This is a genomic window from Enterobacter vonholyi (assembly GCF_040834095.1).
In the GTDB taxonomy this organism is placed as follows: Bacteria; Pseudomonadota; Gammaproteobacteria; order Enterobacterales; family Enterobacteriaceae; genus Enterobacter; species Enterobacter vonholyi.
Window position 1 is genome coordinate 1,145,056 of the sequence record NZ_CP162152.1, and the last position, 228,654, is coordinate 1,373,709.

The window sequence follows — 228,654 nt, forward strand, 5'->3', positions numbered from 1 at the left end:
GGATCCCCTCCAGTCCGTAGCGACACGCCTGAAAACGGTTAAAGCGGTAGAGCAGAAGATCCCGTTCCTGATGCTTATACGGCCGCGTAGTCAGCAGCCAGTGTGACGTGGCCTGAATCAGCCCGGCGATGTTAATCGCGTGGCCGAGCGTCAGCGGCGTATCCATCACCCGCACCTCCACGGTGCCAAAATGCGGGCTGGGGCGAATATCCCAGTGCAGATCCTTGATGCTGTCGATCATGCTGGTGGCGCTCAGGCGGCGGAACAGCCCTTCAAACTCCTGCCAGCTGTTGACCCACGGCATCTGGCCGTTATCCGGGAACCCGGAGAAGATATTGAGACGTGACGAGGAGAACTTTGTGTCGGTGCCCTGCATGTAAGGCGAGGCGGCCGCCAGGGCAATAAAGTGCGGCACAAAGCGCGACAGGCCGTGAAGGAGGTAAATGGCATCATCCCCGGTCCGGCAGCCGACGTGAACATGCTGACCGAACACCGTCGCCTGCAAAATCAGATAGCCAAAGCGCTCCAGCGTGACGTTATAGCGCTCGTCGTCGCACACCTCCTGGCGCTGCCATTTCTGGAACGGATGCGTCCCGCCGCCGCAGATCTGGATATGCTGCTCCGCCGCCGCGCGCAGGATGCTCTGCTGCATCACTGAGAACTGCGCCGCCGCCTGATCGATGGTCTGACACACGCCGGTGGCGATTTCGAGCATGCTTTCGGTGATGTCGTGTTTGACTTCACCGCCTTTGATGTCGTCTTTGACGGCGGCGATGAGCGCGGAGGAGTCCTGGCTGAGATCGTAGCCCGGCGGGTTAACCACCTGCAGTTCGAGCTCGATGCCAAGGGTGAACGGTTCAGAGGATTTGAAATCGGGTAAAGGCATGGCGCACTCCGTTGTCTGTGAATGTTGAGTATAGACAACGGGTGTGGCGCGCTCGTCTCAGGGTGGTATAACTGATAGCAGGCTTAGCAAAAGGGGAGTGACTCATGTCTGATTATCCAACCATTGCGCTGATAGGACCCGGTGCGATTGGCACCACCATTGCCGCGGTACTGCATGACGCTGGCCGCACGCCATTGCTCTGCGGACGGACCGCGCATCCGGAATTACGCCTGCGCCATGACGAGGGGGAAACGGTGGTGCCCGGTCCGGTATTAACCGATCAGGCCGTCATCACGCGCCCCGTCGATCTCGTTTTTGTGGCGGTAAAAACGACGCAAAATGCCGACAGCGCCGGGTGGCTGCGGGCCCTGTGCGATGAAAACACCGTGGTCTGCGCCCTGCAAAACGGCGTGGAGCAAAAAGCCCAGCTTGAGCCGTGGGTAAACGGCGCGACGGTGCTGCCGTCGGTGGTGTGGTTCCCGGCCCAGCGCGAGCCGGATGCCTCCGTGTGGCTGCGGGCAAAGCCGCGCCTGACGCTGCCAGACGTGCCGCAGGCGCAGCGGGTGGTGGAGGCGCTTCGCGGTACGCGCTGTGAAGTTGAGCTCTCGGCAGATTTCCCTACCGTCGCCTGGCGCAAGCTGCTGCAAAACGCGGTCGCCGGGCTGATGGTGCTCGCCAATCGCCGCGCCGGAATGTTCAGGCGCGAGGATATTAGCGAACTTTCGCTGGCCTACCTGCGCGAGGGGCTGGCCGTCGCCCGCGCCGAAGGGGCGAAGCTGAACGATGACGTGGCGCAGGAGATTCTGGCGAACTTTCAGCGCGCGCCCGTGGACCTGGGTACGTCGATTCTGGCTGACCGTCAGGCGGATCGCCCGATGGAGTGGGATATCCGCAACGGCGTCATCCAGCGCTACGGCCGCAAACACGGCATTGCGGTGCCCATCAGCGACGTGGTGGTACCGCTGCTGGCGGCGGGGAGCGAGGGGCCGGGTTAACGGTTACTGTTTTTCCGTTCGGCAAAGTAATGGGCGGGCGTGCTGCCCATCGCTTTTCTGAACATGGTGATAAACGCGTTCACCGATTCGTACCCGAGCGTTGTCGCCACGTTCTGGACGGGCACGCCGCTTGCCAGCTCACGCAGGGCAATAATCAAATGCAGCTGCTGGCGCCATCGCCCGAAGCTCAGCCCGGTTTCGCGCTGCATCAGGCGGGCAAACGAGCGCTCGCTGAGGGCGAGCCGTTTCGCCCACTCCTTCAGGGTGCTTCTGTCCTCAGGACGGCTGACCAGCGCGTCCGCCATGGCGCGAATTTTCGGATCGGTTGAGACCGGCAGGCTTAGCTTCTGCTGCGGCATGCTGGCGAGCTCGTCAAGCGTGACCCGGGTCAGCCTCGCGACGTGGCCGTCGGCGGGATAATCCACGCTTTCGCGCGTCAGACGATCGACCAGCTCCTTAATCAGCGGCGAGATCGCCAGCGTGCAGCATTTTTCCGGCAGCGCCGCCGCGCCGGGCTCAATAAACAGATAGTTGAGATGCGCGTTCCAGGTTGCTTTGGCGCTGTGCGGGATCCCGCCGGGGATCCAGACGGCGCAGTCCGGCGGCACAATCCAGATATCATTCTCCGCGTAACAGCTGACCGCACCGTATCGGGCAATAATCAGCTGCCCCTTGCGGTGGGTATGCACCGGCACTTCCGCGGCGTAGTCCATGAAGTCCAGATGACGCGCCACCGCCGGGCTGGCGGTAGAGTCGGGGTCATACAGCGTAGTAGCAGGTTGAGGCTTCACGATTATGGCAACATTTAGGTATTTTTTGACAGAATAGAGTATTTAAGCGGGTCTGCAAGCCGGTAATAATCCCGGCATGAATAAAATCTTCTCACTTCACGTGCACATCCCCGCCGCGCTGCGAAACGATGCGGGCGCGCTGATCTATTCCGCGAAGAGTTTTGCCGCGGCGATGCTGGCTTATTACCTCGCGCTGTCGATCGGTCTTGAGCGTCCCTCGTGGGCCATTATTACGGTTTACATCGTGTCGCAGACGTCGGTCGGAGCATCGCTGAGCAGAAGCCTCTACCGGCTGGCCGGTACCGTGGCGGGTGCCAGCGCGACCGTTGTGATTGTGCCTGCCTTCGCGAATACGCCAGTCCTGTGCAGCGCGGTGCTGACGGGCTGGATCGTATTCTGCCTGTGGCTCTCCCTGCTGGAACGCACGCCCCGGGCTTACGCCTTTGTGCTGGCGGGCTACACCGCGAGCCTGATTGGTTTTCCGGCGGTGTCCGATCCCGGCGGCATTTTTAACGTCGCCATCGTCCGCGTGCAGGAGATCGCGATTGGGATTTTCTGCGCCGCGCTGATCCACCGCTACGTGCTGCCCGCGCGCGTATCAGGCCAGTTCAACACTAAATTATCCCAGACGCTACAGGCCGCGCGCGGGCGGGTGGCGGACACCTTAGCGGGCAAACCCGACGCGGCTTCCGGCCCCCTGCATCTGGCTCTGGCGCTGCAGTTCCTGCAGGGCATCAGCCACCATATTCCGTATGATTTTGCCCTTTCAGCCCCGGTGCGGCAGGCCAGAAAAGCGATCCACGACCGGCTGGCGCGGCTGGTTATCGTCAACTGTGAACTGCACGATCGCCTGCCAGCGATCGGAACCCTGCCCGCCGACGCGCAGGCGTTGATGGGCGACGTTCAGGCCTGGCTGGCCGCTGAAGGCGCTGGTACCAGCAGCACGGCAGACGCGCTGCGGCTCCGCTGTGCGCTTCTCATCGATCGGTATGCCGCGCAGGCGCAGGCGTTTGACGACGCGCTGCAGGTCAGCTTTATCCGCTACCTCTCGGACGCGGTCGCGCTTCTGCAGCAGTGCGAACGTCTTTCCGGGGCCATCCACCATGCAAAACCCGTATTTGGGGAGATGCAAACCCGCGCGGCGAAAGGGTACGTTTTCCACCGCGATCCTCTTACCGCCGCCCGCACGGCGATGGGGGCTTTCGCCATCATCCTGAGCGGCTGTCTGGTCTGGATCTTCTCGGCGTGGCCGGATGGCGGCACGGCGGTGTCTATTCTGGGGGTCTGCTGCACGCTGTTTGGCAGCTTCGATACCCCGGCGCCGCACATCGTGAAATACATCATTGGCTCGTTCTGGGGCGTGGTCATTAGCCTGTTCTACAGCTTTGCGCTGCTCCCGCTGGTGAGCGATTTCCCGGTGCTGGTGGCGGTGCTTGCCCCGGCGTATCTGCTGGCCGGGTCGCTTCAGGCGCGCCCGCCCACCACGTTTATGGCGATGGGGATCACCCTGACGCTGCCCATTTTGTGCGAGCTGGGGGCGCACTACAGCGGAGACTTCGCCGTTGCGGTCAACACCGCCATCGCGCTCTTTGCCGCGACCGGTTTTGCCGTCATCAGCATGAGCCTGCTGCAAACCGTGCAGGCGGATGGCGCCATCACGCGTCTGCTAAACCTCTGCCAGCGCGACATTCGGCGCAGCGTGAAGGGCACGCTGCGGGTTGATGAAACGCACTGGATCAACCTGATGATGGACCGGACCGCCCTGTTGCTGCCGCGCCTGCAGCGCAGCGCGCGCGCGCCGGAGCAGGCGCTCAATCGGCTATTACACGCGCTGCGTCTGGGGCTGTCGGTCATGCATTTACGCCGCAGTAACACACCGTCCGGCAGGGAGGTTGACGCGCTTTTTCATCGGTTAAACGCCGCGGACCGCAACGCCTTGCGTGAACGCATTGCCGCCCTTATCGAGCGCCATCTGCCTGCGGCAGATGAACACTCGCGCCAGTTTGTCTTCAGACTGGTGGATCTGCACTGTGCATTACGGGGGCCAGACCATGGTTAACGATCTCAATATCGGCGGGGTTTTTATTCCGGGGCTGCTGATGGTCGCCCTCGCGGCGCTGGTCTGCACGCTTAGCCTCGTCGCGCTTTTCTCGCTCAGCAGGCTCTACCGGCGCTTGCCGTTTCGCCCGCTGATGGATGTTTCAACCTGGATTGTCACCTTTTTCCTGCTGATGCAGGGCCTGACCGCGTTGGGGTTATTGTCATGAAATCACTGCTCTCTTTACTGGCTCGCTATGCGCTGACGTTGAGCGTCGTCGCGGCGGCCACGCTTCTGGCCTTTATGATGTGGAAACACTACGCACAAACGCCGTGGACCCGCGATGGCCGCGTGCGTGCGGACGTGGTGCAGATTGCGCCGGACGTCTCCGGGCCGGTCATCAGCGTGGCCGTGCGGGACAACCAGTGGGTGAACCGGGGCGATGTGCTTTACATCATCGATCCGCGCTGGCTTAAGCTGGCGGTGGTCAGCGCGCAGGCTGATGTGGAATCGAAACGCCATGAGATGCTGATGCGCCAGGACGCGGCCCGCCGACGCACGTTGATTAAAAACGCCATCTCGAGCGAGGATTTGCAGCAAACCGGCAGCGCGGCGAACGTCGCGGCGGCCAATTATCACGGCGCGCTGGCCGCGCTGGATCTGGCAGAGCTGAATCTGGCGCACGCCACCGTGCGCGCGCCGGTGTCGGGGTACGTCACGCACCTGCGGCTTCGCCCCGGAGACTACGCGACGGCGGGGGAGACGAAGGTCGCCATCGTCGATGCGCACAGCTTCTGGGTGGTGGGGTACTTTGAGGAGACCAAGCTGCGCCATATTCGCGTCGGGGATGCCGCGCAGGTGGTGCTGATGGGATACGAGCCGGTCATCACGGGCCACGTGGAGAGCATCGGGCATGGGATCGGGGACAGCAACGACGAGACGGGCGGGCTGGGTCTGCCCGACGTCGAGCCTACCTTTAGCTGGGTGCGGCTGGCGCAGCGCGTACCGGTGCGCATTCATATCGACAGGTTGCCGGAGGGCGTTGAGCTGGTGGCAGGGCTGTCGGCGAGCGTGGCGGTGGGGCGGTAGATAAGGATTGAAGCGACTATTCCTCGCCTACAAAATTATCGGCTTCAGGAGAGTAATGCTGATAAACGCATGCGAGCTTATGCCCGTCAGGATCGCGCAGATAGGCAACATAAAAGTCGGGGCCGTACGCGCTTCGCTTACCAGGCTCGCCTTCATCCGTTCCTCCCGCAAGGAGGCCAGCTGCATGGAACCGTCTGACAAGATCCGCGTTATCTGCACTGAATGCGAACATTGTCCCGTTTCCCGCCGTCGCGGGCTGCTGGTCAAAAGGAGGACAAATACAGAAGCTGAACCCCTCGCCGGGATTATTTTCATCTCCCCACATTGCCCAGCTTTCAGTCCAGGCCGGCAGACGCGAGTAGCCGAGAACGTTAAAAACTGCGTCATAAAAATTCACGGAACGCTGAAAGTCGTTTGTACCTACTGTGATATAAGCCAGCATCTTATGACTCCCGTCCTTCAATATTCGATTTAACAGCCTTCAGCGTCCTTTTACGGATCCAGCCGCTACCCGCCCGTATTATCAGCCAGTAAGCCGACATTTTTAGCCGAGTGCGTCTGTCCGGACAAAAGATGAATGTTTCCGTAGAGAGCTCATACTTGCCTGGCGCCAGCTCCGTTACCTTGTAGCGCAACAACAGTTTCGCACTGCCCGGCGCGGCTGGGGTCTGAAAAGCACTGGCATCCGGCACGTTTTCCAGACCGAAATCCGAACGCCAGAATTGTCCTCTTAAGCCGTAACAGATTTCTGATGCTGAATTTTTCAAAAGGGTAAAACTGTGCAAACCAAAGTTGCCGATCGACTGTGGCTTCTGGTTGCGCAGAAATTTTTGCGGTATTTGACGCAATGACATTAACCGCCGAATCACGGCATCTTGCCGGACGTCAAAGCTGGCAATCATTGGCAGAATATTTTCAGGGCGGCTAGTGCGAATGATCGTTAGGTGTTTTTCATGAAACTGGAACTGGGGGAGAAAAGCGGGAACATCCTGCCACTGAGCAAGCGCTTTGCGGGTAACGAATCCTGGGTTTAGCATCTCTCTTCCTTGTCATCCCTTGCGTCCTGCCAGAGTAACAGATGGTGTGTCGCAGGCAATTACCAGGAAAAGAGAGGGGAACAGGGAAGTAAATGTAACGAGCCGGTTGGGTTAATAACGTTCGCTTATTCACGAATGGAGAAGCTCAGCGATTTCTTTGCGCTTTCTTGTTGCCCATTCAGGTTTGATAGAGAGCATTAAACTGTATTGCCTTCTGAAATAAACCTCTCTAAATTCTCGTTCAGATGAATGGCTGGCTGCATAGGTTGAGGCCAGCCCCGCCACGGCACTCTCCATAAACCATTACAAAATTTCATCGTCATTGAGCGTTACTTTTCGCTGTATCTCAAGGCCTCTTTCACTGACGATAAAATGATATTCTTTGCCATGAATTTCAAGATAGGGAGTTGCAGCCCCATCGGGTTGGTCAGGGATAAAGAAGTAATGGTTTGGCCTTGTCCCTCCGCCTAATAGCTCACCTATTCTTAGAAGCTCGTTTCGTAGTTCTTCAATTGTTTTCATAAACAGCTCTTTGTTCTTGTATGTAAACGACTCATTATCGTGGATTGGGTACAAAGCGCCTGCTCTCGATCACTTCCCCACAAACGCACTCACCGGCAAACCAAAACGTTTCGCCAGCGCACGCATATGAAGCTCCGGAGATTCGTTCACGCGAATGCTTGATTAGGAAATTCTCTGGTTGCCGCATTGAAAGACGCTCTTAAGACTATGTGCATCCTTGCCCCTTGTTTCCGGGCTGGAAACATTATAGGTGTGATTGGTGGGTAGACAATGTGGCAACATTTGCGAAGTGCAGTTTTCATATGCTCGTGATGCCGGCACTCATTTAATGAGTGCGAACATTGTATGAGGTGACTGTGAATGATATGTCCGATTTGTGCCAGAAGCGGACGTTGAGGAGAGTGTTATTTTTATGCGAAATATCTGCGTAATATTTTTTCTAATAGCGAGAAAACGACCGCCACCCTTTTGGGAGTAATCAGTTGGTAAGGCCGGTATAAATAAAACTGCCACTTCTCCTGCCGCAGTTCTGGCAGTGGGGGAACAAGTTGACCGCTTGCTAAGTATTCCCTACAAATAAAATCGCTGGATTGTACAACCGTTTTCCCGGCCAAAGCGGCCTGAATTTCGGCGTAGGGGTCTGTAGTATAAAACTCGATATGACGAGGGACAAAAGTATTCGCTGCGTCACTCATAAACTCAAATGATTTCCCCGTCTCAGGATTAATTAAACCGCTAAATGGATAACGCTGTCGAAGATCTTCTAAATCAGTTGGTGCACCCAGGCGTGCAATGAGTTCAGGGGATGCGACAAAAACATGTTCAACTAGCCCGATATTTTTAATGATAAAATTTGGATTAGGTTCTCTCCCTACGCGTATGCCTATATCGATACGATGCTCGATAGTATCAAGTTTCATCATATCTAAACGCCAGTCGATAAATAATTCAGGATATGGACGTAGTGCAGTCAATAGTTCATACAAGATTTGTTCATGATTTGGGAATCGAAGTAATGTGATACGTACAATACCTCTCATTTCATTATCATCTTTCGCTGTCTGAAATAATTTTTCAGAATCTTCAAGCAGTCGCTTCGCTTGGGGTAAAAATAGCTCGCCGAAACTGGTAAGAAAGATCGAGCGAGTATTGCGTTTGAAAAGAGGTTCACCAAGCTGTTTCTCCAACTCAGCGACTGTTCGGGTTACTACTGATGGTGAAACCGACAGCTTTATGGCTGCTTCGCGGAAGTTCAGGGTTTCAGAGGCAATGATAAAAAACTTTAGAGCATCAAGTTTGTTCATGATTGTTGTGAAAATTGCAATAATGTATTTTGATAATAGCAATTAATTTGCAACTATTCCAGTCATATAATCGAACAATCAAATAAGCAACCTCTCTTACTTTTCAGAATTCGAAAGAGTAAATTATGTCAATTCAACCAGTAGAATTAAACAAAGCCTATCGTTTATTGCAGGTCGGGCCAACGACGATGATATCGGCTAAAAATGATGGCATTGCAAATGTCATGGCAGCGGCCTGGGTAGGATTAGTAGGCAATAACAAAGTGATGGCTTTTATTGGCCCACAGGCATTTACTCGCGGGCTTGTAGAAAAAAGCGGATATTATGTTGTCCAGATCCCAGTGGTAAATCAGATGGAAATGGTTTTATATGCTGGAGGCCACAGTTATTCTGATACCCCCAATAAAAACAGTAAAATTCCACAGTTTTATCAGAAAGAGTTTGATCTGCCTTTAGTTGAAGGTTGCGCTGGCTGGCTAGTCTGTAAGGTCATACCCAATGAAGAAAATGAAAAGCAGCACAACTTGTTCATGGGGGAAATTGTCGGAGCATGGAGTGATGACCGCGTTTTCAGGAATGGGCACTGGATTTTTGATGATGCGCCTGATGAATTACGTACTGTCCATTACGTAGCGGGCGGACAGTTTTACGCCATTGGTAAAGGTACAAAATTCAATTATGGTCCGGGAAAAGACTAATCCTTATTTCTGTATAAATGTGCCATATAACATAGCTACATAGAGGAAGTAGCATAAAAAATAATCTACTTAAGATGTCCGCTGTTCGCTCACAGCGGATCTTCAGCTCAGTCAGATCGTTCGCTTCGTGCCAGAAGCGGATATTACCTAATACATTGGTAACCTTCTCAGATTAACACGTTCTACATAGTTAGCGTCGCATCTGATGAGTTATAATGTTTTAAAATATCCAACTGATAAATCCACCCGAATACTTCTCACTAATTTGGATTGCAAAAAGATCATGAAGACTTAGAAATAAATCATTATCTTCTTTAAAAATTAACTCCTCATACTCTGCCATTATCAAACTATGCTGCGTTGTTAGTTTAGATATGTTATCCATTTCACTGGCAAGCATGGATTTGTTTGCATTGGTGGATAGATCCATAGCAATAAATTTCCGCATCAATGGCATTAGTTGATTAGGGTCTATGTTTTTTGTATTTTCCTTGGCTTTTTTTTGTCTTTCTGAATAGATAGTGTTAATCGCAATTGTATAATTTTTCGCTAAGCTCCTAAACTCTGGATATGAACCAGTAACTAATGCAAGTTCTTCGTACTTGAGGAATAAATCGGCCTTGCATTTTTTTACTGTCATTTCAAGCTCTTCAACTCCTTTTTTTAACTCTGCATTTGCTTTAATAATAGACATTGGGAGAGCTTCATAATGTTGGCCTAATTTTGAATCAGGAGTCTTTGTCATATGTACTATTTCATTAGACATGAGCTGATAAGAACCAGATAACTCTCCATACTTTAGGAATAGTTCATTATGTGAAGATGAGCAAGAACTTTGTAATTCCATCATTGGCCTGAAGTAATCCTTTATAAGCTCCTCCTGAAGACCTTGATCTTTTTTGTAACTCTCTAGAATCCCAGCAAAAAGAAACGACCCTAAAGATATAGAGATTATGGCAATTAGTAATTGACTAAGAAATGATTGTGCTCCATTACTCATGAATTATCCTTAAAACATAATACTGAAAAAAGTGGCGCCTGATAAGGGAAAACGACGGATCGGAAACAAACTTAACTGATGGGTTAGCCATAGTCCAGAACCTTATTTAAACACTTAGTATGACGGTATGCATCTTAGAAATTCGTGCCAGTAACATTTGAAGCCTCATAATTCATTTAAATCGAGGTCAGTTACTCGCTTTTAACGGACATTCATCAAGCAACGTTGTTCTTTGCATAAGACCGAAATCTTACTTCTTACTCAGCAGCATTCCGGCCTCCTGCTACTTAACTCAGTGCGCCGTGATATACGGCTCCTTCACAAACTCCACCAGCAACCAGACCATATCATGCAGCAGCCCGGTGAGTTCTTTTTCCACGCTCGCAGGCAACGTCCCGCCCATCACCGACAGCGTTAACGCCACGGCATAGTCCACCTGTAGCGTCGTCTCCTGCCAGCAGTCCGGCACACATGAATTTATCTTTTCACCCGCAATCAGCTGTTCAACCAGATACGCTGGAAGTTCAGCATCACAGCATTCCCGCAGCCGCTTAAGCGCAGCCAGCAATCGCTTGCAGAGTGTGGCAAACGTCACCGTATCGTCAGTGTCCACCAGCACGCTAACATACGCAGTGCATGCGTCAGCCAACTCAAAGAGATCAGCAGAATCGGGAAGTTGCAGGTGAAGAAGGTGATGAACAGCACTTTCCTCAGAAAGCGCGTAAGACAGGGAAGGGATAGTTGTCATGTGATTTTCCTTTTTAAACATTCTCCAGACCACCACATAAGTTCCTACGCTCATGGGTGGTAGCGCTGACGGAGGTAGGAATACCGCACATGACATAACGGCCAACCTTTCGGTTGCTCCGCCAGCGCGACCGTATTTTAACGGGATGAGCGCCGTCTCGACAAAAATAATTGCCGTGTCATGTTGTGCGGGTTCCTACGCCCGGTTACGGATGTGCCGCAACGCAGGCACTTTACGACCGTGAGGAAGGGATGAAAAGAGATGCCCCTGAATTACATCAGGTTGCTTGCAGGTTTGCGAGGCGGCTTCCAGAAGGGTATTGCCGGGTGGCGGCCTCGCCTTACCCGGCCGACAAAAACCACCAACCAATCCCACCGGGCACAACTGCTACCCCTCGCTCATCATCGCCAGAAACCGCTTCACCGTTCGCGAGCGTTCAAACCGCCGCCAGCACAGTGCGATATCGGTATAAAGCTCCGGCGAGCTCAGCGCGTGGTAGGTGACATTCGGCGGAGAAATGGCCGCCATGGATTTGGGCACCAGCGCGAACCCGCCGCCCGCGGAAACCATGCTCAGGGAGGAGGAAAGCTGCGACGACTGCAGCGCGTGCTGCACGTCGATCCCGGCCCGCTCGCAGCAGCCGTGAACCCGCTCGTACAGCCCCGGCGCGACCTCCTGCGGGAACAACACTACCGGCGTATCCCGAAGCTGTTCTAACGCCAGCGAACCGCACGCCGCCAGCGGATGATCGCGATGCAGTGCCACCACCATCGGCTCCCGGTCGAGGATTTTTAACTCGAACGCCTTGCTGCTCTCGCACGGCAGGCGCACGAAGGCGATATCCAGTTCACCCTCCGCCAGCATCGTCGTCAGCGACGACATATTGGCTTCCACCTGATGAACCTGCACCGCCATGTTCTGCACCTGAAACTGGCGAATCAGCGCGAAAATTTTGGGATGAAAAGCGTCGGAGCTGGTGATGCCAATCGACAGGTTTCCGTTCAGCCCGCGCGCGATGCCGCGAGCTTTTTCCAGCGCGGCGTCGCTCAGCGCCAGGATCTTGCAGGCGTCCTCGTAGAAGGCTTCTCCCGCCTCGGTCAGCTCCACGCCCCGCGTCAGGCGCCTGAACAACGGCGTGCCCACTTCCTCTTCGAGCCGTTTGATCTGCTGACTCAGAGGAGGCTGTGAAATACCCAGCGCTTCGGCCGCCCTGGTGAAGTGTCGCTCGCGTGCTACCGCGACAAAATACCGCAGATAACGAAGTTCCATATCTAAAACGTCTCAAACCAGCATGGTTTCTATATTGGAACTCTCTGCTGAATCGGGTCAACATTTATTTAACCTTTCTAAATAAAGTTGAAGAGGACGAGCACGATGATGCATTCATCTGCCTGCGACTGTGAGGCCAGCTTGTGCGAGACCCTGCGCGGGTTTTCCGCCCAGCATCCTGACAGCGTGATCTACCAGACATCGCTAATGAGCGCCCTGCTAAGCGGCGTGTACGAAGGGGAGACCACCATCGCCGATCTGCTGGCGCACGGTGATTTTGGCCTGGGCACCTTCAACGAGCTGGACGGCGAAATGATTGCCTTCAGCAGCAAGGTTTACCAGCTGCGCGCCGACGGCAGCGCCCGGGCCGCGAAGCCGGAGCAGAAAACGCCGTTCGCGGTGATGACCTGGTTCCAGCCGCAGTATCGTATTACCTTCAATGCGCCGGTCAGCCGTCAGCTGATCCATGACGCGATCGACCAGCAGATCCCCTCCGATAATCTGTTCTGCGCGCTGCGCATTGACGGCAATTTCCGCCACGCCCACACCCGCACCGTACCGCGCCAGAAGCCGCCATACCGCGCGATGACCGACGTGCTGGACGACCAGCCGGTGTTCCGCTTTAACCAGCGTGAAGGGGTATTGGTCGGGTTCCGCACGCCACAGCATATGCAGGGCATCAACGTGGCGGGCTACCACGAACATTTCATCACCGACGACCGTCAGGGCGGGGGCCATCTGCTCGATTACCAGCTGGAGAACGGCGTGCTCACCTTCGGTGAAATTCACAAGCTGATGATTGACCTGCCCGCCGACAGCGCGTTTTTACAGGCCAACCTTCACCCCAGCAATCTGGACGCAGCGATCCGTTCCGTCGAAAACTAACAGGAGAACTATCGTGAACAGTGAGAAACAGTCACGTCAGTGGGCGCACGGCGCCGATTTGGTTGTCGGCCAGCTGGAAGCGCAGGGCGTGAAGCAGGTGTTCGGGATCCCGGGGGCGAAAATCGACAAGGTCTTTGACTCCCTGCTGGACTCCTCCATCGAGATTATTCCGGTGCGTCACGAAGCGAACGCGGCGTTCATGGCGGCGGCGGTAGGGCGTCTGACCGGCAAGGCCGGGGTGGCGCTGGTGACCTCCGGGCCCGGCTGTTCGAACCTGATCACCGGCATTGCCACCGCCAACAGCGAAGGCGACCCGGTCGTGGCGCTGGGCGGGGCGGTGAAGCGGGCAGATAAAGCCAAACTGGTGCACCAGAGCATGGACACCGTTGCCATGTTCAGCCCGGTCACCAAATACGCCGTCGAAGTGAGTGCGCCGGACGCGATTGCTGAGGTGGTTTCCAACGCGTTTCGCGCCGCCGAGCACGGCAGGCCGGGGAGCGCGTTCGTCAGCCTGCCGCAGGATATTGTCGATCAGCCCGCCACGGGGGCGATTTTGCCTGCCAGCGGCCCGGCGCTGATGGGCCCGGCACCGGAATCCGCCATTAACGACGTGGCGAAGCTTATCGAAAAGGCCAAAAACCCGGTCATCCTGCTGGGGCTGATGGCGAGCCAGCCCGCCAACAGCGCCGCGCTGCGTAAGCTGCTGGAGAAAAGCCGTATTCCGGTCACCAGCACCTATCAGGCCGCCGGGGCGGTGAATCAGGAGCACTTCACCCGCTTCGCCGGACGCGTCGGTCTGTTCAATAACCAGGCGGGCGACCGGCTGCTCCATCTGGCGGATCTGATTATCTGCATCGGCTACAGCCCGGTGGAGTACGAGCCGTCCATGTGGAACAGCGGCGACGCCACGCTGGTGCACATTGACGTGCTGCCTGCCTATGAAGAACGTAACTACGTGCCGGATCTGGAGCTGGTGGGGGACATTGCCGAAACGCTGAATCTGCTCGCTAACCGTATCGACCATAAGCTCGAGCTGAGCCAGCGGGCCTCCGAAATTCTGGTCGATCGCCAGCATCAGCGCGATCTGCTCGATCGTCGCGGCGCCTCGCTCAACCAGTTTGCCCTGCACCCGCTGCGCATCGTGCGGGCTATGCAGGATATCGTGAATAACGACGTGACGCTCACCGTGGATATGGGCAGCTTCCACATCTGGATCGCCCGCTACCTCTACAGCTTCCGTGCACGTCAGGTGATGATCTCCAACGGTCAGCAGACCATGGGCGTCGCGCTGCCGTGGGCGATTGGCGCGTGGCTGGTCAACCCGCGCCGCAAGGTGGTTTCGGTCTCCGGCGACGGCGGTTTCCTGCAGTCAAGCATGGAGCTGGAAACCGCGGTGCGCCTCAACGCTAACGTGCTGCACATCATCTGGGTGGATAACGGCTACAACATGGTTGCCATTCAGGAAGAGAAAAAATACCAGCGTCTTTCCGGCGTCGAGTTCGGCCCGGTCGATTTCAAAGTCTATGCCGACGCCTTTGGCGCGAAAGGCTTTGCCGTGGAGAGCGCCGACGCGCTCGAACCCACGCTGCGTGCGGCGATGGATGTGGATGGCCCGGCCGTGGTGGCCATTCCCGTTGACTACAGCGATAACCCGCTGCTGATGGGCCAGCTCCATCTCAGCCAGATTTTGTGACTCAACATAAGGACAGAGAAATGCAAAAAGTTGCTCTCGTAACAGGCTCAGGCCAGGGGATTGGTAAAGCGATTGCGCTTCGCCTGGTGAAAGATGGCTTTGCCGTCGCCATCGCCGACTATAACGCGGAAACGGCCAGAGCCGTGGCCGATGAAATCATCCGTAACGGCGGTAACGCCGTCGCCGTGAAGGTGGACGTCTCTGACCGCGAGCAGGTATTTGCGGCGGTAGAGAAAGCCCGCACTGCGCTGGGCGGTTTCCACGTTATCGTTAACAACGCCGGGGTTGCGCCGTCCACGCCAATCGAATCCATCACGCCGGAGATTGTCGACAAGGTCTACAACATCAACGTGAAAGGGGTGATCTGGGGGATCCAGGCGGCGATTGACGCGTTCCGCAAAGAGGGGCACGGCGGCAAGATCATCAACGCCTGCTCCCAGGCGGGCCACACCGGTAACCCGGAGCTGGCCGTCTACAGTTCCAGTAAATTCGCGGTGCGCGGCCTAACCCAGACCGCCGCGCGGGATCTTGCTCCGCTGGGGATCACCGTTAACGCCTACTGCCCGGGCATCGTGAAAACGCCGATGTGGGCGGAGATCGACCGTCAGGTCTCCGAGGCGGCGGGTAAGCCGCTCGGCTACGGTACCGAAACCTTTGCCAAACGCATCACGCTTGGCCGCCTGTCCGAACCGGAAGATGTCGCCGCCTGCGTTTCATACCTGGCAGGACCGGATTCCGACTACATGACCGGCCAGTCTCTGCTCATCGATGGCGGGATGGTGTTCAACTAAATTCTAATAAGCTCTGACATGAGTTTTCCCCTGCACCCGTGCAGGGGCTTTTTTTTGTCTCCTCATCCATTGTGCATTACACTGCGCGCTGCAAAACTTTAGTCATTACGATCTGACAGGCGGTAACAGCGATGAACGGTACAATCACAACGTGGTTTAAAGATAAAGGCTTTGGATTTATCAAAGATGAAAACGGCGACAACCGCTATTTTCATGTGATTAAGGTCGCGAACCCCGATCTGATTAAGAAAGATGCCGCGGTGACCTTCGAGCCAACCACCAACAACAAAGGCCTTTCCGCCTACGCGGTGAAGGTGATCCCCGAAAGCAAACATCTCTATATCGCAGGCGAGCGCGTGAAGCTCAGCTCGATCAAGTCCTTCGTGGTGTTCAGCGAAGAAGAGCCTGCCGATACCAAAATCGACAAAGAGAATGCGGTGCTGTCGGTGGGGCTGCTGATGAACAGCATCAAGCCGAAATCTGATAAAAAGCCGGGCGAAATGCGCACGGTGAAGAAGCTGGCGATCACCACCTTCCAGAACACGACGCTGATCTTCACCGAAGATGAGATCGACATTGATGCCACGGTGAAGCTGCTGAAGTAATTGTAGGCCGGGTGGCGGCGATGCCTTTCCCGGCTTGGAAAACCCGCGCCGCCGCACGGTTTACCCCATCCTGTGCTCGCCTCTTAACATAGTCTCACGGTCAAACACCTTCTGGATCGCCCCGTGCGCCATAAACGCCGCCCGGTCGGACATATGGGCAATCACGTCCGCGTCGTGGCTCACCAGCAGATAGGTCATCTCGTGCTCGGCCTTAAGACGGTTGAGCAGGTTCAGGATCTCTGCCTGCACCGACATATCCAGCGCCGAGGTCGGCTCGTCCAGCAGCAGAAGCTGCGGGCGCAGCAGCAGCGCGCGGGCAATAGCCACGCGCTGCTGCTGGCCGCCGGAAAGCTGGTGCGGGTAGCGCCTGTCCGCGTCGGCGGAAAGCCCCACCTGCTGCAGCGCATCCGCCACCTTTTCGGCAATCTGCGTTTCGCCGCGGATTTTTAACGGCTCCGACAGGGTGCGCGCAATGGTGTGGTTCGGGTGCAGCGACGCCGACGGATCCTGAAATACCATCTGCACGTTGCGGCGAAGCTCGCCTTCAAAACGTCGTCCTGGCGTTAACGCTTCTCCCAGTAGCGCAATACTGCCGCGCCACTCGCGCTGCAGCCCAGCCAGCACGCGCAGAAGGGTCGATTTGCCGCAGCCGGATTCACCGATCAGGCTGAACGTCTCGCCTCTCTCAATGCTAAAGCTGGCGGCCGAAACCGCCGTTTTTTCCCCAAAGGTGACCTGCACCTGGTTAACCTCAACGAGCGCCATCGCTGGCCTCCTTCCACGGCTGCGAACGGTCGAGCGTCGGCAGCATCTGTCCATAGGTATTGGCGTCTGGACGACAGGTCCACAGGGTTCGCGTGTACGGATGCGTCGCCTGCGGGAGATGGCTTGCCGCCATCTCATCGACCTTTTCGCCCTGATACATCACCAGCACGCGGTCGCAGTGCTCCGCCACCAGCGGCAGATCGTGGCTGATTAACAGCATCGCCATCTGGCGTTCTTCGCACTGCTGCACCAGCAGCTCGAGGATCTGGTTGCGCAGGCGGGCGTCCAGCGCGGAGGTGGGTTCATCGGCAATCAGCACCTGCGGGTTGTTGATCAGCGCAATCGCAATCATCACCCGCTGGCCCATGCCCCCGGAGAGTTCGCCGGGATAGCGCTGGAGGACATGTTCGTTGAGTCCGACGGCGCGGAGGATGTCGTGAATGCGCGCCAGGCGTTCAGCGCGGGGCAGGCGCTGATGCAGGGTCAGCGCCTCATCAAGCTGAGCGGCGACGTTTTTCGCCGGATTTAGCGCGTAGCGCGGGTCCTGCAGGACCATCGCAATCCCGTTACCGCGCAGCGCCTGCCAGCGGCGGGCGTTCAGGGTCAGCAGGTCGTTGCCAAGCACGTTAAGCCGGTTGGCGCTTACAATACCGGGTTTGCGCACCAGACCCATCAGGGCGCGGGCGGACATGGACTTGCCGGAGCCGGATTCCCCCACCAGCGCCAGCCGCTCGTTGCCAAGCGTAAAGCTCAGATTGTTGACCACGCGCGCGGCGGGGTAGTCGATATTCAGCGCATCGACGATGACGCGGGGTTCATTCATGCTGTGGCTCCAGTACGTCGCGCAGGCCATCGCCCAGCAGGTTAAACGCCAGGCTGGCAAACAGGATGGCGCCGCCCGGAATGGCGGCAATCCACCACTGGTCGAAAATCACCTGCATGCCGTCGGCAATCATCGCTCCCCATTCGGCCATGGGCGGACGTGCGCCAAGGCCGAGGAAGCCGAGACCGGCGGCGGCCAGAATAATGCCTGCCAGATCCAGCGCCAGCCGCACAATCGCGGACGGCAAACACAGGGGCAGAATATGCCCGACCAGCAGGCGCAGGCCGCGAATGCCCATCATCTCCGCGGCGGCCAGGTAATCGCTGTGGCGCAGACGCTGAATTTCACTCCGCGCCTGACGCGCGTATGCGGGCCAGGTGGTTAAGGCCAGCGCCAGCGCGCCGTTGACCAGCCCCGGGCCAAGCATCGCCACAAACGCGAAGGCGAGGATCAGGCGAGGCATCGACATCACCACGTCGGTAAAACGCATCAGGATGCGCTCCAGCCAGCCGCCGTAGTAGCCGGACAAAATTCCCACCAGCAGCCCGGCGGGCAGGGTAATAACGGTGACTAACGCCACCAGCCCGAGCGCCGGACGGGTGCCGTAAATCAGGCGCGAAAGCAGATCGCGACCGTAGCTGTCTGTGCCCAGCCAGTGCTGGCCGTTCGGTGCCTGCAGGCGCGCGGCGGCGTCCTGCCAGTTCGGGTCAACCGGGGCCAGCCACGGCGCGAACAGGGCAATAACCCCCAGCAGCGCGATGGCTACCAGCCCGCAAAATGCGGCAGGGGAGCGGCGTAGCCGGCGTAAGAAGAGATAAAACGGCATCAGCGCACCCTGGGATCGGTTGCCCGCACGAGCAGGTCGATAAGGTTATTGATCAGGACAAAGCAGACGCCAATCAGCAGCGTGCCGCCCATGACCGCGGTGGTGTCTCCGGCGAACAGGGCGGTGGTGAGATAGCGCCCGATCCCCGGCCATGAGAAGACGGTTTCGGTTAATACCGCGCCCTCCAGCATGCTGGTGTAGGCCAGCGCGATCACCGTCAGCAGGGTGCCGCGAATGTTCGGCAGCACGTGTCGCAGCAGGATGGCCATCTCCCCGGCACCTTTTGCGCGGGCAAGCAGGATGTACTCTTTGTTCATCTCGCTCAGGCAGGCCGAGCGCGTCAGGCGGGTAATGCTTGCCAGCGAGTAATAGGCCAGCAGCAGCACCGGCAGCACCAGGTGGCTGAGGGCGTTGCGGAACGCCTCGCGATCGCCGGAAAGCCAGGTATCTATCAGCGCAAAGCCGGTGCGCTGCTCGACGGTGAACTGCCAGATATCGTCCAGCCTGCCGGGGCCTGCGCTCCACTGCAGCTTCGCGTAGAACAGGGCCAGCATCAGCAGGCCGAGCCAGAAAATCGGCACCGAGTTGCCGAGCAGGGTGAGGGTTCTGATGGCTAAATCGAGCGGCGAACCGGCGTAGCGAGCGCACAGCACTCCGGCAGTCACGCCGAGCACGGCGCCGATGATTAACGCCAGCGTTGCCAGCTCCAGCGTGGCGGGGAAGGCGTGCAGCAGATCCTGCAGCACCGGCTGTCCGGTGGCGCTGGCGGTGCCTAAATCCCCGTGGGCGAGGTTTTGCAGGTAGTGCCAGAACTGCACGGGCAGGGGACGATCCAGCCCAAGCTGGTGGCGAACCTGATCGTACGTCGACTGGCTGGCGTGATCGCCGACGATCTGCAGCACGCGATCGACCGGTGAAAACGCCGAGAGCGCAAACGTGACGAGCAGCAGCCCGAAGAGCGTGAGCAGCAGGGTCAGCAGACCCTGAAGCACGCGGGTGGAAAGATGTGGCATGGGAAATCTCTTCATGCCGGGTGCGGCTTCGCCTTACCCGGCCTACAAAAACCGATAACACAGGCCGGGTCAGCGCAGCGCCACCCGGCAACAGGGGCTACTTCGTGACGCGATCGTACCAGACCATATCCGCGTTCAGCCCCTGCTGATACCCCTTCACGTTATCGCGCACCACGATCTGGGTTTTGCCCTGATCGACGAACACGTACGGCGAGCTCTGCTGCAGCTGTTCCTGCATTTTCTTGTACAGATCCAGACGCTTCGCCGGATCCGGCTCGGCAACCGCCGCCAGCGTGGCCTTGTTCAGCTCCGGGATTTTCCAGCCGTTCAGACCGGCCACGGTGCTGGATTTACCGTCGTTCCACGCGAAGGCGCTGGCATTGGAGTGCGCATCGAAGTAGTCAGGGATCCACAAACGAATCGCCGCCTGATGCTGCTTAGCGCGCACGCGGGCATAGACCTGGCTCCCGGCTGCAGGCAGCAGATCCACCTTCACGCCGCCCTGCGCAAAGCTCGCCTGCATTGACTGGGCAATGGTGATAAACGGCGGCTTGTTCTCCACGTCCAGCGTGAAGTGCGCGTCCTTAATGCCCGCTTTGGCGAGGATGTCTTTCGCTTTTGCAGGGTCAAACTTAAACGGGTTGTCTTCCAGCGCGCCCGGCAGCCCGACCGGCAGGAAGCTCTGATGAACAAAATACTGGCCTTTCAGCAGATTTTTGGTGATGCCTTCATAATCTACCAGCCAGCGCGAGGCTTCCCAGAACGCCGGGTTGTTCAGAAGCGGGTTGGCGCTGTTGCCGGTGTTAAACACCAGGTAATTCTGCTCCGCAGACGGGATGCTCAGCACCTTCACGCCCGGCTTGCCGTCCAGGGCGCTTATCTGATCTGCACCGAGATCGCGCGCCACGTCCGCATCACCCTGCTGGATCAGCAGGCGGCGCGAAGCCGGATCGGGGACGTTTTTAATGATGATGCTTTTCAGCTTCGGCGCGCCGCCGGGGGCGGAGTCGTTGGCTTCCAGCACGATGGCCTGATGCGGCTGATAGACGCGCATTTTGAACGCGCCGCTGCCCGCCGAGTGCATTTTTAGCCACGCGTTACCGAAGTCATTATCCTTCACGTTCGCCGCGACGAGCTTTTCATCCACGATAGAGGCAATCGGCGTGGAGAGAATATTCAGCGCCACCGACGGGCTCACGTCCGCCGTCCAGTGAAGCTGGAGGGTGTGATCGTCCACCTTCTTCAGCTGGCTGGAGATGTTGCTCGCGTCCCAGCCCAGCACGTTGAGAATAAAGGCCGGGGATTTGTTTAGCGTCACGGCGCGGGTGTAAGAGAAAATTACGTCTTCCGGGCGCAGCGGGTTGCCGGAGGCGAATTTCGCATCGGGCTTGAGCTTGATGGTCAGGGTTTTTGCTGCCGCGTCCGCTTCCCAGCTTTCTGCCAGAATCGGCGTGATTTTTTCCGGATTATCGCGGTCCGGCTGCACCAGACGCTGGTACAGGCTCGGCACGGTCTGGATGCTGGAGAGCTCGTTGGCTTCGGCCGGGTCGAGGCTCACGATATCATCGAGCCCCTGGGCAACCACCAGCGTGTTGGGCGGAGTAGCGGCGTGGACAGCGCCTGAGAGCGCAGCCAGCACCAGTAACGGCAACAGTTTTTTCGTCATAGCGATCCCTGAGAAGAATATATTGTGATTGTTTTATGCTCCGCTACGTTAGGTCGAGTGTGACATTCCGCAAAGTCGAAATTCAGCTTTACTTATGCCTTCCGGGAATATCGCATGCGCTCGGGCTATTAAAACACGTTGCTTTTCGCCTGCTTTTTAACCTGCTATAACAAATGCCTTACCTTTCAGGGAGTCACCGCGTGCTGGGTCATAGCGAAGGTGATGGACGATGAGCTGGCGCCATTTGCCGTCATTGACTTACGCACCGAACGTGCGGCTGGAGTGGAAGTGCGATTCGATGAACGTTGCCTAACGCAGGGCGGCTTGAGGCGTTTCGGTTATAAGTTTTTTATGTAGGGTACAGCGTAAGCGCGCGGCTAATCCGCGGAAATTGCGATTTCAATCAGGTTGGTTTTTCCTGACTGCAGGCCGCGCGTTACCGCTTCGGCGATATCTGCAGCCTCGGTTACCCGGCAGCAGTGGACGCCCATGGCGGTGGCAAGCGACTGAAAATCAATATGCGGGTTCACCAGGTCCATCCCGATAAAACGCCCCAGCCGCGTTGAGCTGTAGTCAGCCTGGCTCTTCATAAAGTTTTTCAGGATGTTGTACTCCCTGTTATTCATGACGATAAAGGTGACCGGCAGATTTTCGTGTGCCGCCGTCCAGAGCGCCTGCGGCGAGTACAGAGAGGCCCCGTCGCCTATCAGGCAGACCACCGGCTCACGCCCGCGTCCCAGTGAATGCCCTACTGAGGCCGGCATCCCCCAGCCCAGTCCGCCGCCGCGCATAAAGTAGTAGCGCTGGTGCTGCTGGTCAGAGATGAACCGGCGGACATGCCTGGCGGTCGCTATCGCCTCATCAACGATGGTGGTACCCGCCGGAATGGATCGGATGACTTCCCAGGCTGCGACCATCGGGGAGATCGCCGGGCGTAGCCGCTCGGCGGCCAGACGTTCCTCCTGCTGCTGCCACTCCTTCTCCCGTTCGTCGCGGGCCGCAACCAGCAGCCGCTGGTGGGCCAGCGTGCTGGCGATCAGTCGCTGCTTAAGCTTTGGCAGCAGTTCATGCAGGGACAGTTTGATATCCCCCATCACTGAAAGGCGAGTGGCATAGGTGCGGCCAAGTTCGTGCATATCCGCCGAAAGCTGATATACCGCGCAGGTTTCCGGAATGGCCTCGCCCTCGCTGTACAAAATGGTGATCAGGCTTCTGCCGCCGATGATAAATACGGCATCGTAGGCGTTGATGATGCTGGCGATTTCGCTGGCGGTGGTGGGCATATTGCCCCGCCAGAGCGCATGCTGCGTAGGGAAGGGCAAATTCAGGGGCCAGGAGGAGCCGTAGACATGGGCGCTGAGCGCTTCAGCAAGCTGGACAATCTCCTGCGTCGAGCCGCTGGAGTGAACTTCATCTCCCGCCACAATCATGATCCTGCCCGGGGTGACTTCGCTGAGCGCCTCCGCCAGCTCGTCTAGCGAGCCCGCGACGGTGTGGTAGTTCACTTTTGAGGCCGTCTGTATCCCGGCGTCGCTCAGCTCTTCCATGACGTTCATCGGGAGTGAAAGCAGGACCGGGCCACCCGGAGGGTAGCTGGCCGCGTGAAACGCACGGCGCACAAGAACCGGGAGCTGATCGGCGCTGGTAACCTCCTGCGCCCATTTCATGACCGGGGAGCCTATGGAAACAATATCGTCATACAGCAGCGGGTCGCGGACGTAGTGCCGCGTGTCCTGCTGTCCGACGGTGACCACCAGCGGGGTTTTCATGATCCGCGAATTAATGAGATTCCCCATGCCGTGCCCCAGACCGCTGGCGGTATGCAAATTGATAAATCCGGTCTTGCCGGAGGCTTTTGCGTAGCCGTCGGCAATGGCCACCACGGTGCTTTCCTGAAGCGCGAGAATATAGTGAATATTTTCATGGCGAAGCAGGGCATCAATGAGCGGAAGTTCGGTTGTTCCGGGGTTGCCAAAAATATATTCCACCCCTTCACTCTCCAGCACTTCAAGAAGAATGTCGGAACCCGATCGCATATTTAAATCTGATAAGGACGTTAATGATTTAATCATAATGACACCTCATTCAGCATTATTTAACGCCGGCTAAAATTCTTCCTGCGTCGGACGAACAACAATTTCATTAATATCAACGTCGCCAGGCTGTTCAATAGCAAATAAAACCGCGCGGGCAATTGCGTCAGCCGGAATAGCCTGCTTGTAAAATTCATGCAGGAACTGTTTGCTTGGGGCATCAGAGCTGCCGAACTGCAGTTCGCTTTCGACGGCACCGGGAGAAATAAGCGTCGTGCGGATGGTTTTACCCGCCTCCTGACGTAAGCCTTCACTCAGCGCGCGGACGGCGAATTTCGTGGCGCTATACACCACGCCGCCAGGGGCCAGCACTTTGATGCCCGCGACGGAGGCAACGTTTATAAAATGCCCGCGGCCCTGACGCTGGAACACCGGGAAAGCCGCGGCGATGCCGTACAGCACCCCTTTCAGATTGGTATCAATCATCTTGTCCCATTCGTCGGTTTTCAGCTCGCTGAGCGGGGCGATAGCCATAAAGCCCGCGTTATTGATCAGCACATCCACGCGCTGGTAGGCGGCAACGGCAGCGTCAATGGCGCGCTGCACCTCTTCCTGACGGGTGACATCGGCCTTTACGGCTATCGCCTGGCCACCCTGCTGGATGATGCGGTCCACCAGGGCATTAATTTTCTCCAGACGACGGGCAACAAGCACCAGTGAAAAAGGTTTATCTGCCAGATGAAGGGCGATGGCCTCACCAATACCGCTGCTGGCGCCGGTGATAACAACAACTTTGTTTGCACTATTATTCATGATCTTATCTCGCTATTGAGTGATGCAAAAAATAAAAGGCAGAGAAGCGTTAATGAATAATGACAAATTCATTAACGCGTTTTTTGATATATTGTGTATCAGGAATAAAAGGATGTTCGTGTAAAACTTAATGGAGTGCGGAAGAGTCTGTCAATGTCGTTTTTTAATAATTAAACTAATTGCAGGGCTAATATTTAATTCTTATAGGTAACCGAGGGTGTTATATAAATGAAATTGGTTAACGATAGCGGCCCTGCGAACAGGGCCTGAGGATTACAATTTGCCACTGTAAAGCACCGGCCCTGTCGGGAGGCCAGTGGGCGAGCCGCCCTCTGGTTCAAGGCTTATGGCTATCATGGCGTCAGGAGGGAGAGTTGTGTTCCTGAGGGTGACGCGTGTCGGTATGTCGTTATGCAGCAGCCCCATGGAGACCGGCGCCTGCCCGCCTGGGATCAGCCAAAGCTGCAGGCTGTGTTGCGCCGCGACGGCCGTCGGCCGAAGTGGGGCAATGCTCAAGTGCTGGCGGCTGGCATCCGCGCTGATGACCCACTCCCCGTGCTGTTGGGCATCGTTGAGGACCATCAGCGGAACGAGTTCCGGGGCTCGGGTGGCATACCAGGCAACGACCGCCAGGGCGGCGAGTGAGGCTGCAACCATCCAGCCGACATAAGGCCGACTTTTGCGTAAAGGCATTTTAGGCGGCAGATCGAGGGCGATTCTTTTCCACACCGTCTCAGGTGGAGGGACGGGCACAAGATGGCTATCCAGCGTGCTGAACATTTCCTGCCAGTACGCGACGCGGGCGGCCAGGGCGGGTTCATGGGCAACCCGTTTCTGGAACTGAAGCCGCGCTCCTCCCCGCAGCGTGCCGAGGGCATACTCTGCTGTCAGCATGTCGTCGCGTTTTTCTGCGTCATTCATAGCCCGACACACTCCCGAAGATGGTCCATTGCCCGACGTATCCAGCTTTTCACCGAGCCAAGAGGCTGCTGGAGCCAGTCGGCAATGTCGCTGTGAGACATTCCCTGATAGTAGGCGAGCGTAATGCTCTGGCGCTGCTCGCTGCTCAAATGTTCGAGACACTGCCTGAGCCGTGCTGCCTGCGCGTCGTCGTGCCAGTTATTCTGCTCATCGTTCTCGCAAGGCAAAAGCGCTTCGTTATACGCCGTCTCGCGGTCGGCAGCCCGGGTTTGCCCGCTTCGCAGCCAGTCGATACAGCGGTTGCGCACAATATGCGTAAGCCAGGTCATCGGGGAGCTCAGTGCAGCGTTGTAGGTTTCAGCTTTACTCCAGACGGTGATAAAACAGTCGTGAAGGATCTCTTCTGCCCATGCGCGGTCGTGCAGCATGCGCAGCGCAACGGCAAACAGGTGTGGCGATGTGAGTCGATAAAGTTGTTCAAATGCACGGCGATCGCCGTTTGCGACCGCCTGCATTAATTTCAGCTGCTGTTCAGCCAGCGCGTTATCCATATTATTCCCGGAAGGCAACGTCACACTTCCGAAGTATAGACAACTACTTAGGCATCAGGACGGTATCAATCACATCGATCACGCCGTTTTTTTGATGAACGTCATAGGTGCTAATGTTCGCCACATTACCTTTACCATCCTTAAGCTGAATATTGTGCGGGCCGTTGCTCATGATCCACAGCGGCTGACCGTTAACGGTCTTCAGCTCCGCGCGGCCGCCGCCCTGTTTAATTTTCTGCTCCAGCGCTTTCATATCGTAATTACCGGCGACCACGTGATAGGTCAGGATGCTGGTGAGCGTGGCTTTGTTTTCGGGTTTGACCAGGTTCTCGACGGTGCCGGCAGGCAATTTCGCAAACGCCGCATTGGTTGGGGCAAACACGGTGAATGGCCCTTTGCTCTGAAGCGTATCCACCAGCCCGGCCGCTTTGACGGCGGCCACCAGCGTGGTGTGATCTTTCGAGTTCACGGCGTTTTCAACAATATTTTTGCTCGGGTACATTTCCGCTCCGCCCACCATCACGGAGCCTGACGTCATGGCTGCTGATGCGCCTGCACAGAAGAGTAAAGCGCTGGTTACGAATGCAACATGGGTTAGCTTTTTCATCATCTTTCCTCGGATTAGGGAGCAAAGGGGTTGCTCACATATGCATATACGAGGGGAGGAGGGAAACTGGATGCAGGAAAATACAAAAATTTTGGGTGGGAAGATAAACGCCCTCTCCCTTGAGGGAGAGGGCTCGGGTGAGGGGAAATATCCTCAGCGGCGAACCGGCGCCCCGTTGGCCACATAATACGCGGCCGTACTTTTTGCCAGCGGCTCGCGCCCGCGAATGGCGTCGGCAATCTTTTCACCGATCATAATAGTGGTGGCGTTCAGGTTGCCGGTGATGATTTGCGGCATAATCGACGCATCCACTACGCGCAGCCCTTCCAGCCCGTGAACGCGGCCTTCGCCGTCGACCACCGCCATCTCGTCGTAACCCATCTTGCAGGTGCCGCACGGGTGGAACGCGGTTTCGGCGTGGTTACGCACGAACTCGTCCAGCTGCTCGTCGGTCTGGCAGTCAATACCCGGACTGATTTCACGGCCGCGGTACTTGTCCAGCGCGGGCTGGTGCATGATCTCGCGGGTGATGCGGATCGCGTCGCGGAACTCCTGCCAGTCCTGCTCGTGGGACATATAGTTGAACAGGATCGCCGGATGCTGGTGCGGATCGCGCGACTTAATGCGCACGTGCCCACGGCTCGGGGAGCGCATGGAGCCAACGTGGCACTGGAAGCCGTGCTCTTTCACCGCGTTCGAGCCGTTGTAGTTAATCGCCACCGGCAGGAAGTGGTACTGAATGTTCGGCCACTCGAACTCCTCGCGGCTGCGGATAAACCCGCCCGCTTCGAAGTGGTTGCTCGCGCCCACGCCGGTGCCGCCAAACAGCCACTCGGCGCCAATCTTCGGCTGGTTCCACCACTGCAGGGCAGGGTAGAGAGAGACCGGCTCTTTGCATTCATACTGGAGGTACATCTCCAGGTGATCCTGCAGATTTTCCCCCACGCCGGGCAGGTCGTGCACCAGCGGGATATCAAACTGCTTCAGCAGGTCAGCGTTGCCCACGCCGGAGCGCTGGAGGATCTGCGGGGAGGCAATCGCCCCGGCGCTCAGCAGCACTTCTTTCTTCGCCGTTGCTTTGGACGGAATGGTGCTTTCGCCCTCCAGCCACTCGACACCCACGGCGCGCTTGCCGTCAAACAGAATGCGATCGGTCATGGCGTGGGTGCGGATGGTCAGATTCGGACGGGGTTTCGCCTGATCCAGATAGCCGCGCGCGGTGCTGGCGCGTCGGCCCTGCGGCGTGACCGTGCGGTCCATCGGGCCGAAGCCTTCCTGCTGATAGCCGTTGAGATCGTCGGTGCGCGGATAGCCCGCCTGCACGCCCGCTTCCACCATCGCCTCAAACAGCGGGTTCACGCCAGGCTTCGAGGTGGTGACGCTCACCGGACCATCGCCGCCGTGGTAGTCGTTCGGCCCCACGTCGCGCGTCTCTGCCTTGCGGTAGTAGGGCAGGCAGTTGAGGTAGCTCCAGTGCTCCAGACCCGGCTCTTTTGCCCAGTGGTCGAGGTCCATCGCGTTACCGCGGATGTAGCACATGCCGTTGATCAGCGACGAGCCGCCCAGCCCTTTGCCGCGCCCGCACTCCATGCGGCGGTTGTTCATGTACGGCTCTGGCTCGGTTTCGTACGCCCAGTTATAGCGCTTGCCCTGCAGCGGGAACGCCAGCGCGGCGGGCATCTGGGTTCGGAAGTCAAAGCGGTAGTCCGGCCCGCCTGCCTCAAGCAGCAGGACGGTAGTGTTCGGATCTTCAGTCAGTCGTGTAGCCAGCACGTTGCCGGCAGATCCGGCCCCGATAATGATGTAGTCAAATTGCAAATAAACCTCCCGGTTAAAATATGGACTGGAATTTACCCATCTCAACCTGGATGGACTTCACCTGGGTGTAGCTCTGCAGCGTTATCACGCCGTTCTCGCGGCCAATGCCGGAGTGCTTGTAGCCGCCGACCGGCATCTCTGCGGCGGATTCACCCCAGGTGTTGATCCAGCAGATACCCGCTTCGAGCTGATGAATGGCGCCGTGGGCGCGGTTCAGGTCTGTCGTGACGATGCCCGCCGCCAGACCGTAGTCGGTATCGTTGGCGCGGCGAATCGCTTCTTCATCGGTGTCATAGGTCAGGATGGACATCACCGGGCCGAAGATCTCTTCGCGCACGATGGTCATTTCGTCAGTGCAGTCGGTGAACACGGTCGGGGCTACCCACGCGCCGTTATCGAAGCCTTCGCCCTTCAGCACGTCGCCGCCGCACAGTACGCGCGCGCCTTCCTCTTTGCCTTTGGCGATGTAGCGCAGCACGCTGTCGCGGTGCGGGAAGCTGACCATCGGACCAAAGTTAGTGGTTTCATCGAACAGATCGCCCGCGCGGATGCGGCCCACGCGCTCAACGATTTTCTGCTCAAACGCGGCTTTGAACTTAGCCGGAACAAACACGCGGGTGCCGTTGGTGCACACCTGGCCGGAGCTGAAGAAGTTGGCCATCATGGCGATGTCCGCCGCGAGATCCAGATCCGCATCGTCAAAAATAATCAGCGGCGATTTGCCGCCCAGCTCCATCGTCACCTCTTTCAGGGACGAGGCCGCCGAGTTGGCCATCACTTTTTTTCCGCTCGCGACGCCGCCGGTAAAGGAGACTTTGGCGATGCCCGGATGCTCGGTCAGGTACTGGCCGGTCTCCGCGCCCACGCCAGGCAGGACGTTAAACACGCCGTCCGGCAGGCCTGCTTCGGTGTAGATCTCTGCAAGCTTTAGGGCGGTGAGCGGGGTCACTTCGCTCGGCTTGAAGATCATTGCGTTGCCCGCCGCCAGCGCCGGGGCGGATTTCCACAGGGCTATCTGGATCGGGTAGTTCCACGCGCCGATGCCCGCCACCACGCCCAGCGGCTCGCGTCGGGTGTAGACGAACGAGGTCTCACGCAGCGGGATCTGGCTGCCTTCCAGCGCCGGGATCAGCCCCGCGTAGTACTCCAGCACGTCCGCGCCGGTGACGATGTCGACGGTTGAGGTTTCGGAATACGCTTTACCGGTGTCGAGGGTTTCCAGCTTCGCCAGCTCGTCGTTGCGCTCGCGCAGGATGTCGACGGCGCGACGCAGGATGCGCGAGCGCTCCATGGCGGTCATCGCCGCCCAGACTTTTTGCCCGCGCGTTGCGCTTTCTACGGCGCGATCGACGTCCTCGCGCCCGGCGGCCTGTACGGTCGCCAGGACTTCACCGTTGGCCGGGTTGATGGTCTCGAAGGTGCGACCGCTGGTGGCCGATGTATAACCACCATTGATATAAAGCTGCTGTTCTGCCATTCGGGACATAAATTCTCCTCGGTTATTCGGTCGGTAAATGGTGGCTGATAAAGTGGCTGGTCAGTGACTGGGCCTGGGTCTTATCCAGCGGTTTGCCACTCAGCGCGGCGCGCAGCCACAGCCCGTCGATCAGCGCCGCCAGCCCGTAGCCCGCCTCCTGGGCCTGTTCGCGCGGAAGCTCGCGGCGGAACTCGTACACCAGGTTCGACAGCAGGCGGCGGCTGCTCACCTGCTGCAGGCGGTAGAGCATCGGCTGGTGCATGCTGCTCGCCCAGAAGGCCAGCCAGGCCTTCATTGCCGCGCCGCTGGTCTGGGTTTCATCAAAATTGCCGCCGACAATCGCCTGCAGACGCTGCTCCGCGCTGCCGTTCGGCAGGGCGTGCAGGCGGCTCAAAACCGCGTCGCGCAGCTGGCCGGTGATGTCGCGCATGGTCGCTTCCAGCAGACCGTTTTTGTCTTTGAAGTAGTGACTGATGATCCCCGTGGAAACGCCCGCCCGACGGGCGATCTGCGCGATCGTCGCGTCATGCATTCCCACTTCATTTATTGCTTCCAGCGTGGCGTCGATAAGCTGCCTGCGCCGGATCGGCTGCATCCCCACTTTGGGCATTGTTGCCACTCCATTCATCAGCGTTGGTTATACATTAAAGCGGTTTTTGATTGGACGTTCAATATAAAATGTGTCTTAATTGTTGCGGATTTGGATTTTAATAGTTACAAAAACAGTGAGGATACTGGATGACAGACCTTTCACAGGACAGAGAAAAAGACAAAATCAACCCGGTCGTTTTTTATACGTCCGCCGGGCTGATTTTGTTGTTTTCCCTGACAACGATCTTCTTTCGTGATTTTTCTGCCGAGTGGATTGGGCGCACCCTGAACTGGGTGTCGAAGACCTTCGGCTGGTACTACCTGCTGGCGGCGACGCTCTATATTGTCTTCGTGGTCTGCATTGCCTGCTCGCGCTTTGGTTCGGTAAAGCTCGGGCCTGAGCAGTCCAAGCCCGAGTTCAGCCTGCTGAGCTGGGCCGCAATGCTGTTTGCCGCGGGCATCGGCATCGACCTGATGTTCTTCTCCGTGGCGGAACCGGTCACGCAGTATATGCAGCCGCCGGAAGGGGCAGGGCAGACGATGGAGGCCGCGCGCCAGGCGATGGTCTGGACGCTGTTCCACTACGGACTGACGGGCTGGTCGATGTACGCCCTGATGGGCATGGCGCTCGGATACTTTAGCTATCGTTATAATTTACCCCTCACCATTCGCTCTGCGCTCTACCCGATCTTCGGTAAAAAGATTAACGGCCCGATTGGCCACAGCGTCGACATTGCGGCAGTGATCGGCACCATCTTCGGCATCGCGACAACGCTCGGGATCGGCGTGGTGCAGCTCAACTACGGGCTGAGCGTGCTGTTTGATATTCCGGACTCGATGGCGGCGAAAGCTGCGCTGATTGCGCTCTCCGTCATTATCGCCACTATTTCGGTGACGTCGGGCGTCGATAAGGGCATCCGCGTGCTCTCCGAGCTGAACGTGGCGCTGGCGCTGGGCCTGATCCTGTTCGTGCTGTTTATGGGTGATACCTCGTTCCTGCTCAATGCCTTAGTGCTGAACGTGGGAGACTACGTGAACCGCTTTATGGGCATGACGCTGAACAGCTTCGCCTTCGACCGCCCGGTAGAGTGGATGAACAACTGGACGCTGTTCTTCTGGGCGTGGTGGGTCGCGTGGTCGCCGTTTGTCGGCCTGTTCCTCGCGCGCATTTCGCGTGGCCGCACCATTCGTCAGTTCGTAATGGGCACGCTGATTATCCCGTTCACCTTTACCCTGCTGTGGCTGTCGATTTTCGGCAACAGCGCGCTGCACGAGATCATCCACGGCAATGCAACCTTCGCGCAGGAAGCGATGGCGCACCCGGAGCGCGGCTTCTACAGCCTGCTGGCGCAGTACCCGGCGTTTACCTTTAGCGCCTCCGTGGCGACCATCACCGGCCTGCTGTTTTACGTCACCTCGGCGGACTCCGGCGCGCTTGTGCTGGGCAACTTCACCTCGAAGCTCAAAGACATCAACAGCGACGCGCCGAACTGGCTGCGCATCTTCTGGTCCGTTGCCATCGGCCTGCTGACGCTCGGCATGCTGATGACCAACGGCATCTCGGCGCTGCAGAACACCACGGTGATCATGGGGCTGCCGTTCAGCTTCGTCATCTTCTTTGTCATGGCCGGGCTGTATAAATCGCTCAAGGTGGAAGACTACCGCCGCGTCAGCGCCAGCCGCGACACCGCGCCGCGTCCGATGGGGGCGCAGGACAGGCTGAGCTGGAAGAAACGCCTGTCGCGACTGATGAATTACCCGGGCACGCGCTACACCAAACAGATGATGGAGACCGTCTGCTTCCCTGCGATGGAAGAGGTGGCGCAGGAGCTGAAGCTGCGTGGCGCCTACGTGGAGCTCAAAAATCTGCCGCCGGAGGAGGGCGAGACCCTGGGGCACCTGGACCTGCTGGTGCACATGGGCGACGAGCAGAACTTTGTCTATCAGATCTGGCCGCAGCAGTACTCGGTGCCCGGTTTTACCTACCGGGCGCGCAGCGGGAAGTCGACCTACTACCGGCTGGAGACCTTCCTGCTGGAAGGAAGCCAGGGGAATGATTTGATGGACTACAGCAAGGAGCAGGTGATCACTGACATCCTGGATCAGTATGAACGGCACCTGAACTTTATCCATCTCCACAGGGAAGCGCCGGGTAATAGCGTGATGTTCCCGGATGTTTGAGCCTTGATCTGAAGAACGTATAAAGACATCGCCGCTGTCCTCATGCCGGGTGGCACTGCGCTTACCCGGCCTACAAACCGCTTTACTGTAGGCCTGATAAGCGTTGCGCCATCAGGCTTTTAGCAGTGTCCACACGCTCGTATCATTATTCTGCCAGATGAGGGGGAAGCATTTACCCTCAGGATAGTCTCCAGCCGGGTGCGAAAGCGCCAGCGTGATTGTTTTTTCCGTTAACTCTGTGACTCTCGCCCACTCAAACCCCATAAAAGTCTTCACCTGCGGAAAGAACGCCTTAAACAAACTTTCTTTGGCGCTAAAAGTGAGCGTCAGCGCCAGCGCAAAAGGGTAGCCCGAGTGCGTCAGGCACATCGCTTCCTGTGCATCAATGATACCGTCCTGGATTTCGCGGGCTTCACGGTCTGGAAGAATGGCTTCGCAATCAATACCCACAAGCGCATCTGGATGACTGACGACAACCGCCATCGCCTGCGTGCCGCTGTGGGTGATGCTCCCTGAGACGCCTTCCGGCCAGAGCGGTTCACCGCTGGGGCCGATACCGGGAATTACGCGTTCATTTATCGCACTGAGGGCATGCGCGGCGGCAGTGCGGCCTGCCAGATGCTCGGCTTTTCGTTTGCGTCCGGCGTTTGAAAGCTCTGCGTGATGGGGGAGCCAGAGAAGATCGGCGTCGGTGAAGGTAGTTGGGTCGAAGGTGACGTGGTGGACGGTGTGGCCGGCGAGAATGAACGTGGTGTGGGTTGTGCGCATGTTTTCCCCTCTATCAAAAAATAGTGCGGCCTGATGCCCTCAACCCGGCCCTCTCCCACGGGGAGAGGGAGCAAACACTAAAAACGGCAACTGGGTTGCCGTTTTGTTTTTACCTTAGAAACGCGTATTTACGCTCATGTACCAGGTTCGACCCGGTTCATTATACGTGTAGGCCCCCGCACCGTACATATACGCGCCGGTGGTGGCGTTCCCGGTCGTCTGGGCATTCCCCGCACGCCACTGGCGCTTGTCGAAGACGTTATCCACGCCACCGGTCAGGCTGACGTTTTTCGTCATGTCCCAGGTTGCGCTCAGACCAACGATGCTGTACGGACTGACTTCGTCTTTCTCAGACCCTGTCACAGGCTGACCTTTGTAGTTGTACTTCTTCGGCTGCTGCTTGCCGTACCAGGTAAAGGTCGACTGGAGCGACACGTCCTGATGCACCTGCCAGCTCAGGGTCGAGTTCAGCGTGTACTCTGGAATAATCGACAGACGATCGCCGGTCTCCTTGTTCTTGCTCTGCAGCATGTATGTAATATTGTTGGTCCAGTTAATGGTGTCGCTGACCGGTACGTTCAGGGAGCCTTCCAGGCCCTCGACCACCGCCTTCGGTACGTTTTCCCACTGGTAGATATCCGTCTTCACTTTACCGGACGAGGTGTGACCGATCGGCGCGTAGCCCGCTTCGATCTTGTCGCGGTAGTCGTTACGGAACCAGGTCACGCCCGCCAGCCAGCCGTCGCGTTTCCACTCCAGGCCAATCTCTTTGTTGATGCTGGTTTCGGCCTTCAGGTCGTCGTTACCCATCATGTAGCAGCCCACGCCGTCGGAGCTGGCGTAGCAGCCCTGACCTTTGCTGTAGAGCAGGTAGTTCGGGTTGGTCTGGTACAGGCTCGGCGCTTTGTAGGCGCGGGCGATCCCCATCTTCAGCGTGAAGTCATCCCCCAGACCCTGCGACAGGTTAAGTGACGGGCTCCAGTTGTTGCCGACGATGGTGTGATGGTCGAAGCGCAGGGCAGGGGTCAGCATGGTGCTGTCGGTCAGCTCCATGTTGTTCTCGGCGAACAGCGAGAAAATCTCTGCCGAGGTGTACGGGCTGCGGTCGTTGCTCATGCCCGGAATGATGCCGCCCTGCTGGGTTTGCTTGAAGGAGGTGGAGTCCTTCATACGCTGCTGGTTCCACTCGGTGCCCAGCGTCAGGTTCTGGTTAACGAGGAAATCAATCGGCAGGTTGATTTCGCTGTGCAGCATCACGTCGGCCAGATCGGTGTCGGTGAATTTATTACTGTTGAACAGGCCTTCCAGACCGCCCGCCAGCCCTTCGCCCAGACGGGAGTTGCGGGTGTGCTCGTACTGTGCCCAGTTGCTGGTCGTGATGCCGTTATCCCAGCCGCCGTTCCAGGTCACCGCGAAGTTCTGGCGATAGATACGGTTGGTCTCTTTGCCGTAGTTCTTCTTCACCAGGCCGCTGGAGCTGTTGTCGTTGTTGGTGTTCTGGGTATCACCGGCGTAGAGGTTATTCTGACGGCTGTAGCCCGCCTCAAATTCCAGAGACTGCATCGGCGCAAAGTCCCAGCGCACCACGCCGTTGATGTCTTTATTTTCCACCCCTTCACGGCCCGCGGGCAGCGTGTCGGCGTAGGCACCTGTACGATCTGACTGATGGCCCTGGTTGATGTCCCACGCGTCGGCCTGGGTTTTGTCCAGGTTACCGAACATGCGGAAGCTGAAGTCGCCGCCCAGCGGGCCGCTCAGGCTGAAGTTGGTGCGTTTGGTGGAACCTTCATCCTTGTGCTCAGGCGCATTCAGGTAGGTATTCCAGGAGCCGTGCCACTGGTCATCGAATTTTTTGGTGATGATGTTCACCACGCCGCCTGCCGCGCCGTTGCCATAGCGCGCGGCGGCCGGACCGCGGATCACTTCGATGCGCTCGATCATCTCCGGCGGCACCCAGCCGGTATCGCCGCGCGTATCACGCTCGCCGCGCCAGCCCAGACGGATGGAGTTACGGCTGGTCACCGGCTTGCCGTCGATCAGGATCAGGGTGTTTTCTGGCCCCATGCCGCGGATATCAATCTGACGGTTATTCCCGCGCTGGCCGCTGGTGGAGTTACCGGTCAGGTTAACGCCCGGCATGGTGCGGATGATTTCCGCCACGTCCCGCGCGGGCGGGTTTTTACGTATCTCATCGGCGGTGATGGTCGATACCCCCGGCGCCTGCAGATTCTGTTCGGCGGCGGTGATCACCATCGTGTCTTCGTGCTGCGCAGAGGCGGTGTTGTCGTCTGCCAGAGCGGGCAGCGCGACGCCGTAAATCCCTAAATTGACCAGCAAGGCCAGAGAGTGAATCTTCTTATTCATTGTACGTCCTGCTTTTGTGGTTGTTTTATGAGCGCTTCCCACAGCGCGGGCACTACGCTATTGCAAATGCAAATAGTTATCAATAATATTATCAATAAAATTTGCTCTGAAACAAAAAAGACTGTTAAACATGAGGTTATAAGGGTGACGGCGTTAACAACGGGAAGTGAGGCGTGGTGGCAGTCGAAAAACGGGCCTGAATGGAAGCCGGAAAAGGGAAACTATCGCGTCACGTTCTGGTGGCGTGACCCGGCAGGAACGCAAACAACGTCACCGATCAAACGCGTCTGGCTCTACGTCACCGGCGTGACCGATCATCACCAAAATGCCCGTCCGCAGTCCCTCAAACGCATTCCCGATACCGACGTCTGGCAGTGGCAGGGTGAGTTCAGCCCCGAGTGGCGCGGAAGCTACTGCTTTATCCCCTCTGTGAATGAAAACGATTTTGCCAGCGTCGTGTTTGAAGGCGAGCAGCCGGACCGCATGGCGCTGCGCGAGGGCTGGAGCAGGCTGCTGCCGCACGCGGTTGCAGACCCGCTGAATCCGCAGAGCTGGCGCGGCGGGCGCGGCCATGCCGTCTCCGCGCTGGAGATGCCGGACGCGCCGGTTCAGCCGGGCTGGAATCATCCCGATACGCCGTATCAACCTCCGATTTGCATTGAGTGGGAAAGCGCGCGCCTGAAAAATCGCCGCCGCGTCTGGATTTTCACCACCGGGGACGACAACCTGGAACGTCCGCTGGCGGTGCTGCTCGACGGGCAGTTCTGGGCCGAAAGCATGCCGGTCTGGCCTGCGCTGGCGTCTCTCACCGCCGAGCGCAAATTACCGCCTGCGGTCTACGTCTTAATCGATGTTATCGACATGCAGCATCGCAACCGCGAGCTGCCGTGCAATCCCGATTTCTGGCTGGCGGTGCAGGAAGAACTTCTCCCCCTTGTCCAAAAACGCGCGCCGTTCAGCGACCGCGCCGACCGTACGGTGGTCGCAGGGCAAAGCTTTGGCGGGCTCGCGTCTCTTTATGCAGGCCTCAACTGGCCGCAGCGTTTTGGCTGCGTGCTCAGCCAGTCCGGCTCCTACTGGTGGCCGCACCGCGGCGGGCAGCAGGAAGGGCTATTAATCGAACAACTTAAAGCCGGTGAAATAACCCCTCGCGGGCTACGCATCATTCTTGAAGCCGGGCGCAACGAGCCGCTCATCTTCCGCGCGAATCAGGCGATTTACGCCGCGATGCAGACGCACCAACCGGTTATCTGGCGTCAGGTTGACGGCGGACACGACGCGCTTTGCTGGCGCGGTGGGCTGACGCAGGGACTGATGACCCTCTGGCAGCCGCTTATTCACTAACGGAGTCTGTATGGAATTCAGCAATCCTTTCGATAATCCGCAGGGACAGTTCGCCATTTTGCAAAATGACCAGGGGCAGTACAGCCTGTGGCCGCAGCAGTGCGAACTGCCGGCAGGGTGGCGCGTGGTGTGCGAAGCACAGTCTCAGGAGGCGTGCCAGCAGTGGCTGGCGGAACACTGGCAAACGCTTGAGCCGTCTCACTTTTCGGGGGAGAACGCATGAACCGTCTTCCTCTCGTCGCTGCCCAGCCGGGTATCTGGATGGCGGAACAGCTGTCCACGCTGCCAAACGCCTGGAGCGTGGCGCACTACACCGAGCTGAAAGGCGATATTGATGCGCCACTGCTGGCAAAAGCCATTGCCGCAGGCATGATGCAGGCCGATACACTGCGCATACGCTTTGCGGAAGAAAACGGTGAGGTGTGGCAGTGGGTGGATGACACCTTCATTCTGCCGGAACCGCCCGTTGTTCGCGTTGATTCCCACGCCGCCGCCGTGGCGCTGATGGAATCCGATCTTAACCAGAACCTGCGCGTCGACAGCGGCCAGCCGCTGGCATTTCACCAGCTGATTCAGGTCGGTGAAAACCACTGGTACTGGTATCAGCGCTATCATCATCTGGTAGTGGATGGCTTCAGCTTCCCGGCCATTACCCGCCAGATCGCCGCAATTTATGCCGCGTGGAAAAAGGGCGACCCCACGCCGGAATCCCCGTTTACCCCATTTGCAGAGGTGGTGGACGAGTACCAGCGCTATCGCGACAGCGAGGCGTACCGGCGCGACGGCGCCTTCTGGGCCGAGCAGCGTAAACAGCTGCCTTCTCCGGTCTCGCTCTCTTCCGCGCCGCTGCCGGGCCGCGCCGCCACGACCGATATTCTTCGCCTGAAGGTTGACGCCGACGGTCGCGCCTTTAGCCATCTTGCTCAGGCGGCAGGGCAGACGCAGCGTACTGAACTGGCGCTTGCGCTGGTGGCGCTGTGGCTGGGCCGTCTTACCGGACGCCTGGACTACGCCGCCGGGTTTATCTTTATGCGCCGCATGGGGTCTGCCGCGCTGACCGCGACCGGCCCGGTGCTTAACGTCCTGCCGCTGGTGGTCAATATCAATGCGCAGGAGAGCCTGCCCTCGCTGGCGCTGCGCCTGGCGAACCAGCTGAAAAAAATGCGCCGCCACCAGCGCTACGACGCCGAGCAGATCGTGCGAGACAGCGGGAAAGCGGCGGGTGATGAAGCGCTGTTTGGTCCCGTTCTGAACGTTAAGGTGTTTGATTATCAGCTTGATATCGACGGCGTGGAGGCCATCACCCACACGCTGGCGACCGGACCGGTGAACGATCTGGAGCTGGCGTTGTTCCCGGACGAGCAGGGCGGATTAAGCATTGAGATCCTCGCCAATAAGCAGCGTTACGATGAAGCGACGCTGAAGCGTCACGTCGCTCGCCTGAACGCGATGCTGATTCAGTTTGCGGCCAACCCGGACCTGCGCTGTGGTGAAGTGGAAACCGTTTCTGAACAGGAATACGCGCAGCTTGCGCGCATCAACGATACCGGACTGGCGCTGCCGTCCACCACGCTCGCGGATCTGGTGGCGGAACAAGCGAGCAAAACGCCGGACGCCCCGGCGCTGGCGGATGCGCATATTGAGCTGAACTATAGCCAGATGCGCGAGCAGGTCGTCGCGCTGGCAAACCAGCTGCGCGAGCGCGGCGTGAAGCCGGGCGACAGCGTGGCGGTGGCCCTGCCGCGTTCGGTATTCCTGACGTTAGCATTACACGGCATTGTGGAGGCGGGCGCCGCGTGGCTGCCGCTCGACACCGGCTACCCGGACGATCGCCTGCGGATGATGCTCGAGGACGCGAAGCCGTCGCTGCTCATTACCACTGACGAACAGCTTCCGCGCTTTAGCGATCTGCCGATTACTGCCTTTAGTTACAACACACTCTTACCGGCCACCGATGCTGAACCGCTGCGTCTGGCGAAGCCGGAGCAGACGGCGTATATCATCTTTACCTCCGGTTCGACCGGGCGTCCGAAAGGGGTCATGGTCGGCCATACCGCTATCGTCAACCGCCTGAAGTGGATGCAGGATCGCTACCCTCTGAACGCGAGCGACGTGGTGGCGCAGAAAACGCCGTGCAGCTTTGACGTGTCGGTGTGGGAGTTCTGGTGGCCGTTTATCGCCGGGGCGAAGCTGGTGATGGCTGAGCCGGACGCGCACCGCGATCCGCAGGCGATGCAGAGCTTCTTCACCCACTACGGCGTGACCACCACCCACTTCGTGCCGTCGATGCTGGCGGCGTTTGTTGCCTCACTGACGCCGGAAAACGTCGACTGCTGCAAAACGCTTAAGCAGGTGTTCTGCAGCGGCGAAGCGCTGCCGACGGAACTGTGCCGCGAGTGGGAACAGCTGACCCACGTGCCGCTGCACAACCTCTATGGCCCGACGGAAGCGGCGGTAGACGTCAGCTGGTATCCGGCGTATGGCCCTGAGCTGGCGGCAGTTGCAGGCAACAGCGTGCCGATCGGCTTCCCGGTGTGGAACACGGGCCTGCGCATTCTGGATGCCATGATGCGCCCGGTGCCGTTCGGCGTGGCGGGGGATCTTTATCTCACCGGTATTCAGCTGGCGCAGGGGTATCTGGGCCGTCCGGACCTCACCGCCAGCCGCTTTATTGCTGACCCGTTCGCTCCCGGCGAGCGCATGTACCGCACCGGCGACGTTGCCCGCTGGCTGGATAACGGCGCGGTGGAATATCTCGGCCGCAGCGACGATCAGCTAAAAATTCGCGGTCAGCGCATTGAGCTGGGCGAAATCGACCGGGCGATGCTGTCGCTGCCGGACGTGGCCCAGTCCGTGGCGCACGCCTGCGTCTTCAACCAGGCGGCTGCAACGGGTGGCGATGCCCGTCAGCTGGTGGGGTACGTGGTTTCTGGATCCGGTTTACCGCTGGATCGTGACGCGCTGCTGGAATCACTCAAAGCCCAGTTGCCGCCGCATATGGTGCCGGTTGTGCTGCTGCAAATCAGCGCGCTGCCGCTGAGCGCCAACGGCAAGCTTGACCGCAAGGCGCTGCCGCTGCCGGAACTGACCCGCAATACCTCCGGGCGGGCGCCGGAAAGCGAAACCGAAATCGCCGTCGCGCGGGCTTTTACCGCGCTGCTGGGCTGCGAGATCAATGACATCGAGGCGGATTTCTTTGCCCTCGGCGGCCACTCGCTGCTGGCCATGCGTCTGGCGGCGAAGCTTAGCCGCACGTTCAACCGCAAGGTGACGCCGGGGCAAATTATGGTCGCCTCCACGGTGAGCAAGCTTAGCGCGCTGTTGGATTCGGCGATGAGCGACGAGCAGGCGCAGCGTCTGGGGTTTGAAACGCTTCTGCCGCTGCGTGAGAGCGATGGCCCGACGCTGTTCTGCTTCCATCCGGCGTCCGGCTTCGCCTGGCAGTTTAGCGTCCTGGCGCGCTATCTCAGCCCGCGCTGGTCAATCGTCGGCATTCAGTCGCCGCGCCCGGACGGCCCGATGCAGCAGTGCGCGGATCTTGATGGGGTGATCGACCATCATCTGAACACGTTGCGTAAGCAGCAGCCGCAGGGGCCGTATTATCTGTTCGGTTATTCCCTCGGCGGCACGCTGGCGCAGGGCATTGCAGCTCGTCTGCGCGAGCAGGGTGAAGAGGTGTCGTTCCTCGGCCTGCTGGATACCTGGCCGCCGGAAACCCAGAACTGGGCGGAAAAAGAGGCTAACGGTCTCGACCCGGCGGTGCTGGCGGAGATCGAGCGCGAGCGTCAGGCGTTTATCGCCGCCCAGCAGGGACAGGGCTCCAGCGAGCTGTTTAACGCCATTGAGGGCAACTACGCCGATGCGGTGCGGCTGCTCACCACAGCGCACAGTTCACGCTTTGACGGTAAAGCGACGCTGTTTGTTGCCGAACGTACGCGAACGATGGATCCGCATACGGCCTGGATGCCGTGGGTGGGGGAGCTGGAGGTCTACAGCCAGGACTGCGCCCACGTGGATATCATTTCACCGCAGGCGTTTGAAAAGATTGGGCCGGTGTTGAAGGAAATTTTAGGATAGTGCAAATGCCCGGTGGCGCTGCGCTTACCGGGCCTACGGGAGCTAAATGTAGGCCGGGTAAGGCGTAGCCGCCACTCGGCAATTACCGCCGACCTAACGGCACCACCAGCGGCGTACCCGCCACCGGATCGTCGATTATCATGCAGCGCATGCCGTAGATCCGCTCTATAAGCTCCGGCGTGACAATCTCTTTCGGCGCACCCTGGGCCACAATCTCACCGTCCCGCAAGGCAATCAGGTGCGTGGCGTAGCGGCATGCCTGGTTTAAATCGTGCAGTACCGCCGCCAGGGTGTACCCCTGCGTGCGGTTCAGCTCGCTCAGCAGCTCCAGCAGGTCAATCTGATGGCTGATGTCCAGCCACGTTGTCGGCTCGTCCAGCAGCATGATCGACGTCTCCTGCGCCAGCACCATCGCAATCCACGCCCGCTGACGCTGGCCGCCGGAGAGGGTGTCCACGCTCTGCCGGGCGAGATCGGCGATCCCCGTCGCCTGCATCGCGCGGTTCACCGCCTCGTCGTCCTCTTTACGCCAGCGGGTAAACAGCGGCTGGTGCGGGTAGCGCCCGCGCGAGACCAGCTCCTGCACCGTGATGTCCCCCGGCGTGGTGGCGTTTTGGGCCAGCAGCCCGATGCGGCGTGCCACCTCTTTGCTGGCGAAGCGCTGGATCTGCTCCCCGTCGAGGAATACGCTGCCCTCCACCGGCGTCATCAGTCGGCTCAGCGTGCGCAGCAGGGTCGATTTGCCGCAGCCGTTCGGGCCGATAATCGCGGTGAAGTGGCCGTCCGGAATGGCAACGGTTAAGTCTCGGGCAATGATTTTTTTGCCGTAGCCGAGGGTGAGATGTTCGCCGCGCAAGCGAGTGGTTGTATCTGTCATTTCTTGCGTGACTCCTGAACGAGCAAGACGATGAGGTAAATCCCGCCGAGGCTGACGGTCACTACGCCCACCGGCAGCTGATAAGGCATAAACAGCTGCTGGGCACAGAGATCGGCGGCCAGCAGCAGCAGCGCGCCGCACAGCGCCGCCTGGGTTAATCCCCAGCGCGCCGTCCCGCTAAGACGTCGCGCGATATGCGGTGCCACGAGGGCGATAAACGAGATTGGCCCGGCGATCGCCGTAGAGGCTGCGGTCAGCAGTACGGCGACCAGCATCAGCATCAGGCGCGAGCGCTCGACGCTCACGCCCAGCGCGCAGGCGCTGTCGTCGCCCATTTCCAGCAGCCGCATGCGGCGAACCAGCAGCAGCGCGCCGATAAACATCAGCACAATCAGCGGCGCGGCGGGCCAGGTTTTGCCCCACGTCAGGCCGTTAAGGGAACCTGCGTACCACAGCCCGGCGGAAAGCGCCGTTTCCAGCGAGGCCTGCAGCAGCAGCCAGGTATTGAAGGCCATCAGCATCGCACGTACGCCGATACCGATAATGATCAGCCGGAAGGTGTCGATGCCGTTGCGCCAGGCCAATAGCCAGATAACCAGCGACGTCAGAATGCCGCCCGCCATTGCCGTAAAGGTAATGGCCGTCAGGTGCTGACCGAACAGCACCATCGCTACCAGCACGCCGCTCCAGGCCCCGGTGTTGAGTCCCATCACGTCCGGGCTACCGAGCGGGTTGCGCATCAGCGACTGGAATATCGCACCGCTGACGCCGAGCGCCGCACCTACGAGAATCGCCATCGCCACGCGCGGCAGGCGCCATTCGGTGACAACCATGGTGATATTGCGCGGCGCGCTGCCGAGCAGGGCGTTAAGCATCTGAGAAAAATCGAGCGTCACCGCGCCGCTGCGCAGGCTCCAGACCGCCAGCAGCAGAATGAGGATACTTAGCAGCGAGACGCTGGTGAGTAAACGACGGGACGGGGCCATCATGCGCCACCTCCGCGTCTACGTCGTACCAGGAAGATCAGCACCGGCGCGCCGATAAAGGCGCTGACCACCGAGACGCGCAGCTCGCCCGGCACCAGCAGGCGACCCAGCACGTCGGCAAACAGCAACAGCGCAGGAGTAGCCAGCAGCGTGACCGGCAGCGACCAGCGGTGATCCGTCCCCACCAGCCAGCGCGCCATGTGCGGCATCATCAGGCCGATAAAGGCAATCGGACCGACCACGGCGGTCGCGCTGCCGCACAGGACGGTGATGGCAAGCAGGCCAATCAGCTGTGTGCGCGCCACGCGGTTGCCTAGAGCGGTAGCGGTGTCGCTGCCGAGGCTCAGGCTGTTCAGCGCCCGGCCTAAAAACAGCGCCACGGCGGCAGCAATAATGACCGGGAACGCCACCACTTTCAGGGTTTCAAGGGTGCGGATATCCAGCGAGCCGGCCTGCCAGAAGCGCAGCTGGTCGTAGACGTCCGGGTTGAGCAGGGCGATGCCGTTAGATAAGCCTTCCAACACCGCCGCGAGCGCCACGCCCGCCAGCGTCAGGCGTACCGGACTCAGCTGGCCGCCGCCCTGGCTGCCGGTAAACGCCACTAGCAGCGAGGCGGCCAGCGCGCCGCAGAAAGCCATCGCCAGCTGTTCAGAGGGAGAAGTAAACCCAAACAGCGCCGCTCCGAGCACGATGGCAAAGCTGGCGCCAGAGTTAACGCCGAGAATGCCGGGGTCCGCCAGCGGATTGCGGGTGAGGGTTTGCATCAGGGCACCGGCAAGGCCGAGTGCGCCACCGGCCAGCAGCCCGGCAAGGGTGCGGGGCAGGCGAGCGTCGAGCACGATAGTGCAGTCAGCGCTTTGGCAGGTGCCAGTGAGCGCATCAACGATGACGGACGCGGGAAGCGGCTTCGCGCCGACCAGCAGGCTGAGTGCAGTCGCAAGGATCAACAGCAGCAATAAAACGGGCACGGCAATGGCGCGCACCGAAGAAGAGGAAAACGACATAGCAACATCCATGATTTGATAATGATAGTGATTATCGTTATCTATCTTATTTGGCTATGTTAGCATGTGCGCCCATGGAATGGGTAGAATTACACTCAAGGCTTTGTCATGAATCAAAAATCCTGGCTGCTTAACCTCAGCCTGCTCAAAACGCACCCGGCCTATCGCGCCGTGTTTATCGCTCGCTTTATCTCCATTTTATCCCTCGGCCTGCTCGGCGTGGCCGTGCCGGTCCAGATCCAGACCATGACGCACTCCAGCTGGCTGGTGGGATTATCGGTTACCTTAACCGGCGGGGCGATGTTTATCGGCCTGATGGTTGGCGGCGTGCTGGCGGACCGCTACGAGCGCAAGAAGCTGATCCTGCTGGCGCGCGGCACCTGCGGCGTGGGCTTTATCGGGCTGTGTCTGAACGCCATGCTGCCTGAGCCGTCGCTGATCGCCATTTATGCCCTGGGGCTGTGGGACGGCTTTTTCGCCTCGCTGGGCGTGACGGCGCTGCTGGCGGCCACGCCCGCGCTGGTCGGGCGAGAAAATCTGATGCAGGCGGGGGCGATCACCATGCTCACCGTGCGCCTCGGCTCGGTGATTTCACCGATGGTGGGCGGCCTGCTGCTGGCGACCGGCAACGTGGCGTGGAACTACGGGCTGGCGGCGGCAGGGACCTTTATCACCACGCTGACGCTGCTGCGCCTGCCGCTGCTGCCGCCTCCGCCGCAGCCGCGCGAGCATCCCCTGAAATCGCTGATGGCCGCGATTCGTTTCCTGTTCAGCAACCCGCTGATTGGCGGCATTGCGCTGCTCGGCGGCCTGCTGACCATGGCGAGCGCCGTGCGCGTGCTGTATCCGGCATTAGCGGGAGAGTGGCAGATGAGCGCCTCGGAGATTGGCATTCTCTACGCGGCTATTCCGCTCGGCGCGGCGTGCGGGGCGCTGACCAGCGGCAACCTGGCGCAGAGCGCGCGTCCGGGGCTGATTATGCTGCTTGCCACTCTGGCGTCGTTTATCGCCATCGGCTTCTTTAGCCTGATGCCGGCGTGGGCGCTCGGGGTGTTGTGCCTGGTGATTTTCGGCTGGCTGAGCGCCATCAGTTCGCTGCTGCAGTACACCCTGATCCAGACCCAGACGCCGGAAGGGATGCTCGGGCGCATCAACGGCCTGTGGACGGCGCAGAACGTCACGGGCGATGCGATTGGCGCGGCGATCCTCGGCGGGCTGGGGGCGATAATGACCCCGGCGGCGTCGGCGAGCAGCAGCGGGTTTGCGTTAGCGATGGTTGGCGTGATTTTGTTAGTGGCGTTGGTGAAATTGCGGCGGTTCAGGCAGGAGGTTGTGTTGAACGACGGTGTGGCCTGATGCCCTCACCCCGGCCCTCTCCCACAGGGAGAGGGTGGGAAAATGCCTACTTAAACAACGTATTCAATCTGTCTAACACCAGCATCGCGCTGTAATAATCCAGGCGGAACGTCTCGGTTCCCAATGCCCAAACCCGTTTGTTTTTCACCGACGGCAGATGCGCCAGCAGCGGGTTGGCGTAAATCGCATCCACATCTTTCTGGTCGCCGGCAAACACGAACAGCCCTTCGCCGTTCAGTCCCGTTGCCAGGTTTTCACCGCCCAGCTGGATAATATCGTGCCGCTTGCCCTGGCTTGTTGAGGTCTGCAAACCGGCGGGCAGGTCCGCCAGCGTAAAGCCCAGCTGTTGCAGCAGCTTGCCCTGCGCCGATTCTGCGGTCCACAGGTTGGCGCTGTGCGCGGCGGCGGTGTAGACGATGGCGTTCACCGGCTCCGGCGGCAGTTTCATCTGCTGTTTCACCTGCGCGAGCTGTTTATCAAACGCGGCAATGCGCTCTTTGGCCTGTTTTTCCTGCCCGGTGATGGTGCCCAGTTGCGTCAGCAGTGCCTGCCAGCTCTTGTCGTCGTAGTTGATGATAAGCGTCGGCGCGATGGCGGAGAGCTGATCGTACAGCGCCAGCGCGGAATCACCGCCGGTGGCGCTGATCAAAATCAGATCCGGCATTTGTGCGGCGACCGCTTCGGCGCTCGGTTCGCCAATATACATCCGCGCAACCTGACGCTGTTTCGCAATATCGCCCCACTGGCGCAAAAAGCCCTGCGCATCGGCCACGCGGTTGTTCGGCGTGGTCGCGCCGCTGGCGACGACCGGGGCGTCAATCGCCAGCAGGGAGCCGGTTAAGGTCACGCTGGTAGAGACAATGCGCGTCGGTTTGCTCTCTAGCGTGTGAACGCCGCGGCTGTCAGTCACCTGACGCGGCCAGTCGGCGGCAGCGGCTGAGGTAAGTCCTAAAACAAAAAGTGCCAATAAAAGCAGGGGATTACGGAAAATGGCAGGGAATTTCACAACGCGGGATCCTGTTTTTGTTGAGGATAATGCTTCTCATTTTCATGGCTGCAGCATCTGGATGCAAGCTTTTGTCGCACAAGTTATTTGCCCGACGGTTGACAGCGGAGCGATGTGGGATTAGGTTAGCCGACGAAAATATAAATGATAATCATTATTGCTTCTTTTATCATTTTAAGGAGGATGATATGGATACGTCCCTGGCTGAGGAAGTTCAGCACGCCGCAACCACGCTGGAATCAGACCGTTTTTTCTTTATGTCGCCTTACCGCAGCTTTACTACGTCCGGCTGCTTTGCCCGCTTCAGTGAACCCGCAGTTGGCGGTGACGATCCGGCGGGTCGCTTCCAGCAAAAATTAGCCCAGGCCTTCCTGAATGCGAAAGCCAGCGGTATCGCTCATCCGGTGATGGTAGGGGCTATCCCGTTCGATACCCGCAAGCCGTCCTCTCTGTTTATTCCCCAACGCTGGCAGACCTTTTCCCGTCCGGCACGTCAGCAGTCTGCACGCTATTTTTCCGGCTCGCAGGCACTGAAGGTGGAACAACGCACCGAGATCCCGCCGCAGCCCGTTTTCGAAGAGATGGTGGCTCGCGCCGCGTCGCTCACCGCCACGCCGCAGGTGAACAAGGTGGTGCTGTCGCGCCTGATTGATATCGCGACCGACAAAAACATGGACAGCGGCGCCCTGATGGAGCGCCTGATCGCCCAGAACCCGGCGAGCTTCAACTTCCACGTGCCGCTGGAAGACGGCGGCGTGCTCCTCGGCGCCAGCCCTGAACTGCTGCTGCGCAAAGAGGGCGCGCACTTTAGTTCGCTGCCGCTGGCAGGCTCGGCGCGTCGTCAGCCCGATGATGTATTAGATCGCGAAGCGGGCAATAAGCTGCTGGCCTCTGAAAAGGATCGCCACGAGCACGATTTGGTGACCCAGGCGATGAAGGCCATTCTGGCACCGCGCAGCCATCATCTCACCATGCCTGATTCTCCTCAGTTGATTACCACGCCGACGCTGTGGCATCTGGCGACGCCGGTTGAAGGTGACGCGCGTGAAAACGAAAACGCCCTGACCCTGGCCTGCCTTCTGCACCCGACCCCGGCGCTGAGCGGTTTCCCGCATCAGGCGGCGAAAGAGCTGATCGCCGAGCTTGAGCCGTTCGACCGCGAGCTGTTCGGCGGCATCGTCGGCTGGTGCGACAGCGAAGGCAACGGCGAGTGGGTGGTGACCATCCGCTGCGCGCGTCTGCATAAAAATACCGTTCGCCTGTTTGCCGGCGCGGGCATTGTGCCTGCCTCCTCGCCGGTGGGCGAGTGGCGCGAGACGGGCGTGAAGCTCTCCACCATGCTCAACGTATTTGGTTTGCACTAAGGAAGACTCATGACCATTCCCTTTACCCGCTGGCCTGAGGCATTTGCCCGCCGCTACCGTGAAAAAGGCTACTGGCAGGATCTGCCGTTGACCCACATCCTGACGGATCGCGCGGACAGCGATGCCGTGGCGATAATTGACGGCGAGCGGCACATCACCTACCGTGCGTTTAATCAGGCGGTGAACAACCTGGCCTCAGCCCTTCAGGGGCGTGGGCTGCATCGCGGCGAGACCGCGCTGGTGCAGCTTGGCAACGTGGCCGAGTTCTACATCACCTTCTTCGCGCTGCTGCAAATCGGCGTCGCGCCGGTTAACGCGCTCTTTAGCCACCAGCGCAGCGAGCTGAACGCCTACGCGGCGCAGATCAAACCCGCCGTGCTGATCGCCGATCGCGACCATGCGCTGTTTGCGGGCGATGACTTCCTCAACGCTTTCGTGGATGAACACCGTTCGGTACGCGTCGTGCTCCTGCGCGGCGATAAGGGTGAATATGCCCTGGACGCGGCGATGGCCCGTCCGGCCGACAACTTCATCCCGAACCCGACGCCCGCCGACGAAGTGGCCTTCTTCCAGCTCTCCGGCGGCAGCACCGGCACGCCGAAGCTGATCCCGCGGACGCACAACGACTACGACTACAGCATCCGCCGCAGCAACGAGATCTGCGGCATTACCGCCGAAACCCGTTACCTGAATGCGCTCCCCGCCGCGCATAACTACGCCATGAGCTCGCCGGGATCGCTGGGCGTCTTCACCGCGGGCGGCTGCGTGGTGCTGGCGAACGATCCGAGCGCTACGCTCTGCTTCCCGCTGATTGAACGGCATCAGATTAACGTCACCTCGCTGGTTCCGCCGGCGGTGAGCCTCTGGCTGCAGGCGATTGCCGACGGCGCGGGCAGCGCGCAGCTCAACTCTCTGAAGCTGTTGCAGGTGGGCGGCGCGCGCCTCTCCGCCACGCTCGCGGCGCGCATTCCGCTTGAAATCGGCTGCCAGCTTCAGCAGGTGTTCGGCATGGCGGAAGGGCTGGTGAACTACACCGCGCTCGACGACGCGCCGGAACGCATCATCAACACCCAGGGCCGCCCGATGTGCCCGGACGACGAAGTGTGGGTGGCCGACGAGCACGGCAACCCGCTGCCGCGCGGGGAAGTCGGACGCCTGATGACGCGGGGGCCGTATACCTTCCGCGGTTATTTCAACAGCCCGGAACACAATGCCAGCGCCTTTGACGCCGACGGCTTTTATTGCTCCGGGGATCTGATCGCCATCGACGAGCAGGGCTATATCACCGTGCAGGGTCGAGAGAAAGATCAGATCAACCGCGGCGGGGAGAAGATCGCCGCCGAAGAGATCGAGAACCTGCTGCTGCGCCATGAGTCGGTGATCCACGCCGCGCTGGTGAGCATGGAGGACAGCCTGCTGGGCGAGAAGAGCTGCGCGTATCTGGTGGTGAAACAGCCCCTGCGCGCGGTCGAGGTGCGTCGCTTCCTGCGCGAGCAGGGCGTTGCCGAATTCAAGCTGCCGGACCGCGTGGAGAGCGTGGATGCGCTCCCGCTGACGCCGGTCGGCAAAGTCGATAAGAAACAGTTGCGCCTGTGGCTTGCTGAACGCGCCCGGGGCTGAGGAACAGAGTATGGCCATTCCAAAATTAACCGCTTACGCGCTGCCAACCGCCGCAGAGTTGCCGACCAACAAGGTGAACTGGGCGTTTGAGCCCGAGCGCGCGGCGCTGCTGATCCACGATATGCAGGAGTATTTCCTGAACTTCTGGGGCGAAAATAGCGCGATGATGCAGCAGGTAGTAGCGAACATCGCTAAACTGCGCACGTACTGCAAAGAACACAATATCCCGGTTTACTACACCGCGCAGCCAAAAGAGCAGAGCGATGAAGACCGCGCCCTGCTGAACGACATGTGGGGGCCGGGCCTGACCCGCTCGCCGGAGCAGCAGCGCATCGTCGCCGAGTTGACCCCGGACGAAGCGGACACGGTGCTGGTGAAGTGGCGCTACAGCGCGTTTCACCGCTCGCCGCTGGAGCAGATGCTGAAAGAGACGGGCCGCAACCAGCTGCTAATTACCGGCGTGTACGCTCACATCGGCTGCATGACCACCGCCACCGACGCCTTTATGCGCGACATTAAGCCGTTCTTTATTGCCGACGCGCTGGCAGATTTCACCCGTGACGAGCACCTGATGTCCCTGAACTACGTGGCCGGGCGTTCTGGCCGCGTGGTGATGACCGACGAGCTGCTGCCGTCCGTTCCGGCCTCGAAAGCCGCGCTGCGCGAGCTGATCCTTCCGCTGCTGGACGAGTCCGACGAGCCGATGGATGACGAAAACCTGATCGACTACGGCCTGGATTCAGTGCGCATGATGGCGCTGGCCGCCCGCTGGCGCAAAGTGCACGGCGATATCGACTTCGTGATGCTGGCAAAAAATCCCACTCTCGACGCCTGGTGGGCGCTGCTTTCCCGCGAGGTGAAGTAATGGCGGGATTCGATTTTACCGGCAAAACCGTCTGGGTGACGGGCGCGGGGAAGGGGATTGGCTACGCGACCGCACTGGCGTTTGCCGAAGCAGGCGCACAGGTGACCGGGTTCGATCTTGCCTTCCCGCAGGATGACTATCCGTTTGCCACCGAAACGCTGGACGTGGCGGATGCCGCACAGGTACATGAGGTTTGCGGGCGCGCGCTGGCTTCGCTCGAACGGCTGGACGTGCTGGTCAACGCCGCGGGCATTCTGCGCATGGGGGCGACGGACCAGCTCTCGCAGGAGGACTGGCAGCATACCTTCGCGGTCAACGTCGGCGGAGCGTTCAACCTTTTCCAGCAGACGATGGGCCAGTTTCGCCGCCAGCAGGGCGGGGCGATGGTCACCGTGGCGTCCGACGCGGCGCACGCGCCGCGCATCGGCATGAGCGCCTACGGCGCATCGAAAGCGGCGCTGAAAAGCCTGGCCCTGACCGTCGGGCTGGAGCTGGCGGGCAGCGGCGTGCGCTGCAATCTGGTGTCGCCGGGCTCAACGGACACCGATATGCAGCGCACCCTGTGGAAAAGCGACGATGCGGAACAGCAGCGCATCCGCGGCTTCGGCGAGCAGTTTAAGCTCGGCATTCCGCTGGGCAAAATTGCCCGCCCGCAGGAGATAGCTGCGACCGTGCTGTTTCTTGCCTCCGATGCCGCCAGCCACATCACCCTGCAGGATATCGTGGTGGACGGCGGCTCCACGCTGGGGGCATAAATGATCTGGAAACGTCATTTATCGCTTGAAGAACTGAACGCCACCAGCGTGAATACCCTGGTGGCGAACCTGGGCATCGTCTATACCCGCCTCGGGGATGACACGCTGGAAGCGGAGATGCCGGTGGATGCACGAACCCATCAGCCGTTTGGCCTGCTCCACGGCGGTGCCTCGGCGGCGCTGGCGGAAACGCTCGGCTCAATGGCCGGATTTCTGATGACCCGCGACGGGCAGAGCGTGGTGGGAACGGAGCTGAACGCCACGCATCATCGGGCAGTTTCCCACGGCAAGGTTCGCGGCGTGTGTCAGCCGCTGCATCTTGGGCGTTCGAGCCAGAGCTGGGAGATTGTGGTCTTCGACGAGCAGGGGCGGCGGTGCTGCACCTGCCGGTTGAGTACGATGGTGCTGGGCTAGCCCAGGCAGATCAAAGTGATCGGCTTAACACTGTGGTGTAAATCTCTGGTTTGACCACGCATTATTGCGTTTCAAAGTTGTTAAATTTTTCCGGTTGTTCTAGAAACAAAATGTAACATCTCACTGTTTCACAACAACGGACAACAACTATGAACAACTCAGGGAAATACCTTACATGGGCAGGGCTCTCCGTTGTGGGAGCCTTTGCCCTGGGCTATATCGCCCTCAACCGGGGGGAACAGATCAATGCGCTCTGGATCGTCGTCGCCTCGGTCTGCGTTTACCTGATCGCCTATCGTTTTTATGGCCGCTATATCGCGAAGAACGTCCTGGGCGTTGACGCAACGCGCATGACGCCTGCCGTTCGCCATAACGACGGTCTGGACTACGTGCCGACCGATAAGAAAGTGCTGTTCGGTCACCATTTTGCGGCGATTGCCGGGGCAGGCCCGCTGGTGGGGCCGGTGCTGGCGGCGCAAATGGGCTACCTGCCGGGGATGATCTGGATCCTGGCGGGCGTGGTGCTGGCAGGCGCGGTGCAGGACTTTATGGTGCTGTTCGTCTCTACCCGCCGCGACGGACGTTCGCTGGGTGAGCTGGTGAAAGAGGAGATGGGGGCCACTGCCGGGGTGATTGCGCTGGTGGCGACCTTTATGATCATGGTGATCATCCTCGCGGTGCTGGCGATGATCGTGGTGAAAGCGCTGACCCACAGCCCCTGGGGAACGTATACCGTTGCCTTCACCATTCCGCTGGCGCTGTTTATGGGGATCTATATCCGCTACCTGCGTCCGGGCCGGATTGGTGAAGTGTCGGTGATTGGCCTGGTGTTTCTGGTGTTCGCCATTATCTCCGGCGGCTGGGTGGCGGAAAGCCCGACCTGGGCGCCGTTCTTCGACTTTACCGGCGTACAGCTGACCTGGATGCTGGTGGGCTACGGCTTTGTGGCGGCCGTGCTGCCGGTGTGGCTGCTGCTGGCTCCGCGTGACTATCTCTCAACGTTCCTGAAAATCGGTACTATCGTCGGGCTGGCGATCGGCATTCTGATTATGCGTCCGACCCTGACCATGCCGGCATTAACCAAATTCATCGACGGTACCGGCCCGGTCTGGACCGGCAATCTCTTCCCGTTCCTGTTTATCACCATCGCCTGCGGCGCGGTGTCGGGCTTCCACGCGCTGATTGCCTCCGGTACCACGCCGAAGATGCTGGCGAATGAAAATCAGGCCTGCCTGATCGGCTACGGCGGTATGCTGATGGAGTCCTTCGTGGCCATTATGGCGCTGGTCTCCGCCTGCATTATCGACCCGGGCGTGTATTTCGCAATGAACAGCCCGATGGCGGTCCTGGCCCCGGCCGGCACCGTTGACGTGGTAGCGTCTGCCGCGCAGGTGGTGAGCGGCTGGGGCTTTGCGATTACCCCTGATACGTTGACGAGCATCGCCAGCGAAGTGGGCGAGCAGTCGATTATCTCCCGTGCAGGCGGCGCGCCGACGCTGGCGGTCGGCATGGCGTATATTCTTCACGGCGCGCTGGGCGGGCTGATGGACGTGTCGTTCTGGTATCACTTCGCCATCCTGTTTGAAGCGCTGTTTATCCTGACGGCGGTGGATGCGGGAACCCGTGCGGCGCGCTTTATGCTGCAGGATCTGCTGGGCGTCATCTCCCCGAACCTGAAGCGGACCGATTCGCTCCCGGCTAACCTGCTGGCGACGGCGCTGTGCGTGCTGGCGTGGGGGTATTTCCTGCATCAGGGCGTGGTCGATCCGCTGGGCGGGATTAACACCCTGTGGCCGCTGTTCGGTATCGCCAACCAGATGCTGGCGGGCATGGCGCTGATGCTCTGCGCGGTGGTGCTGTTCAAGATGAAGCGCCAGCGTTACGCCTGGGTGGCGCTGGTGCCAACCGCGTGGCTGCTTATCTGTACCCTGACGGCGGGCTGGCAGAAAGCCTTCAGCCCGGATAATAAGGTGGGCTTCCTGGCGATCGCCAACAAGTTCCAGGCGATGATCGACAGCGGCAAGATCCCGGCACAGTACACCGAATCGCAGCTGTCGCAGCTGGTGTTTAACAACCGTCTGGACGCCGGGCTAACCATCTTCTTTATGGTGGTGGTCGTGGTGCTGGCGTTGTATTCTCTCAGGACCGCGCTGGCTGCGTTGAAAAACGATAAGCCAACGGCGAAAGAGACGCCGTACGAGCCAATGCCTGAAAACCTGGAAGAGATTGTGACCCAGGCCAAAGGGGCGCATTAACCCGTGTGCCGGGTGGCGGCTTCGCCTTACCCGGCCTACATTCCCTGTGAGATCAGAACTATGTTCGACACCCTTTCCAAAGCCGGTAAGTACCTGGGCCAGGCCGCCAAAATGATGATTGGCGTGCCGGACTACGACAACTACGTCGAGCATATGCGCGTCAACCATCCGGACCAGACGCCCATGACCTACGAAGAATTTTTCCGTGACCGCCAGGACGCCCGCTACGGCGGCAAGGGCGGGGCGAAGTGCTGTTAACCCTCTTTCGGTAAATAGAGGCTGATCTGTTCCTGCTTACAGCCGTAGATCGCCGCCAGCTTTTCACGGGTGCGCTTTTGCGGACGGGAGTCCAGCGCTTCCAGCTGTGACACGGCGGACTGGCTGATGCCCAGTTTCTCCGCCACCTCCTGCTGGGATAGCCCGCGCAGGATACGCCACGCGGCCTGCAGGCTGACGTTCTCGTTATGCATGACGTCGCATACTTCACCAGGTAATCCTACGTCATCATAACAATCGTGTTCGACTTCAATATCCTCTAGATCATCATCGGTTTCGTCGTCAATTTCTGCCATCTGTAAGCACATACGAAAGTATTCATCATAGGGAATAACGACGTACTGCGCTTTTCCGTCATCGTCCTTAATTAGCTGAACAGCCATAGGGGGCTTTCTCCTCGTGAAGGTAGGTCGTTGATGTTCTGCGCTTGACGGCCAAAACATAACAATGGTTATCGGGATCGTCCCGAAGTGTAATCAGAGTGCGGTAATCGCCAACGCGTAGCCGAAAATGATTTTCTGTTGCCGATATTTTTTTGATATCGGGCCGGGGAGCTGAGCGATCGTCCAGCTCAGCAAGTTTTGCTTTGATTCTTCGCTGATATCGGCCATCGATTTTGGAAAACTCTTTCTTTGCATTCTTTGACCAGACAATCTTCATCCGTACCTCCACTGTACGCCCACACAAAATATAAGGAAATAATAAGACTATTAGATAAATTCCGAATTTCTTATGGGGTACTGTAGAGCGGAGAAAAAATACAGGTAAGAGGCAAAACGCAAACCGTCGAGGCGGCTCGAAAAGGCCTCTGCCGGGCAGCAGAGGCTTGCAGAAAAGGTGCGATCAGGCGTTCAACCCGCCGTCCACATCCAGGCCGGTACCGGAGATCTGCCCGGCGGCTGGGCTGGCAAGAAACGTGACTGCCGCCGCGATGTCTTCCGGCTGGCCGTAGTGGCCGACCGCGATCATCTGGCGCTGGGCTTCCGCCTGTTCGCCGTCTTCCGGGTTCATATCGCTGTTGGTGGGGCCGGGGTGGACAAGGTTAACGGTAATACCGCGCGGCCCCAGATCGCGAGCCAGCCCGCGGGTGAGGGAGTTGAGGGCAGACTTGGTCATCGAGTAAACGGCAATACCCGGCATCGCCACGCGGTTGGCCAGACAGCTGCCGATGTTGATAATGCGCCCGCCGTCAGACATGTGCACCAGCGCTTCCTGAATGGCGATCACCACGCCGCGAATGTTGACGTTGATGAGCGCGTCAATGTCCGCCAGGGTCATGGACTCCAGCGAGCCGCCGCGCGCGATACCCGCGTTGTTGACCAGAATGTCCAGCCCGCCAAGGGAACGTGCCGCATGGGTGACGGCATCCTGAATCGCCTGCGCGCTGGCGCTGTCGGCCTGCACGGCTTCGCTGTGTCGTCCCAGCGCCTTAATCTCATCGGCGACCGCCTGGGCTTTATCGGCAGATTTTTCATACGTAATAATCACATCCGCACCGGCGCACGCCAGCGACAGTGCAATAGCCCGACCCAACCCGCGGCTGGCACCGGTAACCAGCGCCTTTTTACCTGTTAAATCGATCTGCATGATGACCTCGTTACGAGAGTGGTAAGAATCATCATTAGGTATAGACGGTCAGGGAGATTAACGGCTGAAGTATTCCACCTTCTCAAACGCCGCGCGCAGAACGTCGGGCGTTAACGTCACCGGCAGATAATGAATTGACTCCACCGGACGCAGGGTGTGGGCAATCACCTTATCCAGCTCCTCTCGGCTGTTAATATCGACCTCCAGCGCGCGAAGCGTGGTCGGCAGGTTAAAACGCCGATACGCCGAGACCAGCTGTGCCAGCACGTCGTCCTGGCCGAGCAGGGCGCTCTGCACCAGAATGCCGTAGGCCACCTTGGTGCCGTGGAGGTATTTTTCCGTCTGCGGCAGCACGGTCAAACCGTTGTGCACCGCATGCGCCGCCGCCACGCGGGTATAGCGTTCGCCCAGACCGCCGACCATCCCGCCGCCTGCGATAATCGCATCCACCACGTCCCGGAACGCCTGCGTCTGTTCACCGCGCTGCTGGTCAGCCAGGGCTTCCTCACTGTGCTCCAGCAGCACGTCGCGGATAGCCAGCGCGCCGTTGATGCCCAGCCGTACGGTCAGCGGCAGCTTTTCAGGCTGCGGGGCGAGCACTACCGCTTCGTACCACTTCGCCAGCGTATCGCCGATGCCCGCCAGCAGGTATTCCGCGGGTGCGTTAAGGACGATCTGCGGCTCCACCAGCACCAGGAAGTTGGCGTCGTCGAAGATCTCAAAATGTAGCGCCTGACCGGCATCGTTGTACCAGACGGAGAGCGGGGTCCACGCCGCGCAGGTGGCGGCAATAGTGGGGATGCCCACGAACGGCACTCCTAAGCGGCGCGCCACGGCCTTGACGGCATCGAGCACCGCGCCGCCGCCAACGCCAATCACCACGCTGGCGTCGCTGCCGGATTCATTCACCAGATGGGTGACGTCGCGCTCGCTGCAGTGGCCTTTAAACAGCAGGTGTTTCGCCCCCGGCGCATTAAAGCTCTCCGGCAGGAAAGGGCGCGCGCCTTCGATCGCGCGCTCGCCGTAGATCCACACCGCGCGGGAAAGCTGTTCAGGGGTAAAGAAGTCATTCAGATGCGCAAGGCTTCCGGAATGAGAGAAGTAATTCGCCGGGCCAGGCACGACGCGGATATCGGTGTTGCTCATGATGGTGTCCTTTTTGGGAAGCGCTAACCCGATGTTATGTCTGGACATCCGGATGGCTAATAATATTTCGCTTTAACTTATGCCTTTTCCGTCGTTGTCAGTCAACCGGAGCTGTGAAAAATTCGATAAATCAGAAGAGTAATGAAGGATTTACGCGGATGGTTTCCAGTCGCCTTGAAATGCGCGGTATCAGCCTGGCCTTTTCCGGCTTTCAGGCGCTGTCGCGCGTGAATTTCACCTTATCCGGCCGCTCCGTACATGCGCTGACCGGCGCCAACGGCGCGGGAAAATCGACGCTGATGGCGGTGCTGTGCGGGACGCACGACCACTATGAGGGCGAGATCAGCATTAACAACCAGCCGGTAAACATCCGCGAACCGCTCGATGCCAAACGGCTGGGGATCCACCTTGTGCAGCAGGAAGTGGACGTGGCCCTGATCCCGGGGTTAAGCATCGCCGAGAACATCATGCTCGACCAGCTGGCGCAGCCGGGGCATCGCTTCAGCTGGCGCGCGATCCGTCAGCAGGCGAGACAGGCGCTGGCGCAGCTGGATGTTTCTCTGGACGTACGCCGTTCCATCGACAGCTGCACGCTTGCCGAAAAGCAGCAGATTTTGCTGGCGCGGGCGCTATCCCACCACTGCCGTTTTTTGATTCTTGATGAGCCCACCGCGCCGCTGGACGCGCACGAGAGCGAGCGCCTGTTTGCGGTAGTCAGACGCTTAAAGCAGCAGGGCATCGGCGTGGTGTTTATCTCCCACCGCATTCACGAGCTGAAGGCCATCTGCGACACCCTGACGGTGCTGCGCGACGGCAAGCTGATTGAGTCCGGACCGATGGCCGATCTTAGCGGAGAAGCGATCGTCGAGAAGATGCTCGGCCACGTGCTGAGCGATATCTATCCGCCCGCGCGGCCACCGCACGGCGAAGAGACGCTCCTGCGGGTAGAAGGTCTGCACGACGACGCGCTGCTGAAAGATATCTCCCTGCACCTGCGCAAGGGCGAAATTCTTGGTATTGCCGGGCTGGCGGGGGCGGGAAAAACCGAACTCTGTAAGGCGCTGTTTGGCGCCAGCAAAAGCCGCGTGGCGCGCGGTGAGCTGAATCAACAGCCCTGGCAGCCGCGCGATCCGGCGGACTCGGTGCTGCGCGGGCTGGCGCTGGTGCCGGAAGAGCGGCGTAAAGAGGGTATTTTTATCGACGAGCCGGTGAGCATGAACCTTGCCGTGTGCGCTGATAACAGCTTCTCGCGCTGGAGCCTGTTCGGCCATCGTCAGGCGTGGCGCTGGGCGGAGGAGGTGATCGCCCGCGTCGGCGTTCGCGCGCGCGGTCCCGGGCAGGTTTTGCGACGTCTCTCCGGCGGTAACCAGCAGAAGGTGGCTATCGGCAAGTGGCTGCGCAATGACGCGAGCGTGCTGATCTTCGACGAGCCGACCAAAGGCGTGGACGTGAAGGCCAAAACCGATCTTTTCCAGCTGATTGACGGCCTGGCGCGCGAGGGCAAAGGGGTGATTTACGCCTCCGGCGAATTTGCCGAGCTGGTCGGGCTGTGCGACCGCATCTGCGTGCTGTGGGACGGGCGCATCGTGGCGGAAATCGCCGGGACCGAGGCCCGTGAAGAGACATTACTTTATTATTCAACCGGAGGAACGGCGTCGTGAGCAAGGCCCTTTCAGTAAACGCGACGGCGTCTGGCCGTCAGCAGATTTTCGATTTTCTCTACAGGTGGGGCATGTTGCTGACCGTCGTCGCGCTGGTGGCCGTCTTTGGTCTGGCGTCGGACAGCTTCCTCGATCCGAATAACATCATCAATATCCTGCGCTCGATTGCCATCGTGACGGTGATTGCCATAGGCGTGTCGATTTCGCTGACCATCGGCGGATTCGATCTCTCCGTGGGGTCTACCGCGTCGCTGGCGAACGCGCTGGTGATTTCCCTTTTCGTCTGGCACGGCTTCGGCACCACCGAGTCGATTCTGATTACCCTCGCGCTCTGCACGCTGGTGGGGCTGTTTAACGCCTTTCTGATCGTCATCCTGCGCATTCCGGACATGCTCGCGACGCTGGCCAGCCTGTTTGTGATCCAGGGCGTGGCGATGACCTACAGCTACGGCGGGTCGATTACCGAAAACATGGTGCTGCCGAGCGGCGATATGGCGGAAGGGACTATTCCGGCGACGTTCAGCCTGCTGGGACAGGTGCCGACCATCGTGATCGTCATGCTGGTGGTGACCGTGCTGGCACAGCTGGGGCTGTCGCTCACCACTCATGGACGCCGGATGTACGCCATTGGCGGTAACCCGGAAGCGGCGCGTCTCTCCGGCATTCGCACCACCCGCTACAAGGTGGCGGCCTACGTGATTGCCTCGCTGCTGGCGGGCCTGGGCGGGATTTTGCTGGCCTCGCGCATTGGCTCGTCGCAGGTGAACGCAGGCGGCGGATATCTGATGGATGCGGTGGCGGCGGCGTGGATTGGCTTCTCGCTGGCCGGGTCCGGCAAGCCGAACGCGCTGGGGACCCTGGTCGGGGCGGTTATTCTCGGCGTGCTGTCGAACGGGCTGGTGATGCTCTCCGTGCCGTATTACGCCATGGACATTATAAAAGGGCTGGTGCTCGCGGTAGCGCTGGCGATTACCTACATACAAAAACGCTGACAACACAACGGGATAAAAAATGAAAAAGATTGCACTCTCTTTGGTGGCATTAGGGTTATTCACCGCTCTGCCTGGCTTCGCGGCCACGCCTGCACCGCTTCCGGCGGCCATTGCCAACCATGACGGCCCGATCCGCATCGCGGTGATCCGTAACCTCGGCTCAGACGACAACACCACACAGTTTATTGCCGGGGCCATTCAGGAAGGGAAGAAGCTTGGCTTTAAGGTCAGCACCTTTTTAAGCAACGGGGACGACGCCAAATTCCAGGACTTCGTGAACCAGGCCATCAGCCAGAAGTACGACGGGATTATCCTGTCTCAGGGCCGCGATCCGTACTCCACCGCGCTGGTGAAGAAGGCGGTGGACGCCGGGATTAAGGTCGCGGTATTTGATACCGCCGTCAACGGCGAGATCCCGGGCGTGACCGTTACCCAGCAGGATGATGCCTCCCTGACGAACCTCTCCTTCGGCCAGCTGGCGAAAGATTTCAACGGCAAGGCCAATATCGTCAAGCTGTGGGTGGCGGGCTTCCCGCCGATGGAGCGTCGCCAGGCGGCCTATAAAGAGCTGCAAAAACAGTATCCGGACATTAAAGAGCTGGAGTCTATCGGTGCGGTCTCTTCCGACGTGCAGGGCGACACCGCCAACAAGGTGGGTGCAATCCTCGCGAAATACCCGAAAGGCAAAATCGATGCCATCTGGGGAACCTGGGACGCCTTCAGCCAGGGCGCGTATAAGGCGCTGAAAGAGAACGGCCGCACCGAGATTAAGCTCTACAGCATCGACATCTCTAACCAGGATCTGCAGCTGATGCGCGAGCCGGGCAGCCCGTGGAAGGTGAGCGTGGCGGTGGATCCGAAGCTGATTGGCGCGACCAACGTGCGTCTGGTGGCGAACAAGATTGCCGGGGAAGCGACGCCAGCGACCTACGATTTTAAGGCAGCCGCCATTCCTCAGGCGCTGCTGACCGCCCAGCCGGGCGCGGTGAACGTGGCGTCGCTGGGCAAAATCATTCCGGGCTGGGGCCAGACGGAAGATTTTATCGCGCCGTGGTTTGCGACGCTGGAAGCGAAAAATAAATGAGCGAGCTCCCTACGCCCGAATACAGCCGCAATATGCGGCTGATTGGCCATAGCGATCAGGGGGGTCGCCCGGACGGCGTGCAGCTGATGGTGCATCGCGGTTTCGCCTATATCGGCCATATGGTGTCGCAGGGCTTTTCGATTGTCGACGTGCGCGACCCGAAAAACCCGAAAGCGGCAGGCTACGTGCCCGCGCCGCCCGGCACCTGGAACGTGCATCTGCAGGCGCATGATGACCTGCTGCTGGTCATCAACGCCCGGGATCTGTTTGCCGATGCCCGCTTTGCCGACGAGAAGGTCTACTACACCCGGCAGGTGGGCGAGACTGTCCGCGACGTGCAGGACAAAGGCTGGAGCGCCGGGCTGCGCGTGTTTGATATCTCCACGCCGGACAAGCCGTGCGAAATCGGTTTTCTGTCGCTGAGCGGTATCGGCATCCACCGCATCTGGTACGTCGGCGGACGCTGGGCGTACGTGTCGGCGCTGATCGACGGCTTTACCGACTACATCTTTTTGACGATCGACCTGGCCGACCCGCGTAAGCCTGAGGTGGCAGGGCGCTGGTGGCTGCCGGGGATGAACCAGGCTGAAGGTGAACAGCCGAACTGGCCGGAAGGGAAACGCTACGCGCTCCACCATGCGATTATTGCCGGCGATACCGCGTACGGCAGCTGGCGCGACGGCGGCCTGACGCTGCTGGACGTGAAGGATCGTACCCGTCCTAAGCTCATTAGCCACCGTAACTGGAGCCCGCCGTTTGGCGGCGGCACGCACACCGCGCTGCCGCTGCCCGACCGCGATCTGCTGGTGGTGCTGGACGAAGCGGTGCTCGATAACCAGGAAGACGGCGAGAAGCTGATCTGGCTGTTTGATATCCGCGAGCCGTCGAATCCGGTCAGTATTTCTACCTTCCCCCAGCCGGATGAAATCGACTACGTGGCGAAAGGGGCGCATTTCGGGCCGCACAACCTGCACGAGAACCGGCCGGGGAGCTTCGTCAGCTCGACGCTGATTTTTGCGACGTATCAGAACGCGGGCGTGCGCGCGTATGACATTTCCAATCCGTATCGACCGGTTGAAACCGGTGCGCTGGTGCCTGCGGCACCGGAGAAAATGATGGATACTCGACCGAATCGCCCGCAGGTGATCCAGTCGTGTGATGTGTTTGTGGATGCGCAGGGAATTATCTACAGCACGGACTATAACGGCGGGCTGTCGGTGATTGAGTATTTGGGGTAAGCGCAGTTTGATGCCCTCACCCCGGCCCTCTCCCGCAGGGAGAGGGAGAAAATCAACTATACTGCCGCACCCGCGCCACCAGATCTTCCGCACTGTCGATGCGGTCGGCAATCACAATCAGCGCTTTACCGAGCGTTATCGCGTGGCGCAGGCATTCGTGTCGCATGGCCTCGTCCTGAATGGTGTCGATATCCGCGACGTGGGAAAGCCCGACGCTGCGGCGAACGAGTTCGGTGCCGCAGAAGCCGATGGCGTCATGCCAGACTTTTTTCAGGAACGCGGAGGCGTAACCCGGCGCGCCGAGCGCGGCGTCGCGCGTTTTCTCGTGTGCCAGCGCCTGGAAGCGTTCCGCGAAGGTGTTCCACAGCTCCTGAATATCGGTCAGGCGCTGCTCGCGCGCGGCGGCGGCATCGCGAATGCCCAGATGCCCCGGCAGGCCGCAGAAGTTCAGCAGCAGGTTGCCGATGGCGGTACCGACGTCAAAGCCAATCGGGCCAAAGTAGCCAAACTCGGCGTCGATGGCCTTCAGGCTGCCGTCCGCCACAAAAATCGACCCGCTGTGAATATCGCCGTGCAGGAGCGCTTCGGCGTGCGAGAAGAAGCGGTGCTTCAGGGAGGCCACGGCCATTTTCAGCTGAGCGTCGTTGCGCAGCGCCGCGACGTCATTTTCCAGCTCGGCCGGGTAGCTGTTGCGCTCGTGGATCTGGTACGGATCGTTGAAGAACAGATCTTCGGTGATCTCGCACATCTCCGGGTTGATGAATTTCGCCACCTGCGCTTTCTTCTCGTGCGGGTGCAGGTAGAAATCGCTGGTGTAGAACAGCGCGTGCGCGAGGTATTCACCCAGCTGACGCGCCGCCAGCGGGTAATAATTATTTTTGATCAGCTCGCCGCGCCAGATGCGATGGCTGGAGAGATCTTCCATCACCATCACTGCCAGCTCCGGATCGAAGTGGTGGATTTTCACGGTGTGCTGCGGGCTGTGCCGGTAGTGCTCGACCAGGGTTTGCGCCTCCAGACGGGCGCGGTCCAGCGTCAGCGGCCAGGACTCGCCGACGCAGCGCACGTAGGGTAGCGCCTGCTTAACGACGATGCGGCTCACGCCCGCGCTGTCGAAAATTTTAAAGACCAGATTGAGGTTGCCGTCGCCAATCTCCTGCGCCTCTACCAGCGATGAAGGATCGTCAAGTCCGCCAAACTGCCTGGCATACTCCACGGCATCCTGAGCGGTAAAGGTACGGTATTGCGACATGGCCTGCTCCTCACGAGTTTTTAAATTAAGACATGTAGACGTCTATACATCTGGATTTCATCCTGACACAATGTGCTACAACAACGCAACAGGGAATTAACGACATGCAGACATTACAGACGACCAGCCTGCGGGTGGCGAATAATCAGCTCTTTATTCTCGACCAGCAGGCCCTCCCGCAGGAGAAACGCTGGCTGGATGCCTCGACCGTAGAGGCGCTGGTTGGGCATATCCACGCCCTGCGCGTGCGCGGCGCGCCGCTGATTGGTCTCTCTGCAAGCCTGCTGCTGGCGCTGCTGGCGGAAAACGGCAAAAACCGTGACGAGCTGGCGATTGCGCTGGAAACCCTGCGCGCGTCCCGCCCGACGGCGGTGAACCTGATGAACAATCTCGACCGCATGAAGATTGCGCTGTGGCAGGAAGAGTATGTTCCGGCGCTGGTGTCGGAGGCGCTGCGCCTGATTGATGAAGATAAACGACTCTGTGATGCCATTGCGAAAGCGGGCAGCGCGCTGGTGAAGCCCGGCAGCCGCCTGCTGACCCACTGCAACACCGGCGGACTGGCAACGGCGGGGGTCGGTACGGCGCTTGGGGTCATTGCTCGCGCGCACCAGGAAGGCAACGTCAGCAACGTCTGGGTCGATGAAACCCGCCCGCTGCTGCAGGGCGGTAGATTGACCGCGTGGGAGCTTGGCGAGCTGGGTGTGCCGTATCAGCTGATTACCGATTCCATGGCCGCCAGCCTGATGGCGAAAGGGCAGGTAGACGCCGTGTGGGTGGGCGCAGACCGCATTGCGGCTAACGGCGACGTGGCGAACAAAATCGGCACCTACTCCCTGGCGGTGCTGGCAAAATTCCACGGCATTCCGTTCTATGTGGCCGCGCCGCAAACGACCCTCGACCCGGAATGCCCGAACGGCGACGCGATCCCGATTGAGCAGCGTGCCGCCAGCGAGGTGACGGGCGTCGCCGGAAGCTTTGGCGCGGTTCAGTGGGCGCCGGAAAACGCGCAGGTCTACAACCCGGCGTTTGACGTTACGCCAGCCTCGCTGATTAGCGGCTGGGTGCTGGATACGGGCGTGGTCACGCCGGAAGAGGTTGCGGAAGGGAAATTTGCCTGAGTCCGGCTATCCTTTAAGGGGCTCCCTTAAGAGGACAACATCGTGACGCTCGATCCTGAAACTGACTTAAAACTGGAGCGCGTGGTGGATGCACCGCGCGACCTGCTTTGGCTCTGCTGGACTACGCCGGAACACATCAAAAACTTCTTCATTCCTGCTCCCCATAAGGTGACCGAATGCGATCTCGACCTGCGCGTGGGCGGGCGGTTCAACACCGTGTTTGAGGTGGACGGTCAGCGGATGGATAACCGGGGCGTCTTCCTGGAAATCGATCCCGGTAAAAAGCTGGTCTTTACCGACGGCTATACCGAAGGCTGGAAACCGGCCGAGAAGCCGTTTATGACGGCGATTTTATTGCTGGAAGATGTCGGGGAGGGGAAAACCCGCTATACGGCGATTGCGCGTCATCCGACGAAGGAGATCCGCGAGCAGCATGATCAGATGGGCTTCCACGAAGGATGGGGGATTGTGCTGGATCAGCTGGTGGGATATGTGAAGGGATTGAAGGTGTAACGCGCTCGGATGCCCTCACCCTTACCCTCTCCCACAGGGAGAGGGAGAAAAGATCATGCCAGGCGTGGATACGCATCCGCAATCGCATCACCGGTAAACTGGGCCACCCAGCCTTCCGGGTTATCGAAAATACGAATGGCGGTAAAGTTCGGCTCTGAGCCCATATCAAACCAGTGCGGCGTGCCCGCGGGGACGGAGATCAGGTCGTTTTTCTCGCACAGCACCTGATACACCTCATCGCCAATGTGCAGGCAGAACAGCCCCGCGCCTTCCACGAAAAAGCGTACCTCATCTTCGCCGTGGGTGTGTTCGTTCAGGAACTTCGCGCGTAGCGCATCTTTCTGCGGATTGTCGGCGCGCAGGCTGATCACGTCCCAGCTCTGGTAACCCTTCTCTGCCACCAGTTTGTCGATCGCATGTTGATACGCCTCGATCACGGCTTCAGGCGCGGGATCGTGTCCTAAATCGCGATCCGCAGCCCAGCGTTCAAACCGCACGCCTTTGGCGTTGAGCTGTTGGGCAATCTCGGCGGCGTCGGTACTGTGCCACTGGTGTTGACTGGCGTCTTTGTCGGAATAAATGGTCAATGCGCTCATGAAGGGATCTGCTCCGGGTTAATCTCGTCAAACTGGTGGACCTGATGGTGGTGGCTTGCGCCGTCATCATCACCGCGAATCAGCTGCAGGGTACGAAAACCTGCCTGTTCAGCCGCATCCAGCTCCTGATGAATATCGGACAGGAACAGGATCTGCGACGGGGCAATGCCCGTTTGCGCCGCGATGTTCTGATAAGACTGCACCTCGCGCTTGGCGCCGATGTGGGTATCGAAATAGCCGCTGAACAGATGAGTAATATCACCTTCGTCGCTGTAGCCAAATAACAGTTTCTGCGCGGCGACGGAGCCAGAGGAATAAACATAGAGATCAATCCCTTGCGCTTTCCACTTTTCCAGCGCAGGCAGCACGTCGGGGTAGAGGTGTCCGGTAAAGTCGCCGTTAACGTAGCCGTCGTGCCAGATGATCCCCTGCAGGGCTTTGAGCGCGGTCGATTTGCGGTCTTCGTCCATAAAGGCAAACAGAGCGTCGATAAGTTCGCCGACGCTGGCGTGCGGGTTATCGATTTCATCACGCAGGTTGTCCAGAATGGATTTGACCGGCTCGGCGTACTGCTGCGCGGTCACGAAGGCCGCCAGCCGCTCACGCGCGTAGGGGAACAAAACGTCATGGACAAAACGAATATCGCTGGTGGTCCCTTCAATATCCGTCACAATCGCGCGAATCATATTCTCTCCAGTTGTCGTAAACGCATTTCGCATTCAAATAAGAATTCTAGCCCTTCCAGATGACGGCGGGCCTCGGCCACGTCGCGTCCCCAGCAGGTTAAGCCATGACCGCGCAGAAGAAAACCATAATTAAGCGGGCGTTCCTCTGCGTAATGGGCGATTCGGGAGGCGAGGGCGTCGATATCCTGGTCGTTATCAAAGATCGGGATAGCCACCGTGTCCATATGCGTGGTCTGCCCGGTGAGGGATTTTTGCATCTCAAAGCCGCTGATGTTGAGCTCGGCTTCTTTGACCAGACGGGACAGCACCGTGGCGTTAACCGTGTGAACGTGAAGGACGGCGTTGGCTTCAGGAAACAGACGATAGATAAGGGTGTGCAGCCCGGTCTCCGCCGACGGTTTACGACCGGACGGGGCGCGATTGGTGGCAATCTCGACCTGCAGGAAGTCATCGGTGGTGAGGCTGCCTTTGTCCTTTCCGGATTCGCTGAGCCAGCACAGATGTTCGTCCTGACGCACCGACATATTGCCGCCGGTGGCGGGCGCCCAGCCTTTGGCGCCAATCCAGCGGCAGGCGTCGACAAGATGTGTAAGTTGCAGGTTGTCTGTCATTTCCTTTTACCCTCGCGGCCAGGAATATTCATATGGTTTAGACGTCTAAGCGTCTTGATTGCCAAAGACTAACATCGTGTTATAGTGGCAGCAACATAAGTATTACAAGCAGGCACAACACAATGAGCAATAACGCATTGATTCCGCAGAGTAAACTTCCCAATCTCGGTACCACCATCTTTACGCAGATGAGCGCTCTGGCGCAGCAGCACAACGCCATTAACCTTTCTCAGGGCTTTCCGGATTTCGACGGCCCGCCCTATCTGCAGGAGCGCCTGGCGTACCACGTGGCGCAGGGGGCGAATCAGTATGCGCCGATGACGGGTGTGCAGGCGCTGCGGGAAGCCATTGCGGATAAAACGGCGGAACTGTATGGCCATAAGCCCGATGCGAACAGCGACATTACGGTGACGGCAGGGGCGACCGAAGCGCTGTATGCGGCCATCACCGCGCTGGTGCGTACGGGCGATGAAGTCATCTGCTTTGATCCGAGCTACGACAGCTATGCGCCTGCGGTTGAACTCTCCGGCGGCGTGGTGAAGCGCGTGGCGCTCCAGCCGCCGCATTTTCGCCCTGACTGGCAGGCGTTTGCTGCGCTGCTGAGCGACAAAACCCGCCTGGTGATCCTGAATACCCCGCACAATCCGTCGGCGACGGTGTGGCAAAAAGCCGATTTTGCTGCGCTGTGGCAGGCTATCGCCGAACGGGAAATTTACGTCCTGAGCGATGAAGTCTACGAGCACATCTGCTTTGCTGAGGAAGGGCATGCCAGCGTGCTGGCCCATCCGCAGCTTCGCGAGCGTGCTATCGCCGTCTCTTCGTTTGGTAAGACCTACCATATGACCGGCTGGAAGGTAGGGTACTGCGTGGCCCCGGCGGCCATCAGCGCTGAGCTGCGCAAAGTGCATCAGTACCTGACGTTTGCCGTGAACACGCCGGCTCAGCTGGCGCTGGCGGATATGCTGCGTGCTGAGCCCGCGCATTACCGCGAGCTGCCGCACTTCTATCGTGAACGTCGGGATCTGTTTGTGACGGCATTAAGCAAAAGCCGTCTGGAAATTTTGCCCTCAGAAGGGACCTATTTCCTGCTCGCCGACTACAGCGCGATTTCCGATCTGGACGACGTGAGTTTCTGCCAGTGGCTGACGAAAGAGGTGGGCGTGGCCGCCATTCCGCTGTCGGTATTCTGCGCCGATCCCTTCCCGCATAAGCTGATTCGTCTTTGCTTTGCGAAGCAGGAATCGACGCTGCTGGCGGCGGCAGAGCGTCTTAACACGCTCTGATTATTTCACCGTCCAGGCTTCTGAGTAACGGCGGTCTGCAAACAGCTCCAGCAGACCGTTGATTTGCTTGAGGCGCAAGACTTCATCGCCGTCCATTCCCAGCTCCTTGCTTATTCTCTCGTCATTCCAGCCAAGCTGCACCAGCTCGCGAACGATCTCCGACATGGCGTTAATCTGGTGTCGACCCCGCGCCCGGTTGTGACGAATAGTGGCAGCCATACGGTCATGTTTATCCTGTCGGTCCTGGCGCAGGAAGGTGACGGGGAGATACCCCTTGAGCTGATGCTTCAACGCCGCCCGATTTTTACCGATTTCATGGCGATGAAAACCATCCACAATTTCGTAGTGTTGCGGTTTACTTTCTGTCACAACGATAGGTTGGGTGAATCCATCGAGCTCCAGCGACTTACTGAGCAGCCGTTTTTCTGGTGGCGCAACGTTATTGGGGTTGTAGTCGTTAGCGGTAATAGCGTCCTGTTTGATCCAGAGGACGCAGTCTATCGGTTGCTCACGAAACGGACTGTGTTGATGGATCGCCTCACGAAAAGCATTTATGGCGTTAATGCGATCCTCTTCGGGAAGTGACTGAAGGTACGTTTCTATCTCGTTGATTAGTCTTTGTCGCATAATATGCCCCACTCCTTGCGTTTCGCCTTCACTCTTTCGCTGTAGCGCTGATAATGTTTGGGTTTGTTTGGGCTGAACGATAGCGCCCTGCACCAGTAGTCGTTATTAAGGAGAACCTTACAAATACGGCGCCATGAGGGAATATCTTTGGCACCGATATCACCGTCCTGGGTATCGGGAATATCCTCCAGGCCTCTCTTCTGATACCAGTGCAGATAAATGGCGATTTTATTGCGGTAATGCTCAGCCGTATGTTGCGGCATGCTGTCGAGGAGCAGCATGGCATATTCCCGCCAGCAGAGGTGTTCGGGTTTCAGAATTTTTCGATGACCATAAAAATGGTTATCGTGTCCGGCGTACATCCCTCCGCTGCGCGCGCCGCTCACGCGCTCGCACATGGCCGCCCAGCGATCGGGTTCAACAACGTGGTAGAGCCATAATCCCTGGCGCTGCTCCGGGCCAAAAGGTTCACAAATACGCATGTAGCGTAGCGGCACGCCGGCCTGAAACATCAGGTCATAGAGCGGGTTATAGCAACATCCCGATTTGGCGAACCAGGTCCATATATCGGCGGTTTTCCAGTCGTAGAGAGGGTAGATATACCAGGCATGTCCTCCCGGAGCGACGGTTGTCCAGGGCTTATCGTCGGCAAACCGCTGCTTGCGCGCCGACGCGATAGCCAGAAAACGGTTGTAAGACTCATCGGCGCGGATGCCAATCAGTACCGCCGCCGGGCGATTGAGAGAGAACCAGTCGCAGAAACTGCGGACAAAGGTTTCAAACGTCATGCCAGGCTGGTAGAAAGGAAAAAAAGCGGGATCGGTTATCGCATCGTCAGGTGGCTGGCGGACCCATCGGGTGCCGGGTTCCCAGCATTGCCATTCCGGCTGGAATTGCGACAGTGAATTTTGCGTTGTCAGGGGAAGCGCGATCCACCAGAAATGGTCGATGACATCGCTGTACAGCTCGCGCATATGTTCCACATGGGTAATGGTATGGGAAAACTGCGCTTCCCAGTCGATAAAGAGCACATCTATTTTAATGTTCATCAGTCGCGCCTGTCGGGCAACCAGATGCAGCATGACGGTGGAGTCTTTACCTCCTGAAAAAGAGACACAGGTTCTGGGTAAATTTTCGAGAGTCCATTTTATTCGCTCCCGGGCAGCAGTAAGTACATCCTGATTTATAGGGTATTTATAAAGTGACATGCTAATTCTCATCCTGAGGGATAAATACCTGACTGTAGCGTCAATACTAGAGAGCGGATTATAACAGTCAATCATTAATTGGATATGTAACGGATATGCCGCGTAATTCTATAACGGTGGTGTATGTTTTAACGGTGTGGTTCCCATTTTTTGCGAGAACCACAGAAATATCTCACGGTAAGGATATTTCTTCAATAAAGCTCGCGAATGCCGAGCTATTGAGCGCGGAACGATTGTACATCATGTAAATATCAATGCTGGGTAATTGAATATCTGTTTCCACTTTGCGCAGGTTGAGGGCTGGCCCATATTGTTCGAAGGCCGGTGCGGGCACTAATCCTATGAGGTCGGACGAACCGATCGCCGACAGAAGGGATATAAAAGAGTCGCTACGATAGACGATATTTCTTTCGAATAACAGGTTATCGGCCTTTTCCTGATAGCCTTTGACGCTGTTCTCATCGTTCAGCCAGGCGGTGAAGTTTTCATTCAGAATCTCTTCACGCGTAGGATTTTCGCTGAGGCGGGGATGACCCTCCCGACAAACGAGAACGAAAGGAAGCTTATGGTAGAGGCTACAGGCGATAGAGTGACTGTTCGAAGAAGAAAACGAAAATATCAGGTCGGCTCTTCGGTAGGCTAAGAGATCTTCCGCAGAATCAGGAGAAAGAAAAACATCATGTAATTCAATTGAATAGTTATGGTTGTCCATGAGCAGTTTTATAGGGTCAAGCGTTGCTTTCGTACTCATAAAATGCGGGCAATAAATGACAAAGTTCTTCTTCAACCCGCTGCTGTGCATGATATTGATAGTCTGCTCCAGCTGGTTCAGGTTTTGTTCCAGATGATGATGCAAATTGACGCCGACGGTCGTGGGCGTGATCCCTTTACCGGAACGAATAAACAGAGGATCGTTGAGTTGTCCTCTCAGACGTTGCAGTGACTGGCTTACGGCAGAGGGGGTGATATACAGCGTCTCGGCGGCTTTACTGATACTAAGGTGTTGGTAAATGCACTCGAAAATGACTAACAGATTAAGATCGAATTTTTTAAGGTCATAGAGGTTTGCCATGTTTCGTCCTGAAGGTACTGCGTTTGCTGTGGTTATCATATAACGGATAACAATAGTTTGAGGCTAACCATTTATAACTCTTTTGGTTAGCTCTCTTAGTTTTAAATTAAAATCATCTTAATATATCACGGTGGCACATTATTGAAATGGCGCGTCAAAAGCGATTGAGATGATTTTATCTTAGAAAAAGGGTGCGATCATTTTAAATGACAATTGTCATTTATATATTGCGATAGTTTTATAATGAAAACCAATTGATAACGCTCCGGAATGATGTTCGACACAACCTATCACAGCCATAGGCAGGAATGCTTCTCTTATGGATTGCTCAATCCCTGCGCGGATGGTGTAATCAAACGGCTGTTACCGCCTTGATATAAAGGGTTGTAGAGCGCAACGCAACGCCAGTTTCGGCTGGCACTGAATGTACCTGCGGGGAATTCAGGTATCAGGGCCGCCCGTTGAGGCGGCCTTTTTACTTTCAGGCTTTCCTGTAAAAGGTTCACTTTGTTGTCTTGTCGACGTTGTAAGGTTTGGCTGATTGATTTGATAAAGCATACGCATTAGCCCCGATGAATAAAGTTGGTTACCTTACATCTCAACGAAAACACGGAGGAAGTACAGATGTCTTTGATTAATACTAAAATTAAACCTTTCAAAAACCAGGCGTTCAAAAACGGTGAGTTCATCGAAGTTACCGAGAAAGATACCGAAGGCCGCTGGAGCGTCTTCTTCTTCTATCCGGCTGACTTCACCTTCGTTTGCCCGACCGAACTGGGTGACGTGGCTGACCATTACGACGAACTGCAGAAGCTGGGCGTAGACGTTTACTCTGTCTCTACCGATACCCACTTCACCCACAAAGCATGGCACGGCAGCTCTGAAACCATTGCGAAAATCAAATACGCGATGATCGGCGACCCGACTGGCGCCCTGACCCGTAACTTCGACAACATGCGTGAAGATGAAGGCCTGGCAGACCGCGCGACCTTCGTTGTTGACCCGCAGGGCATTATCCAGGCTATCGAAGTTACCGCTGAAGGTATCGGCCGTGATGCTTCTGACCTGCTGCGTAAAGTGAAAGCCGCTCAGTACGTGGCTTCTCACCCAGGCGAAGTGTGCCCGGCGAAATGGAAAGAAGGCGAAGCAACGCTGGCTCCATCCTTAGATCTGGTTGGTAAAATCTAAGTTTTGCCCATCCGGCAATCAATGGGCGCACCCGCGCCCATTTCATTCCAGCACCATGATGCAAGTTGCATTCAGGCCGCCCGTATAAGGCAGCTTGCATGATGACGTCTTAAGAGAGGGAAGAACAATGCTCGACACTAACATGAAAACCCAGCTCAAGGCCTACCTTGAGAAACTGACCAAACCCGTTGAGCTGATTGCCACGCTGGACGACAGCGCCAAATCGGCAGAGATCAAGGAACTGCTGGCGGAGATCGCCGAGCTGTCGCCGAAAGTGACCTTCAAAGAAGACAACGCGCTGCCGGTCCGTAAGCCCTCTTTCCTGATTACCAACCCAGGCTCCGACCAGGGACCGCGCTTTGCAGGCTCGCCGCTGGGCCACGAATTTACTTCACTGGTGCTGGCGCTGCTGTGGACCGGTGGTCATCCGTCAAAAGAAGCGCAGGCGCTGCTGGAGCAGATCCGCGATATCGACGGCGATTTTGAGTTTGAAACCTATTACTCGCTCTCCTGCCACAACTGCCCGGACGTGGTGCAGGCGCTGAACCTGATGTCGGTCCTGAACCCGCGCATCAAGCACACGGCAATTGACGGCGGTACCTTCCAGAATGAAATCACCGATCGCAACGTGATGGGCGTTCCGGCGGTCTACATGAACGGCAAAGAGTTCGGCCAGGGGCGTATGACGCTGACCGAAATCGTTGCTAAAGTGGATACCGGTGCTGAAAAACGTGCGGCGGAAGCGCTGAACAAACGCGATGCATACGACGTGCTGATCGTCGGTTCCGGCCCTGCGGGTGCGGCGGCAGCGGTGTACTCCGCGCGTAAAGGTATTCGTACCGGCCTGATGGGCGAACGCTTTGGTGGCCAGGTGCTCGATACCGTGGATATCGAAAACTACATCTCCGTACCGAAGACCGAAGGCCAGAAGCTGGCGGGTGCGCTGAAGGCGCACGTCAGCGACTATGACGTGGACGTGATCGACAGCCAGAGCGCCAGCAAGCTGGTTCCGGCCGCAGTAGAGGGTGGTTTACACCAGATTGAAACCGCGTCCGGCGCGGTGCTGAAAGCGCGCAGCATTATCATTGCCACCGGTGCGAAATGGCGCAACATGAACGTCCCCGGCGAAGATCAGTACCGCACCAAAGGCGTGACCTACTGTCCGCACTGCGACGGCCCGCTGTTTAAAGGTAAACGCGTGGCGGTGATCGGCGGCGGTAACTCCGGCGTGGAAGCGGCTATCGACCTGGCGGGGATTGTTGAGCACGTTACCCTTCTGGAGTTCGCTCCAGAGATGAAGGCCGACCAGGTTCTGCAGGATAAAGTTCGCAGCCTGAAAAACGTCGACATCGTACTGAACGCGCAGACGACGGAAGTGAAGGGCGACGGCAGCAAAGTGACCGGTCTGGAATATCGCGACCGCGTGAGCGGCGACGTGCATAGCGTTCAGCTGTCAGGGATCTTTGTGCAGATTGGTCTGCTGCCAAACACCACCTGGCTGGAAGGCGCGATTGAGCGCAACCGCATGGGTGAAATCATCATTGATGCGAAGTGTGAAACCAGCGTGAAAGGCGTGTTTGCGGCGGGCGACTGTACCACCGTGCCGTACAAACAGATCATTATCGCCACGGGCGAAGGGGCGAAGGCGTCTCTGAGTTCATTTGACTATCTGATTCGCACCAAAACCGCATAAGAAAAGAAAGTAAGGCTACACCTGCAATAGCGAGAGGCCACCGAAAGGTGGCCTCTTTTTTTATCTGACGACCATCACCGGTATATGGGTGTGGCGGATGACGCTGGAGGCGTTAGAGCCCAGCAGATGCGTGGTTATTGACGGGTTACGCGAACCGATGACCACCACGTCTGCCTTCAGTTCGTTCGCCAGTTCGTTTACCGCATCGCGTACGCTGCCGAATCTGACGTGCGTTTTGATTCGTGAAGGGTCGATGCTGAAGTGGCTGACCATGGTTTGCAGGCGCGTTTCCGCTTCATGCTGCAGATGCTCTTCGAAGCGACGCACGTCGGCGGCAAAGCGGTGCAGGCTCAGGCTGGCGGAGCCTGGCAGTACGTGTAAAAGATGGATAACACCGTCCTGCTGCGCCAGGAACTCCGCATGGCGAACGGCCTTGTCGCTTAGCTCCATCTCAAAAACATCAACCGGCATAATAATTCTCTGATACATACCCGTTTCTCCTTGTTTATAAATGCTGTACTCATTCAACCATAAAATATTAATGGTTTCTGTAAGCGCTCCGTCAGTTTTCTTATCTCACCAGGATAAATCTCAAAAGCCCCGTATTCCAGGGCAGACCTTCAGGGGTAGCTACCCTTATACACTTACCTGAAGCCTTTCGGAGGTCGCATGAAAGCACTTACGTATCACGGTCCGCACCATGTTCGCGTCGAGAATGTCCCCGATCCCATCATCGAACAGCCTGACGATATCATTCTGCGCGTTACGGCCACGGCTATATGCGGCTCCGATTTGCATCTTTATCGCGGAAAGATCCCGAAGGTGCAGCACGGCGACATTTTTGGCCATGAGTTTATGGGGGAAATCGTCGAGTGCGGCGCAGAGGTGAAGAATTTGCAAAAAGGCGATCGCGTGGTGATCCCCTTTGTCATCGCCTGCGGAGACTGTTTCTTCTGTCGTCTGCAGCAATACGCGGCCTGTGAGAATACCAATGCCGGGCAGGGTGCCGCGCTGAACAAAAAGCAAATTCCCGCACCGGCCGCGCTGTTTGGCTATAGCCATCTCTACGGCGGCGTGCCGGGGGGGCAGGCGGAATATGTCCGCGTGCCAAAAGGCAACGTCGGGCCGTTTAAGGTCCCGCAGCTTCTTTCCGATGATAAAGCGTTATTCCTTTCCGATATTTTGCCCACGGCCTGGCAGGCGGCAAAAAATGCGCAGATTGAAAAAGGCTCAAGCGTAGCGGTTTTCGGTGCTGGGCCGGTGGGGCTACTGACCATTGCCTGCGCGCGACTGCTGGGGGCTGAGCAGATCTTTGTTATCGATCATCATCCGTACCGGTTGCGATTTGCAGAGGCGCGTTACGGCGCAATCCCTATCAACTTTGATGATGATAACGACGCGGCGGAAAAAATCATCGAACAGACCGCGGGCCATCGCGGCGTTGACGCCGTGATTGATGCAGTCGGGTTTGAAGCGAAAGGTAGCACCACTGAAACGATCCTCAGCAATCTTAAAATTGAAGGCAGTAGCGGCAAAGCGTTGCGTCAGTGCATTGCTGCCGTACGGCGCGGTGGGGTGGTCAGCGTACCCGGCGTGTACGCTGGGTTTATTCATGGCTTCCTGTTTGGCGATGCCTTCGATAAGGGGCTGACGTTTAAGATGGGCCAGACGCACGTCCATGCCTGGCTGGGTGAACTGTTACCGCTGATCGAAAAAGGGCTGCTTACCCCGGAAGAGATCGTGACCCATTATCTTCCCCTTGCGGATGCGGAACGCGCCTATAAGGTATTCGAAAAACGGGAGGAAGAGTGCCGGAAGGTGATTCTGGTCCCTGGTGCGGAAACGCCCGAGGCCGCAGAGCAGAAAGTTAAGGGCCTGGTAAATGCTTTCCCGGGTGGGGTTGCATGAGTTCTCGCTTAACTGTGGCGTTCAAGATAAAGCACGGCCGCGACGATAATCGCCACAATAATGAGAAAAATAAGTGTGATAGCCAGTATCTCACTCATGACCGTCCCCGCGGCACCAAAACAGATTAAGCCTGGGTTAAGGGTCTTTTGCGCGATATAAGAAAATGGGGTGAATTTACGGAAAGAGGATGCGGCTGCATCCTCTGTGCAAAGCGGGTGGGCGCTTGTTCAGAAGTGTTTAACGCAGGTAATCGCCCGCAGCTTCTGGCTGGTAGAGCAACGCCAGTACTTCCAGATGGGCAGAGGCGCCGCCCGGCAATTCCCAGTGGATCGTATCCCCCGTACGCAGCCCCAGCAGTGCGGCACCCACAGGGGCCAGAACAGAAAGCTGTGTGCTGCTGTCGGTCATCTGAGCCGGATAAACCAGCGTACGGGTCAGCTCTTCACCGGTGGTCAGGTTGCGGAATTTCACCTGGCTGTTCATAGTGACCACGTCTTGCGGCATCGTCTCAGGCGTGCACATCTGTGCCCGGTCGAGCTCCTCATTAAGGGCGTCGGCCACGGGGAGCGAGGCGAACTCCGCTTTTTCCAGCAGCCTGTCGATACGTTCTGCGTCGAGCTCATTGATGATAATGGTAGGTCTGGACATTTTTACTCCATGTCGTTAATGCTGCGTCTAACGCAGAAACTGATCCAAAAGAAAACCCTCGCCGTCTGGCAGCGAGGGTTTAACTCTCCCGATGATACTGGCTGAGCGCGCAAGTTTGAAGTGATGAAGGTCACATTCATGGCCCATATGAATTTTCGCTGAAATTTATTCAGTCTTCATTCCCGGCGGAATACGTTACGCTGAGTGTCCTGTATCCGGGCGTTGCCCACCAACGAGAGAGCACTATGTACTTCTATCAACCGTCCCAGGGGCACGGCCTGCCGCATGACCCGCTAAACGCCATTATTGGTCCACGTCCGATTGGCTGGATCTCCTCCTGCGATAAGGCAGGTCAGCTCAACCTCGCACCGTACAGCTTCTTTAACTGCTTTAACTATCGCCCGCCGATCATCGGTTTTTCCAGCAACGGCTGGAAGGACAGCGTGCGTAATATTAACGAAACAAAAGAGTTTGTCTGGAACCTCGCAACCCGCGATCTTGCCGAAGCCATGAACCAAACCTCTGCCATGCTTCCTCACGATCGGGATGAATTTAGCTTTGCCGGACTCACGCCGGCGACGAGCCAGCTGGTTAACGCGCCCCGCGTCGCGGAAAGCCCGGTGAACTTTGAGTGCCGCCTGTCGCAGTGCATTCAGCTTACCGGTGCCGACGGCACACCGGTCGATACCTGGCTGGTGCTGGGGGAGGTGGTCGGTATCCATATTGCCGAAACGCTGCTGGAAGAGGGGATTTACCAGACGGCGAAAGCGCAGCCCATCCTGCGTGCGGGTGGGCCGACGGCGTATTATGGCATCAGTGATGAAAACCGGTTTGATATGGTGCGCCCGGGCGCGGCTCAGTAGCCGGCTTTATCAATCACGAACTGTTTTCCGCAGTTACCCGGATGTGGCTGCGGGGCAAATGACGCCGCAGAAAGCGGGTTGTTAATGGTGTCCGCCTTAAGCGAAACCTGCATCTCGGTCAGATACGCCGGATTGCCGTTGCAGGTCAGCTTGATCGCTTTGATGTTTTCTTTGCCCCAGCTTTTGGCAACGGCAATGTCAAAGTCGCTGCGATTGACGGTTTTCCCGTAATTATCGGCGAGGAATTTACCAACCGCGCTGTTTTTAACTTCCTGATTCATCCGCACCATCGTGCCGAAATAGGCATCCGGATCGAAACCAAAGCAGACGCCATGTTTGGCGTATTCGTAGCGTTCCAGGCAGGAATTACCGCCTGCACCCGGCATCACGTCGTTGAGCTTTGCGGCAGCGGAAAGCGACAGCCCGGTTTCGGCGGCATCGCATTTGCGGCTGGCCTTCACTTCCGGCATGTTCGGAATGGGGCGCGTGGCGCAGCCAAAACGCATCCATCGACGCTCATCTACCCCGCGTGCGGCGATGGATTTTGGCAGGCCGGGCCATAGTCCGTGAACGGTCAGAAAATCGGCTTTATTATCACGCTCTTTTTGCAGGCGACATTCGTCAGGTTCATTGCGGTTGCGTTCGACCATGCTCTGGCAAAACCCGGTTTGCCAGGACAGAGCCAACACATAGCGATCGAAATCGCCGTACTGTGTTGCCTTCAGCGGTTCCGCCTGTGCGGAGAAGATAAAGAGAGCAAGCGCCATTGCGCCAGACGGGGCGACGATATCCTTCCTGAACATATGATTTCCTGATCGAATGAGCACGATTAATTTCTGGAAGTTATTAAAGCACAAAAAGCGCCCGCAGGCGCTTTTTGGATATCAGTAATTTAGCTTAGGCCGCGCCGGGAACCAGCACTTCCGTGGCGATAATCACGATAATCAGACCAACCAGAACGGGTACTGAGGTGCGCTTGACGACTTCGAATGGCGAGATTTTCGCCATTCCGGCAACGGCAACGACCACGCCCGACACCGGTGAAATGGTACGGCCCAGGTTAGACGCCTGCAGCATAGGAATGGAGAGATAGGCCGGGTTAATACCGGAAGAGTGAGCCAGCTTCGGGATCATCTCAACGAAAGCGTAGAAAGGGGCATTGCCGGAACCGGTGGTCATCGCCGCCAGCATGGTCAGCACCACCAGAACCAGCATCAGGATAATACTGGCCGAGCCGAACGAGGTGGCGATAGAGATCAGGCTCTGGATAAAGCCGATCGTGCTCAGACCCTGGGCAAAAACGCCCGCTGCAACCAGCAGCATCACCACGCCAGCGAAGGCATCCGCCATACCGCGATACGCTACTTCCAGACCCGAGAAGACCTTTTGCGTGTTAAAACCGCGCACAAACTCCAGCGCGGCGGCAAGCAGCATACAGATAACCAGAATGGTGATGATGTGCAGCTGTGGACCCCATTTGCCGTCAAAAATCAGCACTCCGACGATCGGAGTGAACGGCAGAATGGCATAGAGCGCGGGAGCGGTGGTGGTGATTTCACTCACATCCATCATTTCATGGCTGATGTTTTCTTTCTTGTCGAGATAGCGTTGCCAGAAGAAATGCGCGATCCCCATGCCCACTATGGCAACGATTGAGATCGGTAACGTGGTTTTAAAGGCGAAGTCGATGAGTGACATCTCCGCCGCCTTTGCCGCCAGCACAACGTCGCCGGATGTTGGGGAGAGAATAATGGCTGCCGGAGACGCACAAATTGCCGCTGCCGCACCACGGCTGATGCCCACGTTCACCATAACCGGGAACAGCGTGGCCATCAGCAGTACGCCAAGTCCGGTAGCCGACGAAACGGCCAGCGACATCAGGCAGGCGAGGAAATAGGCCGCGACCATCAGCAGATATGGCGAATTGATGTATTGCAGGGGTTTGGAGGCTAGCTTAACGACCATATCGTTAGCGCCGATGTGGGTCATATAGGCCGCAAAACCACACAGCATCATGATCATCATGCCCAGATCGCCGCCGCGGCTCATGAGCAATATTTTAATGTATTCAACAATATCTGTAGCGCTGTAACCGGTGCTGGTCGCGCTGGCAGGTAACACCTGATGCCCCATTATTGCGCTGATAATCAGCAGTGTTAAACCGCCAACAAATAATACGCCCGTGGCCGAGTAGCCTTTAATGATGTAGCGTGCGACGCCGACAATGACGACGACTCCAATAAGGAGTTCAAATAGCGTAAGCATGATTTCCCCTGTATCTCTGCTGCAATGGAGCACAAAAAATCAATAAAAAAAAGAAGGATGAAAATGTGCCGAATAATTGGCCTGTTCTTGCTGATTAAAATCAATAAACAGACGACTAGAGAACAGAACAACCGTGTTTTTGCCATGGTTCATACATTTATGTCATGAGGCCCTTGACCGTCAGAAATAGCGCAACATGTCCCAATAATGATAACAAATTGTTAATGCTTTGTGTGGTTTTGCATGTCACTGATTAAGAAGGTTAAAGTATAAGCCCACACTCCGAATGGGTTTATTTGAGCGTGCTGCATGCTTTCTTTAAGAATATTCCCGGAAAGAGGCCGAATAATTAGGAATAACGCCGATGTCGTTAAGACTTGATTCAACTACTTTATGGTAAACTTTGCTTCGAATACTAAGAATGGTAATTGCATTGTGATCGTACGTAATACATTTTTCTCTATTTTGTTGTTTATTTTTGGGCAGTTAACGTTTTCTTCTGTTGCACAGGCAGAAGGCAAAGAGGCGGATAAAGGCTGGTTCTCAACCTTTACGGATAATGTTTCCCAGACATGGACTGCACCTGAACATTATGATCTCTATGTTCCGGCAATAACGTGGCATGCGCGGTTTGCTTATGACAAAGAGAAAACCGATAAATACAACGAGCGTCCATGGGGTGCGGGTTTTGGTCAGTCGCGCTGGGATGAAAAGGGAAACTGGCATGGCATCTATCTGATGGCCTTCAAAGACTCGTTTAATAAATGGGAGCCTATTGGGGGTTATGGTTGGGAGAAAACCTGGCGCCCGCTAGCGGACGAAAACTTCCACGTCGGTTTGGGCTATACCGCCGGGGTCACTGCACGTGACAACTGGAACTACATCCCGATCCCAGTGCTGCTGCCTTTGGCCTCTATTGGCTATGGCCCCGCAACGTTCCAGATGACCTACATTCCGGGTACGTACAACAACGGTAACGTTTACTTCGCATGGATGCGTTTTCAGTTTTAACTGACAAAACGTTACATGCTGGTGAAAAAACGCGCAGACGTTGATTCATAAGCGATAAAAATCTGTCAGTGAAAATTAACGCGACTTTAGTCACTTTTTATCAAAGAACCGCTGGACAAAAGGTCTCACAATTGATGTACTGATAACCGACACAGCATTTGTGTCGTTTTTTAATGTAAAGGTAATTTTGATGTCTAAGATTAAAGGTAACGTTAAGTGGTTTAATGAGTCCAAAGGATTCGGTTTCATTACTCCTGAAGATGGCAGCAAAGACGTGTTCGTACACTTCTCTGCAATCCAGTCTAATGGTTTCAAAACTCTGGCTGAAGGTCAGCGTGTAGAGTTCGAAATCACTAACGGTGCCAAAGGCCCTTCTGCTGCTAACGTAATCGCTCTGTAATTCAGACGCGTCAGCAAGAATTTCAAAACCCGCTCAACGAGCGGGTTTTTTTCGTGTTGAATCAGCCAAGCAGATACATTTTCAGGAAGCTGGCAACGATCAGCACGCTCAATAACACCATTCCTGCGCTCATCAGACTCTGTTTCATTCTGTCACCCTCGTTCAGTACTGCATTCAGAGTGACAGAGAAAAATTAAGCCAACATTAACGGTTCGGCTGTTAATGCGCGCTTGCGGAAGAAAATAGCCAAAATGCGATCCCCGTCATCGCAAAAGAGCCGAGCATATTGATCGCCATATTCATCAGCGCCCAGCCGATACGGCCTTCCTGAAAGAGAAAAACTGTCTCCGCAGAAAAGGTTGAGAAGGTGGTCAAACCGCCGCAAAATCCGGTGGTAATCAATACCTTCCACATTGGGTCGATATGCGTCATTCGGTTAAACCAGGCCAGCCCCATGCCAATGATAAAAGCACCAATCAGGTTAGCGGCAAGCGTCCCCATGGGAATCGCCTGATGCAGGGGATTAAACCGCATACTCAGAAACCACCGCGCAACGCTACCCGTTCCCCCACCAATAAAAACGGCTAAAAGTAGTTGTAACACGCTAAATACCTGCTATTTGATGTGTAAGAGAAGCGAGTTTAACGCCGTTTATGATAAGGGGACAAATATGTATGTTGCGGTAGGGCAGTTTGTGGTCACGCCTGAGTGGCATAAAAATGCGCTCACGTGCGTCAACCTGATGAAGCAGGCCGGGCAGAAAGGGGCGTCGCTGCTGGTTCTCCCCGAGGCGCTGCTGGCCAGGGATGATAATGACCCGGATTTATCCGTGAAGTCCGCGCAGCCGCTGGACGGCGAATTTTTACAACATTTGCTCGCCCAGAGCGCGGGCAATACGATGACGACAATCTTAACGATCCATGTTCCCTCCACGCAGGGCCGTGCAGTGAATATGCTGGTGGCGATTCGTGACGGGGCCATAGTCGCACATTACGCCAAGCTTCATCTCTATGACGCGTTCAGCATCCAGGAGTCGAGGCTCGTTGACCCCGGAGACAATATCCCACCGCTGCTGGAGATTGACGGATTCAGGATCGGGCTGATGACCTGCTATGACCTGCGTTTTCCCGAGCTGGCGCTGCATCTGGCGCTGCAGGGTGCGGACATGCTGGTGCTGCCTGCCGCGTGGGTCAAAGGGCCGTTAAAAGAGCACCACTGGGCAACGCTGCTTGCGGCACGCGCGCTGGATACCACCTGCTATGTCGTTGCCGCAGGAGAATGTGGCACGAAAAACATCGGACAAAGCAAGGTGGTTGATCCGCTGGGGGTGACGATAGCCGCCGCCGCTGAAGCCCCGGACTTGCTGGTGGCGGAGATAAAACCAGAGAGAATTGCGCTTGCGCGTCAGCAATTACCCGTTCTTCTTAATCGTCGGTTTGCGCCACCGCAATTATTGTGATGTTTTTTTCAACAATGCTTGATTCACCTTGTTACAGATTGCTATTGTGTGCACGCGCTAAATGACCGTTAATACAATCAGGTTTTGGCGCTGAATGCAGCCTGTTATAAGTAAAGAAGGTATCTATGGGTGAGATTAGTATTACCAAACTGCTGGTGGTTGCCGCACTGGTCGTCCTGCTGTTTGGTACCAAGAAGTTACGCACGCTGGGTGGTGACCTGGGGGCTGCCATCAAAGGCTTTAAGAAAGCGATGAACGATGATGATGCAGCGGCGAAGAAAAGCGCCGAGGATGACGTCCCGGCAGATAAGCTTTCTCACAAAGAGTGACAGCATCGCCCAAGGGTTGCGAAAAAAAACCGGCTCATGTGGCCGGTTTTTTCGTATTACTGTAAATGAATATTACAGCATTATTTCACTTCTTCGCCTTTAGCCTGCATATCGGCATGGTATGAAGAGCGAACAAATGGGCCGCATGCTGCGTGGGTGAAGCCCATCGCCATCGCTTCGGCTTTCATTTCATCGAACTCGTCCGGGCTCACGTAGCGCTGTACCGGCAGGTGGTGACGGCTTGGCTGGAGATACTGTCCCAGGGTCAACATGGTCACACCGTGGCGGCGAAGATCGCGCATCACCTCGATGATTTCGTCGTTAGTTTCACCCAGACCCACCATCAGACCAGACTTAGTCGGAATATGTGGATGCGCTTCTTTGAAACGCTCCAGCAGTTTCAGAGACCAGTTATAGTCAGCACCCGGGCGTACCTGACGGTAGATACGCGGCACGTTCTCCAGATTGTGGTTAAACACATCTGGCGGCGTAGCGGTGAGGATATCCAGCGCGCGGTCCATACGGCCACGGAAGTCAGGCACCAGCGTCTCGATTTTGATGTTTGGACTTTTCTCGCGAATGGCCGTAATACAGTCGGCGAAGTGCTGCGCTCCGCCGTCACGCAGATCGTCACGGTCAACGGAGGTGATAACTACGTAACGCAGCGCCATGTCGGCGATAGTCTGCGCCAGCTTCTGGGGTTCGTTAGCATCAGGTGCGACTGGACGGCCATGAGCAACATCGCAGAACGGGCAGCGACGGGTACAGATAGCACCCAGAATCATAAACGTCGCGGTACCGTGATTGAAACATTCAGCAAGGTTAGGACAAGAGGCTTCTTCACAAACGGAGTGAAGGCCATTCTTGCGCATCGCCGCTTTGATCCCCTGGATACGCGAAGAGTCGGCCGGAAGTTTGATTTTCATCCATTCCGGTTTTCTTAACAGCGCCTCGCGCTCTGTAGCCACGTTTTTAACCGGGATAAGGGCCATTTTATCGGCATCGCGGTATTTAACACCGCGTTCCATCACAATGGGTTTACTCATAGCGTGCGTGTTCCAGTTGCGAATATCGAAGGAAAGCGTTTCAATTCAAGGGAATGTTGTATTTATCAACTATTTTTGAACGAACGACAGGCAGTATATCATTGAAACGGTCGTTAAAGCAGCCTGCCAGATCGCCAATTTGTAAAATAGTTGTTGTTTTGTGCCTTTTGCCCTGCCCGTTGCAGGGACTTGTGCTGGGTAAACCTATCAGAAGGCCTGACGGATAATGCGGATGACGTTTTCAAGGACCGGATCGCGCAAACTCAGCTTGTTATAATGCAGTGAAATCTCGATAGATTCCGCATTAAGCTGGCTGAGCGGAATGCTTTCCAGCGGCCAGCATTTTCGTAGCAGACCGTACAGGCGTGATGGCATAACGCACAGCATGTCGCTGCTACCGATCAGGGATGCGGTGGTAAACATATTGTAGCTGCTGAAGCTGATCTGTCGTTCAGGGAAAATTTCATCAATGCGCTGACGAAGTGCATGGTTAGACTGCCCTTCGGTCATGAAAGACGAATGGTCGTAGTTGCGAAGGTTTTCGATGGTCAACGGCTCGCTAAGAGCAGGATGCTGCTGGCGGCAAACCAGCACCAGATTATCTGCATAGAGCACATTTTGACCCAGCGCTCTGGCACTGAAGCTGCCGCTTTCTATAATCAGGTCCGTCTGGAACTGGGCAAGTTGAATGTCAGGTTCATTGAGAGGCACATTGCGAAGCAGGAGCTGCGGAGCATGCTCTTTCACGGCCTGAAAGATCGCAGGCATGACCAGTACACCCACAGAAGGGGAACAGCCGATGGTGATGGTTCTTTGCTTATCATAGCTCCCGGTTAAATCCAGTGCGCCTAGAATCGACTCCAGACCCTGGCTGATGTACTCATGCAGATGCGTGGCGTAAGCCGTCGGCGTTACCCCCTGGCCCTTACGGATAAATAACGGGTCAGGAAATATAGCGCGCAGCTTTTGGATTGACTGGCTTATTGCTGAAGGCGTGAGATTAAGAATTTTCGCAGCGTTAACGATACCCTTATGGACATATACTGCCTCAAAAATAGTCAATAAATTGAGATCAATATTACGTAAAGTCCGAAAAATTTGCGGCTTGTCTTCGCCACCAGGTTCATTCAGTCGTTTGGCTGGTAAATTATTATACTCCACGCTTTCACTCCGTATACATTCACAATATGAATGATAGTTGAATTTATTTATTATGCTTGTAGAGATTCGTAAAGGGTTGGTTTTGTTTCACTTGTTTATCAAAAGCAAACACTTGTGTGATAATTGCTCACGTTACTTATGCCGTGTTTGCCGTACTTGCTGGAGGCTAAATAATATGTAGCGGTAATATTCGGGCGCTTCGAAAATATAGAATCTGTGGATTATTGTAAAGCGCAAAAACGGTAAATAAACGGTGGCCCGCCAAATTAGCGAGCCATGTTGTATGATATATTAAGCAGCGATATATTCGTGTGGGGGATTGTTAAGTAGTGCTAAAGCATTCTTCAAAAGCACGGGACGAATACTGTCTGGCGTAGCGGTTTCAACCCACTGACGCACTTGCGTCATTTCCATGCCGGCGTAGCCGCAGGGGTTTATGCGCTGGAAAGGGGCGAGATCCATATTAATGTTCAATGCCAGGCCGTGGAACGAACAGCCTTTACGAATACGCAGCCCCAGAGAGCAGATCTTCATTTCCCCAACGTACACCCCAGGCGCATCGGCTCGCGGATGCGCATCAATACCATATTCCGCCAGCGTGTTGACGACGGTTTGTTCCAGTAAGGTAACCAGTTCGCGGACGCCCAGCTTTCTGCGCTTCAGGTTGAGCAGGACGTACATCACCTGCTGCCCGGGTCCATGGTAAGTGACCTGACCGCCGCGATCGCTCTGAATAACCGGGATATCTCCCGTCATTAACAAATGTTCTGCTTTACCCGCCTGACCCTGAGTAAATACCGGCAGGTGTTCGACAAGCCAGATCTCATCCGGGGTGCTGTCATCGCGTGAATCGGTGAAGTCATGCATAGCCTGGGAGACAGGCTCATAAGGTTGCAGCCCGAGGTGACGGACCAGAATTTTATCCTGATACAAAACTGCGTCTCCGAAGACGAGGGACAAAAGGTGTGCGGGATTATATCACAGCGGGGAGAGGGGTTACCCGGCAAACCGGGTAACCGCAAAGGGGCTACAGCACCATACGAACAATTTCGATATTGCCGAGTTCTTCGTAAAGCGTTTCAACCTGCTCAATATGTGTCGCAGTGATGGTAATAGAAACCGAGTGGTAGTTGCCCTTGCTGCTTGGTTTTACTGACGGAGAGTAGTCACCGGGCGCATGGCGCTGTACCACTTCAACCACCTGATCAACCAGCTCAGGTTTCGCCAGACCCATTACTTTGTAGGTAAATGAGGTAGGGAATTCAAGCAGTTCGTTAAGTTTGGTTTTCATGTCAGCTCCGGCGTAACGTCAAAAAATAATAACTCCCACGTCAGGTGGGAGTTATCAGGATACTTAGTATATGGGGATCAAAATCACACTTTCAAGTGTTCAATTTTTAACCAAACCAGTGGTGGAACATCAATTTAATGTAATCAATGATTTTGCCGAAGAAATTGCCTTCAGGAATTTCTTGCAGGACCACCAGCGGACGCTGATCGATCGTTTTGCCATCCAGCTGGAAGTTGATCGTGCCCACAACCTGGTTTTTCTGCAGCGGGGCGTGCAGCTCGGTGCTGTTCAGTACGTAGCTGGCTTTCAGATCCTTCATACGACCACGCGGAATGGTCAGATAGAGATCTTTATCAACACCGAGTGAAGCACGGTCGTTGTCGCCGAACCAGACGGGTTCAGACGCAAACTCTTTGCCTGCTTTCAGTGGGTTCACGGTTTCGAAGAAACGGAAGCCCCAGGTCAGCAGCTTCTTGCTTTCTGTTTCACGACCTTTGAAGGTGCGGCCGCCCATCACGGCAGAGATCAGACGCATCTGACCTTCAGTGGCAGAGGCCACTAGGTTGTAGCCCGCTTTGTCGGTGTGGCCAGTTTTGATGCCGTCAACGTTCAGGCTGTTATCCCACAGCAGACCGTTACGGTTGGTCTGACGAATACCGTTGAAGGTGAACTCTTTCTCTTTATAGATAGAGTATTCATTGGGGACATCGCGGATCAGCGCCTGACCAATCAGAGCCATGTCACGCGCGGAGCTGTACTGGCCGTCTGCATCCAGGCCGTGTACGGTCTGGAAATGGCTATTTTTCAGACCCAGCGCGTTCACGTAGCTGTTCATCAGGCCCACGAAGGCGTCCTGGCTACCGGCGGCGAAATCGGCCATTGCCACGCAGGCGTCGTTACCCGACTGCAGGTTGATACCGCGAATCAGCTGGGAAACAGGAACCTGCATACCCGGCTTCAGGAACATCAGAGAGGAACCTTTGAAAACAGGGTTCCCGGTTGCCCACGCATCGTTACCGATGGTGACCAGATCCGATTCTTTGAATTTACCCGCCTTCATCGCCTGGCCGATAACGTAGCTGGTCATCATTTTGGTCAGGCTGGCCGGGTCACGGCGGGCATCGGCATTCTGTTCTGCCAGCACTTTGCCAGAGTTGTAATCGATCAGGATGTAGGATTCCGCGTCGATTTGCGGAACGCCAGGGATCATGGTCTTGATATTCAGGTCATCGGCGTGAGCTGCAGAGAGCGCAGCCGCGCAAAGGGCCGTGGTCAGCGCCATGCGCTGCACAAAACGAGCAGAAAAAGTGGTCTTCATGGTCAGAACTACGACATCCGTGATGGAATTAAAAAAAGTGCCTTACTATAGCAAATGCTATTCAGGCAGGCATCCGACTTTAAGCATGAGTTTGTGAATGCGTTTTACACAAACTGACAATTCGGATACCGCCGGTTAATTATTTTGCAACAGCGATAAATGACTGAAGCTGAGCTTCATTCTGCAAACGCTGCTGCAGGGAGGCGGCCTGCGATTTGCTGGCAAACGGCCCCATCTGAATGCGCCAGACCGCACCGTTCTGCTCAACGCGTCCTGGTACGCCAAACTGCTGGCTCAGACGCTGCTGATACTGTTTGGCCCGGGCCTGATCGCTCACTGCACCGACCTGAACCACATAGCTGCCGCTGGCTGCTGTTGGAGCCGCCACCGCCGCACTTTGCGTGGCCGCGGGCGCCGTTACGGGAGCCGGCTGGGTTGCTGGCGCGGCAACGGGAGCAGGGGCTGGAGTAGGCTCACTGCCTTCCAGCACGCCCGAGGCTAAGGTCGTTGGGGCGCCAAGAAAACCGCTACTCTTTACCGGCGCGCCGGTAGAATCTTCGCTTTGCAGCGTATCATTACTGATCGGGCGGATTTCTCCCCCCGGCTGAGCAGGCTCTGCCGGAGACGAGACGCTTCCCATTCCGCCGTCAAGATTTGGGCGGTCAGGAAGGGCATAGGTCTGTTTTGCGACCGTCGTACACGCGGTTCCCGGCCCGGAGAGCGAACCATCCTGCGCGACGATAATCGGGTCAATACGGACCTTGGTGTTGTTCGAGGTGTTCAGGCGATCGGCAGACGCGCGCGACAGGGAAATCACCCGGTCATTCCCGTACGGGCCGCGGTCGTTGATGCGCACGACGATCATACGGCCGTTCGCCAGGTTGGTGATACGGGCGTAGCTCGGGATAGGCAGCGTCGGATGTGCTGCCGTCAGCTGCATTGGGTCGAACGCTTCCCCGGATGCCGTCAGGTTACTGCCTGGCTCGGCATCATAAATGGCGGCAAAGCCCGCCTGACTGAAACGGGAAGGGTCCTGAACAATTTTATAGCTTTTGCCGTCGCGCTCGTAATCCTGATTGGCACTGGCATTCAGCGGTTCATAAACGGGATCGGCACCGCTGATTTCAACGATCGGGCCATTACACACCGCAGGCTGCGGCGGCGCGACGGTTGCCTGTTGCTGACCATCATCACTTGTGCAGGCCGCAAGTAAACTTGCCGCAATGCAGATCCCCAGCCACTGCTTACGCATTCCGATCCCCTTATTTTTATACGCTTTTTGACAACATTTTTCTGTGGGTATGGATCGACATCACGATACCAAACCCGGCCATCAACACGATCAGTGCCGAGCCTCCGTAACTCACCAGCGGCAGCGGTACGCCTACCACCGGCAGAATACCACTCACCATACCAATATTTACGAAGACATAAACGAATAAAATCAGCATCAACCCGCCAGCCATGACGCGACCAAAGGTGGTTTGCGCGCGTGCTGCAATCCACAATCCACGCATGATCAGCAGTACATAAAGCGCCAGCAATATTAAGATGCCAACCAGTCCCAGTTCTTCCGCCAGTACGGCAAAGATAAAGTCGGTGTGGCGTTCCGGTAAAAATTCCAGCTGAGACTGCGTGCCGTGCAGCCAGCCTTTACCGCGCAGCCCGCCGGAGCCAATCGCAATCTTTGACTGAATAATATGATAGCCCGCGCCCAGCGGATCGGTTTCCGGATCGAGCAGCATCATAACGCGCTGGCGCTGGTAGTCATGCATCAGGAAGAACCACAGGATAGGAATGAAAGCCGCAATCAGCACCACCGCGATACCAATCAGGCGCCAGCTCAGTCCCGACAGGAACAGGACAAACAGGCCGGAGAGGGCAATAAGGATTGAGGTCCCCAGGTCAGGCTGTGCCGCAACCAGCAGCGTTGGCAGGAAAATCAGCACCAGCGCGATAGCGGTATTCTTCAGAGACGGCGGACAGACGTCGCGGTTGATAAAGCGTGCCACCATCAGTGGAACGGCGATTTTGGCAATTTCAGAGGGCTGGAAGCGGACAACGCCCAGATCCAGCCAGCGCTGCGCCCCTTTTGAAATGGCGCCAAACGCATCGACCGCAACCAGCAGAATAATACAGAAGATGTAGAGATAGGGCGCCCAGCCTTCGTAGACGCGCGGCGGGATCTGCGCCATCACCACCATGATAATTAGACCCATGGCGATCTGGCCGATTTTGCGCTCCATCATCCCGATGTCCTGGCCGCTGGCGCTCCAGATAACCAGCGCGCTGTAAACCAGCAGAGCCAGCAGGATCAGCAGCATGGCTGGGTCGATGTGGATTTTGTCCCACAGCGATTTTTTATTTGGATTATCCGTCATGATTATTGGTCCTCCGCCGCAGCGGCGGCCGGGTTTTCAGCCGGCAGTTCGGTGTTGTTATCACCCAGCATGATGTGGTCAAGGATCTGGCGCATGATGGTCCCTACTGCAGGCCCGGCACCGCCGTTCTCGAGAATCATTGCCACCGCGACCTGCGGGTTGTCATAAGGAGCAAACGCCGTCATCAGCTTATGGTCACGCAGACGTTCAGCAATGCGGTGCGCGTTATAGGTTTCATTGGCCTTAAGACCAAACACCTGCGCAGTACCGGACTTCGCCGCCACTTTGTACGGCGTCCCGGCGAAATACTTGTGTGCGGTACCGTTCGGGCGGTTTGCCACGCCGTACATACCGTCTTTCGCAATTTCCCAGAAGCCTGAATGTATGTCACCCACCGGGGCTTCATGCGGCTGGTTCCACGGCACTTTTTTGCCGTCTTCAACCGTACTCTGCAGCAGATGCGGCACTTTCACCACGCCGTCATTGATGAGGATCATCATGGCTTTGTTCATCTGAAGCGGCGTTGCCGTCCAGTAGCCCTGACCGATACCCACCGGAATGGTGTCGCCCTGATACCACGGTTTTTTAAAACGCTTCAGCTTCCATTCGCGCGTCGGCATGTTGCCGGAGCGTTCTTCTGCAAGGTCAACGCCGGTATAGTGTCCGTAGCCGAATTTGCTCATCCATTCTGACAGGCGGTCGATCCCCATGTCATACGCCACCTGATAGAAGAAGGTATCCGCAGACTCCTCCAGCGATTTGGTGACGTTCAGATGACCGTGGCCCCATTTTTTCCAGTCACGATAGCGCTTATCTGAGCCAGGCAGCTGCCACCAGCCTGGGTCAAACAGGCTGGTATTACGGTTGATGACGCCGGCACTCAGCGCAGAAACCGCGACGTACGGTTTAACCGTTGATGCCGGCGGGTAAACCCCTTGCGTTGCACGGTTCACCAGCGGCGTGTTCGGATCGTTCAGCAGACCGGAATAGTCTTTACTGGATATGCCGTCAACGAAGAGGTTCGGGTCATAGCTAGGCATGGAGACCATCGCCAGGATGCCGCCGGTACGAGGATCGGTGACCACAACGGCTGCACGACTGCCCGCCAGCAGGGTTTCAATATACTGCTGAAGCTTGAGGTCGAGCGTCAGATAGACGTCATGCCCCGCCTGAGGCGGCACTTCTTTCAGCTGGCGGATCACGCGGCCACGGTTGTTAACCTCAACCTCTTCATAGCCGGTTTGCCCGTGCAGAACGTCTTCGTAGTAACGTTCGATCCCCAGCTTACCGATATCGTGCGTTGCGGCGTAGTTGGCCAGCTTGCCGTCTTTATCAAGACGGTCAACGTCTTTGTCGTTAATTTTGGAGACGTAGCCAATTACATGCGTCAGGGCGGAGCCGTAGGGATAGTAGCGACGCTTATAGCCCTTCACTTCCACGCCGGGGAAACGGTACTGGTTCACCGCAAAGCGGGCCACCTGAACTTCCGTCAGATTGGTTTTAACCGGAATGGAGGTAAAACGGTGAGAGCGGGCGCGCTCTTTTTTGAAGGCGGCGATATCGTCATCGTTAAGATCAACAACGCTCTTCAGCGCTTCCAGCGTATCCTGAACATTATCGACTTTTTCCGGCATCATCTCGATTTGATAGATGGTGCGGTTTAGCGCCAGCGGGGTGCCGTTACGATCGTAAATAATGCCGCGGCTGGGTGCGATAGGCACCAGCTTAATACGGTTTTCGTTTGAACGCGTCTGGTAGTCGGTAAAGCGGACAATTTGCAGATTATAAAGGTTGGCGATCAGCACGCCGGTAAGCAGCAAAATCCCGGTAAAGGCGACCAGCGCCCGGCGCACAAACAGCGCGGACTCAGCCGTATAGTCGCGAAAAGAATTCTGTAGTTTCATCCGCTGCTTAATCTACCCTGGTCAGTCATTACTCGCGGTGATAGGGGTGGTTGGTAGTAATGCTCCACGCGCGATACAGGCTTTCAGCCACCAGTACCCGAACGAGCGGGTGGGGAAGCGTCAGCGCGGAGAGGGACCAACTTTGTTCAGCCGCCGCTTTGCAGGCAGGGGATAACCCTTCTGGCCCGCCAATCAACAGACTGACGTCACGGCCATCCTGCTTCCAGCGCTCCAGTTCATGCGCCAGCTGCGGCGTATCCCAGGGCTTACCTGGAATATCGAGGGTGACGATGCGGTTCTTGCCTGCGGCAGCCAGCATCAGTTCGCCCTCTTTATCGAGAATACGTTTGATATCAGCGTTCTTGCCGCGCTTACCGGCGGGAATTTCCACCAGCTCGAACGGCATGTCTTTTGGAAAACGACGCAGATATTCAGTAAAACCGGTTTGTACCCAGTCCGGCATTTTGGTGCCGACAGCGACCAGCTGCAACTTCACGCATTAACCCCAGAGTTTTTCCAGCTCATACAGGCGACGGCTCTCGTCCTGCATGACGTGGACAATCACATCGCCGAGGTCGACCACCACCCAGTCAGCCGTCGCTTCACCTTCAACGCCCAGCGGCAACAGCCCTGCTGCACGCGATTCCTGAACCACGTGATCGGCAATCGAAACAACATGACGCGTCGATGTACCGGTGCAGATGATCATGCAGTCGGTAATACTGGATTTACCCTTAACGTCGATAGCGATGATGTCCTGACCTTTCAGGTCATCAATTTTGTCAATAACAAAATCCTGGAGTGCTTTACCCTGCAAGTTTTCCCCCTGGGGTGAATGAGATTGTAAAACTTTGAATTCGTAGCCAGACAGTATACCTGAACTCACGCCTGTGTCGGGACAAATGTCTCCGGTCGGGCTTCAGAAGGCGGGTATCATCCCACCCTCCGCCTGAGATTGCATCGCCATTTTTGTAAAACAATTTCTGTAAAGCAATTATCGGCGGGAAAGTCTGGCAGCGGAGAATAACAGTATGGCTTACCCTGTCAAGGCAGGATAAACAATAAGCCGCTTTTTATGCCTTCCGGCTATTCATCTGCGCTTTTCTGATACAAACCGTGCGCATGGATATAGGCTAACACCGGTGCGGGGAGCAGATCGTCACAGGCTAAACCCTGCTGTAAACGCTCACGAATGAGGGTCGCAGAGATATCGAACCACGGCGTTTCCGCCAGATAGATCTTCCCGGCAGGCTGATTATGAAGATCTTCAACATTATCGGTGAGATGGTCTTCCAGCCACTGCTGGTACTGCGCTTCGCGCATGGTCAGCGGATAGCCCGGACGGCGGCAGACCAGCAGGTGGCTGTTCTCCAGAATAGTTTCATACTGATGCCATGTGGGGAAATTCAGCAGGGAATCCTGGCCGATGATAAACGCCAGCGGCTGGTCTGGCCCTTGTTCGGCGCGCCACTCCTGAAGCGTCTGAGATGTCCAGGAGGGGGTGTCGCGACGCAGCTCACGCTCGTCAAGTCGGAAGAGGGGTTTATCCGCAATGGCAAGGGCAAGCATCTCTTTTCGCTGCTCGCTGGTCGCCTCGGGCTGTGGACGATGGGGCGGGACATTGTTGGGCATAATGGTGACGCGCTGAAGGCCGATCAGATTCGCCAGAATTTCAACCGGCTTCAGATGCCCGTAATGTACCGGGTCGAAGGTGCCGCCATATAAGGCCTGTAAAGAATGCATGCTATCCATCAATAAAAACGTCTGCCAGCGCCTTGTGGCAGAGCAGCAGAGAAAGGCTTTCCAGCTCCGCCCACACCGACTGGCCGTAATCTTGTTTTAACGTGAGCTCTGCGCGCATCAGAAGCTGTACAGCCTGACGAAGCTGTTCATGACTCAGGCGGTTGACGGCCTCGGTGGTCAAAGCCCGGCGATTTTGCCACACGCGGTGTTTATCAAACAGCGAACGCAGCGGCGTATGGGCAGACTGACGCTTGAGCGTAATCAGCAGCAGTAATTCGCGCTGCAGCGTACGCAGCAGAATAACGGGTTCGCTCCCTTCGAGACGCAGCTGTTGCAGAATATGCAGGGCGCGTTTGCTTTTCGCCGACAGCAGCGCGTCCACCCAGTGGAACGGCGTGAAGTGTGCCGCGTCGTTAACGGCCTGCTCGACGCGCGGCAAGGTCAGCTTGCCATCCGGCCAGAGCAGGGAGAGTCTGTCCAGCGCCTGTGCCAGTGCAAGCAGATTGCCTTCATAGCAGTAGCAGAGCAGTTGGTTCGCCGCATCATCCAGCTCAAGGTTGTTCTGCTTCGCTCTCGCTGCGACCCATTTTGGCAGATGCGCCTGTTCAGGCGTCTGACAGGTGACCTGTACCGCGTGGGCTGCGAGTTGGGTGAACCACGCCGCGTTTTCCTGCGCTTTGGTGAGTTTGTTACCGCGCACAATCAGCAGCAGATCGCTGTGAAGCAGGCTGACCAGCGTGGCCAGCTGTTCATTGATGGCCGCGTTAGGGCCGTTCTCCGGCAGCAGGATCTGAATAGTCTGGCGCGACGCAAAAAGGCTCATCGCCTGACAGAGTGAGAAGAGGGCATTCCAGTCGGTGCTGTTATCCAGCTGGACGGTGTGGTGTTCATCGAAGCCCTGAGAAGCGGCCTCATGCCGCACGGCATCCAGGCTTTCCTGAAGTAATAACGGATCGTTTCCAAGAAGCAGATACGCCGCGCGCAGCCCTTCTTTGAGCTGCGCGCGGAGTTGTTCAGGATACAGCCTGATCATCATTTACCCAGAGAGTTAGCAGCAGGAAGCGTGCCAGCAACCGGTTTTTCAACAATGTCAGAGCCTTGTTTGGTAGACGCTGCAATACTTGGCAGTTTACGGATTAGCTGTTCCGCCGCCTTGTCGTACATTTCGTTGATGATAATCTGCTGTTCGGCATCTTTTGCCAGCGCCGTCTGCGGGTTATCGAAGAACGAACGGTACACTTTCGTGCTGATCGGATAGATGTCTTTACCCGGGATCAGGACCGCTGCGCTGACCGTCAGCACCATCTGATATTCAGCTGTACGGCCATCCTGGAAGATAGAAGCGGTATCTCTCGACAGACCTCCTCCTATAATACGCAGAGACGGTACATCCTGGCGCAGCGTTTGTTTCTCAACAAGCTCAACGCCGTTCAGACGCAGCTGATTACGAATTGCCCGGCTGAGTGGGCCATTCGGATCTGATGAGTCGAAAATCATCGTTTTCATCTCAGCAGGCACCGCCGTGGTATTGCGCAGGTGCCATCCGCAGCCAGCGGTGACAAGCACCGCCAGTGATAAGAGTATTGTTGCCAGTTGTCGCACGTTTCCTCCCGCGCTTAGCCAACGACCAGATTGAGCAGTTTACCCGGTACGTAGATCACTTTACGTACGGTAACGCCCTCAAGATATTTTGCGACCAGAGGTTCCTGACCCGCGCGCTCGCGAACCTGTTCTTCGGTTGCATCGACCGCCACGGTAATTTTACCGCGGACTTTACCGTTCACCTGAACCACTACCAGCGTCGTGTTTTCCACCATCGCTGCTTCGTCAGCCTGCGGCCACGGCGCGTTGTCGATATCTCCTTCGCCTTTCAGCTCCTGCCACAGGGTGAAGCTAACGTGTGGAGTGAACGGGTTCAGCATGCGAACAACAGCCAGCAGTGCTTCACGCATTAAGGCGCGATCCTGCTCACCGTCCTGCGGGGCTTTCGCCAGCTTGTTCATCAGTTCCATAATAGCCGCAATTGCGGTATTGAAGGTCTGACGACGACCAATATCATCGGTTACTTTCGCAATCGTTTTATGAACATCACGACGCAGCGCCTGCTGATCTTCAGTCAGTGCGGCGGCGTTCAGCGCCGGGGCATCACCCAGAGCAGTATGTTCGTAAACCAGTTTCCAGACGCGTTTCAGGAAACGGTTAGCGCCTTCAACGCCAGATTCCTGCCACTCCAGAGTCATATCAGCCGGAGAGGCAAACATCATGAACAGACGAACGGTGTCCGCACCGTAGCGCTCAACCATTACCTGTGGGTCGATACCGTTGTTTTTCGACTTGGACATCTTGCTCATGCCGGTATAAACCAGTTCATGGCCTTCGGCGTCTTTCGCCTTCACGATACGGCCTTTCTCGTCGCGCTCGACAATGGCATCAACTGGAGAAACCCAGTTACGCTCGCCGTTGGCGCCGACGTAATAGAATGCATCTGCCAGCACCATGCCCTGACACAGCAGCTGTTTGGCCGGTTCGTCAGAGTTCACCATGCCCGCATCGCGCATCAGCTTGTGGAAGAAGCGGAAGTAGAGCAGGTGCATGATGGCGTGTTCAATGCCGCCGATGTAGATATCTACCGGCAGCCAGTAGTTTGCCGCTTTGGAATCCAGCATGCCTTCCTGATACTGCGGGCAGGTGTAGCGCGCATAGTACCAGGATGACTCCATAAAGGTGTCAAAGGTGTCGGTTTCACGCAGCGCAGGCTGACCGTTGACGGTGGTTTTTGCCCACTCAGGATCGGCTTTGATCGGGCTGGTGATGCCGTCCATGACGACGTCTTCCGGCAGGATCACCGGGAGCTGATCTTCAGGCGTTGGCATCACGGTGCCATCTTCCAGCGTCACCATTGGGATTGGTGCACCCCAGTAACGCTGACGGGATACGCCCCAGTCGCGCAGACGGAAGTTAACCTTACGCTCACCCACGCCCAGAGAGGCCAGCTTATCGGCGATGGCATTGAAGCCCTCTTCGAAGCTCAGACCGCTGAACTCGCCGGAGTTGAACAAGGTCCCTTTTTCGGTCAGCGCTTGTTCAGACAGGTCTGGTTCTGAACCGTCAGCCGCCAGGATAACAGGCTTGATGGTCAGGCCATATTTGGTGGCAAATTCGTAGTCGCGCTGATCGTGACCCGGAACGGCCATCACGGCGCCCGTGCCGTATTCCATCAGTACGAAGTTGGCGGCCCAGACAGGGATCGCTTCGCCAGTCAGCGGGTGAATGGCTTTAAAGCCGGTATCAACGCCTTTTTTCTCCATCGTTGCCATATCGGCTTCGGCCACTTTGGTGTTGCGGCATTCGTCGATGAAGGTAGACAGTTCCGGATTGTTTTCTGCCGCTTTCTGCGCCAGCGGGTGACCTGCGGCCACGGCCAGGTAGGTCGCGCCCATGAAGGTGTCCGGACGGGTGGTGTAGACGGTCAGGGTCTGGTCGTAGTTCTCAACGTTGAAGGTGATTTCCACGCCTTCGGAACGGCCGATCCAGTTGCGCTGCATGGTCTTAACGGTATCTGGCCAGTGGTCCAGATTATCCAGATCGTTCAGCAGCTCATCAGCGTAAGCGGTGATTTTGATAAACCACTGAGGGATCTCTTTACGCTCAACTTTGGTGTCACAGCGCCAGCAGCAGCCATCAATAACCTGTTCGTTCGCGAGAACGGTCTGGTCGTTCGGGCACCAGTTAACGGCAGAGGTCTTCTTATACACCAGCCCTTTTTTGTACAGCTCGGTGAAGAACTTCTGCTCCCAGCGATAGTATTCTGGGGTACAGGTTGCCAGCTCGCGGCTCCAGTCATAGCCAAAGCCCAGCATTTTGAGCTGGTTTTTCATGTACGCGATGTTGTCGTACGTCCACGGTGCCGGTGCGGTGTTGTTTTTGACCGCTGCGCCTTCCGCAGGAAGACCGAACGCATCCCAGCCGATAGGCTGGAGCACGTTTTTGCCGAGCATGCGCTGGTAACGCGCAATCACATCGCCGATGGTGTAGTTACGCACGTGGCCCATGTGTAGTCGACCAGAAGGATAGGGAAGCATCGACAGGCAGTAATACTTCTCTTTGCTGTCGTCTTCGGTTACTTCAAAGGTGCGCTTCTCGTCCCAGTGTTGCTGGACTTTTGATTCTATCTCTTCCGGGCGGTATTGCTCTTGCATGGCAGCCAGTGGTCCTGTTTTCAATACAGCTACAAATGTAGCCAATGGATGTGGTAATTCAGATCCGCATAGCATAGCCCAAACGCCCGCGTCAAAACAGCCTTTCGCACAAATGCGCTTTGCAGGAATTTACCGGGTCTGTGCTTCACCTGACAAAGCGGCGGTGAAATAAGGTCTATTATTAGAAATAGTTACTTACCCGGGAGGCAAAATGATGAACAAGGTTGCTCAATTTTACCGCGAACTGGTGGCGACACTGACGGAGCGGCTGCGTAACGGCGAGCGCGATATCGACGCGCTGGTGGAGCAGGCGCGTGCCCGTGTGTCGCAAACGGGTGAGTTAACGCGAACCGAAGTGGAAGAGGTGACGCGTGCCGTGCGTCGCGATCTGGAAGAGTTTGCTCGCAGCTACCAGGAGAGCCAGGAGGAGGTCACGGACAGCGTTTTCATGCGGGTGATCAAAGAGAGCCTGTGGCAGGAGCTGGCCGACATCACGGATAAAACGCAGCTGGAGTGGCGTGAAGTCTTTCAGGATTTGAACCACCACGGTGTGTACCACAGCGGTGAGGTGGTCGGGCTGGGAAATCTGGTGTGCGAGAATTGCCACCACCATATTGCGGTCTATACGCCGGACGTGCTGCCGCTGTGTCCGAAATGCGGCCACGATCAGTTCCAGCGTCGGCCGTTTGAGCCCTAGGTAAAGCGCAGGTTTGCGCCCTCTCCCTGTGGGAGAGGGCCGGGGTGAGGGCATCAGGCCGCACTACGCACTATAGTAAGCCAGCCTCTCCGCCAGCAAATCCACAAACGCCTCCCGGTCAATATCCACCATCACCGTAGTATTCGGCTTATTTCCCGTCAGTGAGTAGTAGTCCACCACCGTCATGCCCTGGGTGTATTTCCCCTGCGTTTCGACGCCAACCCATCTGTGAACCGTAGTAAACATCTCCGGTTTTAACAGCCAGGCAATGGTACACGGATCGTGCAGCGGCGCGCCGTGGAAGCCCCACTTCTCGGCTTTGTGATACTCCATAAAGAAGTCGAGCAGCTCAGCCACGGTTGTCGCGACCGGATTACCCACGGCACGGAAGCGCTCAATGTCGTCTGCCATAATCTGTGCGCGATGGGTCACGTCCAGCCCTGCCATCACAACTGGCAAGCCTGACTGGAACACAATCTCCGCCGCTTCCGGGTCGACAAAAATGTTGAATTCTGCAGACGGCGTCCAGTTTCCCAGCCCCATGGCTCCGCCCATGATGACGATACGGGCGATTTTACCGTGCAGTTCAGGATGGCAGTTCAGCAGCAGCGCGACGTTGGTTTGCGGTCCTGTTGCCACCAGCGTGACGGGCTCCGCGCTCTCGCGCAGCACCTTCGCCATCAGCTCCACGGCGGTACAGTTTTGCGGCGTAAAGCCCGGCTCCGGCAGTGCCGGACCGTCCAGCCCGCTTTCACCATGCACGTTATCCGCGATAATTAATTCACGCATCAGGGGCTTGAGGGCGCCACCGGCGACGGGAATATCGGTGCGCCCAAGCAGCGTCAGCATGCGCAAAACGTTACGCAGGGTTTTATCCGGCGTCTGGTTTCCGGCGGAAGAGGTGACGGCTTTGACGTCGAGTTCAGGGGAGGCAAGTGCAAGAACGAGCGCGATCGCGTCATCATGACCCGGATCGCAATCGAAAATGATGGGTTGTGCCATAGCGTTCTCCATTTATAGCGTTATTTTGTGACAAGGTTAACGCTGCAATGTGACGCCGAATAGATAAAGAGAGTTAAAGCGTGAAGCAGTGCGCAATCCGCAGATTGCGCACCGGGAAGATTAGTGCAGGATTTTGGCGAGGAAATCTTTCGCACGTTCAGATTTCGGGTTGGCGAAGAACTCCTCTTTCGGAGAATCTTCGACAATTTTCCCTTCGTCCATAAAGATCACGCGGTTGGCCACCTTACGTGCGAAGCCCATTTCGTGGGTCACAACCATCATGGTCATCCCTTCGTGCGCCAGCTCGACCATCACGTCCAGCACTTCGTTGATCATCTCTGGATCGAGCGCCGACGTTGGCTCATCAAACAGCATCGCCACCGGATCCATGCACAGCGCGCGGGCGATCGCCACACGCTGCTGCTGGCCGCCAGAAAGCTGCGCCGGGAACTTATCGGCATGCGCCGAGAGCCCAACGCGTTCCAGGAGCTTAAGGCCTTTCTCGCGCGACGCTTTTTTATCACGCTTAAGCACTTTTACCTGCGCCAGCGTCAGGTTCTCAATAATGGAGAGGTGTGGGAACAGCTCAAAATGCTGGAACACCATGCCAACGTGAGAGCGAAGCTGGGCGAGGTTGGTTTTCTTGTCGTTGACTTTGGTGCCGTTGACGACGATCTCACCCTGCTGGACCGGCTCCAGTCCGTTAACAGTTTTGATCAGCGTCGATTTACCGGAACCGGACGGCCCGCACACCACTACCACATCACCTTTTTTTACCTCGGTGGAGCAGTCGGTCAGCACCTGAAAGTGCCCATACCATTTAGAAACATTTTTCAGGGAAATCATTATACCGTCCTTTTCTTCAGCCAGCTGACCAACAGCGACGCGCTTAAACTAATCACAAAATAGACCGCACCCGCAAAGAGCACCATCTCAACCTGCGTACCATCACGTTCGCCGATGGTTGACGCGGTACGGAAAAAGTCTGCCAGACTCAGAACGTAGACCAGCGAGGTATCCTGGAACAACACGATACCCTGGGTAAGCAGGAGCGGAACCATGGCGCGAAACGCCTGCGGCAGAATAATGAGCTGCATGGACTGCCAGTGCGTCATCCCCAGGGCCAGCGCGGCGCTGGATTGCCCACGGGAGATACTCTGAATGCCCGCTCGGATAATCTCAGAGTAGTAAGCGGCCTCAAACATTGAGAACGCCACCATGGCGGAGATCAGACGGATATCGGTTTTCGGCGACAGCCCCAGCACGTTTTGCAGGAAGCCGGGCACAATCAGGTAAAACCACAACAGCACCATCACCAGCGGGATGGAACGGAACACGTTAACGTAGGCGGTTGCAAACCATGCGAGCGGCTTAAAGCTCGACAGGCGCATGACGGCCAGCAGGGTGCCCCAGACGATACCGACGATGATGGCAATGACGGTGATTTTTAAGGTAATCATCAGTCCATCAAGCAGGTAAGGCATGGATGGAACGACAGAACTCCAGTCAAATTCGTACATTATTTGCCCCCCATGTTGCCCGGCAGGCGAATTTTGCGTTCAACCAGGTTCATCACCAGCATGATGAAAGCGTTAATCAGAACATACGCGAGCGTGATCGCGGTGAAGGATTCCCACGCGTGAGCGGAGTAATCCAGCAGTTTGCCCGCCTGCGCGGCCATATCGACCAGGCCGATAGTCGAGGCGATGGCCGAGTTTTTCACCAGGTTCATCATCTCTGAGGTCATCGGTGGAACGATAACGCGGTAGGCGTTTGGCAGCAGCACGTAGCGGTAGGTTTGGGGCAGCGTCAGGCCCATCGCCAGGCCCGCATTTTTTTGTCCGCGCGGCAATGACTGAATGGCGGCACGCACCTGCTCGCAAACGCGCGCAGCGGTAAACAGCCCCAGACACATCATGGAGGAGACAAAAAACTGCACGTTCGGATCCAGTTCCGACTTGAACCACATGCCAATATTTTCCGGCAGCAGTTCCGGGATAACCAGATACCAGGTAAAGAATTGCACGATCAGCGGAACGTTACGGAACAGTTCCACATACAGGGTGCCAAGTGTTGAAAGAAAGCGGTTAGGGACGGTGCGCAGAATACCGAACAAAGAACCGACAAGAAACGCGATAATCCACGCCGTTATCGATAATGCCACGGTGACCTGAAAGCCGCTCCACAGCCAGCCAAGATAGGTGGTGTTGCCGAACGGGGCTTGTTGCAGGAATATGCCCCAGTTCCAGTCGATTGACATAATAAACTCCAGAAAAAAAAGGGTAGCAGCGCTACCCTCGAAGATTGGTGAGAAGCTCATTTTTCGCGCTGAGTGGGGAACGACCACTCAACGTATAGTCTGTCCATGCTTCCCGACAATCGAGAGGGCAGGAGATCCCGCCCCTGTTGTTCTAATTAGTTAAGAGCCTTGTCATTTGGAGATTTGAACAGCGCTTTCATGTCGTCAGACAGTTCAAAATTCATGTTCAGGTTTTTCGGTGGAATCGGGTTCTTGAACCATTTGTCGAACCATTTTTCCGCTTCGCCGGAGGTCTGCACCTGAGCGATGGTGTCATCGATCAGCTTTTTAAACTGCGGATCGTCTTTACGCAGCATACAGCCGTAGGCTTCTTTCGACTGCGCGGTACCGACGATATCCCAGTTGTCTGGTTTTTTCGCTTTCGCACGCTCGCCCGCCAGCAGGGCGTCATCCATCATAAATGCGACGGCACGACCGCTTTCCAGGGTACGGAAGGAGTCGCCATGGTCTTTCGCGCTGATGATGCGCATGTCCATTTTCTTCTCGTCGTTCAGTTTGTGGAGCAGCACTTCTGACGTGGTACCGGAGGTCACGACAACCGCTTTACCTTTCAGGTCAGCGAAGTCTTTGATCTCACCGCCTTTCTTCGTCAGCAGGCGGGTACCCACGACAAAGATGGTGTCAGAGAAAGCAGCCTGTTTCTGACGCTCCAGGTTGTTAGTGGTGGAGCCACACTCGAAGTCAAAGGTGCCGTTTTGCAGCAGTGGAATACGGTTCTGTGAAGTGATTGGGATCAGCTTCACCTGCAGGTCAGGTTTGTTCAGCTTTTTCTTCACGGCTTCAACGATGGCGTTGGAGTAATCCTGTGAATAGCCCACGACTTTTTGCGTGTTGTCGTAGTAAGAGAACGGGACAGAAGATTCACGGTGGCCGACCACGATAACGCCGTTTTTGGCAATCTTGTCGAGAGTACTGCCTGCTGCAGGCGCATCTTCAGCGTGAACCACGCCTGCAGACATTCCCATAACCAGCATTGCTGTGGCCAGTTTACGTAATTGCATACCCAACTCCTTTTTTATCAGCGCCAGCGACGCATTGATACCCATTGTGATGTTGTTATATCTCGCGCAATGCGAGTGCAGTGTTATGCAAGCTTGTTAACATTTAGTCTGGCTTAATGTAAAGATTTTGCTGCGTTATTGTTTATTTTTGCGAAGCGCGCCGCACCATTCAGAGGCAAATATCTCCCGTTGCACCGTTACGGTGCTGCCGGTGATCTACGCTGGTGCGACAAAGTTGCACGTTAAGCCAAACTGCGTTTACCTGAATAAACAAAGCAATAGGCGTGCCAGTTTTAAGATTTGGGAGGGATTGCCGGGTAAGGCGTAGCCGCCACCCGGCAACAGAAGGGAAGGTTATTTACGACGCTGGCGCAGGCTCATCAGCACCGCGCCAAAGCCGAATAGCGCGGTCAGGATCCACAGCGGCCAGTTGCCGGTGCGCGCATATGGAGTCAGGCCTGTGGTTGGCGTGACATTCGTGGTCAGCACTTCTCGGGTAAACTGCGGGATCATCGCCTGGATTTCACCCTGCGGACCAATCACGGCGGTGATGCCGTTGTTGGTGCTGCGCAGCAGCGGACGCGCCAGCTCCAGAGAGCGCATACGTGCCATCTGGAAGTGCTGCCACGGGCCGATAGACTTACCAAACCAGGCATCGTTGGAGATGGTCAGCAGATAGTCTGTATCAGGGCGGAAGTTATCACGCACCTGCTCGCCGAGGATGATTTCGTAGCAGATAGCCGCCGTCAGGGCTGCGCCGTGCGCGTGCAGCTGAGGCTGTACGTACGGGCCGCGGCTGAAGGAGGACATCGGCAGGTCGAAGAACGGGGCCAGCGGGCGCAGAATCGACTCCAGCGGGACAAATTCACCGAACGGCACCAGATGGTTCTTGTTGTACCGGTCAGTGGAGTGGTAGCTGTATTCGCTGTCTTTTCCGAGCGTAATGATGGTGTTGTAGGTGTCGTAGCGGTTCTGCTGATTCAGACGTGCATCGACAATCCCGGTGATTAGCGTGCTGCCACGCGAGAGCAGCAGGTCGTTCATCATGTTGAGGAACGGCTGCTGGTTGATCTCCAGATCGGGAATGGCAGACTCCGGCCAGATAATCAGCTGCGATTTGCCCATCACCTCTTCGGTGGCGTTGGCGTAGATCTTCAGCGTGTTCAGCAGCTCTTTCTCGTCCCACTTCATGGACTGCGGGATGTTCCCCTGAACCATGGAAACCTGCATGGCGCGCGCGGGCTCAGGCGTGAACCACTGGATATAGCGTAGCGGGAAGGGCAGGGCGAACAGCACCAGCGCCACAACCAGCGGCTTCCAGCCGCGCGTGACCAGCGCCAGGACCAGCAGGCCGCTGACCACCATCAGCAGGAAGTTAATGGCCTCAACGCCCATGACCGGCGCCAGGCCCTTGAGCGGGCCGTCAATCTGACTGTAGCCGAACTGCAGCCACGGGAAGCCGGTCAGCACCCAGCCGCGCAGGAACTCCGTGATTTGCCAGACCACCGGTGCGGCAATGGCGACGCGCAGCCAAGTGGTTTTGGGCCACAGGCGAGAAAGGATGCCGGCGAACAGGCCGGTATAAAGCGAGAGATACGCGGCGAGCAGTACCACCAGGAAGACGTTTACCGGGCCAGGCATACCGCCAAATTGGGCGATGCTGACGTAGACCCAGTTAATACCTGAGCCAAACAGCCCCAGTCCCCAGAAGTAGCCGATAGCGGCAGCCTGTACCGGACGACGGTTCAGGGTCAGACCCTGAAGCCCCATCAGGGAGAGTATGGCCGCGGGCCAGATATCGTAAGGAGAAAAAGCCAGCGTACCGCTGGCTCCGAGTAACAGCGCCAGCAGCAAACGGACGCGCTGGCGTTCAAGCAATGGGGCAAATGCCATTTACATTAATCTTCCAGTTTTGGCACCGGTGAGTCGTCCGGCGTTCTGACGTGAACCTGTATAATACGTCGGCTGTCGGCCATGGCTACTTTGAACTGGTAACCGTCGATGTCAACGGTCTCACCGCGCGCCGGGAGATGACCAAAGGCCTGCATCACCAGCCCGCCAATGGTATCGACCTCTTCATCGCTGAAGTGGGTCCCGAAGGCGTCGTTGAAGTCCTCAATGGAGGCCAGCGCGCGCACGGTCCAGGTGTGGCGGCTGAGCTGACGGAAGTCGATATCCTCTTCTTCGTCGTACTCGTCTTCGATTTCGCCCACGATCAGCTCAAGGATATCCTCGATCGTGACCAGACCGGAGACGCCACCAAATTCATCAATAACAATCGCCATGTGGTAACGCTGAGAGCGAAACTCTTTCAGCATCCGATCCACACGTTTACTTTCCGGCACAACCACGGCCTGGCGTAACACTTTTTCCATGCTGAAGGCTTCGGCATCGCTGCGCATAAACGGCAGCAGATCTTTCGCCATCAAAATCCCTTCGATGTGATCTTTGTCTTCGCTGATGACCGGGAAACGCGAGTGGGCGGATTCGATGATGACATCGAGGCACTCGTCCAGGGTCTGGTTACGTTTCAGGGTGATCATCTGCGAGCGGGGGATCATGATATCGCGAACGCGCTGGTCGGCGATGTCCATAACCCCTTCGAGCATTTCGCGCGTATCTTCGTCGATAAGGTCGTTCTGCCCGGAATCACGAATCAGCTCCAGCAGTTCATCACGGTTTTTGGGTTCGCCGTGGAAAAGCTGGTTCAGAATGAGGGAGAAAAATCCCTTTTTACTGGTTGTCGTGTCGCTACTGTGTGAATTGTCGTCGCTCATGGCGTTTGTTAAGGGTTCTCTTGTTAGTTCAACGTATACAGCCACGCGATATCCTTTCGTGGCGGCATGGGAGTCAGTCAGGTGACGGACTATTCTTTCTCGGCAATGTACGGATCCTCATAGCCCAGAGCAAGCATTATCTCTGTCTCGAGGGACTCCATCTCTTCCGCTTCGTCATCTTCAATGTGATCGTAGCCGAGCAGATGCAGACTGCCGTGTACCACCATATGCGCCCAGTGGGCCTCAAGCGGCTTTTGCTGCTCTTTGGCTTCCTGTTCAACCACCTGACGGCAGATGATCAGATCGCCCAGCAGCGGCATCTCAATGCCCGGAGGCGCTTCGAACGGGAAAGAGAGCACGTTGGTCGGCTTATCTTTCCCGCGATAGGTCAGGTTAAGCTCATGGCTTTCCGCTTCATCCACCAGGCGAATCGTAACTTCTGATTCTTCCTGAAACTGAGGAATAACGGCATCCAGCCATTTCTGAAACTGTGCCTCATCTGGCATGCCGGAATTGTCTTCACAGGCCAGCTGTAAATCGAGGATCACCTGACTCATTTCTGTTCTTGCTCCTGCGCTTCGCGCTTACGTTCTGCGGCCAGTTCGGCCTTACGCTTCTGATCCGCCTCTTCCCAGGCTTCATAGGCGTTAACGATACGCGCGACCACCGGGTGGCGTACCACGTCTTCACTATGGAAGAAGTTAAAGCTGATTTCGTCGACCTCGGCCAGCACTTCAATGGCGTGGCGCAGGCCTGATTTGGTGCTGCGCGGCAGGTCGATCTGGGTGACGTCACCGGTGATGACCGCTTTCGAGTTAAAGCCGATACGCGTCAGGAACATTTTCATCTGTTCGATGGTGGTGTTCTGGCTTTCATCAAGAATGATGAACGCATCGTTCAGCGTACGGCCGCGCATGTAGGCGAGCGGGGCAACTTCGATAACGTTACGCTCAATGAGCTTCTCGACCTTCTCAAAGCCCAGCATTTCGAACAGCGCATCGTATAAAGGACGCAGATACGGGTCGACCTTCTGGCTCAGATCGCCCGGCAGGAAGCCCAGCTTTTCGCCCGCTTCAACGGCCGGACGGGTCAGCAGAATTCGACGGATCTCCTGGCGTTCCAGCGCATCGACCGCCGCGGCAACGGCCAGATAGGTTTTACCCGTGCCCGCCGGCCCCACCCCGAAGGTGATGTCGTGGTCGAGGATATTGGCGATGTACTGTGCCTGGTTTGGCGTACGCGGCTTAATGACGCCACGTTTCGTCTTGATATTGATTGCCTTACCGTAGTCCGGAACGCTTTCCGCGCTTTGCTCAAGCACGCGCGCCTCTTTAATGGCGAGGTGAATTTGTTCCGGTTCGATATCCTGAATTTCGCCGCGCATGGGGGATGTATCCACATACAGGCTACGCAGAATGTCCGCAGCGGCGTTGACGCAGATAGGGCGCCCGGTAAGTTTGAAATGATTATCGCGACGATTGATTTCGATACCGAGACGTCGCTCCAGTTGTTTGATGTTGTCATCAAACGGCCCGCACAGGCTCAGCAGGCGAGCGTTGTCTGCTGGCTCAAGGCTAATTTCACGCGTATCTATGTTCAAACTGTTCCTCTTTAATTGGTTAACTGACCCGCTGCCACACGGCGTAATAAAACGGTCATTACCGAAATTATTCACGCCACAGAATAAAGGCGCAAGCGTTGTGGAAGATATTGGGGACGATGAGAGGAAATACAAGGCCTGCCGGAAGGGCAGGCCAGAAGGATTATGGCTGGTAAATCCCAACGCCAGAATCATTTTCTTTGCGAGTACGAGAGATGACGGATTCCGGTGACTCGGCAATACGCAGGCCCATTTCGTCCTCGGTGCGGACCACTTTCGCGCGCAGCGAGTTGGTCAGCACTTCGATAATCTCGACGTCCACAAACTTACCGATCATATCCGGGGTGCCTTCAAAGTTCACCACGCGATTATTTTCGGTACGACCAGAGAGTTCCATAATGCTCTTGCGGGAGGTGCCTTCCACCAGAATGCGCTGAACGGTGCCGAGCATGCGGCGGCTCCAGGCGTTGGCCTGCTGGTTAATACGCTCCTGCAGAATATACAGACGCTGCTTTTTCTCTTCTTCCGGCACATCGTCAACCATATCGGCCGCCGGTGTCCCTGGACGCGCAGAGAAGATGAAGCTGTAGCTGACGTCAAAATTCACTTCACCGATGAGCTTCATGGTGCGCTCGAAGTCATCAGCGGTTTCGCCAGGGAAGCCGACGATAAAGTCAGAGCTAATCTGGATATCCGGACGCGCTTCACGCAGCTTGCGAATGGTGGACTTATATTCCAGCACCGTATGCGGGCGGCCCATCAGGTTCAGCACGCGGTCAGAGCCGCACTGAATCGGCAGGTGCAGGAAGCTCACCAGTTCTGGCGTATCGCGATAGACGTCAATGATGTCGTCGGTAAACTCCATCGGATGGCTGGTGGTAAAGCGAATGCGGTCGATGCCGTCAATCGCGGCCACCAGGCGCAGCAGCTCGGCAAAGCTGCCGGTCGTGCCGTCGTAGTTCTCACCGCGCCAGGCGTTAACGTTCTGGCCCAGCAGGTTCACTTCGCGCACACCCTGCGCGGCAAGCTGTGCGATTTCAAACAGAATGTCATCTGCCGGGCGGCTGACCTCTTCACCACGGGTGTACGGCACCACGCAGTACGTGCAGTATTTGTTGCAGCCTTCCATGATGGAGACGAAGGCGGTCGGGCCATCGGCACGTGGCTCAGGCAGACGGTCAAATTTTTCGATTTCCGGGAAGCTGACGTCAACGACCGGGCTACGGTTACCGCGAACCTGATTGATCATCTCCGGCAGGCGGTGGAGGGTCTGAGGACCAAAGACAATATCCACATACGGGGCTCTCTGGCGGATCAGCTTGCCTTCCTGCGACGCGACGCAGCCGCCCACCCCAATGATCAGGTCCGGATTTTTTCGTTTGAGAAGTTTCCAGCGTCCTAATACGTGAAAGACTTTTTCCTGCGCTTTTTCACGAATCGAACAGGTGTTCAGCAGCAGCACGTCCGCTTCTTTCGCATTTTCAGTCAGCTGGTATCCGTGGGTGGTATCCAGCAGATCGGCCATCTTGGATGAATCGTATTCGTTCATCTGACAGCCCCAGGTTTTTATATGGAGTTTTTTAGTCATCGACTTGCTCAGCTCAGGATTGCAAGCCGCGTATTGTAATGCTTTGGTGGGGTTGTGACCAGTATGAAGGTTGTGTGTCTCAGGACCGCAAAAATCCGGTAAACTTAAGGGATTCTCCAATAAGGAAAATTGACCATGACACTCCTACACACCGAAGTTGCCGTTGTCGGCGGCGGTATGGTCGGCGGCGCGCTGGCGCTGGGGCTGGCGAAGCAGGGATTTGAGGTAACGATAATTGAACAGGCTGCTCCTCCGGCCTTCGATCCCGCCAGCAAACCGGATGTGCGCATATCTGCGATCAGCGCGGCGTCCGTCGATCTGCTGCGCGGGCTGGGCGTCTGGGAGGCGGTGCTGGAAATGCGCGCGCACCCCTATAGCCGTCTTGAAACCTGGGAGTGGGAAAATGCCCACGTCGCGTTTGATGCCGCTGAGCTGAAGCTGCCGCGACTGGGCTATATGGTGGAAAACAACGTGCTCCAGCGGGCGCTCTGGCAGTCGCTGGAGGCGCATCCGCAGGTGACGCTGCGCGTGCCTGCGTCGCTTAAGGCGCTGCATCCTCACGAGAGTGGCTATCTACTGACGCTCGATAGCGGCGATGAGCTGGCCGTGAAGCTGGTTATCGGGGCGGACGGCGCCAACTCGCAGGTCAGACAGATGGCGGGTATCGGGGTGCATGCCTGGCAGTACGAGCAGTCCTGCATGCTGATTACCGTCCAGTGCGAGAATGCGCCGGGCGAGAGTACCTGGCAGCACTTTACCCCGAACGGCCCGCACGCCTTTTTACCGCTGTTCGATAACTGGGCGTCGCTGGTGTGGTACGACAAACCGGCGCGCATTCGCCAGCTGCAGGGGCTTTCAATGGAACAATTGCAGCGGGAAATTCTGCTGCATTTCCCGAGCCGTCTGGGCAACGTCACGCCGGTCGCCGCAGGGGCATTCCCGCTCACGCGTCGTCATGCGTTGCAGTATGCCCGTGAAGGGCTGGCGCTGGTGGGCGATGCGGCACACACCATTCATCCGCTGGCCGGGCAGGGCGTGAACCTGGGATATCGTGACGTCGATGCGTTACTGGATGTGCTGGGCAGCGCCCGCGAACACGCGGAAAACTGGGCCAGCCATCAGGTCCTGAAGCGTTATCAGACGCGACGCATGGCGGATAACTTTATCATGCAGTCGGGAATGGATCTGTTCTATGCCGGGTTCAGCAATGATTTAGCCCCGGTGCGCATTCTGCGTAATATTGGATTGATGGCAGCGGAGCGTGCCGGTGGTCTGAAGCGTCAGGCGCTGAAATACGCCCTGGGACTTTAATATTTATGCCCTCTCCCCGTGGGAGAGGGCATCAGGCTACTCGATTCTGAACAACAAAAACAAAAAAGCCCGCAGAGCGGGCTTTTTTGTTACTAATTGGCTGGGGTGCAGGGATTCGAACCCCGGAATGCTGGTATCAGAAACCAGAGCCTTACCGCTTGGCGACACCCCAATTGCGTTAAACAAACTGCTTAACGACTTTTTAAATTGGCTGGGGTACGAGGATTCGAACCTCGGAATGCCGGAATCAGAATCCGGTGCCTTACCGCTTGGCGATACCCCAACAATTTGTCTTGATTACCGAAAAATCGACAATCTTAATTTGGTGGCTACGACGGGATTCGAACCTGTGACCCCATCATTATGAGTGATGTGCTCTAACCAACTGAGCTACGTAGCCATCTTTTTTCGCGTTACCTTATCGGCGTTGCGGGGCGCATTATGCGTATAGACCCTTGCAGCGTCAACACCTTTTTCAACGAAAATAGCCGGAATGTGACTGTTTGGTTAGGTTGCGAACAGCGTGACCGAATATTCGGCAATTATTGGTTATTAATCAGATTTAGGCGGTGAAATGTGAGGCAAAAAAAACAGGCCCCTGAGGGGCCTGATTGCGATCTAGGTGATTATTTGTAGGCTGACTGGTGAACGCCTACCGCGCGTCCTGATGGATCGTTCATGGATTTGAACGATTCATCCCATTCAATCGCTTTGGCAGAAGAGCAGGCGACGGAAGGGCCACCCGGTACGCACTCCGCAGCACTCGGCACCGGGAACAATTCTTCAAAAATTTCACGGTAGAGATACGCTTCTTTCGAGCCCGGCGTGTTGTACGGGAAGCGGAAGCTTGCGGTTTCCAGCTGTTGGTCAGAAACCTGTTTCGCAGCGACCTCTTTCAGGGTGTCGATCCAGCTATAACCTACACCATCGGAGAACTGCTCTTTCTGACGCCATGCCACGCTCGCCGGCAGGTAGGATTCAAAACATTCACGCAGGATATGTTTTTCCATTTTGCCGTTGCCACACATCTTGTCCTGCGGGTTGATGCGCATTGCCACGTCGAGGAATTTCTTATCCAGGAACGGCACGCGCGCTTCTACGCCCCAGGCAGACATTGCTTTGTTGGCACGCGCACAGTCGAACATGTGCAACGCCTGCAGCTTACGCACGGTCTCTTCATGCAGCTCTTTAGCGTTTGGCGCTTTGTGGAAGTACAGGTAGCCGCCAAACACTTCGTCAGAACCTTCACCGGAGAGCACCATCTTGATGCCCATCGCCTTGATCTTACGCGACATCAGGTACATCGGCGTTGAGGCGCGGATGGTGGTCACGTCATAGGTTTCAATGTGATAGATCACATCGCGGATCGCATCCAGACCTTCCTGCACGGTGAAATGAATTTCGTGGTGTACGGTGCCGAGGTGGTTTGCCACTTCCTGCGCGGCTTTTAGATCCGGTGCCCCTTCCAGACCCACGGCAAAAGAGTGCAGCTGTGGCCACCAGGCTTCTGAGCGCTCCTGATCCTCCACGCGACGAGCCGCAAATTTCTTGGTAATGGCCGAGATCACGGAGGAGTCCAGGCCGCCGGAGAGCAGCACGCCGTAAGGTACGTCTGACATCAGGTGGCTTTTCACGGAATCTTCCAGCGCCTGACGCAGCTCGGCTTTGTCCGTGACGTTGTCTTTTACCGCGTCGTAGTCGAACCAGTCACGCTGGTAATACTGACGGATCTCGCCGTCTTTGCTCCACAGATAGCTGCCTGCCGGGAACTCTTTAATGGTGCGGCAGACCGGCACCAGGGCTTTCATCTCAGAGGCCACGTAGAAGTTGCCGTGCTCATCGTGACCCATGTACAGCGGGATAATACCGATATGGTCACGGCCAATCAGATAAGCGTCTTTTTCGCTGTCGTACAGGGCAAAAGCAAACATACCCTGCAGGTCGTCCAGGAACTCGGGACCTTTCTCCTGATACAGCGCCAGGATCACTTCACAGTCAGAACCGGTCTGGAATGCGTAGCGGTCGCCGTATTCGGCGCGCAGCGCCTGGTGGTTGTAGATCTCACCGTTGACAGCCAGCGCGTGCGTTTTTTTCTCGTTATACAGCGGCTGTGCACCGGCATTGACGTCAACAATAGACAGACGTTCGTGAGCCAGAATTGCTTTGTCACTGGCGTAAACGCCTGACCAGTCCGGGCCGCGATGGCGCATCAGGCGGGACAGTTCGAGTGCCTTTTTACGCAGTTCGCCCGCGTCAGTTTTAATATCCAGTACGCCAAAAATTGAACACATAACCTTCTCCGTTAACCCTGTTGCTTTGTAATGTTGCTTGCTTATGAAAATGCCGCAAAGGGGCAGGGCGCGCAAGCGTTTTACGGGTGAAAACGGAAATAGTGCAATAGTGATTGCGGAATAGTGAAAAAAGAGTACGCCATGAGTTCTTTTATTGATGATTATGCAATGAAATGTGCTTTTTGTTAGATGGAGTTTTATTTGTGTAGGCCATAAATGAAAAACCACGCCCTGAGGCGTGGTTCGGTATCAGATGATGTCAATTTCATCGACGGAGGGGTAAATCCAGCTCGGCCGGAACGGCATCGAATCAATGTCATCAAGTTGAGAGACGCCGGACAGGACCAGAATCGTCTCCAGACCCGCCTGGAAACCGGCCAGAATATCGGTGCGCAGGTTGTCGCCGACAATAACGGTTTCTTCAGAGTGGGCCTGCATCTTGTTGAGCGCGGCACGAATGATCCACGGGCTCGGTTTACCGACCACGAACGGCTGACGCCCTGAGATTTTCTCGATACCGGCGCAGAGCGCGCCGCAGGCCGGATAAAAACCACGGCCATGCGTATCCGGGTTGGTGGCGATAAAGCGTGCACCGCTGGCGACAAAGTATGCTGCTTTATGCATCATCTCCCAGTTAAAGGAACGCGTCTCGCCGACAATCACAAAGTCCGGGTTCACGTCAGTGATGGTAAAGCCTGCTTTGTAGAGCTCGTGTATCAGCGCACCTTCACCCACCACGTAGGCTTTCTTTCCTTCCTGACGCTTCAGAAAATCCGCCGTGGCCATCGCCGAGGTATAAAACACGCTGTCCGGGACGTCGACGCCCGCCGTGGCAAAGCGGTTTGCCAGATCCTGACCGGTTTGAGAAGGGTAGTTCGTGAGCAGAACCAGTGGCATTCCTTTGTCGATGATACGGTGAAGAAACTCCGCAGCACCCGGCACGGCAACGTTGTCGTGCATCAGCACACCGTCGATATCACAAATTACGTTCTTAATGGTCATGGATATTCCGACATCAAAAAAAGAAGGCGTTACTATAAGGTTCGATCAGTTTTCCAGCAAATGCTGGAGCAGAATTCCGTTGAGCATGGCGCGTTTGACCAGCGCGAACGCGCCAATCGCCGAGCGATGGTCAAGTTTTGAACGAACCACCGGAAGATTCTGGCGGAATGCTTTCAGCGCCTGGGTGTTAATACAGCCTTCAATCGCAGGGAGCAGAACCTTTTCCGCTTCCACAATTTCACCGGCGATCACCACTTTTTGTGGGTTAAACAGGTTAATGGCGATGGCGATGGTTTTCCCCAGATGACGTCCAACCTGCTCGATCACTTCGCAGGCCAGCGCGTCGCCTTTATTAGCGGCTTTGCAGATGGTGCCTATCTTGCAGTCGTCCAGCGTGACGCGGCTTTGATAACCCTGTTCAAGCAGATGGCGAACGCGCTGCTCGATGGCCGTGTTGGCGGCGATCGTTTCAAGGCAGCCAAAGTTGCCGCAGTGGCAGCGCTCCCCGAGGGGTTCAACCTGAATGTGGCCGATCTCTCCGACGTTACCGTTGCGCCCAATAAAAATCCGGCCGTTAGAGATAATGCCTGCACCCGTACCGCGGTGGACGCGCACCAGAATAGAGTCTTCACAGTCCTGGCTCGCACCAAAGTAGTGCTCTGCCAGCGCCAGAGAGCGGATGTCGTGACCCACAAAGCAGGTCACTTTAAAACGCTTTTCCAGCGCGTCGACCAGCCCCCAGTTTTCAACCTGAATGTGCGGCATATAGCGGATCACGCCGCTTTCCGGGTCGACCAGGCCGGGCAGGATCACGGAGATGGCGATGAGTTCGCGGATCTTGCGCTGACAGCTTTCAATAAACTGCGCGATGGTATTGAGCAGCGCATGTTCCAGCGTCTCCTGGGTGCGTTCCGGAAGAGGGTAGTGTTCTTCCGCAATGGCTTTACTGCTCAGATCGTACAGCGTGAGGGTAGTGTCATGGCGGCCCAGACGGACGCCAATAGCCTGAAAATTGCGGGTTTCGGTAATAATAGAGATGGCGCGGCGGCCCCCGGTGGAGGCCTGCTGATCGACTTCTTTGATCAGACCGCGCTCAATGAGCTGGCGGGTAATTTTTGTCACGCTGGCGGGAGCAAGCTGGCTTTGTTCGGCTATCTGAATCCGCGAGATGGGGCCGTGCTGGTCAATCAGGCGGTATACCGCCGCACTGTTAAGTTGTTTAACGAGATCGACATTACCGATTTGAGCTTGTCCGCCAGGTGTCATACTTTTACTTACTCAGTGACGACCTCGTTACCATTAACGATGGTCTTAATAATTTTATAATCGTGTGTGAATGCCGTCAGGTTTGCAACCATACCTGGTGCAATTCCGCCGAGCTGTTTATCCACGCCCATTGCGCGAGCCGGATACAGGGTTGCCATACGCAGGACTTCATCAAGCGCAATCCCGCAATGTTCTACCAGGTTACGCACCCCTTCAATCATGGTCAAAGAGGAACCGCTCAGCGTACCGTTTTCATCCACACACAGTCCATTGCGGTAGTATATTGTTTTACCGGCAAAAATGAACTGCTCAATATTTGCACCTGCCGGTGCGGTGGCATCCGTCACCAGACAAAGCTTGTCACCTTTCAGCCGCTTAGCGTTGCGAATGTTGGTGTAATCGACGTGTAAGCCGTCAGCAATAATGCCGCAGTAGACGTCTGGCTCATCCAGAATCGCCCCGACCAGACCCGGTTCACGGCCTGTGATATACGGCATGGCGTTGTAAAGGTGAGTTGCGAAAGTAATTCCCGCGCGGAAACCGGCTTTCGCTTCTTTCAGCGTTGCGTTTGAGTGGCCTGCTGAAACGATAATCCCGGCGGCGGCCAGCTTGCTGATTACATCCGTACCCGTCATTTCAGGCGCCAGCGTCACTTTGGTGATCACATCGGCGTTGGCACACATGTAGTCAACCAGCTCTGCATCAGGTTTACGCACGTAGTCCGGGTTATGCGTTCCTTTCTTGACCATATTCAGCCATGGCCCTTCAAGGTGCAGACCCAGCGCCTGGTTAGGATGTTTGGCCAGGTATTCTCGCATCACGCGGATACCCTGCTTCATAAGGTCATCACTGCTGGTGATGAGCGTTGGCAGATAGCTGGTGCAGCCCGATTTCTCGTTGGCTTTCTGCATGATCTCCAGAGTTTCTACCGTCACCGCATCCGCGGTGTCATTGAATTGCACACCGCCGCAGCCGTTGAGCTGCACGTCGATGAAACCGGGGGAGATTACTGCTCCATTGAGTGAGCGCTGTTCAATCTCCGGCGGCAGTTCTGCCAGCGGGCAAACACGTTCAATCAGGCCATCAGCGATAACAATCGCATGGTCATCCAGAATATCATGGCCGGTATAAATCCGACCGTGGGTTAAAGCGTACATAACGACCCCCGGTTAAAAAAAGCGGCCGCCTCTTGATGAAGAGGCGGTTATTCAATTACAGACCTTTGATGTTCTCAGCTTCTAACTCGTTGAAGTACTTCAGCGTTTTAACCTTCAGCTCCATCGTGGATGGTTCGTCGCAGACGATGACTGATTTCGGATGCAGCTGCAGGCAGCTTATGGTCCACATATGGTTTACGTTGCCTTCAACGGCAGCCTGGAGCGCCTGGGCTTTCACGCTGCCCAGCACCAGAATCATCACTTCTTCAGCATCCAGCAGGGTGCCTACGCCTACGGTCAGGGCGTATTTTGGAACCTGGTTCACATCGCCGTCAAAGAAGCGGGAGTTTGCCACGCGCGTGTCATGGGTCAGCGTTTTAATACGGGTGCGGGAAGCCAGAGATGACGCCGGTTCGTTAAACGCGATGTGACCATCATTACCTACACCACCCATAAACAGGTGGATCTTACCGTAAGAACGGATTTTTTCTTCATACTGACGGCATTCTGCGTCAATATCAGGCGCGTTTCCATTCAGCAGGTTAATATTTTCAGCTGGAATATCAACGTGATCAAAGAAATTACGGTGCATAAAGCTATGGTAGCTTTCCGGGTGGTCTTTCGGTAAGCCAACGTATTCATCCATGTTGAATGTCACAACATGCTTGAAGCTAACCTGGCCTGCTTTATGCATCTCAACCAGCGCCTTGTAGGCGGTCAGCGGTGTGCCGCCTGTCGGAAGTCCAAGAACGAAAGGACGATCGGCAGTTGGTTTAAAGGCGTTGATACGGTTAACGATATGGCGAGCGGCCCATTTACCAACTTGTTCAGCAGTTGCCAGGGGAATCAGTCTCATTGTTCACCTCAAGAGTTAAAGTAGAAGAGTGGGCGGATAGCTATCGGAACCTGATACTTAAGCGTAACCTGGAAACTTTCAGGCCGGATCAATCCGTCTTGATTTTTTGAATGATAAAATAAGTTTTCACTGTTAGCCAGTGAAAGGGAGGGTTAATAACGATATTTGGTGACAAAAATCACAAAAAGTACGCGTTTAATTTGCGATACGAATTAATTTTTCACACACTCACAATGCCAGTGAAGCATCAACTGTATCTATAGTTCGTGACACAATAAAAAACAGAGCTGAGAACATGCCTTAAACGGGGTCTCATAGGGGGAAGAAAGTGAGTATTCTAGGTTATTTACAAAAGGTTGGCCGCGCACTTATGGTGCCGGTCGCCACGCTGCCTGCCGCAGCCATCCTGATGGGTGTCGGCTACTGGATCGACCCCAACGGCTGGGGTAATACCAGCGCGCTGGCGGCGTTCTTTATCAAGTCAGGTTCCGCCATTATCGACAATATGTCCGTGTTGTTCGCGATTGGTGTGGCTTACGGTATGTCCAAAGACAAAGACGGTGCCGCTGCGCTGACCGGTTTTGTCGGTTTCCTCGTCTTAACCACTCTCTGCTCACCTGCAGCAGTGGCCATGATCCAAAAAATTCCGGCGGACCAGGTTCCGGCGGCATTCGGTAAGATCAGCAACCAGTTTGTCGGTATCCTTGTGGGTATCATCTCTGCCGAACTGTATAACCGCTTCAGCAGCGTAGAGCTGCCAAAAGCGCTCTCCTTCTTTAGCGGCCGCCGTCTGGTCCCTATCCTGACCTCGTTTGTGATGATCGTTGTCGCGTTCATCATGATGTACGTCTGGCCGATGATTTTCGACGGTCTGGTGAACTTCGGTGAGCACATCCAGAAACTGGGTTCTGTCGGTGCGGGCGTGTACGCGTTCTTCAACCGTCTGCTGATCCCGGTTGGTCTGCACCACGCGCTGAACTCCGTGTTCTGGTTCGACGTTGCCGGTATTAACGATATCCCTAACTTCCTGGGTGGCGCACAGTCCATCGAAGCAGGTAAAGCGGTTGTCGGTATCACCGGTCGTTACCAGGCGGGCTTCTTCCCGATCATGATGTTTGGTCTACCGGGTGCTGCGCTGGCTATCTACCACTGCGCGCGTCCAGAGAATAAAGCGAAAGTGCTGGGTATCATGATGGCGGGCGCGTTCGCGGCCTTCTTCACCGGTATCACCGAGCCGCTGGAGTTCTCCTTCATGTTCGTGGCGCCGGTTCTGTATGTGATCCACGCCGTGCTGACCGGTATCTCCGTGTTCATCGCTGCCAGCATGCAGTGGATTGCCGGTTTCGGCTTCAGCGCCGGTCTGGTGGATATGGTGCTTTCGTCCCGTAACCCGCTGGCGACCCACTGGTGGATGCTGATCCCGCAAGGTCTGGTGTTCTTCGCGATCTACTACGTAGTGTTCCGTTTCACTATCACCAAATTTAACCTCATGACACCGGGTCGTGAACTGGCCGTGGCCGGTAGCGAAGCGGATGGTCAGGATGTGAACGTGAGCGGTGCTCAGGACCAGGACGTTTCAGGTCTGGCGCGTCAGTACATCGCCGCAGTAGGCGGTTCTGACAACCTGACCGGTATCGATGCCTGTATCACTCGTCTGCGTCTGAACGTCAAAGACTCTTCCCTGGTGAACGAAGCGCTGGCCAAACGTCTGGGCGCGTCCGGTGTTATCCGCCTGAACAAAACCAGCGTGCAGATTATCGTTGGCTTTGTGGCAGAGAAAATTGCTAATGCCATGAAAACTACCGGCCCGGTAGCCGCAGCAGAAGCTTCTGTCGCACCTGCCGCCGCGCCAGCGGCTGCAAAACCGCAGGCGGTACCCAACGCCAAAACGATAGCCGCGCTGGTTTCACCGGTAACCGGTGAAGTCGTTGCGATTGAGCAGGTGCCTGACGAAGCCTTCGCCAGCAAAGCGGTCGGTGACGGTGTGGCGGTGAAACCAACGGACAAAACCGTTGTGTCTCCGGCTGCCGGTACCATCGTGAAAATCTTCAACACCAACCATGCGTTCTGCCTCGAAACCGAAAATGGCGCGGAGATCGTTGTCCATATGGGTATCGATACCGTTGCGCTGAACGGCCAGGGCTTTACTCGTCTGGTGGAAGAGGGCGCTGAAGTGGTGGCTGGGCAACCGATTCTGGAAATGGATCTGGACTTCCTGAACGCCAACGCGCGCTCCATGATAAGTCCGGTCGTTTGCAGCAACATCGACGACTTCAGCGGCCTGGTCATTCAGGCGAAAGGTCAGGTTGTTGCGGGTCAAACACCGCTGTACGAGATTAAAGGCAAGTAATCGCTCCTGAGTAGAGTCATGCCTTAAGCGGCGGGGGAGATCCTCCGCCGCTTTTTTTTGCAGCAAATGCCCCCATTATTTTCTTCAGAGACGTTTTAAGGGTTGTCACTACGTCCGGCTTATAAGATCATATGCCGTTATACGTTGTTTACGCTTTGAGGAATCCACGATGAGTGAGGCTGAAGCCCGCCCGAGTAACTTTATTCGTCAGATCATCGATGAAGATCTGGCCAGTGGTAAGCACACCACAATTCATACCCGCTTTCCGCCGGAGCCGAACGGCTACCTGCATATCGGGCATGCGAAGTCCATCTGCCTGAACTTTGGCATTGCGCAAGACTACCAGGGACAGTGCAACCTGCGTTTCGATGACACCAACCCAGTAAAAGAAGACATCGAATACGTTGAGTCCATTAAGAACGACGTGCAATGGCTGGGCTTCAACTGGTCTGGCGATATCTGCTACTCCTCTGACTATTTTGATCAGCTGTACGCCTATGCGGTAGAGCTTATCAACAAGGGTCTGGCGTATGTCGACGAGCTGTCTGCTGACGAGATCCGTGAGTATCGCGGTACGCTGACCGCACCGGGCAAAAACAGCCCGTTCCGCGACCGCAGCGTGGAAGAGAACCTGGCGCTGTTTGAAAAAATGCGTGCCGGTGGCTTCGAAGAAGGCAAAGCGTGCCTGCGTGCCAAAATCGACATGGCGTCTCCGTTTATCGTGATGCGCGATCCGGTGCTGTACCGCATTAAGTTTGCGGAACACCACCAGACCGGCAACAAGTGGTGCATCTACCCGATGTACGACTTTACCCACTGCATCAGCGATGCGCTGGAAGGCATTACGCACTCCCTGTGTACGCTGGAGTTCCAGGACAACCGTCGTCTGTACGACTGGGTTCTGGATAACATCACCATTCCTGTGCATCCGCGCCAGTACGAGTTCTCTCGCCTGAACCTGGAATACACCGTGATGTCCAAGCGTAAGCTGAACCTGCTGGTGACCGACAAGCACGTTGAGGGCTGGGATGATCCACGTATGCCTACCATTTCTGGTCTGCGTCGTCGTGGTTACACTGCCGCCTCTATTCGTGAGTTCTGCAAACGTATCGGCGTGACCAAGCAGGACAACACCATCGAGATGGCGTCTCTTGAATCATGCATTCGCGAAGATCTCAACGAAAACGCTCCGCGCGCGATGGCGGTTATCGATCCGGTGAAACTGGTTATCGAAAACTATCCGCAGGGTGAAAGCGAGCTGGTCTCCATGCCTAACCATCCGAACAAGCCGGAAATGGGAAGCCGTGACGTGCCGTTCAGCGGCGAGATCTGGATTGACCGCGCTGACTTCCGCGAAGAAGCCAACAAGCAGTACAAGCGTCTGGTGCTGGGTAAAGAAGTGCGTCTGCGTAATGCCTACGTCATCAAAGCCGAGCGCGTTGAGAAAGATGCAGAAGGGAATATCACCACCATCTTCTGTTCTTATGATGCTGAAACGTTGAGCAAAGATCCTGCGGATGGCCGCAAGGTGAAAGGCGTTATCCACTGGGTGAGCGCATCCCACGCGCTGCCGGTAGAAATTCGTCTGTACGATCGTCTGTTCAGCGTGCCTAACCCTGGTGCTGCGGAAGACTTCCTGGCGACCATCAACCCGGAATCTTTGGTGATTAAGCAGGGTTATGCGGAGCCTTCTCTGAAAAACGCTGAAGCAGGCAAAGCGTTCCAGTTCGAACGTGAAGGTTACTTCTGCCTGGACAGCCGTCACAGCACGGCAGAAAAACCGGTATTTAACCGTACCGTAGGTCTGCGTGATACCTGGACGAAGATCGGCGAATAATATTGCTGGTCTGGTCAATGAGAGACAAACGCCGCACTATGCGGCGTTTTTTTATTTAACGATCAGGGTATTAAGCCAGGGCCTAAAAAGGTGTGATAAAAATATCAGGTCAATGAGGTGCTACTTATTTTTCAAAAAAAAGTTTGTGTCATTAGGAAAAACAAAAAGGTTATAAGAAAGGGAAGATGTTTCTCGTCTAGCCACTGAAATAATTGAAAATTCCCCGCCATTCCTCGCCTCCCTGCAAATGTTACAAAGCACTACTGATTATGTGCACTTCGTCATAATCCTGACTTTTGTCCGCTAAAAAGCATTGATAATTCGCGTCGCGAAAAATAACCTAACGACGGTAGTTAATTCGAGGGTATTTAAAACTACCCCTGACCATTTGGTCTTTTTTATTTACGCCGTTTCAGGCGTTTTAATTCGTCAAAGAGGAATAATCTATGCGTACGTTCAGTGGCAAACGTAGTGCGCTGGCGCTGGCTATTGCCGGTGTGACAGCAATGTCGGGCCTGGTAGTGACACCAGAGGCGAAAGCGGCGGGCTTCATCGACGATTCTACCCTCACGGGCGGTATCTATTACTGGCAGCGTGAACGTGACCGTAAAGACGTCACCGAAGACAAATACAAAACCAACCTTTCTCATTCCACCTGGAACGCCAACCTGGACTTCCAGTCAGGCTATGCCGCGGATATGTTCGGTCTGGATATTGCTGCGTTTACCGCGATTGAAATGGCGGAAAACGGCGACAGCGCCCACCCGAACGAAATTGCCTTCTCCTCCAGCAATAAAGCGTATAAAGAAGACTGGTCCGGGGATAAGAGCGGCATCAGCCTGTACAAAGCCGCTGCAAAATTTAAATACGGTCCGGTATGGGCGCGCGGTGGTTATATTCAGCCAACTGGCCAGACCCTGTTAGCACCGCACTGGAGTTTTATGCCGGGTACCTATCAGGGTGCGGAAGCCGGGGCGAACTTTGACTACGGTGATGCGGGTGCGTTGAGCTTCTCCTATATGTGGACCAACGAGTACAAAGCACCCTGGCACATCGAGATGGACAAGTTCTACCAGAACGATAAGAAAACCAAAGTCGATTATCTCCACTCGCTGGGGGCGAAATACGACTTCAAAAACGATCTGGTTCTCGAAGCAGCATTTGGCCAGGCGCAAGGGTATATCGATCAGTACTTTGCCAAGGCCAGCTATAAGTTTGATGTCGCGGGTAGCCCGCTGAGTACCAGCTATCAGTTCTACGGTACGCGCGACAAAGTCAGCAACGGTGGCGTCAATGACATTTATGATGGCACCGCGTGGCTGCAGGCGCTAACCTTCGGCTATAAGGTCGGTCAGGTTGATTTACGTCTGGAAGGAACATGGGTGAAGGCGGAAGGGCAGCAGGGCTACTTCCTGCAGCGTATGACCCCGACCTATGCCTCATCCAACGGTCGTCTTGATATCTGGTGGGATAACCGCTCAGACTTCAACGCCGACGGCGAGAAAGCGGTCTTCTTCGGCGCAATGTACGACCTGAAAAACTGGAACCTGCCTGGCTGGGCGGTGGGCGCTTCTTACGCTTACGCCTGGGATGCAAAACCTGCCGATATGGCAACTCCGGACGCATACTACGATCCCAACTATCGCCTGAAAGAGTCTTCTTACAGCCTCGATGCTATCTATACCCTGCAGGATGGCCGCGCGAAAGGCACAATGTTCAAACTGCACTTCACTCAATATGACAACCACTCCGATATCCCGAGCTACGCGGGCGGTTACGGCAACATCTTCCAGGATGAACGTGACGTGAAATTCATGGTTATCGCACCGTTCACTATCTTCTGATGAATCTTCCGGCGGGTTAGATCCCGCCGGACCGGAGACTGCATATGATGAAAAAAATCGTAATCGTCGCGTTACTGGCATCAGGGCTGGTGGCGTGTGCTCAGAGTGAGGCACCGAAAGAAGATTCCCGGCTGAAGGAGGCCTATAGCGCCTGTATTAATACAGCAGAAGGATCGCCGGAGAAAATTGACGCCTGTCAGAGCGTGCTGAACGTGCTGAAGAAAGAGAAAGCGCATGAGCAGTTTGCGACGCGGGAGAATGTCCGCGTGATGGATTACCAGGCCTGTATCCAGGCGCGTAAAACCGGTAACGATCAGGAAGTGACCAAGCGTTGCGATAAGATCTGGAACGAGATACGCAACAATAATAAATAAGTTGCTTTACGCCCGGTGGCGCTGCGCTTACCGGGCTTTTTTCTGGCAAAAAAAAGCCAACCTTTCGGCTGGCTCAGAGTATGAACACTTGATTATTTTGCGTCGTGCGCGTGGTCATCTTCGCGGCAGTCGCCTTCAGCGCAGTGACCGTAAAGATACAGGCTGTGGTTGGTCAGGCGGATACCGTGACGCGCGGCGATTTCACGCTGGCGCGCTTCGATGGAATCATCGCTGAATTCAATGACCTTGCCGCAGTCGAGGCAGATCAAATGATCGTGGTGCTGCTGCTGGGTCAGTTCGAAAACAGATTTACCGCCTTCGAAATTATGACGGGTGACAATGCCCGCGTCATCAAACTGGTTCAGCACGCGATAGACGGTAGCCAGCCCAATCTCTTCACCCATGTCGATAAGACGTTTATAAAGGTCTTCCGCACTGACATGGTGATTGTCTGGACCCTGAAGCACTTCGAGGATTTTTAACCGAGGAAGCGTAACTTTCAGGCCAGCCTTCTTTAATGCGGTATTGTTGTCAGTCATGCGGAATCTGTCCTGTTGCTAAACGATTCACTTCTGTAGGAAGTGACAGAAAATGCACCTGGGATAATGCGTCTCATTATAGAACTGCCATGGCTAAATGAAAACTGCAAGTCTCAGGCAAAATATGCTTATAAAAATGGGGTATCACCAACAAACTTGCTCGATGGAAAACCACATTTTATCAGGGAGACATTGTACAGGTCTGGGCGAAAAAGTTAAAAGATTGTAGCAATTAATTTAATCGGTTTGACCTGGTGCACGGGCGCAACCGCCGTTGCGCCGCGAGAAAAATCAGGCGTTAAGAATATCGTCCAGGTGCAGCTCTTCACGGATCTGCTTAACCCATTTCTCAACGCGCTCTGCGGTCAGTTCTGGCTGACGGTCTTCGTCGATGGCCAGACCCACGAAATGATCGTCATCGGCCAGGCCTTTAGACGCTTCGAAGTGGTAACCAGCGGTCGGCCAGTGGCCTACGATAACCGCGCCATTCGGCTCAATGATGTCGCGGATGGTACCCAGCGCGTCACAGAAATACTCAGCGTAGTCTTCCTGGTCACCGCAGCCAAACAGGGCAACTAGCTTACCGTTGAAGTCCACTTCTTCCAGCGTCGGGAAGAAATCATCCCAGTCGCACTGGGCTTCACCGTAGTACCAGGTTGGGATACCCAGCAGCAGAATATCATAGCCTTCCAGATCTTCTTTGCTGCTCTTGGCAATGTCATGCACATCAGCAACGTCTTTACCGAGCTGTTTTTGAATGTTTTTTGCGATATTTTCGGTATTGCCGGTATCACTGCCAAAGAAAATGCCGATGATTGCCATGAGTAAAATAACCTCTTGAAACTTAATAGTATGGTGGCGCAATTCGGCCACGGATAAGGGCAATAATAGCAGAACTGGCAACCCTGCGGAAACAGCTATCGCGCAGGACTGCACTCTGTGCTACATGAAAAGGGTAATAAAGGGGATTTTCAGACTTATGCCTGGCTGCGCAACGTCTCAAGCTGGGCGATTAACATCTCTTCAATGAGCTCGCTGCGGCTGATATTTCGCGCGTCAGCCAGCTCGTTCAGCGCATCGACGGCGTCGGCGTTAAGCTTCAGTTCGACACGCTTAAGCCCGCGATTTTTATCGCGTTTAAGCTGATTGCGTTTATTGATACGCAGCTGTTCATCGCGCGAAAGCGGATTCGTCTTCGGTCGTCCCGGGCGACGCTCATTCGCGAACAGATCTAGTGTCGTACGGTCCGTTTGTTCTTTGGCCATGATTCTGAGACTTCGGGGGAAACACGCCGCCCTGCTAATGCCCGGGCGATAAGCGCGCCATCATACATCACCAAAAACGGCACGCCAACGACTGGAAGCCCGCAGCCTTCCAGTCGCTTTCTTTTTAATCAATTTGTCGTATCAGCGAGATAGCGGCGAATGGCGCGCAGCACGGCATCGGGTTTTTCTGCGTGCACCCAGTGTCCGGCACCGGCAATCACGTGGGCGCGAGCCTGCGGGAATTGGGCCAGCAGCGTGTCGCGGTACGCGTCGGTAACGTAAGGAGAGTTACCGCCGCGAATAAAGAGGGTAGGGTGCGGCCAGGCGGGGACGGTTTCCCAGCCCACGATGTTGTTGTACTGGTTCCAGAGCACCGGCACGTTAAAACGCCATTGGCCGTCAACAAACGACTTCAGCAGGAACTGGACTACGCCTTCTTCATCAAGATGCTCACGCATGACGGCAGCCGCCTGTTGGCGAGTCGCGACGCCCGCTTCGGTGACCGCATTGATGGCGGCAAAAATTTCGTCGTGGCGGCGGACGTCGTAATCCACGGGCGCAACATCAATTACAATCAGGCCGTTAATACGCTCCGGGGCCAGTGCCGTCAGGGCCATCACTGCTTTGCCACCCATTGAATGCCCGATGAGGGTCACCTTTTGCAGGTCGTTGGCATCCAGCGTATCCAGCAGATCCTGCGCCATTGCCGCGTAGGTCATCTCGTCGGAACGGCCGGAAAGACCGTGATTGCGCATATCGACCTGTAAAATATCGTGGTCAGTAACCAGATCGCGCGCCAGCACGCCCAGGTTATCCAGGCTGCCAAAAAGCCCGTGAACCAGTACGATGGGAGAATTATTGTTCGGCGATTGTGCAGTTTGCGCTCGGGTATTCAATTTCATGGCAAAGTTCTTTTTTTACGTATGTCAGGTTAGGGTATCATGTTGACCATTCTGCCGCCCGGCTGCAAGGTTCCAGTTTAATCTGACTTTTGCCGCCAACCTGGTTTGACGCTATCCGCTGTTGGGATTTGACCTTATAATCCCAATGACTTGTATTCAGATAAGATATCGCACTGGATTAAGATGAAAACAATCGAAGTTGATGACGAACTCTATCAGTATATTGCCAGCCAGACGCGGCATATCGGGGAGAGCGCGTCCGACATTTTACGGCGCATGCTTAAAATTTCCGCCGCTTCACAGCCTGCTACCCCAGTCACCAAAGATGTCGTGTCTCAGCCAAGCGTTGTTGCACAAGCAAAACCTGCCGTGACGCCGGCAAAAGATAAAGTGCGCGCGATGCGCGAGCTGCTCCTTTCCGATGAATACGCGGAGCAGAAAAAGGCGGTTAACCGCTTTATGCTGGTGCTGTCTACACTTTACTCACTGGATAACAAAGCGTTTGCTGAAGCGACCGAGTCGCTGCACGGTCGTACTCGCGTCTATTTCGCGGGCGACGAGCAGACGCTGCTGCAAAATGGCAATCAAACCAAACCCAAACATGTTCCTGGCACCCCGTACTGGGTGATCACCAATACCAATACGGGCCGCAAGTGCAGCATGATTGAACACATCATGCAGTCCATGCAGTTCCCGGCGGAATTGATTGAAAAGGTTTGCGGTACAATTTAACCCTTGCATCAGAAGGACCCGGTAATGGCAAATCACAGCCGTGCAGGCCAACCTGCACAACAAAGCGATTTGATTAACGTCGCTCAGCTGACCGCGCAGTATTACGTGCTGAAGCCGGTCGTGGGCAACGCAGAACACGCAGTGAAGTTTGGTACATCTGGTCACCGCGGCAGCGCGGCGCGCCACAGCTTTAACGAACCGCACATTCTGGCCATTGCTCAGGCCATTGCGGAAGAGCGCGCTAAAAACGGCGTTACCGGTCCGTGCTACGTGGGGAAAGATACCCATGCCCTGTCTGAACCGGCGTTCATCTCTGTTGTGGAAGTGCTGGCGGCAAACGGTGTCGATGTGATTGTTCAGGAGAACAACGGCTTCACCCCAACGCCTGCGGTCTCTAACGCCATCCTGGTGCACAACAAAAAAGGTGGCGCGCTGGCTGACGGTATCGTTATCACGCCATCCCACAACCCGCCGGAAGACGGTGGTATCAAATATAACCCGCCTAACGGTGGCCCGGCAGATACCAACGTCACCAAAGTGGTGGAGGATCGCGCGAACGCGCTGCTGGCTGATGACCTGAAAGGCGTGAAGCGCATCTCTCTGGATGCGGCCATGGCGTCCGGCCACGTGAAAGAGCTGGATCTGGTTCAGCCGTTCGTGGAAGGCCTGGCGGATATCGTCGATATGGCGGCCATCCAGAAAGCCGGCCTCAAGCTGGGCGTGGATCCGCTGGGCGGCTCCGGTATCGAATACTGGAAACGTATCGCCGAGCACTACAAGCTGGATCTGACCATCGTGAACGATCACGTCGATCAGACCTTCCGCTTTATGCATCTGGACAAAGACGGCGCGATCCGTATGGACTGCTCCTCCGAGTGCGCGATGGCGGGCCTGCTGGCGCTGCGTGATAAATTCGATCTGGCGTTTGCTAACGACCCCGATTATGACCGTCACGGTATCGTCACCCCTGCCGGGCTGATGAACCCGAATCACTATCTTGCGGTCGCAATTAACTATCTGTTCCAGCACCGTCCGCAGTGGGGCAAAGAGGTGGCTGTCGGTAAAACGCTGGTTTCCTCGGCGATGATCGACCGCGTGGTTGAGGCGCTGGGCCGCAAGCTGGTGGAAGTGCCGGTGGGCTTCAAATGGTTTGTTGACGGTCTGCACGACGGCAGCTTCGGCTTCGGCGGTGAAGAGAGTGCGGGCGCATCTTTCCTGCGTTTCGACGGCACGCCATGGTCAACCGATAAAGACGGCATCATCATGTGCCTGCTGGCGGCGGAAATCACCGCGGTCACCGGTAAGAACCCGCAGGAACATTACAACGAGCTGGCGGCACGCTTTGGTGCACCAAGCTATAACCGTATTCAGGCCAGCGCGACGTCAGCCCAGAAAGCGGCCCTCTCCAAACTCTCACCGGAGATGGTCAGCGCAAGCACCCTGGCGGGCGACCCGATCACCGCACGTCTGACGGCGGCACCGGGTAACGGCGCCTCCATTGGTGGACTGAAAGTGATGACCGAAAACGGCTGGTTCGCCGCGCGTCCATCCGGCACGGAAGATGCGTATAAAATCTATTGCGAAAGTTTCCTCGGCGCTGAGCATCGTCAGCAGATTGAGAAAGAAGCGGTAGAGATTGTCAGCGAAGTGCTGAAAAACGCGTAAGTGCGGTTTGGGTGCGGGCTGATGCCCTCATCCTGACCCTCTCCCGAAGGGAGAGGGAGAAAACAATAAAACGGCAACCCTTGGGTTGCCGTTTTGCTTTGACCTAACTGTGCTTGTTCTTCAATTCAAACCGTGGTGACACCAGACCGTACAGCGTCCAGCCCATAAAGGTTACCATTGCCCCGTAGAGCATCGCTTCCTGGCCCGATGAGTAGAGCGCATAGAAGCTGTAAATCGCGCCAATCAGCGCCACGATATTGGCCGCGCGCGCTTTGCGCGGATCCACCTTCGCCACTTTCTGAATGATCACCAGCGCCGCCATCGACAGAATATACGGAATGATATTCGTCACGACAGCCAGGTTGACCAGCACGTTAAACTGGCTGTTCAGCGACGGGCTAATGGTCATCAGCGACAATCCACTCTGGAAGATGACAATCGCCAGCATGCCCTGCACCGGCGCATCGGCTTTGGTCACGCGGGAGAAGATTTTTGGGAAGTACCCTTCATCAGCCGAGGATTTAAACACCTGCGCGATGGTGAACTGCCAGCCAAGGAGTGAACCGCAGCACGACATGACCATCAGACCCATAATCACTTTCCCGACTTCCGGCGTGAACATCTGCGCGAAGGCCAGTCCGAACGGCGCCGTAGAGTTAGCAAGATCCATGTTTGGCACAATCCCGGCAATCACGTTAGTCGAGACGATATAGATCACCGCCGCGCCCAGCGTACCGCCGAGGACCGCAATCGGGACGTTCTTTTCCGGATTATCAACCACTTCTGCGTTCGCGCAGGCGGATTCCAGACCGAGGAAGGCCCAGAGCGTCATGGCGATAGAAGAGCAGACTGCACTGAAGAACGGCACATGGTGCGGGTTCCAGGAGTTGGCGTACAGGGTCGGGCTGAACCAGAACCAGCCGATGATGCACAGGCCGACAACGGGAATAATTACCCCCCAGACGGTGATGCTGGAGAGCTGTCCGGTGATACGCGCCCCGCCAAAGTTAGCCACGGTGCAGATCCACAGCACGCCGATTGTGGCCAGGCCAATCTGTACCGGGCTGAGCGTCACGCCAAACAGCTCCGTACCGTAGCCCACGGCGGAGATGGCAATCGCCACGTTGGCGATCAGCAGTGACACCCCGTAGGTATAGTTGGCCATAAAGTTGCCAGACTTACCAAAGGCATACTCGGCGTAGCCCCCCATGCCGCCTGACTTGCGGCTGAACATCCCGCACTTGGCAAACGCCCACGCCAGCGCCATTGAGCCTACGGCGGTCACCAGCCAGGAGATGATAGAGATGGTACCCACCTCAGCCAGTTTGGTTGGCAGCATGATAATCCCGGAGCCCATCATGTTCACCATGGTGAGGATAGTTAGCTGCACCACGCCCATCTTATTGGACTTACTCATAATTTCTCTCCTTTCAGCAGCGCGGGCTGAGTGGCGGGTTGTTTGATGACGTTACAGCGAACCTGTTTGCGGCCCTCGCACTCTTCGACGTACACACCCTGCAGCTCCGGCGCGAAGCCCGGCAGCAGGTTGATGCCTTCTTCCAGCGCCGCGAAGTAGCGCAGCACGGAGCCGCCCCAGACCTCCCCAGGGACCACGCACAATACCCCCGGCGGATAAGGAAGGGCGCCTTCCGCGGCGATGCGGCCTTCCGCGTCGCGCAGTGAAACCAGTTCAACTTCACCGCGCAGATAGGCGTAGTTGGCGTCCTGCGGGCTCATCATCACGCGTGGGAAATGGGACTTGCGGAACATCTCTTTCTGCAGCTGCTTCACGTTGTGGCGGGCATACAGGTCATGCATCTCCTGGCAGATCTGGCGCAGGGTGTAATCCGCGTAACGTTCCGGATGCTGTTTGTAGAGAGAAGGCAGGACGTCTTTCAGCGGAACATCGCTCTCGAGCAGTTTTTCGAAGCGCACCAGCTGCGCCACCAGCTGCTGTAGTTTGCCCATATCTTCCGCAGGCGTGAGCAGGAACAGGATCGAGTTGAGATCGCATTTTTCCGGCACGATGCCGTTTTCACGCAGGAAGTTAGCGAGGATAGTGGCGGGCACGCCGAAGTCGTCATACTCCCCGGTGCGGGCGTTAATGCCCGGCGTGGTTAGCAGGAGCTTGCACGGGTCGATAAAGTACTGATGCTCGGCGTAGCCTTCAAAGGCGTGCCAGTTTTCACCCGGTACGAAGTGGAAGAAGCGCAGATCGGTCGCAATTTCCGCCGTGTCCCAGCTTTCCCACGGACGGCCATCCACCGTCTCCGGCACGAAGGGGCGCAGATAATGGCAGTTTTCCAGAATCAGCTTGCGCGCTTCGATACCGTTCACCACGCAGTCCATCCACATGTTGCGGCCGCTCTGGCCTTCATGCATACGGGCGTTAATGTCCAGCGCAGCGAACAGCGGATAAAACGGGCTGGTGGAGGCGTGCATCATAAAGGCATTATTCAGCCGCTTGTGCGGGACATAGCGCTGCTGTCCTTTGATGTGGCTATCTTTCTTGTGGATTTGCGAGGTCTGGGAGAAGCCCGCCTGCTGTTTATGCACGGACTGGGTAACCAAAATCCCCGGGTCGTTTTCGTTCAGCTCCAGCAGCAGCGGAGAGCAGTCGGCCATCATCGGGATAAACTGCTCGTAACCCACCCAGGCGGAGTCAAACAGGATGTAATCACACAGATGCCCAATCTTATCCACCACCTGACGGGCGTTATAGATGGTGCCATCGTAGGTACCCAGCTGGATCACCGCCAGGCGGAACGGACGCGCATCGCGTGCACGGCTCGGCGCCACCTCCGCCACCAGCTCGCGCAGATAACTTTCTTCAAAACAGTGGGCGTCAATGCCGCCGATAAAGCCGTACGGGTTGCGCGCGGTTTCCAGATAGACCGGCGTTGCACCGGCCTGGAGGAGGGCACCGTGATGGTTAGATTTGTGGTTGTTACGGTCGAACAGCACCAGGTCGCCCGGGGTGAGCAGGGCGTTAAGCACCACTTTGTTGGATGACGAGGTGCCATTCAGCACGAAGTAGGTCTTATCGGCATTAAAGACCTTCGCCGCATGTTGCTGCGCAATGCACGGCGCGCCTTCGTGAATCAGCAGATCGCCCATCGCCACGTCGGCGTTACACAGGTCGGAGCGGAAAAGCGTCTCGCCAAAGAAATCAACGAACTGATTGCCGGCAGGATGGCGGCGGAAGAACTGGCCGCCCTGATGGCCCGGGCAGTCAAACGCGCTGTTGCCCTGCTTCACGTAGTCGACCAGGGCGCGGAAAAACGGCGGGCGCAGCTGGGTTTCATACTTTTGGGCCGCTGCTTCCAGCTGGCGTCCATAAAAGTCGTTGCTGGTGTCTGAATACTCAAATACGCCATGAATGCGCGATAAATAGTCTGCCGGAATGAACTCTTCTTTCTGCGTCGCGACAAATACGGGAATGCCAAAACCGGTGGCTTCTATTTCGTCCAGTATGCCGCTGGCAATATCACTGACCGCCAGAACAATAGCGGCGACATCGATATAATCAGAGGCTCTGACATCCACCAGTTCACGCTGGGTGGTAAAGCAATCAGGACAAGCGCGGCTGGCTGCGATTTTTAAACTTTTCATCTTTCTCTCTTTATTTTAGGTAATAAGCGTCCCTCGATTTCTTGCAAGAAAGAAATCGATAATTTTCCGGAAAAAAAGCAAAGGGTGGCCGCTGATTAAAATCAGTACATTGCTTTTTTGAAGATTGAAATTCAGTCCGCCCGGTGCGGATGAGTCTGAATCAAGATGAATGAGCGCACGAGTTCACAGGCAAATACCTGTAAAATAAGATGTTTCAGGATAACCTGTAAGCGAGTGCGCCAGAAGTCGAAGGACTACCGGGCATTAAAGAGATGAAAGTCAAAGCAGTTTCGGTGGGCAAACATCATGATATGCGTTGTCCGCCTTATATGGGGCATTAAGCGATTGTTGTTTTCCATGTTTCATTTTCCTTTCAGTAATTGAAAGCATGGTCATTTTATCCAGGAAAAAGCGATTAACTGTGAACAAGATCACCGTTAACCGATCAAATCAGAAATAAATATTCGTTTTGGATGAATATCGCAGATCAAAACTCTGATTTGTTGGTGTTGCGTTAACAGGTTGTATTATCAATGTTTTAAATGAGCAAAAATAGCCCGTAAAAATAACGTATGGGTTATTTATGAAATATTGTCTGAGGTATTTCGGTTTTATTTAAAAATAAAATGAATAGTTATTCAAAGCATAAACCGATAACCGATACCGGTTTCAGTTAATAAATGGCGAGGGCGAGCGGGGTCGACTTCGAGTTTCTGACGAAGATGTCCCATATATATGCGTAAATAGTGACTATGCTCCACGGCGTTGGGTCCCCACACCTGACTTAACAACTGGCGCTGGGTGAGAACCTTGCCGTGGTTGTTGAGCAGCACGGCGAGCAGGCGAAACTCAATGGGCGTAAGATGAATTTCCTCTTCGCCGCGCAAAATGCGCCGCGCGGCCAGGTCAACCCGGATATCCCCAAACGCGTAGGTTGGATCGGCAGGCGTGGTGGCGCTGTGGCGACGCAGCGCCACGCGAAGGCGAGCCTGAAGCTCGCCGATACCAAACGGTTTAATCAGATAGTCATCCGCCCCGGCATCCAGCGCGGCGATTTTATCCGTCTCTTCAGTACGGGCGGAGAGCACGAGGATCGGCATCTGGCTCCACTGGCGGACTTCACGAATAAAATCGATGCCGTCGCCGTCCGGGAGTCCAAGATCGAGGATCACCAGGTCCGGCTTGCGGGTGGCGGCCTCAATTAAACCCCGCTGAAGCGTACCCGCATCATGAACGCGCAGACCGTCTCCTTCCAGCGCAGCGCGCAGAAAACGGCTAATGGCGATCTCATCTTCAACAATCAGAACGTTGATCACAAATCCTCTGGTAATTCATTAAGTTCTGGCGGGGTTTCCAGAGGAAGTGTAACACAAAACCGCGCGCCGCCTTCGGGACGATTCACTGCGGAAATGGACCCGCCGTGGACGTCAATGATCGCCTGGCATATTGCCAGCCCCAGCCCCACGCCCGGAATGGCCGACTCCTTATTGCCGCGTGCGAATTTCTCGAAAATAGCCAACTCCTGCCCGGCTGGAATGCCGGGGCCGGTATCCCAGACGTTAAGGCGAAGCGCGCCATCTTCCACTGTCGCATCAACGCCAATTTGAGCACTGGCGCCCGCATATTTGCCGGCATTTTCCAGCAGGTTGATCAGCACCCGTTCAAACAGCGGACCATCGACATGAATTAAGGTCAGGGGCTCGGGCATGTTCAGCGCGATATGTCGCCCGCCCAGACCGGGTTCGAGCATTTTCAGCGCGCTGCCCACCACCTCTTCCAGCGTGAGCCACTCTTTTTTGAGGTTAAAACCGCCCGACTGGATACGCGCCATGTCGAGCAGGTTATTCACCAGGCGCGTGGTATTCAGCACGTGCTGGCGGATCTCGCTGGCCTGAAGGGCATGTTTAGAGCCTTCCGCCGCCAGGTCCAGCGTCAGAATTTCTGACTGGCCGAACAGGACGGTGAGCGGGGTACGCAGATCGTGAGACAGCGCCGCCAGCAGCGAGTTACGAATGCTTTCACGCTCGCTCGCCAGACGGGCCTGTTCCTCGCTGGCGGTGAGGGCCAGCCTCTCCAGCGCGCTGGCCACTAGTAGGGTAAAGGTCTCCAGCAGTCTCTGCTGTTCGGGGATCATCAGCTGGCGCAGGTTGGAAGGCTCCACGATGACCAGCCCCTGATTTTTATCGGCGCTGCGCAGGGGCAGAATTTGGTAGGGCACGCCGGGGAGGGTGTCGGTCCCTGCGCCCGCCGGTAAGCCTTTGTCAAAGCTCCAGCGCGCGATGGCTTCGTCCCAGGGCGTCATGCCTGAGGCCGACGTCAGCGGGCGCAGCTTGCCGTGTTCGTCCGGGAGTAAAATCAGGTTGCTGGCATGAAACGTCGAGCGGATAAACTGCTCGCTGGTCTGTACGATATCCAGCGGCGTGCGGCCCACCGCCAGCGATTTCGACATCTCATAGAGATGGCGCGTGCGCTGTTCGCGATAGCGGGCGATACGCGCCTGATAGCGCACGCCCGCCGTCAGATTGCCGATCACCAGCCCGACGGTGAGCATCACGGCAAAGGTGAGGATGTACTGCACGTCCGAGACGGCGAGCGTCCCGCGGGGAGCAATAAAGAACAGATCGAAGCTGATGACGTTAATCACCGTCGCCAGGACCGACGGCCAGCGCCCGTAAAAGAGCGCCACCACCACCACGCCGAGAAGGTAGATCATCACCAGATTGGCGGCGTCAAACGCAATCAGCCACTGGCTGGCAATCACGGTAATCAGGGCACAGAGCACGACGGCGACAAGACAGCCGCGAAGCTGAATGCGCCATTTATCGCTGAAGGTGCGGCTGTCTGGCGCACGATTGGGTAAGGGGATAGGTTTGTCGTCCAGCGCCACGATCACCAGATCCAGATCCGGCGCGCGACGGGCCAGCTTGTCGGCAAAGGATTCGCGGCTAAACCAGCGGCGATGCTGACGACGGCCAATGACGATTTTCCCCAGGTTATGCTCGCGCGCGTAGCGCAGAATGGCTTTATCTTCCTGAGGATCGGAAAGGGTGGCGGTTTCCGCACCCAGCTCCTGCGCAAGGCGCAGCGAACTCAGGATCGCGCGACGCTGGTTTTCGGGCAGCGCGTGCAGCTGCGGCGTTTCGACATACACCGCATGCCAGACGCTGCCAAATTTGGCAGCCAGGCGCGCGGCGGTGCGGACAAGCTTTTCATTGCCGCTGCCGTGGCCCACGCACAGCAGGATGGCATCCCGCGTGTGCCAGACGCGTTCCTGGCCCTGCAGGTCGCGCCAGGCGCGCATCTGATCGTCCACCCGGTCGGCGGTTCGGCGCAGGGCCAGCTCGCGCAGGGCTATCAGGTTGCCTTTACGGAAGAAATGTTCGATGGCGCGCTCGGCCTGGCCGGCGATATAGACTTTGCCTTCGTGCAGGCGCTGGCGCAAATCATCGGGCGGCAGGTCGACCAGCACCACCTCGTCTGCGGAATCGAAGAAGGGATCGGGCACCGTTTCGCGCACCTGAATGCCGGTCACGCCGCTGACCACATCGTTCAGGCTTTCGAGATGCTGAACGTTAACCGTCGTGAACACATCGATGCCGGCTTCCAGTAATTCTTCAACGTCCTGCCAGCGTTTAGGGTGGCGCGAGCCTGGCGCATTGCTGTGCGCCAGTTCGTCCATCAGGATAAGGGCAGGACGGCGGGCGAGGGCGGCATCGAGATCGAATTCAGTGACTAACCGACCGCGATGGCTGATGCGGCGGGGCGGCTGGGTTGCCAGCCCCTTCAGCAGTGATGCCGTCTCTTTACGTCCGTGGGTTTCAACCACGCCGATCAGAATATCGAGCCCCTGCGCCCGAAGCCGCTGGGCTTCCGTCAGCATGGCGAAGGTTTTCCCGACGCCCGCGCAGGCGCCGAAGAAAATTTTCAGTTTGCCGCGATGGGCTTCAGCCGTCTGTTCAAGCAGCCTGTCCGGATCCGGGCGCATGGGCTCGTCGGTCATTTAGTTTTTCCTTAGCGCGTCCAGCGCCAGATTCAGCTCAACAATATTTACCACGGGCATGCCGATGAAGCTGACCAGCGGCTTTTGCGTGTGCGCGGCAACCAGCTGGCTCACCTGTTCGACGGTCAGCTGACGGGCGGCGGCGACGCGCGGGATCTGCCATGCCACGGCTGCTGGCGTCAGGCTGTAGTCCAGCCCGCTGGCCGAGGTGGTCACCAGCTCCAGGGGAACGTCACGGCTGGCCTGTGGATTCGCGGCACGCAGGGCAGCCACGCGCTCAGTAACGGCTTTATCAAGCTCGGGGTTGCTGCCCGCCAGGTTACTGCCGCCGGATGCCATCGGATTATACGGGCTTTCGGCAGTGGCGGAAGGGCGTCCCTGGAAGTAGCGGGCATCCGTAAAGTTCTGACCAATCAGGCGAGACCCGCGGTTTTCACCGTTTTGCATAATCAGCGAGCCGTTAGCCTGATCCTTAAACCACCACTGGCCCAGCGCGGTGGTCACCAGCGGGTACAGCCCGCCGGTAATGAGAGACAGCAGAATAAACAGAAGTATAGCGGGGCGTAACATCGTCATTTGATTCACCTTTTAAACCAGGTCGAACAGCGTCAACAGCAGGTCGATAACCTTGATACCGACGAAGGGCACCACCAGCCCGCCCAGGCCGTAAATCCACAGGTTGCGGCGCAGCATGGCGGCCGCCGTGAGCGGCTTATAGCTCACGCCCTTCAGCGCCAGCGGGATCAGGAAGACAATAATCAGGGCGTTAAAGATCACTGCGCTCAGAATGGCCGAGGCCGGAGAATGTAGGTGCATTACGTTCAGGGCGTTTAATTGCGGATAGGTCGCAGCAAACGCGGCCGGAATGATGGCGAAATACTTCGCCACGTCGTTAGCGATACTGAACGTGGTCAGCGAGCCGCGCGTCATCAGCATCTGCTTGCCGATGTGTACCACTTCAATCAGTTTGGTCGGGTTAGAGTCGAGGTCGACCATGTTGCCCGCCTCTTTGGCTGCCTGGGTACCGGAGTTCATCGCCACCGCCACGTCGGCCTGCGCGAGGGCAGGAGCATCGTTGGTCCCGTCACCGGTCATCGCCACCAGACGGCCTTCCGCCTGATACTGACGAATCAGTGCCAGCTTGGCTTCCGGTGTGGCTTCGGAAAGGAAATCATCCACGCCCGCTTCGGCGGCAATCGCCGCGGCGGTAAGACGGTTATCCCCGGTGATCATCACCGTTTTGATCCCCATCTTACGCAGCTGGGCAAAGCGCTCCTTGATGCCGCCTTTGACGATATCCTTCAGCGCAATCACCCCGAGCACGCGCGCGCCTTCGGCCACAACCAGCGGCGTTGCCCCCTGACGGGCCACGCTTTCAACCAGGTTGTCCACTTCCGGTGGGAAGTAACCGTTGTTGGCCTCGATGTGGCGGCGGATCGCGTCAACCGAGCCTTTACGGATCATGCGATCCTGGATGTTGATGCCGCTCATGCGGGTTTGCGCCGTGAAGGGTACGAACGTGGCGTGCAGGCTCTGAACGTCGCGCTGGCGCAGGTTAAAGCGCTGCTTGGCGAGGATCACAATGCTGCGGCCTTCCGGGGTTTCATCAGCAAGCGAGGAGAGCTGCGCGGCATCCGCCAGCGTTTTTTCATCCACGCCCGGGGCGGGTAGGAAATCTGACGCCTGACGGTTACCAAGGGTAATGGTGCCGGTTTTATCCAGCAGCAAGACATCCACGTCACCGGCGGCTTCTACAGCACGCCCGCTGGTGGCGATGACGTTGGCACCGAGCATACGGCTCATGCCGGCCACGCCGATGGCCGACAGCAGGCCGCCGATGGTGGTGGGGATCAGACAAACCAGCAGCGCCACCAGTACCGTGACGGTGACCGCGGTACCGCCATACGCAGAGAACGGCCACAGCGTCGCGGTTGCCAGCAGGAAGACAATGGTCAAGGCCACCAGCAGGATGGTCAGGGCAATCTCGTTTGGCGTTTTACGGCGCTGTGCGCCTTCCACCATGGCGATCATCCGGTCGAGGAAGGTTTCACCCGGGTTAACGCTGCACTGGATCACCAGCCAGTCGGAGAGAATGCGCGTCCCGCCCGTCACGGAGGCGAAATCGCCGCCGGATTCACGGATAACCGGCGCGGATTCCCCGGTGATGGCGCTTTCATCCACCGATGCGCCCCCTTCAATGACTTCGCCGTCGCAAGGGATGATGTCACCGGCTTCAACCAGCACCACATCGCCTTTACGCAGTTCATCTGCCGGAACGTGGTCCATCTGAGCGCCGTATTTCGGTTCCCGTAGCTTGCGCGCGAAGGCGGTTTTTTTCACCCCTTTCAGGCTGTTGGCCTGGGCTTTACTCCGGCCTTCCGCCAGCGCTTCCGCAAAGTTGGCGAACAGCACGGTAAACCACAGCCACAGGCTGATGGCGCCGGTAAACATCGCATTTCCCGGCATATGGCCCGTTCCCATGGCAATCGCCAGGGCGGTGGTCAGGACGCTTCCCGCCCAGACGATAAACATCACCGGGTTGTGCCACTGCACGCGCGGGCTCAGCTTTTTCACCGCATCCATGAGCGCCTGGCGAACTAATGACGGTTCGAACAGGGCCAGTTGTTTACGACTCATGACAATTTCTCCGCAAAATCAGCGTAAAGAGAGGTATTCCGCGACCGGGCCTAACGCGAGGGCGGGGATAAAGGTCAGGGCGCCGACCAGCAACACGGTGCCCGTCAGCAGGCCGATAAACAGCGCGCCGTGGGTCGGTAATGTCCCGGTAGTGGTCGGTTGGATTTTTTTGTTCACCAGCGATCCGGCTATCGCCATAACCGGCACAATGATCCCGAAGCGGCCCACGAACATGCAGAACGCCAGCAGACAGTTCCAGAACGGAGAGTTGGCGCTTAGGCCTGCAAAGGCGCTGCCGTTGTTGTTGGCGGCAGAGGAGACGGCATACAGCACTTCACTAAAACCGTGAATGCCGGGGTTAAAGATGCCGCTGCGTCCGGCCTCGGTCATCAGCGCCAGCGCGGTGCCGAGCAGCACGAGAGCCGGGGTGACCAGGATTGCCAGCGCGGTTAATTTCATCTCGCGGACGTCGATTTTTTTACCCAGATATTCCGGGGTGCGGCCAATCATCAGACCGGCAATAAACACCGCCAGCAGCACGAACAGCAGCATGCCGTAAAGACCGGAGCCCACGCCGCCAAACACCACCTCGCCAATTTGCATTAGCCACATCGGGATCATGCCGCCCAGCGCCGTAAAGGAATCATGCATGGCATTGACGGCCCCGCACGACGCTGCCGTGGTGACCACTGCATACAGGCTGCTGGCGAGAATGCCAAAGCGGCTCTCTTTACCTTCCATGTTGATGGCGCTATCGGCACCGAGTGAGAGGAAGTGCGGGTTACCCTGCCATTCGGCCCACATCACCAGCGCAACACAGACCACAAAGATCAGCGACATGGTCCAGAGCAGGGTGCGGCCCTGACGGCGATCGTTAACCACGTCACCAAAGGCAAAGCAGAGCGCGGCGGGGATAAGGAAAATCGCCAGCATCTGCACAAAATTAGTCAGGGCGGTCGGGTTTTCAAACGGGTGCGAGGAGTTGGCGTTGAAGAAGCCCCCGCCGTTCGTTCCGAGCATTTTGATGGCTTCCTGCGACGCCACTGGCCCCATCGGCAGGAGCTGTTTTGCGCCTTCCAGCGAGGTATATGGCGCGTAAGGCAGCAGGTTTTGCAGGCTGCCCTGCTGAATGAAGAACAGCGCGATCAGCAGCGCAATCGGCAGCAGGATCCACAGCGTAATGCGCGTCAGGTCTACCCACGCGTTACCCAGCGTACTCACTTTCTGACGCGCAAACGCACGCGTCAGCGCGAAGATCACCGCAATACCGCTGGCGGCAGAGAGGAAGTTCTGCACGGTTAGCCCGACCATCTGGCTGAAGTAGCTGAGCGTGGTTTCACCAGCATAGGACTGCCAGTTGGTGTTAGTGACAAAACTGACTGCCGTGTTCAGCGCGAGATGCCAGGACAGGCCCGGCAACTGTTGCGGATTCAAAGGCAGGATACCCTGCAGCATCAGCATGGCAAAAAGCGCAATGAGCCCGACGATGTTCAGCAGCAGAATGGCGATCAGATAGTCACGCCAGTTCATTTCCCGATCGTCTATACCCAGTACGCGCCAGATCCCTTTTTCAACGCCTCCCGTGCCGGGCAGGGGAACGTTATTGATTAGCCGTGCCAGCCCCGAGCCCAGTGGCCTTGCCAGAAAGAACAACACCACTAAGAAACTGGCAATAAGCAAAAACGCCTGAGCAGCCATCAGAATGCCTCCGCATTAATCAGGGCATAAACCAGATAACCCAATAACAGGAACACCAGCACGATGCCGGCAATAAGACCTGCACTCACAATCCACCTCCGGGTGACTTTTGTTGTTGTGCTAACGGTAGGATTTATGGCGCAAAGATTTCGCAAAAATGAGAAGGGCGGGTGTAAAAAAAGTATAAAAATGGCAAATCCCGCAATTTAACTATTGATAAGTAAATCGTTAACTTTTTTGTAACTTAATTACGGCGTGAATGTAAATTTTCGCTAAACGGACGAAAATAAGTGGTCGGATGAGTAGTAAAATTACAAACAAAGCGATATTATTTTAGCCAGGTCACAGATTTTGAATTTTCCGGATAACGTTTCCGGCCAACTATAGGGGAGAAAAATATGGATCTTTATAAAGAGTTTCCGGCTCATATCGTGTTCATGCGCCGCGCTTTCGCCGTAGTGGCTGGCGTGCTGGCTCTGCCGGTGATGCTGTTCTGGAAAGATCGTGCGCGTTTTTATAGCTATCTGCACCGCGTCTGGGCGAAAACCAGCGAGAAGCCGGTGTGGATGGATCAGGCCGAGAAAGCGACCTGCGACTTTTACTAAGACTACACACAGCAATAAAAAAACCGCCAACAGCAATGTGGCGGTTTTTTTGTCCCTCCGGATTCGCGGTCCGTTGGATAGTCTTGCAGCCCCTACCCGGGATTTTTATCATACCCTCCTGTAAGCAGATGGCAATCCCTGGAAGCCTTTATAAAATCCTAATTTTCTTCGAGTATCTTACCTTTGCAGCGGATGTTCATTATGATGCGGCGTCCCTTTCCGCCATCTCGCAAATGGGCATCGGTCCTGGGAAAGGTATTTTTACAGCCGTAAAGCAGTCCGCCTACCCGGGCTTGTGTCCACCGACTTATCACCGGTGGTGAACGGTGGAGCGGTTAGCAGCTGGGACCGCATAATGAAACGCTATTTTTGCATCGCGTTCATTGTCGCCAGCGTACTCGTTGTCAAAAGTGATGAACCGATCGGGTTTGTCGCTTTAGCCACGATAGCGCAGGACAAGTAGCGTTAAGGCCGCCTTGGGCGGCCTTTTTTATTTCATCCGGTCTACACTTCATGGCAAAGTAGTTCAATGCATGCTTTTTCCTTTTACGGCGTGCCCTTACGGACATAATGGATATTTGCCTGGAGTTTTATGCCCACCCATCTGGTTTGGTTTCGCGCGGACCTGCGCGTACATGACAACTTCGCACTCGCGGCAGCCTGCCGTTCCGATGACGCCAGCGTGCTGGCGCTGTTTATCGCTACGCCCGAACAGTGGCAGCAGCATGATATGGCCCCGCGGCAGGCCGCTTACCTCAAATCGCATCTGAACGATCTGCAACACTCACTTGCTGAAAAAGGTATCCCCCTGATCTACAAAGAGGTCAGTGACTTTGCCGCGCAGCTTAAGATGTTGCGGGAGGTATGTCAGCAGAACGGCGTCACGCATCTTTTTTATAACTACCAGTACGAGCTGAACGAACGGCTGCGGGATCGCCAACTGGAGAACATTCTGGGCGAGGTGGTTTGTGAAGGATTTGATGACAGCGTAATGCTGGCACCGGGCAGCGTCATGACCGGCGGCCACGAAATGTATAAAGTGTTCACGCCGTTTAAAAATGCTTTTGTTAAACGTCTGAAAGAGGCGCTGCCGGAGTGCGTACCCGCACCCGCAGCCAGAGGGGAAGCCATAACCACGCTGCCTGAATTAACGTTTAACTATCCCCAACAGGCATTCGATGAGCTTCTGTTCCCCGCAAACGAGAAGGCCGCTATTGCGAAGCTGCGCCAGTTTTGCAAACAGGGCGCGGGAGAGTACGAGGCGCGCAGGGATTTCCCGGCGATTGAAGGGACAAGCCGCTTATCGGCAAGCCTGGCGCTGGGCGTGCTCTCTCCTCGTCAGTGTCTACACCGTCTTCTGGCCGAGCAGCCGCAGGCAATGGACGGTGGAGCGGGGTCGGTGTGGCTGAACGAACTTATCTGGCGTGAATTTTATCGGCATCTGATGACGTATCATCCCGATCTCTGTAAGCATCGTCCGTTCATTCCCTGGACCGACAACGTAAAATGGCAGCACGATGAGGCACTTTTACAGGCCTGGCAAAAAGGGGAGACGGGCTATCCGATTGTTGATGCTGCCATGCGCCAGCTGAATGAAACCGGGTGGATGCACAACCGCCTGCGAATGATTACCGCCAGCTTTCTGGTGAAGGATCTGCTTATCGACTGGCGTATCGGAGAGCGCTATTTTATCTCTCAGCTGATCGATGGCGATCTCGCCGCGAATAACGGCGGCTGGCAGTGGGCTGCCTCTACGGGCACCGATGCGGCTCCCTATTTCCGGATTTTTAATCCAACCACTCAGGGACAAAAATTTGATGCCAACGGCGACTTTATCCGCCGCTGGTTGCCCGCGCTCAGGAACGTTCCTGCGAAAGCGATCCACGACCCGTGGGCATGGGCGGATAAACAGGGCGTAAAGCTCGATTATCCCCGCCCGATTGTTGACCATAAACAGGCGCGTGTCGCCACGCTGGAAGCGTACGAAGCCGCCAGAAAAGTTTGAGAGCATAAAGATGAAAAACAGTGAACTGGAACGCCTGATTAACGAAAAACTCAATACCGCCTCCTTTAGCGACTACGGTCCTAATGGCCTGCAGGTAGAAGGGCGCGAAACGGTACAGAAAATTATCACCGGCGTCACGGCAAGCCAGGCGCTGCTGGACGAGGCTGTCCGTCAGGAAGCCGATGCGGTGATTGTCCATCACGGTTATTTCTGGAAAAACGAATCACCGATTATTCGCGGCATGAAGCGCAACCGCCTGAAAACGTTGCTGGCAAATGACATCAACCTGTACGGTTACCACCTGCCGCTGGACGCACATCCGGAGCTTGGTAACAACGTTCAGCTTGCCCGACTGTTGGGGATTACCGTAATGGGCGAAATCGAGCCGCTGGTGCCGTGGGGCGAGCTGGCGATGCCGGTTCCGGGGCTGGAACTGGCTTCCTGGATTGAAGCGCGCCTGGGGCGTCGTCCGCTGTGGAGCGGCGATACCGGTCCGGATACGGTGAAGCGTGTTGCCTGGTGCACCGGAGGCGGGCAGGGCTTTATCGACAGCGCCGCGCGCTTCGGTGTCGATGCCTTTATCACCGGCGAGGTTTCCGAGCAGACCATTCATTCGGCGCGTGAACAGGGGCTGCATTTCTACGCGGCCGGGCATCATGCCACCGAGCGCGGCGGCATTCGCGCCCTCAGCGAGTGGCTGACGGAAAATACCGATCTGGATGTGACCTTTATTGATATTCCTAACCCGGCCTGATGAGAGGTGCCTGAGTGCAGCGAGCGCGTTGTTATCTTCTGGGAGAAACGGCAGTGGTTCTGGAACTCGAGCCGCCGGTGACCCTTGCCACGCAAAAGCGTATCTGGCGGCTAACCCAGCGTCTGGTCGATCTGCCGGATGTGGTTGAAGCCATTCCGGGGATGAATAACATCACGGTGGTGCTGCGTAGTCCGCATACGCTGGCGCTGGATGCCATTGAACGTTTACAGCGCTGGTGGGAAGAGAGCGAGGCGCTGGAGCCGGAATCGCGTGCCATTGAGATCCCGGTCGTTTATGGCGGTACGGGGGGACCGGATCTTGGTGTGGTCGCAGACCACTGCGGACTCACAGAAAAGCAGGTTGTTGAGCTGCACAGCTCGGTTGATTACGTCGTCTGGTTCCTGGGATTCCAGCCCGGATTCCCGTATCTGGGGGGATTATCTCCCCGGTTGCATACGCCGCGCCGCGCTGAGCCGCGCCTGAGCGTACCGGCGGGGACGGTCGCGATTGGTGGCGAGCAGACCGGCGTTTATCCGCTGACATCGCCCGGTGGATGGCAGCTTATCGGGCATACCGCCACCCCGTTATTTGAACCCGGGCTGGAGACGCCGATACTCCTGCGGCCCGGCGACACCCTTCGCTTTATCCCGCAGAAGGAGGGGGTATGTTAACGCTTATTCGCGCCGGGCTTTACACCTCCGTACAGGATGCCGGGCGCTTTGGCATGCGTCAGTCCGGCGTGAGCTATTGTGGCGCGCTGGACCGTCCAGCGCTGGAAATCGCTAACGTGCTGGTGGGCAACCCCGGCAGCACGGCGGCGCTCGAAATTACGCTCGGCCAGTGTGTCATTGAGTTTGGTCAGGAGACCTGGTTCGCGCTCACCGGCGCAGGCTGTGATGCCACGCTGGACGGCAAAGCGGTGTGGACCGGCTGGCGTCTGCGGGCGAAAGCTGGACAGCGTCTGACCTTAAAGCGTCCTCTGCACGGCGTGCGTAGCTATCTTGCGGTGGCTGGCGGCATTGATGTGCCTGACGTGCTGGGCTCATCCAGTACCGATCAGAAAGCCGGGATTGGCGGTCACGAAGGACGGTTGTTGCGCGATGGCGATCGCCTGGCGATTAAGCCCTCTTCGCGTCACTTCTCGACGGCTCAGGGGGTAAAACAACTCCTCTGGGGAAACCAGATCCGCGCCTTACCGGGGCCGGAATATCATGAGTTCGACGAGGCCTCAAAAGAGTCCTTCTGGCGCTCGCCGTGGAAGCTCAGTCCGCAGAGTAACCGTATGGGTTATCGTCTGCAGGGGCAGCCGCTGATCCGGACGACCGACAGAGAACTGCTCTCCCACGGTTTATTGCCAGGGGTTATTCAGGTTCCGGGCAACGGGCAACCGATCGTCTTAATGAACGACGCGCAGACGACGGGGGGCTACCCGCGAATTGCCTGCATCATTGAAGCCGATCGCTACCATCTGGCGCAAATTCCCCTCGGACAGCCGATTCACTTCGTTCAATGTTCGCTGGAGGAGGCGCTAAAGGCGCGGCAGGATCAGCAGCGCTATCTCGAACAGCTGGTGTGGAGGCTCGATGGTAAAGATTGATTTGAATGCCGATCTGGGCGAGGGCGGCAGCGCCGATGCGGCGCTGATGACGCTGGTCTCCTCGATCAATATCGCCTGCGGCTTTCACGCGGGCGATGCGCAAACCATGCTGGAGAGCGTGCGTAACGCCATCAAAAACGGCGTCGCGATTGGCGCTCACCCGAGTTTCCCTGACCGGGAAAACTTTGGCCGCACCGTGATGGACCTGCCGCCTGAGACGGTCTACGCTCAGGTGCTCTACCAGATCGGCGCACTGGAGGCGATGGTGCGCGCTGAGAACGGTGTGCTGCGCCACGTGAAGCCGCACGGCATGCTCTATAACCAGGCGGCAAAAGATCCGGCGCTGGCGGACGCTATAGCCCGTGCGGTGCGGGACTCTAATCCGCAGCTGATTCTGATCGGCCTGGCGGGCAGCGAGCTTATTCGTGCCGGAGAACGGCTGGGGCTGACCACGCGGCAGGAGGTGTTTGCCGATCGGGGATACATGCCTGATGGCAGCCTTGTACCGCGTACGCAGGCCGGTGCGCTGATTACCGATGAAGCGAAAGCGCTGGCCCAGACGCTGGAGATGGTGCGCTACGGGCGAGTGACCGCCGTGGATGGCACAACGGCGCACGTTCAGGCTGATACGGTATGTTTGCACGGCGATGGCGAGCATGCGCTCCAGTTCGCGCGCCGCCTGCGGGCCGCGTTCGCTGAAGAGGGCATTCTTGTCAGCGCAGATTAATCATAAAAGGATAGAAAAATGCCAGAAGGCCCGGAGATCCGCCGCGCGGCGGATAGCCTCGAGGCGGCGATAAAGGGCAAACCGCTGACGGAGGCCTGGTTTGCTTTTCCTCAACTGAAACCGTTTGAATCACAGCTGGTGGGGCAGTCGGTAACGCATATTGAAACGCGCGGCAAAGCATTGCTCACGCATTTTTCCCATAACCTGACGTTATACAGCCATAACCAGCTTTACGGCGTCTGGCGCGTGGTGGAGGCGGGTGAACAGCCGCAGACTACCCGCGTGCTGCGCGTCAGGCTGCAAACGGCCGATAAGGCGATCCTGCTCTATAGCGCCTCTGATATCGAAATGTTAACGCCTGAGCAGGTGCTCACGCACCCGTTCTTACAGCGGGTTGGGCCGGACGTGCTGGATATGCGCCTGACGGCGAGCGATGTGAAGGCCCGGCTGTTATCGCCTGCATTCCGCAACCGGCAGTTTTCCGGCCTGTTTCTTGACCAGGCCTTTCTGGCCGGGCTTGGCAACTACCTGCGGGTGGAAATCCTCTGGGAAGTCGGGCTGGCGCCGCAGCATAAAGCCTCTCAGCTGAGCGATGAACAGCTGGAGGCGCTGTCCCACGCGCTGCTGGACATCCCGCGGCTGTCGTACAACACGCGTGGCGTAGTGGATGAAAACAAGCATCACGGGGCGCTGTTCCGCTTTAAGGTGTTTCATCGGGCGGGGAAAAAGTGCGAGCGGTGCGGCGGGATTATCGACAGGATGATGCTCTCTTCAAGACCCTTTTACTGGTGCCCGCACTGCCAGAAATAAAAGTAAAACGGTAACCCTTGGGTTACCGTTTTTAATGTTTTCACCCTCTCCCTGTGGGAGAGGGCCGGGGTGATGGCATCAGGCCGCACCCAACATCTTTTAGCGCTCCAGGTCAGACTTAAAATCACGCTGCTCGTAGCCGGTATACAGCTGACGAGGACGCGCGATCTTCATACCTTCGCTGTGCATTTCGTTCCAGTGCGCAATCCAGCCTACGGTACGCGCCATAGCGAAGATCACGGTGAACATGGAAGACGGAATGCCCATCGCTTTCAGAATAATGCCAGAGTAGAAATCGACGTTCGGGTAGAGTTTCTTCTCGATGAAGTACGGGTCGTTCAGCGCGATGTGTTCCAGCTCCATCGCCACTTCCAGCAGATCATCTTTGGTACCCAGCTCTTTCAGCACTTCGTGGCAGGTCTCACGCATCACGGTGGCGCGCGGGTCGTAGTTTTTGTAAACACGGTGACCGAAGCCCATCAGGCGGAAGGAGTCATTCTTGTCTTTCGCGCGACGCACGAACTCAGGAATGTGCTCAACGGTGCTGATCTCTTCCAGCATCTTCAGTGCCGCTTCGTTCGCGCCGCCGTGCGCCGGTCCCCACAGGGAGGCGATGCCCGCAGCGATACAGGCGAACGGGTTCGCGCCTGAAGAGCCCGCGGTACGGACGGTAGAGGTAGAGGCGTTCTGTTCGTGGTCAGCGTGCAGGATCAGAATACGGTCCATCGCGCGTTCCAGAACCGGGTTCACTTCGTACTCTTCGCACGGCGTGGAGAACATCATGCGCAGGAAGTTACCCGCGTAGGAGAGGTCGTTGCGCGGATACACAAACGGCTGGCCGATGGAGTATTTGTAGCACATCGCCGCCATGGTAGGCATTTTGGACAGCAGACGGTAAGCGGCGATTTCACGGTGACGCGGGTTATTCACGTCAAGGGAGTCGTGGTAGAACGCTGCAAGCGCACCGGTAATACCGCACATCACCGCCATTGGGTGAGAGTCACGACGGAACGCATGGAACAGACGGGTAATCTGCTCATGGATCATGGTGTGACGGGTCACGGTGGTTTTAAATTCATCGAACTGGGCCTGCGTCGGTTTTTCGCCGTTCAGCAGGATGTAGCACACTTCCAGGTAGTTGGATTCGGTGGCTAACTGATCGATAGGGAAGCCGCGATGGAGCAGGATACCTTCGTCACCGTCAATGAAGGTGATTTTGGATTCGCAAGATGCGGTAGAGGTAAATCCAGGGTCAAAGGTGAACATCCCTTTGGAACCCAGCGTACGGATATCAATAACATCCTGACCGAGCGTGCCTTTTAGCACATCCAGTTCAATAGCAGTGTCACCATTTAGGGTGAGCGTTGCCTTTGTATCAGCCATTTACGGTCTCCTTAGCGCCTTATGCTTAAGACTGCGCTTTACCGGATTTGCTTTCAGCTGTTAATCACCGTTACCAGATTGTTATTTGGCTTACCGCTCAGCTCACGAGGACAAACCAGGGTACAGAGCTATGGCGCCTTGCAGGTAAACGAATGAAATATCAGTGAAACAACAGCAAATCAGCGTTTTTGCAGTCCGAATTATTCAAACCTGTATATCACTAATAACTGTCCTGATAACTTCGGTCAATACCATCACACTGTTACATAACTATTTGTCAGGTGAAAGAGAGACCTCATAACTTTTGCGCATTATATGCCTTTTCTGATGACGTTTGTAACAATATTGTTTAACATTTGTCAAATCAGATGATTAAAAATTAAAAAGATGTTGTTATCGTGACCCTGATCACTGTTCCAGAGAAAACCCGACAAACTGTATGTAGGTTAATTGTAATGATTTTGTGAACGGCCTATACTGCCGCCAGGTCTCCGGAACACCCTGCAATCCCGAGCCACCCAGCGTTGTAACGTGTCGTTTAAGCATCTGGAAGCAGTGTTTTGCATGACGCGCAGTTATAGAAAAGGAACGCTGCTTGACCCGCATCGCAGTCCGGAGGAAGGAAACAATAAGAACAGCATGTGGGCGTTATTCATGATAAGAAATGTGAAAAAACAAAGACCTGTCAATCTGGATCTCAAAACGATCCGGTTCCCCGTAACAGCAATAGCGTCCATTCTGCACCGTGTTTCTGGTGTGATTACGTTTGTGGCGGTCGGTATTCTGCTGTGGTTACTGGGCACCAGCCTCTCTTCCCCTGAAGGATTCCTCCAGGCCTCTGCCATCATGAACAGCTTCTTCGTGAAATTCATCATGTGGGGCATTCTGACCGCGCTGGCGTACCACGTCGTCGTGGGTGTTCGCCATATGCTGATGGACTTTGGCTACCTGGAAGAGACTTTCGAAGCCGGGAAACGCTCCGCTAACATTTCATTTGTGATTACTGTCGTGCTTTCACTTCTCGCAGGAGTTCTCGTATGGTAAGCAACGCCTCCGCATTAGGACGCAACGGCGTACATGACTTCATTCTGGTCCGTGCTACCGCCATCGTTCTCACTCTTTACATCATCTATATGATCGGTTTCTTCGCGACCAGCGGCACGCTGACGTGGGAAATCTGGAGTGGGTTCTTCGGATCCGCCTTCACCAAAGTGTTCACCCTGCTGGCCCTGTTCTCTATCCTTATTCATGCATGGATTGGCATGTGGCAGGTGTTGACCGATTACGTTAAACCGCTGGCGATTCGCCTCCCACTGCAGCTGGCCATTGTGGTTGCACTGGTGGTTTACGTTATTTATGGATTCGTTGTGGTGTGGGGTGTGTAATGAAACTGCCAGTCAGAGAATTTGATGCTGTTGTAATTGGTGCCGGTGGCGCAGGTATGCGTGCCGCACTGCAAATTTCCCAGAGCGGCCAAACCTGTGCGCTGCTCTCTAAAGTTTTCCCGACCCGTTCCCATACTGTGTCCGCGCAGGGCGGTATTACCGTTGCGCTGGGTAACTCCCATGAAGATAACTGGGAATGGCACATGTATGACACGGTAAAAGGTTCCGATTACATCGGCGACCAGGATGCCATCGAATATATGTGTAAAACCGGTCCGGAAGCGATTCTGGAGCTGGACCACATGGGTCTGCCGTTCTCCCGTCTGGAAAATGGCACTATCTATCAGCGTCCATTTGGCGGCCAGTCGAAAAACTTCGGCGGCGAGCAAGCGGCACGCACCGCGGCGGCGGCTGACCGTACCGGTCACGCGCTGCTGCACACCCTGTATCAGCAGAACCTGAAAAATCACACCACCATCTTCTCCGAGTGGTATGCGCTGGATCTGGTGAAAAACGCCGATGGCGCGATTGTTGGCTGTACCGCGCTGTGCATCGAAACCGGTGAAGTGGTTTACTTCAAAGCGCGCGCTACCGTGCTGGCGACCGGCGGTGCAGGCCGTATCTATCAGTCCACCACCAACGCCCACATCAACACCGGTGACGGTGTCGGTATGGCTATCCGAGCGGGCGTGCCGGTGCAGGATATGGAGATGTGGCAGTTCCACCCAACCGGTATCGCCGGTGCAGGCGTTCTGGTAACAGAAGGCTGCCGCGGTGAAGGTGGCTACCTGCTGAACAAACACGGCGAACGCTTCATGGAGCGTTATGCCCCGAATGCGAAAGACCTTGCGGGTCGTGACGTGGTGGCGCGTTCCATCATGATCGAAATCCGTGAAGGCCGCGGCTGCGACGGCCCATGGGGTCCGCACGCGAAGCTGAAACTCGACCATCTGGGTAAAGAAGTTCTGGAGTCCCGTCTGCCGGGCATCCTGGAACTTTCCCGCACCTTCGCGCACGTCGATCCGGTGAAAGAGCCGATTCCGGTTATCCCAACCTGCCACTACATGATGGGTGGTATTCCGACCAAAGTGACCGGTCAGGCGCTGACCGTGAACGAGCAGGGCGAAGACGTGGTCATTCCTGGCCTGTTCGCGGTGGGCGAAATTGCCTGCGTATCCGTACACGGCGCTAACCGTCTGGGCGGCAACTCCCTGCTGGATCTGGTGGTGTTTGGTCGCGCAGTGGGTCTGCATCTGCAGGAATCCATTGCCGAGCAGGGCGCGCTGCGTGACGCAACCGACGACGAAATTGATGCCTCTCTTGAGCGCCTCAACCGCTGGAACGGCAACCGTAACGGCGAAGATCCGGTGGAAATCCGCAAAGCGCTGCAGGAATGCATGCAGCACAACTTCTCGGTATTCCGTGAAGGCGACGCGATGGCCAAAGGTCTTGAGCAGCTGAAAGCGATCCGCGAGCGTCTGAAAAATGCCCGTCTGGACGACACCTCCAGCGAGTTCAACACCCAGCGCGTTGAGTGCCTGGAGCTGGATAACCTGATGGAAACCGCGTTCGCGACCGCGATGTCGGCAAACTTCCGTACCGAAAGCCGTGGCGCCCATAGCCGCTTTGACTTCCCGGAGCGTGATGACGAAAACTGGCTGTGTCATTCCCTGTATCTGCCAGAGTCGGAAACCATGACGCGTCGTAGCGTCAACATGGAACCGAAACTGCGTCCGGCGTTCCCGCCGAAGATTCGTACTTACTAATGCGGAGACAGGATAATGAAACTCGAATTCTCAGTTTATCGTTATAACCCGGATGTAGACGACGCTCCGCGCATGCAGGACTACACCCTGGAAGCGGAAGAAGGTCGCGACATGATGCTGCTGGATGCCTTAATCCAGCTGAAAGAAAAAGATCCAACCCTGTCGTTCCGCCGCTCCTGCCGTGAAGGGGTGTGTGGCTCTGACGGTGTGAACATGAACGGCAAAAATGGCCTGGCCTGCATCACGCCAATTTCAGCGTTGCAGCGTCCTGGTCAGAAAATTGTTATCCGTCCTCTGCCAGGCCTGCCGGTCGTGCGTGATTTGGTGGTAGACATGGGGCAATTCTATGCACAATATGAGAAGATTAAGCCTTACTTATTGAATAATGGGCAAAATCCACCGGCTCGCGAGCACTTACAGTCTCCTGAGCAGCGTGAAAAACTCGACGGTTTGTACGAGTGTATTCTCTGCGCATGCTGTTCTACGTCCTGCCCGTCGTTCTGGTGGAACCCGGACAAGTTTATCGGTCCGGCCGGTCTGCTGGCTGCCTATCGCTTCCTGATCGACAGCCGCGACACCGAAACCGATAGCCGTCTGGAAGGACTGAGTGACGCTTTCAGCGTATTCCGCTGCCATAGCATCATGAACTGCGTCAGTGTGTGTCCGAAGGGGCTGAACCCGACGCGCGCCATCGGCCATATTAAGTCGATGCTGCTGCAGCGCAGTGCGTAAGTAGTAAGAGGGGAGTGCTGTTCCCCTCACCTTAACCCTCTCCCACAGGGAGAGGGAATAGATTGCAGAAACCTTTAAAAACTGCCCTGAAGTCTAGACAGTTTCTAAAGGTTCCTTCGCGGGCCACAAAGAGCTCGCAGGTGAACCCCGGCACGTACACGTGGTGTGCGTGGTAGTTTCTACGGCGAAAGTAAGCATAAAAATGCTTAAGGGATCACGATGCAGAACGGCGCAATGAAAGCCTGGCTGGACTCTTCTTACCTCTCTGGTGCCAACCAGAGCTGGATAGAACAGCTCTATGAAGACTTCTTAACCGATCCTGACTCAGTGGACGCAAACTGGCGTTCCATGTTCCAGCAGTTGCCTGGTACAGGGGTCAAACCGGATCAATTCCATTCCAAAACACGTGATTATTTCCGTCGTCTGGCGAAGGATGCCTCACGTTACTCTTCTGCGATTTCCGACCCTGACACCAATGCGAAGCAGGTTAAAGTCCTGCAGCTTATCAACGCTTATCGCTTCCGTGGTCACCAGCATGCGAATCTCGATCCGCTGGGACTGTGGAAACAAGACCGTGTGGCCGATCTCGATCCGGCATATCACGATCTGACCGAGGCCGATTTCCAGGAAAGCTTTAACGTAGGTTCCTTTGCCATCGGCAAAGACACGATGAAGCTGGGCGATCTGATTGACGCGCTCAAGCAAACCTACTGCGGCTCCATCGGCGCGGAATACATGCACATTACCTCTACCGAAGAGAAGCGCTGGATCCAGCAGCGCATCGAATCCGTAGCGGGCCACGCGACCTTCTCGGCTGACGAGAAAAAACGCTTCCTCAGCGAACTGACCGCAGCGGAAGGCCTTGAGCGCTATCTGGGCGCGAAGTTCCCGGGCGCAAAACGCTTCTCGCTGGAAGGCGGTGACGCCCTGGTGCCGATGCTGAAAGAGCTGATTCGTCACGCAGGCAAGAGCGGCACCCGTGAAGTGGTGCTGGGCATGGCGCACCGTGGTCGTCTGAACGTGCTGGTCAACGTGCTGGGTAAAAAACCGCAGGACCTGTTCGACGAATTCGCGGGCAAACATAAAGAACACCTCGGCACCGGCGACGTGAAGTACCACATGGGCTTCTCGTCGGATATCGAAACCGAAGGCGGTCTGGTTCACCTGGCGCTGGCGTTTAACCCGTCACACCTGGAAATCGTCAGCCCGGTGGTTATCGGTTCCGTGCGCGCGCGTCTGGATCGTCTGGACGAGCCAAGCAGCAATAAAGTGCTGCCAATTACCATCCACGGTGATGCGGCGGTAACAGGGCAGGGCGTGGTGCAGGAAACCCTGAACATGTCCAAAGCGCGTGGTTATGAAGTGGGCGGTACCGTTCGCATCGTGATCAACAACCAGGTGGGCTTCACCACCTCTAACCCGCTGGATGCGCGTTCTACCCCGTACTGCACCGACATCGGTAAGATGGTGCAGGCGCCGATCTTCCACGTTAACGCGGATGACCCGGAAGCCGTGGCTTTCGTGACCCGTCTGGCGCTGGACTTCCGTAATACCTTCAAACGCGATGTGTTCATTGACCTCTTCTGCTACCGCCGTCACGGCCACAACGAAGCGGATGAGCCAAGTGCAACCCAGCCGCTGATGTATCAGAAAATCAAAAAACACCCGACTCCGCGCAAAATCTATGCTGACAAGCTGGAAGGCGACAAAGTGGCGACGCTGGAAGATGCGACCGAAATGGTCAACCTCTACCGCGACGCGCTGGATGCGGGCGAATGCGTAGTGAAAGAGCTGCGTCCGATGAACATGCACTCCTTTACCTGGTCGCCGTACCTCAACCACGAGTGGGATGAGAGCTACCCGAATAAGGTTGAGATGAAGCGCCTGCAGGAGCTGGCTAAACGCATCAGCACCGTGCCGGACGCTATCGAGATGCAGTCTCGCGTGGCGAAAATTTATGCTGACCGTCAGGCCATGGCGGCAGGCGAGAAGCTCTTCGACTGGGGCGGCGCGGAAACGCTGGCCTACGCGACGCTGGTTGACGAAGGCATTCCTGTTCGCCTGTCCGGTGAAGATGCGGGCCGTGGGACCTTCTTCCACCGTCATGCGGTCGTTCACAACCAGTCTAACGGTTCAACCTACACCCCGCTGCAGCACGTGCACAACGGTCAGGGCCAGTTCAAGGTCTGGGACTCCGTGCTGTCTGAAGAAGCGGTACTGGCTTTCGAATACGGTTACGCCACGGCAGAACCGCGCACCCTGACCATCTGGGAAGCGCAGTTCGGTGACTTCGCCAACGGTGCGCAGGTGGTTATCGACCAGTTCATCTCCTCCGGCGAACAGAAATGGGGCCGTATGTGTGGCCTGGTAATGCTGCTGCCGCACGGTTATGAAGGTCAGGGTCCGGAGCACTCTTCCGCGCGTCTGGAACGTTATCTGCAGCTCTGCGCCGAGCAGAACATGCAGGTCTGCGTGCCGTCTACTCCGGCTCAGGTGTACCACATGCTGCGTCGTCAGGCGCTGCGCGGTATGCGTCGTCCGCTGGTGGTGATGTCGCCGAAGTCCCTGCTGCGTCACCCGCTGGCGGTGTCGAGCCTGGATGAACTGGCAAATGGCACCTTCCTGCCGGCCATCGGTGAAATTGACGAGCTGGATCCGCAGGCCGTGAAGCGTGTGGTGATGTGTTCTGGTAAGGTTTATTACGACCTGCTGGAACAGCGCCGTAAGAACGATCAGAAAGATGTCGCCATCGTGCGTATCGAACAGCTTTATCCGTTCCCGCACCAGGCGGTGCAGGAAGCGCTGAAACCGTACGCTCACATTCATGATTTTGTCTGGTGCCAGGAAGAGCCGCTTAACCAGGGCGCATGGTACTGCAGCCAGCATCATTTCCGTGAAGTGATTCCATTTGGGTCAGCCCTGCGCTATGCAGGTCGCCCGGCCTCCGCCTCTCCGGCGGTAGGGTATATGTCCGTTCACCAGAAGCAGCAACAAGATCTGGTCAATGACGCGCTGAACGTCGATTAATTAAAGGATACATAATGAGTAGCGTAGATATTCTTGTTCCCGACCTGCCTGAATCCGTAGCAGATGCGACCGTCGCTACCTGGCACAAAAAACCAGGCGATGCCGTTAAGCGCGATGAAGTGCTGGTAGAAATCGAAACTGACAAAGTGGTACTGGAAGTACCGGCTTCGGCGGATGGCGTTCTGGACGCGGTGCTGGAAGATGAAGGTACTACCGTCACCTCTCGTCAGATCCTGGGTCGCCTGCGAGAAGGCAACAGCGCGGGCAAAGAGTCCAGCGCAAAATCTGAAGAGAAAGCCTCTACGCCGGCTCAGCGCCAGCAGGCTTCTCTGGAAGAGCAGTCTAACGACGCTCTCAGCCCGGCGATCCGTCGCTTGCTGGCGGAACACAGCCTCGACCCGGCAGCCATTAAAGGCACCGGTGTGGGCGGCCGTCTGACCCGTGAAGACATCGACAAGCATCTGGCGAAAGCGCCTGCTCAGGCCGAAGCGAAAGCCCCTGCGGCGGCGCCAGCAGCGCAGCCTGCACTGGGTGCCCGCAGCGAAAAACGCGTGCCGATGACTCGCCTGCGTAAACGCGTAGCCGAGCGTCTGCTGGAAGCGAAAAACTCTACCGCGATGCTGACCACCTTCAACGAAGTGAACATGAAGCCAATCATGGACCTGCGCAAGCAGTACGGTGATGCGTTTGAAAAACGTCACGGTATCCGTCTGGGCTTTATGTCCTTCTACGTGAAGGCGGTAGTTGAAGCGCTGAAACGCTATCCGGAAGTGAACGCGTCCATCGATGGCGATGACGTGGTTTACCACAACTACTTCGACGTCAGCATGGCGGTTTCTACTCCACGCGGCCTGGTAACGCCGGTTCTGCGTGATGTGGATACCCTGGGTATGGCTGACATCGAGAAGAACATTAAAGAGCTGGCCGTGAAAGGCCGCGACGGCAAGCTGACCGTAGATGACCTGACCGGCGGTAACTTCACCATTACCAACGGCGGCGTATTCGGCTCGCTGATGTCTACCCCGATCATTAACCCGCCGCAGAGCGCGATCCTGGGTATGCATGCCATCAAAGATCGCCCTATGGCGGTAGACGGTAAAGTTGAGATCCTGCCAATGATGTACCTGGCGCTCTCTTACGATCACCGCCTGATCGACGGCCGCGAGTCCGTGGGCTTCCTGGTTGCGATTAAAGAGCTGCTGGAAGATCCAACCCGTCTGCTGCTGGACGTCTAGTTTTGCAGTCTTGCCCGGCGGCGTATGGCTGCCGGGCCAATAAAAGCACGACCTAACGATTACCTGAAGGATGGATAGAACACATGAACTTACATGAATATCAGGCCAAACAGCTGTTTGCCCGGTATGGCTTACCGGCTCCGGTGGGTTATGCCTGTACTACCCCGCGTGAAGCAGAAGAAGCCGCATCTAAAATCGGTTCCGGCCCTTGGGTAGTTAAGTGTCAGGTTCACGCTGGTGGCCGTGGTAAAGCGGGCGGTGTGAAGGTTGTTAAGAGCAAAGAAGAGATTCGTGCGTTTGCTGAACATTGGCTCGGCAAGCGTCTGGTAACGTACCAGACAGATGCGAACGGCCAGCCGGTTAACCAGATCCTGGTGGAAGCGGCGACCGATATCGCGAAAGAACTTTATCTGGGCGCGGTTGTTGACCGTAGCTCCCGTCGCGTGGTGTTCATGGCGTCTACCGAAGGCGGCGTGGAAATCGAAAAAGTGGCGGAAGAAACCCCGCACCTGATCCACAAAGTGGCTATCGATCCGCTGGCAGGCCCAATGCCTTACCAGGGTCGCGAGCTGGCGTTCAAGCTGGGCCTGGAAGGTAAACTGGTTCAGCAGTTCACCAAGATCTTCATGGGTCTGGCAACTATCTTCCTGGAGCGCGATCTGGCGCTGATCGAGATCAACCCACTGGTGATCACCACCCAGGGCGATCTGATCTGCCTCGACGGCAAGCTGGGCGCTGACGGCAACGCGCTGTTCCGCCAGCCGGATCTGCGCGAAATGCGCGACCAGTCTCAGGAAGATCCGCGTGAAGCACAGGCTGCGCAGTGGGAACTGAACTACGTGGCGCTGGACGGCAACATCGGCTGCATGGTTAACGGTGCGGGCCTGGCAATGGGCACTATGGACATCGTTAAGCTGCACGGCGGTGAGCCAGCAAACTTCCTCGACGTAGGCGGTGGCGCAACCAAAGAGCGCGTAACCGAAGCGTTCAAAATCATTCTCTCTGACGACAACGTGAAGGCCGTTCTGGTTAACATCTTCGGCGGCATCGTACGTTGCGACCTGATCGCCGACGGTATCATCGGTGCGGTAGAAGAAGTGGGTGTTAACGTTCCGGTGGTTGTGCGTCTGGAAGGTAACAACGCTGAACTCGGCGCGAAAAAACTGGCTGACAGCGGCCTGAATATTATTGCAGCGAAAAGTCTGACGGATGCAGCTCAGCAGGTTGTTGCCGCAGTGGAGGGGAAATAATGTCAGTTTTAATTAATAAAGATACCAAGGTTATCTGCCAGGGCTTCACCGGTAGCCAGGGGACTTTCCACTCCGAACAGGCAATTGCCTACGGTACGCAGATGGTTGGCGGTGTTACGCCAGGTAAAGGCGGCACCACCCACCTGGGCCTGCCGGTGTTTAACACCGTGCGTGAAGCCGTAGAAGCGACGGGCGCCACCGCGACCGTGATCTACGTTCCGGCACCGTTCTGCAAAGACTCTATTCTGGAAGCGATCGACGCAGGCATCAAACTGATCATCACCATCACCGAAGGCATCCCGACGCTGGATATGCTGACCGTGAAGGTGAAGCTGGATGAAGCTGGCGTGCGTATGATTGGCCCGAACTGCCCAGGCGTTATCACCCCGGGCGAATGCAAAATCGGCATCATGCCGGGCCACATTCACAAACCGGGTAAAGTGGGCATCGTGTCCCGTTCCGGTACCCTGACCTATGAAGCGGTTAAGCAGACCACCGACTACGGTTTCGGCCAGTCCACCTGCGTGGGCATCGGCGGTGACCCGATTCCGGGCTCTAACTTCATCGACATCCTGAAGCTGTTCCAGGAAGATCCACAGACCGAAGCGATCGTGATGATCGGTGAGATCGGTGGTAGCGCGGAAGAAGAAGCGGCTGCTTACATCAAAGAACACGTGACCAAGCCAGTTGTGGGCTACATCGCGGGTGTGACTGCGCCGAAAGGCAAGCGTATGGGTCACGCAGGCGCGATCATCGCCGGTGGTAAGGGTACGGCTGATGAGAAATTCGCAGCGCTGGAAGCCGCAGGCGTGAAAACCGTTCGCAGCCTGGCGGATATCGGCGAAGCACTGAAATCCATCATTAAGTAAGTCCTCTCTGCTCCCCGAAAGGGGGGCGTTGCAGTATAAAAATGTCCGTTTCGACATGGTTGGCCGCTGTAAAGCGGCCTTTTTTATTGCCTGGCGGGCGTCATGCAATAGTCACAATTGGGTGTTAATTAGAGAGGATGTAAAAGTAAAATAATTGTTATTTATTTGCCTTTAAGAGAGCAGATGGAAAAAAATAAAAAACGCACTAAAATTTATGTCCTGAATAAATCAGTCATTAAGCGTAACTGAGTTAATAAAAATCACTTCTGTTTATATTCATCCGTCGATTCGATAACCTTAATTGTATTTCATATACATATCTTTAACATGGTTTTTACCATGTTCACCACATCAAAACACAATTAACATTAAGAATTGTTTTTGATTTAAATCAATGTTTAATCCTTGGAAAAAGGCGCTGAAAAGCGCTAAATTGTTCCCGATCAAAATGGCCGAAAAGTGGTAATTTTGCTATAAATTGATCGCCGTCGAAAAACGTAGATGTGATTCAATAAAAACCTGTTTATTGTAAGGGTTTTGCAGCGTATTATATTTGCGGGATCAATTTGAGTTTTTTATTAACGTATTTGTAACCTCACGTCATCGTTTTTATCCTCCCTCAGGGTAATAACGACGACAAGGATGCGAATAATTTGTATTGGGGCATGCGTGTGGATCTCTTTCTGACGGGGTCCACTCTCGGAGTCTTCATGCGATGAGCAAGGAGTCATGATGTTAGATATAGTCGAACTGTCGCGCTTACAGTTTGCCTTGACCGCGATGTACCACTTCCTGTTTGTGCCACTGACGCTCGGTATGGCGTTCCTGCTGGCCATTATGGAAACGGTATACGTTCTCTCCGGCAAACAGATTTATAAAGATATGACCAAGTTCTGGGGCAAGTTGTTTGGTATCAACTTCGCACTGGGCGTGGCAACCGGTTTGACCATGGAGTTCCAGTTCGGGACTAACTGGTCTTACTATTCCCACTATGTAGGGGATATCTTCGGTGCGCCGCTGGCCATTGAAGGTCTGATGGCATTCTTCCTCGAATCCACCTTTGTAGGTCTGTTCTTCTTCGGTTGGGACCGTCTGGGTAAAGTCCAGCATATGGCGGTGACCTGGCTTGTGGCATTAGGTTCGAACCTGTCCGCGCTGTGGATCCTGGTTGCGAACGGCTGGATGCAGAACCCTATCGCGTCTGATTTCAACTTCGAAACCATGCGTATGGAGATGGTCAGCTTTGCCGAGCTGGTCCTGAACCCGGTTGCTCAGGTTAAATTCGTTCACACCGTCGCTTCTGGCTACGTGTGCGGCGCGATGTTTGTGCTGGGCATCAGTTCTTACTATATGCTGCGTGGTCGTGACTTCGCGTTTGCTAAGCGCTCCTTTGCTATCGCTGCAAGCTTCGGTATGGCTGCCATCCTCTCTGTTATCGTTCTGGGTGATGAATCCGGTTACGAAATGGGTGACGTGCAAAAAACCAAACTGGCCGCCATCGAAGCCGAATGGGAAACCCAGCCGGCGCCTGCTGCCTTTACGCTGTTCGGTATTCCCGATCAGGACGCGCAGGAAAACCGCTTTGCCATTCAGATTCCTTACGCGCTGGGTATCATTGCCACTCGTTCTGTTGATAAGCAGGTGACGGGTCTGAAAGAGCTGATGGTTCAGCACGAAGAGCGTATTCGTAACGGTATGAAAGCCTACTCGCTGCTGGAACAGCTGCGTGCTGGCTCTACAGACCAGACCGTCCGCGACCAGTTTAACGACGTGAAGAAAGATCTGGGTTATGGCCTGTTGCTGAAGCGTTATACCCCGAACGTTTCTGATGCGACGGAAGCGCAGATCCAGATGGCAACCAAAGACTCGATTCCACGCGTTGCGCCTCTGTACTTCGCATTCCGTATCATGGTGGGCTGCGGCATCATCATGCTGCTGATCATTGCGGCGTCCTTCTGGTCTGTGATTCGCAACCGCATCGGCGAGAAAAAATGGCTGCTGCGCACCGCGCTTTACGGTATTCCACTGCCGTGGATCGCAATTGAGTCCGGCTGGTTTGTTGCGGAGTATGGCCGTCAGCCATGGGCGATCGGTGAGGTCCTGCCAACGGCGGTGGCGAACTCGTCCCTGACCGCAGGCGACCTGATCTTCTCCATGCTGCTGATTTGTGGTCTGTACACCCTGTTCCTGGTGGCTGAACTGTTCCTGATGTTCAAGTTCGCGCGCCTTGGCCCAAGCAGCCTGAAAACCGGTCGCTATCACTACGAGCAGTCCACTGCGACTACTCAGCCGGCACGCTAAGACAGGAGTCATCAAATGATCGATTATGAAGTATTGCGTTTTATCTGGTGGCTGCTGGTCGGCGTTCTGCTGATCGGTTTCGCCGTCACGGATGGTTTCGACATGGGGGTGGGGATGCTCACCCGTTTCCTCGGTCGTAATGACACCGAGCGTCGAATCATGATCAACTCCATCGCCCCGCACTGGGACGGTAACCAGGTGTGGCTGATCACCGCAGGCGGCGCGCTGTTCGCTGCCTGGCCGATGGTCTACGCGGCTGCGTTCTCCGGTTTCTATGTGGCGATGATTCTGGTGCTGGCCTCTTTATTCTTCCGTCCGGTCGGTTTCGACTACCGTTCGAAGATTGAAGATACCCGCTGGCGCAACATGTGGGACTGGGGCATCTTCATCGGTAGCTTCGTTCCACCGCTGGTGATCGGCGTGGCGTTTGGTAACCTGCTGCAGGGCGTACCGTTCCACCTGGACGAATACATGCGTCTTTACTACACCGGTAACTTCTTCCAGCTGCTGAATCCGTTTGGTCTGCTGGCCGGCGTAGTGAGCGTGGCGATGATCATCACTCAGGGCGCAACCTATCTGCAGATGCGTACCGTGGGCGAGTTGCACCTGCGTTCTCGCGCGACGGCTCAGGTTGCTGCGCTGGTAACGCTGGTTTGCTTCGCGCTGGCCGGCGTGTGGGTGGTGTACGGCATTGATGGCTACGTGGTGACCTCTGCAATCAACCACACTGCACCGTCTAACCCGCTGACCAAAGAAGTGGCTCGTCAGGCTGGCGCATGGCTGGTGAACTTCAACAATACCCCTGTGCTGTGGGCGATCCCGGCTCTGGGCGTGCTGTTGCCGCTGCTGACCGTGTTGACGTCTCGTCTGGAGAAAGGCGCTCTGGCGTTCGTGTTCTCATCACTGACCCTGGCGTGCATCATCCTGACGGCGGGTATTGCGATGTTCCCGTTCGTCATGCCATCCAGCACCATGCTGAATGCTAGCCTGACCATGTGGGATGCAACGTCCAGCCATATGACGCTGAACCTGATGACATATGTTGCTTGTGTGTTCGTTCCGATCGTTCTGGCCTACACCATCTGGTGCTACTGGAAAATGTTCGGTCGCATCACGAAAGAACATATCGAAAGCAACACCCACTCTATGTACTAAGTAAGGAGCTGAATATGTGGTATTTCGCATGGATTTTAGGGACGCTTCTTGCCTGTGCATTTGGTGTCATCACTGCCCTGGCGCTTGAGCACGTTGAAGCGACCAAAGCGGGTGAAGAAAAACACTGATGAATATTATCGCGAAACTTTACGCGGTAATGGATAAGCGCCCGTTACGGGCGCTTTCTTTAGTGATGGCATTACTGCTGGCAGGCTGTATCTTCTGGGACCCTTCGCGCTTTGCAGCGAAAACCAGCGAGCTTGAAATCTGGCACGGCTTCCTTATTATGTGGGCGGTGTGCGCAGGTGTGATCCACGGCGTGGGCTTTCGTCCGAAAGCCGTTCACTGGCAGGGAATTTTCTGCCCGCTGATTGCCGATCTGGTGCTTCTCGCCGGTTTGATTTTCTTCTTCTTCTGAATAAGAAATGTCCGTTAACGTTATGGGCTTACCCGAGCCCATAAAAATTTACTCTCCGTTTACTTTCCCCCATTCCCAACCCTCTTTCCCGCGCGTATAGTAGCGAAGTTTAAAAGCTCTAACTTTTGTTGCATTACCGGGATGTAAAGTGAATACAACGCTGTTTCGATGGCCGGTTCGTGTCTATTACGAAGATACCGATGCCGGTGGTGTGGTTTACCACGCCAGCTACGTTGCTTTTTATGAACGGGCACGCACAGAGATGCTGCGCCATCATCACTTTAGTCAACAGGTTCTGTTGGCTGAGCGAGTTGCCTTCGTGGTACGCAAGATGACGCTTGAGTATTTTGCGCCTGCCAGACTCGACGATATGCTCGAAGTCCAAACTGAAATTACATCAATGCGTGGGACCTCACTGGTTTTCACGCAGCGGATAGTCAACGCAGAGAATACCGTACTGAACTCAGCTGAAGTACTGATTGTTTGTGTTGATCCAACCATAATGAAGCCTCGTGCGCTTCCTAAGTCTATTGTCGCGGAGTTTAAGCAGTGACTGACATGAATATCCTTGATTTGTTCCTGAAGGCAAGCCTTCTGGTTAAACTTATCATGTTGATTTTGATTGGTTTTTCAATCGCATCCTGGGCCATCATCATCCAGAGAACGCGTATCCTCAATGCCGCCGGCCGTGAAGCTGAAGCGTTTGAAGATAAGTTCTGGTCGGGTATTGAGCTTTCTCGTCTGTACCAGGAGAGCCAGGGACGCCGTGAAAACCTGACCGGCTCCGAGCAAATTTTCTATAGCGGTTTCAAAGAGTTTGCTCGTCTGCATCGTGCAAACAATCATGCGCCGGAAGCGGTGGTGGAAGGTGCCTCGCGTGCGATGCGTATCTCTATGAACCGTGAACTGGAAAACCTTGAAACGCACATTCCTTTCCTCGGCACTGTCGGCTCCATCAGCCCGTATATCGGTCTGTTTGGTACCGTGTGGGGGATCATGCACGCCTTTATCGCGCTGGGCGCGGTGAAGCAGGCGACGTTGCAGATGGTTGCACCGGGTATCGCTGAAGCACTGATTGCGACCGCTATCGGTCTGTTTGCGGCAATTCCTGCGGTTATGGCTTACAACCGTCTGAACCAGCGCGTGAACAAACTGGAACTGAACTACGACAACTTTATGGAAGAGTTCACTGCGATTCTGCACCGTCAGGCGTTTACCAGCACCGAGAGCAACAAGGGGTAAACCATGGCCAGATCGCGTGGACGAGGTCGTCGCGAGCTCAAGTCCGAAATCAATATCGTTCCACTGCTGGATGTCCTGCTGGTACTGCTGCTGATCTTCATGGCAACAGCGCCAATCATTACCCAGAGCGTGGAAGTGGATCTGCCGGATGCGACAGAATCACAGGCGGTGAGCACCAATGACGATCCTCCGGTTATCATTGAGGTTTCCGGCGTAGGGCAATACAGCGTCGTAGTAGAGAAAGATCGTATGGATCAGCTGCCGCCTGAGCAGGTTATTGCTGAAGCGCAGCGTCGTCTGGAGTCAAATCCGAAAACGGTCTTCTTAATCGGTGGCGCAAAAGACGTACCCTACGATGAAATTATTAAAGCGCTGAACTTGCTACATAGTGCGGGTGTTAAGTCAGTTGGCTTAATGACCCAACCTATTTGATCATCCGCGTAGTTTTTGGGAACCGATAGTGTCAAAGGCAACCGAACAGAACGACAAGCTTAAGCGAGCGATAATCGTCTCCGCAGTGCTGCACGTGATTCTCTTTGCAGCGCTGATCTGGAGTTCGTTCGACGAGCATATTGATGCATCAGCCGGCGGCGGTGGAGGGTCTTCCATTGACGCCGTGATGGTGGATCCCGGTGCGGTAGTACAGAACTATAATCGCGAACAACAGCAGAAGGCGAGTGCCAAACGGGCTGAAGAGCAGCGTGAAAAACAGGCGCAACAGCAGGCGGAAGAACTGCGTGAAAAGCAGGCCGCAGAGCAGGAGCGTCTGAAGCAGCTTGAGAAGGAACGTTTGCAGGCGCAGGAAGCCGCGAAAGCGCAGGCAGAGCAGCAGAAACAAGCCGAAGAGGCCGCGAAGAAAGCACAGGAACAGCAAAAGCAGGCGGAAGAGGCGGCAGCTAAAGCCGCAGCGGACGCGAAAGCACAGGCTGATGCCCAGGCAAAATTAGCGGCAGAAGCGGCGAAGAAAGCCGCTGCTGATGCTCAGAAGAAAGCTGAAGCGGAAGCCGCGAAGAAAGCCGCTGCTGATGCCCAGAAGAAAGCTGAAGCGGAAGCCGCGAAGAAAGCCGCTGCCGATGCTCAGAAGAAAGCCGAAGCGGAAGCCGCGAAGAAAGCCGCTCAGGAAGCAGAGAAGAAAGCTGCTGCCGAGGCCGCGAAGAAAGCGGCTGCTGCTGAGAAAGCGGCTGCAGAAAAAGCCGCGGCAGAAAAAGCTGCAGCCGCCGAAAAAGCCGCTGCGGACAGAAAAGCTGCAGCTGAGAAGGCCGCTGCCGATAAGAAAGCTGCTGCTGAAAAAGCGGCAGCTAAAAAGGCTGCCGCCGCTGAAAAAGCCGCTGCTGCCGCAGGGGTTGACGATCTGCTGGGCGATTTGAGCTCAGGTAAGAATGCACCGAAAACGGGCGGTGGGGCGAAAGGAAACAACGCAGCGCCGACGGGAAGTGGTAACACTAAGAGTAACGGTGCGACAGGGGCTGAAATCAACGGTTATGCCGCGCAGATTAAATCCGCTATTGAAAGCCGATTCTATGATGCGTCTTCCTATACCGGTAAAACGTGTACGTTGCGTATAAAACTGGCTCCGGACGGCATGCTGTTGGATATCAAGTCTGAAGGTGGCGACCCGGCTTTATGTACTGCGGCCCTGGCTGCAGCGCGTCAGGCGAAGATGCCTAAACCGCCGTCTCAGGCTGTTTACGAAGTCTTCAAAAATGCGCCGCTGGACTTCAAACCTTAAGTTACATTTTCCCCGTGCAAACGGGGAAAAATAGACCAGGTTTAGTCACAGGGTTCTGGTAGTTTTGTCTATTTGAGTTTGTTAACATTCTGCTAAATTATCGTGGGTAAGGTTACCCGGATAAGGGAGATATGATGAAGCAGGCATTACGTGTAGCATTTAGTTTTTTAATGCTGTGGGCAGCAGTACTGCACGCAGAAGTACGTATCGAGATCACCCAGGGGGTGGACTCGGCGCGCCCAATCGGTGTTGTTCCGTTCCAGTGGGCAGGTCCTGGCGCTGCGCCTGAAGATGCCGGTGGCATCGTGGCGGCTGACCTGCGTAACAGCGGTAAATTCAACCCGTTAGATCGTTCTCGTCTGCCTCAGCAGCCGGGTAGCGCGCAGGAAGTACAGCCTGCAGCATGGTCTGCGCTGGGTATTGATGCCGTGGTTGTGGGTCAGGTTACGCCTAACCCGGACGGCTCTTACAACGTTGCCTGGCAGCTGGTGGATACCGGCGGTGCACCGGGTACCGTTCTGGCACAGAACTCTTACAAGGTCACTAAGCAATACCTGCGCTATGCTGCACATGCTGCCAGCGATGCGGTATTTGAAAAACTGACCGGCATTAAAGGTGCGTTCCGTACCCGTATCGCGTACGTGGTGCAGACCAACGGTGGTCAGTTCCCGTACGAACTGCGCGTATCTGACTACGACGGCTACAACCAGTTCCTGGTGAAACGTTCTTCACAGCCGCTGATGTCTCCAGCCTGGTCTCCGGACGGTTCTAAACTGGCCTATGTAACCTTCGAAAGCGGCCGCTCAGCGCTGGTTATCCAGACGCTGGCAAACGGTGCTGTTCGTCAGGTAGCGTCGTTCCCACGTCACAACGGTGCGCCTTCGTTCTCTCCGGACGGCTCTAAACTGGCCTTTGCGCTGTCAAAAACCGGTAGCCTGAACCTGTACGTGATGGATATTGGCTCTGGTCAGATCCGTCAGGTTACCGACGGTCGCAGCAACAACACTGAACCTTCATGGTTCCCGGACAGCCAAAACCTGGCGTTTACTTCTGACCAGGCCGGCCGTCCACAAATCTACAAAGTCAACATCAACGGCGGTGCTCCGCAGCGTATTACCTGGGAAGGTTCGCAGAACCAGAACTCAGACGTGAGCAGCGACGGTAAATTTATGGTAATGGTGAGCTCCAACGGTGGGCAGCAGCACATTGCCAAACAAGATCTGGTAGCGGGTGGCGTTCAAGTTCTGTCGTCAACGTTCCTGGATGAAACGCCAAGTCTGGCACCTAACGGCACGATGGTAATCTACAGCTCTTCTCAGGGGATGGGATCTGTGCTGAATCTGGTTTCTACAGATGGGCGTTTCAAAGCGCGTATTCCGGCAACTGATGGACAGGTAAAATCACCTGCCTGGTCGCCGTATCTGTAAATAATAATTAATTGATTACTAAAGGAATCATAGAAATGCAACTGAACAAAGTGCTGAAGGGGCTGATGATCGCTCTGCCTGTAATGGCAATCGCAGCGTGTTCTTCTAACAAGAACGCCAGCAATGACCAGAGCGGCGAAGGCATGATGGGTGCCGGCACCGGTATGGACGCGAACGGCAATGGCAACATGTCTTCTGAAGAGCAAGCGCGTCTTCAGATGCAGCAGCTGCAGCAGAACAACATCGTTTACTTCGATCTGGATAAATACGACATCCGTTCTGACTTCGCTGCGATGCTGGATGCGCACGCTAACTTCCTGCGTAGCAACCCATCTTACAAAGTCACCGTAGAAGGTCACGCGGACGAACGTGGTACCCCAGAGTACAACATCTCCCTGGGTGAACGTCGTGCTAACGCTGTTAAAATGTACCTGCAGGGTAAAGGCGTTTCTGCTGACCAGATCTCCATCGTTTCTTACGGTAAAGAAAAACCTGCAGTACTGGGTCACGACGAAGCGGCTTACTCCAAAAACCGTCGTGCCGTACTGGTTTACTAAGAGAATTGCATGAGCAGTAACTTCAGACATCATCTGTTGAGTCTGTCGTTACTGGTTGGAATAGCGGCCCCCTGGGCCGCTTTTGCTCAGGCACCAATCAGTAGTGTCGGCTCAGGCTCGGTAGAAGACCGGGTCACTCAACTCGAGCGTATTTCTAACGCTCATAGCCAGCTTTTAACCCAACTCCAGCAACAACTTTCCGATAACCAGAATGATATTGACTCTCTCCGCGGTCAGATTCAGGAAAGCCAGTATCAGCTTAACCAGGTTGTGGAACGTCAGAAGCAAATCTTGTTGCAGATAGATAGCCTGAGCAGCGGTGGTGCAGCAGCACAGCCAGCCGCAGGCGATCAGAGCGGTGCTGCGACGTCTGCGCCAGCGCCATCTGCTGATGCTTCAGCCTCAACAGGCGCGCCTGTACAGAGCGGTGACGCGAATACTGACTACAATGCGGCTATTGCCCTGGTGCAGGATCAATCTCGTCAGGATGACGCGATTGCTGCGTTTCAGAACTTTGTTAAGAAATACCCTGATTCCACTTATCAGCCAAATGCCAATTACTGGCTCGGTCAGTTGAATTACAACAAGGGTAAAAAGGACGATGCGGCGTTTTATTTTGCCTCCGTGGTAAAAAACTACCCAAAATCGCCAAAAGCGCCTGATGCGATGTACAAAGTGGGCGTCATCATGCAGGACAAAGGCGACACTGCGAAAGCCAAAGCGGTTTATCAGCAGGTGGTCTCTAAATTCCCGGGCACCGAAGGTGCTAAGCAGGCGCAAAAACGTCTGAATTCGATGGGATGATTATCGCATGACCAGAAATCGCGTTATTTCTGGTCGTGCAGCATGATTACTAAGCAGTTAAGTGATCTTCATCGAAATTTTTGTTGCGCAGAATTCTTAAATCAGTAATATATGCCGCCGTTGCCACGGGATATCAAACAACGTGAAAACAGCATAAAAGTGGGTCGTTAGCTCAGTTGGTAGAGCAGTTGACTTTTAATCAATTGGTCGCAGGTTCGAATCCTGCACGACCCACCACTAAGTCAGGTGGAAGTAGTAGTAAAACGTGAAGGATAAAGTTGCGTCAGCAACGGCCCGTAGGGCGAGGCGAAGCCGAGTCATCCTGCACGACCCACCACTTAACGCAGTTCCGGCAGTACAGAGTGGGTGATTAGCTCAGTTGGTAGAGCATCTCCTTTACACGGAGGGGGTCGGCGGTTCGAGCCCGTCATCACCCACCACTCGGGTCGTTAGCTCAGTTGGTAGAGCAGTTGACTTTTAATCAATTGGTCGCAGGTTCGAATCCTGCACGACCCACCAATTTTATTGGTGCCGAGTGATAATTCAGGCAACACCCGAATGGGTCGTTAGCTCAGTTGGTGGAGCAGTTGACTTTTAATCAATTGGTCGCAGGTTCGAATCCTGCACGACCCACCAGCCTGAATAAATTTGCAGTACATCCCGCAAGGGGTCGTTAGCTCAGTTGGTAGAGCAGTTGACTTTTAATCAATTGGTCGCAGGTTCGAATCCTGCACGACCCACCAGTGTAGAAAGGCGCCCTAAAGGCGCCTTTTTGCTATCTGCGGTACAACAAATGCTCCGCCCATCTATTCCCGGTGACTTTTCACTCCAGATTCGCTATCTTGTTTAGTATACAAAACACAATTGCCACGCGTTTTGCTATGTCAGGCAAATGAAAGGCAATATTGTTAAGCCCGTAAAACGAGAAGCCATAATGAGTGTGATGTTTGATCCTGAAGCCGCAATCTATCCGTTTCCGCCAAAGCCTGTCCCGCTGAGCCAAGACGAAAAGCAGTTCTACCGCGAGAAGATCAAACGTCTTCTCAAAGAGCGCGATGCGGTAATGGTGGCACATTACTACACCGACCCGGAAATACAGCAGCTGGCTGAAGATACCGGGGGCTGCATTTCTGACTCACTGGAGATGGCGCGCTTCGGTGCACGACATCCCGCTTCCACGCTGCTGGTTGCCGGTGTGCGTTTTATGGGCGAAACGGCAAAGATCCTGAGCCCGGAAAAAACCATTCTGATGCCCACGCTTAACGCGGAGTGTTCCCTGGATCTCGGCTGTCCGATTGACGAATTCACGGCCTTCTGTGACGCTCACCCTGACCGGACCGTGGTGGTCTACGCTAACACCTCTGCGGCGGTAAAAGCGCGGGCCGATTGGGTGGTCACATCGAGTATCGCCGTTGAACTGATTGAACATCTGGATAGCCTGGGCGAGAAAATTATCTGGGCGCCCGATCGCCATCTCGGCAATTATGTCCAGAAGCAGACGGGTGCTGATGTTCTCTGCTGGCAGGGCGCCTGTATCGTTCATGACGAGTTCAAGACCCAGGCGCTGGCGCGCATGAAGGCGCTTTATCCTGACGCAGCCATTCTTGTTCACCCTGAATCTCCGCAGTCGATCGTCGACATGGCGGATGCCGTGGGTTCCACCAGCCAGCTTATCAACGCTGCCAGAACGTTGCCTCACAAGCAGCTTATCGTGGCGACCGATCGCGGTATCTTCTACAAGATGCAGCAGGCCGTACCGGAGAAAGAGCTTCTTGAAGCGCCAACGGCAGGCGAGGGCGCAACGTGTCGCAGCTGTGCGCATTGTCCGTGGATGGCGATGAACGGCCTGAAAGCGATTGCCGAGGGGTTAGAAACCGGTGGTGCGGCGCATGAAATCCATGTGGATGCCGCCCTGCGTGAAGGCGCGTTAATTCCGCTTAACCGCATGCTGGATTTTGCGGCTACACTACGTACTTAATTCAAAACGCCCCGGGGAAAAGATGGATTTTTTTAGCACACATAACATTCTGGTTCATATACCGATTGGTACAGGTGGCTATGACCTGTCATGGATTGAGGCCGTTGGCACGCTGGCGGGATTACTCTGTATCTGGCTGGCAAGCCTGGAGAAGATAAGCAATTACGCGTTCGGGCTGATTAACGTCACGCTGTTTGCGATTATCTTCTTCCAGATCCAGCTGTACGCCAGCCTGCTTTTGCAGCTGTTCTTCTTTGCCGCCAATATTTACGGCTGGTACGCCTGGTCGCGTCAGAACAGCCAGCAGGAGGCCGAGCTGCAGATCCGCTGGCTGCCCCTGCCGAAAGCCATCGCCTGGTTCGTCGCCTGCGTGGTGGCCATTGGCTTAATGACCGTTTACATCAACCCGGTGTTTGCCTTCCTGACCCGCGTTGCCGTTTCGGTCATGTCCGGCCTCGGCATGAACGTAACGATGCCAGAACTCCAGCCGGATGCTTTCCCGTTCTGGGATTCCTGCATGATGGTGCTGTCGATTGCAGCGATGATTCTGATGACCCGTAAATACGTTGAGAACTGGCTGTTGTGGGTCATCATCAACGTGATCAGCGTGGCGATCTTCGCCCTGCAGGGTGTCTATGCGATGTCGCTGGAATATCTGCTGCTGACCTTCATCGCGCTGAACGGCAGCCGGATGTGGATTAACAGCGCGCGCGAGCGAGGCTCTCACGCGCTTTCCGGCTAGTGGTCATGATGATGTGAATGGCCGGACTGCGCCTCGTTAAGGTGGCAGTCCGTTCCGCTACAGGGCTGATACTCCATCTGAACGGTGGCATGGCTAATGTCGTAGTGATGTTCCAGGAAGTGCTGGATGCGATCGAGCAGCGCATCGTGGTCGTGAGGGGGGATCACCTGGACGTGCAGCGTCATGACCGGTTTCTCTCCCACCAGCCAGACGTGAACATGATGAACGTTGCGTACTTCCGGGACTGAACGGCGCAGGTTGCGCTTCAGCTCGTCGATATCCATGGAAGCTGGCGCCCCTTCAAGCAGTTCATTCACGCTCTCCTTCAGCAGCCGCCAGGCGCTGCGCAAGACCAGACACGACACAAGAACGGACAGAATCGGATCGACAGGCGTCCAGCCGGTGTAGAGGATCACCAGCGCGGCGACAATCGCCCCGACTGAGCCGAGCAAATCACCCATAACATGCAGAGCCGCAGCGCGTACGTTCAGGTTCTTCTCCCCGCTGCCGCGGTGCAAAATCCAGAAGGCCAGAATATTCGCCAGCAGCCCTGCTACGGCAATCACCATCATGGTTGCCCCGGCGATCGGCTGCGGGTGTCTGAAGCGCTGTATTGCCTCCCAGACGATAAGAATGGTAATGACTACCAGTGCAATAGCGTTAACAAACGCGGCCAGTGTGGTCAGTCTCAGCCAGCCGAAGGTATGGCGCGCATTTGGAGGACGACGCGCAAACTGCACGGCCATCAGGGCGAAGAGCAGGGCGGCTGCATCGGTCAGCATGTGTCCGGCATCAGCCAGAAGTGCCAGAGAGCCGGAAATCAGGCCGCCAATGACCTCGATAACCATAAACGTTGCTGTGACGCCAAAGGCCAGCATCAGTCGTTTAGCGTTGTCGTTGCCGGATGAGTGCGAGTGTGAATGGGAGTGCGCCATGTCTGCTTTCCTGATGTGTTATTGTTTTTAGTGTAGCGTTTTTAATAGGTTACTCCAAAAAGAAAGGAGAGCCTGAGCTCTCCTTTTTCTGACGGTTCATAACAAATTACTGGGTAGTGCCATCGGTTTTGGTATTGGCGTCGCTACCCACTTTGTCGTTAGGGTCCGGGCATTTGCCGTCCTTGCACATTGAGTTCTTATGGACTTCATCTGAACTCATATTGTCATGGTTCATAGTGCCGGAACCGCTACCGTCTGGATGCAGCATGGTGCCGCCGGTGTTGGTGTTGCCGGTATTGATCTGGCTGTTGTCGACATTATTCGGGGCGATATTCTGTTTCGCATCAGGCGCGGGCTGGCCTGCTGCCGCAGCCGCATTGGCGTCACCGTTGCTGTCTGAGGTGCCCGTTTCCGCAGCCAGGACGCTGCCGCTGGCCAGAGTGAGGGTGGCGGTCAGGAAGAGGGTTGCCAGTTTTGTCATTTTCATCATGGTGCTCCTGTTCGTGTCGTTACGCTGGATAACATTCTCCAACAGTGCATCTTTTTCAGAGGCGAAAGATCCCGCCTTACGGACTTACGTCAGTAGGGAATCGCGTTTAAGCGTGTAAAATTGGTTGTTACAGTTAAAAAGCTTAGGTTAGATCTCGTTTTTCGCTATTTTGTGGCAATTTTTAGGCGAATTCCAGGAATTATCTGCGTGAAGTGTAAAACCGTGTTTACACTTCCTGGTCGACAAGATAGATTGAAAGGATTGCTTTCATTACTAAAGATATGGCAGAGCTGGAACGAAGATGAATTATCAGAATGACGATTTACGCATTAAAGAGATCAATGAGTTATTACCTCCTGTAGCGCTCCTTGAGAAATTCCCCGCCACTGAAAATGCCGCAAACACGGTTTCTCATGCTCGTAAAGCGATCCATAAGATCCTGAAAGGTAATGACGATCGTCTTCTGGTGGTGATTGGTCCGTGCTCCATTCACGATCCGGCTGCCGCGAAAGAATACGCCGCCCGTCTGCTCACCCTCCGTGAAGAGCTGAAGGACGAGCTGGAAATCGTCATGCGCGTCTACTTTGAAAAACCGCGCACCACCGTTGGCTGGAAAGGGTTGATTAACGACCCGCACATGGATAACAGCTTCCAGATCAACGACGGCCTGCGCATTGCGCGCAAGCTGCTGCTTGAGATCAACGACAGCGGCCTGCCTGCGGCCGGTGAATTCCTGGACATGATTACGCCACAATACCTTGCGGACCTGATGAGCTGGGGCGCAATTGGTGCGCGCACGACTGAATCTCAGGTCCACCGCGAGCTGGCGTCCGGTCTTTCTTGCCCGGTGGGCTTCAAAAACGGCACTGACGGCACCATTAAGGTGGCTATTGATGCTATTAACGCCGCTGGTGCGCCGCACTGCTTCCTGTCCGTGACCAAATGGGGTCACTCCGCCATCGTTAACACCAGCGGGAACGGTGACTGCCACATCATTCTGCGCGGCGGTAAAGAGCCGAACTACAGCGCGAAACACGTGGCAGAAGTGAAAGTCGGGCTGGAAAAAGCCGGACTGCCGCCGCAGGTGATGATCGATTTCAGCCATGCGAACTCCAGCAAGCAGTTTAAAAAGCAGATGGAAGTGGGTTCAGACGTCTGCCAGCAGATTGCCGGCGGTGAGAAGGCGGTGATTGGGGTGATGATCGAAAGCCATCTGGTTGAAGGTAACCAGAACCTGGAAGGCAGCGAGCCGCTGGTGTACGGCAAAAGCGTGACCGATGCCTGCATCGGCTGGGACGATACCGACGCCATCCTGCGCCAGCTGGCAAATGCGGTAAAAGCGCGCCGCGGCTGAATTCTCAGGCACAAATAAAAAAGCGCGGAAGGCTCCGCGCTTTTTTTATGTCTGGCGAAAATTACTTCGCTTTACCCTGGTTCGCAACAGCCGCTGCTTTCGCCGCGATCTCTTCTGCGTTACCCAGATAGTAGTGTTTGATTGGCTTGAAGTTTTCGTCGAACTCATACACCAGCGGTACGCCGGTTGGGATGTTCAGTTCGAGGATTTCGTCTTCTCCCATGTTGTCCAGGTATTTCACCAGCGCACGCAGAGAGTTACCGTGAGCCGCGATGATCACGCGCTCGCCGCTCTTCAGGCGTGGCAGAATGGTTTCGTTCCAGTAAGGCACAACGCGGTCGATGGTCAGCGCCAGGCTCTCGGTGGTTGGCAGCTCAGCGTCGGTCAGCTTCGCGTAACGTGGGTCGTGGCCCGGGTAGCGCTCGTCATCTTTGGTCAGCTCTGGCGGGGTGATTGCGAAGCCGCGACGCCACTGTTTAACCTGCTCGTCGCCATATTTCTCAGCGGTTTCCGCTTTGTTCAGGCCCTGCAGCGCACCGTAGTGACGTTCGTTCAATTTCCAGGACTTCTCAACCGGCAGCCAGGCCTGATCCAGTTCGTCCAGCACGTTCCACAGGGTGTGGATGGCACGTTTCAGCACAGAGGTGTAAGCAAAATCAAAGCTGAAGCCTTCTTCCTTCAGCAGTTTACCTGCTGCTTTTGCTTCGCTTACGCCTTTCTCGGACAGATCAACGTCGTACCAACCGGTAAAGCGGTTTTCGTTGTTCCACTGGCTTTCGCCGTGACGCACCAGGACCAGCTTAGTAATAGCCATCTCTTACTCCTCAAGCATTTTTAGAATGATAACAATTCTCATTATATTGCCGTGGCCGTGCCAGCAGCAACGCTTAACCCTAACCATAGCGAAAATAGTCTCTGAGTGTAAGATGCTTGTGAATCCAGGGTTATGATTTTGTCTGCGATCGGCGCTATTTTCAGCAAGGCGTGCAGAAAAAAGCCCTCCGGAGGGAGGGCTGAATATTAATGTGGAATAAAATGGTATTCCGTCACGCTCACGTACTCTTCACCCGGGTGCAGCACGCAGCCTGGCTGCGGCCATTCCGGATGGTTCGGGCTGTCCGGCAGGAACTCGCTCTCCAGCGCCAGGCCTTGCCAGTCGCTGTACTCATCGTGTTCGCGCGCCGTCGTGCCGCCGAGGTAGTTGCCTGAGTAAAACTGCAGGGCTGGGGCAGTGGTATAAACCGTCATCTGCAGCTTGTCATCCGCAGACCAGACCTGCGCGGCAGGCTGCGTCACATCACCTTTGGCCTGCAGCAGGAAAGCGTGATCGTAGCCTTTCACCTTACGCTGATCGTCATCGCTCAGGAAATCCCGGGCGATGGTTTTCGCGCTGCGGAAGTCAAAGCTGGTGCCGCTCACGTCTTTGAGGCCCTGATATGGAATGCCCATCTCGTCAACCGGCAGATACGCATCCGCCAGGATCTGCAGCTTGTGCTCACGCACGTCGCACTGGCTACCATCCAGATTAAAGTACGCGTGATTGGTCAGGTTGACCGGACACGGCCTGTCGACCTTCGCGCGGTATTCAATGGCGATACGGTTGTCATCGGTCAGCGTAAAGCGCGCGGACGCGGTAAGGTTCCCCGGGAAGCCCTGATCGCCATCAGGCGAATCCAGTGAGAACAGCACTTCACCGTCGTTTTGACGAACAATCTTCCAGCGGCGTTTATCAAACCCATCCGGCCCGCCGTGCAGCTGGTTCTCACCCTGGCTAGGAAGCAGGGTGTACTGCTCGCCGTTGAGTTCAAAACGGCTCTTCGCGATGCGGTTAGCATAGCGCCCAACGGACGCGCCCAGATAGGCGGACTGATTGACATACTGCTCAGGCGAGGCGCAGCCGAGCAGGGTTTCGCGCACGCTGCCGTCCGGCATCGGTACGCGGGCAGAAAGAAGGGTAGCACCCCAGTCCATCAGCGTAACGACCATTCCCGCGCTGTTGCGCAGGGTTAACAGGCGATACGGCAGACCATCCGGTGCGAGTGTAGGTGTTTCGTTTAGCACTGTCCGGCTCCTTGTGATGCTTTACAAACATAGAAGGTTTCTTTGATGCCTGTTTTGGCTTCGTACTGCTTCGCCACGGCATCCTGTACGGCAGGAACCAGCTCTTCTGGCACCAGCGCAACGATGCAGCCGCCAAAACCGCCGCCCGTCATGCGCACGCCGCCTTTGTCGCCAATGGTGGCTTTAACGATGTCCACCAGGGTGTCGATCTGCGGAACGGTGATTTCAAAATCTTCGCGCATGGAGGCGTGAGATTCCGCCATCAGCTCACCCATGCGTTTCAGGTCACCTTTCGCCAGCGCGGACGCGGCTTCAACGGTACGGGCATTTTCCGTCAGCACGTGACGAACGCGTTTGGCGACGACCGGATCCAGCTCGTGCGCCACTTTGTTAAATTCATTGAGCGTCACGTCGCGCAGGGCAGGCTGCTGGAAGAAGCGGGCGCCGGTTTCGCACTGCTGGCGGCGGGTGTTGTATTCGCTGCCCACCAGCGTGCGCTTAAAGTTGCTGTTAATGATGACGACAGCCGCGCCTTTTGGCAGGGGAACGGCTTTGGTACCCAGCGAGCGGCAATCAATCAACAGGGCATGCTCTTTTTTGCCGAGCGCGGAGATCAGCTGGTCCATAATGCCGCAGTTACAGCCCACGAACTGGTTTTCTGCTTCCTGACCATTCAGGGCGATTTGCGCGCCGTCCAGCGGCAGATGGTAAAGCTGCTGGAATACGGTGCCGACGGCGACTTCCAGCGACGCAGAGGAGCTTAAGCCCGCACCCTGCGGCACGTTGCCGCTGATAACTAAATCGGCGCCGCCAAAGTTCTTGTCGCGCTTCTGAAGGTGTTTCACCACCCCGCGCACGTAGTTAGACCACTGCTGGCTGTCGTGTGTCACAATTGGGGCATCGAGGGAAAATTCGTCCGTCTCATTACCGTAATCAGCCGCAATCACGCGGACTTTACGGTCGTCGCGTTTCGCACAGCTGATAACGGTCTGGTAATCGATGGCGCACGGCAGCACGAAACCATCGTTATAGTCGGTGTGTTCACCGATCAGGTTAACGCGGCCTGGCGCCTGGATAACGTGGGTGGCAGGGTAGCCAAATTTCTCAGCAAACAGGGATTGTGTTTTATCTTTCAGACTCATTTTTTAGACTCCTGATTCGCGATAGTGGACGTCGCTAACGGCACGCAGACGTTCTGCCGCCTGTTCCGCCGTCAGGTCACGCTGGGTTTCTGCCAGCATTTCGTAGCCCACCATAAATTTACGTACCGTCGCAGAGCGCAGCAGCGGCGGATAGAAATGGGCATGCAATTGCCAGTGCTGATTCTCTTCCCCGTTGAACGGCGCGCCGTGCCAGCCCATGGAGTACGGGAAGGAGCACTGGAACAGATTGTCGTAACGGCTGGTCAGCTTTTTCAGCGCCAGGGCAAGGTCGTCGCGCTGCGCGTCGCTGAGATCGGTAATACGCAGAACATGTGCTTTCGGCAGCAGCAGCGTCTCAAACGGCCACGCGGCCCAGTAAGGCACGACGGCCAGCCAGTGTTCGGTTTCCACCACGGTACGGCTGCCGTCGGCCTGTTCACGCTGCGCGTAATCCACCAGCATCGGCGAGCCGTTTTCCGCGTAATACGCTTTCTGCAGACGGTCTTCACGCTCGGCTTCGTTAGGCAGGAAGCTGTTCGCCCAGACCTGGCCGTGCGGATGGGGATTCGAGCAGCCCATGGCCGCGCCTTTGTTTTCGAACACCTGCACCCACGGATAGCTCTGCCCCAGCTCTGCGGTTTGCGCCTGCCAGGTGCTGACGACCTCTTTCAGCGCGTCCACGCTCAGCTCCGGCAGCGTCTTGCTGTGATCGGGCGAGAAGCAGATCACGCGGCTGGTTCCGCGCGCGCTTTCGCAGCGCATCAGCGGATCGTGGCTTTCAGGCGCGTCCGGCGTGTCGGTCATCAGGGCGGCAAAATCGTTTGTGAACACGAAGGTGCCTTTGTAGTCCGGGTTTTTATCCCCGGTAACGCGCGTGTTGCCTGGACAGAGGAAGCAGTCCGGGTCGTGCTGCGGCAGGGTCTGTTTTGCAGGCGTCTCCTGCGCACCTTGCCAGGGGCGCTTAGCGCGATGCGGAGAAACTAAAATCCATTGCCCGCTCAACGGGTTAAAACGACGATGCGGATGATCGACGGGATTAAATTGCGTCATGACGGATCCTTAGTCCGGATAGCCTTGCGGGTGGCGTGACTGCCAGTGCCAGGTATCCTGTGCCATTTCATCAAGCGTGCGCGTCACACGCCAGTTAAGCTCTTTGTCGGCTTTGGTGGCATCGGCCCAGTAAGCAGGCAGATCGCCCTCGCGACGCGGTGCGAAGTGGTAGTTCACCGGCTTGCCGCAGGCTTTGCTGAAGGCGTTAACCACGTCCAGCACGCTGCTGCCGACTCCGGCGCCGAGGTTGTAAATATGCACGCCCGGTTTGTCAGCCAGCTGCTGCATGGCCGCAACGTGACCGTCGGCCAGATCCATTACGTGGATGTAGTCGCGCACGCCGGTGCCGTCTTCGGTCGGATAGTCATTGCCAAAAATCGCCAGCGAGTCGCGACGGCCAACGGCAACCTGGGCGATATACGGCATCAGGTTGTTTGGGATGCCCTGGGGATCTTCACCCATATCGCCAGACGGATGCGCGCCGACCGGGTTGAAGTAGCGCAGCAGCGCGATGCTCCACTCCGGCTGGGCTTTTTGCAGGTCGGTCAGGATCTGCTCCACCATCAGCTTGCTTTTGCCGTACGGGCTTTGCGGGGTACCGGTCGGGAAGCTTTCAACGTAAGGAATTTTCGGCTGATCGCCGTAGACGGTGGCGGAGGAGCTAAAGATGAAGTTTTTGACGTTCGCCGCGCGCATGGCGGAGATGAGACGCAGAGTGCCGTTGACGTTGTTGTCGTAATACTCGAGCGGCTTCGCAACGGATTCACCGACCGCTTTCAGACCCGCGAAGTGGATCACCGCTTCTATGGCGTGGTCGTGAAGGATCTCGGTCATCAGCGCTTCGTTGCGGATGTCGCCTTCCACAAAAGTCGGTTGTTTACCGCCAAGACGTTCAATCACAGGCAGCACGCTGCGCTTACTGTTGCACAGGTTGTCGAGAATGATGACGTCATGGCCGTTTTGCAGCAGCTGCACGCAGGTATGGCTACCTATGTAACCGCTACCACCTGTTACCAGAACTCGCATATTTCGCTCCATTGGGCTTATGGTATGTAATAACCATAGCATAACAGAGACGCGAAAAGTGTGACATGGGATAAAATAGTGGAATCGTTTACACTCGTTTTCACACTCATTTTTTTCATGACTGAGAGCATTCTAGATCAAAGAGATAGCGATGTATTGATGCAAGTTATCTGAAAAAGAGGAGGGCAGAGCCCTCCGCGGTTAATCAACGTTGCTGAGAAGGTAGCGATAACCCTCACCGTCCGGAACAAACTCCAGGCGATGCGTGATGCAGGCGGGGGCATCTTCGGCATGATGTGAAACGAAAAGCAGCTGCGTTTCACCTTCGCTAATCAGCACGTCCACAAAGCGGCGGATAAGCTGGCGGTTCAACGGGTCGAGTCCCTGCAGCGGTTCGTCGAGGATCAGCAGCGTAGGGTGTTTCACCAGCGCGCGAACGATCAGGGCCAGACGCTGCTGCCCCCACGAAAGACTATGAAACGGCGCGTCAGCCACCCGGTTATCCATGCCCAGAATGTCCAGCCACTGCTGGGCGAGCTTATGTTGTTTGTCCGACACCGCCTGATAAATTCCGATGGAATCAAAATACCCGGAGAGGATCACGTTGCGTACCGTGGTACTGACCCGGTAATCCAGATGCAGGCTGCTGCTGACGTAGCCGATATGCTTTTTGATATCCCAGATGGTTTCTCCGCTGCCGCGACGCCGACCAAACAGCGTGAGGTCGTTGCTGTAGCCCTGCGGATGATCGCCGGTGATCAGGCTCAGCAGCGTCGATTTTCCCGCGCCGTTGGGGCCGACAATCTGCCAGTGCTCGCCCGGATTGACCGTCCAGCTGAGGCGGTTAAGGATCGGGCGATCGTCATAAGAGACCACGCCATCCCGCAGCACGATGCGCGGCTGGTGGGGATCGAGCGCATGGCGGGCCGAAGGAGCGTCAGGTTCCGGAAGGGTAATTCCGTCGAGTTGTTCACTGTGCGCGAGCTGGGCAATCAGCGCCTGCTTGAGCAGCGCTGTTTTTTCTCCGGTTTCGGTCAGGTTACAGTCGGCCAGGACGCCCGCGTGCTGGATAAAGTCCGGAATTTCATCGAAGCGGTTAAGCACCAGCACGAGGGTATATCCCTGCTGATTAAGAGACGCCAGCAGGGCCGCCAGCTGCGCACGGGACTGCACGTCAAGACCGTCGAACGGTTCGTCCAGAATAAGCAGTTCAGGTTGGCTCATCAGCGCCTGACAAAGCAGCGTTTTTCGCGTCTCGCCGGTAGAAAGGTATTTAAAGCGCCGGTCCAGCAGAGGGGTGATACCGAACCGTTCTGCCAGGCGCCGGCAGCGGGCGGGATCCTTCACTTCATCCTGAATAATTTCCGCGGTCGTACGGCCGGTATCTTCTTCGCCTGGGCTGAGCAAATCGGTGTTGTTGCGCTGCCACTCGTCGCTGACCAGCTTTTGCAGTTGTTCAAACGACAGGCGCGTCAGGCGCGTAAAGTCGCTCTGGTATTCGCCCTTGAGGAGGTTGAGCTCTCCGGCCAGCGCGCGGGCCAGCGCGGATTTACCGCTGCCGTTTGTGCCGACAAACGCCCAGCTTTCACCCGCGCGTAGCGTCAAATCAGCAATTGTCAGCGTTCGGGTATCGCTAAGACGAAACGTGCCTTGCGAAATATGCAATGATGACATGGTTTATCCCTGTTTTTGCAGCACCAGATATCAGGGATACGCACTGTCGGTACGATTGTCAATGTGCTCAGCACAAAGTGGCGATAATCACCCGGTCCGCGTTGAAATACGCGGTGACGGCAGCACCTTCTTCTAAGTTGTCCGACTCGCTGAGCGGTACGGTCGCGCAAAGCGGCTGCCCATCTGCCAGGGTCATCAGCACTTCGCACTGCGCTTCACCGCGTTTGATGAGGCTGATGGTGCCCTGCAGCTGGTTATCTGCTCCGATTGCCGCGTCGGGATCGCGCGTGATAGTGACCCACGGCGCTTTCAGCAGCACCAGCACCTCTTTACCTTCATTCAGTTCAAGACGTTCCGCGCTTTGCGCCGTTATGGCGGCCTTCAGACGGGTGGTGCCATCGGCAAGCAGGATCTCAATATGCTGCTGTATCTGCAGATTGTCGCGCGCCGTCACCGTACCAAACCACTGGTTACGGGCGCTGGTTTGTAAAGAGAAGCGGGAAATGGCGGCCAGCAGACTGTCCAGCGGAACGTTATCGTCATCGCTCAACACATCAAACGCTTTTTGCTGGATCTGCGCCAGCAGATCGTAAAGCTGAATAAGGCGCTGGCCATAACGCGTCACGATCGCACCGCCGCCGCCTTTGCCGCCCGTGGCTCTGTCCACCAGCGGGTGTTCGCTCAGGGTGTTCATCTCGTTGATGGCGTCCCAGGCGCTTTTATAGCTGATTCCCGCGTTTTTCGCCCCCTGGCTAATCGAGCCCGTTTGTTCTATTTGTTTAAGCAGGGCGATACGTCGCGGATCGGCGAAAAGCTTTTGCTGAAGTCGTAGAGTGAGGAGAATTTCGGCCTGCATAACAGTGTCCTGGCAAAAAGAGTATTGTGACCCAAATGGTGCAGGGCGCAAAGGGTACCGCACAAAAGGGGATGTTTTTCTCACTATTCAGGGTAGAATGAGTCATTCACAATATCTGGAGAAAACCATGTTAGAGTTGTTGAAAAGTCTGGTATTCGCCGTGATCATGGTACCAGTAGTGATGGCCATCATCCTCGGTGCCATCTACGGCCTGGGTGAAGTGTTCAACGTCTTTTCGAACATTGGTCACAGAGACCAGGCTAAAAAGCAGCATTGATTCCCCTCAAAACGCCCGGCTTGTCCGGGCGTTTTGCTCTCAAGATTTTCCCGTTTTCGCCGATATAATTTAACGCATCACACCGGTTTACCCATTCAGCGGTACGATTAAACGCTGGGATCTCCCTGACGTTATCGTTATATTAATGTGTATATAACGCTACTCACAGGAGTTACAGATGGCACGTTCATGGGTACGCCTTTTTGCAGGGGCAACATTGACGCTTTCCCTTACCGGACACGCGCTGGCGGACGAGGGTAAAATCACGGTCTTTGCGGCGGCGTCGCTGACTAACGCGCTGCAGGATATTGCGGCGGCGTATAAAAAAGAGAAAAACGTCGAGGTGGTCTCCTCTTTTGCCTCTTCCTCGACGCTGGCGCGCCAGATAGAAGCGGGCGCACCGGCGGATCTGTTCATCTCGGCGGATCAGAAGTGGATGGATTACGCGGCGGAGAAGAAATCGATTGATGCGACAACCCGCGAAACGCTGCTGGGGAATAGCCTGGTTGTCGTGGCGCCAAAAGCCAGCGCGCAGGCGGACATCACTATCAACAAACAGACCAACTGGATGAGCCTGCTGAACGGTGGCCGTCTGGCGGTGGGCGACCCGGCGCACGTTCCGGCCGGGATTTATGCCAAAGAAGCGCTGCAAAAGCTGGGCGCATGGGAGACGTTGTCGCCGAAGCTGGCCCCGGCCGAAGACGTGCGTGGCGCGCTGGCGCTGGTGGAACGCAACGAAGCCCCGCTGGGCATTGTGTATGGCTCTGATGCCGTAGCCAGTAAGGGAGTGAAAGTGGTGGCAACGTTCCCGGAAGACTCCCACAAGAAAGTGGAATATCCTGTTGCGATTGTTGATGGACATAAAAATGCGACCGTGACGGCTTTCCGCGATTATCTGAAGGGGCCTGAAGCGTCCGCTATCTTTAAACGTTACGGATTTACGACTCACTGATGATATTGACCGATCCTGAATGGCAGGCTGTTCTGCTGAGCCTTAAAGTCTCTTCCCTGGCGGTTGCGCTGAGTTTGCCCTTTGGGATCTTCTTTGCCTGGCTACTGGTTCGCTGTCAGTTTCCCGGCAAAACGCTGCTCGACAGCGTGCTTCATCTTCCGCTCGTGTTGCCGCCCGTAGTGGTCGGTTACCTGCTGCTGATTTCGATGGGGCGACGCGGTTTTATCGGCGAGAAGCTCTACGACTGGTTTGGGCTGACGTTCGCTTTTAGCTGGCGCGGTGCGGTACTGGCTGCGGCGGTGATGTCATTCCCACTGATGGTGCGGGCGATACGTCTCGCGCTGGAAGGCGTGGACATGAAGCTTGAACAGGCGGCCCGCACGCTGGGCGCCGGGCGCTGGCGCGTCTTTTTCACCATCACGCTTCCGCTGACGCTGCCGGGCATTATTGTCGGCACGGTGCTGGCCTTCGCCCGCTCGCTCGGCGAGTTTGGCGCGACGATCACCTTTGTGTCGAACATACCCGGCGAGACGCGGACGATTCCGTCGGCAATGTATACCCTGATTCAAACGCCGGGCGGTGAAGGCGCGGCGGCGCGGCTGTGTATTATTTCAATTGTGCTGGCGCTGGCATCGCTGATGGTGTCTGAATGGCTGGCGCGGCTCAGCCGCGAGCGGATGGGGAAATAAGCATGCTGCAACTCCATTTTACCCAGACGCTGGGAAACCATACCCTGACGCTTAACGAGACGCTGCCTGCAAGCGGAATCACCGCCATCTTTGGCGTGTCGGGGGCGGGAAAAACGTCGCTGATTAATGCCATCAGCGGCCTGACCCGCCCGCAGTCTGGCCGGATTGTTCTGAATGACCGCGTCCTGAATGACGTGGAGAATAAGGTTTACCTCTCGCCGGATAAACGCCGCATCGGCTATGTTTTCCAGGATGCACGCCTGTTCCCGCACTACAGCGTGCGCGGCAACCTGCGTTACGGCATGGCGAAAAGCATGGCCGGGCAGTTTGATAAGCTGGTGACGCTTTTAGGTATTGAGCCATTGCTCGACAGGCTGCCATCCTCACTCTCCGGTGGAGAAAAACAGCGCGTGGCCATTGGCCGCGCGTTGCTGACCGCACCCGAACTGCTGCTGCTCGACGAACCGCTGGCCTCGCTCGATATTCCGCGTAAACGTGAGCTCCTGCCCTACCTGCAGCGCCTGACGCGGGAAATTAATATTCCGATGCTCTACGTCAGCCATTCGCTGGACGAAATCCTCCATCTGGCCGACAAGGTGCTGGTGCTGGAAGAGGGCAGCGTTAAGGCGTTTGGCAACCTGGAAGAGGTGTGGGGCAGCAGCGTCATGCATCCGTGGTTACCCAGGGAGCAGCAGAGCAGCATCCTGAAGGTGAGCGTGCTGGAACACCATCCACACTACGCGATGACCGCCCTGGCGTTGGGTGACCAGCATCTTTGGGTCAATAAGATCGACAAGCCGTTACAGTCCGCGCTGCGTATTCGTATTCAGGCATCTGACGTCTCGCTGGTGCTGCAGCCGCCGCTGCAAACCAGTATTCGAAATATCCTGCGCGCCAAAGTGGCGGAATGTTTTGATGATAACGGGCAGGTGGAAGTGAAGCTCGAGGTCGGCAGCAGGACGCTCTGGGCGCGCATCAGCCCGTGGGCCAGGGATGAGTTAGGGATCAAACCCGGACTGTGGCTTTACGCGCAAATTAAGAGCGTCTCGATCACCGCCTGATTACAGCAGGTGAGTGTAAATGTACTGCGCGATGCTGTCGGTGGTGTTGTCGCCAATCACCACGTTGGCGTGCGCTTTTACCGCGTCGTCGGCATTGCCCATCGCCACGCCGGTACCGGCGGCTTCCAGCATGCTTATGTCGTTGTAGTTGTCGCCGAAGGCGATCGCGTCCTGCATCGACCAGCCTTTTGATTCCACATACTGCGTCAGGCGTTTGCCTTTGCTGTTGCCTTTGCGGGCAATATCCACCTGATCGTGCCAGGACCATTCACACTCCAGACCCAGCGTCTGTTCCACGTGTTTCGCGAAGGCATTCAGCTTGGTGGTGTCTTCATCCGTCAGGGCGAATTTCCAGATAGCCTCAACGTCCTGGGCCGCCTGACGCAGGGAGGAAACCTGGGTAAAGACGGGACGCTGCGCTTCAGGCAGGGACAACGCCCAGTTGCTGGTGCGCACCACGTGGCCGGTAGGGCGCTCGTAGACCATTGCGTTATCCACATACATCAGGCCGTGAACGGCATGCTCATCCAGCAGATCAATCAGTTGCAGCGCCTGGGGAACCGGCAGCGGGTCGGATTCTAAAACCTTTTTTGCCTGATAATCATACAAATAAGTGCCATTACAACAAATTGCAGGTGTATCTAACGCCAGTGCCTGATAAAAAGGGTGAATGGCAACGTGATGTCGACCCGTTACGATAAGGAGTTGATATCCCGCTTCCTGCGCGCGTTTAAGCGCTTCCAGAGAAGAGGGGAGAAGGGTTTTTTGCGGCGTCAGTAAGGTACCGTCTAAATCCAGAGCAATCACACGCGAGGTCATCTGTTTTTCCGGGTTAATATTGAATTTACGTTTTGATGGGATGGTACACCGAGAGGCGAACGCTTCAAAATTCCTGTCGACAATTCAGCATTCACCGTCAAAAGTTAACTACTTTCATGCGCAGTGAGGAGTGAATATTCATGAAACAAACCGTTTATACCGCCAGTCCTGAAAGCCAGCAGATCCACGTCTGGCGCTTAAATACCGAAGGGACACTCACGCTGGTTCAGGTTGTTGATGTGCCAGGCCAGGTACAGCCGATGGTCATCAGCCCGGATAAACGTTTCTTGTACGTGGGTGTGCGCCCGGAGTTTCGCGTGCTGGCCTATCGCATTTCTCCGGACGACGGCGCGCTGACGTACACTGCTGAAGCCCCGTTGCCGGGCAGCCCAACCCATATCTCAACCGATCGTAAAGGCAACTTTGTCTTCAGCGGCTCGTATAACGCGGGCTGCGTCAGCGTAACGCGTCTGGAAGACGGCATTCCGGTCGAAACCGTGGATGTGGTGGAAGGGCTGGAAGGCTGCCACTCGGCGAATATCTCTCCGGATAACCGCACGCTGTGGGTACCTGCGCTGAAGCAGGATCGTATCTGCCTGTTCACCCTGAGCGACGATGGTCACCTGGTGGCGCAGAATCCAGCTGAAGTTACGACTGTTGAAGGCGCTGGTCCGCGTCATATGGTCTTCCACCCGAACCAGCAGTATGCCTACGTGGTCAACGAACTGAACAGCTCAGTGGACGTATGGGAACTGAAAGATCCAAACGGTCAGATTGAGTGCGTGCAGACGCTGGACATGATGCCGTCTGATTTCTCCGACACCCGCTGGGCGGCGGATATCCACATTACGCCAGATGGCCGCCATCTGTACGCCTGCGACCGTACCTCCAGCCTGATTACCGTGTTTAGCGTTTCTGAAGATGGCAGCGTGCTGGCGGTTGAAGGCTTCCAGCCAACGGAAACCCAGCCGCGCGGCTTTAATATCGATCACAGCGGCAAATACCTGATTGCGGCGGGGCAGAAATCCCACCACATTGCGCTGTACGAAATTAAAGGCGAGCAGGGACTGCTGGAAGAAAAAGGGCGCTACGCCGTAGGCCAGGGGCCGATGTGGGTGGTAGTTAACGCTCACTAAGCTGCCTAAAACAAAAAACCTCGCGAATGCGAGGTTTTTTATGCCCGGTGGCACTGCGTTTACCGGGCCTGCATCATCTGTAGGCCGGGTAAGGCGAAGCCGCCACCCGGCAAAACAGCTTACTGCTTCGGCTCAGCAACCACTTTGCTACCCAGACCGCGGTTGTTGTATTCCCACATGCGGTTGAAGTTAGCGTCGTTCAGGTTGCGCTGCACGTTCCCTTTATCATCCACCGCACCGGTGTTGCCGGAGAACGGACGTTTGGAGATCGCGGCATCCGCCCACGGTTTCGCCATGTTGAAGCCTTCGTTGATCACGCTGTCGCGGATCACAACCTGACCGTTGGTGGCTGAGTCCACGTCCAGGGAGCGTCCCAGCTGCGCCACGCCGTCACCGGCAGCATTAAAGCGGCTGTTCACGGCCAGGAAGCCGAAGAAGAGGTTCGACTGGGTTGCCGGAGCAAACACGTAACCTTCCTGCTGAGTACGTGAGTTCACCACGCGGAAATCGGTATTATCAAACACCACCGCGCCGCGACCAGACACCAGGTCCACGTCACCTTCAACGTAGCTGTTGGTCACAAGGGTACGGGTCAGACGGTTATTCTGCAGGGTGTTCTGCACGCCGCTGTTGGTCACGAAGAAGGTGTTCTGACGGCCCAGAATGTTGACGTTGTTAATCTGCACCTTATCGCCATCGCTACGCAGCGCAACGGCCTGGTGGTTACCGGCGTCAACGCTGTCACCCAGGGTATTCTGAATGGTCAGGTTCTGCAGCTGCAGACCGTTATTCTGAGACCAGAATACCGCCGAGCACATTACGCCAATGGTGGCGGAACGCTTGCTCTGGCAGTTATCAAACATATACCACGCCGGTTTGCCCGGCATATATTTACCGGCCGGGTTCACCAGGTGACGCCAGGTGTTGCTGTCGATTTCGGAATCAATCGCCAGACCAATTTTTACGTCAATCGCCTTTTCGCCCAGACCGTAAAGCGTAATGCTGCCTGGTGCCGCCGGAACATACACGGTGCCTTCATATTCACCAGGCAGGATCGCGATGTACTGGCGAGACGCGCTGTGTTTAGTGATGGCAGCATCAACCGCAGCCTGAATTGAGGTATGCGTTACGCCCTGCGCACTCGCCGGGCCAACCACGAAGTCAGGCTGTTTCGGCAGATTAATAGACGACGGGGTCCACGGCGCAGCGTTAGGATCCATCGCTGAGAAGTAGTGTGCACGGTCGAAGTTCTTCGCTTCATCAGTGGACAAAATCGGGCGGGAGGCGGTACCGGGCGCAACCTGCTCAGAAGGTCGCTGATCCGGTGGTGTTGAACTGCAAGCGGATAAGGTCACGCCAAAGGCGAGTGCTAACGCCAGACGGGAAATCCTGGAAATGTTCAAGGTAGAGCTCCTGGGTATGCAAGTCTTTACGGGACAGACGAAATAGCCTGCTTTTTTATACTAAGTTGAGCGAAACGGGAAGATAAAAAGGGTAAAAGTTCCATTTTTAGCCCGAGAGCGGCAAGTAAGTGATCACAAATAACTAACATTTTCCTTCAAGGCGGTTGACAGTAGACGGTGGATGCAAATAAATGTCTATACAACCCATGACAAGTGGAATGCCCATGCAGCAGATTCATCCCGACGATGTGATATGGCGAAATGCGCGACTGGCTACGATGGTGCCGGACGTATCTGCGCCCTATGGACTGAAAGAGCAACATGCCCTGGTCGTACGGGGTCAAACTATCCTGGCCGTGATCCCTGAATCTGACATTCCGGCCGGACACCGTCACTGCGTCGATCTCCAGGGGCGTCTGGTCACGCCTGGCCTGATTGACTGCCATACCCACCTTGTATTTGGCGGCGATCGCGCGGCGGAGTGGGAGCAGCGTCTTAACGGCGTCTCTTATCAAACCATCAGCGCCCAGGGGGGCGGGATTAACGCTACCGTGACGGCGACCCGCAGCAGCTCGCCCGAAACCCTGCTTAAGCTGGCGCAGCAGCGGCTTCAGCGACTGATGAATGAAGGCGTCACTACGGTTGAAATCAAGTCGGGATACGGTCTAAACCCCGAGGCCGAAGAGAAGATACTGCTGGTCGCGCGCCAGCTGGGCCTCAATAATCCGATCGATATCAGCCCAACGCTGCTGGCGGCTCATGCGGTTCCGCCGGAATACCGACAGGATCCGGACGCGTACCTCACGCTGGTCTGTGAGCAGATATTGCCCACGCTGTGGCAAAAAGAGTTATACGAAGCAGTAGACGTGTTCTGCGAAAACGTCGGCTTTACCTCGTCGCAAACCGAGCGTCTCTTTAAGGCGGCAACCGCGCTCGGTATCCCGGTGAAAGGGCATGTTGAGCAGCTTTCAAATCAGGGCGGTGCGGCGCTGGTCAGCCGGTATAAAGGACTCTCCGCCGATCATATCGAATATCTCGACGACGCAGGCGTTCAGGCGATGGCGCAAAGCGGTACGGTTGCGGTACTGCTCCCCGGCGCGTTCTATTTTCTGCAGGAGCGCCAGCGTCCGCCGGTGGAACAGCTCAGAAAACACGGTGTGCCGATGGCGGTCGCCACCGACTACAACCCCGGCACCAGCCCGTTTGCCAGCCTGCACCTGGCGATGAACATGGCCTGCGTCCAGTTTGGCCTGACCCCTGAAGAAGCCTGGGCTGGCGTCACGCGGCATGCCGCGCAGGCGCTGGGTCGTGGCGCAACCCACGGACAGCTGCGGGCCGGGTTTGTCGCTGATTTTATCGTCTGGGATGCTCATCATCCGGTAGAGATGGTCTACGAGCCGGGACGCAACCCGCTGTATCAACGTATTTTTCGTGGGGAGGCAGTATGAAGCTATGGCGGCCCGTAGCCGAAACGGTCTGGCAGGGGCGCGACGACAGCGCCGAGGCCAGCAACGCAACGCGTATTTTCCAGACGATACGGCAGCAGGGAGCGTTCACGCCGCTGGCATCCGGCATTGCGCTGATAGGCTTTGAATGTGATGCAGGCGTAAAACGCAATCAGGGCAGGCCCGGCGCCGTGCAGGCGCCGGATATACTGCGAAAAGCGCTGGCGAATATGGCCAGCCATCAGGGACACGATCGGCTGGCGGATATGGGCTCGGTTTACATTGAAGGTGACGAGCTTGAGGCGGCACAGCAGGCGTTAAGCGATGCCGTCACGGCCTGTCAGCAGTCCGGGATGCGTACGCTGGTCTTTGGCGGCGGACACGAAACCGCGTGGGCGCACGGTCGCGGCGTGCTGGAGGCCTTCCCGAACGAGCGGGTTGTCATCATCAACCTTGATGCCCATCTCGATCTGCGCAAGGCCGACCGGGCGACGTCCGGCACGCCGTTTCGCCAGCTGGCACACTACTGCGATGAGCGCGGGCGGGCATTTCAGTACGCCTGCTTTGGCGTGAGCCGGGCGGCGAATACGCAGGCGCTGTGGGATGAGGCCGAACGCCTGAACGTCACGCTGGTGGAAGATCTCCATTTCAGGCGCGATGCACTGTCCGCGTTGGAAAGTGTGCTGGCCCAGGCCGATCGCGTCTACCTGACAATCGATCTGGACGTCCTGCCCGCCAGCGAAATGCCTGCCGTTTCCGCTCCGGCTGCGTTAGGCATTCCGGCACTGGATCTCCTCCCCGTCATCGAACATATCTGCCGTAGCGGTAAGCTCCAGGCCGCCGATCTGGTAGAGTTTAACCCGCAGTACGATCGGGACGGGCAGGGCGCTAAGCTCGCCGCCCGCCTGGCCTGGCAAATTGCTCACTGGTGGGCATAACACTATTCAAGGAGTCACGATGTTTTCACGCTCACCCCTGCCGCAGTCGAGCTCTCCCGCACCTTTCTACGAAAAGGTGAAGCAGGCGATCAGCGAAAAAATCGCCACCGGCGTCTGGCGGCCGCACGACCGCATTCCCTCGGAGGCCGATCTGGTGGCGCAGTTTGGCTTTAGCCGGATGACCGTCAACCGCGCGCTGCGCGAGCTGACCGACGAAGGGCTTCTGGTGCGCCTGCAGGGCGTGGGGACGTTTGTGGCGGAACCGAAAGGGCAATCCGCCCTGTTTGAAATCCGCAGTATTGCAGACGAAATTGCCGCGCGTAATCATCAGCACCGCTGTGAGGTGCTGGTGCTCGAAGAGACCCAGGCCAGCGCCGAGCAGGCGGTAGAGCTGAATGTCAAAGAGGGAAGCCGCATCTTCCACTCCGTGATGGTGCATTTCGAAAACGACATTCCGGTGCAGATTGAAGATCGCTGCGTTAACGCTGAGCGGATACCGGACTATCTGAACCAGGATTACACCCAGACCACGCCGCATGCCTATCTCTCGCTCGTCGCACCGCTGACGGAAGGGGAGCACATTGTGGAGGCCGTGCGCGCCACGCCGCAGGAGTGCGAAAGGCTGCGCATTAAAGAGCACGATCCGTGCCTGCTGATCCGCCGCCGTACCTGGTCCTCGTCGCACATTGTGTCGCATGCCCGGCTGCTTTTCCCGGGTAATCGCTACCGGCTGCAGGGCCACTTCATGTCATAAGTTTTATAAGCGTGATCGCTAACGCAATATAACAAAATTGTATCTTTTTTGTTAAATCTGACCTTGTATGTGCTTGTCTATACAAGTATATCTAAATGCATCATCTGTCCCCTATGAGGAGCACACAATGTCGTCAGGTAAATACCGCCAGCAGGACGTCCGCGCCGCGCGCGGCACCACGCTTACCGCCAAAAGCTGGCTCACCGAAGCCCCGCTGCGCATGTTGATGAACAACCTCGACCCTGAGGTGGCGGAGAACCCCCACGAGCTGGTGGTCTACGGCGGCATAGGCCGCGCCGCGCGCAACTGGGAATGCTATGACGCAATTGTAAAATCCCTGACCGAACTCGAACACGACGAAACCCTGCTGGTACAGTCCGGCAAGCCGGTTGGCGTGTTCAAAACGCATAAAAACGCGCCGCGCGTGCTGATCGCTAACTCTAACCTCGTGCCGCACTGGGCCACCTGGGAACACTTCAACGAACTGGACGCAAAAGGACTGGCGATGTATGGCCAGATGACCGCGGGGAGCTGGATCTACATCGGCAGCCAGGGGATCGTGCAGGGCACCTACGAAACCTTCGTGGAAGCCGGTCGCCAGCACTACAACGGCTCACTGAAAGGCCGCTGGGTATTGACCGCGGGTCTCGGCGGCATGGGCGGCGCGCAGCCGCTGGCCGCCACGCTTGCCGGCGCATGCTCGCTCAACATTGAGTGCCAGCAGAGCCGCATTGATTTCCGTCTGCGCACCCGCTACGTCGATGAGCAGGCAACCGATCTGGACGATGCGCTGGCGCGCATCAAAAAATACACCTCTGAAGGCAAAGCGGTGTCGATTGCCCTGTGCGGCAACGCGGCGGACATTCTTCCTGAACTCGTCGCCCGCGGCGTGCGCCCGGATCTGGTCACCGACCAGACCAGCGCCCATGACCCGCTGCACGGCTATCTGCCAAAAGGCTGGACGTGGGAAGAATATCAGCAAAAAGCGGAAACCGACCCGGAAGGCACGGTGCTTGCCGCGAAACGCTCCATGGCCGAGCACGTCTACGCCATGCTGGCCTTCAGCCAGATGGGCATTCCGACCTTTGACTACGGCAACAACATCCGCCAGATGGCGAAAGAGATGGGCGTGAATAACGCCTTTGACTTCCCGGGCTTCGTTCCTGCCTATATTCGTCCGCTGTTCTGCCGCGGCATCGGTCCGTTCCGCTGGGTTGCCCTGTCCGGTGACCCGGAGGATATCTACAAAACCGACGCCAAAGTGAAGGAGATCGTCGCTGATGACGAACATCTTCACCACTGGCTGGACATGGCCCGCGAGCGCATTAACTTCCAGGGCCTGCCGGCGCGTATCTGCTGGGTAGGGCTGGAGTGGCGTCAAAAACTCGGCCTCGCCTTCAACGAAATGGTGCGCAGCGGTGAAGTCTCCGCGCCGATCGTCATCGGCCGCGACCACCTGGACTCCGGCTCCGTCGCCAGCCCGAACCGCGAAACCGAAGCCATGCGCGACGGCTCGGATGCGGTCTCCGACTGGCCGTTGCTGAACGCTCTGCTGAATACCGCCAGCGGCGCGACCTGGGTGTCGCTGCACCACGGCGGCGGCGTGGGGATGGGTTTCTCCCAGCATTCCGGGATGGTCATCGTCTGCGACGGAACCGATGAAGCCGCCGCGCGTATCGCTCGCGTACTGCACAACGACCCGGCAACCGGCGTGATGCGTCACGCGGATGCGGGTTACGAAATTGCCATTGACTGTGCCAAAGAGCAGGGCCTTAACCTGCCGATGATCCCTGCCACACAAGGAAAGAATTAATGAACGCATTAACACTCACTCCCGGCTCGCTGACGCTCAAGCAGCTGCGTAACGTCTGGCGCAAGCCGGTCACCCTTTCGCTGGATGCAAGTGCCCATGCCGCCATTAACGACAGCGTCGCCTGCGTCGAAGCCATCGTTGCCGAAGGGCGCACCGCCTACGGGATTAACACCGGCTTTGGCCTGCTGGCGCAGACCCGCATCGCGACACACGATCTAGAAAACTTACAGCGTTCGCTGGTGCTGTCACACGCGGCGGGCGTGGGTCAGCCGCTGGATGATGAGATTGTCCGTCTGATGATGGTGCTCAAAATCAACAGCCTGGCGCGCGGTTTCTCCGGCATTCGCCTGAGCGTGATCCAGGCGCTGATGGCGCTGGTTAATGCAGAGGTCTATCCGTGGATCCCCGCGAAGGGCTCCGTCGGGGCCTCCGGCGATCTCGCGCCGCTGGCGCACATGTCGCTGCTGCTGCTGGGTGAAGGCAAAGCGCGCTGGCAGGGCGAGTGGCTTCCGGCGAAAGAGGCGCTGAAAAAAGCCGGCTTAACGCCGATCACGCTGGCGGCGAAAGAGGGGCTGGCGCTGCTGAACGGCACGCAGGCATCGACAGCTTTCGCGCTGCGCGGCCTGTTTGAAGCGGAAGATCTGTTTGCCTCGGCGGTGGTGTGCGGTGCGCTGACCACCGAAGCGGTGCTGGGCTCGCGTCGCCCGTTCGATGCCCGCATCCACGAGGTGCGCGGTCAGCGCGGGCAGATCGATGCCGCCGCGATGTACCGTCAAGTGCTTACCGACACCAGCGAGATCGCGGATTCACACCACAACTGTGAAAAGGTGCAGGATCCCTATTCCCTGCGCTGCCAGCCGCAGGTGATGGGCGCGTGCCTGACGCAGCTGCGCCAGGCGGCGGAGGTGCTGCTGGTGGAGGCCAACGCGGTGTCCGATAACCCGCTGGTGTTCGCCCAGGAAAACGAGGTGGTCTCAGGCGGTAACTTCCACGCCGAGCCGGTGGCAATGGCTGCGGACAACATCGCGCTGGCGATTGCCGAAGTCGGCGCGTTGTCCGAGCGCCGCATCGCGCTGATGATGGATAAACACATGTCCCAGTTGCCACCGTTCCTGGTGCGTAACGGCGGGGTCAACTCGGGCTTTATGATTGCTCAGGTGACGGCCGCAGCGCTGGCAAGCGAGAACAAAGCCCTGTCGCATCCGCACAGCGTGGATAGCCTGCCAACGTCTGCAAACCAGGAAGATCACGTTTCGATGGCACCGGCTGCCGGGCGTCGTCTCTGGGAAATGGCCTCCAACACCCGCGGCGTGCTGGCGGTGGAATGGCTGGCGGCAAGTCAGGGTATCGATCTGCGTGAAGGGCTCAAATCCAGCCCGCTGCTGGAGCAGGCGCGCCAGGTGCTGCGCGAGCACGTATCGCATTACGACGACGACCGCTTCTTTGCGCCGGATATTGATAAGGCGATGCAGCTTCTGGAAGAAGGGCGGCTGGTGGGTCTGCTACCTTCGGTGCTGTGATTTTTTTGCCCGGTGGCGCTGCGCTTACCGGGCCAACGAATGCGAAATCCAGGCCGGGTAAGGCGTAGCCGCCACCCGGCTTTTTTTACGAATACATCGCCGTAATCGACGCGCTCCCCAGGGAATGGAAATGCACGTTAAACCCGACCATCGCGCCGCTCGCGCCTTCATCGACGTCAATCTTCTCCACGTCCAGCGCGTGCACCGTGAAGATGTAGCGGTGGGTTTCCCCTTTTGGTGGCGCCGCGCCGCCGTAGCCCGCTTTACCAAAATCGGTGCGCGTCTGAATCGCGCCCTCAGGCAGGGCAACCAGGTCAGAGCCGGAACCCTGCGGCAGGACGCGCGTGTCGGCAGGCAGGTTCGCCACGATCCAGTGCCACCATCCGGAACCGGTTGGCGCATCCGGGTCGTAGCAGGTCACGACAAAGCTTTTGGTGCCTGCCGGAACCTCGTCCCACGCCAGGTGCGGGGAGATATTATCTCCCTGATACCCCATGCCGTTGAAAACGTGCCGTTCCGGGAGTTTTTCTCCGTCGCGCAGATCTTTACTGATGATTTTCATACGGTTTACCCTTGTTGATCGCTCGTTCAGCAAGTGTAATGCATTGGGTTAAATCATGAAATGCGCGGGAATGTTAACGGCTGTTACAACCGCGTCGGTTAATTTTCGAAGCTGCTCTGGCGTGATGCTGTACGGCGGCATCAGGTAGATAAGCTTGCCGAAAGGCCGCACCCACACGCCCTGGTCCACAAAGAAGCGCTGCAGCGCCGCCATATTCACCGGATGGGTGGTTTCAATCACCCCGATGGCGCCCAGCACGCGCACGTCCGCCACGAAATTCGCGCCCGAGGCGGCGCTCAGCTCCGCTTTCAGCTGCGCTTCTATCGCCGCAACCTGCGTCTGCCACTCGCCGCTCTCCAGAATCGCAAGGCTTTCACTCGCCACGGCACAGGCCAGCGGGTTACCCATAAACGTCGGACCGTGCATAAAGCAGCCCGCTTCACCGTCGCTGATGGTGTCGGCCACCTGGCGGGTCGTGAGCGTGGCGGAGAGCGTCATGGTGCCGCCCGTCAGCGCTTTGCCGAGGCACAGAATATCCGGGGCGATACCCGCATGCTCGCAGGCAAACAGCTTGCCGGTGCGGCCAAAGCCGGTGGCAATCTCATCGGCAATCAGCAGAATGCCCTCGCGGTCGCACATCCTGCGAATACGCCTCAGCCATTCCGGATGGTACATCCGCATTCCGCCCGCGCCTTGCACAATAGGCTCAAGGATCACGGCGGCAATCTCATGACGATGCGCCGCCATCAGCCGCGCGAAGCCGACCATGTCCATCTCGTTCCACTCGCCGTCGAAGCGGCTCTGCGGCGCAGGGGCAAACAGGTTTTCCGGCAGATACCCTTTCCACAGGCTGTGCATGGAGTTCTCCGGATCGCAAACCGACATCGCCCCGAAGGTATCCCCGTGATAGCCGTTGCGGAAGGTGAGTAACCGCTGGCGCGTTTCGCCTCTGGCGTGCCAGTACTGCAGCGCCATTTTCATCGCCACTTCCACCGCCACGGAGCCGGAATCGGCCAGGAAGACGCACTCCAGCGAGTCAGGCGTCATCGCTACCAGACGGCGGCATAAATCCACCGCGGGCTGATGGGTGATCCCGCCAAACATCACGTGCGACATCTGGTCAATCTGGGCCTTCATCGCCGCATTCAGGCGCGGGTGGTTGTACCCGTGAATCGCCGCCCACCACGAAGACATGCCGTCAACGAGCCGCTCGCCGCTGGCGAGGTGCAGCTCGCAGCCGTGGGCGGAGGCAACCGGATAGACGGGAAGGGGGCGGGTGGTGGAGGTGTAAGGGTGCCAGATATGCTGCTTGTCGAAGGCGAGATCGTCCTGGGTCATAATCGACTTGTAAACCATTTTGAAAAGTTTTAGGTTTACGAGTATAAACCGAACCGAAAATTAACAAAACCCTTTGGAGAAGCCCGATGGCTCACCACGCACGCTGGACGATGTCGCAAGTTACTGAATTATTCAACAAACCTTTCCTTGAGCTGATGTTCGAAGCCCAACAGGTGCATCGTCAGCACTTCGATCCCCGCAATGTTCAGGTCAGCACGCTGCTGTCGATCAAGACCGGCGCCTGCCCCGAAGACTGCAAATATTGCCCGCAGAGCGCGCGCTACAAAACCGGTCTGGAGTCAGAGCGCCTGATGGAAGTCGAGCAGGTCCTCGACTCCGCGCGCAAGGCGAAAAACGCCGGCTCGACCCGCTTCTGCATGGGCGCGGCGTGGAAGAACCCGCACGATCGCGACATGCCGTATCTGGAGCAGATGGTGAAGGGCGTGAAGGAGATGGGCCTCGAAGCCTGTATGACGCTCGGTACGCTCAACGAGGAGCAGGCGCAGCGCCTCTCGGCAGCGGGGCTGGATTACTACAACCACAACCTCGACACCTCGCCGGAATTTTACGGCAACATCATCACCACGCGTACCTACCAGGAGCGTCTGGATACGCTGGATAAAGTGCGTGACGCGGGGATTAAGGTCTGCTCCGGCGGCATCGTGGGCTTAGGCGAAACCGTGAAAGACCGCGCGGGCCTGCTGCTGCAGCTGGCGAACCTGCCGACCCCGCCGGAAAGCGTGCCGATCAACATGCTGGTGAAGGTCAAGGGCACGCCGCTGGCGGATAACGAGGACGTGGATGCGTTTGATTTTATCCGCACCATCGCGGTGGCGCGCATCATGATGCCAACGTCTTACGTTCGCCTCTCAGCGGGTCGCGAGCAGATGAACGAGCAGACCCAGGCCATGTGCTTTATGGCCGGAGCCAACTCCATCTTCTACGGCTGCAAGCTGCTGACCACGCCGAACCCGGAAGAGGATAAAGACGTTCAGCTGTTCCGCAAGCTGGGGTTGAACCCGCATCAGACCGAAGTGCTGACGGGCGATAACGAGCAACAGCAGCAGCTGGAGCAGCAGATTTTCAACGCCGACACCGAACAGTTCTACAACGCGGCAGCCGTATGACCTGGCAGGCACGTATCAACTCTGCGCTCGACGACCGTCGGGCGGCAGAGGCATTTCGCGTTCGCAGGGTGGTGGAAAACGGCGCGGGCCGTTTTCTTACCCGTGAAGGCCAGCGGTTCTGCAATTTCTCCAGCAACGACTATCTCGGGCTGAGCCAGCATCCGGCCATTATCCGCGCCTGGCAGAAGGGCGCGGAGCGGTTTGGCGTGGGCAGCGGCGGATCGGGGCACGTCAGCGGGTACACCACGGCGCATCATGCGCTGGAAGAGGCGCTTGCCGACTGGCTGGGCTACCCGCGCGCGCTGCTGTTTATCTCCGGCTTTGCCGCCAATCAGGCGGTTATTACGGCCCTGATGGGGAAGGACGATCGCATTGTTGCCGATCGCTTAAGCCATGCGTCCCTGCTGGAGGCGGCAAATTTAAGCCCGGCTCAGCTGCGGCGTTTTGCCCATAACGATGCGGGACAGCTCGCAGCGCTGCTGGATAAACCCTGCGAAGGACAACAGCTGGCTGTCACCGAAGGAGTGTTCAGCATGGACGGCGACAGCGCGCCGCTTGCCGCGCTGCACGAGGCCGCAAAGCGACAGAATGCCTGGCTGCTGGTGGACGATGCCCACGGCACCGGCGTGATGGGCGACGAAGGGCGTGGAAGCGCGTATCAGCAAAACGTGAAGCCTGAACTGCTGATTGTCACCTTTGGCAAGGGCTTTGGCGTTAGCGGTGCCGCCGTGCTGTGCAGCGAATCCGTCGCCGACTATCTGCTGCAGTTTGCCCGACACCTGATCTACAGCACCAGCATGCCCCCGGCGCAGGCCGTTGCGCTGTCTGCGTCGCTGGCTGTGATACGCGGCGCGGAAGGGGATGAATGTCGCCAGCGGCTGGCAGAGCATGTTGCCCGCTTCCGTCAGGGATTAGCGGCGCTGCCTTTCCACAGTCCCGATTCGCAGAGCGCTATCCAGCCGGTGATTGTCGGAGAAAACGGCCGCGCGCTGGCGCTGGCACAGGCGCTGCGCCAGCGCGGCATGTGGGTCACCGCCATCCGCCCGCCAACCGTCCCACCGGGCACGGCGCGTCTGCGCTTAACCCTGACGGCGGCGCATGAACGACAGGATATTGAGACGTTGCTGGAGGCGCTCCATGATGCCGGTGAATAAGCAGGCCATCGCGGCGGCATTTGGCCGCGCCGCGCAGAGCTATTCGCAGCACGATGAGCTGCAGCGTCTGAGCGCGCAGGGGCTTCTGGCCGCGCTTGGCGAGAACCGTTTTCCACAGGTGCTGGACGCCGGCTGTGGTCCCGGCAGCAACAGCCGCTACTGGCGCGGGGCGGGAAGCCAGGTGACGGCTATCGATCTCTCAGCCCAGATGCTTGAAGAGGCGCGCCAGCAGCAGGCGGCGCATCGCTATCTGCTGGCCGATATCGAGGCGATCCCGCTGGCGGACGCGCAGTTTGATCTGGTCTGGAGCCATCTGGCGGTTCAGTGGTGCAGCAGCCTGCCGCAGGCCTTGCGCGAGCTTTATCGCGTCGCGCGACCGGGCGGGAAGGTGGCGTTTACCACCCTGCTGGAAAGTTCGCTGCCGGAGCTGAATCAGGCCTGGCAGGCAGTCGATGAACAGCCGCACGCTAACCGGTTTTTATCGCATGAGCAGGTGACGCAGGCGCTGGCAGGCTGGCGCGCTCGCAGCGTAGTGCAGACCATCACGCTCAATTTTAGCGATGCGTTCAGCGCCATGCGTTCGCTGAAGGGCATAGGCGCCACGCACCTGCATACCGGACGCGAGAAAAAACCGCTCACCCGCGGTCAGCTGCAGCGCCTTGAGCTGGCCTGGCCGCAGCAGCGGGGTCAATTCCCGCTCTCCTATCAACTTTTTCATGGGATTATCGAACGTGACTGAACGTTATTTTGTCACCGGCACGGACACAGAAGTGGGTAAAACGGTGGCCAGCTCGGCGCTGCTGCAGGCGGCACGGATGCTCGGGAAAAACACCGCCGGATATAAGCCAGTGGCGTCCGGCAGCGAGATGACGGCGGAAGGGTTACGCAACACCGACGCGCTGGCGCTCCAGCGTAACAGCACCCTTGAACTCGCCTATTCCGCGGTGAATCCGTACACCTTTGCCGAGCCGACCTCGCCGCACATTATCAGCGCCGATGAAGGTCGTCCGATTGATTTCGCCGTGCTGTCCGCCGGATTGTGGACGCTGGAAAATCAGGCCGACTGGGTGCTGGTGGAAGGGGCTGGCGGCTGGTTTACGCCGCTTTCGGACACGCAGACGTTTGCCGACTGGGTGAAGTCCGAGCAGCTTCCGGTCATTCTGGTCGTCGGCGTCAAGCTGGGATGCATCAATCACGCCATGTTGACCGCGCAGGCCGTACAGCAGGCCGGACTGCGTCTGGCGGGCTGGATAGCCAACGACGTGGTTGCGCCGGGTAAACGCCATCAGGAGTATCTGGCGACGCTCAGGCGCGTCCTTCCCGCGCCGTGCCTCGGGGAAATCCCCTGGCTTGCTGACGGCGCGGAAAATATCGAAACCGGGCGTTATCTCGATCTCAGCGTCTTGCTTCCCGCGACATCCAGTGCGCGATAAGCTCGTCATCCAGTTCGTTAACGTGGCCCTGCGCCACGTTACGCCCGCGATAGAGCATACAGAAACGGTCAGCCACCCGGCGGATAAACGACAGCTGCTGCTCCGTTAACAGCACCGTCATACCTAACTCCCGATTTAAGCGCACCAGAAGCTGCCCCAGCTTCTGGGCGAAGCTGTGTCCTGCGCCGTGCAGGGGCTCATCGAGGATCAGCAGGGGAGGACGGTTCACCAGCGCATTAGCCAGCGCCAGCTGATACTGGTCGTCCGGAGAGAGCGTGTTGGCGCGGGTCTGTCGCACCCCATAGAGCGCCGGAAACAGGTCGTAAACGTCATTTTTTGCGTTCGGGTTAGGTTTCCCCGTCGCGCGCATGGCGATATGCAGGTTCTCCTCAATCGTTAGCTGCGAAAAGATCCGCCTGTCCTGCGAGACATAGCCAATCTCCGGGCCGGAACGCTGTTCTGGCGGCGGGTTTAGCAAATCACGCGGCGGCGCGCCCGCCTCATACCAGATGATGCTGCCGCTTTCGACAGGCACCTTCCCGGCGATGCAATTCATTAGGGTGGTTTTCCCCATGCCCGGCAGGCCAACGACGCCTGTACACATCCCTTGCGGAAAATCTAAATCCACGTTCCATAGCGTATGTTGACTTCCGTAAAACTGATTCACAGCACGCAGACTCAACATCTTTCTCTCCTTAAAAATGTGTGTAGGTGAGGCTCGCTGTTGATTCTGCAAAACCCCTGCCATAAAGCGGAAAGTGATTAAAAAAGCGACTTTTTTAGGAATAAGTCACCGGAAAGCGGTTTATAAAAAACCGGATTGCACATTGACGGTGCCGCCGGTAATGAGTTGTGGTGCAGAACCCGAAATGATGAAAATGTGAGCAAGATCCCATCGATTGGTTATGAATGACGCAACTGTTAATCAGCAAAAAATAGCTATAAAAATTTTTTGTCGCCGTCTCGTGGGAAAATCCGGGAATTTGCAGAGCGCCAGTCTGTATGGGCTGGAAGCAGTTATCCACTATTCCTGTGGATAACCATGTGCATTAGAGTTAGAAAACACGCGATAAGCGAGAGAAGACGCGGCTTTCGCCCAAATTGACGCGAAACGCGGCTTTAGAAAATATCGTTTATTTTTTAATTGCTTAGATAAAAGCAATTCCCGTCATGAAAGTGTCACCGGTTGCCATAAAACTATCATTACCTGGCTTGACAAATGTTAAAAAAGAAAAAGTTCTGGGGATAACCTGACCTGACTGGTGTTTTATGTTGCCACTGTCCAAATTTTGGCCGCTATCGCGCTAATCATTCAGGCGCTATGCTAAATATCCTGACATGCTACTGGTTTTTCATCCAGTGTTTTTTACTGGCATTCCTGGCAACAAGGAGTAAAATTACACACCTGCCGCTTATAACGTCATCAGGTTGTCGCCCATGAGTAAACCGTTCAAATTGAATTCTGCTTTCCGTCCATCAGGCGATCAGCCTGAGGCGATCCGTCGTCTGGAAGAGGGGCTGGAAGATGGGCTGGCGCACCAGACGCTGCTGGGGGTAACCGGCTCGGGTAAAACGTTCACCATCGCCAACGTGATTGCGGATCTTCAGCGCCCAACGATGGTGCTGGCACCCAATAAAACCCTGGCGGCGCAGCTATACGGCGAAATGAAAGAGTTCTTCCCGGAAAACGCGGTGGAGTATTTCGTCTCCTACTACGATTACTACCAGCCTGAAGCCTATGTGCCGAGCTCTGACACCTTCATTGAGAAAGATGCCTCGGTGAACGAACACATCGAGCAGATGCGACTGTCGGCCACAAAGGCGCTTCTGGAGCGTCGTGATGTGGTGGTCGTTGCCTCGGTTTCCGCGATCTACGGTCTTGGCGATCCGGATCTCTATCTCAAGATGATGCTGCACCTGACGCAGGGGATGATCATCGACCAGCGTGCGATTTTGCGTCGTCTGGCGGAGCTGCAGTACACCCGCAACGATCAGGCCTTCCAGCGCGGCACCTTCCGCGTGCGCGGCGAAGTGATCGACATCTTCCCGGCAGAATCGGACGATATGGCGCTGCGCGTCGAGCTGTTTGACGAGGAGGTCGAGCGCCTGTCGCTCTTCGACCCGCTGACCGGACACGTTGAGTCAGTGATCCAGCGCTTCACCATCTACCCGAAAACGCACTACGTGACGCCGCGCGAGCGTATCGTACAGGCGATGGAAGAGATCAAAGTGGAGCTGGCGGAACGCCGTAAGGTTCTGCTGGCGAACAATAAGCTGCTCGAAGAGCAGCGCCTGAGCCAGCGTACCCAGTTTGACCTTGAGATGATGAACGAGCTGGGCTACTGCTCCGGCATTGAAAACTACTCGCGCTTCCTCTCCGGGCGCGGGCCCGGCGAGCCGCCGCCGACGCTGTTTGATTACCTTCCGGCCGACGGTTTGCTGGTGATCGACGAATCCCACGTCACGATCCCGCAGATCGGCGGGATGTACCGCGGCGACCGGGCGCGTAAAGAGACGCTGGTGGAGTATGGTTTCCGCCTGCCGTCAGCGCTGGATAACCGTCCGATGAAGTTTGAAGAATTTGAGGCGTTGGCGCCGCAAACCATCTACGTCTCGGCCACGCCGGGCAACTACGAGCTGGAAAAATCCGGCGATGAGGTGGTGGACCAGGTGGTGCGTCCGACTGGATTGCTGGACCCGATTATCGAGGTGCGTCCGGTGGCAACGCAGGTGGACGACCTGCTCTCTGAGATCCGCGCCCGTTCCGCCATTAACGAGCGCGTGCTGGTGACCACGCTCACCAAGCGTATGGCGGAAGACCTCACCGAGTATCTCGAAGAGCACGGCGAGAAGGTGCGTTATCTTCACTCGGATATCGATACCGTGGAGCGCATGGAGATCATCCGCGATCTGCGTCTGGGCGAGTTTGACGTGCTGGTAGGGATCAACCTGCTGCGAGAAGGTCTGGATATGCCGGAGGTCTCGCTGGTGGCGATTCTGGACGCGGATAAAGAGGGCTTCCTGCGTTCCGAGCGTTCGCTGATTCAGACCATTGGCCGCGCCGCGCGTAACGTCAACGGTAAAGCGATTCTGTACGGTGACAAAATTACCCCGTCGATGGCGAAAGCGATTGGCGAGACGGAACGCCGCCGCGAGAAACAGCAGCGCTACAACGAAGAACACGGCATTACGCCGCAGGGGCTGAACAAGAAGGTGGTGGATATTCTGGCGTTGGGTCAGAACATTGCCAAAACCAAAGCGAAAGGCCGCGGCAAGGCGCGTTCAGTGGTGGAAGAAGATACCGTCGTGCTGACGCCGAAAGCGCTGCAGCAGAAAATCCACGAGCTGGAAGGGCAGATGATGCAGCACGCGCAGAACCTGGAGTTCGAAGAGGCGGCGCAGATCCGCGACCAGCTTCATCAGCTGCGGGATCTGTTTATCGCGGCATCGTAGGTTGGTTTTGCCCGGTGGCGCAGCGCCACCGGGTTTTATTGTCAGCCCAGCGCCTGAATCGCCTTCTCCAACGCCTCGCGCAGCAGATGGCGATCGTGGCGATATTTGATATCTGAAGCCTCCAGCGGCTCCTGAATCACTACACGATCGCCGATGCCGGACACATCCACCTTCGGCCCAACCACCACGCCGTCAATGATCTTCTTACCGACGTAATGCTCCATCAAGCTGAGTTTATCCGCCAGCGACAGGCTTGCGGCTGCCGGACTCAGCTCACGGCCTAAATTGCCGATGTAAACCATCGGGGCAGGAGTGCGGCGCAGCGCCTGTGCCAGCTCTTTCACCAGCAGAATGGGCATCAGGCTGGTGTAAAAACTGCCCGGACCGATCAGGATAAGATCCGCTTCCCCGATGGCCTCCACCGCTTCTCGCGTGGCGGGCACGCTCGGATAGGTCATCAACTCCGCTGGCGGCAGGAGGAGCTGGTCGATATTCACCTCGCCGTAAACTTCATGCCCTTCGGCGTCGATGGCCATTAAGTCAACCGGTTGTTCAGACATGGGGATCAGGAATGCGTCCACTTTCAGCAGATTACGGATCAAGTTAATGGCTTCCAGAGGCCGTACGCTCAGGTGATCCAATGCCTTTAACATCAGATTTCCAAGGTTATGCCCGGAAAGTTCGCCATTGCCGCCAAAACGGTACTCAAACATCGCCGATGCGACGCTCGGCTCGGTAATTAACTGGTTCAGGCAGTTGCGCATATCTCCCCAGGCAATGCCGCCTTCGGCACGACGAATGCGCCCGGTTGAGCCGCCGTTATCGGTGGTAGTCACTATCCCTGTCAGCCTTGAGCCGAGTGACGATAAAGAGGACATAACCCGGCCTAAGCCGTGTCCTCCGCCAAGAGCGACCACTCGGTCAAGATCCGCAAAAGTGCGATTGCGCATACGTATTCCTTATCACGTTCGATCGCGTAACAGTAACCTAACTACCCCTAAAAGACGATGCCTCACCCGATGCAAAATGACGTATATCAATGTGAAAATGCGGTTTTTAGGTATTCTGTAGCGAAAATGCAGGATTGATTCGCTATATACGTAATTATATAGCGAGAAGCGACAATGGCGCCGTGAGAATTTCCGCGCTACTATCGCCCTAACCACGTTTTCAAAAATGAAAACATACACTCTAGCCCTTGTGCCTGTGTCGAAAGATATGGCGCTCTGGCCGTGGCGAATTTGCCACCAGGGTACAGAAAGAAATGACTGTGCCTCCCGATCTGGAAAGGTGTACATGGCTTCACAACTTACTGATGCTTTCGCGCGTAAGTTTTATTACTTACGTCTGTCGATTACCGATGTGTGCAACTTCCGTTGCACCTACTGCCTGCCCGACGGCTACAAACCGGGCAGCGTTACCAATAACGGCTTTCTCTCCGTGGATGAAGTGCGCCGCGTTACGCGCGCCTTCTCTGAGCTCGGCACCGAAAAAGTTCGCCTTACCGGCGGTGAACCCTCGCTGCGCCGCGATTTCCCCGACATCATTGCCGCCGTGCGTGAAAACGAACGTATCCGCCAGATTGCGGTGACCACCAACGGTTACCGTATGGCGCGCGACGTGGCCACCTGGCGCGATGCGGGCTTAACCGCCATTAACGTCAGCGTGGACAGTCTGGATGCCCGCCAGTTCCACGCCATTACCGGCCAGGATAAATTCCAGCAGGTCATGGACGGTATCGATGCGGCATTTGCGGCCGGCTTCGAAAAAGTCAAAGTCAACACGGTGCTGATGCGTGATGTAAATCATCACCAGCTCGATACCTTCCTGGCGTGGATCAAAACCCGCCCCATTCAGCTGCGTTTTATTGAACTGATGGAAACCGGCGAGGGCAGCGAGCTGTTTCGCCGCCATCACATCTCCGGCATGGTGCTGCGCGACGAGCTGCTGAAACGCGGCTGGATCCACCAGATCCGCCAGCGCAGCGACGGTCCGGCGCAGGTCTTCTGCCATCCTGATTACGAAGGCGAAATTGGGCTTATCATGCCTTACGAGAAAGACTTCTGTGCCAGCTGCAACCGCCTGCGCGTCTCCTCCGTGGGCAAGCTCCATCTCTGCCTGTTCGGCGACGGCGGCGTGGACCTTCGCGATCTGCTGGAAGACGATGCGCAGCAGGACGCGCTTGAAGCACGCATTTCTGAAGCGCTGACGCATAAAAAACAGACCCACTTCCTGCATCAGGGCAATACCGGTATTACTCAGAACCTGTCCTACATCGGCGGGTAATCAGGCTTAAGAAGGAATCAGAAGATGAGTCAGGTAAGCGCAGAATTTATCCCGACACGCATTGCTATTCTTACCGTTTCCGACCGCCGTGGCGAAGAGGATGATACCTCCGGCCACTGGCTGCGCGATGCGGCCCATGACGCAGGACATAACATCGTTGATAAAGCGATCGTGAAGGAGAACCGCTACGCCATTCGCGCGCAGGTCTCTCAGTGGATCGCCAGCGATGAAGTTCAGGTGGTGCTGATCACCGGCGGCACCGGCTTTACCGCAGGCGATCAGGCCCCCGAAGCGCTAATCCCGCTGTTCGACCGCGAGGTGGAAGGCTTCGGCGAAGTGTTCCGCATGCTCTCCTTTGAAGAGATTGGTACCTCCACGCTTCAGTCGCGCGCCGTGGCGGGCGTGGCTAACAAAACCCTGATTTTCGCCATGCCGGGCTCGACCAAAGCCTGCCGCACCGCGTGGGAAAACATCATCGCCCCGCAGCTGGATGCCCGTACCCGTCCGTGTAATTTCCATCCCCATTTAAAGAAATAAGCTATGTCACAACTGACCCACATTAACGCCGCTGGCGAAGCGCATATGGTGGACGTCTCCGCCAAAGCGGAAACGGTGCGCGAGGCGCGCGCGGAAGCGTTCGTCACTATGTTGCCGGAAACCCTGACGATGATTATCGACGGCAGCCATCATAAGGGTGACGTGTTTGCAACCGCGCGCATCGCGGGAATTCAGGCCGCTAAACGCACCTGGGATCTCATTCCGCTGTGCCATCCGCTGATGCTGAGCAAGGTGGAAGTGAACCTGCAGGCGCAGCCGGAGCACAATCGCGTGCGCATTGAGTCACTCTGCCGCTTAACCGGCAAAACCGGCGTGGAGATGGAGGCGCTGACGGCGGCCTCCGTTGCCGCGCTGACCATCTACGACATGTGCAAAGCGGTGCAGAAAGATATGGTGATTGGCCCGGTGCGTCTGCTGGCGAAAAGCGGCGGCAAATCCGGTGATTTTAAGGTGGACAGCCATGATTAAGGTGCTCTTTTTTGCGCAGGTGCGCGAGCTGGTGAATACCGATAGCCTGACGCTGGATGCGTCTTTTGATAACGTTGCTGCCCTGCGCGCGCATCTGGCGGCACAAAGCGACCGCTGGGCGCTGGCGCTCGACGAAGGCAAGCTGCTGGCCGCCGTTAACCAGACGCTGGTGGAATTCACCCATCCGCTGAACGCAGGGGATGAAGTGGCCTTCTTCCCGCCGGTGACAGGGGGCTAAGATGGCTGAAACCCGAATTCTGGTGAGTCATGAGCGTTTTAGCGTAGGGACAGAATACAGCTGGCTGGCGGAACGCGACGAAGACGGTGCGGTCGTGACCTTTACCGGCAAAGTGCGCAATCACAACCTCGGTGATAGCGTGAAGGCGCTGACGCTGGAGCACTATCCCGGCATGACGGAGAAATCGCTGGCGGAGATTGTCGACGAGGCGCGAGGCCGCTGGCCGCTCGGGCGCGTCACGGTAATTCACCGCATCGGCGAGATGTGGCCCGGCGAGGAGATTGTCTTCGTCGGCGTGACCAGCGCCCACCGCGGCAGCGCGTTTGCGGCAGGGGAGTTCATTATGGATTTCCTCAAAACCAAAGCCCCGTTCTGGAAGCGCGAAGCCACGCCGGAAGGGGATCGCTGGGTAGAATCTCGCGACAGCGATAAGCAGGCCGCCAGCCGTTGGTAGTTGGTTTACGTGGATGTGTTACTCTTAACGAGTGTGTCTACTTAATCTTAATCAGGAGTGAATCATGGACCGATTTCCGCGTTCCGATTCAATAGTACAGCAGACCCGTAGCGGCCTGCAGACGTATATGGCTCAGGTGTATGGCTGGATGACGGTTGGCCTGCTGCTTACCGCGTTTATCGCGTGGTATGCAGCGAACACGCCGGAGCTGATGATGTTTATCTTCTCCAGCAAAATCACCTTCTTTGGGCTGATTATCGCGCAGTTGGCGCTGGTGTTTGTGCTTTCTGGTCTGGTGCACAAGCTGAGTGCCGGCATGGCAACGACCCTGTTTATGCTCTATTCGGCGCTAACGGGCCTGACGCTTTCCAGCATTTTCATCGTTTACACCTACTCCTCCATCGCCAGCACCTTCGTGGTGACCGGCGGGATGTTTGGTGCGATGAGCCTGTACGGTTACACCACGAAGCGCGATCTGAGCGGCTTCGGCAGCATGCTGTTTATGGGGCTGATCGGGATTGTGCTGGCGTCGCTGGTGAACCTGTGGCTGAAGAGCGAAGCGCTGATGTGGGCTGTGACCTATATCGGGGTGGTGCTCTTCGTGGGGTTAACGGCCTATGACACCCAGAAGCTGAAAAACATCGGTGAGCAGATCGACGTGCGCGACAGTTCCAACCTGCGCAAATACTCGATTCTGGGCGCGCTGACGCTGTATCTGGACTTCATCAACCTGTTCCTGATGCTGCTGCGAATTCTTGGCAACCGTCGTTAAGATTGCTTTGCCGGGTGGCGGTGCTGTCTGGTGCCCTCACCTTGACCCTCTCCCACGGGAGAGGGAACAAACACTAAAAACGGCAACAAGGTTGCCGTTTTGCTTTTATTTCGCCAGCGCCTTCTCATTCTTCGCCCGTAACTTCTTCGCCCGGCTCTCCAGAACCAGATAGCAGACCGTTGCCAGCGCCAGCGGCAGGAAGTAATACAGCATGCGGTACGCCAGCAGGGCCGCAATAATCGTTCCCTGAGAGACATGCTCCCCGGCCAGCAGGGCAATAAACACCGCTTCCAGCACGCCGATCCCCGCCGGAATATGCACAATCACCCCGGCAATGCTGCTCACCAGCAGCACGCCCAGCACGAAGAAATAATTTACGTCCTCGCCAATCAGCAGCCAGATAATAGCCCCCATCGCCATCCAGTTGGCGCTGGAGACCGCCATCTGCAGCACCGCAAACTTCCACGAGGGCAGCACCAGCTTTTGCCCCTTGATGGTCATATGGCGGCGTCTGGCAAACGCGCAGGCCCATAGATACACGGCGATGATCAGCAGCAGTACGATGCCCAGAATGCGCAGCGTGGCCTCATCGATATACCAGTGCGCGGGCAGCTGCACCACGCCGATGGTGAAGATCACCCCGCCGAGCAGAATATAGCCCAGCCAGTTGGTGGTGATGCTTAACGAGAAAATGCGCGTGATGGTCCCGCCCGGCAGGCCGAGCCGCGAGTAGAGGCGATAGCGCATGCCAATCCCCCCAACCCAGGTGCTCAGCGTCAGGTTAAAGGCGTAGCAGATAAACGACACCAGCATCACCTGACGTTTGGCCAGCTTGTGGCCGCAGTAGGCGCGACCCAGCAGGTCATAGCAGCCGTACATCAGGTAGCTCACAATGACCAACCCTGCAGCGCCCAGCAGCACCATCCGGTTATAGTTGCGGATAACCTTCCACACCTCTTCCCAGTCAACTTTCTGCGCGTAGACCACCAGCAGAACCGCGACCGCAATAAAAAACAGCCATGTCAGGATCTTTTTTGCCAGCCGCCAGCGTGGATGCGATTTCGACATCAGGGTTTGCCTCCATCTTCCGCTTCTATGCGGTCCTGGGTTTCCATTTCGGGTTGTACCGGCGGGTCCACCTGCGCCAGCTTAGGCGTATGCGCCGGCAGCCAGCCGACCATCGCCGGGAAATGCCGCAGAAAGTGGAACACCACCACGCTGATGCCCAGGTTCCACCAGGTGCGTTTGGGAACCATGGACTCATCCACACGCACGCAGTCATTGACGATTAGCGCCTGCAGGTTATCCCGCAGGGTCTGATTAAACTGACGATCGTGAATGATCAGGTTGGCTTCAAGATTCAGCGACAGGCTCAGCGGATCGAGGTTACTGGAGCCCACGGTGGCCCAGTGATCGTCCATCAGCGCGACTTTGCCGTGCAGCGGCCGACGGCGGTATTCGTAGATCTGTACGCCGCCCTTCACCAGATAGTTATAAAGCAGCCGCGCCCCGACTTTGACGATCGGCATATCCGGTTCGCCCTGCACAATCAGCTTCACGCGTACCCCGCGCCGGGCCGCATTGCGCATGGCGTGCAGCAGGCGATAGCCCGGGAAAAAGTAGGCGTTAGCAATAATCACTTCGCGCTTCGCGTTGGCGAGCATCTTGAGATAATGACGTTCGATATCGTCCCGGTGCTCGCCGTTATCCCGCCAGACGAAAAGGGCCTGCGCTTCGCCTGGCTTCCGGTTCTCTTCCGGGCGATGACGTCGTCGCCACCAGCGGCGAACGGCCTCTTTCCCCGGCAGGTTCTCCAGCTCAAACAGCAAAATGTCCTGCACCACCGGGCCTTCAATGCGAATGGCGTAATCCTGCTTCGCTTCCGGACCGTAGTCGGACATATGCTCCGCGGAGTAGTTAATGCCGCCAACAAACGCCACCGTCTCATCCACCACCACAATTTTGCGGTGCATCCTGCGGAAAAGGTTGGTCCGCATGCCGAAAAGGCGAGGGCCGGGATCGTAGTAGCGGAACACCACCCCCGCGGTGGTCAGTTCGTTGACGAACGCATCGCTGAGGTCCGGCGAGCCATAGCCATCCAGCAGCACTTCAATTTTGACGCCGCGCTGGGCGGCGCGCAGCAGCACGCTGTGCAGCTGCTTGCCGACGTTGTCTTCGAACCAGATAAAGGTTTCGAGGATCACCTTCTGCTGAGCGTTATCAATCGCCTTAAACACGGCCGGGTAATACTCGTCCCCGTTGACCAGCAGCGTGATCCGGTTGCCTTCCTGCCAGGAACATTTCATAGGTGGATCTCCGCGCTGAGCGGCGCATGGTCGGAAAGATGCCGCCAGTTAAGGAGCGCCAGGGCGGTTGGGCTGCTGGCGTGGGCATTTTTCACATAGATGCGGTCAAGCCGCAGAAGCGGGAAACGGACCGGAAACGTGCGCGCAGGCCTGCCGTTGGCGCGCGTAAAAACCTCCTCCAGTCCGGCCTCCACCTTCAGCGGATGGTTTGCCCGCTGTCGCCAGTCGTTGAAGTCGCCCGCAACCACCACCGGTTCACCTTCGGGAAGCGCATTGGTCCATTCGGCCAGCATTTTCAGCTGCGCCTGACGATGGGCTTCGCGCAGGCCAAGATGAACACAGCCCACGTGGATGGGCAGCTCAAGGTCGGGCGGGGTAATGCGGCAGTAGAGCAGGCCGCGTTTTTCGCTCTCCCCGACGGAAACGTCGCGATTTTCATAATGTTCAATGGGATAACGCGACAGCACCGCGTTGCCGTGATGCCCTTCCGGATAGACCGCGTTGCGGCCGTAGGCGTAATCACTCCACATGGTGTCGGCCAGAAATTCATAGTGCGGCGTGTCGGGCCAGTTCTCAAAGTGAAGCGGATGCACTTCATGTGCGCCCATCACCTCCTGCAGGCAGACAATATCCGCGCTGACGGTGCGCACCGCGTCGCGCAGCTCCGGTAAAATGAAGCGGCGGTTAAATGCTGTGAAGCCCTTATGAATGTTTATCGTCAGCACCTTAAGCGAGAAATGCTGCATTTTTTTCGTCATAAGCTCCTTCCTGAGTGACTATCCCAATGAAAATAAAGTGTAGTCGGCGTCACAAAAAGATGCGGTGTTACGGAATTTTCCGTAAAGTGCGGTAGTCTGATTAAGCAGAGAAAAATCCTTCAGGAGAGAAGCCATGAAGTGGCAACAACGTGTTCGTGTCGCAACTGGCCTGAGTTGCTGGCAGATAATGTTGCATTTACTGGTCGTGGCCGTACTGGTGATGGGCTGGATGAGCGGCACGCTGGTGCGCGTTGGCCTGGGGCTATGCGTCCTTTACGGCGTCACCGTGCTGTCGATGCTGTTCTTACAGCGCCACCATGAAGCGCGCTGGCGCGAGGTAGGTGACGTGCTCGAAGAGCTCACCACCACCTGGTACTTTGGTGCGGCGATGATTGTTCTGTGGCTGCTGTCACGCGTGCTGCAAAACAACCTGCTGCTGGCCCTGGCGGGTCTGGCTATCCTCGCAGGGCCTGCGGTGGTCTCGTTGCTGACCAAAGAGAAAAAGCTACGCGATGTTGCGTCTAAACATCGCGTACGCCACTGAGCCCGTCGTGGCCGCTATGACCAGTAGCGGCCACAAACTTCCCCAGACGATATCCAGACTCGCATCCTTCAGATAGATTTGCTTGGTGATGTCCGTAAAGTGTCGAATCGGATTTACCCATGTCAGATCCTGTAGCCATACCGGCATGTTCTCGACGGGAGAAACATAGCCCGAGAGCAAAATCGCGGGCATCATAAAGACGAATACCCCGATAAACGCCTGCTGCTGCGTCGAGCAGAGCGCCGAGATCAGCAGCCCAAACCCCACCAGCGACAGCCCGTAAATCACCATCGTGAAGTAAAACAGCGCCAGCGAACCGGCGAACGGGATCTGATAGGCCCAAATACCGACTCCCAGCACGATGGTGGCCTGGAACGTCGCGACGATCAGCGCCGGCACCGCTTTGCCGACGAAAATTTGCCAGGTGGCGAGCGGGGAGACCAGCAGCTGATCCAGCGTGCCCTGTTCACGCTCGCGGGCGACGGAGAGAGAGGTCACAATCATCACCCCGATGGTGGTGATCATGGCGATTAGCGACGGCACCACGAACCACTTGTAGTCCAGATTAGGGTTATACCAGTTGCGCACCACCAGCTCGCTGTTGTTGAGCTTCGGTTTGCCGTCCATCAGCTCCTGCTGGTAATCCTTCACCACCTGCTGCAGATAGTTGGCGGCTATCTGGGCGCTGTTGGAGTTACGCCCGTCGAGGATCAGCTGCATCGGCGCGGTCTGGAAGGTATCCAGATTACGGGAAAAATCCGCCGGGAACCGCACCAGCAGCAGCGCTTTTTGCGTGTCGATGGTGGGCTGGATCTCCTTCGGGCTTTTCAGCAGCAGGATGTGGGTAAAGGCTTTCGCACGCGCAAAGCGCTGCGTTAGCTCGACGGAGTGTTTGCCGTTGTCTTCGTTGTAAATGGCAATGGTGGCGTTGGTCACCTCCAGCGTGGCGGCAAACGGGAACAGTAAAACCTGGATCAGCACCGGCAACACCAGAATGGCGCGGGTTTGCGGCTCGCGCAGCAGGGATTGCAGCTCTTTGCGTATTAACGTCCATAAACGGTGAAACATGCGCGCTCCTTAATCTAACCGCCGTTTGGTTTTCATCCACGTCAAACCGATAAACATCACCGCCGAAGCCATTAAAAACAGCGTGTTGATAATCAGCACTACCGGAATATTCCCCGCCAGGAACAGGCTTTGCAGCGTGCTCACGAAGTAGCGCGCCGGGATAATGTAGGTCACGGCGCGGATGACGGCAGGCATACTGTCTATCTGGAAGATAAACCCTGAGAGCATTATTGACGGCAGGAAAGCGGCATTCAGCGCTACCTGCGCGGCGTTAAACTGGTTGCGGGTGATGGTGGAGATGAGTAGCCCCATGCCAAGCGTGCTGAGTAAAAACAGGCTGGTGATAAAGAACAGCACGACCAGCGAGCCGCGATACGGCACGCCGAGGATAAAGACTGACACCAGCATACAGAGCAGCATTGCCAGCATGCCGAGGAAGTAGTAGGGAATGAGCTTGCACAGCAGCAGCTCGACGCGCGTCACTTCGGTTGAAAGCAGCGCCTCCATGGTGCCGCGCTCCCACTCGCGGGCGATCACCAGCGAGGTTAGGATCGCGCCAATCACCGTCATGATAATCGTCACCGCGCCCGGAATAATAAAGTGCTGGCTGATGGCGGCGGGGTTAAACCAGTAGCGGGTCTGTACGTCGATCAGCGGTTTAAATTCTTCACCCCGATCTTCCGCCCGCTGCATTTGCCACAGCTGCCAGATCCCCTCCGCGTAGCCCTGCACGAAGTTCGCGGTGTTTGGCTCGCTGCCGTCGGTAATCACCTGGATCGGCGCATCGGTATTTGCCCGCGCCATGTTGGCGGCAAAATTCACCGGAATGACGATCAGACCGCGAATCTTCCCGGCCTGCATCTTCTGGATCAGTTCCTGGCGGCTGTCGCTGATGGTGGCATCAATGTAGGGAGAGCCGGTCATAGCGTGGGTAAAGTCCAGCGCCTCTTTGCTCTGCTGCTCCAGCAAAATCCCGACCCGCAGCTTGCTGGAATCCAGGTTAATGCCGTAGCCAAAGATAAACAGCAGCAGCAGGGGGATCACTACCGCAATCAGCCAGCTGCTGGGGTCACGCACGATCTGCCGCGTCTCTTTAATGCACAGCGCGCGCACCCTGCGCCAGGAAATGGCCTTACTGCGCATGGGCATTCTCCTTATCCCAGTCGTGGATGAGGGTGATGAACGCCTGCTCCATGGTCGGGTCCGGCACCTCATCGTCGGCGGCCTGGTTTTTCAGGTCGTCCGGCGTGCCGTGGGCAATCAGCTTGCCGCGATACACCAGCCCGATGCGGTCGCAGTACTCCGCCTCGTCCATGAAGTGGGTGGTCACCATCACGGTCACGCCTTTTTCCACCATGCTGTTGATATGCAGCCAGAACTCGCGGCGGGTAATGGGATCAACGCCAGACGTGGGTTCATCCAGAAACAGAATATCCGGCTCGTGCATCAGCGAGCAGGCCAGCGCCAGCCGCTGCTTAAAGCCGAGCGGCAGCTCGTCGGTGGCGTGTGAAGCAATGTTGGTTAACCCGAAGGCATCGCTCATGCGGCGGATTTTGTCGTTCTGCGCCCGCCCGCGCAGGCCATACACGCCGGAGAAAAAGCGCAGATTCTGCTCGACCGTCAGGTTGCCATACAGGGAGAACTTCTGCGCCATGTAGCCCAGGTGCTGGCGCGCCTTGCCGGAGCTGACCTTCAGGTCCATATCCAGCACCAGCGCCTTGCCGGACGTCGGCACCAGCAGGCCACACATCATCTTAAAGGTGGTCGATTTTCCCGCGCCGTTAGGCCCGAGCAGGCCAAAAATCTCACCGCGCTTCACGGCAAAATTCACGTTGTCGGTGGCGGCGAAATCCCCGAACTTTTTGGTGAGGGATTTGGCTTCGATCACCGTTTCGCCCGGCGTGCCTTCCACCGTGTGCAGAATCGCCCCAAGCGGCGATTCTGACGTGCCCGCGCCGCCCAGCAGGTCGATAAACGCGTCCTCAAAGCGCGGCGCGGTCTCTTCCATCTCAATCGTCGGCATGCCGGGCGCATGGCGAATATCGTCGACTGTGACCTCTTTTTTGAGGATCACCCGTACCGAGCGGCCCTGAATCATCCCGTCGCTGACCTGCGGCAGTTTGAGCACCCGCTGCAGCAGCCTGCGGTTGGACTCCTGCGGACTGTGCAGCAGAAAGCTGCGCCCGGCCATGCTCTGCGTCAGCGTCGTCGGCTCGCCCTGATAAAGCAGTTCGCCTTCGTTCATCAGCAGCACGTCACGGCACTGCTCCGCTTCGTCGAGGTAGGAGGTGCTCCAGAGGATCAGCATCCCGTCGCCGGCCAGCTCGTGCACCATCTGCCACAGTTCTCGTCGCGAAATCGGGTCCACGCCAACGCCGGGCTCGTCCAGCAGCAGCACCTTTGGCTCGCCGACCAGCGTGCAGGCCAGCCCCAGCTTCTGCTTCATCCCACCGGACAGCTTGCCCGCCAGCCGGTCGGTGAACGGGCCGAGGGAGGTAAACTCCAGCAGGCGGGCGAAGGTTTTCTCCCGGGTTTCGCCGGTGACGCTGCGCAGGTCGGCGTACAGGTTCAGGTTTTCCATCACCGTCAGATCTTCATACAGGCCAAACTTCTGCGGCATATAGCCGAGCATGGCGTGGAGCGCGCCGTCGTCTTTAATCGGATCCAGGCCCAGCACGCTGGCCGAGCCTTCATCCGGCTTCAGCAGTCCGGCCAGCATCCGCATCAGCGTGGTTTTCCCCGCGCCGTCCGGGCCGACCAGCCCGGTCACATAGCCCTTCTGGATAGTGCAGTTCAGCGGCGCGACGGCCGGTTTGTCCATTCCCGCGAAGCGTTTAACCAGATTGTTGAGCTGAATAACCGCGTCATTCATGTCGTTCCCCGTTGTCTACTTTTACGGTGACGGGCATGCCCTGGCGCAGCGCGTCGTCCGCATCGGTCACGATGATGCGCAGGCGATACACCAGGTCGGTACGCAGGTCCGGTGTTTCAACGGTTTTCGGCGTGAATTCGGCGGTAGGGGAGACAAAGCCCACTTTGCCGTGATACGGCTTGTCCGGGCGACCGTCGGTATAGAGCAGCAGCTCGCGGCCCGGCTGCATCTGGCCGAGATTCGGTTCATCAATGTAGGCGCGCACCCAGACCGGGCGGGTCAGGGAGAGCGTTAAGACGGTGCTGCCCGCGCTGAGCATGCTGCCGGGCTCCACGGCGCGGGTCATCAGCGTACCGTCAGACGGTGCGATTAAGGTGGTGTCGTGCAGATCGAGCTCTGCCTGCGCCAGCTGCGCCTGCGCCTGTTCAAGGCTGGCTTTCGCCTGGGCGATATCCTGCGGGCGGTTACCGGTGTGGTACTGGCTTAACTTATCCTGCGCGGATTTTAGCGTTGCCTGCGCCTGGTCGCGGGACGAACGCGCATTTTCCAGATCGTTGGCGGAAATGGTGCGGCTTTTCCACAGCCCCTGCTGGCGCGCGTAGAAGTTCTGCGCGTAGTCATAGGCGGCCTGCGCCTGCTTAACGGCGGCGGCGGCCTGGGCAATCTCTTCGTCGCGATAGCCGGCCAGCATCAGGTCATACTGTGCCTGGGCGATGGACACGCCTGCTTTGGCCTGCAGCAGCGCATTCTCATAGGGCGCTTTGTCCAGCATCCCCAGCGTCTGCCCGCTTTTAATGGCATCGCCTTCGTCCACGCTCAGCGAGGCGAGACGACCGCCTACGCGGAAACTCATGTTCACCGTGCGAATATCCACGTTACCGTACAGCGTCAGGCCTTTATCCTGATGGCCTTGATACCACAGCCATCCACCGACGCCTGCGGCAAGCAAAACAACGACCACCAGAATGATGGCGACAGGTTTTTTCATGACTTCGGGCTCCTTTGCGTTAAGCCTTGCAGGATCAGATCGAGATGACAGGCGATCACCTCGCCTATCTGCGCGGCTTTATCCTCATCAAATTGTGTCCAGCCGGTGCGTAACAGGATGGTTTCCCTGCCCAGACGGAAGGCCAGAATTTCACCCAACAGGGCGTGGGTATGCAAAATTGTCTCGGTATCACTGGCGTCCCGCCCGGTATAGGCGGCGATCAGCCGGGTCAGGTGGGTATGCATCGGAGCAATGACCCGATCGTGTACCCGCTGGTAGGCGGCAGTGGGGGAGAGCTGCTCGCGGGAGATAAACTTGCTCAGGTTGAGCGTATCGTCGTGCGTCAGCAGGCGGATCATGTTGTTACAGGCATTGAGGATCAGCTGGCGGATGGCCTCGCGATCGGGCGACGGCTGGCCGAGCAGCGCGGTGGCTTCCTCTACGTGTGGGTGAAACTGCGTGCCGATAAAATCGGCAATCCACTCGGCGCAGGCGAGATATAAATCTTCTTTTGAGCCAAAATAGTAGGTAATCGCCGCAATGTTCTGCCCGGCCAGCGCGGCGATATCGCGCGTGGTTGCATGCAGGCCGTACTCACCAAACTGCGCCAGCGCGGCGGCGATAAGCTGGTTTTTGGCCTGTTCACCTTTGGTTGTTGTGGGTGTCGTATTCATGGCGGCACTAAGAATTAATCAATCGATTGATTAAGATTATGCCTGATTCCCGCTAACGTCGAGGGAATGCGGAGGGATATTTTATGCGCCACGTCACAAAAGCTGCTACACTCCGCTCCTTCGCGACATTGTGGTTTTTGTCCTCTCAATTGTTATATCTCCCTGAAAACTACACCTGTGATGGTCGGGGCGGTTCGGAGTTTTTATGTCTTTTGATTCCCTTGGCCTGAACCCGGAAATTCTGCGCGCGATCGCAGAGCAGGGCTACGTTGAGCCAACCCCAATCCAGCAGCAGGCGATCCCCGCCGTTCTTCAGGGACGTGACCTGATGGCCAGCGCCCAGACCGGCACCGGTAAAACCGCGGGCTTTACCCTGCCGCTGTTAGAGCTGCTGGTAAAAAACCAGCCGCACGCCAAAGGCCGTCGTCCGGTTCGTGCCCTGATCCTCACCCCAACCCGCGAGCTGGCCGCGCAGATTGGCGAGAACGTGCGTGACTATAGCCGCTATCTCAACATTCGCTCGCTGGTAGTTTTCGGTGGCGTCAGCATCAATCCGCAGATGATGAAGCTGCGCGGCGGCGTGGACGTGCTGATAGCAACGCCGGGCCGTCTGCTTGACCTCGAACACCAGAACGCGGTGAAGCTCGATAGCATTGAAATTCTGGTGCTGGACGAAGCCGACCGCATGCTCGACATGGGCTTCATCCATGATATTCGTCGCGTGCTGGCCAAGCTGCCTGCGCGTCGTCAGAACCTGCTCTTCTCTGCGACCTTCTCCGACGAGATCAAGGCGCTGGCGGAAAAGCTGCTGCATAACCCGCTGGAAGTGGAAGTGGCGCGCCGCAACACCGCCTCCGAGCAGGTGACGCAGCACGTTCACTTTGTGGATAAAAAGCGCAAGCGGGAACTGCTCTCCCAGATGATAGGCCAGGGTAACTGGCAGCAGGTGCTGGTCTTTACCCGCACCAAGCACGGTGCCAACCACCTGGCTGAACAGCTGAACAAAGACGGCATCCGCAGTGCGGCGATCCACGGTAACAAGAGCCAGGGCGCGCGGACCCGTGCGCTGGCGGACTTCAAGTCCGGCGACATCCGCGTGCTGGTGGCCACCGACATCGCTGCCCGTGGCCTCGACATTGAAGAGCTGCCGCACGTTGTGAACTACGAGCTGCCAAACGTGCCGGAAGATTACGTGCACCGTATCGGCCGTACCGGCCGTGCGGCGGCCACCGGTGAAGCGCTCTCTCTGGTTTGCGTGGACGAGCACAAGCTGCTGCGCGACATCGAGCGCCTCCTGAAGAAAGAGATCCCGCGCATCGAAACCCCGGGCTATGAAGTGGACCCGTCAATCAAAGCCGAGCCGATTCAGAACGGTCGTCAGGGCGGTCGCGGTCAGGGCGGCGGCGGTCGCGGCCAGCAGCCGCGTCGTGCCGAAGGTGGCGCGCCGAAGTCATCCGGCAAACCGCCGCGTCGTAGCAACGACGGCAAACCGGCCGGCGAAAACCCGTGGCGCAGCGGCGAAGGCAAGCCGGCAGGGGAAGGGCAGCGTCGACGCCGCCCGCGTAAACCTGCTAACCCGCAGTAATATGGAAGCCCGGTCGTAAAGCCGGGCTTTTCTTTTTGCGGCAGAGAAGAGAAAGTGCCACAATAGTGGCTGTTTATACAGTGTTTCAGGTTTTCCGATGGCTTTAACCGCTGCGCTGAAAGCGCAAATTGGCGCATGGTATAAGGCGCTACAACAGCAGATCCCCGACTTTATCCCCCGAGCGCCGCAGCGGCAGATGATTGCCGACGTGGCAAAAACGCTCGCCGGGGACGACGGGCGACATCTGGCGATTGAAGCCCCGACCGGCGTCGGGAAAACCCTGTCGTATCTCATTCCCGGCATCGCGATTGCGCGGGAAGAGGACAAAACGCTGGTGGTCAGCACCGCCAACGTGGCCTTGCAGGACCAGATCTTTAGTAAAGATTTACCGCTGCTGCGCAAAATCATCCCCGACCTGCGGTTTACGGCCGCCTTCGGCCGCGGGCGCTACGTCTGCCCGCGTAACCTGGCAGGGCTTGCCAGCAGCGAGGCGTCGCAACAGGATTTGTTGGCGTTCCTCGACGACGATCTCACGCCAAACAACAAAGCCGAGCAGGAGCTCTGCGCAACGCTGAAAGGCGATCTTGATGGCTATAAGTGGGACGGCCTGCGCGATCACACCGATAAAGCCATCAGCGACGATCTGTGGCGCAGGCTCAGCACCGACAAAGCCAGCTGTCTGAACCGCAACTGTCACTACTACCGCGAATGCCCGTTCTTCGTCGCGCGGCGCGAAATTCAGGAAGCCGAAGTGGTGGTGGCTAACCACGCCCTGGTGATGGCGGCGCTGGAGAGCGAAGCGGTGCTGCCGGAGCCGAAAAACCTGCTGCTGGTACTCGACGAAGGACACCATCTGCCCGACGTGGCGCGCGACGCGCTGGAGATGAGCGCGGAAATTACCGCGCCCTGGTTCCGCCTGCAGCTGGATCTCTTCTGCAAGCTTGTCGCCACCTGCATGGAGCAGTTCCGCCCGAAAACCACGCCGCCGCTGGCGGTACCGGAGCGTCTGAGCGACCACTGTGAAGAGGTTTACAGCCTTATCTCGTCGCTGAACAACATCCTGAATCTTTATCTTCCGGCAACCCAGGAGGCCGAACACCGTTTTGCCATGGGCGAACTGCCGGACGAGGTGATGGAGATCTGCCAGCAGCTGGCGAAGCATCTGGAAAAGCTGCGCGGGCTGGCGGAGATGTTCCTGAACGATCTCAGCGAGAAAACCGGCACCCATGACGTTGTTCGCCTTCACCGTATCCTTCTGCAAATGAACCGTGCGCTGGGGATGTTCGAAGCACAGAGCAAGCTCTGGCGGCTGGCCTCGATGGCGCAGGCGTCGGGCGCGCCGGTCACCAAATGGGCCACCCGTGAAGTGCGGGACGGCCAGGTGCATCTCTTTTTCCACTGCGTGGGCATCCGCGTGGCCGATCAGCTGGAAAAGCTCATCTGGCGCAGCGTGCCGCACGTGGTGGTCACCTCCGCCACGCTGCGCTCCCTGAACAGTTTTTCTCGTTTGCAGGAAATGAGCGGGCTTAAAGAGAAAGCGGGCGATCGTTTTGTCGCGCTGGACTCGCCGTTTAACCACTGCGAGCAGGGGAAGCTGGTGATCCCGCGCATGAATTACGAGCCGCTCATCGACAACGAAGAGCAGCACATTGCGGAAATGGCGGCCTACTTCCGTGAACAGGTTGAGAGCAGGAAATACCCCGGCATGCTGGTGCTGTTTGCCAGCGGACGCGCGATGCAGCGCTTCCTCGAACACGTCACCGATCTGCGTTTATTGCTGCTGGTGCAGGGCGATCAGCCGCGCTACCGGCTGGTGGAAACGCACCGCAAACGCATTGATAACGGCGAGCGCAGCGTGCTGGTGGGATTACAGTCCTTCGCGGAAGGTCTGGATTTGAAGGGCGATTACCTGACGCAGGTGCATATACATAAAATCGCCTTCCCGCCTATCGATAGCCCGGTGGTGATCACCGAAGGGGAGTGGCTGAAAAGCCTCAATCGCTATCCGTTTGAGGTGCAGAGTTTACCTGCGGCATCGTTTAACCTCATTCAGCAGGTCGGGCGTCTGATCCGTAGCCACGGCTGCTGGGGGGAGGTGGTGATTTATGATAAACGCCTGCTCACCAAAAATTACGGCCAACGGCTACTGAACGCGCTGCCGATCTTCCCGATCGAACAGCCAGAGGTGCCCGAGGTAAAAAAACGCCCGGCAAAACCAGCCGCCGGGCGCAAGAAAAACATCCGTGCTAAGGGGCGCGGTCCTACTGGTAAATGAAGGTCACCTGCACCACGCTGCTGAACGTTCCTGCCGTGACCGGCAATGAGGTGGCGTAATAGCGGGCGGCCAGCGGGAAATCCGCCGTGTGATTGTTCTGGTTGATCAGCACGCTGAAGCTGGCGTCCGGGGCAAGCGAGATCTGGTCCTGCGGGTCGGCAAGCTCCAGCGCCAGTCCTTTCGCGGTTCCGGTGCTGGCGAATTTAGTCGGATGAAGGCTGTCTGGCTGACCGTGAAAGGTGGCCGTGGCCAGCACGGAAGTGGTTGGGCATTTCGACAGGGTTAAGTCGAATGATTTCCATTGTCCGGTATCGCCCACATCCTTAAAATCGCCGGTATTCGCTTTGCCCAGATTGACCGTCAGGTTCTGGCTGGCGCTGTCCACCTGGCAGGCGTTGGCATAAATGTTTCCGCGAACATCGAGTTGAATTTCTTCCGCCAGGCTCTGGCTGGCCACTCCAAGCAGTAAAAGGGTTAATAACGTTTTCATTTGTAGGCTACCGTAATGGTTGCGACGGCATTCGCCGTTCCGGGCGTCACCTCCGAACTGGTTTGTTCGTAAGAGACGCTGAAGGGATATTGCGACTGGATATTGGCATAGGCGGTAAAGGTATTCATATATTGCCCGAAAACAGGTATCTGGCCGTTAAAGAGCATTTTCACCCCCACGCCGGTGGCGACGCCGCTTTCCGGCGTTAATTTGATCACGCCGGGAAAATTCGTTTCATAGCCATTAGCGCTGGTGATCATCATTTCCGGCTGTACATCCCGATCGCAGAGCATGCCGATATTGAATACCGACTGGGAGACCAGTGTTCCCGGACCGGTAAAACGGCTCACCGGAAAATCACCCAGCGTGACGGTCAGGGATTTAGGTGACACCGAACAGGTCACTGCTTTTACCTGAACATTGCCTGAGTAAGAGAGGGTATTAGGGTCACCCAGGGCCTCAACGCGTCCCACTGCAAGGTTGAATTGCGTATTGCTCATTGTCAGTGCGCCCGAAGCCACGGTTTCGCTGATTTTTACCAGTTCCAGCATCACGTCAAAGCTAAAGGGGATGGTAGAGTCGCTGTTTATCGTACCGGAGACCTGGCCTACGGGCATATTCGCCGAACAAATCTGGTCCGCTGCGCCAGTCACGCGCTGTCCTTTATCATTTCTTAGCGAGATGCCGATACCAGCAACGCCTGTTTCATAGACGCCCGGAAGCCCGGGGATCTCTTTGCCGAAGCCGTTATAGCACGCGATGATTGGCTGACCCGCATCCGGCGCGTAGTAACAGTTTCCCGATATGTGCACGGTGCGTTCAGTTCCCGGAATGGTCGAACCTACGGGCAGGCTGGTGGAGACCGAAATCGACGTTAATGATAGTAGCGCGGGCAGGCTCGGCGATTGGCAAGAAGCTTTCGCGTGCGGCATAAAGAGTGCTGCCGTCGCCAGAACTAAAAGTAAGAAAAATGATTTTGCTATCTGCATCATGATCGGTCCGGTGTTAATCAGTGACACTGCGCCGCAGCGTTAATAATGTTGGTGTTATCTTTCTCTTGCATCAGGGCGTAATCGGCGACGCAATGCTCGCTCCCCTCCTTGCCCCAGGAAACGAAAAGGCGTCCATGCTGCGGCAGTCCGGTGAGATACACCAGGCCGTCGTTACCGACGATAAATTCACTGCTCTTATCTTCCGTGGTAACCGTTGCGCCGAAGGGCAGCGGTTTGTCTTTCCAGGCCAGCGTCATTAAGACGCGGTTGCCCACGCGTGTATCGAAGCTGGCACGAACTATCGCGCCGCGTGTTGGTGTAACCGTCTGCGAGGCGTGCGTCACGTCGGCATCTTCTGGCAGTGTCTCCGTGTCCAGCGAAATTGGGGTGTGACGCCACGGAGTGACAAACGGCACCAGCGTATAGCCGCGATAGTCCGTTTCCACGCCCGTCTGGTTGGCAACGTGTGTGCCATGCGTGCCCGGCGCTTTAATCAGCACCACGGTTTCTCCCAGGGTCTGACCGAAGGTGATGCCGTCAGAGTGGGCGACAATGCCGCCCTGGATCCCGGCGTTCACGGTGTGCTGATGGCTGTCCTGGCTTACGCCGCCGTGCACTTCACCGTAGGTGCCTTTGTAATCCGCATTCATACTGGTGGCGGTGTTGTTATTGGCGCTGTCCAGCCCCTGCTGCACGTTCCAGCTCAGCTTGTCTCCCTCCAGCGCGGTACCATTCAGCCCCAGGTTGTGGGTGGTGCCGTCTTTACTGTTGTTCAGGCTGTAGTTTGCCCAGGTATTAGGCAGCCAGCGGTCGAGTGGAACCGACACGTTGAGGCCGATTTGTCGGTCATAGCTGATGGATTTACCGTCCTCGTCCGTGTCGTTGCTGTTTTTATTGACGCTGTAGCTCAGGCTATAGCTCACGCCGTGCCAGCTGTTGTTGTAGTTAACGCTCAGGGAGGTCATATCCTGACTCTGGCTCCAGTAACGCTCTTTCACCAGGCTTAGCGTCACCGAACCCCGCTTGTCGCCCAGGGTCTGGTCGATGGTGGCCTCCGCCCGCGAGCGGCGCTGCTGTGGAGCGGACCAGTCGTTTGCACTGGTCCAGGACTCCATGGTGTCCTGCAGGGTATAAAAGCCTTTGCTGTTGTAGCGATAACCCGCCAGCGAAAAGTTAGTGCCGGTCGAGGTAAAATTTTTGCTATAGCGCAGACGAAGGGATTGCCCTTTGCTGGTTTTGCGCTTTTTCAGTAACGCTTTGGCGCGGGTAACGTCCAGGGAGAACGCTCCGAGGTCGCCAAAGTTTTTCCCTGCGCCGAGCGCGGCGGAGTGGTAATGCGAACTCTGTTGCGTACCGCCGTAAACGGTGACGCCGTGTGACAGGCCATAGATGGCGCTGCCCTGGGTGAAAGGGGTCTTCTCAACCTCTTTATCGTATGAACGGTAGCGCCCCGCAGCGACGCTGTACTTCAGGTGTTTTTCCCGCTGCAGCACAGGCACGGAGGCAAACGGCACCACGAAATGACTCTCGCTGCCGTCGGTCTCTTTTACCGTGACGTTCAGATCGCCGCTGCTGCCGGTAGGGTAGAGATCGTTAATCTCAAACGCGCCTGGGGCGACGGTGTTTTGGTAGATAACGTAGCCATTCTGGCGAACCACCACCTGGGCGTTACTGTGCGCCGTACCGCGTACCACCGGGGCATACCCGCGCTCGCTGTCCGGCAGCATGTCGCTTTCGGTAGCCAGCTGTGCGCCAGTGTAAGAGACACTGTCGAAAACGTCGGCCTGGGTGCTGCTCTGTCCCACGGTCAGCTCGCTCTTCAGCCCCACGATATCGCGCTGGGCATAGGTATAGACCGTGTTCAGCTTGCCGTCGTCCTGACCGCCATCCGAATTGTGGTTCCAGGTGCTGTAATTACGCACGCGCCAGGCACCAATGTTAAAACCGGGGCGCAGGTTAATAAACTGGCTGCTGTTGTCCGCTTCCCCTTGCTGGCGAGCGCGGCTTTGGCTGGCGTTAACGCTATAGTTCAGGATGCCCGCGGTGATCCCTTCGTCATACTCTTTCGGATCGATGTAGCCGCGGGGCACCTGGCCCAGAGCCGACTGGGGAATACTCAGCAGTAGTTGCTGGTTTTTGATGCGGAAAGTTGCCGAGGCCGAAGGAATGGCGCTGAGGTACGCGCATTCCCCTTTTGCCGCCAGCTTTGGATAATCTTTGGTTTTGATGCCCAGACGCGTTAATTCATCCAGACTCAGGCAAGGCTGCAGGGAATCATCTCCCTGGGCATCTTTTTGTAATGTAAAAAGGACGTCACGTGTGTCGATTTTATTGTTATTGACGAACACCGTGACCTGATATTTACCTGGCGCCTGACCGGGACCTTTTTCATAAACAGAGAGATCGGTCTTTGCCTGTTCTGGATTATCAATATCCAGCAGGGCAGGGTTAAAATAATCATCAGCGTGGGCCTGCAGCGCGCAGCATGTCACCGCTATTCCAAAAAAAGTGGGCAGCATTTCACGCAGTCGACGTAATAGCGGCTTATTTGTGCTGTACATGATTATTCAGGCGTCAACAGATATTAACGAACGGATGCAGACCAGGTTTTACTGATGCTTCCGTAATCGGTAATGACCGACCAGCTTACGGTGTTACCGCTCATATTTGTCGGAAGAGCAAAGCGGGTAGAGGTATTTGGCACAGCCCAGGTCGCTTTTGCCACTTTTTGGCCGTTCAGCGCAACGCTCTGGAAATTCATATAGAAAGGCGTGGGGTTGTTTACCACCAGATCATTGCCTTCGCGGTGCCATTCCAGTTTGTCAGCAACTGCTTCGGGTTTACCTTTAATCGATGCAGGGCGATACAGCAATTTAATACGGGTATTAATGGCTATTTGTAATGTATTAATGCCCTCTTCATGGCTTGAAGAAGGAATGGCTTTAATATTTAACCAGTACAACGACTCGCGGTCTTCTGGCATATTTCCGCCGGTACGAACCACACGCAACACGTTATCTTCTTTAGCGTTCAGACGGAACAGCGGTGGAGTAATCAGAAATGGCGCTTTACCGCCTTTTTTCAAACCGGTATCCACCCAGGACTGTACCAGATAGTTAATCTCATCCGGATTGGAAATCCCAATCGAAGACTCTTTTTTCTCTCCCTGATAAACCAGTCGAGTGCCATTAATAATCACACCTGCATGGGCTGTTACTGCGGTCAGTAAAAGTGCGCTTAATAAATAACTGTGTCGCATAAATCTGTCTCAATGAAAGAGGAAATATTAGCCTTCGCGTGAAGACGAATATCTCCTCATTGATCGTATCAGTTATAAATAACTGTAAAAGTAGAGGCTGAGTTAGCCTGGCCGGCAGTGATCGATGCCTGAGTCTGAATATAACGCGCGCCAAACTCCAGATTATTTACCGTCGTTCCAGCAGCTAAAGGGTACTGCTTGGAAGGCGTATATAAACTGACAGGCTGTTCGGAAGAATCAACCAGCTGAATCGCCACGCCAGCTGCAGTCGTCGCACCCGGGGTCAAGGACAGCGTGGTGTTATTGTCCGCATCTGGCGTACCACCGAAATTAATGGCTGCAGACGTGACCGTTTCCGGGCAGTCTTTTAACTGAATATCAAATTTCGTTAAGGTGCTGGTAGAGCCTACACCAGTAAATGTTGTTTTGGATACTTTGCCCAGAGTAACATTCAGCGGACTGCTTAAGCCGTTAACGACCTGACAGGCGGAATCGATAATTTCACCTGTGAAGTTAATTTGCCCTTCACCGGTGGATGCTGCGAACGAAGATGCAGAGCATCCCAGAGCGGCAGCAATGAATAAACCTAAAGTGACTTTTTTCATATTTAAACCTGTATGTTTCTCCTTTCAACATCTGCATCCCGCATTATTCGAAGTTATGTCTCAACTACTCACCGCTGGTTATTTAATCAGAAAACTCGGGTCGGGAAAGGTCCTGCGCGGCTTCCAAATAATTCAATTAATTCTTGCAAAATAAATTTCCTCAACAAAACAATTAATTATAAAATTCAGCAGGGTGGCCAAAAAAACTAACGGCGGAGTCATTATCAGGGCTATATTGTTGATAACCTGCTGTAAGGAGAAATGTCGTGGATTATCGTAAAATTATCAAAGAGGTAGGGCGTGGGAAGCATCATGCCCGCGACCTGGACCATGAAACTGCTCGCGCGCTTTACACCCGTATGCTTAACGGCGAGGTTCCGGAGCTTGAGTTGGGCGGTATCCTTATTGCGCTGCGTATTAAAGGCGAAGGTGAAGCGGAGATGCATGGCTTCTATGAAGCCATGCAGGCACAAACGCTGCGCTTAACGCCGCCGGTGGCAAAACCTATGCCGATCGTGATCCCGAGCTACAACGGTGCGCGCAAGCAGGCAAATTTAACTCCGCTGCTCGCTATCTTATTACACAAGCTGGGATTCCCGGTGGTGGTGCACGGCGTAAGCGAAGATCCCACCCGCGTGCTGACGGAGACCATTTTCGGGATGTTGGGGATTGAACCAACGCGTCATGCCGGTCAGGCGCAGGCTAAGCTGGATGGCCACCAGCCTGTTTATATCCCGGTCGGCACGCTCTGCCCGCCGCTGGAGAAGCAGCTTGATATGCGCTGGCGCATGGGCGTGCGCAACAGCGCGCATACGCTGGCAAAACTGGCCACGCCGTTTGGCGAAGATGTCGCCCTGCGTCTCTCCAGCGTCTCGCACCCGGAATACGTGGCACGCGTGGGGCAATTCTTTGAGGCAATTGGCGCAAGGGCGCTGTTGATGCACGGCACGGAAGGCGAGGTTTATGCGAACCCGCAGCGCTGCCCGCAGATCATGCTGATTGATTCTTCAGGTACGCGCGCCATTCTTGAGCGTGGGGAAGAGAATACCGGTGTGATATTGCCTGAGGCAAAAGATCCCCATACTACAGCCCACTGGATTGAGCAGTGCCTTGCCGGAAATGTTCCTGTTCCGCATTCGATTAAGCTGCAAATGGCCTGCTGTTTGCTGGCAACCGGCGAAGTGGAATCTGTCCAGGCCGGGCTTGAACGTGTGGCGCAGGCGTTTTAGACAAAAAAAAGCCCGTCCAGTGGCGGACGGGCAAGCAAGGGTAACAACAACAGGGTCAATGAGGGTGGAGCAGCTCACCAGAGGGTATGGCGAGGGGACAGCATTCATTCAGTCGATTACTTGTAGATAACCGCGGTACCGCTCAGCTTGTTATTACCGTTAGCGGAAGTAATGGTGTATCCACTTGCACCAGCAGCAGCGGCTTTTTCAGCCAGTTTGGCTTCCAGGCCGTCCAGCGTGGTGGCGCCATCAGCACTGACCACACCGACTTTATTCATGTTCTGTGCCTGAGTAGAAGAGACAGGCTCGACAGCGAAAGCGCCGAAAGACAGAGCGGACAGTGCAACAGCAGCTACAGCAAATTTGATGGTTTTCATAATTAATCTCTCGCAGGTGTTTCTGTTAAGGGGACGATGTTCCGTCGATGTGATAAGTATCACGGTTTTTCTCGAGAGATAAAATCGAAGAGAATTGACGTGGTTGCTCAAAAAAATTGAATGACAAATAACTTATTGAATATTAATAAATTCAAAGCACCGCTTTACACTTCTTGTGGATACGCTTTACAGACGCGAAATGAAGGGCACATTTTGCTACGCGGTTCGCTAAAAATCGTGAGCGTAAAGCTAAGGGCCGGCGCGGTTAACTTAGGTAAAGGAAAGTCAACGTAGCTGGCTGTCTTTTGAACCTCTGCGATTATATCCCGAGTGCGATGAGTTTTTCGAATCTTTATGCTGCTGGCAGGTAATGCAAAGCCTTACTCCGGGAATGGCTTTTCGGCGCGCTTCCGGAATGGGGTCTCCGCATTCTTCACATTCAGTTAGGCTTTCGCCGCGCGGAATTTCACCGCGGGCACGCGCAACCGCATCTTCAATAGTACTGTTGATCTGTTCGTTAACAGCGTCGTCATTTGCCCAGCCGGAAGCCATAGCGCCCTCCTGAAATCGGTTTAAGGTATACGTTCACTATGGGGTTAAAAAATGAGCAATCAAGGCGAAGGGAGAAGAGAACTGCACCCGTTGGGCAGATGCAGTCTTGTGGAAGAGAAAGATTATTTATAGATGGTCGCAGTGCCGTACATATGGTTGTCTCCGCCAGCGGAGTTCACCACGAATCCTTTTGCACCCTCCTGGCGGGCTTTTTCAGCAAGTTTAGCCTGTAGATCGTCAAGGTTACTGGCGCGGCTAACCGAAACGGTGCCCGCAGGACGAAGCTGGCTGGTGTCGGTACTCTGGGTCAGCGACTGAACGGCCATGGCAGAAAATGACGCGGTCGTCAGGGCGGCTGCGATAACAGCAAGGGTCAGGTACTTTTTCATAATCACATCCTCATGAGGAAACAACAGGTGATTCCCCTTAAGTTTAGAAGCCTGACGAGTGTGACTTAGCGCAAATATTTGATGATGATCTGCTTATTTTTTGAACGATATAAGTTGACAATTCGCTGACGGATCATAGACATAAAGGTGCTTGATTTATGGCGAGTTTCTAAGCGCTGCAGAGAAAGATTTACCGTTGAGCCAGCACAGGGTATCTTACGCCGCTGTTTAAAGGAGAATGCCATGACTGTCCAAAAGCCGGGATTACACCCGCGAAATCGCCACCGCAGCCGCTACGACATGAACGCGTTATGCCTGAGCTGCCCGCCGCTGCAGGACTACCTTGTTCAGACCCCAGCGGGTGAGCCCTCGGTCAACTTT

The 228,654-nt window shown here is 56.6% G+C and carries 218 protein-coding genes, 8 tRNA genes and 1 riboswitch (2 of these 227 cut by a window edge); of the genes, 104 read left to right on the forward strand and 122 right to left on the reverse strand.

From position 1 onward, the window contains the following. Positions 1-886, reverse strand: the 5' portion of a protein-coding gene (locus AB3N39_RS05360; protein WP_367897115.1) for a YbdK family carboxylate-amine ligase. 236 nt of this gene lie to the left of the window's left edge; 886 of the gene's 1,122 nt are visible here — the first part of the coding sequence; the start codon lies at positions 884-886; its stop codon lies beyond the left edge, outside the window. A gap of 104 nt (positions 887-990) precedes the next feature. Between AB3N39_RS05360 and AB3N39_RS05365 the strand changes: the two genes are divergently transcribed. Next, the gene (locus AB3N39_RS05365; protein WP_367897116.1) at positions 991-1,881 is read left to right on the forward strand and encodes an oxidoreductase; all 891 of its coding nucleotides are present in this window, start codon (positions 991-993) and stop codon (positions 1,879-1,881) included. Here the strand turns inward: AB3N39_RS05365 and AB3N39_RS05370 are convergent. Next, positions 1,878-2,672 carry a helix-turn-helix domain-containing protein gene (locus tag AB3N39_RS05370; RefSeq protein ID WP_163353536.1) on the reverse strand — a complete coding sequence of 265 codons (795 nt, stop codon included), beginning with the start codon at positions 2,670-2,672 and terminating at the stop codon, positions 1,878-1,880. The two genes, AB3N39_RS05365 and AB3N39_RS05370, sit on opposite strands and share 4 nt — an antisense overlap. Positions 2,673-2,748: 76 nt before the next feature. Between AB3N39_RS05370 and AB3N39_RS05375 the strand changes: the two genes are divergently transcribed. Genes AB3N39_RS05375 through AB3N39_RS05385 form a run of 3 tightly spaced genes read left to right on the forward strand, consistent with a single transcriptional unit; the run spans position 2,749 to position 5,799 of the window. Next, entirely contained in the window at positions 2,749-4,731 is a 1,983-nt protein-coding gene (locus AB3N39_RS05375) for an FUSC family protein (RefSeq protein ID WP_367897117.1), read from the forward strand. Further along, positions 4,724-4,939, forward strand: coding sequence for a DUF1656 domain-containing protein (locus AB3N39_RS05380; RefSeq protein ID WP_109844937.1), 216 nt, complete (start codon positions 4,724-4,726; stop codon positions 4,937-4,939). Before AB3N39_RS05375 ends, AB3N39_RS05380 begins: the two co-directional genes overlap by 8 nt. Next, entirely contained in the window at positions 4,936-5,799 is an 864-nt protein-coding gene (locus AB3N39_RS05385) for an efflux RND transporter periplasmic adaptor subunit (protein WP_367897118.1), read from the forward strand. The genes AB3N39_RS05380 and AB3N39_RS05385 overlap by 4 nt, the downstream gene beginning before the upstream one ends. Positions 5,800-5,815: 16 nt before the next feature. On the opposite strand, the gene AB3N39_RS05390 is transcribed toward AB3N39_RS05385, so the two are convergent. The 4 genes from AB3N39_RS05390 to AB3N39_RS05405 form a co-directional block, all read right to left on the reverse strand. Continuing rightward, positions 5,816-6,241 carry a VOC family protein gene (locus AB3N39_RS05390; protein ID WP_367897119.1) on the reverse strand — a complete coding sequence of 142 codons (426 nt, stop codon included), beginning with the start codon at positions 6,239-6,241 and terminating at the stop codon, positions 5,816-5,818. A gap of 1 nt (position 6,242) precedes the next feature. Further along, entirely contained in the window at positions 6,243-6,836 is a 594-nt protein-coding gene (locus tag AB3N39_RS05395; protein WP_367897120.1) for a hypothetical protein, read from the reverse strand. A gap of 303 nt (positions 6,837-7,139) precedes the next feature. Then, positions 7,140-7,358: a hypothetical protein gene (locus tag AB3N39_RS05400; protein WP_367897121.1), complete on the reverse strand. Its 219-nt coding sequence runs from the start codon at positions 7,356-7,358 to the stop codon at positions 7,140-7,142. Positions 7,359-7,768: 410 nt separating this feature from the next. Further along, complete coding sequence (locus AB3N39_RS05405; protein WP_059446621.1) at positions 7,769-8,662, reverse strand: LysR family transcriptional regulator; 894 nt, start codon at positions 8,660-8,662, stop codon at positions 7,769-7,771. A gap of 125 nt (positions 8,663-8,787) precedes the next feature. Here AB3N39_RS05405 and AB3N39_RS05410 point away from each other — a divergent pair, with 125 nt between their 5' ends. Then, positions 8,788-9,360, forward strand: coding sequence for a flavin reductase family protein (locus tag AB3N39_RS05410; RefSeq protein ID WP_059446517.1), 573 nt, complete (start codon positions 8,788-8,790; stop codon positions 9,358-9,360). A gap of 220 nt (positions 9,361-9,580) precedes the next feature. On the opposite strand, the gene AB3N39_RS05415 is transcribed toward AB3N39_RS05410, so the two are convergent. The 3 genes from AB3N39_RS05415 to AB3N39_RS05425 form a co-directional block, all read right to left on the reverse strand. Then, positions 9,581-10,360, reverse strand: a complete 780-nt coding sequence (locus AB3N39_RS05415) for a hypothetical protein (protein ID WP_367897122.1) — start codon at positions 10,358-10,360, stop codon at positions 9,581-9,583. A 292-nt stretch (positions 10,361-10,652) separates the two neighbouring features. Next, entirely contained in the window at positions 10,653-11,108 is a 456-nt protein-coding gene (locus tag AB3N39_RS05420; RefSeq protein WP_367897123.1) for a hypothetical protein, read from the reverse strand. Between the two features lie 387 nt (positions 11,109-11,495). Continuing rightward, positions 11,496-12,377, reverse strand: coding sequence for a LysR family transcriptional regulator (locus tag AB3N39_RS05425; protein WP_248172833.1), 882 nt, complete (start codon positions 12,375-12,377; stop codon positions 11,496-11,498). A 105-nt stretch (positions 12,378-12,482) separates the two neighbouring features. On the opposite strand from AB3N39_RS05425, the gene budA reads away from it, so the two are divergent. The 4 genes from budA to AB3N39_RS05445 all read left to right on the forward strand — a co-directional run bounded on the left by budA (position 12,483) and on the right by AB3N39_RS05445 (position 16,351). After that, on the forward strand, positions 12,483-13,262 hold the full coding sequence (gene budA, locus AB3N39_RS05430) for an acetolactate decarboxylase (RefSeq protein ID WP_367897124.1): 780 nt from the start codon (positions 12,483-12,485) through the stop codon (positions 13,260-13,262). 13 nt (positions 13,263-13,275) lie between these two features. Beyond that, positions 13,276-14,955, forward strand: coding sequence for an acetolactate synthase AlsS (gene alsS / locus AB3N39_RS05435; RefSeq protein ID WP_367897125.1), 1,680 nt, complete (start codon positions 13,276-13,278; stop codon positions 14,953-14,955). Positions 14,956-14,975: 20 nt separating this feature from the next. Continuing rightward, positions 14,976-15,746 carry a (S)-acetoin forming diacetyl reductase gene (locus tag AB3N39_RS05440; protein ID WP_008499406.1) on the forward strand — a complete coding sequence of 257 codons (771 nt, stop codon included), beginning with the start codon at positions 14,976-14,978 and terminating at the stop codon, positions 15,744-15,746. 131 nt (positions 15,747-15,877) lie between these two features. Continuing rightward, complete coding sequence (locus AB3N39_RS05445; RefSeq protein WP_111964451.1) at positions 15,878-16,351, forward strand: cold-shock protein; 474 nt, start codon at positions 15,878-15,880, stop codon at positions 16,349-16,351. 60 nt (positions 16,352-16,411) lie between these two features. Here AB3N39_RS05445 and AB3N39_RS05450 read toward each other — a convergent pair whose 3' ends face one another. From AB3N39_RS05450 to betI, 13 genes are all read right to left on the reverse strand, one after another. Then, entirely contained in the window at positions 16,412-17,116 is a 705-nt protein-coding gene (locus AB3N39_RS05450; protein WP_367897126.1) for an ABC transporter ATP-binding protein, read from the reverse strand. Next, positions 17,103-17,939: an ABC transporter ATP-binding protein gene (locus tag AB3N39_RS05455; RefSeq protein WP_133293954.1), complete on the reverse strand. Its 837-nt coding sequence runs from the start codon at positions 17,937-17,939 to the stop codon at positions 17,103-17,105. Before AB3N39_RS05455 ends, AB3N39_RS05450 begins: the two co-directional genes overlap by 14 nt. Then, positions 17,932-18,765, reverse strand: a complete 834-nt coding sequence (locus tag AB3N39_RS05460) for an ABC transporter permease (protein WP_248172861.1) — start codon at positions 18,763-18,765, stop codon at positions 17,932-17,934. Before AB3N39_RS05460 ends, AB3N39_RS05455 begins: the two co-directional genes overlap by 8 nt. Further along, positions 18,765-19,778, reverse strand: coding sequence for an ABC transporter permease (locus tag AB3N39_RS05465; protein ID WP_133293956.1), 1,014 nt, complete (start codon positions 19,776-19,778; stop codon positions 18,765-18,767). The genes AB3N39_RS05460 and AB3N39_RS05465 overlap by 1 nt, the downstream gene beginning before the upstream one ends. A gap of 97 nt (positions 19,779-19,875) precedes the next feature. Next, positions 19,876-21,444 carry an ABC transporter substrate-binding protein gene (locus AB3N39_RS05470; RefSeq protein ID WP_367897127.1) on the reverse strand — a complete coding sequence of 523 codons (1,569 nt, stop codon included), beginning with the start codon at positions 21,442-21,444 and terminating at the stop codon, positions 19,876-19,878. 377 nt (positions 21,445-21,821) lie between these two features. Further along, a complete protein-coding gene (locus AB3N39_RS05475) occupies positions 21,822-23,516 on the reverse strand; it encodes a thiamine pyrophosphate-binding protein (protein ID WP_133293958.1) in 1,695 nt (564 codons plus the stop codon). Between the two features lie 33 nt (positions 23,517-23,549). Further along, positions 23,550-24,290 (reverse strand): SDR family oxidoreductase, encoded by a 741-nt coding sequence (locus AB3N39_RS05480; protein ID WP_111964443.1) that lies wholly within the window; start codon positions 24,288-24,290, stop codon positions 23,550-23,552. A 273-nt stretch (positions 24,291-24,563) separates the two neighbouring features. Next, on the reverse strand, positions 24,564-25,211 hold the full coding sequence (locus AB3N39_RS05485) for an anti-sigma factor domain-containing protein (RefSeq protein WP_367897128.1): 648 nt from the start codon (positions 25,209-25,211) through the stop codon (positions 24,564-24,566). Then, positions 25,208-25,762 (reverse strand): RNA polymerase sigma factor, encoded by a 555-nt coding sequence (locus tag AB3N39_RS05490; protein WP_133293960.1) that lies wholly within the window; start codon positions 25,760-25,762, stop codon positions 25,208-25,210. Before AB3N39_RS05490 ends, AB3N39_RS05485 begins: the two co-directional genes overlap by 4 nt. A gap of 43 nt (positions 25,763-25,805) precedes the next feature. Beyond that, positions 25,806-26,369, reverse strand: a complete 564-nt coding sequence (locus AB3N39_RS05495) for a fasciclin domain-containing protein (RefSeq protein WP_133295408.1) — start codon at positions 26,367-26,369, stop codon at positions 25,806-25,808. Between the two features lie 153 nt (positions 26,370-26,522). Next, complete coding sequence (gene betA, locus AB3N39_RS05500) at positions 26,523-28,187, reverse strand: choline dehydrogenase (protein WP_127729938.1); 1,665 nt, start codon at positions 28,185-28,187, stop codon at positions 26,523-26,525. 13 nt (positions 28,188-28,200) lie between these two features. Continuing rightward, entirely contained in the window at positions 28,201-29,673 is a 1,473-nt protein-coding gene (gene betB / locus AB3N39_RS05505; protein ID WP_133293961.1) for a betaine-aldehyde dehydrogenase, read from the reverse strand. A gap of 13 nt (positions 29,674-29,686) precedes the next feature. Then, entirely contained in the window at positions 29,687-30,274 is a 588-nt protein-coding gene (gene betI / locus AB3N39_RS05510) for a transcriptional regulator BetI (protein WP_133295409.1), read from the reverse strand. 128 nt (positions 30,275-30,402) lie between these two features. Between betI and betT the strand changes: the two genes are divergently transcribed. Beyond that, the gene (betT, locus tag AB3N39_RS05515) at positions 30,403-32,436 is read left to right on the forward strand and encodes a choline BCCT transporter BetT (protein ID WP_029741651.1); all 2,034 of its coding nucleotides are present in this window, start codon (positions 30,403-30,405) and stop codon (positions 32,434-32,436) included. Between the two features lie 111 nt (positions 32,437-32,547). Here the strand turns inward: betT and entD are convergent, their stop codons facing one another. Further along, complete coding sequence (entD, locus tag AB3N39_RS05520; protein WP_133293962.1) at positions 32,548-33,204, reverse strand: enterobactin synthase subunit EntD; 657 nt, start codon at positions 33,202-33,204, stop codon at positions 32,548-32,550. Between the two features lie 114 nt (positions 33,205-33,318). Then, positions 33,319-35,568, reverse strand: a complete 2,250-nt coding sequence (locus AB3N39_RS05525; protein ID WP_133293963.1) for a TonB-dependent siderophore receptor — start codon at positions 35,566-35,568, stop codon at positions 33,319-33,321. 144 nt (positions 35,569-35,712) lie between these two features. Here AB3N39_RS05525 and fes point away from each other — a divergent pair, with 144 nt between their 5' ends. Genes fes through entF form a run of 3 tightly spaced genes read left to right on the forward strand, consistent with a single transcriptional unit; the run spans position 35,713 to position 40,989 of the window. Beyond that, on the forward strand, positions 35,713-36,912 hold the full coding sequence (fes, locus tag AB3N39_RS05530; protein ID WP_325848744.1) for an enterochelin esterase: 1,200 nt from the start codon (positions 35,713-35,715) through the stop codon (positions 36,910-36,912). A 10-nt stretch (positions 36,913-36,922) separates the two neighbouring features. Next, positions 36,923-37,135: an MbtH family protein gene (locus tag AB3N39_RS05535; RefSeq protein WP_274242300.1), complete on the forward strand. Its 213-nt coding sequence runs from the start codon at positions 36,923-36,925 to the stop codon at positions 37,133-37,135. Beyond that, on the forward strand, positions 37,132-40,989 hold the full coding sequence (entF, locus tag AB3N39_RS05540) for an enterobactin non-ribosomal peptide synthetase EntF (RefSeq protein WP_367897129.1): 3,858 nt from the start codon (positions 37,132-37,134) through the stop codon (positions 40,987-40,989). Before AB3N39_RS05535 ends, entF begins: the two co-directional genes overlap by 4 nt. Before the next feature lie 82 nt (positions 40,990-41,071). Here entF and fepC read toward each other — a convergent pair whose 3' ends face one another. The 3 genes from fepC to fepD are packed head-to-tail and all read right to left on the reverse strand — an operon-like array spanning position 41,072 to position 43,856. Continuing rightward, positions 41,072-41,866 (reverse strand): iron-enterobactin ABC transporter ATP-binding protein, encoded by a 795-nt coding sequence (gene fepC, locus AB3N39_RS05545; protein WP_143344809.1) that lies wholly within the window; start codon positions 41,864-41,866, stop codon positions 41,072-41,074. After that, positions 41,863-42,852: an iron-enterobactin ABC transporter permease gene (gene fepG, locus AB3N39_RS05550; RefSeq protein WP_115876038.1), complete on the reverse strand. Its 990-nt coding sequence runs from the start codon at positions 42,850-42,852 to the stop codon at positions 41,863-41,865. Before fepG ends, fepC begins: the two co-directional genes overlap by 4 nt. Then, the gene (gene fepD, locus AB3N39_RS05555; RefSeq protein ID WP_367897130.1) at positions 42,852-43,856 is read right to left on the reverse strand and encodes a Fe(3+)-siderophore ABC transporter permease; all 1,005 of its coding nucleotides are present in this window, start codon (positions 43,854-43,856) and stop codon (positions 42,852-42,854) included. The genes fepG and fepD overlap by 1 nt, the downstream gene beginning before the upstream one ends. A 108-nt stretch (positions 43,857-43,964) precedes the next feature. Between fepD and entS the strand changes: the two genes are divergently transcribed. After that, positions 43,965-45,212, forward strand: coding sequence for an enterobactin transporter EntS (entS, locus tag AB3N39_RS05560; protein ID WP_133293969.1), 1,248 nt, complete (start codon positions 43,965-43,967; stop codon positions 45,210-45,212). 46 nt (positions 45,213-45,258) lie between these two features. Here entS and fepB read toward each other — a convergent pair whose 3' ends face one another. After that, entirely contained in the window at positions 45,259-46,218 is a 960-nt protein-coding gene (gene fepB, locus AB3N39_RS05565; RefSeq protein WP_367897131.1) for a Fe2+-enterobactin ABC transporter substrate-binding protein, read from the reverse strand. Positions 46,219-46,406: 188 nt separating this feature from the next. On the opposite strand from fepB, the gene entC reads away from it, so the two are divergent. The 7 genes from entC (at position 46,407) to AB3N39_RS05600 (ending at position 53,749) form a co-directional block, all read left to right on the forward strand. Beyond that, the gene (gene entC, locus AB3N39_RS05570) at positions 46,407-47,582 is read left to right on the forward strand and encodes an isochorismate synthase EntC (RefSeq protein ID WP_127729969.1); all 1,176 of its coding nucleotides are present in this window, start codon (positions 46,407-46,409) and stop codon (positions 47,580-47,582) included. Positions 47,583-47,591: 9 nt separating this feature from the next. After that, positions 47,592-49,202, forward strand: coding sequence for a (2,3-dihydroxybenzoyl)adenylate synthase EntE (gene entE / locus AB3N39_RS05575; RefSeq protein WP_136195331.1), 1,611 nt, complete (start codon positions 47,592-47,594; stop codon positions 49,200-49,202). Between the two features lie 10 nt (positions 49,203-49,212). Continuing rightward, the gene (locus AB3N39_RS05580) at positions 49,213-50,067 is read left to right on the forward strand and encodes an isochorismatase (RefSeq protein WP_115874463.1); all 855 of its coding nucleotides are present in this window, start codon (positions 49,213-49,215) and stop codon (positions 50,065-50,067) included. Further along, positions 50,067-50,822: a 2,3-dihydro-2,3-dihydroxybenzoate dehydrogenase EntA gene (gene entA, locus AB3N39_RS05585; RefSeq protein ID WP_127729975.1), complete on the forward strand. Its 756-nt coding sequence runs from the start codon at positions 50,067-50,069 to the stop codon at positions 50,820-50,822. Before AB3N39_RS05580 ends, entA begins: the two co-directional genes overlap by 1 nt. Then, positions 50,823-51,236 carry a proofreading thioesterase EntH gene (gene entH / locus AB3N39_RS05590; protein WP_136195332.1) on the forward strand — a complete coding sequence of 138 codons (414 nt, stop codon included), beginning with the start codon at positions 50,823-50,825 and terminating at the stop codon, positions 51,234-51,236. A gap of 149 nt (positions 51,237-51,385) precedes the next feature. After that, a complete protein-coding gene (cstA, locus tag AB3N39_RS05595) occupies positions 51,386-53,491 on the forward strand; it encodes a pyruvate/proton symporter CstA (protein ID WP_136195333.1) in 2,106 nt (701 codons plus the stop codon). A gap of 60 nt (positions 53,492-53,551) precedes the next feature. Next, positions 53,552-53,749, forward strand: coding sequence for a YbdD/YjiX family protein (locus AB3N39_RS05600; protein ID WP_006809671.1), 198 nt, complete (start codon positions 53,552-53,554; stop codon positions 53,747-53,749). On the opposite strand, the gene AB3N39_RS05605 is transcribed toward AB3N39_RS05600, so the two are convergent. From AB3N39_RS05605 to AB3N39_RS05620, 4 genes are all read right to left on the reverse strand, one after another. Continuing rightward, positions 53,746-54,150, reverse strand: coding sequence for a helix-turn-helix domain-containing protein (locus AB3N39_RS05605; RefSeq protein WP_127729982.1), 405 nt, complete (start codon positions 54,148-54,150; stop codon positions 53,746-53,748). The genes AB3N39_RS05600 and AB3N39_RS05605 overlap by 4 nt on opposite strands. Continuing rightward, complete coding sequence (locus AB3N39_RS05610; RefSeq protein ID WP_252092633.1) at positions 54,131-54,427, reverse strand: type II toxin-antitoxin system RelE/ParE family toxin; 297 nt, start codon at positions 54,425-54,427, stop codon at positions 54,131-54,133. Before AB3N39_RS05610 ends, AB3N39_RS05605 begins: the two co-directional genes overlap by 20 nt. Positions 54,428-54,610: 183 nt before the next feature. Then, positions 54,611-55,354: an SDR family NAD(P)-dependent oxidoreductase gene (locus AB3N39_RS05615; RefSeq protein WP_367897132.1), complete on the reverse strand. Its 744-nt coding sequence runs from the start codon at positions 55,352-55,354 to the stop codon at positions 54,611-54,613. Between the two features lie 57 nt (positions 55,355-55,411). Beyond that, complete coding sequence (locus tag AB3N39_RS05620) at positions 55,412-56,500, reverse strand: oxidoreductase (protein ID WP_111964420.1); 1,089 nt, start codon at positions 56,498-56,500, stop codon at positions 55,412-55,414. 158 nt (positions 56,501-56,658) lie between these two features. Here AB3N39_RS05620 and AB3N39_RS05625 point away from each other — a divergent pair, with 158 nt between their 5' ends. The 4 genes from AB3N39_RS05625 to AB3N39_RS05640 are packed head-to-tail and all read left to right on the forward strand — an operon-like array spanning position 56,659 to position 61,475. Continuing rightward, positions 56,659-58,161: a sugar ABC transporter ATP-binding protein gene (locus AB3N39_RS05625; RefSeq protein WP_367897133.1), complete on the forward strand. Its 1,503-nt coding sequence runs from the start codon at positions 56,659-56,661 to the stop codon at positions 58,159-58,161. Further along, complete coding sequence (locus AB3N39_RS05630) at positions 58,158-59,153, forward strand: ABC transporter permease (protein ID WP_115874471.1); 996 nt, start codon at positions 58,158-58,160, stop codon at positions 59,151-59,153. Before AB3N39_RS05625 ends, AB3N39_RS05630 begins: the two co-directional genes overlap by 4 nt. 19 nt (positions 59,154-59,172) lie before the next feature. Next, positions 59,173-60,237, forward strand: coding sequence for a sugar ABC transporter substrate-binding protein (locus AB3N39_RS05635; protein WP_048026943.1), 1,065 nt, complete (start codon positions 59,173-59,175; stop codon positions 60,235-60,237). Continuing rightward, the gene (locus tag AB3N39_RS05640) at positions 60,234-61,475 is read left to right on the forward strand and encodes an LVIVD repeat-containing protein (RefSeq protein WP_367897134.1); all 1,242 of its coding nucleotides are present in this window, start codon (positions 60,234-60,236) and stop codon (positions 61,473-61,475) included. The genes AB3N39_RS05635 and AB3N39_RS05640 overlap by 4 nt, the downstream gene beginning before the upstream one ends. Before the next feature lie 52 nt (positions 61,476-61,527). On the opposite strand, the gene mtnK is transcribed toward AB3N39_RS05640, so the two are convergent. After that, positions 61,528-62,727 carry an S-methyl-5-thioribose kinase gene (gene mtnK, locus AB3N39_RS05645; RefSeq protein WP_143344821.1) on the reverse strand — a complete coding sequence of 400 codons (1,200 nt, stop codon included), beginning with the start codon at positions 62,725-62,727 and terminating at the stop codon, positions 61,528-61,530. 104 nt (positions 62,728-62,831) lie between these two features. Here mtnK and mtnA point away from each other — a divergent pair, with 104 nt between their 5' ends. Both mtnA and AB3N39_RS05655 read left to right on the forward strand, forming a co-directional pair. Then, complete coding sequence (gene mtnA / locus AB3N39_RS05650) at positions 62,832-63,848, forward strand: S-methyl-5-thioribose-1-phosphate isomerase (RefSeq protein ID WP_047173405.1); 1,017 nt, start codon at positions 62,832-62,834, stop codon at positions 63,846-63,848. A gap of 42 nt (positions 63,849-63,890) precedes the next feature. Then, positions 63,891-64,361 (forward strand): SRPBCC family protein, encoded by a 471-nt coding sequence (locus AB3N39_RS05655; protein WP_143344822.1) that lies wholly within the window; start codon positions 63,891-63,893, stop codon positions 64,359-64,361. Between the two features lie 53 nt (positions 64,362-64,414). Here AB3N39_RS05655 and AB3N39_RS05660 read toward each other — a convergent pair whose 3' ends face one another. From AB3N39_RS05660 to AB3N39_RS05670, 3 genes are read right to left on the reverse strand one after another with little or no spacing between them, the layout of a single operon-like run. Further along, the gene (locus AB3N39_RS05660) at positions 64,415-64,957 is read right to left on the reverse strand and encodes an acireductone dioxygenase (protein ID WP_023293046.1); all 543 of its coding nucleotides are present in this window, start codon (positions 64,955-64,957) and stop codon (positions 64,415-64,417) included. Next, positions 64,954-65,643: an acireductone synthase gene (gene mtnC, locus AB3N39_RS05665; RefSeq protein WP_127730004.1), complete on the reverse strand. Its 690-nt coding sequence runs from the start codon at positions 65,641-65,643 to the stop codon at positions 64,954-64,956. Before mtnC ends, AB3N39_RS05660 begins: the two co-directional genes overlap by 4 nt. After that, positions 65,640-66,254, reverse strand: coding sequence for a methylthioribulose 1-phosphate dehydratase (locus AB3N39_RS05670; RefSeq protein WP_133293980.1), 615 nt, complete (start codon positions 66,252-66,254; stop codon positions 65,640-65,642). Before AB3N39_RS05670 ends, mtnC begins: the two co-directional genes overlap by 4 nt. A 122-nt stretch (positions 66,255-66,376) precedes the next feature. Between AB3N39_RS05670 and AB3N39_RS05675 the strand changes: the two genes are divergently transcribed. Next, complete coding sequence (locus AB3N39_RS05675; RefSeq protein WP_136195342.1) at positions 66,377-67,537, forward strand: pyridoxal phosphate-dependent aminotransferase; 1,161 nt, start codon at positions 66,377-66,379, stop codon at positions 67,535-67,537. Here AB3N39_RS05675 and AB3N39_RS05680 read toward each other — a convergent pair whose 3' ends face one another. The 3 genes from AB3N39_RS05680 to AB3N39_RS05690 all read right to left on the reverse strand — a co-directional run bounded on the left by AB3N39_RS05680 (position 67,538) and on the right by AB3N39_RS05690 (position 70,444). Continuing rightward, positions 67,538-68,164 (reverse strand): ParB/RepB/Spo0J family partition protein, encoded by a 627-nt coding sequence (locus tag AB3N39_RS05680; RefSeq protein WP_047650561.1) that lies wholly within the window; start codon positions 68,162-68,164, stop codon positions 67,538-67,540. Continuing rightward, positions 68,149-69,372 (reverse strand): phosphoadenosine phosphosulfate reductase, encoded by a 1,224-nt coding sequence (locus AB3N39_RS05685; RefSeq protein WP_136195343.1) that lies wholly within the window; start codon positions 69,370-69,372, stop codon positions 68,149-68,151. The genes AB3N39_RS05680 and AB3N39_RS05685 overlap by 16 nt, the downstream gene beginning before the upstream one ends. A gap of 172 nt (positions 69,373-69,544) precedes the next feature. Further along, positions 69,545-70,444, reverse strand: coding sequence for a LysR family transcriptional regulator (locus AB3N39_RS05690; RefSeq protein WP_367897135.1), 900 nt, complete (start codon positions 70,442-70,444; stop codon positions 69,545-69,547). A gap of 624 nt (positions 70,445-71,068) precedes the next feature. Between AB3N39_RS05690 and ahpC the strand changes: the two genes are divergently transcribed. After that, a complete protein-coding gene (gene ahpC, locus AB3N39_RS05695; protein ID WP_032638815.1) occupies positions 71,069-71,632 on the forward strand; it encodes an alkyl hydroperoxide reductase subunit C in 564 nt (187 codons plus the stop codon). 127 nt (positions 71,633-71,759) lie between these two features. Then, complete coding sequence (gene ahpF, locus AB3N39_RS05700; RefSeq protein WP_047650564.1) at positions 71,760-73,325, forward strand: alkyl hydroperoxide reductase subunit F; 1,566 nt, start codon at positions 71,760-71,762, stop codon at positions 73,323-73,325. Positions 73,326-73,385: 60 nt separating this feature from the next. Here the strand turns inward: ahpF and uspG are convergent, their stop codons facing one another. Next, positions 73,386-73,814 (reverse strand): universal stress protein UspG, encoded by a 429-nt coding sequence (gene uspG, locus AB3N39_RS05705; RefSeq protein WP_023310731.1) that lies wholly within the window; start codon positions 73,812-73,814, stop codon positions 73,386-73,388. Between the two features lie 180 nt (positions 73,815-73,994). Here uspG and AB3N39_RS05710 point away from each other — a divergent pair, with 180 nt between their 5' ends. Next, positions 73,995-75,233 (forward strand): zinc-dependent alcohol dehydrogenase, encoded by a 1,239-nt coding sequence (locus AB3N39_RS05710; RefSeq protein WP_115874484.1) that lies wholly within the window; start codon positions 73,995-73,997, stop codon positions 75,231-75,233. An 8-nt stretch (positions 75,234-75,241) separates the two neighbouring features. On the opposite strand, the gene yldA is transcribed toward AB3N39_RS05710, so the two are convergent. Together yldA and rnk are read right to left on the reverse strand one after the other, a co-directional pair. Continuing rightward, entirely contained in the window at positions 75,242-75,331 is a 90-nt protein-coding gene (yldA, locus tag AB3N39_RS05715) for a small membrane protein YldA (protein WP_271367125.1), read from the reverse strand. Positions 75,332-75,470: 139 nt separating this feature from the next. Then, a complete protein-coding gene (rnk, locus tag AB3N39_RS05720; RefSeq protein ID WP_133293985.1) occupies positions 75,471-75,881 on the reverse strand; it encodes a nucleoside diphosphate kinase regulator in 411 nt (136 codons plus the stop codon). 245 nt (positions 75,882-76,126) lie between these two features. Here rnk and AB3N39_RS05725 point away from each other — a divergent pair, with 245 nt between their 5' ends. Further along, positions 76,127-76,744: a flavin reductase family protein gene (locus tag AB3N39_RS05725; protein ID WP_133293986.1), complete on the forward strand. Its 618-nt coding sequence runs from the start codon at positions 76,127-76,129 to the stop codon at positions 76,742-76,744. On the opposite strand, the gene rna is transcribed toward AB3N39_RS05725, so the two are convergent. Together rna and dcuC are read right to left on the reverse strand one after the other, a co-directional pair. Continuing rightward, the gene (gene rna, locus AB3N39_RS05730) at positions 76,738-77,547 is read right to left on the reverse strand and encodes a ribonuclease I (RefSeq protein WP_367897136.1); all 810 of its coding nucleotides are present in this window, start codon (positions 77,545-77,547) and stop codon (positions 76,738-76,740) included. The genes AB3N39_RS05725 and rna overlap by 7 nt on opposite strands. 94 nt (positions 77,548-77,641) lie before the next feature. Beyond that, entirely contained in the window at positions 77,642-79,009 is a 1,368-nt protein-coding gene (gene dcuC, locus AB3N39_RS05735) for an anaerobic C4-dicarboxylate transporter DcuC (protein WP_111964403.1), read from the reverse strand. Between the two features lie 393 nt (positions 79,010-79,402). Between dcuC and pagP the strand changes: the two genes are divergently transcribed. Next, positions 79,403-80,020, forward strand: a complete 618-nt coding sequence (gene pagP, locus AB3N39_RS05740; RefSeq protein ID WP_249429395.1) for a lipid IV(A) palmitoyltransferase PagP — start codon at positions 79,403-79,405, stop codon at positions 80,018-80,020. A gap of 190 nt (positions 80,021-80,210) precedes the next feature. Continuing rightward, entirely contained in the window at positions 80,211-80,420 is a 210-nt protein-coding gene (gene cspE / locus AB3N39_RS05745; RefSeq protein ID WP_002439184.1) for a transcription antiterminator/RNA stability regulator CspE, read from the forward strand. A gap of 219 nt (positions 80,421-80,639) precedes the next feature. Here cspE and crcB read toward each other — a convergent pair whose 3' ends face one another. Next, on the reverse strand, positions 80,640-81,023 hold the full coding sequence (crcB, locus tag AB3N39_RS05750; protein WP_008501029.1) for a fluoride efflux transporter CrcB: 384 nt from the start codon (positions 81,021-81,023) through the stop codon (positions 80,640-80,642). A gap of 67 nt (positions 81,024-81,090) precedes the next feature. On the opposite strand from crcB, the gene AB3N39_RS05755 reads away from it, so the two are divergent. After that, complete coding sequence (locus AB3N39_RS05755; RefSeq protein WP_367897137.1) at positions 81,091-81,879, forward strand: deaminated glutathione amidase; 789 nt, start codon at positions 81,091-81,093, stop codon at positions 81,877-81,879. 125 nt (positions 81,880-82,004) lie between these two features. Next, positions 82,005-82,208, forward strand: a complete 204-nt coding sequence (gene tatE, locus AB3N39_RS05760) for a twin-arginine translocase subunit TatE (RefSeq protein WP_023310742.1) — start codon at positions 82,005-82,007, stop codon at positions 82,206-82,208. Between the two features lie 80 nt (positions 82,209-82,288). On the opposite strand, the gene lipA is transcribed toward tatE, so the two are convergent. The 14 genes from lipA to leuS all read right to left on the reverse strand — a co-directional run bounded on the left by lipA (position 82,289) and on the right by leuS (position 97,251). After that, positions 82,289-83,254, reverse strand: coding sequence for a lipoyl synthase (lipA, locus tag AB3N39_RS05765; protein ID WP_028019480.1), 966 nt, complete (start codon positions 83,252-83,254; stop codon positions 82,289-82,291). 207 nt (positions 83,255-83,461) lie between these two features. Continuing rightward, complete coding sequence (locus AB3N39_RS05770; RefSeq protein ID WP_133293989.1) at positions 83,462-84,415, reverse strand: YbeF family transcriptional regulator; 954 nt, start codon at positions 84,413-84,415, stop codon at positions 83,462-83,464. A 291-nt stretch (positions 84,416-84,706) separates the two neighbouring features. Beyond that, a complete protein-coding gene (lipB, locus tag AB3N39_RS05775) occupies positions 84,707-85,348 on the reverse strand; it encodes a lipoyl(octanoyl) transferase LipB (RefSeq protein ID WP_133293990.1) in 642 nt (213 codons plus the stop codon). A 94-nt stretch (positions 85,349-85,442) separates the two neighbouring features. After that, positions 85,443-85,706: a DUF493 family protein YbeD gene (gene ybeD / locus AB3N39_RS05780; RefSeq protein WP_006177135.1), complete on the reverse strand. Its 264-nt coding sequence runs from the start codon at positions 85,704-85,706 to the stop codon at positions 85,443-85,445. A 106-nt stretch (positions 85,707-85,812) separates the two neighbouring features. Next, positions 85,813-87,024 (reverse strand): D-alanyl-D-alanine carboxypeptidase DacA, encoded by a 1,212-nt coding sequence (gene dacA, locus AB3N39_RS05785; RefSeq protein ID WP_032638844.1) that lies wholly within the window; start codon positions 87,022-87,024, stop codon positions 85,813-85,815. Between the two features lie 139 nt (positions 87,025-87,163). Continuing rightward, positions 87,164-88,276 carry an endolytic peptidoglycan transglycosylase RlpA gene (gene rlpA, locus AB3N39_RS05790; protein WP_111964397.1) on the reverse strand — a complete coding sequence of 371 codons (1,113 nt, stop codon included), beginning with the start codon at positions 88,274-88,276 and terminating at the stop codon, positions 87,164-87,166. A gap of 16 nt (positions 88,277-88,292) precedes the next feature. After that, positions 88,293-89,405: a peptidoglycan glycosyltransferase MrdB gene (gene mrdB, locus AB3N39_RS05795; RefSeq protein WP_023310746.1), complete on the reverse strand. Its 1,113-nt coding sequence runs from the start codon at positions 89,403-89,405 to the stop codon at positions 88,293-88,295. Positions 89,406-89,407: 2 nt separating this feature from the next. Further along, positions 89,408-91,309 carry a peptidoglycan DD-transpeptidase MrdA gene (mrdA, locus tag AB3N39_RS05800; RefSeq protein WP_008501038.1) on the reverse strand — a complete coding sequence of 634 codons (1,902 nt, stop codon included), beginning with the start codon at positions 91,307-91,309 and terminating at the stop codon, positions 89,408-89,410. A gap of 28 nt (positions 91,310-91,337) precedes the next feature. Next, a complete protein-coding gene (gene rlmH / locus AB3N39_RS05805) occupies positions 91,338-91,805 on the reverse strand; it encodes a 23S rRNA (pseudouridine(1915)-N(3))-methyltransferase RlmH (RefSeq protein WP_003858701.1) in 468 nt (155 codons plus the stop codon). 3 nt (positions 91,806-91,808) lie between these two features. After that, on the reverse strand, positions 91,809-92,126 hold the full coding sequence (rsfS, locus tag AB3N39_RS05810) for a ribosome silencing factor (protein ID WP_023334893.1): 318 nt from the start codon (positions 92,124-92,126) through the stop codon (positions 91,809-91,811). Positions 92,127-92,395: 269 nt separating this feature from the next. Continuing rightward, the gene (gene nadD, locus AB3N39_RS05815) at positions 92,396-93,061 is read right to left on the reverse strand and encodes a nicotinate-nucleotide adenylyltransferase (RefSeq protein WP_045402141.1); all 666 of its coding nucleotides are present in this window, start codon (positions 93,059-93,061) and stop codon (positions 92,396-92,398) included. Beyond that, positions 93,054-94,085 carry a DNA polymerase III subunit delta gene (gene holA, locus AB3N39_RS05820; protein WP_115874492.1) on the reverse strand — a complete coding sequence of 344 codons (1,032 nt, stop codon included), beginning with the start codon at positions 94,083-94,085 and terminating at the stop codon, positions 93,054-93,056. The genes nadD and holA overlap by 8 nt, the downstream gene beginning before the upstream one ends. Continuing rightward, positions 94,085-94,654, reverse strand: coding sequence for an LPS assembly lipoprotein LptE (gene lptE, locus AB3N39_RS05825; RefSeq protein ID WP_111964394.1), 570 nt, complete (start codon positions 94,652-94,654; stop codon positions 94,085-94,087). Before lptE ends, holA begins: the two co-directional genes overlap by 1 nt. Before the next feature lie 14 nt (positions 94,655-94,668). Continuing rightward, entirely contained in the window at positions 94,669-97,251 is a 2,583-nt protein-coding gene (leuS, locus tag AB3N39_RS05830) for a leucine--tRNA ligase (protein WP_158285462.1), read from the reverse strand. Between the two features lie 214 nt (positions 97,252-97,465). Between leuS and AB3N39_RS05835 the strand changes: the two genes are divergently transcribed. After that, complete coding sequence (locus AB3N39_RS05835; protein WP_111964474.1) at positions 97,466-97,948, forward strand: zinc ribbon-containing protein; 483 nt, start codon at positions 97,466-97,468, stop codon at positions 97,946-97,948. Between the two features lie 63 nt (positions 97,949-98,011). Here AB3N39_RS05835 and rihA read toward each other — a convergent pair whose 3' ends face one another. The 10 genes from rihA to miaB all read right to left on the reverse strand — a co-directional run bounded on the left by rihA (position 98,012) and on the right by miaB (position 108,236). Beyond that, positions 98,012-98,950: a pyrimidine-specific ribonucleoside hydrolase RihA gene (gene rihA, locus AB3N39_RS05840; RefSeq protein ID WP_115874493.1), complete on the reverse strand. Its 939-nt coding sequence runs from the start codon at positions 98,948-98,950 to the stop codon at positions 98,012-98,014. 120 nt (positions 98,951-99,070) lie between these two features. Next, a complete protein-coding gene (locus AB3N39_RS05845; RefSeq protein ID WP_014883001.1) occupies positions 99,071-99,796 on the reverse strand; it encodes an amino acid ABC transporter ATP-binding protein in 726 nt (241 codons plus the stop codon). Next, on the reverse strand, positions 99,796-100,470 hold the full coding sequence (gene gltK / locus AB3N39_RS05850) for a glutamate/aspartate ABC transporter permease GltK (RefSeq protein WP_111964391.1): 675 nt from the start codon (positions 100,468-100,470) through the stop codon (positions 99,796-99,798). The genes AB3N39_RS05845 and gltK overlap by 1 nt, the downstream gene beginning before the upstream one ends. Beyond that, positions 100,470-101,210: a glutamate/aspartate ABC transporter permease GltJ gene (gltJ, locus tag AB3N39_RS05855; RefSeq protein ID WP_008501048.1), complete on the reverse strand. Its 741-nt coding sequence runs from the start codon at positions 101,208-101,210 to the stop codon at positions 100,470-100,472. The genes gltK and gltJ overlap by 1 nt, the downstream gene beginning before the upstream one ends. Positions 101,211-101,365: 155 nt before the next feature. Continuing rightward, a complete protein-coding gene (locus AB3N39_RS05860; RefSeq protein WP_008501049.1) occupies positions 101,366-102,271 on the reverse strand; it encodes an amino acid ABC transporter substrate-binding protein in 906 nt (301 codons plus the stop codon). Positions 102,272-102,625: 354 nt separating this feature from the next. Then, the gene (lnt, locus tag AB3N39_RS05865) at positions 102,626-104,164 is read right to left on the reverse strand and encodes an apolipoprotein N-acyltransferase (protein ID WP_133293992.1); all 1,539 of its coding nucleotides are present in this window, start codon (positions 104,162-104,164) and stop codon (positions 102,626-102,628) included. 5 nt (positions 104,165-104,169) lie between these two features. Next, the gene (gene corC / locus AB3N39_RS05870) at positions 104,170-105,048 is read right to left on the reverse strand and encodes a CNNM family magnesium/cobalt transport protein CorC (RefSeq protein ID WP_021242574.1); all 879 of its coding nucleotides are present in this window, start codon (positions 105,046-105,048) and stop codon (positions 104,170-104,172) included. 89 nt (positions 105,049-105,137) lie between these two features. Continuing rightward, complete coding sequence (gene ybeY, locus AB3N39_RS05875) at positions 105,138-105,605, reverse strand: rRNA maturation RNase YbeY (protein WP_008501052.1); 468 nt, start codon at positions 105,603-105,605, stop codon at positions 105,138-105,140. Then, positions 105,602-106,648, reverse strand: a complete 1,047-nt coding sequence (locus tag AB3N39_RS05880; RefSeq protein ID WP_008501053.1) for a PhoH family protein — start codon at positions 106,646-106,648, stop codon at positions 105,602-105,604. The genes ybeY and AB3N39_RS05880 overlap by 4 nt, the downstream gene beginning before the upstream one ends. A 163-nt stretch (positions 106,649-106,811) precedes the next feature. Further along, positions 106,812-108,236 carry a tRNA (N6-isopentenyl adenosine(37)-C2)-methylthiotransferase MiaB gene (gene miaB, locus AB3N39_RS05885; protein ID WP_111964387.1) on the reverse strand — a complete coding sequence of 475 codons (1,425 nt, stop codon included), beginning with the start codon at positions 108,234-108,236 and terminating at the stop codon, positions 106,812-106,814. 135 nt (positions 108,237-108,371) lie between these two features. Here miaB and ubiF point away from each other — a divergent pair, with 135 nt between their 5' ends. Next, entirely contained in the window at positions 108,372-109,547 is a 1,176-nt protein-coding gene (gene ubiF / locus AB3N39_RS05890) for a 3-demethoxyubiquinol 3-hydroxylase (RefSeq protein WP_252092648.1), read from the forward strand. 97 nt (positions 109,548-109,644) lie between these two features. Here the strand turns inward: ubiF and AB3N39_RS05895 are convergent. From AB3N39_RS05895 to nagB, 8 genes are all read right to left on the reverse strand, one after another. After that, positions 109,645-109,719, reverse strand: a tRNA-Gln gene (locus AB3N39_RS05895). A 36-nt stretch (positions 109,720-109,755) separates the two neighbouring features. After that, a tRNA-Gln gene (locus tag AB3N39_RS05900) sits at positions 109,756-109,830 on the reverse strand. A gap of 40 nt (positions 109,831-109,870) precedes the next feature. After that, positions 109,871-109,947: transfer RNA gene (locus tag AB3N39_RS05905), tRNA-Met, on the reverse strand. Between the two features lie 226 nt (positions 109,948-110,173). Beyond that, complete coding sequence (asnB, locus tag AB3N39_RS05910) at positions 110,174-111,838, reverse strand: asparagine synthase B (protein ID WP_010428626.1); 1,665 nt, start codon at positions 111,836-111,838, stop codon at positions 110,174-110,176. A gap of 249 nt (positions 111,839-112,087) precedes the next feature. Next, positions 112,088-112,840 (reverse strand): ribonucleotide monophosphatase NagD, encoded by a 753-nt coding sequence (nagD, locus tag AB3N39_RS05915; RefSeq protein WP_023310763.1) that lies wholly within the window; start codon positions 112,838-112,840, stop codon positions 112,088-112,090. 45 nt (positions 112,841-112,885) lie between these two features. Further along, on the reverse strand, positions 112,886-114,106 hold the full coding sequence (locus AB3N39_RS05920) for an N-acetylglucosamine repressor (RefSeq protein WP_367897138.1): 1,221 nt from the start codon (positions 114,104-114,106) through the stop codon (positions 112,886-112,888). An 8-nt stretch (positions 114,107-114,114) separates the two neighbouring features. Continuing rightward, on the reverse strand, positions 114,115-115,263 hold the full coding sequence (gene nagA, locus AB3N39_RS05925; RefSeq protein ID WP_127730047.1) for an N-acetylglucosamine-6-phosphate deacetylase: 1,149 nt from the start codon (positions 115,261-115,263) through the stop codon (positions 114,115-114,117). Positions 115,264-115,318: 55 nt separating this feature from the next. Continuing rightward, the gene (gene nagB, locus AB3N39_RS05930) at positions 115,319-116,119 is read right to left on the reverse strand and encodes a glucosamine-6-phosphate deaminase (protein WP_013097568.1); all 801 of its coding nucleotides are present in this window, start codon (positions 116,117-116,119) and stop codon (positions 115,319-115,321) included. A 328-nt stretch (positions 116,120-116,447) separates the two neighbouring features. Here nagB and nagE point away from each other — a divergent pair, with 328 nt between their 5' ends. From nagE to chiQ, 4 genes are all read left to right on the forward strand, one after another. Continuing rightward, a complete protein-coding gene (gene nagE / locus AB3N39_RS05935) occupies positions 116,448-118,469 on the forward strand; it encodes an N-acetylglucosamine-specific PTS transporter subunit IIBC (protein ID WP_111964384.1) in 2,022 nt (673 codons plus the stop codon). A gap of 169 nt (positions 118,470-118,638) precedes the next feature. Next, positions 118,639-120,306, forward strand: coding sequence for a glutamine--tRNA ligase (gene glnS, locus AB3N39_RS05940; RefSeq protein WP_115874500.1), 1,668 nt, complete (start codon positions 118,639-118,641; stop codon positions 120,304-120,306). A gap of 446 nt (positions 120,307-120,752) precedes the next feature. Continuing rightward, entirely contained in the window at positions 120,753-122,150 is a 1,398-nt protein-coding gene (chiP, locus tag AB3N39_RS05945) for a chitoporin (protein ID WP_032661118.1), read from the forward strand. Between the two features lie 47 nt (positions 122,151-122,197). Continuing rightward, a complete protein-coding gene (gene chiQ, locus AB3N39_RS05950; protein ID WP_133295410.1) occupies positions 122,198-122,524 on the forward strand; it encodes a ChiQ/YbfN family lipoprotein in 327 nt (108 codons plus the stop codon). Positions 122,525-122,616: 92 nt separating this feature from the next. Here the strand turns inward: chiQ and fur are convergent, their stop codons facing one another. From fur to ybfF, 4 genes are all read right to left on the reverse strand, one after another. Then, complete coding sequence (gene fur, locus AB3N39_RS05955) at positions 122,617-123,063, reverse strand: ferric iron uptake transcriptional regulator (protein ID WP_014169146.1); 447 nt, start codon at positions 123,061-123,063, stop codon at positions 122,617-122,619. Between the two features lie 291 nt (positions 123,064-123,354). Further along, entirely contained in the window at positions 123,355-123,885 is a 531-nt protein-coding gene (gene fldA / locus AB3N39_RS05960; RefSeq protein ID WP_008501067.1) for a flavodoxin FldA, read from the reverse strand. Positions 123,886-124,040: 155 nt separating this feature from the next. Further along, a complete protein-coding gene (gene ybfE, locus AB3N39_RS05965; RefSeq protein WP_023334913.1) occupies positions 124,041-124,328 on the reverse strand; it encodes a LexA regulated protein in 288 nt (95 codons plus the stop codon). A 128-nt stretch (positions 124,329-124,456) separates the two neighbouring features. Then, positions 124,457-125,230, reverse strand: a complete 774-nt coding sequence (gene ybfF, locus AB3N39_RS05970; RefSeq protein ID WP_115874502.1) for an esterase — start codon at positions 125,228-125,230, stop codon at positions 124,457-124,459. 183 nt (positions 125,231-125,413) lie between these two features. Between ybfF and seqA the strand changes: the two genes are divergently transcribed. Continuing rightward, positions 125,414-125,962: a replication initiation negative regulator SeqA gene (gene seqA, locus AB3N39_RS05975; protein WP_008501070.1), complete on the forward strand. Its 549-nt coding sequence runs from the start codon at positions 125,414-125,416 to the stop codon at positions 125,960-125,962. A gap of 24 nt (positions 125,963-125,986) precedes the next feature. Then, positions 125,987-127,627 carry a phosphoglucomutase (alpha-D-glucose-1,6-bisphosphate-dependent) gene (gene pgm, locus AB3N39_RS05980; protein WP_111964379.1) on the forward strand — a complete coding sequence of 547 codons (1,641 nt, stop codon included), beginning with the start codon at positions 125,987-125,989 and terminating at the stop codon, positions 127,625-127,627. Positions 127,628-127,730: 103 nt separating this feature from the next. On the opposite strand, the gene potE is transcribed toward pgm, so the two are convergent. The 9 genes from potE to kdpF all read right to left on the reverse strand — a co-directional run bounded on the left by potE (position 127,731) and on the right by kdpF (position 139,663). Further along, positions 127,731-129,044 (reverse strand): putrescine-ornithine antiporter, encoded by a 1,314-nt coding sequence (gene potE, locus AB3N39_RS05985; RefSeq protein ID WP_143344834.1) that lies wholly within the window; start codon positions 129,042-129,044, stop codon positions 127,731-127,733. After that, positions 129,041-131,239: an ornithine decarboxylase SpeF gene (gene speF, locus AB3N39_RS05990; RefSeq protein ID WP_325848762.1), complete on the reverse strand. Its 2,199-nt coding sequence runs from the start codon at positions 131,237-131,239 to the stop codon at positions 129,041-129,043. Before speF ends, potE begins: the two co-directional genes overlap by 4 nt. Positions 131,240-131,493: 254 nt before the next feature. Next, positions 131,494-131,598 carry a leader peptide SpeFL gene (speFL, locus tag AB3N39_RS05995; protein ID WP_003858645.1) on the reverse strand — a complete coding sequence of 35 codons (105 nt, stop codon included), beginning with the start codon at positions 131,596-131,598 and terminating at the stop codon, positions 131,494-131,496. Positions 131,599-131,877: 279 nt separating this feature from the next. After that, positions 131,878-132,555 (reverse strand): two-component system response regulator KdpE, encoded by a 678-nt coding sequence (gene kdpE / locus AB3N39_RS06000; protein WP_111964377.1) that lies wholly within the window; start codon positions 132,553-132,555, stop codon positions 131,878-131,880. Next, positions 132,552-135,239: a two-component system sensor histidine kinase KdpD gene (gene kdpD / locus AB3N39_RS06005; protein ID WP_133293997.1), complete on the reverse strand. Its 2,688-nt coding sequence runs from the start codon at positions 135,237-135,239 to the stop codon at positions 132,552-132,554. The genes kdpE and kdpD overlap by 4 nt, the downstream gene beginning before the upstream one ends. Continuing rightward, complete coding sequence (gene kdpC, locus AB3N39_RS06010) at positions 135,240-135,815, reverse strand: potassium-transporting ATPase subunit KdpC (RefSeq protein ID WP_133293998.1); 576 nt, start codon at positions 135,813-135,815, stop codon at positions 135,240-135,242. Between the two features lie 12 nt (positions 135,816-135,827). Continuing rightward, positions 135,828-137,876: a potassium-transporting ATPase subunit KdpB gene (gene kdpB, locus AB3N39_RS06015; RefSeq protein WP_367897139.1), complete on the reverse strand. Its 2,049-nt coding sequence runs from the start codon at positions 137,874-137,876 to the stop codon at positions 135,828-135,830. Positions 137,877-137,894: 18 nt separating this feature from the next. Further along, positions 137,895-139,574 (reverse strand): potassium-transporting ATPase subunit KdpA, encoded by a 1,680-nt coding sequence (kdpA, locus tag AB3N39_RS06020; protein WP_136195357.1) that lies wholly within the window; start codon positions 139,572-139,574, stop codon positions 137,895-137,897. After that, positions 139,574-139,663, reverse strand: a complete 90-nt coding sequence (kdpF, locus tag AB3N39_RS06025; protein ID WP_014069365.1) for a K(+)-transporting ATPase subunit F — start codon at positions 139,661-139,663, stop codon at positions 139,574-139,576. Before kdpF ends, kdpA begins: the two co-directional genes overlap by 1 nt. A gap of 309 nt (positions 139,664-139,972) precedes the next feature. Between kdpF and AB3N39_RS06030 the strand changes: the two genes are divergently transcribed. The 7 genes from AB3N39_RS06030 (at position 139,973) to nei (ending at position 146,072) form a co-directional block, all read left to right on the forward strand. After that, positions 139,973-140,179 carry a YbfA family protein gene (locus tag AB3N39_RS06030; protein WP_008501079.1) on the forward strand — a complete coding sequence of 69 codons (207 nt, stop codon included), beginning with the start codon at positions 139,973-139,975 and terminating at the stop codon, positions 140,177-140,179. A 592-nt stretch (positions 140,180-140,771) separates the two neighbouring features. Next, positions 140,772-142,184 carry a deoxyribodipyrimidine photo-lyase gene (phrB, locus tag AB3N39_RS06035; RefSeq protein WP_143344839.1) on the forward strand — a complete coding sequence of 471 codons (1,413 nt, stop codon included), beginning with the start codon at positions 140,772-140,774 and terminating at the stop codon, positions 142,182-142,184. Positions 142,185-142,194: 10 nt separating this feature from the next. Continuing rightward, positions 142,195-142,938 (forward strand): type 2 GTP cyclohydrolase I, encoded by a 744-nt coding sequence (locus AB3N39_RS06040; RefSeq protein WP_045909572.1) that lies wholly within the window; start codon positions 142,195-142,197, stop codon positions 142,936-142,938. 14 nt (positions 142,939-142,952) lie between these two features. Next, a complete protein-coding gene (gene pxpB, locus AB3N39_RS06045; protein ID WP_115874510.1) occupies positions 142,953-143,609 on the forward strand; it encodes a 5-oxoprolinase subunit PxpB in 657 nt (218 codons plus the stop codon). After that, positions 143,603-144,535, forward strand: a complete 933-nt coding sequence (gene pxpC, locus AB3N39_RS06050; RefSeq protein WP_136195359.1) for a 5-oxoprolinase subunit PxpC — start codon at positions 143,603-143,605, stop codon at positions 144,533-144,535. The genes pxpB and pxpC overlap by 7 nt, the downstream gene beginning before the upstream one ends. Further along, positions 144,522-145,262, forward strand: coding sequence for a 5-oxoprolinase subunit PxpA (gene pxpA / locus AB3N39_RS06055; protein WP_143344840.1), 741 nt, complete (start codon positions 144,522-144,524; stop codon positions 145,260-145,262). Before pxpC ends, pxpA begins: the two co-directional genes overlap by 14 nt. 18 nt (positions 145,263-145,280) lie before the next feature. Beyond that, positions 145,281-146,072, forward strand: a complete 792-nt coding sequence (gene nei / locus AB3N39_RS06060) for an endonuclease VIII (protein WP_115874511.1) — start codon at positions 145,281-145,283, stop codon at positions 146,070-146,072. A gap of 99 nt (positions 146,073-146,171) precedes the next feature. On the opposite strand, the gene AB3N39_RS06065 is transcribed toward nei, so the two are convergent. After that, entirely contained in the window at positions 146,172-147,455 is a 1,284-nt protein-coding gene (locus AB3N39_RS06065; protein WP_133294002.1) for a citrate synthase, read from the reverse strand. A gap of 639 nt (positions 147,456-148,094) precedes the next feature. Here AB3N39_RS06065 and sdhC point away from each other — a divergent pair. From sdhC to pnuC, 26 genes are all read left to right on the forward strand, one after another. Further along, positions 148,095-148,499, forward strand: coding sequence for a succinate dehydrogenase cytochrome b556 subunit (sdhC, locus tag AB3N39_RS06070; protein WP_020684965.1), 405 nt, complete (start codon positions 148,095-148,097; stop codon positions 148,497-148,499). Beyond that, entirely contained in the window at positions 148,493-148,840 is a 348-nt protein-coding gene (gene sdhD, locus AB3N39_RS06075; protein WP_008501088.1) for a succinate dehydrogenase membrane anchor subunit, read from the forward strand. Before sdhC ends, sdhD begins: the two co-directional genes overlap by 7 nt. Then, on the forward strand, positions 148,840-150,606 hold the full coding sequence (gene sdhA, locus AB3N39_RS06080) for a succinate dehydrogenase flavoprotein subunit (protein WP_024908800.1): 1,767 nt from the start codon (positions 148,840-148,842) through the stop codon (positions 150,604-150,606). The genes sdhD and sdhA overlap by 1 nt, the downstream gene beginning before the upstream one ends. Positions 150,607-150,621: 15 nt before the next feature. Beyond that, entirely contained in the window at positions 150,622-151,338 is a 717-nt protein-coding gene (sdhB, locus tag AB3N39_RS06085; protein WP_008501090.1) for a succinate dehydrogenase iron-sulfur subunit SdhB, read from the forward strand. A 219-nt stretch (positions 151,339-151,557) separates the two neighbouring features. Then, positions 151,558-154,365, forward strand: coding sequence for a 2-oxoglutarate dehydrogenase E1 component (sucA, locus tag AB3N39_RS06090; RefSeq protein ID WP_367897140.1), 2,808 nt, complete (start codon positions 151,558-151,560; stop codon positions 154,363-154,365). A gap of 14 nt (positions 154,366-154,379) precedes the next feature. Next, positions 154,380-155,600 carry a 2-oxoglutarate dehydrogenase complex dihydrolipoyllysine-residue succinyltransferase gene (odhB, locus tag AB3N39_RS06095; protein ID WP_008501093.1) on the forward strand — a complete coding sequence of 407 codons (1,221 nt, stop codon included), beginning with the start codon at positions 154,380-154,382 and terminating at the stop codon, positions 155,598-155,600. Positions 155,601-155,683: 83 nt separating this feature from the next. Beyond that, positions 155,684-156,850 carry an ADP-forming succinate--CoA ligase subunit beta gene (gene sucC, locus AB3N39_RS06100; RefSeq protein WP_006809579.1) on the forward strand — a complete coding sequence of 389 codons (1,167 nt, stop codon included), beginning with the start codon at positions 155,684-155,686 and terminating at the stop codon, positions 156,848-156,850. After that, the gene (gene sucD, locus AB3N39_RS06105) at positions 156,850-157,719 is read left to right on the forward strand and encodes a succinate--CoA ligase subunit alpha (protein WP_008501094.1); all 870 of its coding nucleotides are present in this window, start codon (positions 156,850-156,852) and stop codon (positions 157,717-157,719) included. Before sucC ends, sucD begins: the two co-directional genes overlap by 1 nt. Positions 157,720-158,451: 732 nt before the next feature. Then, positions 158,452-160,020: a cytochrome ubiquinol oxidase subunit I gene (gene cydA, locus AB3N39_RS06110; protein WP_032638923.1), complete on the forward strand. Its 1,569-nt coding sequence runs from the start codon at positions 158,452-158,454 to the stop codon at positions 160,018-160,020. A 15-nt stretch (positions 160,021-160,035) separates the two neighbouring features. After that, complete coding sequence (gene cydB, locus AB3N39_RS06115; RefSeq protein WP_048226125.1) at positions 160,036-161,175, forward strand: cytochrome d ubiquinol oxidase subunit II; 1,140 nt, start codon at positions 160,036-160,038, stop codon at positions 161,173-161,175. A gap of 14 nt (positions 161,176-161,189) precedes the next feature. Next, positions 161,190-161,303, forward strand: a complete 114-nt coding sequence (gene cydX, locus AB3N39_RS06120) for a cytochrome bd-I oxidase subunit CydX (RefSeq protein ID WP_003858598.1) — start codon at positions 161,190-161,192, stop codon at positions 161,301-161,303. Then, positions 161,303-161,593: a cyd operon protein YbgE gene (gene ybgE, locus AB3N39_RS06125; RefSeq protein ID WP_008501100.1), complete on the forward strand. Its 291-nt coding sequence runs from the start codon at positions 161,303-161,305 to the stop codon at positions 161,591-161,593. The genes cydX and ybgE overlap by 1 nt, the downstream gene beginning before the upstream one ends. Positions 161,594-161,741: 148 nt before the next feature. Continuing rightward, positions 161,742-162,146, forward strand: a complete 405-nt coding sequence (gene ybgC / locus AB3N39_RS06130; protein WP_003858593.1) for a tol-pal system-associated acyl-CoA thioesterase — start codon at positions 161,742-161,744, stop codon at positions 162,144-162,146. After that, positions 162,143-162,835 carry a Tol-Pal system protein TolQ gene (tolQ, locus tag AB3N39_RS06135; RefSeq protein ID WP_008501101.1) on the forward strand — a complete coding sequence of 231 codons (693 nt, stop codon included), beginning with the start codon at positions 162,143-162,145 and terminating at the stop codon, positions 162,833-162,835. The genes ybgC and tolQ overlap by 4 nt, the downstream gene beginning before the upstream one ends. Positions 162,836-162,838: 3 nt before the next feature. Further along, a complete protein-coding gene (gene tolR / locus AB3N39_RS06140; RefSeq protein ID WP_003858589.1) occupies positions 162,839-163,267 on the forward strand; it encodes a colicin uptake protein TolR in 429 nt (142 codons plus the stop codon). Positions 163,268-163,295: 28 nt separating this feature from the next. After that, the gene (gene tolA / locus AB3N39_RS06145) at positions 163,296-164,564 is read left to right on the forward strand and encodes a cell envelope integrity protein TolA (protein WP_367897141.1); all 1,269 of its coding nucleotides are present in this window, start codon (positions 163,296-163,298) and stop codon (positions 164,562-164,564) included. Between the two features lie 134 nt (positions 164,565-164,698). Further along, positions 164,699-165,991, forward strand: coding sequence for a Tol-Pal system beta propeller repeat protein TolB (gene tolB / locus AB3N39_RS06150; protein ID WP_008501103.1), 1,293 nt, complete (start codon positions 164,699-164,701; stop codon positions 165,989-165,991). A gap of 35 nt (positions 165,992-166,026) precedes the next feature. Beyond that, positions 166,027-166,548, forward strand: a complete 522-nt coding sequence (gene pal, locus AB3N39_RS06155) for a peptidoglycan-associated lipoprotein Pal (protein ID WP_003858578.1) — start codon at positions 166,027-166,029, stop codon at positions 166,546-166,548. 9 nt (positions 166,549-166,557) lie between these two features. Further along, positions 166,558-167,352 (forward strand): cell division protein CpoB, encoded by a 795-nt coding sequence (gene cpoB / locus AB3N39_RS06160; RefSeq protein WP_109846278.1) that lies wholly within the window; start codon positions 166,558-166,560, stop codon positions 167,350-167,352. Between the two features lie 161 nt (positions 167,353-167,513). Next, a tRNA-Lys gene (locus tag AB3N39_RS06165) sits at positions 167,514-167,589 on the forward strand. 127 nt (positions 167,590-167,716) lie between these two features. Further along, positions 167,717-167,792 (forward strand) — tRNA-Val (locus tag AB3N39_RS06170). Positions 167,793-167,795: 3 nt separating this feature from the next. Beyond that, a tRNA-Lys gene (locus AB3N39_RS06175) sits at positions 167,796-167,871 on the forward strand. 41 nt (positions 167,872-167,912) lie between these two features. Continuing rightward, positions 167,913-167,988: transfer RNA gene (locus AB3N39_RS06180), tRNA-Lys, on the forward strand. Positions 167,989-168,019: 31 nt separating this feature from the next. Continuing rightward, a tRNA-Lys gene (locus AB3N39_RS06185) sits at positions 168,020-168,095 on the forward strand. A gap of 191 nt (positions 168,096-168,286) precedes the next feature. Next, the gene (nadA, locus tag AB3N39_RS06190; RefSeq protein WP_249575693.1) at positions 168,287-169,330 is read left to right on the forward strand and encodes a quinolinate synthase NadA; all 1,044 of its coding nucleotides are present in this window, start codon (positions 168,287-168,289) and stop codon (positions 169,328-169,330) included. A 22-nt stretch (positions 169,331-169,352) separates the two neighbouring features. Further along, positions 169,353-170,072: a nicotinamide riboside transporter PnuC gene (gene pnuC, locus AB3N39_RS06195; protein ID WP_127730077.1), complete on the forward strand. Its 720-nt coding sequence runs from the start codon at positions 169,353-169,355 to the stop codon at positions 170,070-170,072. Here the strand turns inward: pnuC and zitB are convergent. Next, positions 170,069-171,007 (reverse strand): CDF family zinc transporter ZitB, encoded by a 939-nt coding sequence (gene zitB, locus AB3N39_RS06200; protein WP_133294006.1) that lies wholly within the window; start codon positions 171,005-171,007, stop codon positions 170,069-170,071. The two genes, pnuC and zitB, sit on opposite strands and share 4 nt — an antisense overlap. A gap of 106 nt (positions 171,008-171,113) precedes the next feature. Further along, positions 171,114-171,494: a protein YbgS gene (locus AB3N39_RS06205; RefSeq protein ID WP_133295411.1), complete on the reverse strand. Its 381-nt coding sequence runs from the start codon at positions 171,492-171,494 to the stop codon at positions 171,114-171,116. Between the two features lie 304 nt (positions 171,495-171,798). Between AB3N39_RS06205 and aroG the strand changes: the two genes are divergently transcribed. Then, positions 171,799-172,851: a 3-deoxy-7-phosphoheptulonate synthase AroG gene (gene aroG / locus AB3N39_RS06210; protein WP_136195362.1), complete on the forward strand. Its 1,053-nt coding sequence runs from the start codon at positions 171,799-171,801 to the stop codon at positions 172,849-172,851. 61 nt (positions 172,852-172,912) lie between these two features. On the opposite strand, the gene gpmA is transcribed toward aroG, so the two are convergent. From gpmA to modE, 7 genes are all read right to left on the reverse strand, one after another. Further along, positions 172,913-173,665: a 2,3-diphosphoglycerate-dependent phosphoglycerate mutase gene (gene gpmA, locus AB3N39_RS06215; protein ID WP_023310804.1), complete on the reverse strand. Its 753-nt coding sequence runs from the start codon at positions 173,663-173,665 to the stop codon at positions 172,913-172,915. Positions 173,666-173,871: 206 nt separating this feature from the next. Then, positions 173,872-174,912 (reverse strand): galactose-1-epimerase, encoded by a 1,041-nt coding sequence (galM, locus tag AB3N39_RS06220; RefSeq protein ID WP_133294008.1) that lies wholly within the window; start codon positions 174,910-174,912, stop codon positions 173,872-173,874. Beyond that, positions 174,906-176,054 (reverse strand): galactokinase, encoded by a 1,149-nt coding sequence (gene galK, locus AB3N39_RS06225; RefSeq protein WP_136195363.1) that lies wholly within the window; start codon positions 176,052-176,054, stop codon positions 174,906-174,908. The genes galM and galK overlap by 7 nt, the downstream gene beginning before the upstream one ends. Positions 176,055-176,057: 3 nt before the next feature. After that, on the reverse strand, positions 176,058-177,104 hold the full coding sequence (galT, locus tag AB3N39_RS06230; RefSeq protein WP_111963799.1) for a galactose-1-phosphate uridylyltransferase: 1,047 nt from the start codon (positions 177,102-177,104) through the stop codon (positions 176,058-176,060). A gap of 9 nt (positions 177,105-177,113) precedes the next feature. Then, positions 177,114-178,130, reverse strand: coding sequence for a UDP-glucose 4-epimerase GalE (galE, locus tag AB3N39_RS06235; RefSeq protein ID WP_048026980.1), 1,017 nt, complete (start codon positions 178,128-178,130; stop codon positions 177,114-177,116). 201 nt (positions 178,131-178,331) lie between these two features. After that, positions 178,332-179,804, reverse strand: coding sequence for a molybdate ABC transporter ATP-binding protein ModF (gene modF / locus AB3N39_RS06240; RefSeq protein ID WP_136195364.1), 1,473 nt, complete (start codon positions 179,802-179,804; stop codon positions 178,332-178,334). A 67-nt stretch (positions 179,805-179,871) separates the two neighbouring features. Beyond that, positions 179,872-180,660: a molybdenum-dependent transcriptional regulator gene (gene modE, locus AB3N39_RS06245; protein WP_136195365.1), complete on the reverse strand. Its 789-nt coding sequence runs from the start codon at positions 180,658-180,660 to the stop codon at positions 179,872-179,874. Positions 180,661-180,787: 127 nt separating this feature from the next. Between modE and AB3N39_RS06250 the strand changes: the two genes are divergently transcribed. The 4 genes from AB3N39_RS06250 (at position 180,788) to modC (ending at position 183,639) form a co-directional block, all read left to right on the forward strand. Then, positions 180,788-180,937 (forward strand): AcrZ family multidrug efflux pump-associated protein, encoded by a 150-nt coding sequence (locus AB3N39_RS06250; RefSeq protein ID WP_008501118.1) that lies wholly within the window; start codon positions 180,788-180,790, stop codon positions 180,935-180,937. Positions 180,938-181,115: 178 nt separating this feature from the next. Then, positions 181,116-181,889: a molybdate ABC transporter substrate-binding protein gene (gene modA / locus AB3N39_RS06255; protein ID WP_133294013.1), complete on the forward strand. Its 774-nt coding sequence runs from the start codon at positions 181,116-181,118 to the stop codon at positions 181,887-181,889. Then, positions 181,889-182,578, forward strand: a complete 690-nt coding sequence (gene modB / locus AB3N39_RS06260) for a molybdate ABC transporter permease subunit (protein WP_032641645.1) — start codon at positions 181,889-181,891, stop codon at positions 182,576-182,578. Before modA ends, modB begins: the two co-directional genes overlap by 1 nt. A gap of 2 nt (positions 182,579-182,580) precedes the next feature. Continuing rightward, complete coding sequence (gene modC / locus AB3N39_RS06265; protein ID WP_288460361.1) at positions 182,581-183,639, forward strand: molybdenum ABC transporter ATP-binding protein ModC; 1,059 nt, start codon at positions 182,581-182,583, stop codon at positions 183,637-183,639. Here modC and AB3N39_RS06270 read toward each other — a convergent pair whose 3' ends face one another. Continuing rightward, complete coding sequence (locus AB3N39_RS06270; RefSeq protein ID WP_149366186.1) at positions 183,640-184,458, reverse strand: pyridoxal phosphatase; 819 nt, start codon at positions 184,456-184,458, stop codon at positions 183,640-183,642. Between the two features lie 140 nt (positions 184,459-184,598). Here AB3N39_RS06270 and pgl point away from each other — a divergent pair, with 140 nt between their 5' ends. After that, positions 184,599-185,594, forward strand: a complete 996-nt coding sequence (pgl, locus tag AB3N39_RS06275; protein ID WP_045909472.1) for a 6-phosphogluconolactonase — start codon at positions 184,599-184,601, stop codon at positions 185,592-185,594. A 119-nt stretch (positions 185,595-185,713) separates the two neighbouring features. On the opposite strand, the gene AB3N39_RS06280 is transcribed toward pgl, so the two are convergent. After that, positions 185,714-186,997 (reverse strand): putative acyl-CoA thioester hydrolase, encoded by a 1,284-nt coding sequence (locus tag AB3N39_RS06280; RefSeq protein ID WP_143344844.1) that lies wholly within the window; start codon positions 186,995-186,997, stop codon positions 185,714-185,716. A gap of 224 nt (positions 186,998-187,221) precedes the next feature. Between AB3N39_RS06280 and hutI the strand changes: the two genes are divergently transcribed. From hutI to hutH, 5 genes are all read left to right on the forward strand, one after another. After that, entirely contained in the window at positions 187,222-188,445 is a 1,224-nt protein-coding gene (hutI, locus tag AB3N39_RS06285; protein ID WP_143344845.1) for an imidazolonepropionase, read from the forward strand. Continuing rightward, positions 188,442-189,380: a formimidoylglutamase gene (hutG, locus tag AB3N39_RS06290; RefSeq protein ID WP_136195368.1), complete on the forward strand. Its 939-nt coding sequence runs from the start codon at positions 188,442-188,444 to the stop codon at positions 189,378-189,380. Before hutI ends, hutG begins: the two co-directional genes overlap by 4 nt. Before the next feature lie 19 nt (positions 189,381-189,399). Continuing rightward, complete coding sequence (locus AB3N39_RS06295; protein WP_104949081.1) at positions 189,400-190,134, forward strand: histidine utilization repressor; 735 nt, start codon at positions 189,400-189,402, stop codon at positions 190,132-190,134. 127 nt (positions 190,135-190,261) lie between these two features. Further along, entirely contained in the window at positions 190,262-191,947 is a 1,686-nt protein-coding gene (gene hutU, locus AB3N39_RS06300; RefSeq protein ID WP_136195369.1) for a urocanate hydratase, read from the forward strand. After that, positions 191,947-193,467, forward strand: coding sequence for a histidine ammonia-lyase (gene hutH / locus AB3N39_RS06305; RefSeq protein ID WP_136195370.1), 1,521 nt, complete (start codon positions 191,947-191,949; stop codon positions 193,465-193,467). The genes hutU and hutH overlap by 1 nt, the downstream gene beginning before the upstream one ends. An 85-nt stretch (positions 193,468-193,552) precedes the next feature. Here hutH and AB3N39_RS06310 read toward each other — a convergent pair whose 3' ends face one another. Together AB3N39_RS06310 and bioA are read right to left on the reverse strand one after the other, a co-directional pair. Then, positions 193,553-194,029 (reverse strand): kinase inhibitor, encoded by a 477-nt coding sequence (locus AB3N39_RS06310; RefSeq protein WP_032674406.1) that lies wholly within the window; start codon positions 194,027-194,029, stop codon positions 193,553-193,555. A gap of 48 nt (positions 194,030-194,077) precedes the next feature. Continuing rightward, complete coding sequence (bioA, locus tag AB3N39_RS06315) at positions 194,078-195,385, reverse strand: adenosylmethionine--8-amino-7-oxononanoate transaminase (protein WP_136195371.1); 1,308 nt, start codon at positions 195,383-195,385, stop codon at positions 194,078-194,080. Between the two features lie 68 nt (positions 195,386-195,453). Between bioA and bioB the strand changes: the two genes are divergently transcribed. Genes bioB through bioD form a run of 4 tightly spaced genes read left to right on the forward strand, consistent with a single transcriptional unit; the run spans position 195,454 to position 199,081 of the window. Continuing rightward, positions 195,454-196,494 (forward strand): biotin synthase BioB, encoded by a 1,041-nt coding sequence (bioB, locus tag AB3N39_RS06320; RefSeq protein ID WP_133294020.1) that lies wholly within the window; start codon positions 195,454-195,456, stop codon positions 196,492-196,494. Further along, positions 196,491-197,648, forward strand: coding sequence for an 8-amino-7-oxononanoate synthase (bioF, locus tag AB3N39_RS06325; RefSeq protein WP_133294021.1), 1,158 nt, complete (start codon positions 196,491-196,493; stop codon positions 197,646-197,648). The genes bioB and bioF overlap by 4 nt, the downstream gene beginning before the upstream one ends. After that, complete coding sequence (bioC, locus tag AB3N39_RS06330; RefSeq protein ID WP_133294022.1) at positions 197,632-198,387, forward strand: malonyl-ACP O-methyltransferase BioC; 756 nt, start codon at positions 197,632-197,634, stop codon at positions 198,385-198,387. The genes bioF and bioC overlap by 17 nt, the downstream gene beginning before the upstream one ends. Further along, entirely contained in the window at positions 198,380-199,081 is a 702-nt protein-coding gene (gene bioD / locus AB3N39_RS06335; RefSeq protein ID WP_133294023.1) for a dethiobiotin synthase, read from the forward strand. The genes bioC and bioD overlap by 8 nt, the downstream gene beginning before the upstream one ends. On the opposite strand, the gene AB3N39_RS06340 is transcribed toward bioD, so the two are convergent. After that, the gene (locus AB3N39_RS06340; protein WP_133294024.1) at positions 199,044-199,766 is read right to left on the reverse strand and encodes an ABC transporter ATP-binding protein; all 723 of its coding nucleotides are present in this window, start codon (positions 199,764-199,766) and stop codon (positions 199,044-199,046) included. The genes bioD and AB3N39_RS06340 overlap by 38 nt on opposite strands. A 752-nt stretch (positions 199,767-200,518) precedes the next feature. On the opposite strand from AB3N39_RS06340, the gene uvrB reads away from it, so the two are divergent. Then, on the forward strand, positions 200,519-202,534 hold the full coding sequence (gene uvrB, locus AB3N39_RS06345; RefSeq protein ID WP_008501138.1) for an excinuclease ABC subunit UvrB: 2,016 nt from the start codon (positions 200,519-200,521) through the stop codon (positions 202,532-202,534). Between the two features lie 41 nt (positions 202,535-202,575). On the opposite strand, the gene yvcK is transcribed toward uvrB, so the two are convergent. After that, on the reverse strand, positions 202,576-203,484 hold the full coding sequence (yvcK, locus tag AB3N39_RS06350) for a uridine diphosphate-N-acetylglucosamine-binding protein YvcK (protein ID WP_127730109.1): 909 nt from the start codon (positions 203,482-203,484) through the stop codon (positions 202,576-202,578). 225 nt (positions 203,485-203,709) lie between these two features. Then, a riboswitch (molybdenum cofactor riboswitch) is annotated at positions 203,710-203,843 on the forward strand. Between yvcK and moaA the strand changes: the two genes are divergently transcribed. The 6 genes from moaA (at position 203,831) to AB3N39_RS06380 (ending at position 207,310) form a co-directional block, all read left to right on the forward strand. Then, on the forward strand, positions 203,831-204,820 hold the full coding sequence (gene moaA / locus AB3N39_RS06355; protein ID WP_133294025.1) for a GTP 3',8-cyclase MoaA: 990 nt from the start codon (positions 203,831-203,833) through the stop codon (positions 204,818-204,820). (Overlaps the previous riboswitch by 13 nt.) 24 nt (positions 204,821-204,844) lie before the next feature. Further along, positions 204,845-205,357, forward strand: coding sequence for a molybdenum cofactor biosynthesis protein B (gene moaB, locus AB3N39_RS06360; RefSeq protein ID WP_115874539.1), 513 nt, complete (start codon positions 204,845-204,847; stop codon positions 205,355-205,357). 3 nt (positions 205,358-205,360) lie between these two features. Beyond that, positions 205,361-205,846, forward strand: coding sequence for a cyclic pyranopterin monophosphate synthase MoaC (gene moaC / locus AB3N39_RS06365; protein ID WP_111963819.1), 486 nt, complete (start codon positions 205,361-205,363; stop codon positions 205,844-205,846). Continuing rightward, complete coding sequence (moaD, locus tag AB3N39_RS06370; RefSeq protein WP_111963820.1) at positions 205,839-206,084, forward strand: molybdopterin synthase sulfur carrier subunit; 246 nt, start codon at positions 205,839-205,841, stop codon at positions 206,082-206,084. The genes moaC and moaD overlap by 8 nt, the downstream gene beginning before the upstream one ends. A 1-nt stretch (position 206,085) precedes the next feature. Then, positions 206,086-206,538 (forward strand): molybdopterin synthase catalytic subunit MoaE, encoded by a 453-nt coding sequence (moaE, locus tag AB3N39_RS06375; protein ID WP_133294026.1) that lies wholly within the window; start codon positions 206,086-206,088, stop codon positions 206,536-206,538. 64 nt (positions 206,539-206,602) lie between these two features. Further along, a complete protein-coding gene (locus tag AB3N39_RS06380; RefSeq protein ID WP_069719576.1) occupies positions 206,603-207,310 on the forward strand; it encodes a Bax inhibitor-1/YccA family protein in 708 nt (235 codons plus the stop codon). Between the two features lie 105 nt (positions 207,311-207,415). Here AB3N39_RS06380 and AB3N39_RS06385 read toward each other — a convergent pair whose 3' ends face one another. Genes AB3N39_RS06385 through AB3N39_RS06395 form a run of 3 tightly spaced genes read right to left on the reverse strand, consistent with a single transcriptional unit; the run spans position 207,416 to position 210,374 of the window. Continuing rightward, a complete protein-coding gene (locus AB3N39_RS06385; RefSeq protein WP_133294027.1) occupies positions 207,416-208,378 on the reverse strand; it encodes a YbhN family protein in 963 nt (320 codons plus the stop codon). Further along, the gene (gene clsB, locus AB3N39_RS06390; protein ID WP_111963823.1) at positions 208,378-209,616 is read right to left on the reverse strand and encodes a cardiolipin synthase ClsB; all 1,239 of its coding nucleotides are present in this window, start codon (positions 209,614-209,616) and stop codon (positions 208,378-208,380) included. The genes AB3N39_RS06385 and clsB overlap by 1 nt, the downstream gene beginning before the upstream one ends. Beyond that, positions 209,613-210,374 (reverse strand): endonuclease/exonuclease/phosphatase family protein, encoded by a 762-nt coding sequence (locus AB3N39_RS06395; RefSeq protein ID WP_115874543.1) that lies wholly within the window; start codon positions 210,372-210,374, stop codon positions 209,613-209,615. Before AB3N39_RS06395 ends, clsB begins: the two co-directional genes overlap by 4 nt. A 133-nt stretch (positions 210,375-210,507) precedes the next feature. Between AB3N39_RS06395 and AB3N39_RS06400 the strand changes: the two genes are divergently transcribed. Then, positions 210,508-210,918, forward strand: a complete 411-nt coding sequence (locus AB3N39_RS06400) for a YbhQ family protein (RefSeq protein ID WP_023334980.1) — start codon at positions 210,508-210,510, stop codon at positions 210,916-210,918. Here AB3N39_RS06400 and AB3N39_RS06405 read toward each other — a convergent pair. Genes AB3N39_RS06405 through cecR form a run of 5 tightly spaced genes read right to left on the reverse strand, consistent with a single transcriptional unit; the run spans position 210,880 to position 216,520 of the window. Then, positions 210,880-211,986 carry an ABC transporter permease gene (locus AB3N39_RS06405; RefSeq protein WP_133294028.1) on the reverse strand — a complete coding sequence of 369 codons (1,107 nt, stop codon included), beginning with the start codon at positions 211,984-211,986 and terminating at the stop codon, positions 210,880-210,882. The two genes, AB3N39_RS06400 and AB3N39_RS06405, sit on opposite strands and share 39 nt — an antisense overlap. Positions 211,987-211,995: 9 nt before the next feature. Further along, positions 211,996-213,129 (reverse strand): ABC transporter permease, encoded by a 1,134-nt coding sequence (locus AB3N39_RS06410; RefSeq protein ID WP_133294029.1) that lies wholly within the window; start codon positions 213,127-213,129, stop codon positions 211,996-211,998. Beyond that, complete coding sequence (locus tag AB3N39_RS06415) at positions 213,119-214,858, reverse strand: ATP-binding cassette domain-containing protein (RefSeq protein ID WP_143344849.1); 1,740 nt, start codon at positions 214,856-214,858, stop codon at positions 213,119-213,121. The genes AB3N39_RS06410 and AB3N39_RS06415 overlap by 11 nt, the downstream gene beginning before the upstream one ends. After that, positions 214,851-215,846: a secretion protein HlyD gene (gene hlyD, locus AB3N39_RS06420; RefSeq protein WP_367897142.1), complete on the reverse strand. Its 996-nt coding sequence runs from the start codon at positions 215,844-215,846 to the stop codon at positions 214,851-214,853. Before hlyD ends, AB3N39_RS06415 begins: the two co-directional genes overlap by 8 nt. Then, positions 215,843-216,520, reverse strand: a complete 678-nt coding sequence (gene cecR / locus AB3N39_RS06425; protein ID WP_133294032.1) for a transcriptional regulator CecR — start codon at positions 216,518-216,520, stop codon at positions 215,843-215,845. The genes hlyD and cecR overlap by 4 nt, the downstream gene beginning before the upstream one ends. A 205-nt stretch (positions 216,521-216,725) precedes the next feature. On the opposite strand from cecR, the gene rhlE reads away from it, so the two are divergent. Both rhlE and dinG read left to right on the forward strand, forming a co-directional pair. Beyond that, complete coding sequence (rhlE, locus tag AB3N39_RS06430; protein ID WP_133294033.1) at positions 216,726-218,105, forward strand: ATP-dependent RNA helicase RhlE; 1,380 nt, start codon at positions 216,726-216,728, stop codon at positions 218,103-218,105. 97 nt (positions 218,106-218,202) lie between these two features. Next, positions 218,203-220,380, forward strand: a complete 2,178-nt coding sequence (dinG, locus tag AB3N39_RS06435) for an ATP-dependent DNA helicase DinG (protein WP_367897143.1) — start codon at positions 218,203-218,205, stop codon at positions 220,378-220,380. On the opposite strand, the gene AB3N39_RS06440 is transcribed toward dinG, so the two are convergent. The 5 genes from AB3N39_RS06440 to AB3N39_RS06460 all read right to left on the reverse strand — a co-directional run bounded on the left by AB3N39_RS06440 (position 220,367) and on the right by AB3N39_RS06460 (position 225,726). Continuing rightward, the gene (locus AB3N39_RS06440; RefSeq protein WP_133294035.1) at positions 220,367-220,870 is read right to left on the reverse strand and encodes a fimbrial protein; all 504 of its coding nucleotides are present in this window, start codon (positions 220,868-220,870) and stop codon (positions 220,367-220,369) included. The genes dinG and AB3N39_RS06440 overlap by 14 nt on opposite strands. Further along, entirely contained in the window at positions 220,867-221,859 is a 993-nt protein-coding gene (locus AB3N39_RS06445) for a fimbrial protein (RefSeq protein ID WP_367897307.1), read from the reverse strand. The genes AB3N39_RS06440 and AB3N39_RS06445 overlap by 4 nt, the downstream gene beginning before the upstream one ends. Positions 221,860-221,879: 20 nt before the next feature. Then, positions 221,880-224,381: a fimbria/pilus outer membrane usher protein gene (locus tag AB3N39_RS06450; RefSeq protein WP_367897308.1), complete on the reverse strand. Its 2,502-nt coding sequence runs from the start codon at positions 224,379-224,381 to the stop codon at positions 221,880-221,882. 65 nt (positions 224,382-224,446) lie between these two features. Next, a complete protein-coding gene (locus AB3N39_RS06455) occupies positions 224,447-225,121 on the reverse strand; it encodes a molecular chaperone (RefSeq protein ID WP_367897144.1) in 675 nt (224 codons plus the stop codon). A 68-nt stretch (positions 225,122-225,189) separates the two neighbouring features. After that, the gene (locus AB3N39_RS06460) at positions 225,190-225,726 is read right to left on the reverse strand and encodes a fimbrial protein (RefSeq protein WP_136195378.1); all 537 of its coding nucleotides are present in this window, start codon (positions 225,724-225,726) and stop codon (positions 225,190-225,192) included. A gap of 266 nt (positions 225,727-225,992) precedes the next feature. On the opposite strand from AB3N39_RS06460, the gene ybiB reads away from it, so the two are divergent. Then, the gene (gene ybiB / locus AB3N39_RS06465) at positions 225,993-226,955 is read left to right on the forward strand and encodes a DNA-binding protein YbiB (protein ID WP_133294039.1); all 963 of its coding nucleotides are present in this window, start codon (positions 225,993-225,995) and stop codon (positions 226,953-226,955) included. A gap of 116 nt (positions 226,956-227,071) precedes the next feature. On the opposite strand, the gene ybiJ is transcribed toward ybiB, so the two are convergent. From ybiJ to mcbA, 3 genes are all read right to left on the reverse strand, one after another. Further along, a complete protein-coding gene (gene ybiJ / locus AB3N39_RS06470; protein WP_115874556.1) occupies positions 227,072-227,332 on the reverse strand; it encodes a DUF1471 family protein YbiJ in 261 nt (86 codons plus the stop codon). Positions 227,333-227,617: 285 nt separating this feature from the next. Then, positions 227,618-227,884, reverse strand: a complete 267-nt coding sequence (locus tag AB3N39_RS06475; RefSeq protein WP_115874557.1) for a DksA/TraR family C4-type zinc finger protein — start codon at positions 227,882-227,884, stop codon at positions 227,618-227,620. A 122-nt stretch (positions 227,885-228,006) separates the two neighbouring features. Further along, entirely contained in the window at positions 228,007-228,273 is a 267-nt protein-coding gene (mcbA, locus tag AB3N39_RS06480) for a DUF1471 family periplasmic protein McbA (RefSeq protein ID WP_111963837.1), read from the reverse strand. 243 nt (positions 228,274-228,516) lie between these two features. Between mcbA and rlmF the strand changes: the two genes are divergently transcribed. Beyond that, positions 228,517-228,654: the 5' portion of a 23S rRNA (adenine(1618)-N(6))-methyltransferase RlmF gene (gene rlmF / locus AB3N39_RS06485; RefSeq protein WP_172621908.1), read on the forward strand. The gene runs 774 nt beyond the window's last position; the window shows 138 of its 912 coding nt (coding positions 1-138); it begins with the start codon at positions 228,517-228,519; the stop codon falls past the right edge of the window.

Excerpts from the sequence above, each read along its gene's own strand:
- AB3N39_RS05365 (WP_367897116.1), top strand. The coding sequence starts at position 991 with ATGTCTGATTATCCAACCATTGCGCTGATAGGACCCGGTGCGATTGGC.
- AB3N39_RS05375 (WP_367897117.1), top strand. The coding sequence starts at position 2,749 with ATGAATAAAATCTTCTCACTTCACGTGCACATCCCCGCCGCGCTGCGA.
- AB3N39_RS05380 (WP_109844937.1), top strand. The coding sequence starts at position 4,724 with ATGGTTAACGATCTCAATATCGGCGGGGTTTTTATTCCGGGGCTGCTG.
- AB3N39_RS05385 (WP_367897118.1), top strand. The coding sequence starts at position 4,936 with ATGAAATCACTGCTCTCTTTACTGGCTCGCTATGCGCTGACGTTGAGC.
- AB3N39_RS05390 (WP_367897119.1), bottom strand. The coding sequence starts at position 6,241 with ATGCTGGCTTATATCACAGTAGGTACAAACGACTTTCAGCGTTCCGTG.
- AB3N39_RS05395 (WP_367897120.1), bottom strand. The coding sequence starts at position 6,836 with ATGCTAAACCCAGGATTCGTTACCCGCAAAGCGCTTGCTCAGTGGCAG.
- AB3N39_RS05400 (WP_367897121.1), bottom strand. The coding sequence starts at position 7,358 with ATGAAAACAATTGAAGAACTACGAAACGAGCTTCTAAGAATAGGTGAG.
- AB3N39_RS05405 (WP_059446621.1), bottom strand. The coding sequence starts at position 8,662 with ATGAACAAACTTGATGCTCTAAAGTTTTTTATCATTGCCTCTGAAACC.
- AB3N39_RS05410 (WP_059446517.1), top strand. The coding sequence starts at position 8,788 with ATGTCAATTCAACCAGTAGAATTAAACAAAGCCTATCGTTTATTGCAG.
- AB3N39_RS05415 (WP_367897122.1), bottom strand. The coding sequence starts at position 10,360 with ATGAGTAATGGAGCACAATCATTTCTTAGTCAATTACTAATTGCCATA.
- AB3N39_RS05420 (WP_367897123.1), bottom strand. The coding sequence starts at position 11,108 with ATGACAACTATCCCTTCCCTGTCTTACGCGCTTTCTGAGGAAAGTGCT.
- AB3N39_RS05425 (WP_248172833.1), bottom strand. The coding sequence starts at position 12,377 with ATGGAACTTCGTTATCTGCGGTATTTTGTCGCGGTAGCACGCGAGCGA.
- budA (WP_367897124.1), top strand. The coding sequence starts at position 12,483 with ATGATGCATTCATCTGCCTGCGACTGTGAGGCCAGCTTGTGCGAGACC.
- AB3N39_RS05440 (WP_008499406.1), top strand. The coding sequence starts at position 14,976 with ATGCAAAAAGTTGCTCTCGTAACAGGCTCAGGCCAGGGGATTGGTAAA.
- AB3N39_RS05445 (WP_111964451.1), top strand. The coding sequence starts at position 15,878 with ATGAACGGTACAATCACAACGTGGTTTAAAGATAAAGGCTTTGGATTT.
- AB3N39_RS05450 (WP_367897126.1), bottom strand. The coding sequence starts at position 17,116 with ATGGCGCTCGTTGAGGTTAACCAGGTGCAGGTCACCTTTGGGGAAAAA.
- AB3N39_RS05455 (WP_133293954.1), bottom strand. The coding sequence starts at position 17,939 with ATGAATGAACCCCGCGTCATCGTCGATGCGCTGAATATCGACTACCCC.
- AB3N39_RS05460 (WP_248172861.1), bottom strand. The coding sequence starts at position 18,765 with ATGCCGTTTTATCTCTTCTTACGCCGGCTACGCCGCTCCCCTGCCGCA.
- AB3N39_RS05465 (WP_133293956.1), bottom strand. The coding sequence starts at position 19,778 with ATGCCACATCTTTCCACCCGCGTGCTTCAGGGTCTGCTGACCCTGCTG.
- AB3N39_RS05470 (WP_367897127.1), bottom strand. The coding sequence starts at position 21,444 with ATGACGAAAAAACTGTTGCCGTTACTGGTGCTGGCTGCGCTCTCAGGC.
- AB3N39_RS05475 (WP_133293958.1), bottom strand. The coding sequence starts at position 23,516 with ATGATTAAATCATTAACGTCCTTATCAGATTTAAATATGCGATCGGGT.
- AB3N39_RS05480 (WP_111964443.1), bottom strand. The coding sequence starts at position 24,290 with ATGAATAATAGTGCAAACAAAGTTGTTGTTATCACCGGCGCCAGCAGC.
- AB3N39_RS05485 (WP_367897128.1), bottom strand. The coding sequence starts at position 25,211 with ATGAATGACGCAGAAAAACGCGACGACATGCTGACAGCAGAGTATGCC.
- AB3N39_RS05490 (WP_133293960.1), bottom strand. The coding sequence starts at position 25,762 with ATGGATAACGCGCTGGCTGAACAGCAGCTGAAATTAATGCAGGCGGTC.
- AB3N39_RS05495 (WP_133295408.1), bottom strand. The coding sequence starts at position 26,369 with ATGAAAAAGCTAACCCATGTTGCATTCGTAACCAGCGCTTTACTCTTC.
- betB (WP_133293961.1), bottom strand. The coding sequence starts at position 29,673 with ATGTCCCGAATGGCAGAACAGCAGCTTTATATCAATGGTGGTTATACA.
- betI (WP_133295409.1), bottom strand. The coding sequence starts at position 30,274 with ATGCCCAAAGTGGGGATGCAGCCGATCCGGCGCAGGCAGCTTATCGAC.
- betT (WP_029741651.1), top strand. The coding sequence starts at position 30,403 with ATGACAGACCTTTCACAGGACAGAGAAAAAGACAAAATCAACCCGGTC.
- entD (WP_133293962.1), bottom strand. The coding sequence starts at position 33,204 with ATGCGCACAACCCACACCACGTTCATTCTCGCCGGCCACACCGTCCAC.
- AB3N39_RS05525 (WP_133293963.1), bottom strand. The coding sequence starts at position 35,568 with ATGAATAAGAAGATTCACTCTCTGGCCTTGCTGGTCAATTTAGGGATT.
- AB3N39_RS05535 (WP_274242300.1), top strand. The coding sequence starts at position 36,923 with ATGGAATTCAGCAATCCTTTCGATAATCCGCAGGGACAGTTCGCCATT.
- entF (WP_367897129.1), top strand. The coding sequence starts at position 37,132 with ATGAACCGTCTTCCTCTCGTCGCTGCCCAGCCGGGTATCTGGATGGCG.
- fepC (WP_143344809.1), bottom strand. The coding sequence starts at position 41,866 with ATGACAGATACAACCACTCGCTTGCGCGGCGAACATCTCACCCTCGGC.
- fepG (WP_115876038.1), bottom strand. The coding sequence starts at position 42,852 with ATGGCCCCGTCCCGTCGTTTACTCACCAGCGTCTCGCTGCTAAGTATC.
- fepD (WP_367897130.1), bottom strand. The coding sequence starts at position 43,856 with ATGTCGTTTTCCTCTTCTTCGGTGCGCGCCATTGCCGTGCCCGTTTTA.
- entS (WP_133293969.1), top strand. The coding sequence starts at position 43,965 with ATGAATCAAAAATCCTGGCTGCTTAACCTCAGCCTGCTCAAAACGCAC.
- entC (WP_127729969.1), top strand. The coding sequence starts at position 46,407 with ATGGATACGTCCCTGGCTGAGGAAGTTCAGCACGCCGCAACCACGCTG.
- entE (WP_136195331.1), top strand. The coding sequence starts at position 47,592 with ATGACCATTCCCTTTACCCGCTGGCCTGAGGCATTTGCCCGCCGCTAC.
- AB3N39_RS05580 (WP_115874463.1), top strand. The coding sequence starts at position 49,213 with ATGGCCATTCCAAAATTAACCGCTTACGCGCTGCCAACCGCCGCAGAG.
- entA (WP_127729975.1), top strand. The coding sequence starts at position 50,067 with ATGGCGGGATTCGATTTTACCGGCAAAACCGTCTGGGTGACGGGCGCG.
- entH (WP_136195332.1), top strand. The coding sequence starts at position 50,823 with ATGATCTGGAAACGTCATTTATCGCTTGAAGAACTGAACGCCACCAGC.
- cstA (WP_136195333.1), top strand. The coding sequence starts at position 51,386 with ATGAACAACTCAGGGAAATACCTTACATGGGCAGGGCTCTCCGTTGTG.
- AB3N39_RS05600 (WP_006809671.1), top strand. The coding sequence starts at position 53,552 with ATGTTCGACACCCTTTCCAAAGCCGGTAAGTACCTGGGCCAGGCCGCC.
- AB3N39_RS05605 (WP_127729982.1), bottom strand. The coding sequence starts at position 54,150 with ATGGCTGTTCAGCTAATTAAGGACGATGACGGAAAAGCGCAGTACGTC.
- AB3N39_RS05610 (WP_252092633.1), bottom strand. The coding sequence starts at position 54,427 with ATGAAGATTGTCTGGTCAAAGAATGCAAAGAAAGAGTTTTCCAAAATC.
- AB3N39_RS05615 (WP_367897132.1), bottom strand. The coding sequence starts at position 55,354 with ATGCAGATCGATTTAACAGGTAAAAAGGCGCTGGTTACCGGTGCCAGC.
- AB3N39_RS05620 (WP_111964420.1), bottom strand. The coding sequence starts at position 56,500 with ATGAGCAACACCGATATCCGCGTCGTGCCTGGCCCGGCGAATTACTTC.
- AB3N39_RS05625 (WP_367897133.1), top strand. The coding sequence starts at position 56,659 with ATGGTTTCCAGTCGCCTTGAAATGCGCGGTATCAGCCTGGCCTTTTCC.
- AB3N39_RS05635 (WP_048026943.1), top strand. The coding sequence starts at position 59,173 with ATGAAAAAGATTGCACTCTCTTTGGTGGCATTAGGGTTATTCACCGCT.
- AB3N39_RS05640 (WP_367897134.1), top strand. The coding sequence starts at position 60,234 with ATGAGCGAGCTCCCTACGCCCGAATACAGCCGCAATATGCGGCTGATT.
- mtnK (WP_143344821.1), bottom strand. The coding sequence starts at position 62,727 with ATGTCGCAATACCGTACCTTTACCGCTCAGGATGCCGTGGAGTATGCC.
- mtnA (WP_047173405.1), top strand. The coding sequence starts at position 62,832 with ATGCAGACATTACAGACGACCAGCCTGCGGGTGGCGAATAATCAGCTC.
- AB3N39_RS05660 (WP_023293046.1), bottom strand. The coding sequence starts at position 64,957 with ATGAGCGCATTGACCATTTATTCCGACAAAGACGCCAGTCAACACCAG.
- mtnC (WP_127730004.1), bottom strand. The coding sequence starts at position 65,643 with ATGATTCGCGCGATTGTGACGGATATTGAAGGGACCACCAGCGATATT.
- AB3N39_RS05670 (WP_133293980.1), bottom strand. The coding sequence starts at position 66,254 with ATGACAGACAACCTGCAACTTACACATCTTGTCGACGCCTGCCGCTGG.
- AB3N39_RS05675 (WP_136195342.1), top strand. The coding sequence starts at position 66,377 with ATGAGCAATAACGCATTGATTCCGCAGAGTAAACTTCCCAATCTCGGT.
- AB3N39_RS05680 (WP_047650561.1), bottom strand. The coding sequence starts at position 68,164 with ATGCGACAAAGACTAATCAACGAGATAGAAACGTACCTTCAGTCACTT.
- AB3N39_RS05685 (WP_136195343.1), bottom strand. The coding sequence starts at position 69,372 with ATGTCACTTTATAAATACCCTATAAATCAGGATGTACTTACTGCTGCC.
- AB3N39_RS05690 (WP_367897135.1), bottom strand. The coding sequence starts at position 70,444 with ATGGCAAACCTCTATGACCTTAAAAAATTCGATCTTAATCTGTTAGTC.
- ahpC (WP_032638815.1), top strand. The coding sequence starts at position 71,069 with ATGTCTTTGATTAATACTAAAATTAAACCTTTCAAAAACCAGGCGTTC.
- ahpF (WP_047650564.1), top strand. The coding sequence starts at position 71,760 with ATGCTCGACACTAACATGAAAACCCAGCTCAAGGCCTACCTTGAGAAA.
- uspG (WP_023310731.1), bottom strand. The coding sequence starts at position 73,814 with ATGTATCAGAGAATTATTATGCCGGTTGATGTTTTTGAGATGGAGCTA.
- AB3N39_RS05710 (WP_115874484.1), top strand. The coding sequence starts at position 73,995 with ATGAAAGCACTTACGTATCACGGTCCGCACCATGTTCGCGTCGAGAAT.
- yldA (WP_271367125.1), bottom strand. The coding sequence starts at position 75,331 with ATGAGTGAGATACTGGCTATCACACTTATTTTTCTCATTATTGTGGCG.
- rnk (WP_133293985.1), bottom strand. The coding sequence starts at position 75,881 with ATGTCCAGACCTACCATTATCATCAATGAGCTCGACGCAGAACGTATC.
- AB3N39_RS05725 (WP_133293986.1), top strand. The coding sequence starts at position 76,127 with ATGTACTTCTATCAACCGTCCCAGGGGCACGGCCTGCCGCATGACCCG.
- rna (WP_367897136.1), bottom strand. The coding sequence starts at position 77,547 with ATGTTCAGGAAGGATATCGTCGCCCCGTCTGGCGCAATGGCGCTTGCT.
- dcuC (WP_111964403.1), bottom strand. The coding sequence starts at position 79,009 with ATGCTTACGCTATTTGAACTCCTTATTGGAGTCGTCGTCATTGTCGGC.
- pagP (WP_249429395.1), top strand. The coding sequence starts at position 79,403 with ATGGTAAACTTTGCTTCGAATACTAAGAATGGTAATTGCATTGTGATC.
- cspE (WP_002439184.1), top strand. The coding sequence starts at position 80,211 with ATGTCTAAGATTAAAGGTAACGTTAAGTGGTTTAATGAGTCCAAAGGA.
- AB3N39_RS05755 (WP_367897137.1), top strand. The coding sequence starts at position 81,091 with ATGTATGTTGCGGTAGGGCAGTTTGTGGTCACGCCTGAGTGGCATAAA.
- tatE (WP_023310742.1), top strand. The coding sequence starts at position 82,005 with ATGGGTGAGATTAGTATTACCAAACTGCTGGTGGTTGCCGCACTGGTC.
- lipA (WP_028019480.1), bottom strand. The coding sequence starts at position 83,254 with ATGAGTAAACCCATTGTGATGGAACGCGGTGTTAAATACCGCGATGCC.
- ybeD (WP_006177135.1), bottom strand. The coding sequence starts at position 85,706 with ATGAAAACCAAACTTAACGAACTGCTTGAATTCCCTACCTCATTTACC.
- dacA (WP_032638844.1), bottom strand. The coding sequence starts at position 87,024 with ATGAAGACCACTTTTTCTGCTCGTTTTGTGCAGCGCATGGCGCTGACC.
- rlpA (WP_111964397.1), bottom strand. The coding sequence starts at position 88,276 with ATGCGTAAGCAGTGGCTGGGGATCTGCATTGCGGCAAGTTTACTTGCG.
- mrdB (WP_023310746.1), bottom strand. The coding sequence starts at position 89,405 with ATGACGGATAATCCAAATAAAAAATCGCTGTGGGACAAAATCCACATC.
- mrdA (WP_008501038.1), bottom strand. The coding sequence starts at position 91,309 with ATGAAACTACAGAATTCTTTTCGCGACTATACGGCTGAGTCCGCGCTG.
- nadD (WP_045402141.1), bottom strand. The coding sequence starts at position 93,061 with ATGGATAGCATGCATTCTTTACAGGCCTTATATGGCGGCACCTTCGAC.
- holA (WP_115874492.1), bottom strand. The coding sequence starts at position 94,085 with ATGATCAGGCTGTATCCTGAACAACTCCGCGCGCAGCTCAAAGAAGGG.
- leuS (WP_158285462.1), bottom strand. The coding sequence starts at position 97,251 with ATGCAAGAGCAATACCGCCCGGAAGAGATAGAATCAAAAGTCCAGCAA.
- AB3N39_RS05835 (WP_111964474.1), top strand. The coding sequence starts at position 97,466 with ATGAACAAGGTTGCTCAATTTTACCGCGAACTGGTGGCGACACTGACG.
- rihA (WP_115874493.1), bottom strand. The coding sequence starts at position 98,950 with ATGGCACAACCCATCATTTTCGATTGCGATCCGGGTCATGATGACGCG.
- AB3N39_RS05845 (WP_014883001.1), bottom strand. The coding sequence starts at position 99,796 with ATGATTTCCCTGAAAAATGTTTCTAAATGGTATGGGCACTTTCAGGTG.
- gltK (WP_111964391.1), bottom strand. The coding sequence starts at position 100,470 with ATGTACGAATTTGACTGGAGTTCTGTCGTTCCATCCATGCCTTACCTG.
- gltJ (WP_008501048.1), bottom strand. The coding sequence starts at position 101,210 with ATGTCAATCGACTGGAACTGGGGCATATTCCTGCAACAAGCCCCGTTC.
- AB3N39_RS05860 (WP_008501049.1), bottom strand. The coding sequence starts at position 102,271 with ATGCAATTACGTAAACTGGCCACAGCAATGCTGGTTATGGGAATGTCT.
- lnt (WP_133293992.1), bottom strand. The coding sequence starts at position 104,164 with ATGGCATTTGCCCCATTGCTTGAACGCCAGCGCGTCCGTTTGCTGCTG.
- corC (WP_021242574.1), bottom strand. The coding sequence starts at position 105,048 with ATGAGCGACGACAATTCACACAGTAGCGACACGACAACCAGTAAAAAG.
- ybeY (WP_008501052.1), bottom strand. The coding sequence starts at position 105,605 with ATGAGTCAGGTGATCCTCGATTTACAGCTGGCCTGTGAAGACAATTCC.
- miaB (WP_111964387.1), bottom strand. The coding sequence starts at position 108,236 with ATGACTAAAAAACTCCATATAAAAACCTGGGGCTGTCAGATGAACGAA.
- ubiF (WP_252092648.1), top strand. The coding sequence starts at position 108,372 with ATGACACTCCTACACACCGAAGTTGCCGTTGTCGGCGGCGGTATGGTC.
- asnB (WP_010428626.1), bottom strand. The coding sequence starts at position 111,838 with ATGTGTTCAATTTTTGGCGTACTGGATATTAAAACTGACGCGGGCGAA.
- nagD (WP_023310763.1), bottom strand. The coding sequence starts at position 112,840 with ATGACCATTAAGAACGTAATTTGTGATATCGACGGTGTGCTGATGCAC.
- AB3N39_RS05920 (WP_367897138.1), bottom strand. The coding sequence starts at position 114,106 with ATGACACCTGGCGGACAAGCTCAAATCGGTAATGTCGATCTCGTTAAA.
- nagA (WP_127730047.1), bottom strand. The coding sequence starts at position 115,263 with ATGTACGCTTTAACCCACGGTCGGATTTATACCGGCCATGATATTCTG.
- nagB (WP_013097568.1), bottom strand. The coding sequence starts at position 116,119 with ATGAGACTGATTCCCCTGGCAACTGCTGAACAAGTTGGTAAATGGGCC.
- glnS (WP_115874500.1), top strand. The coding sequence starts at position 118,639 with ATGAGTGAGGCTGAAGCCCGCCCGAGTAACTTTATTCGTCAGATCATC.
- chiP (WP_032661118.1), top strand. The coding sequence starts at position 120,753 with ATGCGTACGTTCAGTGGCAAACGTAGTGCGCTGGCGCTGGCTATTGCC.
- chiQ (WP_133295410.1), top strand. The coding sequence starts at position 122,198 with ATGAAAAAAATCGTAATCGTCGCGTTACTGGCATCAGGGCTGGTGGCG.
- fur (WP_014169146.1), bottom strand. The coding sequence starts at position 123,063 with ATGACTGACAACAATACCGCATTAAAGAAGGCTGGCCTGAAAGTTACG.
- fldA (WP_008501067.1), bottom strand. The coding sequence starts at position 123,885 with ATGGCAATCATCGGCATTTTCTTTGGCAGTGATACCGGCAATACCGAA.
- ybfE (WP_023334913.1), bottom strand. The coding sequence starts at position 124,328 with ATGGCCAAAGAACAAACGGACCGTACGACACTAGATCTGTTCGCGAAT.
- ybfF (WP_115874502.1), bottom strand. The coding sequence starts at position 125,230 with ATGAAATTGAATACCCGAGCGCAAACTGCACAATCGCCGAACAATAAT.
- seqA (WP_008501070.1), top strand. The coding sequence starts at position 125,414 with ATGAAAACAATCGAAGTTGATGACGAACTCTATCAGTATATTGCCAGC.
- pgm (WP_111964379.1), top strand. The coding sequence starts at position 125,987 with ATGGCAAATCACAGCCGTGCAGGCCAACCTGCACAACAAAGCGATTTG.
- potE (WP_143344834.1), bottom strand. The coding sequence starts at position 129,044 with ATGAGTAAGTCCAATAAGATGGGCGTGGTGCAGCTAACTATCCTCACC.
- speF (WP_325848762.1), bottom strand. The coding sequence starts at position 131,239 with ATGAAAAGTTTAAAAATCGCAGCCAGCCGCGCTTGTCCTGATTGCTTT.
- speFL (WP_003858645.1), bottom strand. The coding sequence starts at position 131,598 with ATGGAAAACAACAATCGCTTAATGCCCCATATAAGGCGGACAACGCAT.
- kdpD (WP_133293997.1), bottom strand. The coding sequence starts at position 135,239 with ATGACCGACGAGCCCATGCGCCCGGATCCGGACAGGCTGCTTGAACAG.
- kdpC (WP_133293998.1), bottom strand. The coding sequence starts at position 135,815 with ATGACGATGTTACGCCCCGCTATACTTCTGTTTATTCTGCTGTCTCTC.
- kdpB (WP_367897139.1), bottom strand. The coding sequence starts at position 137,876 with ATGAGTCGTAAACAACTGGCCCTGTTCGAACCGTCATTAGTTCGCCAG.
- kdpA (WP_136195357.1), bottom strand. The coding sequence starts at position 139,574 with ATGGCTGCTCAGGCGTTTTTGCTTATTGCCAGTTTCTTAGTGGTGTTG.
- AB3N39_RS06030 (WP_008501079.1), top strand. The coding sequence starts at position 139,973 with ATGGATCTTTATAAAGAGTTTCCGGCTCATATCGTGTTCATGCGCCGC.
- phrB (WP_143344839.1), top strand. The coding sequence starts at position 140,772 with ATGCCCACCCATCTGGTTTGGTTTCGCGCGGACCTGCGCGTACATGAC.
- AB3N39_RS06040 (WP_045909572.1), top strand. The coding sequence starts at position 142,195 with ATGAAAAACAGTGAACTGGAACGCCTGATTAACGAAAAACTCAATACC.
- pxpC (WP_136195359.1), top strand. The coding sequence starts at position 143,603 with ATGTTAACGCTTATTCGCGCCGGGCTTTACACCTCCGTACAGGATGCC.
- pxpA (WP_143344840.1), top strand. The coding sequence starts at position 144,522 with ATGGTAAAGATTGATTTGAATGCCGATCTGGGCGAGGGCGGCAGCGCC.
- nei (WP_115874511.1), top strand. The coding sequence starts at position 145,281 with ATGCCAGAAGGCCCGGAGATCCGCCGCGCGGCGGATAGCCTCGAGGCG.
- AB3N39_RS06065 (WP_133294002.1), bottom strand. The coding sequence starts at position 147,455 with ATGGCTGATACAAAGGCAACGCTCACCCTAAATGGTGACACTGCTATT.
- sdhC (WP_020684965.1), top strand. The coding sequence starts at position 148,095 with ATGTGGGCGTTATTCATGATAAGAAATGTGAAAAAACAAAGACCTGTC.
- sdhD (WP_008501088.1), top strand. The coding sequence starts at position 148,493 with ATGGTAAGCAACGCCTCCGCATTAGGACGCAACGGCGTACATGACTTC.
- sdhA (WP_024908800.1), top strand. The coding sequence starts at position 148,840 with ATGAAACTGCCAGTCAGAGAATTTGATGCTGTTGTAATTGGTGCCGGT.
- sdhB (WP_008501090.1), top strand. The coding sequence starts at position 150,622 with ATGAAACTCGAATTCTCAGTTTATCGTTATAACCCGGATGTAGACGAC.
- sucA (WP_367897140.1), top strand. The coding sequence starts at position 151,558 with ATGCAGAACGGCGCAATGAAAGCCTGGCTGGACTCTTCTTACCTCTCT.
- odhB (WP_008501093.1), top strand. The coding sequence starts at position 154,380 with ATGAGTAGCGTAGATATTCTTGTTCCCGACCTGCCTGAATCCGTAGCA.
- sucC (WP_006809579.1), top strand. The coding sequence starts at position 155,684 with ATGAACTTACATGAATATCAGGCCAAACAGCTGTTTGCCCGGTATGGC.
- sucD (WP_008501094.1), top strand. The coding sequence starts at position 156,850 with ATGTCAGTTTTAATTAATAAAGATACCAAGGTTATCTGCCAGGGCTTC.
- cydA (WP_032638923.1), top strand. The coding sequence starts at position 158,452 with ATGTTAGATATAGTCGAACTGTCGCGCTTACAGTTTGCCTTGACCGCG.
- cydB (WP_048226125.1), top strand. The coding sequence starts at position 160,036 with ATGATCGATTATGAAGTATTGCGTTTTATCTGGTGGCTGCTGGTCGGC.
- cydX (WP_003858598.1), top strand. The coding sequence starts at position 161,190 with ATGTGGTATTTCGCATGGATTTTAGGGACGCTTCTTGCCTGTGCATTT.
- ybgE (WP_008501100.1), top strand. The coding sequence starts at position 161,303 with ATGAATATTATCGCGAAACTTTACGCGGTAATGGATAAGCGCCCGTTA.
- tolR (WP_003858589.1), top strand. The coding sequence starts at position 162,839 with ATGGCCAGATCGCGTGGACGAGGTCGTCGCGAGCTCAAGTCCGAAATC.
- tolB (WP_008501103.1), top strand. The coding sequence starts at position 164,699 with ATGAAGCAGGCATTACGTGTAGCATTTAGTTTTTTAATGCTGTGGGCA.
- pal (WP_003858578.1), top strand. The coding sequence starts at position 166,027 with ATGCAACTGAACAAAGTGCTGAAGGGGCTGATGATCGCTCTGCCTGTA.
- cpoB (WP_109846278.1), top strand. The coding sequence starts at position 166,558 with ATGAGCAGTAACTTCAGACATCATCTGTTGAGTCTGTCGTTACTGGTT.
- nadA (WP_249575693.1), top strand. The coding sequence starts at position 168,287 with ATGAGTGTGATGTTTGATCCTGAAGCCGCAATCTATCCGTTTCCGCCA.
- pnuC (WP_127730077.1), top strand. The coding sequence starts at position 169,353 with ATGGATTTTTTTAGCACACATAACATTCTGGTTCATATACCGATTGGT.
- zitB (WP_133294006.1), bottom strand. The coding sequence starts at position 171,007 with ATGGCGCACTCCCATTCACACTCGCACTCATCCGGCAACGACAACGCT.
- AB3N39_RS06205 (WP_133295411.1), bottom strand. The coding sequence starts at position 171,494 with ATGAAAATGACAAAACTGGCAACCCTCTTCCTGACCGCCACCCTCACT.
- aroG (WP_136195362.1), top strand. The coding sequence starts at position 171,799 with ATGAATTATCAGAATGACGATTTACGCATTAAAGAGATCAATGAGTTA.
- gpmA (WP_023310804.1), bottom strand. The coding sequence starts at position 173,665 with ATGGCTATTACTAAGCTGGTCCTGGTGCGTCACGGCGAAAGCCAGTGG.
- galK (WP_136195363.1), bottom strand. The coding sequence starts at position 176,054 with ATGAGTCTGAAAGATAAAACACAATCCCTGTTTGCTGAGAAATTTGGC.
- galT (WP_111963799.1), bottom strand. The coding sequence starts at position 177,104 with ATGACGCAATTTAATCCCGTCGATCATCCGCATCGTCGTTTTAACCCG.
- galE (WP_048026980.1), bottom strand. The coding sequence starts at position 178,130 with ATGCGAGTTCTGGTAACAGGTGGTAGCGGTTACATAGGTAGCCATACC.
- modF (WP_136195364.1), bottom strand. The coding sequence starts at position 179,804 with ATGTCATCATTGCATATTTCGCAAGGCACGTTTCGTCTTAGCGATACC.
- modE (WP_136195365.1), bottom strand. The coding sequence starts at position 180,660 with ATGCAGGCCGAAATTCTCCTCACTCTACGACTTCAGCAAAAGCTTTTC.
- AB3N39_RS06250 (WP_008501118.1), top strand. The coding sequence starts at position 180,788 with ATGTTAGAGTTGTTGAAAAGTCTGGTATTCGCCGTGATCATGGTACCA.
- modA (WP_133294013.1), top strand. The coding sequence starts at position 181,116 with ATGGCACGTTCATGGGTACGCCTTTTTGCAGGGGCAACATTGACGCTT.
- modB (WP_032641645.1), top strand. The coding sequence starts at position 181,889 with ATGATATTGACCGATCCTGAATGGCAGGCTGTTCTGCTGAGCCTTAAA.
- modC (WP_288460361.1), top strand. The coding sequence starts at position 182,581 with ATGCTGCAACTCCATTTTACCCAGACGCTGGGAAACCATACCCTGACG.
- AB3N39_RS06270 (WP_149366186.1), bottom strand. The coding sequence starts at position 184,458 with ATGACCTCGCGTGTGATTGCTCTGGATTTAGACGGTACCTTACTGACG.
- pgl (WP_045909472.1), top strand. The coding sequence starts at position 184,599 with ATGAAACAAACCGTTTATACCGCCAGTCCTGAAAGCCAGCAGATCCAC.
- hutI (WP_143344845.1), top strand. The coding sequence starts at position 187,222 with ATGCAGCAGATTCATCCCGACGATGTGATATGGCGAAATGCGCGACTG.
- hutG (WP_136195368.1), top strand. The coding sequence starts at position 188,442 with ATGAAGCTATGGCGGCCCGTAGCCGAAACGGTCTGGCAGGGGCGCGAC.
- AB3N39_RS06295 (WP_104949081.1), top strand. The coding sequence starts at position 189,400 with ATGTTTTCACGCTCACCCCTGCCGCAGTCGAGCTCTCCCGCACCTTTC.
- hutU (WP_136195369.1), top strand. The coding sequence starts at position 190,262 with ATGTCGTCAGGTAAATACCGCCAGCAGGACGTCCGCGCCGCGCGCGGC.
- hutH (WP_136195370.1), top strand. The coding sequence starts at position 191,947 with ATGAACGCATTAACACTCACTCCCGGCTCGCTGACGCTCAAGCAGCTG.
- AB3N39_RS06310 (WP_032674406.1), bottom strand. The coding sequence starts at position 194,029 with ATGAAAATCATCAGTAAAGATCTGCGCGACGGAGAAAAACTCCCGGAA.
- bioA (WP_136195371.1), bottom strand. The coding sequence starts at position 195,385 with ATGGTTTACAAGTCGATTATGACCCAGGACGATCTCGCCTTCGACAAG.
- bioB (WP_133294020.1), top strand. The coding sequence starts at position 195,454 with ATGGCTCACCACGCACGCTGGACGATGTCGCAAGTTACTGAATTATTC.
- bioF (WP_133294021.1), top strand. The coding sequence starts at position 196,491 with ATGACCTGGCAGGCACGTATCAACTCTGCGCTCGACGACCGTCGGGCG.
- bioC (WP_133294022.1), top strand. The coding sequence starts at position 197,632 with ATGATGCCGGTGAATAAGCAGGCCATCGCGGCGGCATTTGGCCGCGCC.
- AB3N39_RS06340 (WP_133294024.1), bottom strand. The coding sequence starts at position 199,766 with ATGTTGAGTCTGCGTGCTGTGAATCAGTTTTACGGAAGTCAACATACG.
- uvrB (WP_008501138.1), top strand. The coding sequence starts at position 200,519 with ATGAGTAAACCGTTCAAATTGAATTCTGCTTTCCGTCCATCAGGCGAT.
- yvcK (WP_127730109.1), bottom strand. The coding sequence starts at position 203,484 with ATGCGCAATCGCACTTTTGCGGATCTTGACCGAGTGGTCGCTCTTGGC.
- moaA (WP_133294025.1), top strand. The coding sequence starts at position 203,831 with ATGGCTTCACAACTTACTGATGCTTTCGCGCGTAAGTTTTATTACTTA.
- moaB (WP_115874539.1), top strand. The coding sequence starts at position 204,845 with ATGAGTCAGGTAAGCGCAGAATTTATCCCGACACGCATTGCTATTCTT.
- moaC (WP_111963819.1), top strand. The coding sequence starts at position 205,361 with ATGTCACAACTGACCCACATTAACGCCGCTGGCGAAGCGCATATGGTG.
- moaD (WP_111963820.1), top strand. The coding sequence starts at position 205,839 with ATGATTAAGGTGCTCTTTTTTGCGCAGGTGCGCGAGCTGGTGAATACC.
- moaE (WP_133294026.1), top strand. The coding sequence starts at position 206,086 with ATGGCTGAAACCCGAATTCTGGTGAGTCATGAGCGTTTTAGCGTAGGG.
- AB3N39_RS06380 (WP_069719576.1), top strand. The coding sequence starts at position 206,603 with ATGGACCGATTTCCGCGTTCCGATTCAATAGTACAGCAGACCCGTAGC.
- AB3N39_RS06385 (WP_133294027.1), bottom strand. The coding sequence starts at position 208,378 with ATGTCGAAATCGCATCCACGCTGGCGGCTGGCAAAAAAGATCCTGACA.
- clsB (WP_111963823.1), bottom strand. The coding sequence starts at position 209,616 with ATGAAATGTTCCTGGCAGGAAGGCAACCGGATCACGCTGCTGGTCAAC.
- AB3N39_RS06395 (WP_115874543.1), bottom strand. The coding sequence starts at position 210,374 with ATGACGAAAAAAATGCAGCATTTCTCGCTTAAGGTGCTGACGATAAAC.
- AB3N39_RS06400 (WP_023334980.1), top strand. The coding sequence starts at position 210,508 with ATGAAGTGGCAACAACGTGTTCGTGTCGCAACTGGCCTGAGTTGCTGG.
- AB3N39_RS06405 (WP_133294028.1), bottom strand. The coding sequence starts at position 211,986 with ATGTTTCACCGTTTATGGACGTTAATACGCAAAGAGCTGCAATCCCTG.
- AB3N39_RS06410 (WP_133294029.1), bottom strand. The coding sequence starts at position 213,129 with ATGCGCAGTAAGGCCATTTCCTGGCGCAGGGTGCGCGCGCTGTGCATT.
- AB3N39_RS06415 (WP_143344849.1), bottom strand. The coding sequence starts at position 214,858 with ATGAATGACGCGGTTATTCAGCTCAACAATCTGGTTAAACGCTTCGCG.
- hlyD (WP_367897142.1), bottom strand. The coding sequence starts at position 215,846 with ATGAAAAAACCTGTCGCCATCATTCTGGTGGTCGTTGTTTTGCTTGCC.
- cecR (WP_133294032.1), bottom strand. The coding sequence starts at position 216,520 with ATGAATACGACACCCACAACAACCAAAGGTGAACAGGCCAAAAACCAG.
- rhlE (WP_133294033.1), top strand. The coding sequence starts at position 216,726 with ATGTCTTTTGATTCCCTTGGCCTGAACCCGGAAATTCTGCGCGCGATC.
- dinG (WP_367897143.1), top strand. The coding sequence starts at position 218,203 with ATGGCTTTAACCGCTGCGCTGAAAGCGCAAATTGGCGCATGGTATAAG.
- AB3N39_RS06440 (WP_133294035.1), bottom strand. The coding sequence starts at position 220,870 with ATGAAAACGTTATTAACCCTTTTACTGCTTGGAGTGGCCAGCCAGAGC.
- AB3N39_RS06445 (WP_367897307.1), bottom strand. The coding sequence starts at position 221,859 with ATGCAGATAGCAAAATCATTTTTCTTACTTTTAGTTCTGGCGACGGCA.
- AB3N39_RS06450 (WP_367897308.1), bottom strand. The coding sequence starts at position 224,381 with ATGCTGCCCACTTTTTTTGGAATAGCGGTGACATGCTGCGCGCTGCAG.
- AB3N39_RS06455 (WP_367897144.1), bottom strand. The coding sequence starts at position 225,121 with ATGCGACACAGTTATTTATTAAGCGCACTTTTACTGACCGCAGTAACA.
- AB3N39_RS06460 (WP_136195378.1), bottom strand. The coding sequence starts at position 225,726 with ATGAAAAAAGTCACTTTAGGTTTATTCATTGCTGCCGCTCTGGGATGC.
- ybiJ (WP_115874556.1), bottom strand. The coding sequence starts at position 227,332 with ATGAAAACCATCAAATTTGCTGTAGCTGCTGTTGCACTGTCCGCTCTG.
- AB3N39_RS06475 (WP_115874557.1), bottom strand. The coding sequence starts at position 227,884 with ATGGCTTCCGGCTGGGCAAATGACGACGCTGTTAACGAACAGATCAAC.
- mcbA (WP_111963837.1), bottom strand. The coding sequence starts at position 228,273 with ATGAAAAAGTACCTGACCCTTGCTGTTATCGCAGCCGCCCTGACGACC.